The sequence below is a fragment of the Halorarum halophilum genome, assembly GCF_013401515.1.
Lineage (GTDB): Archaea > Halobacteriota > Halobacteria > Halobacteriales > Haloferacaceae > Halorarum > Halorarum halophilum.
In genome coordinates this window covers 1,995,037-2,222,578 of sequence record NZ_CP058529.1, presented here as the reverse complement: position 1 = coordinate 2,222,578, position 227,542 = coordinate 1,995,037, and the positions used below count along the sequence as shown (strand labels likewise).

202 protein-coding genes, 3 tRNA genes and 1 other RNA gene (2 of these 206 running past the window's edge) are annotated in these 227,542 nt (G+C 69.4%); 99 read left to right on the top strand and 107 right to left on the bottom strand.

The features are described 5' to 3' along the window. The 3 genes from HUG10_RS11215 to HUG10_RS11205 form a co-directional block, all read right to left on the bottom strand. Positions 1–2,183: the 5' portion of a DUF3488 and transglutaminase-like domain-containing protein gene (locus tag HUG10_RS11215; RefSeq protein WP_246310132.1), read on the bottom strand. 121 nt of this gene lie to the left of the window's left edge; 2,183 of the gene's 2,304 nt are visible here — the first part of the coding sequence; the start codon lies at positions 2,181–2,183; the stop codon falls past the left edge of the window. Positions 2,184–2,320: 137 nt separating this feature from the next. Beyond that, the gene (locus HUG10_RS11210; protein ID WP_179169662.1) at positions 2,321–3,376 is read right to left on the bottom strand and encodes a DUF58 domain-containing protein; all 1,056 of its coding nucleotides are present in this window, start codon (positions 3,374–3,376) and stop codon (positions 2,321–2,323) included. A 4-nt stretch (positions 3,377–3,380) separates the two neighbouring features. Beyond that, complete coding sequence (locus tag HUG10_RS11205) at positions 3,381–4,340, bottom strand: AAA family ATPase (RefSeq protein ID WP_179169661.1); 960 nt, start codon at positions 4,338–4,340, stop codon at positions 3,381–3,383. A 445-nt stretch (positions 4,341–4,785) separates the two neighbouring features. On the opposite strand from HUG10_RS11205, the gene HUG10_RS11200 reads away from it, so the two are divergent. Together HUG10_RS11200 and HUG10_RS11195 are read left to right on the top strand one after the other, a co-directional pair. Continuing rightward, entirely contained in the window at positions 4,786–6,981 is a 2,196-nt protein-coding gene (locus HUG10_RS11200) for a hypothetical protein (protein ID WP_179169660.1), read from the top strand. Positions 6,982–7,217: 236 nt separating this feature from the next. Then, positions 7,218–8,438 carry a threonine synthase gene (locus HUG10_RS11195; protein WP_179169659.1) on the top strand — a complete coding sequence of 407 codons (1,221 nt, stop codon included), beginning with the start codon at positions 7,218–7,220 and terminating at the stop codon, positions 8,436–8,438. 85 nt (positions 8,439–8,523) lie between these two features. On the opposite strand, the gene HUG10_RS11190 is transcribed toward HUG10_RS11195, so the two are convergent. The 6 genes from HUG10_RS11190 to HUG10_RS11165 all read right to left on the bottom strand — a co-directional run bounded on the left by HUG10_RS11190 (position 8,524) and on the right by HUG10_RS11165 (position 13,627). Continuing rightward, the gene (locus HUG10_RS11190) at positions 8,524–9,999 is read right to left on the bottom strand and encodes a hypothetical protein (protein ID WP_179169658.1); all 1,476 of its coding nucleotides are present in this window, start codon (positions 9,997–9,999) and stop codon (positions 8,524–8,526) included. A gap of 33 nt (positions 10,000–10,032) precedes the next feature. Continuing rightward, positions 10,033–10,329: a hypothetical protein gene (locus HUG10_RS11185; protein WP_179169657.1), complete on the bottom strand. Its 297-nt coding sequence runs from the start codon at positions 10,327–10,329 to the stop codon at positions 10,033–10,035. 454 nt (positions 10,330–10,783) lie between these two features. Further along, positions 10,784–11,569 carry a hypothetical protein gene (locus tag HUG10_RS11180; protein WP_179169656.1) on the bottom strand — a complete coding sequence of 262 codons (786 nt, stop codon included), beginning with the start codon at positions 11,567–11,569 and terminating at the stop codon, positions 10,784–10,786. A gap of 259 nt (positions 11,570–11,828) precedes the next feature. Then, a complete protein-coding gene (locus HUG10_RS11175) occupies positions 11,829–12,227 on the bottom strand; it encodes a hypothetical protein (protein WP_179169655.1) in 399 nt (132 codons plus the stop codon). A gap of 241 nt (positions 12,228–12,468) precedes the next feature. After that, positions 12,469–12,801 (bottom strand): DUF5789 family protein, encoded by a 333-nt coding sequence (locus HUG10_RS11170; protein WP_179169654.1) that lies wholly within the window; start codon positions 12,799–12,801, stop codon positions 12,469–12,471. A 244-nt stretch (positions 12,802–13,045) separates the two neighbouring features. Further along, positions 13,046–13,627 carry a metal-dependent hydrolase gene (locus tag HUG10_RS11165; protein ID WP_179169653.1) on the bottom strand — a complete coding sequence of 194 codons (582 nt, stop codon included), beginning with the start codon at positions 13,625–13,627 and terminating at the stop codon, positions 13,046–13,048. A gap of 730 nt (positions 13,628–14,357) precedes the next feature. Here HUG10_RS11165 and HUG10_RS11160 point away from each other — a divergent pair. The 6 genes from HUG10_RS11160 to HUG10_RS11135 all read left to right on the top strand — a co-directional run bounded on the left by HUG10_RS11160 (position 14,358) and on the right by HUG10_RS11135 (position 22,019). Beyond that, entirely contained in the window at positions 14,358–15,740 is a 1,383-nt protein-coding gene (locus HUG10_RS11160) for an aspartate aminotransferase family protein (RefSeq protein WP_179169652.1), read from the top strand. Next, positions 15,737–16,120, top strand: coding sequence for a Rid family detoxifying hydrolase (locus HUG10_RS11155; protein ID WP_179169651.1), 384 nt, complete (start codon positions 15,737–15,739; stop codon positions 16,118–16,120). The genes HUG10_RS11160 and HUG10_RS11155 overlap by 4 nt, the downstream gene beginning before the upstream one ends. 121 nt (positions 16,121–16,241) lie before the next feature. Then, the gene (locus tag HUG10_RS11150) at positions 16,242–17,531 is read left to right on the top strand and encodes an amidohydrolase (protein WP_179169650.1); all 1,290 of its coding nucleotides are present in this window, start codon (positions 16,242–16,244) and stop codon (positions 17,529–17,531) included. Positions 17,532–17,765: 234 nt separating this feature from the next. After that, entirely contained in the window at positions 17,766–18,413 is a 648-nt protein-coding gene (locus HUG10_RS11145) for a hypothetical protein (RefSeq protein ID WP_179169649.1), read from the top strand. Positions 18,414–18,828: 415 nt separating this feature from the next. Further along, the gene (locus tag HUG10_RS11140; protein WP_179169648.1) at positions 18,829–20,490 is read left to right on the top strand and encodes a BCCT family transporter; all 1,662 of its coding nucleotides are present in this window, start codon (positions 18,829–18,831) and stop codon (positions 20,488–20,490) included. Between the two features lie 167 nt (positions 20,491–20,657). Further along, positions 20,658–22,019 (top strand): aminotransferase class III-fold pyridoxal phosphate-dependent enzyme, encoded by a 1,362-nt coding sequence (locus HUG10_RS11135; protein WP_179169647.1) that lies wholly within the window; start codon positions 20,658–20,660, stop codon positions 22,017–22,019. Between the two features lie 27 nt (positions 22,020–22,046). On the opposite strand, the gene ilvA is transcribed toward HUG10_RS11135, so the two are convergent. Beyond that, a complete protein-coding gene (gene ilvA / locus HUG10_RS11130; RefSeq protein ID WP_179169646.1) occupies positions 22,047–23,426 on the bottom strand; it encodes a threonine ammonia-lyase in 1,380 nt (459 codons plus the stop codon). Further along, positions 23,423–24,703 carry an amidohydrolase gene (locus HUG10_RS11125; RefSeq protein ID WP_179169645.1) on the bottom strand — a complete coding sequence of 427 codons (1,281 nt, stop codon included), beginning with the start codon at positions 24,701–24,703 and terminating at the stop codon, positions 23,423–23,425. Before HUG10_RS11125 ends, ilvA begins: the two co-directional genes overlap by 4 nt. A gap of 123 nt (positions 24,704–24,826) precedes the next feature. Between HUG10_RS11125 and HUG10_RS11120 the strand changes: the two genes are divergently transcribed. Continuing rightward, positions 24,827–25,816 (top strand): D-2-hydroxyacid dehydrogenase, encoded by a 990-nt coding sequence (locus HUG10_RS11120; protein WP_179169644.1) that lies wholly within the window; start codon positions 24,827–24,829, stop codon positions 25,814–25,816. Positions 25,817–25,894: 78 nt separating this feature from the next. Then, a complete protein-coding gene (locus HUG10_RS11115; RefSeq protein ID WP_179169643.1) occupies positions 25,895–27,124 on the top strand; it encodes an ABC transporter substrate-binding protein in 1,230 nt (409 codons plus the stop codon). A gap of 63 nt (positions 27,125–27,187) precedes the next feature. Here HUG10_RS11115 and HUG10_RS11110 read toward each other — a convergent pair whose 3' ends face one another. Then, a complete protein-coding gene (locus HUG10_RS11110; protein WP_179169642.1) occupies positions 27,188–28,366 on the bottom strand; it encodes a M24 family metallopeptidase in 1,179 nt (392 codons plus the stop codon). Positions 28,367–28,463: 97 nt separating this feature from the next. Next, positions 28,464–29,684 carry an NUDIX domain-containing protein gene (locus HUG10_RS11105; RefSeq protein ID WP_179169641.1) on the bottom strand — a complete coding sequence of 407 codons (1,221 nt, stop codon included), beginning with the start codon at positions 29,682–29,684 and terminating at the stop codon, positions 28,464–28,466. 488 nt (positions 29,685–30,172) lie between these two features. Between HUG10_RS11105 and HUG10_RS11100 the strand changes: the two genes are divergently transcribed. Then, positions 30,173–31,168: a hypothetical protein gene (locus HUG10_RS11100; protein WP_246310131.1), complete on the top strand. Its 996-nt coding sequence runs from the start codon at positions 30,173–30,175 to the stop codon at positions 31,166–31,168. A 58-nt stretch (positions 31,169–31,226) separates the two neighbouring features. On the opposite strand, the gene HUG10_RS11095 is transcribed toward HUG10_RS11100, so the two are convergent. The 3 genes from HUG10_RS11095 to HUG10_RS11085 all read right to left on the bottom strand — a co-directional run bounded on the left by HUG10_RS11095 (position 31,227) and on the right by HUG10_RS11085 (position 34,462). Continuing rightward, the gene (locus HUG10_RS11095; RefSeq protein ID WP_179169640.1) at positions 31,227–32,444 is read right to left on the bottom strand and encodes an outer membrane protein assembly factor BamB family protein; all 1,218 of its coding nucleotides are present in this window, start codon (positions 32,442–32,444) and stop codon (positions 31,227–31,229) included. Further along, the gene (locus HUG10_RS11090; protein WP_179169639.1) at positions 32,441–33,703 is read right to left on the bottom strand and encodes a PQQ-like beta-propeller repeat protein; all 1,263 of its coding nucleotides are present in this window, start codon (positions 33,701–33,703) and stop codon (positions 32,441–32,443) included. Before HUG10_RS11090 ends, HUG10_RS11095 begins: the two co-directional genes overlap by 4 nt. 162 nt (positions 33,704–33,865) lie before the next feature. Continuing rightward, complete coding sequence (locus HUG10_RS11085; protein ID WP_179169638.1) at positions 33,866–34,462, bottom strand: DJ-1/PfpI family protein; 597 nt, start codon at positions 34,460–34,462, stop codon at positions 33,866–33,868. A gap of 174 nt (positions 34,463–34,636) precedes the next feature. Here HUG10_RS11085 and HUG10_RS11080 point away from each other — a divergent pair, with 174 nt between their 5' ends. From HUG10_RS11080 to HUG10_RS11070, 3 genes are all read left to right on the top strand, one after another. Further along, positions 34,637–36,637, top strand: a complete 2,001-nt coding sequence (locus HUG10_RS11080) for an ABC transporter ATP-binding protein (RefSeq protein WP_394354961.1) — start codon at positions 34,637–34,639, stop codon at positions 36,635–36,637. A 126-nt stretch (positions 36,638–36,763) separates the two neighbouring features. Beyond that, on the top strand, positions 36,764–37,519 hold the full coding sequence (locus HUG10_RS11075; protein WP_179169637.1) for a coenzyme F420-0:L-glutamate ligase: 756 nt from the start codon (positions 36,764–36,766) through the stop codon (positions 37,517–37,519). A gap of 4 nt (positions 37,520–37,523) precedes the next feature. After that, positions 37,524–38,504, top strand: a complete 981-nt coding sequence (locus HUG10_RS11070) for a 5,10-methylenetetrahydromethanopterin reductase (protein WP_179171056.1) — start codon at positions 37,524–37,526, stop codon at positions 38,502–38,504. An 80-nt stretch (positions 38,505–38,584) separates the two neighbouring features. On the opposite strand, the gene HUG10_RS11065 is transcribed toward HUG10_RS11070, so the two are convergent. Together HUG10_RS11065 and HUG10_RS11060 are read right to left on the bottom strand one after the other, a co-directional pair. After that, positions 38,585–38,821 (bottom strand): hypothetical protein, encoded by a 237-nt coding sequence (locus HUG10_RS11065; RefSeq protein WP_179169636.1) that lies wholly within the window; start codon positions 38,819–38,821, stop codon positions 38,585–38,587. A gap of 79 nt (positions 38,822–38,900) precedes the next feature. After that, positions 38,901–39,350 (bottom strand): hypothetical protein, encoded by a 450-nt coding sequence (locus tag HUG10_RS11060; RefSeq protein ID WP_179169635.1) that lies wholly within the window; start codon positions 39,348–39,350, stop codon positions 38,901–38,903. Between the two features lie 138 nt (positions 39,351–39,488). On the opposite strand from HUG10_RS11060, the gene HUG10_RS11055 reads away from it, so the two are divergent. Then, positions 39,489–39,923 (top strand): DUF7573 domain-containing protein, encoded by a 435-nt coding sequence (locus tag HUG10_RS11055; protein ID WP_179169634.1) that lies wholly within the window; start codon positions 39,489–39,491, stop codon positions 39,921–39,923. Here the strand turns inward: HUG10_RS11055 and mutL are convergent, their stop codons facing one another. Continuing rightward, complete coding sequence (gene mutL / locus HUG10_RS11050) at positions 39,924–41,606, bottom strand: DNA mismatch repair endonuclease MutL (RefSeq protein ID WP_179169633.1); 1,683 nt, start codon at positions 41,604–41,606, stop codon at positions 39,924–39,926. It lies immediately after the preceding gene. A 1-nt stretch (position 41,607) separates the two neighbouring features. Then, on the bottom strand, positions 41,608–44,262 hold the full coding sequence (gene mutS / locus HUG10_RS11045) for a DNA mismatch repair protein MutS (RefSeq protein WP_179169632.1): 2,655 nt from the start codon (positions 44,260–44,262) through the stop codon (positions 41,608–41,610). 179 nt (positions 44,263–44,441) lie between these two features. On the opposite strand from mutS, the gene HUG10_RS11040 reads away from it, so the two are divergent. Beyond that, on the top strand, positions 44,442–45,404 hold the full coding sequence (locus HUG10_RS11040) for a DUF5787 family protein (RefSeq protein ID WP_179169631.1): 963 nt from the start codon (positions 44,442–44,444) through the stop codon (positions 45,402–45,404). A gap of 54 nt (positions 45,405–45,458) precedes the next feature. Here HUG10_RS11040 and HUG10_RS11035 read toward each other — a convergent pair whose 3' ends face one another. The 6 genes from HUG10_RS11035 to HUG10_RS11010 form a co-directional block, all read right to left on the bottom strand. Next, on the bottom strand, positions 45,459–46,913 hold the full coding sequence (locus HUG10_RS11035) for an aryl-sulfate sulfotransferase (RefSeq protein ID WP_246310130.1): 1,455 nt from the start codon (positions 46,911–46,913) through the stop codon (positions 45,459–45,461). Next, the gene (locus HUG10_RS11030) at positions 46,910–48,256 is read right to left on the bottom strand and encodes a PQQ-dependent sugar dehydrogenase (protein WP_179169630.1); all 1,347 of its coding nucleotides are present in this window, start codon (positions 48,254–48,256) and stop codon (positions 46,910–46,912) included. The genes HUG10_RS11035 and HUG10_RS11030 overlap by 4 nt, the downstream gene beginning before the upstream one ends. A gap of 75 nt (positions 48,257–48,331) precedes the next feature. Next, positions 48,332–49,156: an MBL fold metallo-hydrolase gene (locus HUG10_RS11025; RefSeq protein ID WP_179169629.1), complete on the bottom strand. Its 825-nt coding sequence runs from the start codon at positions 49,154–49,156 to the stop codon at positions 48,332–48,334. A 136-nt stretch (positions 49,157–49,292) separates the two neighbouring features. After that, positions 49,293–50,708, bottom strand: a complete 1,416-nt coding sequence (locus HUG10_RS11020; protein ID WP_179169628.1) for an ATP-binding protein — start codon at positions 50,706–50,708, stop codon at positions 49,293–49,295. After that, positions 50,701–50,886, bottom strand: a complete 186-nt coding sequence (locus HUG10_RS11015) for a hypothetical protein (RefSeq protein WP_179169627.1) — start codon at positions 50,884–50,886, stop codon at positions 50,701–50,703. The genes HUG10_RS11020 and HUG10_RS11015 overlap by 8 nt, the downstream gene beginning before the upstream one ends. Positions 50,887–50,903: 17 nt before the next feature. Continuing rightward, entirely contained in the window at positions 50,904–52,610 is a 1,707-nt protein-coding gene (locus HUG10_RS11010; protein WP_179169626.1) for a flippase activity-associated protein Agl23, read from the bottom strand. 187 nt (positions 52,611–52,797) lie between these two features. Between HUG10_RS11010 and HUG10_RS11005 the strand changes: the two genes are divergently transcribed. From HUG10_RS11005 to HUG10_RS10990, 4 genes are all read left to right on the top strand, one after another. After that, positions 52,798–53,241 (top strand): response regulator, encoded by a 444-nt coding sequence (locus HUG10_RS11005; protein WP_218780587.1) that lies wholly within the window; start codon positions 52,798–52,800, stop codon positions 53,239–53,241. 274 nt (positions 53,242–53,515) lie between these two features. After that, positions 53,516–54,649 (top strand): thiolase family protein, encoded by a 1,134-nt coding sequence (locus HUG10_RS11000; RefSeq protein ID WP_179169625.1) that lies wholly within the window; start codon positions 53,516–53,518, stop codon positions 54,647–54,649. 894 nt (positions 54,650–55,543) lie between these two features. Next, positions 55,544–56,926: a serine--tRNA ligase gene (serS, locus tag HUG10_RS10995; RefSeq protein WP_179169624.1), complete on the top strand. Its 1,383-nt coding sequence runs from the start codon at positions 55,544–55,546 to the stop codon at positions 56,924–56,926. Positions 56,927–57,093: 167 nt separating this feature from the next. Continuing rightward, complete coding sequence (locus HUG10_RS10990; RefSeq protein WP_179169623.1) at positions 57,094–58,047, top strand: TIGR03557 family F420-dependent LLM class oxidoreductase; 954 nt, start codon at positions 57,094–57,096, stop codon at positions 58,045–58,047. Positions 58,048–58,054: 7 nt separating this feature from the next. Here HUG10_RS10990 and HUG10_RS10985 read toward each other — a convergent pair whose 3' ends face one another. Both HUG10_RS10985 and HUG10_RS10980 read right to left on the bottom strand, forming a co-directional pair. Next, positions 58,055–58,444 (bottom strand): nuclear transport factor 2 family protein, encoded by a 390-nt coding sequence (locus tag HUG10_RS10985; RefSeq protein WP_179169622.1) that lies wholly within the window; start codon positions 58,442–58,444, stop codon positions 58,055–58,057. A gap of 266 nt (positions 58,445–58,710) precedes the next feature. After that, complete coding sequence (locus tag HUG10_RS10980; RefSeq protein ID WP_179169621.1) at positions 58,711–59,346, bottom strand: hypothetical protein; 636 nt, start codon at positions 59,344–59,346, stop codon at positions 58,711–58,713. Positions 59,347–59,632: 286 nt separating this feature from the next. Between HUG10_RS10980 and HUG10_RS10975 the strand changes: the two genes are divergently transcribed. After that, positions 59,633–60,127 (top strand): DUF367 family protein, encoded by a 495-nt coding sequence (locus HUG10_RS10975; RefSeq protein WP_179169620.1) that lies wholly within the window; start codon positions 59,633–59,635, stop codon positions 60,125–60,127. 27 nt (positions 60,128–60,154) lie between these two features. Here the strand turns inward: HUG10_RS10975 and HUG10_RS10970 are convergent, their stop codons facing one another. The 7 genes from HUG10_RS10970 to HUG10_RS10940 all read right to left on the bottom strand — a co-directional run bounded on the left by HUG10_RS10970 (position 60,155) and on the right by HUG10_RS10940 (position 68,183). Further along, positions 60,155–60,520 carry a DUF5518 domain-containing protein gene (locus tag HUG10_RS10970; protein WP_179169619.1) on the bottom strand — a complete coding sequence of 122 codons (366 nt, stop codon included), beginning with the start codon at positions 60,518–60,520 and terminating at the stop codon, positions 60,155–60,157. 83 nt (positions 60,521–60,603) lie between these two features. Continuing rightward, positions 60,604–61,377 carry a hypothetical protein gene (locus HUG10_RS10965; protein ID WP_179169618.1) on the bottom strand — a complete coding sequence of 258 codons (774 nt, stop codon included), beginning with the start codon at positions 61,375–61,377 and terminating at the stop codon, positions 60,604–60,606. Between the two features lie 1,027 nt (positions 61,378–62,404). Then, positions 62,405–63,028 (bottom strand): GTP-binding protein EngB, encoded by a 624-nt coding sequence (engB, locus tag HUG10_RS10960; protein ID WP_179169617.1) that lies wholly within the window; start codon positions 63,026–63,028, stop codon positions 62,405–62,407. Positions 63,029–63,208: 180 nt separating this feature from the next. After that, positions 63,209–64,258, bottom strand: a complete 1,050-nt coding sequence (locus tag HUG10_RS10955; RefSeq protein ID WP_179169616.1) for an ABC transporter permease — start codon at positions 64,256–64,258, stop codon at positions 63,209–63,211. Continuing rightward, complete coding sequence (locus HUG10_RS10950; protein WP_179171053.1) at positions 64,255–65,331, bottom strand: ABC transporter permease; 1,077 nt, start codon at positions 65,329–65,331, stop codon at positions 64,255–64,257. Before HUG10_RS10950 ends, HUG10_RS10955 begins: the two co-directional genes overlap by 4 nt. Before the next feature lie 53 nt (positions 65,332–65,384). Beyond that, entirely contained in the window at positions 65,385–66,983 is a 1,599-nt protein-coding gene (locus HUG10_RS10945) for an ABC transporter ATP-binding protein (RefSeq protein WP_179169615.1), read from the bottom strand. 39 nt (positions 66,984–67,022) lie between these two features. Then, positions 67,023–68,183 (bottom strand): BMP family lipoprotein, encoded by a 1,161-nt coding sequence (locus tag HUG10_RS10940; protein ID WP_179169614.1) that lies wholly within the window; start codon positions 68,181–68,183, stop codon positions 67,023–67,025. Between the two features lie 217 nt (positions 68,184–68,400). On the opposite strand from HUG10_RS10940, the gene HUG10_RS10935 reads away from it, so the two are divergent. The 3 genes from HUG10_RS10935 to HUG10_RS10925 all read left to right on the top strand — a co-directional run bounded on the left by HUG10_RS10935 (position 68,401) and on the right by HUG10_RS10925 (position 71,342). After that, on the top strand, positions 68,401–69,105 hold the full coding sequence (locus tag HUG10_RS10935; protein ID WP_179169613.1) for a 5-formyltetrahydrofolate cyclo-ligase: 705 nt from the start codon (positions 68,401–68,403) through the stop codon (positions 69,103–69,105). A 105-nt stretch (positions 69,106–69,210) separates the two neighbouring features. Beyond that, complete coding sequence (locus tag HUG10_RS10930) at positions 69,211–70,569, top strand: TIGR00341 family protein (protein ID WP_179169612.1); 1,359 nt, start codon at positions 69,211–69,213, stop codon at positions 70,567–70,569. Between the two features lie 59 nt (positions 70,570–70,628). Next, the gene (locus HUG10_RS10925) at positions 70,629–71,342 is read left to right on the top strand and encodes an SIMPL domain-containing protein (protein WP_179169611.1); all 714 of its coding nucleotides are present in this window, start codon (positions 70,629–70,631) and stop codon (positions 71,340–71,342) included. A 56-nt stretch (positions 71,343–71,398) separates the two neighbouring features. On the opposite strand, the gene HUG10_RS10920 is transcribed toward HUG10_RS10925, so the two are convergent. Continuing rightward, positions 71,399–72,361, bottom strand: a complete 963-nt coding sequence (locus HUG10_RS10920) for an NOG1 family protein (RefSeq protein ID WP_179169610.1) — start codon at positions 72,359–72,361, stop codon at positions 71,399–71,401. An 887-nt stretch (positions 72,362–73,248) separates the two neighbouring features. On the opposite strand from HUG10_RS10920, the gene HUG10_RS10915 reads away from it, so the two are divergent. The 7 genes from HUG10_RS10915 to HUG10_RS10885 all read left to right on the top strand — a co-directional run bounded on the left by HUG10_RS10915 (position 73,249) and on the right by HUG10_RS10885 (position 78,765). Further along, positions 73,249–74,475: a translation initiation factor IF-2 subunit gamma gene (locus HUG10_RS10915; protein ID WP_179169609.1), complete on the top strand. Its 1,227-nt coding sequence runs from the start codon at positions 73,249–73,251 to the stop codon at positions 74,473–74,475. Positions 74,476–74,485: 10 nt separating this feature from the next. Then, positions 74,486–74,866 (top strand): PIN domain-containing protein, encoded by a 381-nt coding sequence (locus HUG10_RS10910; RefSeq protein ID WP_179169608.1) that lies wholly within the window; start codon positions 74,486–74,488, stop codon positions 74,864–74,866. Between the two features lies 1 nt (position 74,867). Then, entirely contained in the window at positions 74,868–75,443 is a 576-nt protein-coding gene (locus HUG10_RS10905) for a DNA-directed RNA polymerase (protein WP_179169607.1), read from the top strand. Continuing rightward, a complete protein-coding gene (gene spt4 / locus HUG10_RS10900) occupies positions 75,444–75,641 on the top strand; it encodes a transcription elongation factor subunit Spt4 (RefSeq protein ID WP_179169606.1) in 198 nt (65 codons plus the stop codon). It begins immediately after the preceding gene. Positions 75,642–75,645: 4 nt separating this feature from the next. Next, entirely contained in the window at positions 75,646–76,179 is a 534-nt protein-coding gene (locus tag HUG10_RS10895; protein WP_179169605.1) for a GTP-dependent dephospho-CoA kinase family protein, read from the top strand. 671 nt (positions 76,180–76,850) lie between these two features. After that, a complete protein-coding gene (locus HUG10_RS10890) occupies positions 76,851–77,159 on the top strand; it encodes a 30S ribosomal protein S24e (RefSeq protein WP_179169604.1) in 309 nt (102 codons plus the stop codon). 16 nt (positions 77,160–77,175) lie between these two features. Beyond that, positions 77,176–78,765 carry a bifunctional N(6)-L-threonylcarbamoyladenine synthase/serine/threonine protein kinase gene (locus HUG10_RS10885; RefSeq protein ID WP_179169603.1) on the top strand — a complete coding sequence of 530 codons (1,590 nt, stop codon included), beginning with the start codon at positions 77,176–77,178 and terminating at the stop codon, positions 78,763–78,765. Positions 78,766–78,909: 144 nt separating this feature from the next. On the opposite strand, the gene HUG10_RS10880 is transcribed toward HUG10_RS10885, so the two are convergent. Further along, entirely contained in the window at positions 78,910–79,695 is a 786-nt protein-coding gene (locus HUG10_RS10880) for an aspartate dehydrogenase domain-containing protein (protein ID WP_179169602.1), read from the bottom strand. Between the two features lie 105 nt (positions 79,696–79,800). Here HUG10_RS10880 and HUG10_RS10875 point away from each other — a divergent pair, with 105 nt between their 5' ends. After that, entirely contained in the window at positions 79,801–81,891 is a 2,091-nt protein-coding gene (locus HUG10_RS10875) for a hypothetical protein (protein WP_179169601.1), read from the top strand. Between the two features lie 13 nt (positions 81,892–81,904). On the opposite strand, the gene HUG10_RS10870 is transcribed toward HUG10_RS10875, so the two are convergent. After that, positions 81,905–83,323 carry an FAD-binding oxidoreductase gene (locus HUG10_RS10870; protein ID WP_179169600.1) on the bottom strand — a complete coding sequence of 473 codons (1,419 nt, stop codon included), beginning with the start codon at positions 83,321–83,323 and terminating at the stop codon, positions 81,905–81,907. A 181-nt stretch (positions 83,324–83,504) separates the two neighbouring features. Between HUG10_RS10870 and HUG10_RS10865 the strand changes: the two genes are divergently transcribed. From HUG10_RS10865 to HUG10_RS10855, 3 genes are all read left to right on the top strand, one after another. Beyond that, entirely contained in the window at positions 83,505–83,681 is a 177-nt protein-coding gene (locus HUG10_RS10865) for a hypothetical protein (RefSeq protein WP_179169599.1), read from the top strand. 3 nt (positions 83,682–83,684) lie between these two features. Next, positions 83,685–85,046: a hemolysin family protein gene (locus HUG10_RS10860; RefSeq protein ID WP_179169598.1), complete on the top strand. Its 1,362-nt coding sequence runs from the start codon at positions 83,685–83,687 to the stop codon at positions 85,044–85,046. Between the two features lie 137 nt (positions 85,047–85,183). After that, positions 85,184–86,245 carry a DHH family phosphoesterase gene (locus HUG10_RS10855; protein ID WP_179169597.1) on the top strand — a complete coding sequence of 354 codons (1,062 nt, stop codon included), beginning with the start codon at positions 85,184–85,186 and terminating at the stop codon, positions 86,243–86,245. Positions 86,246–86,265: 20 nt separating this feature from the next. Here HUG10_RS10855 and HUG10_RS10850 read toward each other — a convergent pair whose 3' ends face one another. Further along, positions 86,266–87,018, bottom strand: coding sequence for a hypothetical protein (locus HUG10_RS10850; RefSeq protein WP_179169596.1), 753 nt, complete (start codon positions 87,016–87,018; stop codon positions 86,266–86,268). Between the two features lie 245 nt (positions 87,019–87,263). On the opposite strand from HUG10_RS10850, the gene HUG10_RS10845 reads away from it, so the two are divergent. The 5 genes from HUG10_RS10845 (at position 87,264) to pstA (ending at position 91,804) form a co-directional block, all read left to right on the top strand. Next, the gene (locus HUG10_RS10845) at positions 87,264–87,728 is read left to right on the top strand and encodes an arsenate reductase/protein-tyrosine-phosphatase family protein (RefSeq protein ID WP_179169595.1); all 465 of its coding nucleotides are present in this window, start codon (positions 87,264–87,266) and stop codon (positions 87,726–87,728) included. A gap of 192 nt (positions 87,729–87,920) precedes the next feature. After that, the gene (locus tag HUG10_RS10840) at positions 87,921–88,970 is read left to right on the top strand and encodes a phosphate ABC transporter substrate-binding protein PstS family protein (protein WP_179169594.1); all 1,050 of its coding nucleotides are present in this window, start codon (positions 87,921–87,923) and stop codon (positions 88,968–88,970) included. 46 nt (positions 88,971–89,016) lie between these two features. Next, positions 89,017–89,952: a phosphate ABC transporter permease subunit PstC gene (pstC, locus tag HUG10_RS10835; protein WP_179169593.1), complete on the top strand. Its 936-nt coding sequence runs from the start codon at positions 89,017–89,019 to the stop codon at positions 89,950–89,952. Then, positions 89,949–90,086, top strand: a complete 138-nt coding sequence (locus HUG10_RS10830; RefSeq protein ID WP_179169592.1) for a hypothetical protein — start codon at positions 89,949–89,951, stop codon at positions 90,084–90,086. Before pstC ends, HUG10_RS10830 begins: the two co-directional genes overlap by 4 nt. Beyond that, entirely contained in the window at positions 90,083–91,804 is a 1,722-nt protein-coding gene (gene pstA / locus HUG10_RS10825) for a phosphate ABC transporter permease PstA (protein WP_179169591.1), read from the top strand. Before HUG10_RS10830 ends, pstA begins: the two co-directional genes overlap by 4 nt. A gap of 87 nt (positions 91,805–91,891) precedes the next feature. On the opposite strand, the gene HUG10_RS10820 is transcribed toward pstA, so the two are convergent. Continuing rightward, complete coding sequence (locus HUG10_RS10820; protein WP_179169590.1) at positions 91,892–92,674, bottom strand: hypothetical protein; 783 nt, start codon at positions 92,672–92,674, stop codon at positions 91,892–91,894. A 103-nt stretch (positions 92,675–92,777) separates the two neighbouring features. Continuing rightward, positions 92,778–93,134 (bottom strand): SHOCT domain-containing protein, encoded by a 357-nt coding sequence (locus tag HUG10_RS10815; protein WP_179169589.1) that lies wholly within the window; start codon positions 93,132–93,134, stop codon positions 92,778–92,780. Positions 93,135–93,431: 297 nt separating this feature from the next. Between HUG10_RS10815 and HUG10_RS10810 the strand changes: the two genes are divergently transcribed. Further along, on the top strand, positions 93,432–95,252 hold the full coding sequence (locus HUG10_RS10810) for a PhoX family protein (RefSeq protein WP_179169588.1): 1,821 nt from the start codon (positions 93,432–93,434) through the stop codon (positions 95,250–95,252). 136 nt (positions 95,253–95,388) lie between these two features. Here HUG10_RS10810 and HUG10_RS10805 read toward each other — a convergent pair whose 3' ends face one another. Further along, positions 95,389–96,264, bottom strand: coding sequence for a DUF4397 domain-containing protein (locus HUG10_RS10805; RefSeq protein WP_179169587.1), 876 nt, complete (start codon positions 96,262–96,264; stop codon positions 95,389–95,391). A 339-nt stretch (positions 96,265–96,603) separates the two neighbouring features. On the opposite strand from HUG10_RS10805, the gene HUG10_RS10800 reads away from it, so the two are divergent. Continuing rightward, positions 96,604–96,888, top strand: coding sequence for a DUF5808 domain-containing protein (locus tag HUG10_RS10800; RefSeq protein WP_179169586.1), 285 nt, complete (start codon positions 96,604–96,606; stop codon positions 96,886–96,888). Between the two features lie 38 nt (positions 96,889–96,926). Here HUG10_RS10800 and HUG10_RS10795 read toward each other — a convergent pair whose 3' ends face one another. Further along, a complete protein-coding gene (locus HUG10_RS10795) occupies positions 96,927–97,343 on the bottom strand; it encodes a hypothetical protein (protein ID WP_179169585.1) in 417 nt (138 codons plus the stop codon). A gap of 158 nt (positions 97,344–97,501) precedes the next feature. Here HUG10_RS10795 and HUG10_RS10790 point away from each other — a divergent pair, with 158 nt between their 5' ends. Both HUG10_RS10790 and corA read left to right on the top strand, forming a co-directional pair. Further along, complete coding sequence (locus tag HUG10_RS10790) at positions 97,502–97,666, top strand: hypothetical protein (protein WP_179169584.1); 165 nt, start codon at positions 97,502–97,504, stop codon at positions 97,664–97,666. After that, a complete protein-coding gene (gene corA / locus HUG10_RS10785; RefSeq protein ID WP_179169583.1) occupies positions 97,663–98,628 on the top strand; it encodes a magnesium/cobalt transporter CorA in 966 nt (321 codons plus the stop codon). Before HUG10_RS10790 ends, corA begins: the two co-directional genes overlap by 4 nt. Positions 98,629–98,644: 16 nt before the next feature. Here the strand turns inward: corA and HUG10_RS10780 are convergent, their stop codons facing one another. Next, positions 98,645–101,155, bottom strand: coding sequence for an efflux RND transporter permease subunit (locus tag HUG10_RS10780; protein WP_179169582.1), 2,511 nt, complete (start codon positions 101,153–101,155; stop codon positions 98,645–98,647). Next, the gene (locus HUG10_RS10775; RefSeq protein WP_179169581.1) at positions 101,152–104,529 is read right to left on the bottom strand and encodes a COG1361 S-layer family protein; all 3,378 of its coding nucleotides are present in this window, start codon (positions 104,527–104,529) and stop codon (positions 101,152–101,154) included. Before HUG10_RS10775 ends, HUG10_RS10780 begins: the two co-directional genes overlap by 4 nt. A 454-nt stretch (positions 104,530–104,983) precedes the next feature. Here HUG10_RS10775 and HUG10_RS10770 point away from each other — a divergent pair, with 454 nt between their 5' ends. After that, a complete protein-coding gene (locus HUG10_RS10770; protein ID WP_179169580.1) occupies positions 104,984–106,234 on the top strand; it encodes an MBL fold metallo-hydrolase in 1,251 nt (416 codons plus the stop codon). A 15-nt stretch (positions 106,235–106,249) separates the two neighbouring features. Here HUG10_RS10770 and HUG10_RS10765 read toward each other — a convergent pair whose 3' ends face one another. Further along, on the bottom strand, positions 106,250–107,446 hold the full coding sequence (locus HUG10_RS10765; protein ID WP_179169579.1) for an FAD-dependent monooxygenase: 1,197 nt from the start codon (positions 107,444–107,446) through the stop codon (positions 106,250–106,252). A 225-nt stretch (positions 107,447–107,671) separates the two neighbouring features. Between HUG10_RS10765 and HUG10_RS10760 the strand changes: the two genes are divergently transcribed. Further along, entirely contained in the window at positions 107,672–108,328 is a 657-nt protein-coding gene (locus HUG10_RS10760; protein WP_179169578.1) for a helix-turn-helix domain-containing protein, read from the top strand. A gap of 90 nt (positions 108,329–108,418) precedes the next feature. Here the strand turns inward: HUG10_RS10760 and HUG10_RS10755 are convergent, their stop codons facing one another. The 3 genes from HUG10_RS10755 to HUG10_RS10745 all read right to left on the bottom strand — a co-directional run bounded on the left by HUG10_RS10755 (position 108,419) and on the right by HUG10_RS10745 (position 111,412). Further along, on the bottom strand, positions 108,419–108,916 hold the full coding sequence (locus HUG10_RS10755; protein WP_179169577.1) for a PH domain-containing protein: 498 nt from the start codon (positions 108,914–108,916) through the stop codon (positions 108,419–108,421). Between the two features lie 125 nt (positions 108,917–109,041). Continuing rightward, positions 109,042–110,355 (bottom strand): hydroxyacid-oxoacid transhydrogenase, encoded by a 1,314-nt coding sequence (locus HUG10_RS10750; RefSeq protein ID WP_179171052.1) that lies wholly within the window; start codon positions 110,353–110,355, stop codon positions 109,042–109,044. A 154-nt stretch (positions 110,356–110,509) separates the two neighbouring features. After that, entirely contained in the window at positions 110,510–111,412 is a 903-nt protein-coding gene (locus HUG10_RS10745; RefSeq protein ID WP_179169576.1) for a hypothetical protein, read from the bottom strand. A 99-nt stretch (positions 111,413–111,511) separates the two neighbouring features. Between HUG10_RS10745 and HUG10_RS10740 the strand changes: the two genes are divergently transcribed. After that, positions 111,512–112,222 (top strand): PGF-CTERM sorting domain-containing protein, encoded by a 711-nt coding sequence (locus HUG10_RS10740; RefSeq protein WP_179169575.1) that lies wholly within the window; start codon positions 111,512–111,514, stop codon positions 112,220–112,222. A gap of 39 nt (positions 112,223–112,261) precedes the next feature. Here the strand turns inward: HUG10_RS10740 and HUG10_RS10735 are convergent, their stop codons facing one another. From HUG10_RS10735 to rnpB, 5 genes are all read right to left on the bottom strand, one after another. Further along, positions 112,262–114,124, bottom strand: coding sequence for a cation:proton antiporter domain-containing protein (locus tag HUG10_RS10735; RefSeq protein WP_179171051.1), 1,863 nt, complete (start codon positions 114,122–114,124; stop codon positions 112,262–112,264). Positions 114,125–114,266: 142 nt separating this feature from the next. Continuing rightward, positions 114,267–116,225 carry an AMP-dependent synthetase/ligase gene (locus HUG10_RS10730; RefSeq protein ID WP_179169574.1) on the bottom strand — a complete coding sequence of 653 codons (1,959 nt, stop codon included), beginning with the start codon at positions 116,223–116,225 and terminating at the stop codon, positions 114,267–114,269. 138 nt (positions 116,226–116,363) lie between these two features. Then, positions 116,364–117,272 (bottom strand): MBL fold metallo-hydrolase, encoded by a 909-nt coding sequence (locus HUG10_RS10725; RefSeq protein ID WP_179169573.1) that lies wholly within the window; start codon positions 117,270–117,272, stop codon positions 116,364–116,366. Positions 117,273–117,437: 165 nt separating this feature from the next. Beyond that, positions 117,438–117,731 carry a hypothetical protein gene (locus tag HUG10_RS10720; RefSeq protein ID WP_179169572.1) on the bottom strand — a complete coding sequence of 98 codons (294 nt, stop codon included), beginning with the start codon at positions 117,729–117,731 and terminating at the stop codon, positions 117,438–117,440. Positions 117,732–117,887: 156 nt separating this feature from the next. Beyond that, positions 117,888–118,281: RNase P RNA component (gene rnpB, locus HUG10_RS10715), an RNA gene on the bottom strand. Positions 118,282–118,639: 358 nt separating this feature from the next. Here rnpB and HUG10_RS10710 point away from each other — a divergent pair. Beyond that, a complete protein-coding gene (locus HUG10_RS10710) occupies positions 118,640–119,242 on the top strand; it encodes a TIGR00296 family protein (protein ID WP_179169571.1) in 603 nt (200 codons plus the stop codon). A 149-nt stretch (positions 119,243–119,391) separates the two neighbouring features. Here the strand turns inward: HUG10_RS10710 and HUG10_RS10705 are convergent, their stop codons facing one another. From HUG10_RS10705 to HUG10_RS10680, 6 genes are all read right to left on the bottom strand, one after another. Then, positions 119,392–119,808: a GtrA family protein gene (locus HUG10_RS10705; protein ID WP_179169570.1), complete on the bottom strand. Its 417-nt coding sequence runs from the start codon at positions 119,806–119,808 to the stop codon at positions 119,392–119,394. A 6-nt stretch (positions 119,809–119,814) separates the two neighbouring features. Continuing rightward, entirely contained in the window at positions 119,815–121,284 is a 1,470-nt protein-coding gene (locus tag HUG10_RS10700) for a sulfatase (protein WP_179169569.1), read from the bottom strand. Positions 121,285–121,463: 179 nt separating this feature from the next. Beyond that, positions 121,464–122,015: a GNAT family N-acetyltransferase gene (locus tag HUG10_RS10695; RefSeq protein WP_179171050.1), complete on the bottom strand. Its 552-nt coding sequence runs from the start codon at positions 122,013–122,015 to the stop codon at positions 121,464–121,466. A gap of 155 nt (positions 122,016–122,170) precedes the next feature. Continuing rightward, positions 122,171–123,598 carry an FAD-binding oxidoreductase gene (locus HUG10_RS10690; protein ID WP_179169568.1) on the bottom strand — a complete coding sequence of 476 codons (1,428 nt, stop codon included), beginning with the start codon at positions 123,596–123,598 and terminating at the stop codon, positions 122,171–122,173. Positions 123,599–123,607: 9 nt separating this feature from the next. Beyond that, positions 123,608–124,069: an ester cyclase gene (locus HUG10_RS10685; protein ID WP_179169567.1), complete on the bottom strand. Its 462-nt coding sequence runs from the start codon at positions 124,067–124,069 to the stop codon at positions 123,608–123,610. 335 nt (positions 124,070–124,404) lie between these two features. Continuing rightward, a complete protein-coding gene (locus HUG10_RS10680; protein ID WP_179169566.1) occupies positions 124,405–126,393 on the bottom strand; it encodes an aconitate hydratase in 1,989 nt (662 codons plus the stop codon). Between the two features lie 168 nt (positions 126,394–126,561). Here HUG10_RS10680 and HUG10_RS10675 point away from each other — a divergent pair, with 168 nt between their 5' ends. Continuing rightward, positions 126,562–127,023, top strand: coding sequence for a deoxyuridine 5'-triphosphate nucleotidohydrolase (locus HUG10_RS10675; protein ID WP_179169565.1), 462 nt, complete (start codon positions 126,562–126,564; stop codon positions 127,021–127,023). 273 nt (positions 127,024–127,296) lie between these two features. Further along, positions 127,297–129,063: a PAS domain-containing sensor histidine kinase gene (locus tag HUG10_RS10670; RefSeq protein ID WP_179169564.1), complete on the top strand. Its 1,767-nt coding sequence runs from the start codon at positions 127,297–127,299 to the stop codon at positions 129,061–129,063. Positions 129,064–129,645: 582 nt separating this feature from the next. On the opposite strand, the gene HUG10_RS10665 is transcribed toward HUG10_RS10670, so the two are convergent. From HUG10_RS10665 to HUG10_RS10650, 4 genes are all read right to left on the bottom strand, one after another. Beyond that, a tRNA-Lys gene (locus HUG10_RS10665) sits at positions 129,646–129,719 on the bottom strand. A 62-nt stretch (positions 129,720–129,781) separates the two neighbouring features. Next, positions 129,782–131,230: a dihydrolipoyl dehydrogenase family protein gene (locus HUG10_RS10660; RefSeq protein ID WP_179169563.1), complete on the bottom strand. Its 1,449-nt coding sequence runs from the start codon at positions 131,228–131,230 to the stop codon at positions 129,782–129,784. A gap of 24 nt (positions 131,231–131,254) precedes the next feature. Further along, positions 131,255–131,593 (bottom strand): DsrE family protein, encoded by a 339-nt coding sequence (locus HUG10_RS10655; protein ID WP_179169562.1) that lies wholly within the window; start codon positions 131,591–131,593, stop codon positions 131,255–131,257. A gap of 232 nt (positions 131,594–131,825) precedes the next feature. Further along, entirely contained in the window at positions 131,826–132,500 is a 675-nt protein-coding gene (locus HUG10_RS10650) for a DUF7119 family protein (RefSeq protein WP_179169561.1), read from the bottom strand. Positions 132,501–132,678: 178 nt separating this feature from the next. Here HUG10_RS10650 and HUG10_RS10645 point away from each other — a divergent pair, with 178 nt between their 5' ends. Continuing rightward, positions 132,679–133,317: a non-canonical purine NTP pyrophosphatase gene (locus HUG10_RS10645; RefSeq protein WP_179169560.1), complete on the top strand. Its 639-nt coding sequence runs from the start codon at positions 132,679–132,681 to the stop codon at positions 133,315–133,317. Between the two features lie 332 nt (positions 133,318–133,649). On the opposite strand, the gene HUG10_RS10640 is transcribed toward HUG10_RS10645, so the two are convergent. The 3 genes from HUG10_RS10640 to HUG10_RS10630 form a co-directional block, all read right to left on the bottom strand. Beyond that, positions 133,650–134,165 (bottom strand): DUF7384 family protein, encoded by a 516-nt coding sequence (locus HUG10_RS10640; RefSeq protein WP_179169559.1) that lies wholly within the window; start codon positions 134,163–134,165, stop codon positions 133,650–133,652. 120 nt (positions 134,166–134,285) lie between these two features. Continuing rightward, complete coding sequence (locus HUG10_RS10635) at positions 134,286–135,371, bottom strand: putative sulfate/molybdate transporter (RefSeq protein WP_179169558.1); 1,086 nt, start codon at positions 135,369–135,371, stop codon at positions 134,286–134,288. Between the two features lie 457 nt (positions 135,372–135,828). Then, entirely contained in the window at positions 135,829–136,482 is a 654-nt protein-coding gene (locus tag HUG10_RS10630) for a potassium channel family protein (RefSeq protein WP_179169557.1), read from the bottom strand. A 91-nt stretch (positions 136,483–136,573) separates the two neighbouring features. On the opposite strand from HUG10_RS10630, the gene HUG10_RS10625 reads away from it, so the two are divergent. The 3 genes from HUG10_RS10625 (at position 136,574) to HUG10_RS10615 (ending at position 138,369) form a co-directional block, all read left to right on the top strand. After that, entirely contained in the window at positions 136,574–137,185 is a 612-nt protein-coding gene (locus HUG10_RS10625; protein ID WP_321169537.1) for a metal-dependent hydrolase, read from the top strand. Positions 137,186–137,275: 90 nt separating this feature from the next. After that, a complete protein-coding gene (locus HUG10_RS10620; protein WP_179169556.1) occupies positions 137,276–137,896 on the top strand; it encodes a VOC family protein in 621 nt (206 codons plus the stop codon). A 203-nt stretch (positions 137,897–138,099) separates the two neighbouring features. Further along, positions 138,100–138,369: a hypothetical protein gene (locus HUG10_RS10615; RefSeq protein WP_179169555.1), complete on the top strand. Its 270-nt coding sequence runs from the start codon at positions 138,100–138,102 to the stop codon at positions 138,367–138,369. Positions 138,370–138,530: 161 nt separating this feature from the next. On the opposite strand, the gene HUG10_RS10610 is transcribed toward HUG10_RS10615, so the two are convergent. Further along, a complete protein-coding gene (locus HUG10_RS10610; RefSeq protein WP_179169554.1) occupies positions 138,531–139,055 on the bottom strand; it encodes an SHOCT domain-containing protein in 525 nt (174 codons plus the stop codon). 1,036 nt (positions 139,056–140,091) lie between these two features. On the opposite strand from HUG10_RS10610, the gene HUG10_RS10605 reads away from it, so the two are divergent. The 3 genes from HUG10_RS10605 to HUG10_RS10595 all read left to right on the top strand — a co-directional run bounded on the left by HUG10_RS10605 (position 140,092) and on the right by HUG10_RS10595 (position 144,272). Then, positions 140,092–142,173, top strand: a complete 2,082-nt coding sequence (locus HUG10_RS10605) for a RecQ family ATP-dependent DNA helicase (protein WP_179169553.1) — start codon at positions 140,092–140,094, stop codon at positions 142,171–142,173. Between the two features lie 1,283 nt (positions 142,174–143,456). Next, a complete protein-coding gene (locus HUG10_RS10600) occupies positions 143,457–143,759 on the top strand; it encodes a hypothetical protein (protein ID WP_179169552.1) in 303 nt (100 codons plus the stop codon). Next, the gene (locus tag HUG10_RS10595; RefSeq protein WP_179169551.1) at positions 143,760–144,272 is read left to right on the top strand and encodes a hypothetical protein; all 513 of its coding nucleotides are present in this window, start codon (positions 143,760–143,762) and stop codon (positions 144,270–144,272) included. A 133-nt stretch (positions 144,273–144,405) separates the two neighbouring features. On the opposite strand, the gene HUG10_RS10590 is transcribed toward HUG10_RS10595, so the two are convergent. From HUG10_RS10590 to HUG10_RS10580, 3 genes are all read right to left on the bottom strand, one after another. Further along, positions 144,406–145,731, bottom strand: coding sequence for an McrC family protein (locus HUG10_RS10590; RefSeq protein ID WP_179169550.1), 1,326 nt, complete (start codon positions 145,729–145,731; stop codon positions 144,406–144,408). A gap of 529 nt (positions 145,732–146,260) precedes the next feature. Next, positions 146,261–146,332 (bottom strand) — tRNA-Thr (locus HUG10_RS10585). A 79-nt stretch (positions 146,333–146,411) separates the two neighbouring features. Beyond that, on the bottom strand, positions 146,412–147,077 hold the full coding sequence (locus HUG10_RS10580) for a DUF7114 family protein (protein WP_179169549.1): 666 nt from the start codon (positions 147,075–147,077) through the stop codon (positions 146,412–146,414). Positions 147,078–147,137: 60 nt separating this feature from the next. On the opposite strand from HUG10_RS10580, the gene HUG10_RS10575 reads away from it, so the two are divergent. Then, entirely contained in the window at positions 147,138–147,839 is a 702-nt protein-coding gene (locus HUG10_RS10575) for an enoyl-CoA hydratase/isomerase family protein (protein ID WP_179169548.1), read from the top strand. A gap of 34 nt (positions 147,840–147,873) precedes the next feature. Here HUG10_RS10575 and HUG10_RS10570 read toward each other — a convergent pair whose 3' ends face one another. Further along, the gene (locus HUG10_RS10570) at positions 147,874–148,707 is read right to left on the bottom strand and encodes an NAD+ synthase (protein ID WP_179169547.1); all 834 of its coding nucleotides are present in this window, start codon (positions 148,705–148,707) and stop codon (positions 147,874–147,876) included. A gap of 198 nt (positions 148,708–148,905) precedes the next feature. Here HUG10_RS10570 and HUG10_RS10565 point away from each other — a divergent pair. Next, positions 148,906–148,976: transfer RNA gene (locus HUG10_RS10565), tRNA-Gly, on the top strand. A 101-nt stretch (positions 148,977–149,077) separates the two neighbouring features. On the opposite strand, the gene HUG10_RS10560 is transcribed toward HUG10_RS10565, so the two are convergent. After that, on the bottom strand, positions 149,078–149,896 hold the full coding sequence (locus HUG10_RS10560; RefSeq protein WP_179169546.1) for a hypothetical protein: 819 nt from the start codon (positions 149,894–149,896) through the stop codon (positions 149,078–149,080). Positions 149,897–150,049: 153 nt separating this feature from the next. Here HUG10_RS10560 and HUG10_RS10555 point away from each other — a divergent pair, with 153 nt between their 5' ends. After that, a complete protein-coding gene (locus tag HUG10_RS10555) occupies positions 150,050–150,565 on the top strand; it encodes a hypothetical protein (RefSeq protein ID WP_179169545.1) in 516 nt (171 codons plus the stop codon). A 38-nt stretch (positions 150,566–150,603) separates the two neighbouring features. Here the strand turns inward: HUG10_RS10555 and HUG10_RS10550 are convergent, their stop codons facing one another. The 5 genes from HUG10_RS10550 to HUG10_RS10530 all read right to left on the bottom strand — a co-directional run bounded on the left by HUG10_RS10550 (position 150,604) and on the right by HUG10_RS10530 (position 154,302). Beyond that, positions 150,604–151,074 carry a hypothetical protein gene (locus tag HUG10_RS10550; protein WP_179169544.1) on the bottom strand — a complete coding sequence of 157 codons (471 nt, stop codon included), beginning with the start codon at positions 151,072–151,074 and terminating at the stop codon, positions 150,604–150,606. Positions 151,075–151,237: 163 nt separating this feature from the next. Next, entirely contained in the window at positions 151,238–151,987 is a 750-nt protein-coding gene (locus HUG10_RS10545; protein WP_179169543.1) for an Nmad3 family putative nucleotide modification protein, read from the bottom strand. Positions 151,988–152,003: 16 nt separating this feature from the next. Next, the gene (locus HUG10_RS10540; RefSeq protein WP_179169542.1) at positions 152,004–152,927 is read right to left on the bottom strand and encodes an acyltransferase; all 924 of its coding nucleotides are present in this window, start codon (positions 152,925–152,927) and stop codon (positions 152,004–152,006) included. A 108-nt stretch (positions 152,928–153,035) separates the two neighbouring features. Further along, positions 153,036–153,227, bottom strand: coding sequence for a hypothetical protein (locus HUG10_RS10535; RefSeq protein WP_179169541.1), 192 nt, complete (start codon positions 153,225–153,227; stop codon positions 153,036–153,038). 64 nt (positions 153,228–153,291) lie between these two features. Beyond that, a complete protein-coding gene (locus HUG10_RS10530) occupies positions 153,292–154,302 on the bottom strand; it encodes an SMP-30/gluconolactonase/LRE family protein (RefSeq protein WP_179169540.1) in 1,011 nt (336 codons plus the stop codon). 100 nt (positions 154,303–154,402) lie between these two features. On the opposite strand from HUG10_RS10530, the gene HUG10_RS10525 reads away from it, so the two are divergent. Continuing rightward, entirely contained in the window at positions 154,403–155,470 is a 1,068-nt protein-coding gene (locus HUG10_RS10525) for an aldo/keto reductase (RefSeq protein WP_179169539.1), read from the top strand. After that, on the top strand, positions 155,470–155,637 hold the full coding sequence (locus tag HUG10_RS10520; RefSeq protein ID WP_179169538.1) for a hypothetical protein: 168 nt from the start codon (positions 155,470–155,472) through the stop codon (positions 155,635–155,637). Before HUG10_RS10525 ends, HUG10_RS10520 begins: the two co-directional genes overlap by 1 nt. Before the next feature lie 174 nt (positions 155,638–155,811). Here HUG10_RS10520 and HUG10_RS10515 read toward each other — a convergent pair whose 3' ends face one another. From HUG10_RS10515 to HUG10_RS10505, 3 genes are all read right to left on the bottom strand, one after another. Then, positions 155,812–157,389 (bottom strand): sensor histidine kinase, encoded by a 1,578-nt coding sequence (locus HUG10_RS10515; protein ID WP_179169537.1) that lies wholly within the window; start codon positions 157,387–157,389, stop codon positions 155,812–155,814. Positions 157,390–157,597: 208 nt separating this feature from the next. Next, entirely contained in the window at positions 157,598–159,163 is a 1,566-nt protein-coding gene (locus HUG10_RS10510) for a heme-binding protein (protein ID WP_179169536.1), read from the bottom strand. 421 nt (positions 159,164–159,584) lie between these two features. Beyond that, the gene (locus tag HUG10_RS10505; protein WP_179169535.1) at positions 159,585–160,121 is read right to left on the bottom strand and encodes an LURP-one-related/scramblase family protein; all 537 of its coding nucleotides are present in this window, start codon (positions 160,119–160,121) and stop codon (positions 159,585–159,587) included. 154 nt (positions 160,122–160,275) lie between these two features. Between HUG10_RS10505 and HUG10_RS10500 the strand changes: the two genes are divergently transcribed. Further along, positions 160,276–162,063 (top strand): site-2 protease family protein, encoded by a 1,788-nt coding sequence (locus tag HUG10_RS10500; RefSeq protein WP_179169534.1) that lies wholly within the window; start codon positions 160,276–160,278, stop codon positions 162,061–162,063. A gap of 69 nt (positions 162,064–162,132) precedes the next feature. Here HUG10_RS10500 and HUG10_RS10495 read toward each other — a convergent pair whose 3' ends face one another. The 4 genes from HUG10_RS10495 to pyrH all read right to left on the bottom strand — a co-directional run bounded on the left by HUG10_RS10495 (position 162,133) and on the right by pyrH (position 166,002). Next, positions 162,133–162,744, bottom strand: a complete 612-nt coding sequence (locus tag HUG10_RS10495) for a PadR family transcriptional regulator (RefSeq protein WP_179169533.1) — start codon at positions 162,742–162,744, stop codon at positions 162,133–162,135. A gap of 241 nt (positions 162,745–162,985) precedes the next feature. Beyond that, positions 162,986–163,525 carry a DUF2243 domain-containing protein gene (locus tag HUG10_RS10490; protein WP_179169532.1) on the bottom strand — a complete coding sequence of 180 codons (540 nt, stop codon included), beginning with the start codon at positions 163,523–163,525 and terminating at the stop codon, positions 162,986–162,988. A gap of 57 nt (positions 163,526–163,582) precedes the next feature. After that, entirely contained in the window at positions 163,583–165,289 is a 1,707-nt protein-coding gene (gene lysS, locus HUG10_RS10485) for a lysine--tRNA ligase (protein WP_179169531.1), read from the bottom strand. Further along, on the bottom strand, positions 165,286–166,002 hold the full coding sequence (pyrH, locus tag HUG10_RS10480; protein ID WP_179169530.1) for a UMP kinase: 717 nt from the start codon (positions 166,000–166,002) through the stop codon (positions 165,286–165,288). Before pyrH ends, lysS begins: the two co-directional genes overlap by 4 nt. A 469-nt stretch (positions 166,003–166,471) precedes the next feature. Here pyrH and HUG10_RS10475 point away from each other — a divergent pair, with 469 nt between their 5' ends. The 3 genes from HUG10_RS10475 (at position 166,472) to HUG10_RS10465 (ending at position 169,086) form a co-directional block, all read left to right on the top strand. Then, positions 166,472–167,251, top strand: coding sequence for a molybdopterin synthase (locus HUG10_RS10475; protein WP_179169529.1), 780 nt, complete (start codon positions 166,472–166,474; stop codon positions 167,249–167,251). A 266-nt stretch (positions 167,252–167,517) separates the two neighbouring features. Further along, positions 167,518–167,775, top strand: a complete 258-nt coding sequence (locus HUG10_RS10470; protein WP_179169528.1) for a DUF7123 family protein — start codon at positions 167,518–167,520, stop codon at positions 167,773–167,775. 174 nt (positions 167,776–167,949) lie between these two features. After that, entirely contained in the window at positions 167,950–169,086 is a 1,137-nt protein-coding gene (locus tag HUG10_RS10465) for a site-2 protease family protein (RefSeq protein WP_179169527.1), read from the top strand. A 61-nt stretch (positions 169,087–169,147) separates the two neighbouring features. Here HUG10_RS10465 and thiL read toward each other — a convergent pair whose 3' ends face one another. Further along, positions 169,148–170,077: a thiamine-phosphate kinase gene (gene thiL, locus HUG10_RS10460; RefSeq protein WP_179169526.1), complete on the bottom strand. Its 930-nt coding sequence runs from the start codon at positions 170,075–170,077 to the stop codon at positions 169,148–169,150. Between the two features lie 184 nt (positions 170,078–170,261). Between thiL and HUG10_RS10455 the strand changes: the two genes are divergently transcribed. The 10 genes from HUG10_RS10455 to truA all read left to right on the top strand — a co-directional run bounded on the left by HUG10_RS10455 (position 170,262) and on the right by truA (position 179,521). Then, positions 170,262–171,290, top strand: a complete 1,029-nt coding sequence (locus tag HUG10_RS10455; protein WP_179169525.1) for a lysylphosphatidylglycerol synthase transmembrane domain-containing protein — start codon at positions 170,262–170,264, stop codon at positions 171,288–171,290. A gap of 113 nt (positions 171,291–171,403) precedes the next feature. Further along, the gene (locus tag HUG10_RS10450; protein WP_179169524.1) at positions 171,404–171,859 is read left to right on the top strand and encodes a 30S ribosomal protein S19e; all 456 of its coding nucleotides are present in this window, start codon (positions 171,404–171,406) and stop codon (positions 171,857–171,859) included. A 224-nt stretch (positions 171,860–172,083) separates the two neighbouring features. Next, positions 172,084–172,434, top strand: a complete 351-nt coding sequence (locus tag HUG10_RS10445) for a DNA-binding protein (protein WP_179169523.1) — start codon at positions 172,084–172,086, stop codon at positions 172,432–172,434. Further along, the gene (locus tag HUG10_RS10440) at positions 172,435–173,028 is read left to right on the top strand and encodes a DUF7411 family protein (RefSeq protein ID WP_179169522.1); all 594 of its coding nucleotides are present in this window, start codon (positions 172,435–172,437) and stop codon (positions 173,026–173,028) included. It abuts the gene before it with no gap. A 95-nt stretch (positions 173,029–173,123) separates the two neighbouring features. Further along, the gene (locus HUG10_RS10435) at positions 173,124–174,002 is read left to right on the top strand and encodes an EamA family transporter (RefSeq protein WP_179169521.1); all 879 of its coding nucleotides are present in this window, start codon (positions 173,124–173,126) and stop codon (positions 174,000–174,002) included. 68 nt (positions 174,003–174,070) lie between these two features. Next, a complete protein-coding gene (locus HUG10_RS10430) occupies positions 174,071–174,874 on the top strand; it encodes an arylamine N-acetyltransferase family protein (RefSeq protein ID WP_179169520.1) in 804 nt (267 codons plus the stop codon). 400 nt (positions 174,875–175,274) lie between these two features. Continuing rightward, positions 175,275–176,591 (top strand): histidine--tRNA ligase, encoded by a 1,317-nt coding sequence (gene hisS / locus HUG10_RS10425; protein WP_179169519.1) that lies wholly within the window; start codon positions 175,275–175,277, stop codon positions 176,589–176,591. 98 nt (positions 176,592–176,689) lie between these two features. Next, on the top strand, positions 176,690–177,226 hold the full coding sequence (locus tag HUG10_RS10420) for a metallophosphoesterase family protein (RefSeq protein ID WP_179169518.1): 537 nt from the start codon (positions 176,690–176,692) through the stop codon (positions 177,224–177,226). Between the two features lie 89 nt (positions 177,227–177,315). Continuing rightward, a complete protein-coding gene (locus HUG10_RS10415; RefSeq protein ID WP_179169517.1) occupies positions 177,316–178,695 on the top strand; it encodes an outer membrane protein assembly factor BamB family protein in 1,380 nt (459 codons plus the stop codon). Between the two features lie 25 nt (positions 178,696–178,720). Then, the gene (truA, locus tag HUG10_RS10410; RefSeq protein ID WP_179169516.1) at positions 178,721–179,521 is read left to right on the top strand and encodes a tRNA pseudouridine(38-40) synthase TruA; all 801 of its coding nucleotides are present in this window, start codon (positions 178,721–178,723) and stop codon (positions 179,519–179,521) included. Positions 179,522–179,558: 37 nt separating this feature from the next. Here the strand turns inward: truA and HUG10_RS10405 are convergent, their stop codons facing one another. The 3 genes from HUG10_RS10405 to HUG10_RS10395 all read right to left on the bottom strand — a co-directional run bounded on the left by HUG10_RS10405 (position 179,559) and on the right by HUG10_RS10395 (position 183,166). Continuing rightward, on the bottom strand, positions 179,559–180,878 hold the full coding sequence (locus HUG10_RS10405) for a M28 family metallopeptidase (RefSeq protein WP_179169515.1): 1,320 nt from the start codon (positions 180,876–180,878) through the stop codon (positions 179,559–179,561). 90 nt (positions 180,879–180,968) lie between these two features. Beyond that, a complete protein-coding gene (locus HUG10_RS10400) occupies positions 180,969–182,021 on the bottom strand; it encodes a halocyanin domain-containing protein (protein WP_179169514.1) in 1,053 nt (350 codons plus the stop codon). A gap of 2 nt (positions 182,022–182,023) precedes the next feature. Next, positions 182,024–183,166 (bottom strand): multicopper oxidase domain-containing protein, encoded by a 1,143-nt coding sequence (locus tag HUG10_RS10395; RefSeq protein WP_179169513.1) that lies wholly within the window; start codon positions 183,164–183,166, stop codon positions 182,024–182,026. A 312-nt stretch (positions 183,167–183,478) separates the two neighbouring features. Between HUG10_RS10395 and HUG10_RS10390 the strand changes: the two genes are divergently transcribed. The 9 genes from HUG10_RS10390 to HUG10_RS10350 all read left to right on the top strand — a co-directional run bounded on the left by HUG10_RS10390 (position 183,479) and on the right by HUG10_RS10350 (position 193,782). Then, a complete protein-coding gene (locus HUG10_RS10390; protein ID WP_179169512.1) occupies positions 183,479–184,546 on the top strand; it encodes a metal ABC transporter substrate-binding protein in 1,068 nt (355 codons plus the stop codon). A gap of 7 nt (positions 184,547–184,553) precedes the next feature. Next, positions 184,554–185,339: a metal ABC transporter ATP-binding protein gene (locus HUG10_RS10385; RefSeq protein WP_246310125.1), complete on the top strand. Its 786-nt coding sequence runs from the start codon at positions 184,554–184,556 to the stop codon at positions 185,337–185,339. Beyond that, positions 185,336–186,349: a metal ABC transporter permease gene (locus tag HUG10_RS10380; RefSeq protein ID WP_179169510.1), complete on the top strand. Its 1,014-nt coding sequence runs from the start codon at positions 185,336–185,338 to the stop codon at positions 186,347–186,349. Before HUG10_RS10385 ends, HUG10_RS10380 begins: the two co-directional genes overlap by 4 nt. A 141-nt stretch (positions 186,350–186,490) precedes the next feature. Next, complete coding sequence (locus HUG10_RS10375) at positions 186,491–187,690, top strand: ABC transporter substrate-binding protein (protein WP_179169509.1); 1,200 nt, start codon at positions 186,491–186,493, stop codon at positions 187,688–187,690. Between the two features lie 214 nt (positions 187,691–187,904). Then, complete coding sequence (locus HUG10_RS10370) at positions 187,905–189,020, top strand: SAM-dependent methyltransferase (protein ID WP_179169508.1); 1,116 nt, start codon at positions 187,905–187,907, stop codon at positions 189,018–189,020. Positions 189,021–189,068: 48 nt separating this feature from the next. Further along, positions 189,069–190,865, top strand: a complete 1,797-nt coding sequence (gene pepF / locus HUG10_RS10365; protein ID WP_179169507.1) for an oligoendopeptidase F — start codon at positions 189,069–189,071, stop codon at positions 190,863–190,865. A 269-nt stretch (positions 190,866–191,134) separates the two neighbouring features. After that, positions 191,135–192,367 (top strand): proteasome-activating nucleotidase Pan2, encoded by a 1,233-nt coding sequence (gene pan2 / locus HUG10_RS10360; RefSeq protein ID WP_179169506.1) that lies wholly within the window; start codon positions 191,135–191,137, stop codon positions 192,365–192,367. A gap of 282 nt (positions 192,368–192,649) precedes the next feature. Beyond that, a complete protein-coding gene (locus HUG10_RS10355) occupies positions 192,650–193,132 on the top strand; it encodes a pyruvoyl-dependent arginine decarboxylase (RefSeq protein ID WP_179169505.1) in 483 nt (160 codons plus the stop codon). A 269-nt stretch (positions 193,133–193,401) separates the two neighbouring features. Beyond that, entirely contained in the window at positions 193,402–193,782 is a 381-nt protein-coding gene (locus HUG10_RS10350; protein ID WP_179169504.1) for a DUF5811 family protein, read from the top strand. 18 nt (positions 193,783–193,800) lie between these two features. Here HUG10_RS10350 and HUG10_RS10345 read toward each other — a convergent pair whose 3' ends face one another. Continuing rightward, complete coding sequence (locus HUG10_RS10345) at positions 193,801–194,052, bottom strand: hypothetical protein (protein WP_179169503.1); 252 nt, start codon at positions 194,050–194,052, stop codon at positions 193,801–193,803. A gap of 118 nt (positions 194,053–194,170) precedes the next feature. Then, a complete protein-coding gene (infB, locus tag HUG10_RS10340; protein ID WP_179169502.1) occupies positions 194,171–195,979 on the bottom strand; it encodes a translation initiation factor IF-2 in 1,809 nt (602 codons plus the stop codon). A gap of 281 nt (positions 195,980–196,260) precedes the next feature. On the opposite strand from infB, the gene HUG10_RS10335 reads away from it, so the two are divergent. Both HUG10_RS10335 and HUG10_RS10330 read left to right on the top strand, forming a co-directional pair. Further along, entirely contained in the window at positions 196,261–196,509 is a 249-nt protein-coding gene (locus HUG10_RS10335) for a PRC-barrel domain-containing protein (protein ID WP_179169501.1), read from the top strand. A 1-nt stretch (position 196,510) separates the two neighbouring features. Next, on the top strand, positions 196,511–196,969 hold the full coding sequence (locus HUG10_RS10330) for an NOB1 family endonuclease (RefSeq protein ID WP_179169500.1): 459 nt from the start codon (positions 196,511–196,513) through the stop codon (positions 196,967–196,969). Between the two features lie 102 nt (positions 196,970–197,071). Here the strand turns inward: HUG10_RS10330 and HUG10_RS10325 are convergent, their stop codons facing one another. After that, on the bottom strand, positions 197,072–197,890 hold the full coding sequence (locus tag HUG10_RS10325) for a CPBP family intramembrane glutamic endopeptidase (protein WP_179169499.1): 819 nt from the start codon (positions 197,888–197,890) through the stop codon (positions 197,072–197,074). Beyond that, complete coding sequence (locus HUG10_RS10320; protein WP_179169498.1) at positions 197,890–199,173, bottom strand: glucose-6-phosphate isomerase; 1,284 nt, start codon at positions 199,171–199,173, stop codon at positions 197,890–197,892. The genes HUG10_RS10325 and HUG10_RS10320 overlap by 1 nt, the downstream gene beginning before the upstream one ends. A 453-nt stretch (positions 199,174–199,626) precedes the next feature. Here HUG10_RS10320 and HUG10_RS10315 point away from each other — a divergent pair, with 453 nt between their 5' ends. Continuing rightward, on the top strand, positions 199,627–200,199 hold the full coding sequence (locus tag HUG10_RS10315) for a hypothetical protein (protein WP_179169497.1): 573 nt from the start codon (positions 199,627–199,629) through the stop codon (positions 200,197–200,199). Positions 200,200–200,395: 196 nt separating this feature from the next. Then, positions 200,396–200,854 (top strand): DUF5812 family protein, encoded by a 459-nt coding sequence (locus HUG10_RS10310; RefSeq protein ID WP_179171048.1) that lies wholly within the window; start codon positions 200,396–200,398, stop codon positions 200,852–200,854. Positions 200,855–200,941: 87 nt separating this feature from the next. Here HUG10_RS10310 and HUG10_RS10305 read toward each other — a convergent pair whose 3' ends face one another. Beyond that, positions 200,942–201,253, bottom strand: coding sequence for a hypothetical protein (locus tag HUG10_RS10305; RefSeq protein WP_179169496.1), 312 nt, complete (start codon positions 201,251–201,253; stop codon positions 200,942–200,944). Between the two features lie 610 nt (positions 201,254–201,863). Here HUG10_RS10305 and secF point away from each other — a divergent pair. From secF to HUG10_RS10290, 3 genes are all read left to right on the top strand, one after another. After that, complete coding sequence (gene secF / locus HUG10_RS10300; RefSeq protein WP_179169495.1) at positions 201,864–202,733, top strand: protein translocase subunit SecF; 870 nt, start codon at positions 201,864–201,866, stop codon at positions 202,731–202,733. Between the two features lie 5 nt (positions 202,734–202,738). After that, positions 202,739–204,283: a preprotein translocase subunit SecD gene (locus HUG10_RS10295; RefSeq protein ID WP_179171047.1), complete on the top strand. Its 1,545-nt coding sequence runs from the start codon at positions 202,739–202,741 to the stop codon at positions 204,281–204,283. 128 nt (positions 204,284–204,411) lie between these two features. Beyond that, complete coding sequence (locus HUG10_RS10290) at positions 204,412–204,756, top strand: DUF7344 domain-containing protein (protein ID WP_179169494.1); 345 nt, start codon at positions 204,412–204,414, stop codon at positions 204,754–204,756. 260 nt (positions 204,757–205,016) lie between these two features. On the opposite strand, the gene rnhB is transcribed toward HUG10_RS10290, so the two are convergent. The 4 genes from rnhB to HUG10_RS10270 form a co-directional block, all read right to left on the bottom strand. Continuing rightward, entirely contained in the window at positions 205,017–205,667 is a 651-nt protein-coding gene (gene rnhB, locus HUG10_RS10285; RefSeq protein ID WP_179169493.1) for a ribonuclease HII, read from the bottom strand. A 101-nt stretch (positions 205,668–205,768) separates the two neighbouring features. After that, positions 205,769–205,927 carry a hypothetical protein gene (locus tag HUG10_RS10280; protein WP_179169492.1) on the bottom strand — a complete coding sequence of 53 codons (159 nt, stop codon included), beginning with the start codon at positions 205,925–205,927 and terminating at the stop codon, positions 205,769–205,771. Positions 205,928–206,292: 365 nt separating this feature from the next. Next, a complete protein-coding gene (locus HUG10_RS10275) occupies positions 206,293–207,576 on the bottom strand; it encodes a tRNA pseudouridine(54/55) synthase Pus10 (protein WP_179169491.1) in 1,284 nt (427 codons plus the stop codon). 185 nt (positions 207,577–207,761) lie between these two features. After that, on the bottom strand, positions 207,762–208,100 hold the full coding sequence (locus tag HUG10_RS10270; RefSeq protein WP_179169490.1) for a hypothetical protein: 339 nt from the start codon (positions 208,098–208,100) through the stop codon (positions 207,762–207,764). Between the two features lie 504 nt (positions 208,101–208,604). Between HUG10_RS10270 and HUG10_RS10265 the strand changes: the two genes are divergently transcribed. The 3 genes from HUG10_RS10265 to HUG10_RS10255 all read left to right on the top strand — a co-directional run bounded on the left by HUG10_RS10265 (position 208,605) and on the right by HUG10_RS10255 (position 212,263). Continuing rightward, the gene (locus tag HUG10_RS10265) at positions 208,605–209,804 is read left to right on the top strand and encodes an amidohydrolase family protein (RefSeq protein WP_179169489.1); all 1,200 of its coding nucleotides are present in this window, start codon (positions 208,605–208,607) and stop codon (positions 209,802–209,804) included. A 247-nt stretch (positions 209,805–210,051) separates the two neighbouring features. After that, the gene (locus HUG10_RS10260; protein WP_179169488.1) at positions 210,052–211,521 is read left to right on the top strand and encodes a flippase; all 1,470 of its coding nucleotides are present in this window, start codon (positions 210,052–210,054) and stop codon (positions 211,519–211,521) included. A gap of 94 nt (positions 211,522–211,615) precedes the next feature. Next, complete coding sequence (locus tag HUG10_RS10255; RefSeq protein ID WP_179169487.1) at positions 211,616–212,263, top strand: pyroglutamyl-peptidase I family protein; 648 nt, start codon at positions 211,616–211,618, stop codon at positions 212,261–212,263. A gap of 21 nt (positions 212,264–212,284) precedes the next feature. Here the strand turns inward: HUG10_RS10255 and HUG10_RS10250 are convergent, their stop codons facing one another. Further along, positions 212,285–212,554: a DUF2250 domain-containing protein gene (locus tag HUG10_RS10250; protein WP_179169486.1), complete on the bottom strand. Its 270-nt coding sequence runs from the start codon at positions 212,552–212,554 to the stop codon at positions 212,285–212,287. 155 nt (positions 212,555–212,709) lie between these two features. Then, entirely contained in the window at positions 212,710–213,561 is an 852-nt protein-coding gene (locus tag HUG10_RS10245; RefSeq protein ID WP_179169485.1) for a DUF7344 domain-containing protein, read from the bottom strand. Between the two features lie 208 nt (positions 213,562–213,769). Between HUG10_RS10245 and HUG10_RS10240 the strand changes: the two genes are divergently transcribed. Next, the gene (locus HUG10_RS10240) at positions 213,770–215,152 is read left to right on the top strand and encodes a M28 family peptidase (RefSeq protein ID WP_179169484.1); all 1,383 of its coding nucleotides are present in this window, start codon (positions 213,770–213,772) and stop codon (positions 215,150–215,152) included. Positions 215,153–215,179: 27 nt separating this feature from the next. Here the strand turns inward: HUG10_RS10240 and HUG10_RS10235 are convergent, their stop codons facing one another. Next, on the bottom strand, positions 215,180–216,160 hold the full coding sequence (locus tag HUG10_RS10235; protein WP_179169483.1) for a hypothetical protein: 981 nt from the start codon (positions 216,158–216,160) through the stop codon (positions 215,180–215,182). Between the two features lie 120 nt (positions 216,161–216,280). After that, positions 216,281–217,903, bottom strand: coding sequence for a gamma-glutamyltransferase (ggt, locus tag HUG10_RS10230; protein ID WP_179169482.1), 1,623 nt, complete (start codon positions 217,901–217,903; stop codon positions 216,281–216,283). Between the two features lie 385 nt (positions 217,904–218,288). Here ggt and HUG10_RS10225 point away from each other — a divergent pair, with 385 nt between their 5' ends. From HUG10_RS10225 to HUG10_RS10215, 3 genes are all read left to right on the top strand, one after another. Continuing rightward, positions 218,289–220,619 (top strand): methyl-accepting chemotaxis protein, encoded by a 2,331-nt coding sequence (locus HUG10_RS10225; protein ID WP_179169481.1) that lies wholly within the window; start codon positions 218,289–218,291, stop codon positions 220,617–220,619. Positions 220,620–220,750: 131 nt separating this feature from the next. Beyond that, positions 220,751–222,160 (top strand): hypothetical protein, encoded by a 1,410-nt coding sequence (locus tag HUG10_RS10220; RefSeq protein ID WP_179169480.1) that lies wholly within the window; start codon positions 220,751–220,753, stop codon positions 222,158–222,160. 116 nt (positions 222,161–222,276) lie between these two features. Further along, positions 222,277–222,768 (top strand): hypothetical protein, encoded by a 492-nt coding sequence (locus tag HUG10_RS10215; protein WP_179169479.1) that lies wholly within the window; start codon positions 222,277–222,279, stop codon positions 222,766–222,768. Positions 222,769–222,808: 40 nt separating this feature from the next. On the opposite strand, the gene HUG10_RS10210 is transcribed toward HUG10_RS10215, so the two are convergent. The 5 genes from HUG10_RS10210 to HUG10_RS10190 form a co-directional block, all read right to left on the bottom strand. Next, the gene (locus HUG10_RS10210; RefSeq protein ID WP_179169478.1) at positions 222,809–224,092 is read right to left on the bottom strand and encodes an ABC transporter ATP-binding protein; all 1,284 of its coding nucleotides are present in this window, start codon (positions 224,090–224,092) and stop codon (positions 222,809–222,811) included. Next, complete coding sequence (locus HUG10_RS10205; RefSeq protein WP_179169477.1) at positions 224,085–225,260, bottom strand: ABC transporter ATP-binding protein; 1,176 nt, start codon at positions 225,258–225,260, stop codon at positions 224,085–224,087. The genes HUG10_RS10210 and HUG10_RS10205 overlap by 8 nt, the downstream gene beginning before the upstream one ends. After that, positions 225,260–226,300 carry an ABC transporter permease gene (locus HUG10_RS10200; protein WP_179169476.1) on the bottom strand — a complete coding sequence of 347 codons (1,041 nt, stop codon included), beginning with the start codon at positions 226,298–226,300 and terminating at the stop codon, positions 225,260–225,262. The genes HUG10_RS10205 and HUG10_RS10200 overlap by 1 nt, the downstream gene beginning before the upstream one ends. Positions 226,301–226,302: 2 nt before the next feature. Continuing rightward, positions 226,303–227,301: an ABC transporter permease gene (locus tag HUG10_RS10195; RefSeq protein ID WP_179169475.1), complete on the bottom strand. Its 999-nt coding sequence runs from the start codon at positions 227,299–227,301 to the stop codon at positions 226,303–226,305. An 82-nt stretch (positions 227,302–227,383) separates the two neighbouring features. Then, positions 227,384–227,542, bottom strand: partial view of an ABC transporter substrate-binding protein gene (locus HUG10_RS10190; RefSeq protein WP_179169474.1) — the 3' portion only. It continues 1,533 nt past the right edge of the window; only the last 159 of its 1,692 coding nucleotides appear in the window; its start codon lies off the right edge, out of view — the gene reads right to left on this strand; it ends in the stop codon at positions 227,384–227,386.

The following is a 227,542-nucleotide window of genomic DNA, read 5'->3' as shown; positions in this document are numbered from 1 at the left end:
CGCCCCACCGAACCGACGCGCTCGTCGAAGCCGTGGGCGGCGAGCGCGTCGAGGTACTCCCGCGGCGTCTCGCCGGCCCGGCGCGGTCTGTACGCCACGGCGCCGAGGTACTCGAGGCGGCGGAACGCGCGCACCGCGTCCGCGTCGGGGTCCCGTCGCGGCTGATAGAGCAGCCACACGACGCGGTACGCGCGCTCGGTGATCCCGAGCCTGCGGGCGCCGGCGACGAGGCCGACGAACAGGGCGACGCCGAGCACCCCGTCGCGACGGGTCGGCGCCCACCCGCCCTCGTCCTCCTCGGTGTCGGTAGCGTTCGTCGTCGCGGCCCCCGACCCGGGCACGCCGCCCCTCGGCGTCCCGAACGTTGCGTTGCCGAGCCCGCCGCCGGGGCCGCGGACCTCGCCGGGGTCGGGCGTCGCCGCGGTGCCGTTCTCGCTCGGGGTGGGCGTCTCGCTCGGCGTCGGCGTGGGCGTCTCGTAGGTGCCGTTCTCCGAGCCGTCCGAGTCGACGTTCTCGTCGCCCTCGGTCCGGGCGGCCTCGACGCGCTCGGTCTCGGCCGACTCCCGCGGGTCGCTCGGCGTCGGATCGAAGCGGATCCAGCCGTGGCCGGGGAAGTACACCTCGACCCATGCGTGCGAGTCGAGGCCGCGGACGACCCACTCGTCCTCGTCGACGCGCTGGCCGGACGTGTAGCCCGTGACGAACCGGGCGGGGATGCCCTGCGTCCGGAGCATCGCAACCATCGTCGTCGCATAGTAGACGCAGTAGCCCTCGTCCATCTCGAACAGGAAGCGGTCGGCCGTGTCGCCGCTCGGTGGCGGCACGTCCAGCGAGTAGTCCTTGTTCGCCTCGAGGTACTCCTCGACGGCGACGGCCGCGTCGTAGGGGTTGTTCGCGCCGGACTCGGAGACGACCTCGCGGGTCCGCTCGTCGACGCGGTCGGGCGTGCTGCTGGGGAGCTGCGTGTATCGCGAGGCGACCTCGTCGGGGTAGTTGGTGCCGGCGCGGCGGAGCTGGCCGTCGGTCGCGTTGGGCACCTCGCTCTCCACGACGTAGCTGTCGTTCGCGAGGAGCGACGTGCCGGGCCGCAGGCCGTCGTGCTCGGTCACCTGGGCCGTGTCCGACACCGCCCCGCTGACGGACGTGGGCTTCCACGCCGCCGGCATCGCGTCGAGCGTCGAGCGGGCGGTCACCTCCTGTCTGAGCGAGTCCGACTCGCCCGGGGGGTCATCGAGGCTGCCCTCGCTGTAGGGGCTCGTGTCCCCTGTACGCACCCATCCCTGCCCGGTGTAGCGGTCGTAGGAGCCGACGCGCCAGTACTCCGGGCGGTCCGACTCCACGACGAACCGGACGGCGGGTGAGAGTTCGATGCTCCCCAGGACGGCGACGCGGTCGCTGTTGGACACCACGCTCGACTCGACGGACGGGCTCTCGCCGCCGGGGAGGACGGGGTTGTTCGCGCTCCCCGGGACGACGGTGACGACCGAGGTGAGCACGACCATCGCGGCGACGATGACGGTGACAGTGTCGAGCTGGGCGAGGGCGCCGCGTCGACCCGCGGCCGCCAGTCCGGCGAACCCGACCGCGATCGTGATGCCGGCCGCGCAGGCGACCGCGGCCGCCGGCCCCACGTCGCCCGTCAGGACGAAGAAGCCGGTCGTGAGCCCCGCGACCCCGGCGGCCCACACGTACCGCTCGCGCGCCGCGAGGTACACCGCGAGGAACGTCGGCGCCGGCGCGAGCAGCAGCGCCCACGCGCCGACGTTCAGCAGGCGGAGCACGGACAGCCCCGTGAGCAGCGCCAGCACGTCCGATGCGACCCGAGACGCGGTGAACAGCGACCGGGCGCTCTGGGGAACCGAGTAGAAGTACGCGATCAGCGCGATCGCCAGCCCGACGGCCGTCAGCGCGACCGCGGTGCGCTCGCGCAGGAACCCCGCGAACCAGACGGCGAGCAGGGCCGTCACGAGCACCTCGAGGACCAGGAACTCGACGCCGCCGACGACGTCGAGGATGTGGTGGAACGCCGAGAGGAACGCCACCACGGCGAGCGCGACGCCGAGCGCCGGCAGGCGCCGGATCGACGTCCAGGAGTCGTGTTCAGTCTCCGCGCCGCGTCGGGCATACTCGGGTTCGCGCCCGCCGCTTCGCATCGAGCGGAGGCCGTCCGTTCCCCCGCTCACGAGCGGACACCTCCGCTCGTGAGTTCCGAGCACGCGAAGCGCGTGAGGTAGCTCACGCGAGCCACCCCTGGTGGTGAGTGTGGGCAGGGAGCGGAACGACCGTGCTCACGTGAGCCACCTCCCGTGTCGAGTGCCCGTCACGCCTCGACCTCCCGGCGCTCCGCGCCGCGCGTGACGCCGTAGGTCGGTCGGTAGGAGCCGACGTACTCCTCGAAGTCGACCGCCTCGCCGCCGACGGCGACCTCGACGCCGTCCGCCCGGCCGTAGATGGTGATGTCGGCCTCCTCGGTGGCGACCCGGCCGGGACCGACGAGCGCCAGCCGTTCGAGCAGGCGCACCTGGCTCCCGCGGTCCGGACCGGCCGACACGGTGCCGTCCGGCAGGACGAGGTCGACGGGGACGCCGTCCTCGACGAGCGCGAGCGCGATGCTCGCGGCGGCCTCGGCCATCCGGTCGGACGCTTCCGTCGCCGAGGCCGCGCCCGCCGCGACCGAGACGGCCTCCGTCTCCGCCTCGGCGGCGAACTCCTTCACGATGAGGTCCTCGCGCTTGGCGGTGGACTTCCAGTGGATGTCGCGCAGGGAGTCGCCCCGGTCGTACTCGCGGAGGCGGTCGAACTCGCGGCGCTCCTCGTGGACACCCGTCTCGTGGAGCGCCCGGAGGTCGCGGCGCGCCCACCCGGCGATGGCGTGGACGCGGGGGTAGACGAGCACGCCGGCGGTCTCGCTCGTCGCCACGTCGATCTCGAGGAGGCCGAGCAGGTCCCGGGCGGTGATGCTCGCGGGGCCGAGCGCGTGGCGGCCCCGAGCCCCGTACTGGACCTCGTACTCGACCGGGTCGCCGCCGACGACCGTCTCGAAGGACGTCTCCTCGGCGGCGAGCCCGTCGCCCACCGACTCGCGGACCCTGCCGGCGAACGGGCGCGAGAGGCCCTCCTCGGGGTCCGGGCGGGTTCCGTCGGGGTCGCCGAAGTAGAGCCGGACGGTCCCCTCGTGGCCGACGTGGGCGTCGGGCGGCGTCTCGCGGGCGGCCCGTGGTGCCTCGAACCGCCTGAGCTGCAGGTAGCCGGCTCCGAGCGCGACCAGCCCCGGGATGACGACCGCGTTGAGCGCCCGGGGGCCGAACAGCCCCGCCGATGCCGCGGCGAGCGCGACGACGGCGACCACGACCCACCCGCGTCGCGTCAGCCGCATCGGCTCACTCCACCGGCACCGCGTCGAGCGCGTCCGTCACCACGTCGGCGCCGGTCTCGCTGCCCGTCCGCGGGCGGATGCGGTGGGCGAACACGGAGGGGACCTCGGTCTGGACGTCGTCGGGGATCACGTAGTCGCGGCCGTCGATGACCGCACGCGCCTGCGAGGCCCTGACGAGCGCGATGCTGCCGCGCGGGCTCACGCCGAGCTGGGCGTTCTCGCGGGTGTAGCGCGCGAGCCCCGTGACGTACTCGCGGACGGGCTCGCTCACCTCGACCTGGCTCACCGTGTCGCGTGCGCGGCGGACGTCCTCGACGGTCGCCACCGCGTCGAGCGACTCGATGGGGTGCTCGCCGGCCGTCCGCGAGAGCATCTCCGCCTCGTCGGCCGCCTCCGGGTAGCCGAGCCGGAGCTTCTTCACGAAGCGGTCGATCTCGGCGATGGGGAGCTCGTACGTCCGTCCCGGCTCCACGTCGTTCTGGGTCGCGATGACGGTGAAGGGGTCGGGGAGCTCCCGGGTGACGCCGTCGACGGTCACCTGCCGCTCCTCCATCGCCTCGAGCAGCGCCGACTGCGTCTTCGGCGGCGCGCGGTTGATCTCGTCGCCGAGCACCACGTTCGCGAACACGGGGCCGGGCTGGAACTCGAACTCGCTCGTCTTCTGGTTGAACACGTTCACCCCGGTGACGTCCGACGGGAGGAGGTCGGGGGTGAACTGCACGCGGCGGAACTCGCAGTCGATCGATCGCGCGAGCGAGCGCGCGAGCATCGTCTTCCCGACTCCGGGCACGTCCTCCAGGAGGAGGTGGCCGCGTGCCAGCAGGCCGACGAGGATGTGCTCGACTGCGGCGTCGTTGCCGACGATGACGCGCTGCACGTTGTCGGTCACCCGGTCGACGAGCGCGGCTGCCTCTTCGACCGGGAGGGCCGTTCGACCCTCGAGGTCGGCGTCGACGTCGCTCATGCGACTTCCGATCCCACCCGGACCGCGAGCGTCTGGGCGTCGTTCACACCGGGCGTCACGGGCCGGCCGGACCTAACTCTGCCGCCGGAACGGGCGGGGGACCGTCGCGTGGCGTCGCTGTCAGGGGGGGATGGGCTGGAATCGTTCATCGGTCGAGTAGTCCGAAGGTACCATACTCAGCTCTACACGAAGGTATATGTTTTGTCACCGTCAGAACCATCGCAGCGGGACCCATCGCCGACGGTCCGATCGGACCGGACAGCCCCGATGTCAGATTCCGTCGAGTGCCCGAAGCAGTTCGACAGCCGTCACGACCGACGCGACACCGTCGGAATCCGTCAGCCGAGGGGCGGACGCACGCAAGACAACTCTCAGTATTGCGATTCCGGGGAGACAGGTTTAGGTACCTCCGGGGAGGAGCAGGAGTAGATTCACCTGGTGTGTCATGTCACAGGGAGCATACGGTCAGGGCTTCGTTGAACGGGTCGTCGAGGCGTGCGACCGGATCGAGTCGGGGCTCGGACCGTCCGCCACGGCAGAGACAGTCGCCGCCGCGCTGTGCGAGCACCTGTTCGCCGGCGTCCTCGGCTACGACGAATCGAGCTACGTTCGGAACCGGGCGGTCGCGCGGTTCCGCGACGACGCGGGCAACGTCGCCGCGACGCTCGCGGCCGTCGGTCGGGGCGGCGACGTCGACGCGGCCGTCGACGCAGCCTTCGCCGCGGCGGGCGGCGAGCCGTACGTGCAGTTCGTCGTCGCCGCCAGCACCGACCGCCTCGTGGCCTACGAGCGCGTGTCGGCGGCGGAGGCGGCCGAGGCCGAGGACGCCGACGCGGTCACGCACCACGGCGTCGCCGCGACCGTCCACACGGACGTCCCGCTGGACCGGGTCGTCGCGGCCGGCCGGCGCGGTCGGCTCTCGCAGACCCTCCGCCCGGGCCAGCAACTCGCGGTCGCGAAACTGACGGCGCTCCGGCCGGCCGAACTGTCAGCCGCCGAGCGCTACGAGGAGTTCGACGCGCCCGGCCGCCACTCGGTCGCGGACGACGACGGGCTGGGCACGCTCGTCGGCACGCTCCGCGACTGCGTGACCGACGTGCTCGTCCCGGCCGTCGAGGAGGCGTTCGCGGACGTCCGCGGGCGCACCGACGCCTACGAGGACCGCGAGACGGCCCTCGAGTCCGCGGTCGACGCCGCGCTCCGGGGACCGGGCGACGACACGGGGGCCGCGCCCGCCCGCCTGCGCCTCTTGGAGCACCGGCGCGAGGGCGAGGCCGTCAGCGACCTCCGGGCCGCCTACGGCTCCTGGGTTCGCGGTGCAAACCGCACCGGATTCACGCCCTCGGAGAACGAACGGGCGTTCGTCCGGGTCGCCGCGTTCTCGCTGCTCGAGGAGGCGTTCGTCGTCCGCGTCGCCGAGGGGATGGACCTCCGCGACGAGACGCTGACCGGCGACGCGGTCGAGCGGTTCGAGTCGTTCGCCGAGGAGTTCGGCGTCGAACGCGACGCCGGCGACCTGCTGCTCGTGGCCCGCGAGTCGTTCGCGGACCTCTACGACCGCCGGGCGCCGCCGCTGTGCGACTGGGCGCTGGAGCACGACGCGGTCGTCGAGGCGTTCTCGCGGGTCCTCTGGTACCTCGACCACTTCGCGTTCGACGTCGACGGCGGGCGCGCGGCGCTCGCCTACGACCGCCTGCTCGACGTGCTCGACCTCCCCGGAATCGAGGTCGACGCGGGGGACCCGCTCCCCGACGCGGTCCTCGACCGGATCGCGTTCCCGGCGGACAAGGGCGCGTTGCTCGACCCGGCGGTCGGCGACGGGCGATACCTCCTCGCGACCGCGGACCGCCTGCGTCGGCCGCACGCCGCGTCGGACGGTGACCCGCGCGAGCGCCTGCGGGCGATCCAGGGGCGACTCGTCGGCGCCACGCCGGACCCGCTGGCGTGCCGCGTGACCGAGACGCGCCTGCTCCTCCGCCTGTTCGACGACTACCGGGAGGCGCGCTGGGAGGAGTCCGAGTTCACGCTCGACCCCCTCCAGATACACCTTACGGACCCGCTCGTGCGCCCGGACGCGCAGACGACGCTCGGCGCGCCAGGCGAGGCGCGCGCGGCCGACCCCCTCGACCGCGAGGACTTCGCGTACGTCGTCGGCCGGTTCCCGGCGCGGCTCCGCCGCAACATCGCGGAAGGGCCCGCCGCGGAGGCGTACGCCGAGTACGACACGGCGTACTACACCTACGACACCTCCGCGCTGTACGTCGAGCGCGCCCGCGACTGGCTCGCCGAGAACGGGACGCTCTCGGCGGTCGTCTCGGGTCGCTTCCGCGACACCCGGTTCGGGGAGAAGCTCCGCGAGCGCCTGCCGCAGTGGTACCGGATCGACGAGATCCGCGAGGTGCCGGGCAAAGCGGCCGGCCGGACGCCGGTGCTGCTCGCCGCGCGGCGCTTCCGGAAGAACGAACCGCTGGTGTCGCCCGCGGAGTACGAGCCGCCGACGTACACGTTCGAGTACGCAGAGGGGCTGGACGGGGAGTCGGTGAGCGTTCCCGCGTCGCTCCTGGGTTCGGACGAGTGGGCGCTGGACGCCGCGCCGACCGCGGACGCGGACTCGGAGGCGGACGGGAACACCGCGGACTAGCTCGTCTTCGGGGAGTGGTTCGAGGTCGGGAAGCCGTTCGAGGGAGCGTCCGTATCCGTCGCGTTCGCTCGCCGTCTCGGGCTTTTGCGCCGCAACCGCGGTTGTGAGGAGGACGAGCACTACCTCCAGGCACGAGAAGCTACGAGTACCGCCTACCACTCCAGGGAACACCCTCGTTCCCGGACACCAGGACCGGAGGCGCAAAGCGGTTAGTCCCGGCCGGCCAACCCTCGCCCATGCGAACCACCGAGGCGTTCGTCGGCCTCCGCTGCGTGGACTGCGAGGCGCTCCACGACCCGGAGACGACGACACACGGCTGTCCGGATTGCGGGGGCATGCTCGACCCCGAGTACGACCTCGACCGCGTCGACCTCACGCGCGAGGCGATCGAGACCCGCCGTTTCGACTCGATGTGGCGCTACGAGGAACTGCTCCCGTTCCCCCGCGAGGCGGCCGTGTCGCTCGACGAGGGGGCGACCCCGCTGGTCGAGTGCCCGACGCTCGCCGACCGGATGGGCGTCGGCGCGGTGTACCTCAAGGACGAGGGCCGGAACCCGACGGGGACGTTCAAGGACCGCGGACAGACCGCCGCGATGACCGCCGCGAGCGAGCACGGCGCCCGGGAGATCGCGCTCAACAGCGCCGGCAACGCGGGCCAGTCCGCGGCCGCCTACGCCGCCCGCGCCGGGATGGACGCGCACGTGTTCCTCCCCGACAGGGCGGGGTTCACCCAGAAGGCGATGACGGAGGTCCACGGCGGCGACCTCCGGGTCGCGAAGGGAGAGATCACCGACGCCGGTTCCGAGTACGCCGCCGCGATGGCCGAGGGTGCGGAGGGCGACCGCGCGGGCTGGTACTCCACCAAGACGTTCGTCACGCCGTACCGCCACGACGGCAAGAAGACGATGGCCCACGAGACCATCGAGCAACTGGGCTGGGAGACGCCCGACGCGGTCGTCTACCCGACCGGCGGCGGCGTCGGCCTCGTCGGGATGCACAAGGCCGCCAAGGAGTTCGAGGAGCTCGGGCTCTCCGAGGGGCTGCCGGGGATGTACGCCGCGCAGGCCGAGGGCTGCGCGCCGGTCGTCCGCGCCTGGGAGGAGGGGACCGAGGTCCACGAGGCGTGGATCGACATCACGACCGCCTGCAACGGCATCGCCGTCCCCGACCCCGGCGCCTCGCCGCTGATCCTGGAGGCCCTCGCCGAGAGCGACGGCGGCGCGGTCGCGACGAGCGACCGGGCAATCCTCGACGCCGCCATCGAGGTCGCCCGGACCGAGGGCCTGGAGGTCGGCGCCACCCCCGCCGCGGCCGTCTCGGGCGCCTTCGAACTCGCCGAGCGGGGGGAGTTCGGGCCGGACGACACGGTCGTCCTGCTCAACACCGGCGCCGGCAACAAGGACGTGGACACCCTGCGCGCGCACCTCGGCGAACGGGAGGAGGAGTCCCGCGATTGAGTCGGAGCGCCGAGTCGGAACCCGACGACTGAGCCGGGGGGTGGCGACTACGCCGCGGACCGAGGACTCCGCTCGCCCGTCCCCGTCAGAACGTCGATCCGTCGACGACGTTGTACCACGACCCGGCCTGCTCGAAGCACAGCGACTCGCTCGGTGAACCGCTCCCGTCGTGTTTGGCGATCGCGCCCGACTCCGGGTCGACGCCGGTCAGGTCGCGCTCGGGGATGACGGTCTGGTCCGGGCGCAACGCGGTCGTCGTGCTCCCGTCCTGCCGGAACTCGAACACGCCGGAGTTCCCGTCGAACGTCGCGGCGTCCCCGTCACCGCCGATCGTCAACCGCTGATCGCCGACGTTCCGCAGACTCCACCCGTCCGCCGCGAGGGACCCGCGGAGTTCGATCCCGCGCTGACCGGCGACGGCGCCGTCGACGCCGTCGATGCTCCCGCCCCCCTCGATCGAGTGGATCGCCATCGGGGTCCTGGAGACCGGTCCGAAGTCCATCACGCACCCCGAGTTCGCGTCGCCGGCCTCGGCGAACAGGTCGTAGATCTCGGACGACGCCCACCCCCCGGCGACGTGGAGCAACCGTCCGTCCTGGACGTTCACGGACCCGGTGAGGTGGGCGAACGTCGAGTTGTACGGGTTCGTGTCGGCCGTAGTCTCGATGGCCGGCGTCCCGTCGACGTCGCCCACGAGGTTCTCGACGCGGGTGAACCGGAACGACCCGGCCCCGTCGCCGTCCGTGTCGCTCGGCCCGTGGAAGAGGACCCAGCGGTCGCAGTTCTCGATCCCGAGGACGTCGTGGATGGCGTTGGCCTCCGTCCGGTGGTCGACGACGCGGAGGTAGAACGCGCGTTGCCACCCGTTGTCCTTCCCGACGCCGACGCGGTCGGGCGAGAGGTCGTGTGCGGACGAGTCGGTGACGCGGAACGCGGTGCCGGTACCCTGGCCTGGCCCCCGGAACTCGCCGCCGACCCAGCGGACCCGTCCGGCGGCCCCATCGGTGGCGTTCTCCAGCACATCGACGCAGACGCCCGTCCCGGTGTAGTCGAGGATCGCACCCCGGGCGTCGATCACGGCGTCCCCCTGGCCGGGATCGACGGTGATCGTCTCGGAACCGGCGTACGTCCCGCCGGGTTCGAGCACGACGGTCCGGTTCGACCCGACCGCCTCGGCGACTCCGGCCAGACCGTCGTTCGGGCGGGGGTAGCCGATACTCGCCCTCCCGCGACCCCAGGCGAGGTCGCTCTTCTCCGCGAGTTCGCCGGAGTGTGTCACGCCGGCGGGGTCGGTGAACCCGCCGGTCACGTCGACCGCCTCGAACGAGGGGTGGCGGCCGGCCGAGGCGAGTCGATTCCACTGCTCGCCGTCGCCGAGGAACACGTTCTCCGTGTCGGTCGCGAGGAACTTGGCGCCCGGTTTGGGGACGTAGTCGCCGAGTTTCGATTCGACGTCGCGGAGTTCGACGTCGGTGTCCATCCGCTCGAAGTTCGCGTTCAGCGGGACGTGCCAGTCGGTCGTTCCCTCGGAGGGCGTCTCGTAGTCGTGGTTTCTCGTCATCGTTGAATCATGAAATGTTCGAAGATCGCGACGTCAGCCACCGTACCAGAACTCTCCGTACCCCTGGCTGGCGTCGTCGTCCGGGACGGGGGCGTGCGGGGGTGCCGACCGGCCGTCGATATCGTCCTCGTCCGCCGAATCCCTCGCGGGCGGCGTCCAGGAATCGGTCGTCCGCACCCCTCCGTACCCGAACCCGGCCGACGGGGACGCCGAACCGCTCGCGACGTCCCCGGCCACCGCGACGCCGGCCGCCCCGAGGAGTTTCAGGAACCCTCGTCGGTGGATAAGCTGACCGTACTCGACCCCGTCGGTGGCGTCGTAGTTCGCCATCGACTCGGTAGGCCGACCCTACGCGCTTAAGCGATTTTGCGGGTTGGAAACCGATGCCGACGGATCGGCGTCGGATGGCGTCGAGTACGTACCGGACCACGATGGAACCGGACCATACCGATGTGCGATACCGGCGGATTGTGGAGGCGAGGTCAGGTGGACGAAGTTCAGTCCGTGGTCCGAGAAACGGTCGGTCGACTGGGGAGAGAGGTGAGTAGAACGGCTTCGATGTGGTGGCTCAGTTGAATGCCTTCGTCACAAGCGGCTCTCCAGGGCAGACACGCGAGCTACTACTGGATCGATTGCTGGAAATCACAACGAGTGAGACGAACAGGTGTAGCGGGAGTCGCTAAGTACAGGTGAGCGGTGGAACGGCCCGAGTTGAAACCGGGAATCTCTCGACTCTATTTTCGTGAGGAGCATTCCGAATCCTCTCACTGCAATTTCGACGCCTTCAGCTAGCCGGGTCGTGCCGTTGCTCGTCGTCCTCTCGGTGGGAGACCTCATCGAGCGTATCGACGTGTACCGGGTGCCGGTAGAGAAATAGCCCGACGGCGACGACCCAAACCACGCCAAAATATAATTCGGTTTGGAAGGCCATCGACAGGTCGGAGTATCCGGTTTGCGCCTGGACAACTCCAAAGGAGAGTGCTCCGAGACTGGCGACCACGCTCAGCCAGCCCATGCCACTCAGCCATCCGAGTCGAAACGGTGTCTCGGCACTGGCGAAGAACGCTCCCGCGAAGAGTCCGGCTGCGATGCCGAACATCAGCCACTGGATGCTGAAGAGTCCGCCTTCGATCTGTCGAACGGCGAAGGCGGTCTCGAACATGAGTTCCTGTTGTTCCGGTCCTGCCTCTGCCCAGCGATCGACCAGGATTCCGAGAGCGACACCGTCTACCGCGATGAAGACGGCGTAGACACCTGCACAGACCACCATCGCAGCGCCACCAAGAGTCGCCCACACTCCGGCAACACCTCTGCGGAGTCGCCACGTCAGGGCTAGGATAGCGGTACACATCAGCAGGATTCCAAGGAGCTCTCCTAGGTGGTAGAGCGCCCACGTCGATTCGACCGCATAATCCGCGAAGGCAGCCTGCGTCTCGTGCGGCGGTGTCCACGGATGTAATAAAGCTGATATTACATAGGTCACGAGGCCTAAGATCGCCGCGCCGGCCCCAACGGCCGAGAAATACCGTTCCGACGGTCCGTTTGCTCTGTTATTTTCGGACGATGACATTAGTGATCCGCCCTACTACACGTCGAATGAAGTCATAATCATAGTCCCACGTTGTGCCCTCGTTGTTGTATACGTGGATTCACTACCGTTTCGAGTTGAAACCACGCTGAATATGCGATACGGACGTCGCTCGCGTCGATGTTCAGTTCACGGCTTCACGTATCGGCTGATCTTGATGGAGTGCCGTGAAAAACACGAGCGTCTCCAACATCGTTCGAACACTACGTAAGGTGTAGGACTAACTGTGAGAGGCAGTAGTTCAGTCGTATATCCCGGCACTAGTGATGAGGTCTCCGTCCTCCATCACGGAGACGCTGAATGCCTGGCCTGCCAGCCCATTCGCCCTGATTGTCGTTTCGACCTCCATCTCATGGGTGTCTCCAGTGTCGGCCTCAATGACCACAGTGTGCGTTCCCGCTTGGGAGATGTACCCCTCTATCGTCCGGCTCTTTCCCGCACGAATGGTGAACTCCTCGCTCCGCGTCTCCCCGTCTGTCGTCACAGTGACCGTCACCGTATGGCTCTGGTCGTGGTGGTTACTCAGCGTCAGGCTTCCGGGTGGAGGGTCGTACGCCGAGCCAAAGCAGCCACTCACAAAGACCGTCGCTGTGGCCCCCAGCAGGGAGAAGACAGAACGACGTGAAATCTCCAGAGACATTCTACTCTCCGGTATTCAAGTGGGTGATAAGTACTTTCTGCAGTTGTCATTCGCTATGAAATCAGGACGATGAACGGTATCTGGTGCGGGATATACGCAATTCTACTGAGCGGTTGGTTCATATTAGCCCATGTGAACGTTACAGGGAGCTCCGAGACTGTTCGAAAGCTACGTACAGAGGATATACGTCCCAGAGTCAGAGGTTCCTCAATTGCTAGACCGGGTAATTGGGACGTGTTCGTCAGCGATGGAGTAGTCCCAGTACCCGGCTGCGAACGTCGTCGGCGGAGTCGTACGTCTGGTTGTCAGTCGGGGCGAGCACTTCCTCGAGGGATTCCTCCCCACCCTGGGTTTCGATCTCGTAGTCGCCGTAGGCCTCGACCAGTTCGTCCGTCGTGGTCGGATAGTCGTGGGTTTCGAGCTCGTCATCGAGGTCACCGAGCCGCTCACCGGGGTCGCCGCGCATCGGTTCGGGTTCATCGGCGCGGGTACGCGCCTCCTCCTGCATCCGCTCTTGCTGGCGCCGCTTTTCGTCGTCCGCTTGGTCGTCTCGGCCCTGTTTGTCATCTGCCATCCCTTCCAGTAGGAGAGCGATCCGGATAATTGTGTGGTCGCTCGCCGGTGTGGTCACTCGAACGTTCCGAGATGGTTCTGATACGGGAAGTGATGTGGTGGCTCAGTTGAAAGCCTTCGTCACAAGGGGCTCGGCGGGGGTAACGTTCGTCATCGCCACCACGAAAGGGTTCCCGTTCGGGGCCTATAAACATCTCTCCACGGCTCCGTCTCCTCCCGATGAACACGTCACCCGCGCGAAGTCGCTACGACGGCGGCTTCCCGGACTCGGTCCGGCCTCCGATCCGGTAGCGCGTGTCGAGCGGGTAGCTCTCGTAGCGCGCGAGCACGAAGTGGATCGAGGACGCGACGGCGAGCAGCCCGAAGTTCCAGATCGGCGACCCGTAGTAGATGGCGTCGACGATCACCGGTTCCGGATAGATCGGCCAGAACGGCGAGAGCGGCGCCGCGATGTCCGGCGCCGAGAGCACGTCCGCGAAGAGGTGGCTGATTCCGCCGGTGAGCAGCCCTCCCGTGGCGAAGACGAAAACCGTCTCCCTGGAGATGGCGGTGCTCCTGATCCACGGATGGTCGTTGAATCGATCGGTGAGCCAGTGCGCCGCGACGGCGCCGAAGACGAGGCTCACCAGCGCGACGAACAGGACCGTGTGGGTCACGCCGTGGTGGACGACCGGGAGGAACGCCTCGAGCACCAGATCGACGTCCGGCAACATCGCCGTCGTCAGCGTGAACGCCGTGAACCCGAGCGCGCCCCGTCGTCCCCAGACGATCCACGCCGGCGCGGCGAACAGCAGCGCCATCCCGAAGTGGCCGCTCACGTCGACCATGCGACGGACGTAGCTCCGTGGTTAGTTACCTGTTCGGGCCGACGTCCGTTCACGACGACGTCTCCTCGAGCGACTATCGGCCGGGGGTCGAAGCGACGGAACCGCCGCCGAACGGGTGTCGGCCGTTCGATCGTCCGTCAGAGGATTTATCTAGTTGTGCTAATACCTCCGCGTAGGGCTGATCGCGCAGCCCTCCGAGAACCCACAGACATCGGCGTCGATCGAGACCCGAACGCCGGTTCGGCGGCTCGACACGGCCCGGCGTTTTTCGCCTCCGACCGTAACGCACGCGTCTCGTCCAGAAGAGTGACCGCGACACCCTCACCTCCTCCCAGTCGACGCTCACGACAGACGTGTCGAATCCGGACCAGGTGCGGCGGACGCAGTCGTCCCGTCGCACTCCCGGCCGACACAAGAGTTATTCCGTGGTACAGGCTAGCAGTCGATGGCGGCCCGGCATCCACCGGTGATCGCCTTAGCTTGGGTGGACGATGACCGCCAGGTGAACATGCTGGCCGGTCTCGTTCCACTTTCGAGGAACTCCCCCGAGTGCCGACAGTCTCGTTCCCGACCGTCTCGATGCCGACCGCCCACTCGACGGGGCGCGGCACTCGACGAGTGACGGATGTCCACGCCGCACCCCCCTCGCCAACTCGAAAACGACTATTGTGTACGACCTGTATGGTATTCGTGGACAAATTATTTATCCTCGTTCTTCATGCCACCACACATGACAGCCGGACCGCCGATCGAGGAGCTGCACTTCGAGGACGCACCGGACGTCGGCGACGTGCCGGGGCCGAACTCCCGGGACCTGCTGGCGAGACAGCGCGAGATCGACAGCAGCGCGGTCGCCTACCCCGAGGACATCCCCATCGCGTTCGAGGAGGGGAAGGGGGCGACCGTCCGCGACGCCGACGGCAACACGTACATCGACCTGTTCGCCGGCATCGGCGTGCTCAACGTCGGCCACGCCAACCCGTACGTCCTGGAGGCGGTCCACGAGCAGGCGGACAAGCTCGTCCACACCGTCGACTTCCCCACCGAGGCCCGCCTCGAACTGATCGAGAAGCTGGACGAGATCGCACCGGCCGGGTTGCAGGGGCAGAACCGGGTCGTGTTCGGCGGCCCGACCGGGAGCGACGCGATCGAGGCGTCGATCAAGCTCGCGAAGTACAACACGGGCGGCGACGGCCTCGTCGCCTTCCGCGGCGCCTACCACGGCGCGACGACCGGCGCGATGAGCCTCACCTCGAACACGGGGTTCAAGGAGGCGTACACGCCGCTGCTCGGCGACGTCGTCCACGCGCCGTACCCGAATCCCCTCCGGCAGGGGAAGACCCCCGAGGAGTCCGTCGACCACGCGCTCGAGGAGGTGCAGGCGATCATCGAGGACCCGTACGGCGGGCTCGCGAACCCGGCTGGCATCTTCGTCGAGCCGATCCAGGGCGAGGGCGGCGTGATCACGCCGCCGGAGGGGTTCCTCCGGGGGCTCCGCGACATCGCCGACGACAACGACGTGCCGCTCGTGTTCGACGAGATCCAGAGCGGCCTGGGCCGGACGGGCGAGTGGTGGGCCAGCGACTGGGCCGGCGTCACGCCCGACGCCATGACGTCCGCGAAGGCGCTCGGCGGCGTCGGGTTCCCCCTGTCGGCGACGATGTACCACGAGGACCTCGACACGTGGGGCTCGGGAGATCACGCCGGCACGTACCGGGGCCACGTCGTCGGCATGCGGGCGGGTACCCGCGCCATCGAGTACATCCAGGACCACGACCTCCTGGCGCACGCGCGCGAACTGGGCTCGTCCATCCGCGACCGGCTCCGAGAGGCCGGCGAGGGAACGGACCGCCTGGCGGAGGTGCGCGGCCGGGGGCTGTTCGTCGGCGCCGAGTTCCGCGACGAGAACGGCGACCCGAACGGCGAGGTCGTCGACGCCATCCAGCAGTACTGCTTCGAGCGCGGCGTCCTCGTGTGGACGGCCGGCCGCCACGGCAACGTCCTCAGGCTCCTCCCGCCGCTCGTGCTGACCGAGGAGCTCGCCGAGACGGCGATGGACGTCGTCGCGGACGCGATCGAACAGGTCACCGCGGAGGCCGCGACGGCACGATGACCGACCCGGTCGTCACGGACGGCGCACCCTGCACCGACAACCCCTACTCGCAGGGCGTTCGCGCCGGCGACACGCTGTACGTCTCCGGCTACGGCCCGGTCGACCCGGCGACGGACGAGCCCGTCGAGGGCGACGTCGGTGACCGGACGGAGCAGGTCCTCGACAACGTCGCCGCGGTCGTCGAGGCGGCTGGCGGCGACGGGCTGGACGACGTCGTGAAGGTGACCGTCTACCTGACCGACCTCGACGACTACGACCGCGTCAACGAGGCCTACGCCGCCCGATTCGGCGAGGATCCGCCCGCCCGGGTCTGCGTCGAGGTGTCGCGACTCCCCGAGGACGTCGACGTCGAGATGGACGCGGTCGCCCACCTCGGGTAGGGTTCGAGTCGGTTCGTCGAGTGGCGATGGGATCGTCGCCGGGTGTCCCTCAGCCGTCTTCGCGTCCACCGCACGCGACGACTGCGTACGCTTAAGGTGCGGCGTGACATATCACCGTGGTATGCTTTCTCACGATATTCGGAGCCGCCTGCCGCAACTCCGGCGGGAGTTCCACCGGTATCCCGAGCCCGGGTGGTGCGAGTTCCGGACGACGAGCCGCGTCGTCGAGGAGCTCGAACGGCTCGGGGTCGACCGAATCGCCGTCGGCCGGGAGGCGCTCTCGACGGATCACCGGATGGCGGTCCCCGACGAGTCAGAACTGGCGTTCTGGCACGAGCGCGCGCGGGCGGCCGGCGCACGGGAGGACGTCCTCGAACTGACCGCCGCGGGCCACACCGGCGTCGTCGCCACCCTGGAACGGGGCGAGGGGCCGACGGTCGGGCTCCGCGTCGACCTCGACGCCATCTCCCTCCAGGAGTCCGACGAACCGGGACACCGCCCGGCCGACGAGGGGTTCGTCTCCGAGCACGACGGCTACATGCACGCCTGCGGCCACGACGCCCACCTCGCGATCGCGCTCGGCACGATCGAGGCGGTGAAGGAGAGCGACTTCTCGGGGACGTTCCGCGTCTTCTTCCAGCCCGCCGAGGAGATCTCGGGGGGCGGGAAGCCGATGACCGAGAGCGGCCACGTCGACGACGTCGACTACCTGCTCGGGTTCCACGTCGGCCTCGACACCCCCACGGGGACCATCGTCGCCGGGGTGGAGAAGCCGCTGGCGATGGCCCACCTCACCGCGACGTTCGAGGGTGCGAGCGCGCACGCCGGCAAGGCGCCCAACGAGGGCGCGAACGCGATGCAGGCGGTGGCCACCGCGATCCAGAACGCCTACGCGATCCCCCGGCACGCCGACGGGATGACGCGGGTGAACCTCGGCCGGATCGAGGGGGGGATCGCGAGCAACGTGATCGCCGAGGAGATCACGCTCCACGGCGAGGTGCGGGGCGAGACGATGGCGCTGATGGAGTACGCGCGGACCGAACTCGAGCGGGTCCTCTACTCCGCCGCCGAGATGCACGACTGCGACGTCACGCCCAGGGTCATCAGCGAATCCCCACGCGTCGACAGCGACCCCCGGCTCCGCGACCTGATCGGCCACGTCGCGAGGAACCACGACGCCGTCGAGGAGGTCGTTTCGACGGTCGAGTTCGGCGCGAGCGAGGACGCCACGTTCCTGATGGAGCACGTCCAGGGGAACAGCGGCCTCGCTTCCTACGTCATCGTCGGGACGGACCACCCGACGAACCACCACACGCCGACGTTCGACGTGGACGAGCGGTGCCTCGGCATCGGCGTCGACGTGCTCACCGACGCGGTCGTCGAGACCGGCCGCCGCAGACCCGGAGCGTAGCGGCTCGGAATCCCCTGTTCGTCGAGCACGCACGTAGCCGTCGGGAAGTAGTGTCCATAGCGAAAACTGTGTACGCCGGGCCGGATTCGACGGCCGTCTAGGTCGGAACGCCGATCGATTCAGGGGAGCGAAACGCGCGGAGACGGCGGTTAGCGCCGTCTTCTCCCCCTTCCCGACGGCCGCTCGGTTTCCCCGACCACAAGCGTTAATCCCGCCAGTACACGTAAACCGTGTATGACGACCGACGACGTCCCCGACTCGCTGGAGACGGCGGCCGACGCCGACCGGCCCCGCGGGATCCTCACGCCCTCCGACCGCGACTTCCTGCTCGGACGGAAGACCGACTACACCGAGCACTCGAAGAAGCAGAAGCGGAACCGCATCCGGCGCCGGGTCCGGAACGCGATCCTCGATTTCAGCATCCTCTTCGAGTACCTCGAGGAGCGCGACCGCAACACCGTGTTCGATCCCGACGACGAGGACCGGGAGGCGTACACGCAGGGCATCACCGACATGCTGGCGTTCCTCCACCTCGGCACGATGGGCTACTACACGCCGTTCAAGGACATGCTCTCCGAGGGCGTCGGCAAGGCCGAACAGCAGCTCGCCGGCTCCGACTACCGCATGGTCAACGTCGAGTTCAACGTCGACCCGGTCGGCCAGATCGACGTCGACGAGGTGGTCGAGAAGCTGGAGAACGGCGAGTTCGCACAGATCACGGACACGGAACTCCGGGCGTTCGTCCGGCTGCTCACCATGTCCGAGGAGTTCTCCCCCGCCGCGGCCCGCGAGGAGATCAAGGAGAGCGTCGACGAGTTCCTCCGGAACGTGGACGAGAGCGCCGAGGCCCGCGAGGCGAAGCTCGACGAGCTCACCAACTGACGCCGGTTCGGCCCTCGTCGGGTTCGCGATTCCATCGTCTCTTCTTCGTCTCGCCGGTCCGACCAGCGCAAGTACTCGGCGTCGTGCGTGACCCGTCCATCGACGCCCGTCGGTGCCCACGCCGGGAGCATTTATTCCGATAGACGGCCATCCCACTAGATTCACGAGCACAGGTTAGAGCCCCCCGGAATCCCCCGACTCGTGGGGTCGCGGACGTGGTCGGGTGGGTGACCAGATTGTATACGCTTTCTGTATATGGTGGGTACGAAAAAGAAACATTTATCATGGATTCTATCTATCGGTGTGGTATGCCACCAGTCAGCACGGCGTGCAGACGGGTGACGGGAGGAGCGTGTGGTGATCGGGAGGCGCGCTCTACGAACGTCCGGGACCCTCCGATCGGGGTGAGAACCCCATGAGCGACGGCGGCGAGCCGCGCACCGGTGGGGACCGGGGTGCGGTGGAGCAGTTCCGCGAGGAGCTCGATCCCATCGTCTTCGTCTTCGGCGCGGGGCTGACGGTCGGGCTCATCCTGCTGTACTTCCTCGCGCCCGAACTCGTGGTGGAGTGGATCAGCGTCGCCAACGACGCGATGCTCACGTACCTCAACTGGGCGCTGCTGCTCATCGTCTTCCTCGTCGTGCTGTTCCTCCTGTTCCTCATCGTCGGCCCGTGGGGGAACATCACGCTCGGCGACGACCCGCCCGAGTACAGCTTCTTCTCCTTCTTCGCCATGCTGTACTCGGCCGGCTTCGCGGCCGGCGTCGTCTTCTGGGGACCGACTGAAGCGCTGTTCTACTACGACAACCCCTCGCCGCTGTTCGACGTCCAGGCAGGGACGAGCGAGGCGATGGTCATCGCCGTCCAGCAGACCATCTTCCACTGGGCGCTCCCCCAACTGGCCGTGTTCACCATCATGGGGATCGCCATCGGCTACTTCACCTACAACTACGAGAACGTCCCCCTCCGCGTCTCCTCGGCGCTCACGCCGCTCATCGGGCGGGACAACCTCGACGGCCCCGTCGCGAAGGTCGTCGACATCGTCGCCGTCTTCGCGACCATCGGCGGCGTGGCGACGTCGCTGGGGTTCATCGGGAGCCAGTTCATCAGCGGCCTGAACTACCAGTGGGGCATCGACCTGGGGACCACCGGCATCATCCTCGTCGTCACGACGATGACGTTGCTGTTCACCGTCTCGATGGTGCTCGGGGTGAACCGGGGCATCCGCCGGCTCTCGAACTTCAACATGGTCATGTTCGTGATCCTCATGACGGCGACGTTCGTCGTGGGGCCGACCGTCTTCCTCGTCCTGCTGGGGACGCAGGCGTTCGGCGGCATGATCACCGACTTCGTCTCGATGAGCCTGTTCACCGGTGCGGGCGTCGAGGGCGGGACGGGCTGGGCGAACGCGTGGACCGTCTTCTACTGGGCGTGGGCGCTCTCGTGGTCGCCGTTCGCGGGCCTGTTCATCGCCCGCATCTCGAAGGGCCGGACCGTCCGCGAGGTCGCGTTCACCGGCATCGGCGCCACGTCGGCGGCGACGATCCCGTGGTTCACGTTCGTCGGCGGGACGGCCGTCTTCTACCAGCACACCGGCGTCGCCGACTTCAGCGCGGTGTTGGCCGACGGCGGTCCCGGTGCGGAGGCGTCCGGGTTCATCCTCTTCGAGGCGTTCCCGTTCGGGACGGTGTTCATGCTGGCGTTCATGCTGCTGGTGACGACGTTCTTCATCACCTCCGCGGACTCCTCGACGCTCGCGGTGTCGATGATGACGACCGGCGGCAAGGCGCGCCCCTCGAGCATCAACCGGGTGTTCTGGGGCGTCGTGCTGGGGATGTTCGCCGCCATCCTCATGACGCTCGGCGGCACCTCGGCGCTCCAGTCGGCCGCCATCATCACCGGTGGCCCGTTCGCGTTCGTCTGCCTGTTCGCCCTGCTCGGGCTCGTCAGGGAGTTCAGCTCCGAGTACGGCAGGGTGCTGCTCCGGGAGAACGCCTGGATCTTCGGCTCGCGGCCGGATACCTCCCCGGGCGGGACGGAGCCCCCCGAGCCGACCGAGACGACCGACGACGACTGACGCCGATTCGGGCCGGTCCCGACCGACCCTCCCCTCCTCCCTCGTCGGGTCCGACGCACTGACCGCTCCTCCCGTTCGGAGAACGTTCCCCGCTCCGACCGCCCGGCGACCGCCCCGACTGCCGGTTGATAACAACTTTTAATGTACGTAGTACACATAAACTGTGTATGGATAGGGGGACAGCGGAACCCGACACGGACGCCCTCCCCGGCCCGAACGCCGAGGCGTGGGTCGAGTTCCACGGGGAACACGCCGCGCCGAGCGAGTACTCCCACGAGTTCGTCTGGGACGTGACCGCCGAGGCGGACGGCCCGTTCGTCACCGACGTCGACGGCAACGTCCTGCTGGATTTCACCTGCCACATCGGCGCGGCGCCGCTCGGCTACAACAACGAGAAGGTCCTCGACCCGCTGGCCGAGTTCGACCTCGTCGAGCCGATGAAGATCGCCGGCCAGGACATGTACTTCGGCGCCGGCCCGACGCCCGAGGAGTCGGCCGTCCCCGGGTCGAGCCACCTGATGGAGAAGCTGACTGAGGTGTCCGACCACTACGGGCTGGACACCGTCTTCCTCTCGAACTCCGGCGCCGAGGCGATCGAGAACGCGATGAAGGTCGCCCACGACAACCGGCCGGCCGCGAAGTACGGCTACACCTTCGACGGCTCGTTCCACGGTCGGACGCTCGGCGCGCTGTCGCTTACGCGCTCGAAGGACGTCTACACCCGCCACTACCCGGAGATCGCGGGGATCAGGACCGTCCCGTTCTGCTCGGACCGGACCTGCGACCCCGAGGCCTGCGACTGCGGGTTCTTCGCCGGCGGGACCTCTCAGCTCCGGGGCGCGCTCGCGCCCGAGGGCGGCCACGTCGACCCCGAGGAGGTGGCGTTCATCGTCCTCGAACCGATCCAGGGCGTCGGCGGCTACCGCTTCCCGAGCGAGTCGTTCGCGGCCGAGGTTGGCGCGGTCAGCGACGAGTACGACATCCCGCTCGTCGTCGACGAGATCCAGTCCGGCATCGGTCGCACCGGGAAGCTGTGGGCCTCGGACCACTACGACATCGAGCCGGACGTCATCTCGGCGGCGAAGGCACTGCGCGTCGGCGCGACCATCTCGCGGGAGGAGCTGTTCCCGGCCGAGAAGAACCGCCTCGGCTCCACGTTCGGCGGCGGCGACCTGCTCGCGTCGGCGATGGGCGCGCTCACCCTGGAGGCGATCGAGGAGTACGACCTGCTCGAGAACGCCACCACGCGCGGTCGGCAGGCGAAGGAGCTGCTCCGCGACGACGCCCCGGACGGCGTCGTCGACGTGCGCGGCAAGGGCCTGATGCTCGCCGTCGAGTTCGACACGGCCGACCGCAGGGACGTAGTCGTCGAGGCGGCGCTGCGGCGCGGCCTGCTGACCCTCGGCTGCGGGCGGAAGACCATCCGGCTGCTCCCGCCCCTCGACTCGACCGAACGGGAGATCGAACTCGGCGTCGGCATCTTCTGCGAGGCGATCGGGGACGTCGAAACCACGCCGAAAGCGGTCTAAAACCGGACGACGCCGCTGCCCGCTCTTCTACGAACCGCCGGAACCGACGCGACCGCCGGCGCCCGTGACCTCGACGTCGTCCAGTTCGTCGAGCGCCGCGAGCACGCCGTCGAGGTGCTCGCGGCCGCTCCCCTCGATGCCGACTGTCACGGGCACGCGGTTCGGCTCGTCGTCGGCACCACGGCGGGCGCGTTCGAGCGCGTCGAGTTCGGCGCCCTCGGATTCGACCGTCTCGACCACGTCGGCGACGGCGGTCGGCCAGCCGTCGACCGCCAGCCGGGCCTCCGCGTACCGACCGAGTTCCCCGAGCCCGGTCCGGGCGAGTTCGGCGTGCTCGGTGAGGTTCACGTTCCCGCCGGAGACGACGACCCCGACGTGCTCGCCTCCCACGTCGAGTTCGTCGGACAGCAGCGCCGCGACCCCGGCGGCGCCGGCGCTTTCGGCGACGGTCTTGGCTCGCTCGGCCAGCAGCGTCACCGCGACCCCCAGCTCCCGGTCGGTGACGCCGACCACCTCGTCGACGCGCTCGCGGACGACCGCGAACGTCGCCCCGAGCAGTCGCGTGTCGGCGATGCCCTCGGCGACGGTGTCGACGTCCGACAGCTCGTGGATGCGGCCCTCCGCCAGCGACGGTTTCGCGTGGAGCGCTCCCTCGGGCTGGACGCCGACGACGCGGACGTCGTCCGGGAGCGTCGCCATCGCCGTCGCCACCCCCGAGATGAGCCCGCCGCCGCCGATGGGGACGAGCACCGCGTCGAGGTCGGGGTACTGTTCGGCGAGTTCGAGCCCGACGGTCCCCTGGCCGGCGATCACCGCCTCGTCGTCGAACGGGTGGACGAACGTCCGGCCCGTCTCCTCAGCGAGTTCGAGCGCACGCTCGTAGGACCGCTCGTAGATGTCGCCCTCGACGACGACCTCGGCGCCGTAGCCGCGGGTCGCCTCGATCTTCGCCGCGGGCGTCACCTCCGGGACGACGATCGTGGCGTCGACGTCGAGCAGACGACCGGCGAGCGCGACGCCCTGAGCGTGGTTGCCGGCGCTCGCCGCGATCACGCCCTCGGCCCGCTCGTCGGCCGACAGCTCCGCCATCCGGTTGTACGCGCCGCGGATCTTGAACGACCCCGTCCGCTGCGTGTTCTCCAGCTTCAGCCCGACGGACGCGGCGCCGCTCAGCCGGGCGAGGGTCCGCGAGGTGTCCAGCGGCGTCCGGTGGACGACGTCCGCGAGGCGGTCGCGGGCCGCCCGGACGTCGGCGAGGGAGACGACGTCCTCGGCCGTCCGGTCGACGTCCCGCTCCGAGGCGTCCGCGCTGTCTCCGGCCCCGTCCGTGATGCCCACGCCGTCCCCGGGTTCCCGGTCGGTATGGTCACTTCCGGCGTCCCCGCCGACGGACGGTTCCTCGCTCATGGCCCCCGTTCGGAGAGTTCTAGGACGGCGTCGGTGAGCACGTCGACGCCGATCTCGAGGCTGCGCTCGTCGACGTCGAACGTCGGCGTGTGGTGGCTCGTCGGGTGGTCCGTGCCCACGATCAGGTACGACGCCAGTCCGCCGTTCTCCTGGACTCGACGCATCAGGAACGTGGCGTCCTCGCTCGCGCCGAAGTCGGCCGTGGGAACGACCTCCTCGACGCCCCGAACGTCGCGGGCGACGTCGGCGACGAGGTCGACCAGTTCCGGGTCGCTGTCGGCGCGCGGCGACTCGCTGACGACGTCGACGTCCACCTCGCAGCCGTGCATCTCGGCCGCAGCCCGGACCCGTCGGCGGAACTCCCGCTTCATCGTCTCCATGAGCTCGGTCGTCTCGCCGCGCGCCTCCGCCGCCACGCGGGCCCGTTCCGCGACGACGTTGCTCGCGGTGCCGGCCTCGGCCGTCCCGACGTTGACGCGGGTCATCCCGTCCGCGTGACGCGGAATGCCGTAGACGTTCGTGATGGCGGTGCCGAGCGCCTGCATCGCGTTGTCACCCTCGTTGGGCGCCTTCCCGGCGTGGGCGGAGGTCCCCTCGAAGGTCACGTCGAAGTGGGCCATCGCCAGCGGCTTCTCGATGCCAGCGACGACCCGCCCCGTCGGGTGGTCGAGGCCGACGTGGACCGCGAGGAGGTAGTCGAGGTCCTCGGCGAACCCGCTCTCGGCCATCGGGTTGCCGCCGCCGCTCTCCTCCTCCGCCGGTTGGAAGAACACGCGGAACGTGCCCGAGAAGTCGCTGTCGCGGATCGCCTCGAGGACGGCGAGCCCCCACGTCATGTGCGCGTCGTGGCCGCAGGCGTGCATCGTGCCCTCGATCTCCGAGCGGAACCCCTCGGCGACGGGGTGGTGTTCGTCGTCCGTCGACTCCTCGATGAACAGGCCGTCGATGTCGACGCGGAGCCCGACCGTTGGCCCCTCGCCGCGGTCGAGCCACGCGACGGCGCCGGTGTTGCCGCCCGCCATCCGGTCGAGGAGGTCGGCGTCGGCGCCGCGCTCGCGCGCCCGCTCCACCCACGGGCCGAACTCCTCGTCGTCGGGGACCGCCATCCGGTCCGCCGGATCGTACGCTTCATGCCCGACGGCGATCCCGTCGGGGTCGATCGCGCGGAGCTCCTCGACGAGCCGGTGGGTCGTGTAGAACTCGCGCCACGCCGGTTCCGGGTGGCGGTGCAGGTCGCGGCGCAGCGGGGTGAGTCGGTCGCGGAGTCGTGCCGTCATGGGAGCCCATGACACGCCCCACGACCTTAATTGTACACAGTTCCCGTGTATGCGGAATACACAAAAGGATAAGTCGGGTCCCCCCGAACGCCCGGTACGCGTCGACGGGACGCCGAGCCAACTATGCCCGACCAGTCAACCACGGCCGAAGGGCCGGACGTCCTCGTCCTCCGCGAGGGGACGGAGGGCCTGTCGATGGAGTCGTACGCCGAGGAGCTCCGCGAGCGACTGCCGGAGCGGACGGTCGAACTCGCTCGGACGCCCCGCGCCGAGCGGGAACTCGTCCGGAACGCGCGGGTCGTCACCGGGATCGGGATCGACGAGGAGGGGCTCTCCCGGGCCGACCGGCTGGAGCTGTTCGCCTGCACGTTCGCCGGGACCGACCACCTCCCGACGGACGCGCTGGCCGAGCGCGGCGTCGTCGTCACGAACGCCGGCGGCATCCACGCACCGGGCATCGCGGAGCAGTCCATCGGCAACATGCTCGTGTTCGCCCGCCGGCTCCACGAAGGGTGGCGCCGGAAGGCGAACGGGGAGTGGCGCCACTTCCAGTCCCACGAGTTCACCGACAGCACCGTCACGGTCGTCGGTCTCGGCTCCATCGGGCAGGCGGTCGTCCGGCGGCTCGCGGGGTTCGATGTGGAGACGATCGGCGTCCGCTACACGCCCGAGAAGGGGGGTCCGACCGACGAGGTGGTCGGCTTCGACGAGGACGCCATCCACGACGCGTTCGCCCGCAGCGACTACGTCGTGCTCGCCTGCCCGCTCAACGACCTCACCCGGGGGCTCGTCGGGGAGGCCGAGTTCGCGACGCTGCCGCCGCACGCCGTCCTCGTCAACGCCGCCCGCGGCGGAATCGTCGACACCGACGCGCTCGTGGCCGCGCTCCAGTCGAACAAGATCCGCGGCGCGGCGCTCGACGTCACGGAGCCGGAGCCGCTCCCCAACGACCACCCGCTGTGGGACCTCGAGAACTGCCTCATCACGCCACACACCGGCGGTCACACGCCGAAGCACTGGGACCGTCTCGCGGACATCGTCGCCGACAACGTGGCCGCGCTGGACGGGGACGGGGAGCTCCGCAACGTCGTCCTCGACCCCGGCGCCGACTGAGCGATCCGGCGGGTCGCCGTCCCGATTCTGGTTGGAGAACTCCGCAAGAGCTTTGCTTCCTTTAGGCACACCTAAACCATGGCGCGGGACATTCAGGAACGCGAGGCACCCACGCGGCGCGAGTACGTGAAGTACGGCGGCGCGCTGCTCGGCGGAACGGTGCTCGCCGGCTGTACGGGTGATACCGGGTCGGAGTCCGAACCGACGGGGACGGGAACGGGGGATCCGTCGACGAGCGCGGGGGAACAGTCGTCCGCCGATTCCGCCGCCGACGAGCGTGACCCCTTCTCCGTCACGATGGAGCCGATGGGCGAGGTTTCCTTCGAAGAGACGCCCGAAACGTGGATGGCGTACTTCAGCACCTACGGCGACATGGCCGTCGCGCTCGGCCAACTCGACGGGATCAGCGGACTCGTCTTCACGGAGAACTGGCCGACGGCGTTCTACGATCACCTGCCCGGCGTCGACGTCTCCTTCGACGACGTCCCGCAGCTCTTCGCCGGCGGCGGCCTCGACAAGGAGGCGTTCTACGAGATGGACTGCGACGTCCACCTGATGGACCCGAACTTCATCAGCCGCCTCGCGGACGGCTGGGAGGAGTCCGACTACGAGGACATCCGGACGAACGTCGGGCCGATCATCGGGAACTCGATCCGTCGCCGCGGCGAGGACTGGCACGACTATGCCTACTACTCGCTGTACGACGCGTTCGGGAGGATCGCCCAGGTGTTCGACGAACGGGAGCGGTACGAGGCGCTCGCACGGGTCCACGAGGATATGCGCTCGACGATCAAATCGGAACTCCCGCCGGCGGAGGAGCGGCCCACCGTCGGACTCCTCTCGATCAACTCGGACTTCGAGAACGGGGCGTTCTACGCCTACCCGGTCCACGACGGCAACGGGCACAAGCAGTACCGCGACCTCGGGATGCGGGGCGCGTTCGACGACCACATCGACGCGAGCTACGGGGAGTGGGACTACGAGAAGCTCCTCGAGGTCGACCCCGACGCGCTCCTCTTCCAGTACGGGTTCTCCCACGTCTCGACCGGGGAGTTCGAACGCCGGATGCAGCGGATGCGCGAGGACCCACTCGGACAGCAGCTGACCGCGGTCCAGAACGACCGGCTCTATCGGGGCGGCACGTCGTACCAGGGGCCGATCGTCAACCTGTTCCAGACCGAGGTGGCCGCGAAGCAGTTCTACCCGGACACGTTCGGCGAGTGGAACGGCCTCGAGACCCTCTCGGAGGGGACCGGTCGCCTGTTCGAGTACGAACGCGTCGCGGCGATCGTCAACGGGGACGTCTAGGTCCGTTCGTCCCCGGCGGTATCGGCACGGCCGGTCGGAATCCGTCGGGACGACCGTTCCGAGCTACGCCGTGAACAACCGGCGGGGGAAGTCGGCCAGCGCCTCGGCGCCGTCGGCGGTGACGTGGAACGTCTCGCTGATCTCGACGCCGAAGTCGTCGCCCCAGATGCCGGGGATCATGTGGAACGTCATGTCCTCGGCCAGCACCGTCTCGTCGCCCGGCCGGATGCTGGCGGTGTGCTCGCCCCAGTCCGGCGGGTAGCCGAGTCCCATCGAGTAGCCGATGCGGTCCTCCTTCTCGATGTCGTACTGGGCGATGGTGTCGCGCCACGCCTTCTCGACGGCCTCGCAGGTGACGCCCGGTTCCGCGGCGTCGAGGGCGGCCTCGAGCCCCTCGACGACGACGTCGGCGGTGTGCTCGATCTCCGAGGGTGGGTCGCCGACGAACGTCGTCCGCGCGAGCGGGGAGTGGTAGCGGTGCCGACAGCCCGAGAGTTCGATGATCACCGGGTCGCCGTCCTCGAACTCCCGGTCGGTCCACGTGAGGTGGGGCGTCCCCGTGTGGTCCCCGGAGGGCATCAGCGGGACGATCGACGGGTAGTCGCCGCCGTACTCGTCGGTGCCGGTGATGAGCGCGTCGTAGATGGCAGCGGCGGCCTCGTACTCCGGGACCCCGGCCTCGATGGCGTCCAGGCCGGCGAGCATCGCCTCCTCCGAGATCCGGGCGGCCTCGCGCATGTATGCGAGTTCCCGCTTGGACTTCCTCACCCGGACCCAGTTCACGAGCAGGGTCGTGTCCTCGAACTCGGCGTTCGGGAGGTTCGACCCGAGCCGTGTGTAGGACTTCGCCGTGAAGTAGTACGCGTCCATCTCCAGCCCGATCCGGCCGCCGTCGACGTCGAGGTCCGCCAGCACGTCCGCGAGGAAGTCCATCGGGTGGAGGTCGTGCGGGGAGTGGACGTGGTCGTCGCTGTACGACCTGATGTTCTCCTCGGAGAGCCAGGTCGTCGCGCGCGCGCCGTTCGCGTCCATCTCGCGGCCGACCCACACCGGCTCGTCGCCGTCGGCCGTGAGGACGACCGCCTGGTGGACGTAGAACGACCAGCCGTCGTAGCCGGCGAGGTAGTTCATGTTCGCCGGGTCGGAGACGACGATGGCGTCGAGGTCCCGATCGCGCATCCGCTCCCGCGTCCGCTCGATCCGCCGTTCGTACTCGCTCGGCTCGAAGATATCCCCTGGCATGGTAGTGGTTCTCGGGTGTGAACGTCGCGCACGCGAGTGAAAAGTTTTTTCGTGTATATCGGATACGGATACTGTATACGACCCCGCCGACCGCCCGTCAGTCCCCCTCGTCCCACTCGGCCAGGACGCGGTGTTCCGCGGCCACGTCGTGCACCGCGTCGGCGTCCAGCGGCCCGTCCTCGGTGACGACCGTGACCAGGTCGGCGGGCGTCCGGTCGAACAGGGGCGCGTACGCGTCGACTCCCTCGGGAACCTCGTACGTGGTCGATTCGGGACGGAACCCGCCCTCGCCGGCGACCTTGTCCCGGGCGGCGACCGCGTAGACGGGAACCCCCTCGTAGGCCGCGGCGAGCGCCAGGCCCCGCGTCCCGACCTTGTTCGCGACGTCGCCGTCGGGCAGCACCGTGTCGGCGCCGACGAGCGTCGCGGCGACGTCGCGTTCTGCGACGGCCGACGCGACCGCGGCGTCCGGGAGCAGGGTCACCGTCCGGTCGGCCCCGGCCGCCAGCTCCGCCGCCACCTCGCGTCCCTCGCCGCCGGGGATCGACTCGGCGACGAGAACCGGCCCGTCGTGGTCAGCGAGCGCGGCCGCGACCGTCCCCGAGCGCGACAGCGTGAGCACCGGACCGTCGAGGAGCGCGGCCGCCGTAGCAGCAGCGCGGTCGTCCGCGTCCACGGCATCCGCGACGGCCTCGATCGCGCGCTCGCGAACCGCCTCCGGACGTCGGTCGGCCTCGGCCAGCACGCGGCTCACCCGGTTCCCCACCGCCGCCATCCCCGGCCTGGCGTCCCGAAGGTCGCGGGCCGTCGCAGCCACGGCGTCCCAGGACGCCGCGACGGCCGCCTCGTCGCGGAGGGTCTCCAGCGCGCGGACCGAGATGGTCGCCGAGCCGTGGACGTCGTCGTCCCGGACCGACTCGACGGTCGGGCCGACCGCGCGGTACGCGCCCCAGAGCTTCGGCACCGTCTCCCGTTCCAACATCGCGGTCGCCGGCACCCACTCGTGGGCGGCGAGTTCCTCGTTCGGCGTCACTTCGCGCGTCGCGCAGTCGAACAGGAGCGGGTGGACGGTGAACTCCCCCTCCTCGTCGTCGACCCGAACCGTGTCCCCGGCGCGGACGAAGGTGAGGGCCTCCGGACCGATTCCGACCTCCTCCTCGACCTCCCGGTACGCTTCCTCGACCGGGTCGTCGGTGTCGCCCTCGACGTACCCCGAGACGCCGCCCCAGCGCCCGCGATAGGTACCGACGGCGTCGCTCCGGCGGACGAGCAGCACCTCCCCCCGGTTCCGGAGGAAGGCGGTGACGACGTTCGCCATGGTGGCCGGTCATACCGCGGGCAGTACGAAGGGTGTGGCGACCGTCGGCCCGTCGAGCAGCGCCCCCCGTCACCGCCAGTCGCACATACGGAGAGGGGGTGGTCCAACCGCCGAAACAGAAGCGACTGTCACATGGGGGGGATTAATACCGAACGAAAATTAAGAATTAAAGGAGCACACCTGATGTCCCGTGTGCTCACGGCTGCCCGAAAAGAAAAATCGATGGTCATCGATGGCATGGTCGGGTCGCCCGTCGTCCGGGGTCATCTGAGGGAAAGCAGGGGAAAACGAGCGACGGCGGGGGCGGACCTGGCACCCTTCCGCCCCCGTTCCTGACGGCGATGGAACCTCACGTTCTCCGTAACCGGCGTTCCTCGTCCTCGCGCCGCTGTCCGACGCAGTGGCGTAGCCATCGGTCCACGGACGACCGGTGACGGTGGACTCCCGAACGAGAACGGTTTTGTCAACTCCTGAACGAGATGTCCCCGATGCCCTCCAGAGATCCCATCCGCCGACGAGTGCTGACCGTCGGCGGGCTGTTCGCGGCGGCCACGTTCGGTGGTTGTTCGCAGGCCCTCCCGACCGAGACGGACGACTCGTCCCGACAACTCGTTCTGTCGCTGTCCTCGCTCGAGGGATCGCTCCGCGAGCGGTACGTCACCGACCTCTCCGAGACCCGTCCGCCGTGGGACGAACGGGCGTTCGACGCGACGCTCAACGGATCGACGTTCACGACGCAGCACCGCTCCCCCTTTCCCGCCCGTGGGGACGACGAGCCGATGTACGCGCGCCGGAACGGGACGTACTACCACCTCGATTCGCACGTCGTGGGCGAGGAGACGGTGGGCCACCCCGTCCTCCGACTGTACGAGGTCGGCGACCAGGACGACCCGGAGAGCGTCCCCGACCACGTCGCCAGGTCGGCGCTCCCGGACGTCGATCGGCGAGCGATCCGGATCGCGCACTTCGCCGCCAGAGCGCGGGGGAACGTCGGCGGCGTTCCGTGGGACCTCGTCGAGCGCGACGGCTACGTGTATCGCGACGAGGAGGCGATCGCGGCCAGCGACCTCCTCGACGAGTCGGGTCCGTCACACGTCGAACATCGGGGAACCATCTACGAGGTCGAGGTTACCGAGGAGACGTTCCACGAGGCGATCTACCGGGCCGACGTCGACCCGGTCGCCGAGTCCGAGGCGGAACTGGAGACGATCCTCCGAGCGTCGCTCCTCGACGCGCGAATCGACCGTGACGACCTCTCTTTGGGGGAACGCGACGTCCTTCGGCGGGCGATGAACGACTCGTACCGGGAGTCACACCCGTTCTCGGACGCGTTCCGGTCGGTGCTGAAGAGGCTCAACCGATGGCCCTACCTCGACGGCAACGTCGAGAAGGACGCCGGCGTCGAGTCGGGTCGCCAGCGTCGATTCCTCCTGTACGGCGACCGGTACTTCCAGTTCACTCTCTGGTTCGCTTCCGGGGAGTAGTCGTCTCCCATCGACGACGAACTGGAGTCGATCGAGGACGCGCCAACCGGGCGGCGGTTCAGGAGAACTTGCGGAGGCCGCCGTTCCCGGTCCCGTAGATGGCCCCCTCGGCGAGGCTGGGGCCCATCTCGAAGCTCCGGTCGCGTCCGCTTGCGAACGCCTGTCCCCGCTCGCCGGTGGCGGCGTCGAACACCGCTCCCCATCCCTCCCGGACGTCGCTGTCTACCGGTACGTACACCTTCCCGTCGCCGATGGCGATCCCGCTCGCGTAGCTCCCCGAGTACGACCGTGTCCGCCAGCAGGGCTCGCCCGTCGCCGCACCGAGCACGTACAGGGTCGTGTCGGTGGTGACGTACGTACGGCTCCCGTCCGTGGCGACGGTCCGTGGCCGCTGTTGCCGCTCGGTCTCCCCGACCGGGAGCTGGAACCGCCAGCGTTCGGCCCCCGAGGCAGCGTCGAGGGCGATCACGGCGCCCGCCTCGGTTCCCGTGTACACGGTCCCCGCCGCGACCGCCACGTTGCACTCGATCCGGGCCGTCGTCTTGTGACGCCAGCGCTCGCTGCCGTCGTCCGTCGCGAGCGTGCGGACGTAGGTATCGTCGCCGGCGACGTAGAGCGTCCCGTCGACGACCGCGGGCGGCGACGTCATGCGCAGGCCGGTCGGAACGTGCCACCGGAGTTTCCCGTCCGCGAGATCGAACGCGCGGACGCCGACGCCGCCCGCCACGTAGACCGTCCCGTTCGCGATGACGGGCGGCGCATCGAAGATACCTGCTGCCGGCTCGGCCGCGGTCCACTCGCGGGCGCCCGTCGCCGCGTCGACCGCCTCGATGCCGGTCTCCGTGGCGACGACCAGCCGCCCGTCACCGACGGCCGGTGCGGGTCCCGGACCCTCCATCTCGAGACGCCAGCGTTCCTCGCCGCTGTCGGCGGCGACCGAGAACAGGCTCGCGTCCAGATCGTGCACGTAGACGGCGTCCCCGTCGACGATCGGCACGTGGTATCCCATGAAGGTCTCGATCGGCACGCTCCAGTCGAACGTGAGATCGCCGTCGGGGACGGCCTCCGCGGCGACCGTCGCCGTACCGGCCGGGCCGCCGAACGTCCCGGGCCAGGTCGTCGTGGTCGTCTCCACCGGGTCGTACGGCGGGCAGTCATCGCTCCCGTCGAAGGGATCCGGGGAGTAGTCCACGAGCGTCGAACAGCCGGCCGTGCCGACCCCTGCCGCCGTGCCGAGGGCCGCGAGCAGCCGCCGGCGGGACGGGTACTCGGTCATGCGAGCTTCCGCACCCCGTGGTGTGTGTGGCTGAGGAACACCGCATCCCCCGTGACGACCGGTTGGGCGATGGGACGGGGACCGTACAGGTCGGGGAAGTAGTTGCCGTCGACGTTCCAGTCGTCCGCGTCGTCCCCCCAGCGGCGCGTCCCGTCGGTCGCGTCGAACGCCCCGGTGCGCAGGTACACCCGCCCGTCGGCGACGGGTGGCCGGGCCAGATACGGGAGCTTCTGCGCGTCCCGGTCGCGGATCGGAGCCTCGTTCACGACGCGCCAGCGTTCGGTGCCGTCCGCGGCGTCGAGCGCGTACAGGTTCTTCGCGGCGACGTACACGCGGTCGCCGTCGGTCGTCGGTGGCCCCGCTGTCTCGGCGCCGGTGACGAACCGCCACCGACGGTCCCCGCTGGCCGCGTCGACGGCGTGGACCGTGCCGCCGACGGTCGCGTAGACGGTGTCGTCGCCGACGGCCGGGCCGTGCGGACGGGACCCGTACGGCCCGTCGAGTTCGTACCGCCAGCGGCGCGAACCGCCGTGGTCGTACGCGAGGAGGAGTGCGCCGCCGTCGTTCGTCTCGACGGCCACGTAGACGCCCGACTCGTCGGCGGCCGGCGTCCCGATCGCGAGGGGGTCCGGATCGTCGAACAGCGGTGGAACGAGGCCGGTGCGGTCGACCGTCCAGTGCTTCGTACCGTCGGTGGCGACCGCGTGCAGGTTCCCCCGGCTATCGGCGACGTAGATCCGGTTTCCGTACACCGTCGGCGTACCCACCTGCCCGCCGAGCGCCACGGTCCACGTCCGGTCCCCGTCCGCTACGGCGTACAGCGCCCCGTCGCGACCGCCGACCACGACCACGTCCCCTGCAATCGCGGGCCCCCCGGTGAGCCCGTTCGGAATCACATACTGCCAGGCTACCGTCCCGCTCGCAGCGTCGATCGCCACTACCTGGCCACTGTCCTCCTCCGGATCGAAGAATCGTGTCGCGAGGCAGGCGACGTACACCGAGCCATCGGCGACGACCGGGGTGCTCAGGTAGCCGTATAGCGGGGGGTCCGTCGACTGCCGGGAGACAGTCCACTCGACGCTCGGGCTTTCGGGACCGGCCGGAGCGTGTCCCGTCGCGGCGGGGTCGTACCCGGCGGTCGGCCAGTGCGTGGGTGACGCGTCGAACGTCGATTCGGGCGGTGGTGCTTCGTTACAGCCGGCGAGTCCCGTCGAGAGGGCGACGGCACCGGCTGCGAGGACGGCGCGTCTGGAGGGCATAGCAGGTGCTCGTCACAGGGTGGTATATTGGTTTCTACCCGTCTAGGCCGACTGAACGGAAGCTACCGCACCGTTTTTGAACTGATCGCGCTGGCTCGCCCCTCGCGCTCGTCCGGAGCGACGAACTGGTCGAACTGGTCGAATCCGGGACCGCCCGGTCGATTAGTCGTCGGCCGCGGCGGCCGCGGACTCGTGTTCGATCGTCGTGCCAAGCACGTCGAGGAACTCGGCGAGCCACTCCGGATGGTCGGGCCACGCCTGGCCGGTGACGAGGTTCCCGTCGGTGACGACGCCGTCGACCCACGAGCAGCCGGCGTTCTCCACCTCCGCGCGCACGGCGGGGTACGACGTCATCTCGCGCCCCTCCAGCACCCCGGCGGCGGCGAGGATCTGCGGGCCGTGACACAGCGCCGCGACCGGCTTGTCCTCCTCGAAGAAGTGCCGGACCGTCTCCAGGACCGAGTCGTACGTCCGCAGGTACTCGGGCGCGCGGCCGCCGGGGACGACCAGCGCGTCGTAGTCCGCGGGGTCGACGTCCTCGATGGCGGCGTCCAGCGCGAAGTCGTGGCCACGGGTCTCCAGGTACGTCTGGTCGCCGCGGAAGTCGTGGACGGCCGTCTTCACCGATTCGCCCTCACCCTTCTCCGGGGCCACCGCGTGGACCTCGTGGCCCGCCATCTGCAGCGCCTGGTATGGGACCATGACCTCGTAGTCCTCGACGAAGTCGCCGGCGATCTCGAGTATCTTCTTACCAGTCATGCGTGCACACCTGGCAGGAAAATTCGGCTCCCGAACGATAACGGTTGTGTCGGGATGGAGTCCTCGTCGGCCGATGCGGGGCGACAGAACTCCCCGAATCCGGGCCGGACGACCACTCGGCATATAGGGTCGACGCCCCTAGAAGGTGCGGAATGACGACCGACGTGCGGACCGGTGAGAGCTGACGTGACGGACGACGGGGCGGGCGGGAGCGCCTTCACGTCGGACGGCGGATCGATGTGGCGCATCTACGCGGAGTACGGTCGGGAGAACGTCGGCGACGCGGTACTCGGGACGGTGATGGCGCTGTTCTCGCGCGCGCTCGGCCTCGTGCCGGCGCTCGTGCTGGGGCTCGCGATCGACGCCGTGCTGCTGGGGACGCGACCGTTCCGCCTCCCGCTGGTTCCCGACGGGCTGATCCCGGGGACTCCGGCGGGTCAGCTCTGGTTCGCCGTCGCGCTCCTCGTGACCGCGACGCTCGTGGGGGCCGCCGGGTCGTGGCTCCAGAGCTACGGGTGGAACAAGTTCGCCCAGAACATCCAGCACGCGCTCCGGGTCGACACGTACGAGCGACTCCAGCTCCAGGACCGCGCGTTCTTCGACCAGTCCAGGACCGGGGAGCTCCTCTCGGTGTTGAACAACGACGTGAACCAGCTGGAGTCCTTCCTGACCGACGGCCTGAGTTCGGCGTTGCGGTTGCTCGCGCTGTTGGTCGGCGTCGGTCTGGTGATGACCGTCCTGAACCCCTGGCTGGCGCTCGTCTCGCTTGCCGCGGTGCCGGTACTGGGCGTCTTCACCCTCCTGTTCGTCCGACGCGTCCAGCCGAAGTACGCCAGGATGCGCGAGAGCGTCGGCGCCCTGAACGCCAGACTGGAGAACAACGTGGGCGGCATCGAGGTCATCAAGACCGAGGGCGCGGAGGCGCACGAGGTCGGTCGAGTCCGGGACGCCTCCCGGTCGTACCTCGACACCAACTGGGACGCCATCACGACGCGGATCACGTTCTTCCCGGGGCTGTCCGTCCTCTCCGGGCTGAGCTTCGCGCTGACGTTCGCGGTCGGGGCGTTCTGGGTGCTGAACGGGCCGCCGTGGTTCTTCAGGGGGACCGTCTCCCCCGGCGAGTTCGTCACGTTCATGCTGTACACCCAGCAGTTCATCTGGCCGCTCGCGCAGTTCGGCCAGATCGTCAACAGCTACCAGCTGGCCAAGGCGTCCAGCGAACGGGTCTACGGCCTGCTCAACGCCGATCGGTCGGTTCGGGAGCGGGCCGATCCGGTCGCGCTGGCTGAGGTGACCGGCCGCGTCGACTACGAGGGGGTAACCTTCGGCTACGACGACGCCGGCGATCCCGGTGAGTCGTTCCTCGGGGACGAGTCGGTCCTCCGGGACGACCCCGACGACGCCGGCGAGTCGGTCGACCCGGTCCTCCGGGACGTCTCGTTCACGATCCCGGCCGGTGACACCCTCGGCGTGGTCGGCCCGACGGGGAGCGGGAAGTCCACGCTCGTGAAGCTCCTCGTGCGCCTCTACGACGCCGGCGAGGGAACCGTGCGCGTCGACGGCCACGACGTGCGCGACCTCTCGCTGGAGAGCCTGCGTCGGGCCGTCGGCTACGTCTCCCAGGAGCCGTTCCTGTTCTACGGGACGATCCGGGAGAACATCGCCTACGGCACCTTCGACGCCACCGACGCGGCGGTGGAGGCGGCCGCGCGCCGGGCGGCGGCCCACGAGTTCGTCGAGAACCTCCCCGACGGGTACGACACCGTCGTGGGGGAACGCGGGGTCCGCCTCTCCGGGGGTCAGCGCCAGCGGATCGCGCTCGCGAGGGCGTTCCTCAAGGACCCCGCGATCCTCGTGCTCGACGAGGCGACGAGCCACGTCGACACCGAGACGGAGGCCATCATCCAGCGCAGCCTCCGCGAGGTCGCGGCCGACCGCACGACGATCGCCATCGCCCACCGGCTCTCGACGGTGAAGGACGCCGACGAGATCCTCGTCCTCGAGGGCGGACGCGTCGTCGAGCGGGGCACGCACGCCGACCTGCTCGCGATGGACGGGCTGTACGCCAACCTCTGGCGGGTCCAGGCCGGTGACTTCGACGACCTCCCCGACTCGTTCTTCGAGGACGCGATCGCCCGCAGGGCGGCCATCGAGGGCAACGCAACGACGGACTAGAGGCCCCCAACTCGTCCCAAACTCCGCGAGGAGGAACCTCGACGAACCCGGTCGAGGGCGCGACCCCAGCCTAGCGAGCGGTACCGCCACCGGCGGCCTTTTGCCACCGACGTGCGACCGCCCCGTATGGAACTGTTCGCCGTCCCCGACCTCCCCGAGATCCGGGAGGGGGACGACCTCGCCGCCATGGTCCGCGACCGGGTCGACCTCCGCGCGGACGACGTGGTCTGTGTCGCCTCCACGGTCGTCTCGAAGGCCGAGGGGCGGACGTTCGACCTCGGCGACTTCCCGGCCGGCCCCCGAGCGCGGGAGATCGCCGCGCGGCTGGGCGCCATCTCCGGCGAGGAGAAGGACCCCCGGTTCGCCCAGGCCGTGCTGGAGGAGTCGACGGAGCTGCTGATGGAGGCGCCGTTCCTCCTCACCGAGACGCGGTTCGGCCACGTCGGCGTCAACGCGGGCATCGACCGCTCGAACGTCCCCGACGGCGACCTGCTGCTCCTGCCGGAACGCCCCTCCGAGTCCGCCGAGCGAATCCGCGAGGGGCTGCCCGTCGACCGGGTCGTCGTCACCGACACCTGCGGCCGGCCGTTCCGTCACGGCCAGCGCGGCGTCGCCATCGGCTGGGCCGGGATGCACGCCTCGCGCGACTGGCGCGGCGAGACCGACCGCGACGGCCGGGAGCTCGGCGTCACCGTCGAGAGCGTCGTGGACGAACTCGCGGCCGCGTCGAACCTCGTCGCCGGCGAGGGCGACGGTGGCACGCCGGCCGTCGTCGTCCGCGACTTCGAGTGGGGCGAGCACGGCGGCAGCGACGAGCTCTTCCGCGACGTGGGCGGCGACTTCGTCCGACAGGCGCTCCGGGGGTGGGAGTTCGATGGGTGACGGGGTGCTCGGGATCGAACTCACGCCAGAACACCCCGTGGACCGCCTCGTCGACCTCGGGGCGGCCGCCGAGGGGGCGGGCTTCGACGCGGTGTTCGTCTCCCACCACTACAACAACCGGGACGCCTTCCAGGCGCTCGCGCGACTCGCGGCCGCGACCGACGACGCCCGGCTCGGCCCGGGCGTCGTCAACCCCCTCGAGACGCATCCCGTCACCCTCGCCTCGCGGGTCGCCACGCTGGACGAGGCCTCCGGCGGCCGCGCCGTCTACGGCGTCGGACCCGGTGATCCCTCCTCGCTCCGGAACCTCGGCCACGCCGACGAGCGCGGCCTCCGCCCCGTACTGGAGGCGTTCGAGGTCGCGCGACGGCTCTGGGCCGGCGAGCGCGTCGACGGCGGGAGCACGTTCGAGGCCGACGACGCGGGGCTGAACTACGAACCGCCGCAGGGCGCCGACATCCCGGTCTACGTCGGCGGCGAGGGTCCGCACATGTGCCGGATGGCCGGAAAGCGCGCCGACGGCCTGCTGTTCAACGGCTCGCATCCCGACGACCTCGCCTGGGCCCGCGAGCGCGTGGCCGAGGGCCTGGCGGACCGCTCGGACGGTGTCGACGCCGACGGGTTCGACCTCGCGGCCTACGCCGCCGTCTCGGTCGCCGAGGACGGCGAGGCGGCGAAGGAGGCCGCCCGTCCGCCGGTCGCGTACATCGCCGCGGGCGCGCCGCCGCCGGTGCTGGATCGACACGGAATCGACCCCGAGCGCGCCGACCGCATCGGCGACGCCATCGCCGCCGGCGAGTTCTCGACGGCGTTCGAGGCGGTGACGCCGGCGATGCTGGCGGCGTTCTGCATCGCCGGGACGCCCGAGGAGGTGGAGGAGGGAATGGCCGCGGTGCTGGCGCACGCGGACTCGCTCGTCGTCGGGTCGCCGCTCGGGCCGAACCTCGAAGAGGCGATCAGGCTGGCCGCGGACGCGGCGCCGTAGGCCGGTTCGATCGATCCGACGCGTCCCGTCGGTTCGGTGCTGCGGACGTTCCGTCGGTTCGGAACCTCCGCTCAGTGCCGCTAGCGCGTCTCGCTCGGGTTGCGGCGGGGCGTCGGGGTCACGATGCCGAGTTCCCGGCCGAGCGCGCCGAGCGCGAGGTAGCCGAGGAGCCCGACGCTGAACGCCATGATCAGCGCGCCGAGGAGTATCGTGACGAACGAGAGCGGGTCCCCGAGCGCGACCTCGAGGCCGATGATGCGGGCCATGCCGACGATGCTGTTGCCGAGTTCCACGAGGAAGTCGATGACCGAGACCATGTCCGGGCGTTGTTCCCGGCGGGGCTTGAGCGTTGATACTCGTGCAGCCACGTTCCCGGGCCGGGGCATCCCCGCCCTCCTACTCGAGGGCGCGCCGTCGGAACCGCACGACGACCCACCCACAGACGACCGCGACCGGAACCGTGAGCCAGCCGAAGAACAGGACGGAGGCCACCGACACCTTCAGGGCGGTCCCCGCGGCTACCGCCGGCCCCATCCGCTCGACCGGGAGATACAGCGGTCCGACGACGAAGTACCACGCCCACATCAGCGGATGGGCGAGCAGGCCGACGAGGAACCCGGCCAGAATGGCCCGCCCGGTGGTCGGTCTTCCCGGCCGTTCGACGAGCGCCCACCAGAACGCCCCGCCGAGCACCCCACCGGCGACGACCGCCTGCGGGCCGTACATCAGGTGGGAGGACCCGGTCGGCTCCGGGGGGAGCACGGCGAGGAGGACGAGAGCGACCGCCGCCGCCGCGAGTGTACAGACCGCCGCCATCACGCCCGACCACTTCGCGCTCCCGTCCATAGCTCTCGTATCGAGACGGCACGAATAAAACGCGCCTATCGCTTCCGTCGTGCCGAGGAGGCGCGGCTCGTTCGGCTTCCGGTGTTCCGTCGACGCCGTCACACACCCCGGACGCACCCGAGCTATCGCGCCGGAGTTATGTCCGCGGACGCCCTCCTCTCGGCCGTGACGGGGGACTACTCGCTCGACGACTTTCTCGACGCCGGGGAGCGCGAGGACCCCGCCGACGACGCCGACGAGCCGGACGACGTTCCCGCGGAATCCGACCGGGAGCCGGAATCGGCGTCCGACCCGGAAACGCCGGCCGACTCCGGAACGGACGCCAGCCCCGAACCCCCGGCCAACGCTGACTCGGACACCGACTCGCCGGACGACGACTCAACCGCCGAATCCGGCGGCATCGAAACCGAATCCGACGAGGACGATCCGATCCCCCCGGAGTCCGTCGCCCCCGCCGAACCGACCTACGGCTGGTCGCCCGACGGCGCCGAGTGTACGGGGTGTGGCGAGACCGCCACGACTCGGTGGCGCCAGGACGGCGAGTACGTCTGCGCCGACTGCAAGGAGTGGTAGCTACCGGCGCGTCGGGCGCTCGAACCCGGACGCCAGCGTCGCCTCCTCGACGGTGAGGGTCGTCGGACGGCCGTGCGGGCAGGCGTAGGGCTGCTCGCACTCGCCGAGTCGCTCGACCAGTCGGGTAGCTGTCTCACGGTCCAGCGCGTCCCCGGCCTTAAGCGACGGGTGGCACGCGAGGTCGGCCAGCGCCGCCTCCCGCGGGTCCGCCTCGCCCCGCGCGAGCGACGCGGCCGTCTCGCCCAGCGCGTCCGCGTCGGCGACCCGGCCCAGCGGCGCGGGGACGGCCGCGACGCGGTACGTGTTCCCGCCGAAGGGTTCGAACGCGAACCCCAGGTCGCGGAGCGCGTCGGCGTGCTCCTCCACCCCTGCGGCGGCGCCCGGGTCGAGCGAGACGGTCGCGGCCGGGTCCAGGTCGGCCGAGGGGACCGCCTCGTCGGCCAGCGCGGCCCGCAGGCGCTCGAAGTTCACCCGCTCGTGGGCGGCGTGCTGGTCGATCACGACCAGGTCGTCGTCGGCCTCGCACAGCACGTAGAGGTCGCGGAACTGTCCGATTACGGTCGCGTCGGCGAAGTCCGACTCGGCGCCCTCCACGGGCGCGAGCGAGGAGTCGAGGTCCATCGCCACCTCGCCGGAGCGCCGGAGGTCCGCCGTGGTGAGCGCGTCCCGGACGCCGGTCTCGACCGCGTCGGCGACGGTGTTCCCATCGCGGAGCGCGACGCGTTCCTTCGCGGGGTGGACGTTCGCGTCCACCGTCTCGGCGGGGAGCGAGAGGCGGACGACGGCGACCGGCTCCCGACCGGACGGGACGAGGGTGCCGTAGCCCGACGCGACCGCCCGGCGGAGCGCCTCGTTCGCGACCGGCCGGCCGTTGACCGCGAGGTGGACGTGGTCGCGGGTCGAGCGCGTGACAGCCGGCGCGACGAGCGCGCCCTCGGCCCGGAGTTCCCAGCCCACCATCGGTTCCGATCCGGCCCCCGTTTCGAGGTCCGCCCGGTGGTCGAACGCGGTCGCGTGCCCGGCGGTCTCGCGGTCGTAGATGGCCACCAGCGCGTCCGTGGTCCCCGTGCCCGGCGTCCGGAGCGTCTCCCGGCCGTCGTGGGTCAGCGAGAACGCGACGTCCGGCCGGGCGAGCGCGTAGTCCGCCAGCAGTTCGGAGACGCGGCCGAACTCCCTGGCTGGCGAGGCGAGCGACTCCCGGCGCGCGGGCCTGTCGGCGAACAGCTCCGTCACCTCGACGGTGGTCCCCCGCGCCCGGCCGGCGTCCGCGACGGCCGTTTCCCCGTCGGCGACGCGGACACGGGTGCCGATCTCGTCGTCGTCCGCGTTCGTCGTCAGTTCCAGCGTACCCGCGTCCGCAACGCTGGCGAGCGCCTCCCCCCGGAAACCGAGGGTGTCCGCGGCCGCGAGATCACCGGCGTCCCTGATCTTGCTCGTCGTGTGCGGTTCGACCGCGAGCGCGGCGTCCTCCCTGTTCATCCCGCATCCGTCGTCGGCGACGCGGATGCGGTCGGTCCCGTCGCCGTCGACCTCGACGTCGATCCGTTCGGCGCCGGCGTCAAGCGCGTTCTCCACCAGTTCGGCGACGACGCGGGCCGGTCGGGTGATCACCTCGCCGGCGGCGATGCGCTCGACCGTGGCCCGGTCGAGTTCGCGGACGCCGGCCTCGCGGCTCCCGGCCATCTCAGACGTCCTCCTCCAGCCGCCGCTGGAGCCCGTTCAGGCGGTTCAGCGCCTCCATCGGGGTGGTGTCGGCGACGTCGACCTCGCGGAGCGCCGCCAGCGTCTCACGCTCCGCGTCGGTCAGGTCGACGGTTCCGGCGCCACGCGACCGCCCCCGCTCCGCGCCCCCGAGGTCGTCGAGGGTGCGCTGTGCCGAGTCGGAACCGGGGTCCTCGTCGGCGGGTTCCGCATCCGCGTCGGCTTCCTCGGCTACGAGCGCCCTCGCGCGCTCCACGACCGGGTTAGGTACGCCGGCGAGTTCGGCGACCTCGACGCCGTAGGAGGCCGCTGCGGCGCCGGGTTTCGCGCGATGGAGGAACGTCACGTCCCCGCCCTCGCGGGTCGCCGCGAAGTGGAGGTTCCTGACGCGCTCGCGCTCGTCGGCGAGTTCGGTGAGGTCGTGGTAGTGGGTCGCGAACAGGGCGGTCGAGCCGAGTTCGTCGTGGAGGAATTCGACGGCCGCGCGGGCGATGGCCCGGCCGTCGGTGGTGGCGGTTCCGCGACCCACCTCGTCCAGGACGACCAGCGAGTCGGCGGTCGCGTCGTGGAGGATGTCCGTCAGCTCGCGCATCTCGCGCATGAACGTCGACTCGCCGCCGGCGATGTCGTCGCTGGCGCCGACGCGGGTGAACACCCGGTCGACGACCGGGAGCCGGGCCGACTGGGCCGGCACGAACGAGCCGGCCTGCGCGAGCACGACGCAGAGCGCGACCTGGCGCATGTACGTCGACTTCCCGCTCATGTTCGGGCCGGTGACGAGCGCGACGGTGCCCCGCGGCAGGTCGGTGTCGTTCGGCACGAACTCCGGCTCGGTGCGCTCGACGACGGGGTGGCGGCCCCCTTCGACGAACACGCCCTCGGCGCCCAGTTCCGGGCGGGCGTAGTTCCGCTCGACCGCGGCGGTCGCGAGCGCGGCGAGTGCGTCCACCCGGGCGACGGCGTCCGCGAGACCCTGGATCCGCTCGGCTTCGGCAGCCACGTCGCCCCGGACCTCGGTGAACAGCTCGTACTCCAGCCGGTCGGCGCGCTCGTCGGCGCCGAGGATCTCGTCCTCGCGGCGCTTCAGCTCGGGCGTGTAGAAGCGCTCGGAGTTCTTCAGCGTCTGTCGGCGGGTGTAGTCGTCGGGCACCTTCTCCAGTTGCCCGTTCGTCACCTCGATGTAGTAGCCGTGGACTCGGTTGTAGCCGACGTCGAGGTTGTCGATGCCGGTGCGCTCGCGTTCCGCGGACTCCAGGTTCGCCACCCACTCGCGCCCTTCGCGGGCGGTTCCGCGCACCTCGTCGAGGTCGGCGTCGAAGCCGTCGCGGACGACACCGCCGTCGGTGATGTCCGTCGGCGGGTCCTCAACGATGGCGGCGTCGATCCGTTCCCGGAGGTCGGCAAGCGCGTCGAGCGAGTCGCGGAGGTCGGCGAGTTCCGGGACGTCGGCCAGCGCGTCGCGGATCTCGGGCACGGCTTCGAGCGTCGCGTGGAGCGACCGGAGGTCCCGTGCGTCCGCCCGTCCGCGGGTGACGCGCCCGACGAGGCGTTCCAGGTCGTACGCCTCGCCGAGCAGGTCCCTGACCTCCTCGCGGACGAGCGTCTGCTCGGCGAACGCCTCGACCGCGTCGTGGCGTGATTCGACCCGCTCGCGGTCGAGGAGGGGGCGGCGGAGCCACGCCCGGAGTCGGCGGCGGCCGAGCGCGCAGCGCGTCTCGTCGAGCGTGTCGAACAACGTCGCGTCACCGCCGGCGTGGGTCTCGAACAGCTCCAGCCCGCGGAGCGCGGTCGCGTCGAGCCGCAGGCTGCGCCGGGGGTCGTACCATCGGACCCGGTTGACGTGTCCGAGCGGGCCGTCGTCGCCCTGCGCCCACTCGGCGTAGGCGAGCAGCGCGCCAGCGGCGGTCGCGGCGGTCGGCCGGAACCGTTCCGGGTCGGCGTAGGCCGTCAGGCGCTCGCGGGCCGCGTCGGGTTCGAAGACGGTCGGGTCGTACTCGGTGGTCATCGCGCTGTCCGCGAGGTCGTCCCCGCCGGCGTCGACGTCCGGACCGGTCAGCAGTTCCGCGGGGGCGATGCGCGCGAGTTCCTCCTGCACGTCGGCGAGCGACCCGGCCGTGGCGGCGCACTCGCCGGTCGAGACGTCGACGTGGGCGAGGCCGTACTCGCCGTCGCTGTCGCCGCACACCTCGGCGGCGTCGCCGGTACTCCCCCGGGCCACGCAGGCGACGTAGGTGTTCGACCCGGTCGCGAGCAGTTCGTCGTCGACGACCGTTCCGGGGGTGATGACCTGCGTGACCGCCCGGTCGACCAGCCCGTTCGTCTCCTCTGGGTCCTCGACCTGGTCGGCGACCGCGAGGCGGTACTCGGCGTCGAGCAGGCGGTCGAGGTACTTCGCGGCGTTGTCGACGGGGATGCCGCAGGCGGTGTAGGTACCCGTGGAGTCCTCGCGCTCGATCCGCGTGAGTTCGCAGACCCGGGCGACCTCGTCGGCCGTCTCGCAGAACGCCTTGTAGAAGTCGCCGACGCGGAAGAGGAGGACGGCGTCGTCGTACTCCTCGGCGAGGTCGACGTACTGGGCCAACATGGGCGTGAGTTCGTCCCGGCGGTCGAGCATCTTCGCCGGCGCGCCCGTTACCATGGTTGTCGAGGGGCGGGGGAGGGGCGAAAGGGTTTCGCCCTCCCGTCGGGGGCCGGGTGATTCGTCGTCGTGTCCGCCGGTTCGGTCGCGGGCGTCGACGGTTCGACGAGCGCGTCGGCCCTCCACCCTCCACCGGACACGCGGCCCTTTTCTCCGTGCACCCCCGACGACGCGGTAGAATGGAGTTCGGCTTCGAACTGGCGCTGTGTGCCCACCTCGAACGGGAGGAGGACTGGGTGCTCGCCCGCCAGCTCGGAGCCGCCGTCGCGTCGCCGGGGAGCCGCGTGATGGACGTGGTCGGGATCGAACCCGGCCCGGGGTTCGCCGACCGGGCGCGTATCACCGACCGGGCCGTCCCCCACGCCGCCATCGAGGCCGACGTCGGCGTCGGCGAGGCGCGCTACTGGCGCGACGCCTTCGACGGCCACCCCGACCTCGCCCGCGAGCGGGTCGACGCCGCGGTCGAGTCCGGCTTCCTCTCGCGCGAGCGACGGGGCGGCCGGGAGTACGTCCGCCAGACCGCCCGCTACCCCGACGACTGGGTCGGGAAGCTCGTCGGTATCGAGAACAAACCCGACCTCGGCCGGCCGGGCGACCTCGAACGCCAGCTCAGGTTCGACGTCTCGCTCGGCCTCCTCGACGAGGTGGTGCTGGCGACGGCGAGCCACGTCACCGGCGCGCACCTGAACCGGCTCCCCCAGGAGGTCGGCGTCTGGCGGTTCGACCCTGACTCGGGCGAGCGGACGGTCCTCCGCGAGGCGAGCCGACTCCCCGTGACGGAACCGGGAATCGAGGTCGTGGACGAGCGACCCCTCCGGACCGACGTCGCGCTCGTCGACCCGGAGGCGAAGGCCCGAAAGCGCCGTCGGATCGCCGAGCGGGCGTACGGCAAGGGCTGGCGGACCTACGAGTTCCCGGACTGCGCCCGCTGTCTGGCGACCGCGGACGGGCGGCCCGAGTGCGGGCACTTCGACCGCGTCGTCAACCCCGCGGAGGCCTGCGGCCCGGACTGCCCGGGGTTCGAGGCCGGGGATGCGCTGGCGGTCGACCGCGCGGCGCTCAGAGACGCGGCGACGCCGTGGGAGCGCGACCCGGCCGGGACCGCCCGGCGACAGAGCGGGCTCGACCGGTTCTCCGACTGAGTCCGGCAGGGCGTCGCGTCGGCGGTGAACCTACCCTGATATTGTCAGAGCGGGTCAGCGTCGCCGCCAGACGACGAACCCGGCGACGACGGCCGCGACCGCCGCCGCGAGGCCGACCCCGAGGAGCGGCGTGAGGCGACCGGGCGAGAACGGCCCGGACCTGGGCGGGACGGTCGTCAGGGTCGGCTCGGTCGACCCGTCAGCCGTCCCCACGCTCCCGTCGGTCGAACCGGGCGTGCCGTTTCCTGCGGTCCCCCACAGCTCGTCGTCGGGGACGAGTCGGCTCCCGCCGTCCCAGCCGGTGAGGTAGGCGTAGCACGATTCGATCCGTTCGGTGTCGTAGCCGGCGCTCCCCTGCATCCGGTGGGTGCCGTCGGCGCGGAGCTGGCGCATCGTCGGCCCCTCCGAACCGCGGTCGGTGCCGACGCGTTCGGCGTCGTACGGCTGCCACGGCGTGTAGAACTCCCAGACGACCTCGCCGCGCGGGGTGACCTCGACGACCCGGTGGCCGCGGCGGTCGGTGACCAGCGTGTTGCCGTTCGGGAGGCGGTCGGCGTCGCGCGGCTCGCTCAGGCCGCCGCCGCGGAGGGTCCACGTCCGGGTCCACTCGCCGTCCTCGCGGGCGTACTCGACCACGCGGTCGTTCATGCTGTCGGCGACCAGCACGGTGTCGGTGCCGTTCTCGCCCTCGATGTAGTCCGGGTTGTGCTGCTCGTTCAGGACGTCGTAGTCGTCGTCCTCGCCGAGCGTCCAGAGCACCTCCTTCGTCCCGCGGTCGATGGCGATCACCTGGTCGAAGTTGCGGACCGAGACCAGGAAGACGCCGTCGCCGATCTCGTCCACGTCGTTGACGTGGGTCCAGTCCTCACCGTACGGGCCGCCGCCCGACTGCGGGAAGCGGTCGGCGTACTCGTCGAACCGCCACTTCCACACCATCTCCTCGCTGGTGCTGTTGTAGACGACGACGCGGTTGCGGCCGTCGCCCTTGTCCACGGTGACGTACTCGCCGTCGCCGAGGTAGTCGACGTCGTGGGCGTCCTCGACGTTCTCGAGGCGCTCGACCGACTCGTGCTCGCCCGTCGCCGGGTCGACTCGCTCGACGACGGAGATGCCGGGTTCGGTCGTCGCCACGAGCAGGTCCCCGTTCGGCATCGGGTCCACGTCGTACTGCCACCACCGGCCAGCGGCGGTGTCGTTGTGGACGCCGACGACCGACCCGTTCGGGCGGACCCCGAGCATCAGCGAGGCGGTCTTCCCGCCGCCGCGGGCGCCCTGGATGGTGACCAGCGTCGTTGCGGACGGCCGCTGGCTGATCGTCCCGACGCAGGGGTTCGGCGTCTGGGCCATCTTCGCCGGGTACGTCCCGGCCGTAGCGGCGCCCGCCGTCCCGGCCCCCGGTCCGACCGCGTCGGTCGTTCCGGCACCGACCCCGGCGGAGGCCGGCCCGACCGTGAGCAACACGGCGAGGATGGCCGCGACGAGGGCGGTTCGAGCGTCTCGACCCGTCACGAGGTGACCTCCAGTCTGACGAGCACGTCGTCGCGCTCGCGGGGGAACGGCTCGTTCGCCCGGCCGTCGCGGTTCGAGGTGATGGCGTACAGCGCGCCGTCGGGCCCCTGCTCGACGTGACGGACCCGCCCGAGTTCGTCCTGCAACACCGGGTTCGCCGTGACGGTGTAGGCGTCGTCGAGCCAGTCGGCGTCGAAGCGTCGGCCGTCGCCCACCGGCGGTGGGTCGCCGTCGGGGCGGGTGACCGTGGCGACGACGACCTGCTGGCTCCTGAGCCCGCCGACCAGCAGCCGGTTTCGCCACGATGGGACGGCGTCGCCGGTGTAGAACAGGCAGCCGGTCGGCGCCCACGTCGTGTTGCGGGTGTTGAACAGCGGCCGGTGGACGTCCGCCGCGTTCCGGTACTCCTCCGGTGTGCGGACGTCCGGCCAGCCGTAGTTCGCGCCGCCCTCGAGACGGTTGAGTTCGTCCTTCCCCGACGGACCGTGCTCGGTGGCAAGGGCCGTCCCGTCCGGGAGCCACGCCAGTCCCTGCGGGTTCCGGTGGCCGTAGGTGAGCACCCGGGGGTCGCCCAGGTCGGGGTTGCCCGGCGCTGGTTCGCCGTCGACGGTGACGCGGAGGATCGACCCCGCGAGGCTCGACGGGTCGGCCGCCAGCGACTCCTCGCCGGCGTCGCCGACGGTCGCCCACAGGCGCCCGCGCGGCCCGAACGTCAGTCGGCCGCCGTCGTGGATGTTCGAGGCGGGGATCCCGTCGACGACGACCGTCTCGGCCGCGCCGGGGTCGTCGGCCGACAGGTCGAACCGCGAGATGCGGTTCACCGGGCCGTCCTCGACCGCCGCGGTGTAGTAGACGAACAGGAGTTCGACGTCGGGGTAGTTCGGGTGGACCGCGACGCCGAGGGTGCCGCCCTCGCCGCCGTCGACCCACCAGGGGCGCTCGTCGTGGCCGGGCGGCACCGACCCGGCGCCGATGACGTCCGCGGGCGAGAGCACCGCGTCGAGTTCGCCGGCGCTGAACCGGGTGACCCGGCCGACGCGCTCGGTGATGAACAGGTCGCCGTTCGCGGCGACCGAGACGTCCCAGGGGATCTCCAGGTTCTCGACCAGCACGTTCGTCTCGACGTTCGTCGCGGGCGCGTCGGTCGGCGCCCGCCAGTCGTCGTCGGGGTCGAACGAGACGTCCGGTTCGGGGACGGGCGTCGACGTCGACGTCGACGTTTCGGTCGGTCGATCCGACCCGCTACTGGAGTCGGATGGAGGGGTGCCCGGCTGGGAACAGCCGGCGACCAGCGCGGTGCCGACGGCCGCCAGCGCCCGGCGCCGGGAGCAGGTGCGAGGCATTGGCGGGTACTCCGAGCACTCCGGCAAGTGTTTTCCGACTGGTCGGTCCGGGTGTGCTCCCGATCCCGACGTGCCCTACAGGTCGTACACCTCGCCGTCGACCGCGAGCGGGTCCTCGAACGCCTCCTCGACGGGATAGAAGTGGGCCGCGTGGACGACGCGGGTCTCCGCCGCGTCGAGGTCCTCGGCCAGCGCGAGCGCCCCCTCGCGGGTCATGTGCTTCGTGCCGAACGTCCGCGGGACCCCGTCCGGCCCGCGGTCGGCCCCGCCGATCGGGTGGCGCTCGCAGAGGCTCGCCGGGACGATGCCGTCCGCGAGCAGGAGGTCGGGTTCGGCCAGCGCGGCGCGCGATTCGGGGGGAACGTCGTAGCTGGTGTCGCCCGAGAGCGACAGCTTCGCCCCCGTCTCGGGGTCCTCGACAGCGACGCCGTAGCAGACGAGCGGCGGGTGGTCGACCGGGACGAGCGTCACGTCGAGGCCGCAGATCCGCGTCGGTTCGTGGGGGGTGACGTCGTGGACGGTCACGCGGTCGAGGTAGTCGTACTTCCGGCGGATCGTCCCCGCGACCGACTCGTCGGTCAGGGGGTCGGTCTCGTCGGCGGCGTAGACCGGTAACTCGTCGAAGACGCGGTAGGCGTTCCCGAGGCCGTCGAGGTGGTCGAAGTGGACGTGGGTGACGACGCCGGCGTCGGGGAGGGGGACCTCGGAGTCGAGGAACTGGCGGCGGAAGTCGGGGGAGAAGTCGACGAGGAGCGACTCGCCGGTCCGTTCGTTCTCGACGTGGACGGAGAAGCGCGAGCGCTCCACGCCGCGCTCGCGGGCCGCCCGGCAGGTGTCGCAGTCGCACCCGACGGTCGGCGTGCCGGTCGTATCGCCCGTGCCGAGCAGGGTGACGCGCATTCGCTAGGCGGGCGGAGGTGGGCGGGGAAGTAAGGGGTATCGGAGGCGTCGTCGACGACGGAATCGAGCCGGCACCGGGCCGGTTCGGGTCGCGTCGCGCCGATGTCGCGTCTCGGATCGACTCCCGAGAGTCGGATCAGTCGTCGTGCGAGTGGTCGGCTGTGCCGTGGTCGTGATCGTGGTCGTGGTCGTCGTGGTCGTGCGCGTCGCCGCCGTCGCCCGCGACCTCGGGCACCTCGGCGCCCTCGCCCTCGATCATGTCCATGTTCTTCAGGTTGTCGCGCTCCTCGAAGTCCTCGACCGCGTCCATGATGTCCTCCTGGGTGATGGACATGCGCTCGTCGGTCAGGGCCTCGAGCACGGCCTCCCGCAGCACCATCCGGAGGTCCGATCCCGTCAGGCCCTCCGTCCGCTCGGCGGCCTCCTGCGGGTCGAACTCCGCGATCTCCATCCGGCGCGTGATGATCTCGAGGATGTCCGAGCGCATCTGCCGGTCCGGCTTCGGGAAGTTAACGATCTCGTCGAAGCGCCGCCAGGCGGCGGCATCGAGCTGGTCGGGGTGGTTCGTCGCCGAGATGAGCAGCACCTCGTCGCGGACCAGCGAGATGTCGTCGATGCTCTTGAGGAGGGTGTTGACCGCTCGCTTGAGTGCCGCGTGCTCGTCGCTCCGGCGGGTCTTCGCGACGGAGTCGAACTCGTCGATGAAGAGGATGCACGGCGCGAGCCGCTTGGCGACCTCGAACGTCTTCTCGACGTTCTTGGCCGTCTCGCCGAGGTACTGGCTCGTCACCATCGAGAGCTTCACCTCGACGAACGGGAGGCCGAGTTCGTGCGCGAGCGCCCGGGCGGCGGTCGTCTTGCCGGTGCCGGGCGGGCCGACGAACAGGAGCTTGCCGATCTCGCGGAGGCCGATCTGCGCGAGGTACTCGCGGTGCTCGATGGCCTTCATTAGCTTGCGGATCTCGCCCTCCTGGTCCTCGGTGAGCACGAGGTCCTGGAGGGTCATCTCGATCTCCTCGGGCGCCTTCACCGTGACGAGATCGAGCATGTCGTCGCCGTCCTCGTCCTCGTCGTCATCGCCGAAGTACTCGTCGAGGAGCGCGTCGATCCAGACGCGGTCCGCGCGGATCGGCCGGTTCTCCTCGCGAGCCTCCGCGTGGGTGACGTCGAACCCGGCGTCGGCCTCCTCGGCGATCTTCGCGAGCACCGGGTTCGAGAGGAGTCGGTCGTCGTCCACGCGTTCGAGTAGCCACTCGGTCGTCATGTCCGGCTGGGTCAGCTCCAGTTCGCCGGAGAATTCTGTTCGCTGCGTGAACAGGAGGTCGGAGACGGCCTCCCAGGGTCGCTCCACCCCCGTCGCTGTCGTCGCGTTCGGTTCGGTCACGTGAAGCGGTCGGTTCACTCCGCCTGGCCCGGACTCGTCCTCGGCTGCCTCGCTCCAGAAGACGCGGCGGTACCGCGGCGGGAGGTCGTCGGCGTCGAGGGCCCGGTCCTCGCTGTATCGGCGTGCGGTGACGAGGAGTTCGACCACGTCCACTGCCGGGTCACTCATCCCACACATCTTCCCGTTGCGCCGGTTTAAGCACGTCGAAGCGCGCGAGTACCTGCCGGTGTACGCCTATCCTCCCCACCCGGGCGTGTACGTACGCGACGAACTCGTTCGCGTCGTCGTTCGCGTCGAGCGAGGATCCACACGTACGGTCTGCAATCGTCAGCCCGCCCTCGAACACGCACGATCTCGCGGATGTCAGGAACCGTCCCGCTTCGCGTCGCTCGACTCCAGGTCGTACAGCGTCGGGTCGGTGAAGACGACGACCGGGTTGCCGAACAGCGCGAGGTCGTACGACCGCCGTCCGTAGCCGTCGAGCAGCGGGGCGACCTCCCCGGCCTCGTCCGGTGCGGCGACCACGACCGGCGGCGGGTCGTCCGGGACGTCCTCGGGGGTGCGGGCGTACGACGTCTCGGCGCCGACCCGCTCGGTGTACCACGGGAGCGGGAGCCGGCGGATCCAGTAGCCGAGCCAGTTCGCGTCCGGGCCCGGCGGTGCGTCGTCGACCGACTCGTTCGGCAGCCAGAACCGCTCGCCGTAGTAGAGCACGCCGCCCCGGTCCGCGGACGCGCCGATGGCGGCCGCCAGCGGGTCGAGGTCGTCGCCGGGCTGGGCCCCCTGCGCGAGGAGGTTCACCCGGGGCGTCGGCTCGGTGTAGGACGTCGCCAACGCGACGAACCCCGCCTGCCCGACGACGAGGAGCACCACGCAGGCGAGCGAGGCGGCGGCGAGGCGATCCCCCTCGGTCCACCACCGCCGGCCGCGCCGGACGAGTGCGACCGCGCCGACCGCCGCCGGGACCGCGAGCGGGACGAGCGCGTGGACGGCGAGCCACGGCGCCTTGATGTCAGCCGCGACCGGGTAGCCCGCGAGCGCGACGAGCCCCCAGGCGGCCGTGGCGACGACGAGGGGGCGGACGGACGGGCAGGAGTTGGCGACGTCGACGGGTCGAGAGAACGCGCGGCGGAGTTCGCCCGCGAGGCCGAGCAGCGCGCACCCGTACAGCGCCGCACCGCCGATGGCGACGCTGCCGAGCAGGTGTCCGAGGAACGGGAGGTACGGCTGGTCGTGGGTCCCGGCCCAGAGGCTCCCGGCGAACGTCTCCCACGCGCTGACGGTGCCGGCGGCGAGGACCGCGACCGGCCGCGTCGCGAGGTCGTCGAGGCCGGGGGAGTGGCCGCGGGGGACGTAGAAGAACCACGCGACGAGGACGGCGACGAGGAGTGCCGGGACCGCCGCGGGGACGAGCGGACGGAGTCGGCCGACCGCGTCGCGGACGCCGTCGCCGCCGTCGGACCACCATCGAACCGCGAGTCCGACGGCGGCCGCGCCGGCGACGCAGAGCAGGTAGACGACGACGTTCTCCTTCGTCGTCAGCGCGAGACCGAGGAGGACCCCGGCCGCGAGGAGGTCCCGTCGGCTGCCGGTCCGGTGCGCTCGATGGGCAAGCGCGAACGCGCCGAAGGCGAAGGCGGCGAGGGGGACGTCCGCGCGGAAGAACCGCGAGAAGAACAGGAGCAGGGGGTTGAGCGCGAGGAACCCGGCGAGCGCGACGACCTCGGCGTCGTCCAGGGCGCCGCGGAACGCGAGGGCGGCGAGCGGGAGCGCCGCGCCGAGGAGCGCGGGGAGGAGGCGGACGGCGAACCCCGTCGGCCCGAGGGCGTCGAGGAGGGGCGCGGTCGCGAGTTCGAGGAACGGCCCGTGGACGATGGGTCGGTAGACGTGATCGCCGGTCTCGAGGTACCTGAGCGTCCAGTAGCCGACGCGGGCCTCGTCGAAGTGCATCGCGCGGGCGCCGAGGCCCCAGAGCCGAAGGGCGAGCGCGAGGACGGAGAGGAGGGCGACCGCGCGGACGGGGTTCCGGTGGATTTCGGCGGCGGTCCGGGCGGTACGGCGGGGCGTCACGGGGGCGACTGCGACTGCCTGTGGTAAGTGTCTTCCCGAGTCGTCGTCCCCCCGAGCGGATCGGACGCGAACCACCTGGCCCCCGCCGGGATTCGTCCGTTGGCGGAGTGTCAACCCGATGCCGTTCTAATTCTTTAGGGCTCGTACCTTTGCGTACGAAGAGCATACGCTCTCACGAGAATCGCCAGTGACAAACGAAACCGCGGACACGTTCACCATCCTGCTCGTCGAGGACAACCCCGGCGACGTCCGCCTCCTCGAGGAAGCGTTCTCGGAGGTGAACTTCGACCCTGAAGTGCACACCGCCTCGACCTGGGACGACGCGATCGAGTTCCTGACCGGCTGTCTGAACACGGAGTCGACCGCGTATCCGGATCTGCTCCTCCTGGACCTGCACCTCCCGCGGAGCAGCGGGTTCACCATCATCCGATCGCTGAACGACGACCCGAAGTTCCCCCCGCGTCCGATCCTCCTGCTCACGACCTCGGACGACGAAGCGGACGTTCGCAGGGGGTACGACCTCGGCGCGAGCGCGTACATCGAGAAACCGAACGACCCAGCGGAGTACGCCTCGTTGGCGAAGGCGGTCAAGGAGTTCTGGTTCGAACGGGCCCGCGTTCCACCCGCGTAGCTCGAGAGCTGGTCTCGCAGTTGATGGGGACTGGACCGTCCCTCCTCCACGCCGATGAACGGGTCGTCCGACGGGCTGCCCGTTCCGTTCGGTGACCGGTTCGATGATCTCCCAGCTCCGCTGTCGGGGAAGCGTACGTTACTGACAGTACCGGAGAGGGCGTGTTTTCCGTTCGGTTTTCGGCCGCTGACGGAGCCCCGACGACGGCTCCAACGTCGGGCAACGGGGGCGCGGTTCTCCCGGATTTATTGGCATGGACCTCCGAGTTCGTGGTATGGCAACGCCCGTCATCGCGGCCGCCCACCGGACCCCGTTCGGCAAGGGCGGCGGCGCCTTCGCCGACACCCGGAGCGAGGACCTGTCCGTCACGCTCATCGACCACATCCTCGCGGAGTACGACCTCGACCCGGACGACGTGGACGACCTCATGTGGGGCGTCGCACAGCAGCGCGGCGAGCAGGACAACAACGTCGCACGGGTCATCGCGCTCCTCTCGGAGCTCGGCGAGGGGACGCCGGCGACGAGCATCAACCGATGGTGCGCCTCCTCAATGCAGGCGGTCATCTCCGCCTCGGACGCGATCGCGGCGGGCAACCGCGACTGCATCGTCGCCGGCGGCGTGGAGAACATGTCCCGGGTCCCGATGGACGGCGACTCCTACGAGCACCTCCACCCCGAACTCTCGGAGAGGTACAACGTCTTCCAGCTCCAGATGGGCATGACCGCCGAGAAGGTCGCCGAGGAGTACGACGTCTCGCGAGAGGCCCAGGACGAGTACGCCGCCCGCTGCCACGAACGCGCGGCCGAGGCGACCGACTCGGGCCGGTTCGACGACGAGATCGTCCCCGTCGAAACCGATGACGGCGTCGTCACGGAGGACGAGGGCATCCGCCGCGACACGTCCGTCGAGGCCCTGGCGGATCTCCCGCCGGCGTTCACCGGCGACGGCACAGTCACGGCAGGGAACTCCTCGCAGATCTCGGACGGCGCGGCCGCGACGCTCGTCTGCTCGCGGGAGTTCGCCGACGAACACGGGCTGGACGTGCTCGCGGAGGTCGGCATGAACAACGTCGCGGGCGTCGACCCGACGGTAATGGGTATCGGCCCGGTCCCGGCTACGCGGGGCCTGCTGGAGCGGAACGGGCGCTCCATCGACGACTACGGCCTCGTGGAGCTGAACGAGGCGTTCGCCTCCCAGTGCGAGTACGCCCGACGCGAGCTGGGCGTGCCCGAGGACCAGTACAACGTCAACGGCGGCGCCATCGCGATCGGGCACCCGCTCGGCGCGTCCGGTGCCAGGCTTCCCGTGACGCTCATCCACGAGATGATCAAGCGCGACGTTGATCGCGGGCTAGCGACACTGTGTGTCGGGTTCGGGCAGGGCGCGGCGATCGAATTCGGTCGGTAGATCTCGGGTTTCTGCGGTTCTTCGTTTTCCGCTGTGGATTACTGAGTCGAGCGTTTGGGGAATCGGAGTGACTCGAAAGCGCCCAGTCGGTTGGCTTCGAGATTCGCTCTCCATGTAGCTGTTCTCGAAAGCCCCCGGCTGGCTACGCTCCCGCGGACCACGCTGCGCTCCTCACGCTCCCTGCGGTCGCGTTGCGGTGCTTACTACGGGAGACGGTCCTGCTCGCTCGGCTTCGCCTCGCTGTGCGGGCTGCGACTCCCGAGGCTCGCCTCGCAGGCTCGGCTCACCGGGCCCGGGGTTCGCGTAGCCAGCCGGCCCCTTTCATTCCCACCCACGCTGCCACCGCACAGCAGCCACAGGCCTCCCCAGCCGATTCGCTCGCTTCGCTCACTCATCCCTCGCGCGCGTCCGGCGGGCACTACCTGGGACCTTCGGTCCCATGAGTTCACCCTCGCTCACTGCGTTCACTCGCGTGAACGGAGGCCCGCCGGCACACGCCGACCGCACCAGCCCGCTCGGTCCACGTGGCGCGCGGCGGCCGCGCTCTGCGCGGCTGCTCGTGCGAGGGGCGAGGTCCCGACGGCCAGGAAGGGCCTCGCCGGTTGGGGAGGGTGAGATGCGGTCGGGTGGGACTGAAAGGGGCCGCGGCTGTCGACGACGGCGGACCCGGTAAGCACCGCAGGAGCGAGCAACGCGAGCGACGAGGAGCACAGGCGCGGTCCCTCGAGTCGACAGCCGCGGGGGCTTTCGAGCTACTGCTCACCGTGGAAACGAAGATACCGCAGAAACCACCCTCGAAACTCGACCACGCCGAATCACGAACTCGAACACACCGTGCCAATCGGTCGAACGGACCCGACACGGTTTTGCGCCACCCGCCGGAAGCGACGACAAATGATTTCGCGGCAGCTCCTCCGGGACGAGCCCGACACCGTCCGACGCGCGCTCGAAGACAAGGGCGTCGACGACGTCGACCTCGACCGCATCATCGAGATGGACGACGAGTGGCGGGACCTCAAGGGGCGGGGCGACACCCTCCGCCACGAGCGAAACCAGGTCTCATCGAAGATCGGCCAGCTCAAACAGGAGGGCAAGGAGGAGGCGGCCCAGGAGGCCATCGAGAAATCGCAGAGCCTCAAGGCCGAACTCGAGGAGATCGAGGACCGCGCCGACGAACTGGAGGACGACCTCCACGAGGCGATGCTCACCGTTCCGCAGATCCCCCAGGAGGACGTCCCCGTCGGGGAGGACGAGGACGAGAACGTGGAGCGTCGGCGCGAGGGGTTCGACGACCTGCGCGAGTTGCCCGACCCCGTCGTCCCCCACTACGACCTCGGCGAGGACCTCGACATCCTCGACTTCGAGCGCGGCGCGAAGGTGTCGGGCGGCGGCTTCTACTTCGCCAAGGGCGAGGGCGCGATGCTCGAACACGCCCTGGTCCAGTTCATGCTGGAGGTCCACCGCGAGCAGGGGTACGTCGACGTGTTCCCGCCGCTCCCCGTCAAGTCGCGGTCGATGGAGGGCACCGGCCAGTTCCCCAAGTTCACCGAGGACGCCTACCGCATCGAGGGCGACAACGAGGAGCCGTACGACGAGGACGACCTCTGGCTGCTCCCCACCGCGGAGGTGCCCGTGACGAACATGTACCGCGACGAGATCCTGCTGGACGACGACCTCCCGCTGAAACACCAAGCGTACTCGCCGAACTTCCGGCAGGAGGCGGGCGAGCACGGCACCGAGACCCGGGGCATCGTCCGGGTCCACCAGTTCAACAAGGTGGAGATGGTGAACTTCGTCCGGCCCGAGGAGAGCGACGAACGGTTCGACGGCCTCGTCGACGAGGCCGAGGAGGTGCTCCGGAGGCTGGAGCTCCCCTACCGCATCCTGGAGATGTGCACCGGGGACCTGGGGTTCACCCAGGCGAAGAAGTACGACATCGAGGTCTGGGCGCCGGGCGACGACATGGCGGACGGCCCCGAGGAGGGCGGCCGCTGGCTCGAGGTGTCGTCGGTGTCGAACTTCGAGGACTTCCAGGCCCGGCGGGCCGGCCTGCGCTACCGGCCCGAGCGGCACGAGTCGGCCGAGTACCTCCACACGCTCAACGGCTCGGGGCTGGCGGTCCCGCGGGTCGTCGTCGCCATCCTGGAGTACTACCAGAACGACGACGGGACGGTCGAGGTGCCGGAGGCGCTCCGCCCGTACCTCGGCGGTCGCGAGGTCATCACGGGGAGCGAGAAGGTCGGCGAGTCGGCGGTCGGCGCGGGCGAGAAGGAGTGAGCAGGCACCACGACTTTGGACGTTCGTCCCGAATTCGGAACGCCATGACACGACCCGGAGGTACACCTCGGGAGCGACGCGCGGACCGAACCGGAGGAGCGAAACGCGTCGGGGAGTCGGGGCGACTCGGATCGACGGGACGGGTCGGACCGCGGGAGGGCCGCTGAATGGTCGAACTCGGCTACACGCTCTCCAGCGAGGAGCATCCGCCGAGCGACTTGGTGGGCCACGCTGCCCGGGCCGAGGAACTGGGGTTCGACTTCCTCTCCATCTCGGACCACTTCCACCCCTGGGTGAGCCAGCAGGGCGAGGCCGGGTTCGTCTGGTCGACGCTCGGCGGGGTCGCGCACGCGACCGACGACATCCCCGTCGGCGTCGGCGTGAACTGCCCGATCATGCGCTACCACCCGGTCAACGTCGCGCAGGCGGCCGCGACCGTCGCCGAGATGCTGCCGGGGCAGTTCGTCTTCGGCGTCGGAACCGGCGAACTCCTCAACGAGCACGTCGTGGGGGAGCACTGGCCCCCACACGCGAAGCGGCTGGAGATGCTCGAGGAGGCGGTGGAGATCATCCGGACGCTCTGGGAGGGCGGACAGCGGAGCTACGACGGCGAGCACTTCACCGTCGAGAACGCGCAGCTGTTCACCCTGCCCGAGGAGCCGCCGCCGATCCTCGTCTCGGCGTACGGCCCGGCCGCCGCCCGCTCCGCCGCCGAGATCGGCGACGGGTTCTGGACGGTCGGCCCGCAGGACGTCGTCGACACCTGGGAGGAGGCGGGCGGCGAGGGGCCGCGATACACCCAGCTCACGGTCTGTTACGCCGAGGACGAGTCGGAGGCCATCGAGACCGCCCACGAGTGGTGGCCCAACTCGGCGCTACCGGGCGAACTAAGCTCCCAGCTTCCGACGCCCGTCCACTTCGAGCAGGCCTGTCAGATGGTCTCGGAGGAGGACGTCGCCGAGTCGAGCATCATCACCAGCCCCGACCCGGCGGACCACGTCGAGAGCATCGAGGAGGCGGTCGACGCGGGCTACGACCACGTGTACGTCCACCAGGTCGGCCCCGACCAGGACTCGTTCTTCGAGTTCTACGAGGAGGAGGTGCTCCCGGAGTTCGAGTGACCCCGACTCATCGATCCTCGAGCGAGCCGGTGTAGGTGATCAACTCTGCGACCGCGTCGCCCTCGAAGACGAACACGTCGACGAACCCGAACAGCTCCCGACCGTCCTCGGCACGGAGGCGACCGCGGACCGCTACCTCGTCGGACTCGGCTTCGTCGTCGTTGTCCCCGGCAATGCTCTCGACGTCGTCGACGTCCCGATAGACGGCGTCGATCGCGTGGATCGTGTCGGTCCGCGGGCGCTCCTCGCGCATGAACCGGACGAACGTCTCGCGCCCGGCGAGCGTCCGGTCCGGGCGGTAGTGGGTGAACTCGGGGCGGAGGAGCGCCGCGAGCGACTCGTAGTCGTCGCCGTCGATGGTCTCGTAGTAGCGCCGGGCGGTCTCCTCCGCGCTCATTCGGTGTGGGTGTATTTCGAGCGGACGCTTGAATCGGTCGGCTGTCCTCCGGGTTCGGATTCCCCGATGGCGTTCGCGCGATCGTTTCCGTCGGTACCGGTTCCTCGCCAGTCCCTGCACTCTCGTCGATCTGGACGAAGTAAGCACCACAGGCGAGTGAACATAGTAGTAGACGGTAACACGATTCCTCTCTTCGGAACGGTGTCAGAGACTGAACCGGTCGATCCGCTAAGTAGGTGTGCGAAGCTATGAGGGCGAACGGTTACTCAAAAACATTGGACGGGATTGCCCTCCAGCCACGGGTCAGGGTAAAGCGTGTCTGGGTCCTCAGGTGTTCGACCACTCTCTGCGCGGATGACAACAGACTGGTCGACGTAGTACGTCACGAATATGATTGGGGAATCAGCATAAACGACTTCACCCGACTGTTCAATCGTTTCCCCGTATTGGTATTGAACCCGGACCAGTGCCGCGTTGACAGGTGAATCGTAGACCCTGGTATCGCTAAATCCCATAGAAAATTGGTCAAGCTGTGCTTCCCACCTCGAAACCGATTCATTTCGTCGGTATGCTTGCTCGTATTCCTTGATGTACGTAACCACCGTATCCTGGTTCGCAGTCGAATCGAGGGGTGCGGGATAGGAAACGGGTTCCACTGCATCTTCATCACTTGTATCGAGTGCGTCAGGCTCTGGTCGCTCGGCAGTATCGCAGTCGTATTCTGGTGGTCCCTCCCGATCCTCAAACGAAGTGGCTTCCGCAGAAGTGTCTGTTTGCTCTGACACTGTTTCGGTATCGTCGTTCCCAGCAAGTCGTTCAGTACTGAGACAACCGGCGAGAATACCTGAAAACCCGGCTCCTGTGAGGATAAGTAGATTGCGGCGACGCATTCCATCTTTCACTTTTCGCACATTTACACTCTGTCGATAAATGTTTTCCCCGAACTTGCCGCGAGTATTTCGGTTTACTCTGAACAGGGAAAACCATGCTACAATCTGCTGATAGCGAGCGAGCCGAAGAGCACAGCGAGTCACGGACGACGAGAGCGTGGCTCCTTCCATTCCCACCCGTGGCTGTTCGGTCGAGCAACGTCCCAACACGGATTCCGACGTGTGTACGGGAATCCAACTGGTTGCTCCGGGGTCCACGCTCCGCGTCGCTTATGCCGGCCAGGCCCGGACTCGGGGTGTGGACCTGCACGTCAGGTACGAGGGCGACGACGACCCCGACAAGTGCACGGCGCGGAAGCTCGCGCGGTTCGACCTCGCGGAGCTCCACCGGTCGGACCGCGCCACGCCGTTCGGGGTCGTGCTCAACCCGCACGCCGAGCGGGCGCTCTCGCCCGCCGACGCCGCGGAGTCGAACGCCCTCGTCGCGCTCGACTGCTCGTGGGAGTCGGCCGGGGAGGCGCGGTTCTCGCTCCCCGGCGAGCACCGGGCCCTCCCGTACCTCGTCGCCGCCAACCCCGTCAACTTCGGCCGCCCGATGCGGCTCACGACGGTCGAGGCGCTGGCGGCGGCGCTCCGGATCTTCGGCGAGGCGGAGCACGCCGAGCGGATCCTCGCGAAGTTCACCTGGGGCGAGACCTTCCTCGAGATGAACGAGGAGCCCCTCCGACGGTACAGCGAGTGTGCGGACTCGAGCGAGGTCGTCGCCGTCCAGGGGGAGTATCTCGACCGCTAACGTCTCGGCCGGCGCGTCGGCGCGTCCTCACTCGGCGACGGCCCCGCCGATGGCGCCCGCGATCGCCGAGTCGATCGCGAACACGATCGTCACGAGGAGCCCGAGCACCAGCACGCCGGTCCCGGCGAGGACGCTGCCGAACGGCCCGCCGCCCGCGAACCCGAGGAGGCCGCCGAAGAGGGCGATGACGATCACGAACGCGACACCGGTGAGCGACCCGGCGACGGCGCCGTGGACCGCGCCGTTGAGGAGCCCGCCGCCTGCGAGGTAGCCGGCGACGAGCCCGCCGACGATGCCCGCGCCGAGCTGGCCGACGATGGGGAGTCCAGCGCCGAAGAGTGCGACCGCGAGGAAGGTGACGAAGCCCCAGCCGACCGCGCGCCAGTCAACCATGGTCGAAGCGACGGCAGCCGCGCGTATCTACGTTTCCCCGGACGTGTTCGCGCCGCGCTCCCGGTCCGTCGGTTCCCCGGACCCTACTCCGATCCCGGGTCGTCGGCGTCACCAGCGAGCAGGTTCTCCGCCTCCTCCGGCGGAACGTGCTCGTCGGTCGGGATGAACAGCCGGTCCGTCTCCGGGTCGTACGCGGAATCCGCGGGCGTCGCGTCGGTCGACGGCGCGGTCACGTCGTTCCCGGGGTCGACCCGGCCCCCCGGCGTCTCGCGATGATCGCGTGACCGCTCGACGGCGCCGCGGACGGTCGATTCGTCGACGCCGCGCCGTTCGGCCCACTCGGCGACGGGGACACCCAGCCACTCGACGGCCCAGGCGTCGAGCGCGTCGGCAGGCGAGAATCCCGCGTCCAGCAGGTCCGTCACGCAGTCGAGCGCGTGTCGCTCCGCCGCCCGCCACGACTCGGACTTGTTCACGCGGACGGGGTAGAGGAACGGTGCCTCGTACTCCTTTGCGAGCGAGCGCGAGAAGGAGACGGTTCGGCCCTCGCCAGCCTGGAACGCCCGGAGGTTCGTCGCCGCGGCGGCCGCCAGCAGGTCCTCGTCCATCTCGTAGCCGGCGTCCGCCAGCGTCGCCTCGAGTTCCCGGTAGTCGAGCGCGAACCACGCCGCGTCGGGACCCTCCAGCAGGAGGTGGTCGGGCCCCTCGGCGTCGCGCGCCGCGGAGAACTCCTCGGCGACCCGGTCGCGGACGGCGTCGTGGAGGGTCCGCAGTCCGACCTTCACGTCGGTCGCCTCGAAGCCGGTGTTCGCGGCGACGGCCTCGATGATCGCGTCGTCGATGGCCGGCCTGTGCATACCCGACGGCGCGGGCGCGCCGGCAAGAAGGTTGCCCTCCGGGAATCACGGCGGGGAACGGGAGACAGAAGTGGGAGATCACCGACACGGCGCGTGTCGGCGGACCTTCGTGTCCGCCGCGTTCACGCGAGGGACGACTGAAGGAGGGAGCGAGGAGCGGGGTTCGAAAGGCGCGAAGCGTCTTTCGTCATTGCGGGAAATCGAAGATTTCCCGTTAGCGGTCGGATTCGACAGAATCCGACAGCATCACGAGAGAGCGAAGCTCTCTCGAACGACAGCGAGGCCCCGGAGTCGAGCGCCCCGGGGGCTTTCGAGACGGTCGAAAGCCCCTGTGAAATCTCACGATGTCATCAGGTGTCCTCTCCACCAGGATATATCAACATAGGGGTATGAATCGATGTCCCCCGTGATTTCGGACCGACCCTATCGATCGGTGCAGGGTGAATACCTACCGTTCTTCGACGAACGTTCGACGGACCGTTTCTTCGGTTACGATGTAACGGTACACTTGAGTGAAATAGTCGTAGTGCGGTCCGGGAGTTGCCGTACTGTTCTCCGGCAGTTCGATATCAGCGTAGCCACCGCACGCAACGACGGCTTTATACCCTCCATCTCGACTCTCCACCTGTTCAACCTCACAGGACAGTTCTACGTCCGTATGTTGTCCGCGCCACAGGAATTGTACACGTATCGATATTCCATCAGAGAGACGTACTCCCGAACGGATGCGTCGTTGAGCGGCTCCGGATGGTCAGGACGCTCCTTCGGCCCGTCCGGAAACGAGATCGGTTCGGCAGTTACCGTCGCTGTTCGTGACAGTGTTGAGTCCGAGGCAGTCCCTGATGTGATTCCACCCGGGCCAGCAAGACATCCTGTTGTGACCAACAGTAGACCGATGAAAACTGGACGAAGGGGACGATTCATTTTAATTCCTATCCCCTGACTGCGACTAAATGCCTTCTGGTGGCTGACATTCACTGAGCCCTGAGGGGAAGGTATCTCTGCCCTCCGTAATGACACCCGAACCTCACGAGACGAACTTCAACAGGTCGTCTCGCTTCGCCTCGTGGAACCGTTCCCGCAGGATCTCCAGCAGGGGCTCGATGCTCCCGCGCTTCGCCGAAATGGGCGCGACGATGTGGTCCCACTGCTGCCACGGCGGATACAGCCCCAGCCGGTCGCACAGCTCGTTCAGGCGCTCGTCGCGGTCGTCCACCTTGTCCATCTTGTTGACGGCGACGACCGGCGGGACGTCCACGTCCTGGAGGAACGAGAACAGCTCCACGTCGTGGGGGATCTCCTCCTCGTTCGTGTGGCGGTCGATGATGTCGACGACGCTCTTGCCGTCCACCACCAGCACGCCCGCGAGGATGTGCTCGGCGTTGTCCTCGACGTACCGCACCAGGTCGGTCTTGATCGCCTCCCGACGGTCCGCCTCGACGCCGGACATGAAGCCGAAGCCGGGGAGGTCGGTGAACATGAAGTCCTCCGCGGCCCAGTCGTAGTGGTTCGGCTGGCGGGTCACGCCGGGTTTCTTCCCCGTCGTGAAGTCGTGGCCCGTGAGCTCCCGCATCAACGTGGACTTCCCGACGTTGGACCGGCCGACGAGCACCACCTCGGCGTCGCGGTCGGGTCGTCCCTCGAAGGTCATGGGATTCGGTTGGACGAGGGGGCGGATAAGGGGTGTGGCTGGACTCCGTCCTGGGAGTCTCTATGGATGGTTCGTCGGTGACGACTGCCTCGAAAGTCCCGACGGCGCTCGGGTCAGTACGACCGCTGTCGTTCGAACGGCACTTCACGCCCGAAAACCATCATCGCCGAACCGACCCAGCTACTCCTCGCTCTCGTACGGTTCGCCGACGGCAGAGGGCATCCGCGTCGAGCCCCAGACCGTCAGCACCACGACGACGGCGACGTACGGAAACAGGTTCACCAGCCGGTTCGGCAGTTCGATGCCGGCCGTCTGGAACTGGATCTGCAGCATGTCCAGCCCCCCGAACAGGAGCGCGGCGGCCGCGGCCCCGACGGGGTTGTAGTTGCCGAACAGGTACGCGACGATGCCGATCCAGCCGCGGCCGTTGACCATCGTGTCGCCCGTCCCGGTGAACGACCCGGCGTGTGCGAGCAGCACCGCGCCGGCCAGGCCGGCCATCGCGCCCGAGAAGAGCACCGACGCGTAGCGGACGCGCCTGACGCTCACGCCCGCCGTGGCCAGCGCCTCGGGGTTCTCGCCGGCCGCCTGGACCCAGTAGCCGTACCGGGTCCGGTACAGCACCACCCAGGCGACGACGGCGACGACGGCCGTGGCCAGCACCAGCGGCGAGGTGTCGAACAGCACCGGGCCGAGCAGCGGCAGGTCCGCGAGCACCGGCACCGTCACGTCGTTCACCCTCACCAGCCCCGGGCTGTTCCGGCTGCCCCACAGCAGTACCGCCGAGAACGGGCCGAACCCGAGCCCGATGAACCAGACGGCGAGGCCGGCGACGATCTGGTCCGCCCGGTACCGGATGAGCAGCACGGCGAACAGCAGCGTGTACACCAGGCTCACCAGGACCGCGGCGAGGATGGCGAGCCAGAGGTCGCCCTGCGTCGGCGACTCGCCGCCGAGCAGCCAGACGAACGCCGCCGCGTTCGCCGCCCCGAGGATCATGAACCCCTCGAGGCCGATGTTGAACACGCCGCTCTTCTCGGCGTACAGCCCGCCGATGGCCGCCAGCGCGATGGGCGTGGCCGCCTGGAGCGCCCGCTCGACGAACCCGACCGTCACGATGGCAGCGACCGGGAGGTCGAGCGCGACGGCGAGTACCAGCGCCAGCAGGACCACCGCGACGGCGCCCCCGATCCCGAGCCGGTTCCGCTCGACGTAACCCGCGACGCTCATCGGCTCTCACCCCCGAGGCCCGTCCGCCGGGCCGCCATCCGAAACAGCTCCGGGGCGGCGACGAACAGGACGACGAGCCCGACGACCCCGTCGATCAGCTGCGGGGGGACGTCGCTGTTGATGCCGATGTGGGTGCCCGCGGAGTCGAGTCCGCCGAACAGGAGCGCGGCGGGGACGACGCCCAGCGGGTTGTTCGCGGCGAGCAGGCTCACGGCGATAGCGTCGAAGCCGTACGTCGCCACGCCGCCCGGATCGCTGTAGTAGCCCTGGATCATGATGGCGAAGACCGCGCCCGCGACGCCGGCCACCATTCCGGAGAACGTCATCGTCGTGACGATGGTCCGCCCGGCGTCGACGCCGGAGAACGTCGCGGCCGCCTCCTGGTGGCCGCTCGTCACCATGTCGTAGCCGATCCGCGTCCGGATCATGACGACCGAGACGATACCGACGACGACGAGCGCGACCGCCAGTCCCACGATCGAGAAGTCGGGGCTGTCGAAGACGACCGAGGGGAGCCGAACGTACTCGGGGATGCGGGCAGTGTTGGGCGCGCGGTTCCCCTCGCCGCGGAGCGGTCCCTCGACGAGGTAGCCGACGACGCCGACCGCGATGAAGTTCAGCATGATGGTCGTGATGATCTCGTTCGCGCCGCCGTACGCCTTCAGGATCCCAGGGAGCGCGGCGTAGAGGCCGCCCGCGACGACGCCGGCGACCGTGCCGAGTGCGAGCAGCGCGAGGCCGCCGACGGTACCGCCTGGCAGCAGCGGCGCGAGCCAGAGGATGGAGACTACGGTGGCGAAGCCGCCGACGATGAACTGGCCCTGGACGCCGATGTTGAACACGCCGGCACGGAACGCGACGGCGACGGCGACGCCGACGAGGATGAAGACCGTCGTGAACTTCAGCGTCCGACCGATCGCGTTCCGGTCGCCGAACGCGCCCTCGAACATGTCCGCGAGGAACGTCCCGGGGTCGTAGCCGGCCGCGGCGACGACGACCAGACCGATGGCCAGCGCGAGCGCCGTGGACGCAGTCGCGATGCCGAGGCGCTGGAGCGCGCTCGCCCCCAGCATCCGGGCCGCGGCGGCGTCCAGCAGCGTCCGGCCTCGACCCGGGTCGGCGCCGCTCACTGCTCCACCTCGGAGTCCTGGACGGTCGCGGACCCGGTCCCGGAGTCTTCGACGGCCGTCGCGTCGTCGAGGCGACGCCCGGCCATCAGCAGGCCGAGCTCCTCCTCGGTCACGTCCTCGGGGTCGACCGTATCGATGAACTCGCCCTCGTACATCACCGCGATGCGGTCCGACAGCTTCTGGATCTCCTCCAGTTTCGAGGAGACGAGCAGCACCGCGAGCCCGTCGTCACGCAGGTCGAGCAGGCGGTCGTGGATGAACTCGATGGAACCGATGTCGACGCCGCGGGTCGGGTGCGAGGCGACCATGACGTCCGGGTCGTGTTCGATCTCGCGCCCGACGATGAACTTCTGCTGGTTGCCGCCAGAGAGCGACGCCGCCTCCGACTCGACAGTCGGGGGCTGGACGTCGTACTCGTCGACGACCTCCTCCGCGTGCTCGCGGACAGCCGGCCAGTCGATGAACCCCCCGCTGACGTACGGCTCCACTGTCTGGTTGCCGAGCAGCGCGTTCCGGACGAGGTCGTAGTCCTGCACAAGTCCCTCCGTCTGACGGTCCTCGGGGATGTAGGCGATGCCGGCGCGGATGCGCTCCCGGCGGCTCGACCCGGTGATGTCCGCCCCGTGGAAACTGACGGTCCCCGAGTCGACGGGGCGGAGTCCGGTGAGCGCCTCGACCAGTTCCGTCTGGCCGTTACCCTGGACGCCAGCGACGCCGAGGATCTCGCCCTCGCGGACGGTGAGATCGACGTCTGTGACCCGCTCGAGGCCGCGGTCGCCCGTGACCCGGAGGTCGCTCGCCCGCAGGACGGGGTCGCCGGGCGTCGTATCGCGTGGGCGACGGTCGAACAGCACCTCGCGGCCGACCATCATCCGGGCGAGTTCCTGCTCCGAGGTACGGTCCGCGGCGACGGTGCCGACGGCCTCGCCGTCCCGGAGCACCGTGATCTCGTCGGCGACCGACAGCGCCTCGTCCAGCTTATGCGTGATGAAGACGAGCGAGCGGCCGGCCGCCGCGAGGTCGGTCATCACGTCGATCAGGCCCTCGACCTCCTGGGGCGTGAGCACGGCCGTCGGCTCGTCGAGCACGAGCACGTCCGCGCCGCGGTAGAGGCTCTTGACGATCTCGACGCGCTGGCGCACGCCCAGGTCGAGGTCCACGACGCGCTCGTCGAGGTGCTCGTCGACGTCGAAGTCGTAGCGGTCACAGATCGCCTCGACGTCGGCCCGGGCGGCCGATTCGTCCACGAGGCCGTTCTCCGTCGGTTCGTGGCCGAGGATGACGTTCTGGAGGACGGTCATCGGCCCCACGAGCTGGAAGTGCTGGTGGATCATGCCGACGCCCGCGTCCATCGCGTCGCGGGGCGAGTCGAACGTCCGGGGCTCGCCGTCGACGGTGATGGTGCCCGCGTCCTGGTTGTACAGCCCGTAGAGGACGCTCATGAGCGTCGTCTTGCCGGAGCCGTTCTCCCCGAGGAGCGCGTGGACTGACCCCCGCTCGAGCGTGAAGTCGATCCCGTCGTTCGCGACGACGTCGCCGAACCGTTTGGTGATCCCATCGAGCCTGACGGCGGGCGACCCTGGATTACCGGTCATGATGGAGAACTGTGGTCATGGGAGAGGTGGAGAACCGAGTCAGTTGCAGCCGGCCGCGGTGCAGGGCACGTCGATGTCGCCGGAGGCGATCCCCTGCTTCGCCTCCTCGAGGTTCGTGGCGACGGCGTCAGGGAGCTCGCCCTCGAACGCCTGGCCGATGACGCAGTCGACCGCCTCCTGCTCGAGCCCGAGGGTGCTCGCCCCGGAGACCGAGCCGAAGTCGTCCTCCGCGACCGCGATGGCGACCTCCCGCGTCCCCTCGTTGATGTACTTCACCGCTGAGCCGAGGATGACGTCCTGGAAGTCCGGTAGCGTCTGTGACTGGTCGGCGTCGACGCCGATGGCGAAGCGGCCGTTGCTCTGGGCCGCCTCGAACACGCCACGGCCCGCGGCCGCGGCGGCGTGGTAGACGATGTCCGCGCCGTCGTCGTACTGGGAGCTGGCGATGTCGGCGGCCGTGTCCGTGTCGGTGTAGTCGCCGATGTAGCCGACGTTGACCTGGACGTCGGAGTTCACCCACTCCGCGCCGGCGACGTACGAGCGCTCGAACGCGTTGATGAGCGACCCGTCGACGCCGCCGACGAACCCGATCTGGGCGCTCCCCGGATCGGTCTGGCTGTCCTCGTGGGAGAGCTCCTGGGTCGTCATCGTCCCGCCGAGGACGCCCGCGAGGTACGACATCTCGTGGTTCGCCCACGTGTAGCCGGCGACGTTCGGCTCGTCGACGTGGTCGTTGATCAGCATCCAGTTCTGGTCGGGGTAGTCTGCGGCGTTCTGGGAGAGCGCCTCCGTGTGGTTGTACGACACCAGAACGATGAGGTCGTAGTCGCCGCTCGCGGCGAGTTCCGACTGGGTCGACTGGTACTGGGCCTGCTCGGTCTCCTCGACCTGGTTGATCTCGATGTCGTGCTCCTCGGCCGCGGTCTGGAGGCCCTCCAGCGCGAGGTCGTTGAACGCGTTGTCGTCGAAGCCGGCGGGGCTGGAGACGATGGCGATGTTCGTGGTGTCGCCACCGGAGCCGCCGTCCCCGCCTCCGTTGCCGTCGCCGTTACCGTCGCCGCCGCCCATGCAGCCGGCCAGCGCCGTGCCGCCGATGACGGCCGCGCCCGACGAGAGGAAGGTCCGCCGATCGACCGAGCGCGCGGGGTGCCTGGAGGACGATTCAGAGGGTCTTCGGTCCGAATCCGTGTTCGGGCTCATTCTGTTTATATAGCCGACAGGAAAACACAAAAAGATTACTCTAGTGTGGAAAACCATTTGTTTACTGCCTGAACCCCGGTCAGATCTCGCTCAGTTTCGTTCAGGGGGTCGTCGGAACCGCTAGAGGACCAGGGACGTGGCGAACGAGCGGCAAATCACGGTCCGTCCGAGGGTCGTGGGCGCCGACGTTAATCCCCCGGCAGACCACAGACCACCCATGGAGAAACAGCGCCTCCGCGAGCGCGTCTGGGACGCCCTGGAGGAGAGCGGGGAGGCCCGGTTCCCGTTCCCCCCACACGGGAGGATTCCCAACTTCGCCGGCGCCGACGAGGCGTGCGACCGACTGACCGCGACCGACGAGTGGGCCGACGCGAACGTCCTGAAGTGCAATCCCGACGCCCCGCAGCTCCCGGTTCGCCGGACCGCGCTCCGCGCCGGCAAGACCGTTTACATGGCGGTCCCGCGCCTGCGCGAGGAGCACCCCTTTCTCCGGCTCGCGCCCGAGGAGGTGTCGGACATCGACGAGGCGACGACGGTGTCGGGGTCGTCGAAACACGGCGTCCCCGTGGGTCCCGACGAGGTCCCGCACGTCGACCTCGTCGTCTCCGGCAGCGTCGCCGTCACTGAAACCGGCGGGCGGATCGGGAAGGGGGAGGGGTACGCCGACCTGGAGTTCGCGGTGCTCACGGAGCTGGGCGCGGCCGACGCGGACACGACCGTCGCGGCGACCGTCCACGAGCGACAGGTCGTCGTCGACGACGTCGAACTGGACGCCCACGACGTTCCGCTCGACCTGATCTGTACCCCCGAGCGCACGATTCGGGCCGAACGTGGGGCGCGGCCCGACAGCGTAGACTGGGACGCGCTGGGCGAGGGGAAGCTCTCGGAGATTCCGGTGTTGCAGCGGCTCGACCCGCGCTGATTCGCCCGCGGCCTGGCCCTATCGAGACGGGGTGACTGGCGAACGGGAGTTCGCGGTACCCGTGCAGGCCGAGGGTTATTTGCCGCGGCGCGGCCACGCCTCCGTGTGCGACTCGTCCAGGTGATGGTCCCGGCGGGCAAGCGCGAGTCGGTCCTCTCGACGCTCGACGAGGAGGGGATCGACTACGTGCTCTCCGACGAGACCAGCGGTCGGGAGTACACCGCCGTCGTCTCGTTTCCGCTGCCGACGGAGGCCGTCGAGCCGATGCTGCAGCAGCTCCGGGACGTCGGGCTCGAACGGGACGCCTACACCGTCGTGCTCAACGCGGAAACCGTCATCTCCCGCCGGTTCGAGGACCTGGAGAAGCGCTACGAGGAGGAGGACGAGAACGGCGACCGCATCGCCCGCGAGGAGTTGGCCGCGCGGGCCGACGAGATGGCGCCGGAGCTGTCGACCTTCGTGGTGATGACGGCCATCAGCGCCATCGTGGCGACGGCAGGGTTGCTGCTCGACTCGCCGGCCGTCGTGGTGGGGTCGATGGTCATCGCGCCGCTCGTCGGCCCGGCGATGGCGACGAGCGTCGGTACGGTAATCGACGACGCCGACCTGTTCCGTCAGGGGGTCCGCCTCCAGGTACTCGGCGCGGTACTCGCGATCGCGAGCGCCGCGCTGTTCGCCGCGGTGATGCGGTTCGCGAACGTCGTCCCGCCCGGGACGGAGGTGTTCACCATCGGCGAGGTACGCGAGCGGCTGGCGCCCGACGTCCTCTCGCTGCCCATCGCGCTCGGCGCCGGCGTCGCCGGCGCGCTCTCGATCTCCTCGGGCGTCTCCACGGCGCTCGTCGGCGTGATGATCGCCGCCGCGCTGGTGCCCCCGACGGCGGTCGTGGGCATCGGACTCGCCTGGGGGGAGCCCATGACGGTCTCGGGTTCGTTCCTGCTGGTCGTCGTGAACTTCGTCTCCATCAACTTCACCGCGCTCGCCGTGCTCTGGTACAAGGGGTACCGCCCCGATCGACTCTTCCAACTCGGCGATGCCCGGTCGGCGACCGTGAAGCACATCGCCGTGCTCGGGGTCATCATCCTGCTCTCGACGACGTTCCTCGTCGGCGTCACCTTCGCCTCCTACCAGAGCGCGACGTTCGAGGAGTCGGCGACCCAGGAGGCGGCCGCGCTCGTCGGCGACGACGGAACCGTCCTCGACGTGGAGGTGGCGTACGGCGGGTACCCGTTCCGCCAGCCGACGGCGGTGACCGTGACGGTCGGCCACCCGCGCGGGGAGGAACCTCCGGAGCTCGCGCAACCGCTCGCCGCCAGCCTCGCGGACGACGCGGAGGCGCCCTTCGGGATCGGCGGCAGCGCGAACGTCACCGTCAGGGTCCGCTACATCGCCGCGGAGTCGGCGACCACCGGTCAGGAGACGACGGGGTCGACGGCTGGCGATGTGACGGCTCACGCGGCGTGAGACAAACCGCTATTTGTGCCTAAGCTACGTTGAAGCCGTCACGCAGCGTCCCTGCTGTCGTGAAGCGAACATCGATCCTCCTCACGGTGCTGGTCGTCCTCCTGGCCGGCTGCACCGGAGCCGTCACGAACGCCACGCCGAACGCCGAACCCGGCGACTCGTCGAACACGAACAGCGTCACCGCGTCGGGCAGCGAGTCCGTCACCGCCGCGCCCGACGTCGCGGTCGTGGTCGTCGGCGTCGAGGCGACCGCCGACAGCGCCGCCGCGGCGCGCTCGCAGGTCGCAGCCGACGCCGACTCCCTCCGGACCGCGCTCGCCGACGCTGGCTACGAGGTCGAGACGGTCGACTTCCGCCTCGCGCCCGAGTACGACCACAGCGCCGGTCAGCGCGAACAGGTCGGCTACCGCGCGGTCCACGTCTTCGAGTTCGAGGCCGAACCCGACGCCGCCGGCGACGCGGTCGACCTCGCGGTCGACAACGGCGCCACGGCCGTACAGAACGTCCGGTTCGAACTGAGCGACGACCACCGCGCCGAACTCCGCCAGCAGGCGCTCCAGGGTGCGGTGAACGACGCCCGAAGCGACGCCGAGGCGGTCGCCGGCGCCGCGAACCGCTCGATCGGCACGGAGCTGTCGATGCAGGTCGGCTCCTCGGGCTACTCGCCCTACGAGGTCCGGTACACCGCCGACGCGGCCGAGGGCGGCACCTCCTTCGAGCCCGGCCCCGTGTCCGTCACCGCGTCCGTGACGGTGACCTACGAACTGGAGTAACCGCAGTACGCGGCGCCCGACTTCCCGCGCCGCCGTTTTCGAGACGCCCGCTCAGTTCAGTTCCGCGAGGGCAGGTCGGGTTCGAACCCGACGGCCTCGACCGCCATGTCGAGCACCTCGTCCACGTTCTCGTCCTCGGTGACGCTCATGTAGGCGTCGGCGTCCACGTCCCGCGAGCGGTCGCTCTTGTTGCAGACGAGGAGGACGGGCGCGTCGAACGTCGCCTCGACCTCCTCGAGCAGCGCGAGCTGGTCGTCCAGCGGGTAGCCGCAGTCGCCCGAGGCGTCGACGACGAACAGGACGGCGTCGGCGAGGTGGGTGAGCGCGGAGACGGCCTGGCGCTCGATGTCGTTGCGCTCGTGGGCGGGTCGGTCGAGCAGGCCCGGCGTGTCGATGATCTGGTAGCGGATGCGATCGCGCTCGAAGTGGCCGATCTGGACGGCCTTCGTCGTGAACGGGTAGGAGGCGATCTCGTTGCTCGCGCGGGTGACCTCGTTGACGAACGAGGACTTGCCGACGTTTGGGTAGCCGGCGACGACGATGGCGGGTTCGTCCGGGCGGATGTCCGGCAGGCCCTTCAGCGCGTCGCGGGCCTCGCCGACCGCCAGGAGGTCGTCGCTGATCTCGTCGACGATGTCGGCCATCCGGGCGAACGCCTGCTTCCGGTGCTTGCGGGCCGTGTCGACGTTCGACTTCCGTATCTTGCTGGCGTACTCCGAGCGCAGTTCGGCGATCTGGTTGGAGGCCCAGTTGACCTCCGAGAGCGACTGCCGCAGGTCGTCGACGTTCACGACGGCGTCGGCGAGTTCGTAGTAGAACGGGTCGACCTCGTACTCGAAGTCGGGCCAGTCGTTGGAGACGTTCTCGAGGTTGTCCGAGAGGATGTTGCCGGCGGTGCGGAGCATCGACTCCTGGGCCTCGATGCCGCCCTTGGCGCGGCCGGCGCGGGCCGCGCGCGAGAACGCCTTGTCGACCAGTTCCTCGGCGCGGGGCGTGGTTGGAAGGTTTTCGAATATCATGGCGATTCGTGGTTGATTACGTGTTTGGTGGTCCTGAGGCCGTAAAAGCGCGTTCGTTCGTGTTTTTGAGGGGAGCGCGTGGGGCGACGACGATTGAGGACACTGCTGCTACCGCGATGGCGAACCGCTCGAAAGCCCCCGCGGCTCTGCGGTCGCGCGCCTCGCTGCGCTCCTCGTCACTCGGCCTCTGGCCTCGTTCCTGTCGTTCGAGACGGTGAAGCCGTTTCGTGATGACGAGGGAGCTATGCTCCCTCGAACCACGGTGCTTGCCTCGTTCGCGGGACCCGTCCCGCGAGCTCACGAGAGCTCTGCTCTCGTGAACGTCGTGCTTCCCGCAGAGCCGCGGCCCCTTTCATTCCTACCCGATGGTGGTTTCGGCTGCGCATCGCTCACGCGAGCGAAGCGAGTGTGAGCTCGCGGGGCCGCAGGTCCCGCGTAGCGCCCCGACTACCGCTCGCGCCGCCTTCGGCAGTCCTCCGAAGCGTTCGCCCGTCCGACGGCAGGTCGCGTTTGTAGTGGCGGTGCTGTCATGTGCGTTCTTGCGGCTGGCGCGCGTGACGCGAGCCCCCTCAGGGGCGAGCATCGCGCGCGAGGGATGAGCGAGCCGGCGCGCCCTCGTGGCGCGCCAATAGAGAGCGAATCGGCTGGGGAGGCCGGTGGTGTCTCGTCACGCCAAGTAGTAGTGGTCTGCTCCCCCGAACCCGATCTCGCCACCACACTAAGCCACTGCTGATGCTGAACCGACTGAAATCCAAAGGCACGATTGCGTGACATCGAACCACACGAAACCACGACACAAAACCGCAAGGGGGCGTGGAAGCGGAGAACAGCACCTTTATCACTCGCAGGAGGCGAATTTACCGAACGAGATTATCTCTCGGAGGTCAATGGTGACGGAGAAAACACAACCGGAGGTGAACATCGGACTCGTCGGCCACGTGGACCACGGGAAGACGACCCTCGTGCAGGCCCTCTCGGGGTCGTGGACCGACCAGCACAGCGAGGAGATGAAGCGCGGTATCTCCATCAGGCTGGGCTACGCCGACGCGACGCTGCGAAAGTGTCCCGAGTGCGACGAGCCCGAAGCGTTCACTGTCGAGGAGACCTGCCCGGAGCACGACGTCGAGACGGAGGTCCTGCGGACCGTCTCGTTCGTCGACGCCCCGGGTCACGAGACGCTGATGGCGACGATGCTGTCCGGCGCGTCCATCATGGACGGCGCCGTCCTGGTGGTCTCGGCCACCGAGGACGTGCCCCAGGCCCAGACGGAGGAGCACCTGATGGCACTGGACATCATCGGCATCGACAACATCGTCATCGCGCAGAACAAGATCGACCTCGTGAGCGCCGAACGCGCCCGCGAGAACTACGAGCAGATCCAGGAGTTCGTCGAGGGCACGGTCGCCGAGGACGCGCCGATCGTCCCCATCAGCGCCCAGCAGGAGATCAACGTCGACTTTCTCATCGGCGCCATCGAGGACGAGATCCCGACGCCCGACCGGGACGAGACGCTCCCCGCGCGGATGTTCGTCGCGCGCTCGTTCGACATCAACCGGCCCGGCACGACCGCCGACGAACTGCTCGGCGGCGTGCTCGGCGGGTCGCTCTCGCAGGGCACCCTCGAGGCCGGCGACGACCTCGAACTCCGCCCCGGCCGCGAGGTCGAGGAGGGCGGTCAGTCCGAGTATCGGTCCATCGAGACGAACGTCCGGTCGCTCCAGGCCGGCGGCCAGCCGGCCGAGAAGGTCGGCCCTGGCGGCCTCCTCGGGGTCGGCACCGGCCTCGACCCGAGCCTGACGAAGGGCGACGCGCTGGCCGGGCAGGTCGCCGGCGTTCCCGGCAGCCTCCCGCCAACGCGCGAGGCGTTCGAGATGGACGTCGAACTGCTCGACCGCGTCGTCGGCGAGGGCGAGGTCGAGGAGATCTCGACCGGCGAGCCGCTGATGCTCACGGTGGGCACGGCCACGACCGTCGGCGCGGTCACGAGCGCCCGCGAGGGCGAGTGCGAGGTGTCGCTGAAGCGCCCCGTCTGTGCCGAGGAGGGCGCGAAGATCGCCATCAACCGACGGATGGGCGCCCGGTGGCGCCTCATCGGCGTCGGCACCCTGAAGTAGGGACCGAGCCGTGACGACGGTGATCCTCGACACGAACGCGCTGATGATGCCGGTGGAGTGCGACGTGCGCGTGTTCGAGGAGATCGACCGGCTGGTGACCGACGCCGAACTGGTCACGCCGGCGGCCGTCGTCGCGGAACTGGAGAAGCTGTCCGACGGCGCGGGCGAGGAGGCGACGGCGGCCGCGGTCGGCCGCGACCTCGCCGAGCGCTGTCGGGTCGTCGAGACGCACGAATCGTACGCAGACGACGCCGTGGTCGAACTCGCGTCGGGCGAGTTCGACGGCTTCGTCGTCACGAACGACGGGCCCCTGCGCGAACGGCTAGCGGACCGCGCCGTTCGCGTAATCTGTTTAAGGGGCGCGAACACACTGGCGGTAACAGAGCCATAACATGTACAAACGGGTTCGACTCAAGGACACGGTCGAGGTGCCACCCGAGCACCTGGCCGACGTGACGAACAGCAGGGTGCGAAAGCTCCTGCAGGACAAGTTGGAAGGGCGAATGGACGAGGACGTCGGCAGCGTCGTCAGCGTCGTCGAGGTGCTGGACATCGGCGACGGAGCGGTGCTTCCGAGCAGGCCCGGCGTGTACTACGAGGCGGAGTTCGACGCGATCACGTTCGACCCCGACATGCAGGAGGTCGTCGACGGGAACGTCGTCGAGGTCGTCGAGTTCGGCGCCTTCGTCGGCATCGGGCCGGTCGACGGCCTGCTCCACGTCTCGCAGATCTCCGACGAGTACCTCGCGTACGACGGCGAGAACCAGCAGCTCGCCTCGACGGAGTCGAACCGCACGCTCGGCGTCGAGGACGCCGTCCGCGTGCGCGTCGTGACCAAGAGCATCGACGAGCGGAACCCCCGCGACTCGAAGATCGGGCTCACAGCGAAACAGCCCGGCCTCGGCAAGCACGGCTGGCTCGAGGACGAGGCGGCCAAGCGCGACGAGGCGACCGCGGAGGGGAGCTAGATGGCGGAAGACCGGCTCGCGTGCCGCGAGTGCCACTACGTGAACGGGCCGGACAGCCAGACGTGCGACAACTGCGGCTCCTCCTCGCTGACGGAGGACTGGGCCGGCTACATCATCATCACCCACCCCGAGAAGTCGGAGATCGCCCCCGAGATGAACGTGACTCAGGCGGGCAGCTACGCGCTGAAGGTCCGCTGACGGGATGCTCCGGCTCCCCGAGGACCTCCGCGGCGCGTTCAAGGATCCCCTCGGGGCCGTCTACACCGACGCGGCCGCGCTGCTCGCCGACGCCGGCGACCCGATACTCGCCGTCGGCGACGTCGTCACCTACCACCTCCGCGTCGCCGGCCGCGACCCCGACGTCTCCGTTCTCGACGGGAAGACCAAACGCGAGGCCGTGAGCGAGGAGATCGCGTCCGTCCTCGCAGGCGAGAACCCCCGCATCGAGGTGGAGAACGAACCGGCCACGCTCTCCCCCGACATGCTCGACGCGCTCCGGGAGGCCATCGACCGCGACGCACACGTCGTGATCCACGTCACCGGCGAGGAGGACCTCGCCACGCTCCCCGCTATCGTCGCCGCCCCCGACGGTGCGAGCGTCGTCTACGGTCAGCCTGACGAGGGGATGGTGCTCGTCCCCGTCACCCCGGAGTCGAGGGCCGAGGCGCGCGCGCTCCTCCAGCGGATGGACGGGGACAGCGAGGCGGGGATCGATCGACTGACGCGGCAGGACTGATTTTTCGTCCACGACGCCGTGCCAACCATCCGTACGGGTTGGACTGAGCGGGGCCGCGCCTCGTGAACGGTGCCAGCGAAGGAAGCGCTGCAGTGGAGCGAACGCCGACGGCTCGCCAGCTACGACGGCGTGGCAACCGCCGATTACCGACGAGACGGCCACAATGCCCGTGAGACCGGCTTCGGACGCGAGTGTACGTCACCGATATGGGGATGGGTGACCGCCAACCCTCGTCGCAGCCGGCCGATCCGCCGTCGCCGTGAACGGTATTCGGGTGTTCGGACGGATCAGTCGAGTAGCACGACCCCCGAGCCGACGGTCGATTCGAACGCCGGCAGGGTCGGCCGCGAAGACGACGAGTCGGCCGTGGCGCGGAGGCGCAGCCGACCGACACGGGTGGGGAGATAAGTCGGTGTGGGACGGTGATTCCGTCGCGGGTGACGGCTTCCCGGGCCGGCACTTTTGGCCGATGGGTGTAAATCGGATGCATGGACGACCTCGACCCGACCTCGAAGATCCCCGAGTACAAGCACAGCGCCGTCCGGGTGACGCCCTCCTGATCCGCGTGCGAGCGAGTCACGACCTCGTGCGGATTCCCACCCGTCGTCGACCGCGCCGGCCGCTTCGAAATCCTTTTCCCCTCTTCGGCCGGATTTTCCGGCAACTGAACCATGGACATCGACATCATCTCCGAGGAGGAGAACCCCATGTTGCACCGAACCGACGTCCGCTTCGAGATCGTTCACGACGAGGCCACGCCCGCCCGCCTGCAGGTCCGTGACTCGCTCGCCGCGAAGCTCGACAAGGGCGCCAACGAGGTCGTCGTGCAGGAGCTGAACACGAAGTTCGGCATGCGCAAGACGGTCGGCTACGCGAAGGTGTACGAGACCGCCGAGGACGCCGAGGACGTCGAGCAGCAGCACATGCTCGACCGCAACGCCATCGGCGTCGACGAGGACGCCGAGGCCGAAGAGGCGTAAGGTACCCGCCCCCCGAATGCGCGTTCTCGGCATCGAAGGCACCGCGTGGTGCGCGAGCGCCGCGGTGTTCGACGACGCCGGGGGTGACTTCTTCATCGAATCCGACGCGTACGAGCCCGACAGCGGCGGCATTCACCCGCGCGAGGCCGCAGAGCACATGGGTGGGGCCATCCCGCGCGTCGTCGAGACGGCGCTGAGGTACGCACGCGAGGAGTACGGCTCGGACGCGATCGACGCGGTCGCGTTCTCGCAGGGCCCCGGACTCGGCCCCTGTCTCCGTATCGTCGGAACGGCGGCGCGGGCGCTCGCACGAACGCTCGACGTTCCGCTGGTCGGCGTGAACCACATGGTGGCCCACCTGGAGATCGGCCGCTACCGCTCGGGCTTCGGCTCGCCGGTCTGCCTTAACGCCTCGGGGGCGAACGCCCACCTGCTCGGCTACCGGGACGGTCGATACCGCGTGCTGGGAGAGACGATGGACACAGGCGTCGGCAACGCACTCGACAAGTTCACCCGCCACGTCGGGTGGACCCACCCCGGCGGGCCGAAGATCGAAGCTCACGCGGCCGAGGGGAGCTACGTCGAACTCCCGTACGTGGTGAAGGGGATGGACTTCTCCTTCTCGGGGATCATGAGCGCCGCGAAGGACGCCTACGACGACGGCGTCCCCGTCGAGGACGTCTGCTTCTCGCTGCAGGAGCACACGTTCGCGATGCTCACCGAGGTCGCCGAGCGGGCGCTCTCGCTCACAGGCACGGACGAACTGGTGCTCGGGGGCGGCGTCGGCCAGAACGACCGCCTGCGCGAGATGCTCGCCGGGATGTGCGCCGACCGTGGCGCCTCGTTCTACGCGCCCGAACCGCGGTTCCTCCGCGACAACGCCGGGATGATCGCCCAGCTCGGCGCGAGGATGGCGAGTGTTGGCGATACGGTCGAGGTGGCTGACTCGGCGATCGACCCGAACTTCCGTCCGGACCAGGTGCCGGTGACCTGGCGGGACGGCGACGAGTCGGCGTCGCGGAGCGTGGCCGCGGGCGACGACCTCCGCGGTGCCGAGGCGATCGTCGAGATCGCGGGCGACGAGGTGACGAAGCGACGGCTCCCGAAGGGGTACCGTCACCCCGAACTGGACGAGACGCTGCGACGCGAGCGCACCGTGCTGGAAGCTCGGCTGCTCGCGGACGCGCGGAAACAGGGGGTGCCGACGCCGCTCGTGCGGGACGTGGACGTGGCGGAGGCGACCATCCGGATGCAGCGCGTCGGGGAGCGGGACCTCGCCGCGGCGCTCACGGAGGCCAACGTCCGGACGGTCGGCGAGTACCTCGCCCGGATCCACGCGGCCGACGTGGTCCACGGCGACCCCACGACCCGGAACGTCAGGGTGGGGGAGGAACGGGTGTTCCTCATCGACTTCGGGCTGGGTTACGGCTCCGGCCACGTCGAGGACCACGCGATGGACCTCCACGTGTTCGAGCAGTCGCTGGAGGGGACCGCCGCAGAGCCGGAGGCCCTCGTGGCGGCGTTCGAGGAGGGCTATCGGGCCGTCGGTGCGGACGAGGTGCTCGACCGGCTCCGCGGCATCGAGGGCCGCGGTCGCTACCAGTAGGGCGAACAGGCGGTCGCGGAGTGGGGACGCCGACGGGGGGACCGCGCAACCGCAGACCAGTCGGCGGCGGGATTCAGCGCACGCGGCGAGTGGTCCCGGTTTCGCACAAGAACCTTCGCGTCCGATCGTCCGGTAGCGGCCCCCTCAGACGAACCGAAGCCCCCCGTCCGCATCGAGGACCCGCCGGATCGACCCCCAGATGGAGACCAGCGTGTAGTCGCCCGTCACGCCCTCGATGGCGCTGTCGCGGGTGATCTCGAGGTCGAACCCCTCCCCGCTGGCAGAGATGACGTGCAGGGCCGAGTCGGCGTCGGGGTCGGCGACGAGTCGCGACCGGGTGTCGTCCAGACCGAGCGACGCGAGGGCGACCGCCGCGTGGGAGTTGAAGTTGCGGGGGAACATCCGACAGAGGCCGCGAACGGGCCCCTCGTACAGCACCGTCCGCTCGGTGACCGCCTCCTCGTCCCACTCGTCGGTGTAGTCGAAATCGAGGTGGGACGGTGCCTTCGTCGCCTCGATGTCGACCGACTCGAGCTCCGACCGTGCGTCGACGAGGCCGTCGACTCCCAGGAGGGCGGCGTGCGGGAGGTAGACGGCCGTCCCGTGTTCGTCGGCGAGGCGTTCGAGCCCCTCCTCCACGTCGGGGTCCACCAGGGCGGACCCGGACAGCAGCATGAGGTCGCTCGTGGGGAGGACGGCGTCCCCCAGGCCGGCGACGGCCTCCGGGGCGGCCCCCTCGACGACGAGGTCGACGGGGCGGTCCGACAGTTCGGCAAGGTCAGTCACCTGGCGGTCCGTCGGCAGGTCGTCGCGCGGCGACCGGACGTAGACGTACGCGAGTTCGAACGCCGGATCCCGCTCGACGTAGTCGGCGAGTGCCCGGCAGATCCGACCGTACCCGAGCAGTCCGATCGAGTGGGTTTGTGTCACGTTAGCATTTATCGCCCCTTCGACTTAGCCCTGGTGCCGAACGAAGCCAGCAAGGTTCCCACAGGACCGCTACGTTAACGTTCGCCGACGACAGCACTCCGGACAGTGACCGTTCAGGGCGACCCCGAGGAGCTGGTTTCCTTCGTCGCCGACCGCGGGGAGGGAACGATCAGCGTCCGGGACGAACTCGAGGAACAGCAGCTCGATCTGATCGTCCCGGACCACGACGGCCTCGAGCCGGCGTCGACGGACCTGTTCCTGTTCCCCGTCGACGACGCCGTCGGCGTGACGACCGGCCGGTTCACCGTCGGCCCCCACTCCATGGTGCACGTCCGTGACGAGTACGGCGAGCACCTCGGGGGGCTCACGTCGAACCCGCGGGAGTTCGAAGGCGGCACCTACCACCTTGAGATCGAGGGGACCCCCAAGGTCTACGTCCGCGTCTCCGGGGGCCGGTTCACGGCCGCGTACCGCTCCGCGAACCTCGACTACGCGCCCATCGACGTCACGTTCGAGTCGCCGACGCGGATCGAGATCGGCGCGCGCTCCGTCCACACCCGGCCGGAGACGACCGTCACCGTCCCGGACGAACCCGGGGCGCTGCTGGAAGCCGTTCCGTTCCTCGCGTCCTCCGTGAAGGAGTTCTCCCCCGAGCGCTCGTGGCCGACCCTCCGCGGCCACCCGCCCGCGATCGAACGCGGCGACCGGCTCCACGTTCCGAAGTCGCTCTCGAAACCCGACACCGGCGTCTCCATCGAGGTCCCGCCGACCTACGCGGACGTCTACCGCGTCGCACCCCTCGCGTTCTACCTCGGCGCCGACCTCGTCGCCGGCGACGAGCCGGCGCTCCACCTCGATAACGGCCACGTCGAGCCGCTGGAGACGCCGCGACGGTCCGTGGAGGAGCGGCTCGACGAACTGCTCGGGCGGTGTCTTCTGCTGGACTCGCTGGCCCGCATCGGCGGCTACTACTCGATGCCGCGGCACGAGTACGACGAGCTCGCGCCCGAGCTCCCGTTCTACCCCCCGAACCTCTACGACGTGTCGCTCCCCGAGCAGCTCCTCGAGTACCTCGAAGTCGAGGCCGACGTGCTCGCGCCGTACCGCCCCCAGTGGCCGTACCTCCCCACCCTCCGGCCCGACCCGACGGACGCCGAACTGCTCCCGTCGCTCCTCGACTCGCTCGTCCCGATCCGCGTCGGCGACGTGGACGGGGCGGTCTCGGTTGCGTCGGCCGGCCGTCGTGATCTGCCCCCGCCGTCCCCGGCGACGACGGCCGAGCGGGTACCCGACGGCGCGGTCCGACTCCTTCCCGACGCGTTCGAAACCGCGCTGGACCGGGCGATACCGGAGCCGAGCGACGCGCGGTTCGCCGTCGTCGTCGCGGACGAGGACCGCGCCGAGCGCCTCCGGGAGTACGTCGCGAACGCCCGCCAGTCCCGGCTCCGCGCGGCCACGGTCGACGTGGTCGTGAACCGGGGGGCCGGGACTGTCGCCCCGCTGCTCGACGACGACCCGGACTTCCTCTACTACGAACCCGCCGCCGACCGTGATCGGAGCGACACCGGTGACGCAGTCGGCGATAGCCGTCTGCTGGGGAATCTGCTGGATTCGGCGCGTTCGGGGGACCAGTGCCCGCCGGTCGTCGCCGTGGGGGCGCCAATGGAACCCGCCGACGAGACGGCGCTGGTCGGACGGGGCGCGGTCGCGGGGCTGGCCCTCGACGCGCCGCCGTCTGTCGCGGAACTCGGGCGGTTCGCGTCGCTGCTCGCGGTCGGCGGGAGCGTCGAACGTGGCGCGGCGCTCGCCGAACTGACGCCGTCGTACAGGTTCTTCGGGAAGCCGACGCACGTACTCGTCCGCCGGGAGCACGGCTTCATCCACGCGGAGATCGACGCGCGCTCGATGGCCCCAGACGAACACGAGATCGTCCGCTGGGCGCCGGTGGTCGAGACGGTTCCGATCGGGAGCGTGACGCGGATCCTGAACGAGGACCCCGAGGACGTCTTCCACCTGGTCGGAACCTCCGCGGTGCAGGCCGACGTCCACTCGACGGACGACGTCCTCGCGCTGCTCGCCGACGACGATTACGTGATGAGCCTCAACGGCGACCCGTACCACGGCGAGCGCAGAGCGACACGGGACCTCGTCCGCGATTCGGCACGGCGGACCCTGGAGAAGGCGCGGGACCGATAGTCGAAGGGGGGCCTCAGTCCTCGTCGGCCCGCGGAACGACGTTCTGGTTCAGGTGGAACAGGTTCCCCGGGTCGTACTTCGTCTTGACGTCGACCAGCCGGTCGTAGTTCTCCCCGTAGATCAGGCGAGCCGGGTCCTCGCCGAGTCCCGGGAAGTTGCCGTAGCGGCCGGAGGCCACCTGGAGTTCCTCGATCTCGGCGAAGCCCTCGCGCGCCCAGTTCACGTTCGCCTCGTCGTCCGCGGGGTCCTCCCAGTTCGCCTCGAAGTTGACCATGAACGGCTTGTCCCGGTGTCGGAACGCGGTGGCGTCCCGCGGGACGTCGGCGACGGCGCCCCCGAGTTGCCAGAGGTCGATGGTCGAGAGGGCCGACGGCGCCGACTCGTTGTACCGGAGCACGACGTCGACGACCTCGTCGGTGAGTTCCGAGAGGAAGACGGACTTCCAGTAGTATCGCATGCCGTCCGGGTAGTCCTCGTCGAGCATCCGCTGGAGGTCCTCGAACGGCATCGGGCCGCTGAGGTCGACGATCGGCGTCGCGGCCGCTCGGAGGGGCGCGAAGACGTCCGACGCCTCGTCGAGGTCGCCCCGGTACGAGCCGAGCATGGCGAGACACGGGGCGCCCCAGGAGTCCTCGGGGAAGGGGTCCAGCGCGGGGACGTGGCCGGCGAACGGGAGCACACCCGCGTTCCGCGGGGCGTCGTCGGCCCACTCGCGGAACGCGTCCAGCACCGCGCCCGCGTCGTTGGCGTCGAACCAGGGGAAGAACGCGTACACCTCGGGGCCGACCTCGTGGAGTTCGTACTCGAAGGAGGTGACGACACCGAAGTTCCCGCCGCCGCCGCGGACCGCCCAGAACAGGTCCCCGTTCCGGTCCTCGCTCGCCACCCGGACCTCCCCGTCCGCGGTCACGATCTCGACGGACGTCAGGTTGTCAGCCGCGAGCCCGTACTCGCGCGAGAGGTGGCCGTAGCCCCCGTTGAGCGTCAGGCCAGCGATGCCGGTCTCCGACACCGCGCCGAGCGCGGTCGCCAGGCCGAACAGCTGGGTCTCGTGGTCGACGTCGCCCAGCGTCGCCCCGCCCTCGGCGCGGACCCTGCGGTTCTCGGGGTCGACGTGGACGCCGTTCATCCCCGAGAGGTCGATCATCAGCCCGCCGTCCGTGGTCGCGTTCCCGGCGACGTTGTGCCCGCCGCCGTGGACGGCGACGTCCAGTCCGGTCGCGCGGGCGAACTCGACCGCGGCGACGACGTCCGCGGTCCCGGTGGGACGGGCGATGACGGCGGGCCGTCGGTCGATCATCCCGTTCCAGACCTGTCGCACCTCGTCGTACCCCTCGTCCTCGGGACGGAGGACGTCACCCCTGCTCCCCCCGCGGAGTCGCGCCAGTTCCTCGTCGATGTCGTGAGTGTAATCCGGTGATGATTGTGCCATGATATCGTCCCACAGGGATACGACTCGGACGAGCATAGAGGGTTGTTACGGCATGGTTCTCGGATGCTCTCCGCCACACGCCACCCCGGACCGCCGGACGAGGCGGTCGTTCCACCGATCCCCGTTCGCCGGCGCCCCTTCGAGCGCCACGGTTTTAGCGCGGTGATTGGTACATTCGGCCATGTCGATTCACTGTCGGCCGTTCAACGCGCGCCCCCCACGGCGAACGGACGAGTGGCTGGCGGGCCGTACCGACGGCCCGTTCGCACGCCGGGCGACGACGCCCGCCGCCACAGCCCCCGTCGAACGACCTCGTGCCGGCGACGAGCGGTCGCTTCCGTCGGGGGTCGCGGGGTAGCGGATGGTCGATCTCGTCTTCGCCGCATCCCGGATCGGGGTCGCGCTCTTCCTCGTGTTCCTGAACGGGTTCTTCGTGGCCGCGGAGTTCGCGCTCGTCCGGTTGCGCCCGGTGGCCGTCGACTCGATGGTCGAGGAGGGGCGACGGTTCTCCGGGCTCGTCCAGGAGGCCACCCGGAACCTCGACGACTACCTCGCCGTCTGCCAGCTCGGCATCACCATCTCCTCGCTCGGCCTGGGCTGGATCGGCGAACCCGCGGTCGCGGTGCTCGTCGATCCGCTGCTGGGGTCGTTCCTCCCGGAGAGCGCGGTCCACGCCGTCTCCGTCGCCGTCGGGTTCGGCATCGTCACGTTCTTCCACGTCGTCTACGGCGAACTCGCGCCGAAGACGGTCGCCATCCAGGAGGCGGAGCGGGTCGCGCTGCTGGTCGCCCCACCGATGAAGTTCTTCTACTACCTGTTCGTGCCCGGCATCATAGTGTTCAACGGGGTCGCGAACCTCTCGACGCGGCTGATCGGCGTGTCCCCGGCCTCGGAGTCGGAGGAGAGCCACACCGAGGAGGAGATCCTGTCGATGCTCTCCCAGTCGGGCGAGGCGGGCCGGGTCGACGCGGGCGAGGTGGAGATGATCGAGCGGATCTTCGACCTGGACGACACGATCGTTCGCGAGATCATGCGGCCCCGACCGGACGTGACGAGCGTTCCGTCGGACACGCCGCTGTCGGACCTGCAGTCGATGGCCATCGAGGCCGAGTACACGCGCTACCCGGTCGTCGACGACGAGGACGGCGACCAGGTGATCGGGTTCGTCGACGTGAAGGACATCCTGCGGACCAGCGAGTCCCTCGACGGGGAGACCGGCGACGTCACCGCCAACGACCTCGCCCGCGACCTGATCGTCGTCCCGGAGACGCTCACCGTCGACGAACTCCTCACCGAGTTCCAGAGCGAACACCGACAGATGGCGGCCGTGATCGACGAGTGGGGCTCGTTCGAGGGGCTCGTGACGATCGAGGATGTCGTCGAGGAGATCGTCGGCGACATCCGCGACCAGTTCGACCTGCGCGACCCCGAACCGTCGATCGAACCCCTCGAGGACGGCGACTACGCGATCGACGGGAGCGTTCCCCTCGTCGAAGTGAACGAGGCGCTGAACGCCGACTTCGAGAGCGACGGGTTCGAGACCGTCGGCGGGTTCGTCCTGAGCCAGCTCGGACGCGCCCCCGAGGTCGGCGACAGCGTCGACGTCGACGGCTACCGGCTACGCGTGGAGGACGTGGAGGGGGCGAGGGTGATGGCCGTCTCCCTGCGGGAGATCGACGAGGATGGAGACGGCGGCGCGCTCGACGACGGGGCGGACGAGTAGGCCCGGGAAACGCCCGACTGAGACGTCCCCGGCTCCCGAACGAACCCCCGTTCTAAACTGGGTAGCAACCACCGCAAGCGCGTCCCGTTCGAGAAAGCGCCCGCTACCAATCCGTCTGGGGCGGGAACGTCGAGGGGATGGACGCCGCGCAGTCACTCCACGAACTGCTGGCGGAGGGCGAGGAGCTCACCATCGTCTGCCACAACAACCCGGACCCGGACTGTCTCGCGAGCGCGCTCGCGCTGGGCCGGATCGCCGCGGACGCCGGCATCGACGAGCGGCACATCCTCTACAGCGGCAGCATCTCCCACCAGCAGAACCGCGCCTTCGTCAACCTCATCGAGGTCGAACTCCACCCGTTCGACCCCGCCGCCGTCGTGGACCGACCGGAGGGGTCGCTGCTCGCGTTCGTCGACCACTCCATCCCCGGGTCGAACAACGAGGTGCCGGAGGGGACGCCGGTCGACGTCGTCGTCGACCACCACTCGGCGGAGGGGATCCGCGCCCGGTTCGTTGACAACCGCGAGAGCGTGGGCGCGACGGCGACGATCCTCACCGGGTACCTCAGCGACCTCGACATCGAGATCGACGCCATCCTCGCGACGGCGCTCCTGTTCGCGATCCGGCGCGAGACGCTGGGCTTCCTCCGGGGGGCCACGCACGACGAGTACACCGCCGCGGGGACGCTACACGACCACGCCGACCACGACCTGCTCAGGCGGCTCGTCAACCCATCGGTGAGCGGCGCCACCGTCGACGCCATCGCCGACGCCATCGAGAACCGGACCGTCCGCGGGTCGGTGCTCATCTCGCACGTCGGCCGGACGACCGAACGCGACGCCCTGCCGCAGGCCGCGGACTACCTCGCGAGCCTGGAGGGCGTCGAGACGACGGTCGTCTTCGGCATCATCGACGGGACGATCCAGCTCAGCGCCCGCTCGACGGACGCGCGGATCCACATCGGCGACACGCTCGGCATGATCTTCGACGACGTGGGCAGCGCCGGCGGCCACCGGGAGATGGCGGGCGGCGAGATCCCGCTCGGGCTGTTCGCCGACTACGGCGACGACCGGGACCGACTCATCGACATCGTGGAGGAGATCATCACGACCCGGCTCGTCGACGGGCTCAACCTCCGGGACGATAGCGGAAACGGCGCCGCCAACGACGAGAGGGGAACGTCGTCCGGCCGGACGTGACGTCTGTCGACCGCCGTCACTCAGGGCGACGCCTCGTCGACACGGGAGGTCGCGTCCGCACGGAGCTGCGTGAACGCCTCCGCGAGCACGCCGAGCGTGAGGAACGACACGAGGTAGCTCACGGCCGACGTGACGAGCTGACCGGCCGGGTTCGCCGGGCCGGCGAGCGCGGTCACGGCGAGGTTGAACGCAGCCGATCCCAGCCCGACGACGACGAACAGCACGAGGAGGAGGACGAACAGCCGGATCCAGTTTCCGCGGGTGAGCCGCCAGCTCTCCCGGAGCGCCGTGACGGCGTTCTCGTCCTCGACGGCGACGAAGAACGGCGCGAACACGAGCGCGACGTAGGCGATGATCCCTGGGACGATCAGCAGGATCGTCCCCACGAACACGGCGAGGCCGACGAGGATGCCGGCCACGAACGAGTTCACGAGCACCCAGCCGATCCGGCGCGTGAGGAACTCGCGCGGGATCCCGTCCGCGAGGCCGCTGACGAACGTGCGGACGGCGACGACGTTGAGCCAGGCGAAGACGAGCAGGAGGAGGACGCCGAGCACCGCGAGCACGGACATCGGCAGGGCGACCGTCGGCATGCTGGTCGCAACGGTGTCCGCGTCCAGGCCCGTCCCGCCCAGCCAATGGACGAACAGGGAGTTGAACGCGACCGTCCACGGGAGGCCGACGGCGAGCGCCGCGACGACGAGGACGAGGCCGTTTCGCGTGAGGACGCGACCGATTCCGCCGGAGAGCGAGGAACCAACTCTGAGGGTCACGGCCGCCAGTGCTCAGGTCAACCACTTAACAGGGCTGGTCCGGTCCCGCACCGAACCGGCACGAGGAAAACACCAATACGAACGGTGCTCCGATCGTTCACCGACGGCCACCACGAACCGTCCTGAACGGCTCGTCGCCGACGAACTCCGCGACTGGTGCGGGAACGACCCCGGCCGAACCTGGTGACGTAACGTACTCCGACTGACCCCCCTCGGACCGACGACCACATCCGAATCAACCACCCATGACGAACTCCACCGACCCGGACTCGGACACCGATGCTACCGCCGACACGATCCGAATCGCCTTCATGTGCGTCCGCAACGCGGGGCGGTCCCAGATGGCCACGGCGTTCGCCGAACGCGAGCGCGAGCGCCGCGGGCTGACCGGCCGCGTCGAACTGCTCACCGGCGGAACCGCCCCGGCCGAACACGTCCACGAGGAGGTCGTCGAGGTGATGCGGGAGGAGGGGTTCGACCTCTCCGACCGGACGCCGAGGGCCATCACGATCGAGGAACTGCGCTCGTGCGACTACGTGGCGACGATGGGCTGTTCCACGCTCGACGTCGGGGAGGTCGGCGAGGACGTCGACGTCCGCGACTGGGCGCTGACGGATCCCGACGGGCAGGAACTGGAGGACGTACGCGAGATACGGGACGAGATCGAGGGGCGCGTCGCCGACCTCTTCGACGAGATCGAGCGCTCGTAACCCGCCGTCCCGGCTCCCATCCGTCCCTTTCGATACGCCGCGCGCAGGATACTATCCCTGTATCGACATTTCGGGACGCCTCTGTAGCTCTCCTACCCGGTAGGGATGTAGCTGTTGTGAGCAGTGCTCCCCTCTACCTCCCGATACCACTATTATAAACGAGTTTACTATTACGCCGGGACGTGTCACCCGATGGTAGACGACCGATCGGACGCGTCCGACCTTGCATCGCGACGGAACTTCCTCCTCGCCTCCGGGGCCGCGGGGGTCACGGCCCTCGCTGGCTGTACCACGGGAAGCGGCGATTCCGACGGCAACGGCGGTAATGGTGGCAACGGCGGCAACGGAGATAACGGGGGGTCGAACGGCGGCAACGGCGGGGGAGACGGGCTCTCCGGCCAGGTCGTGATCACCGGCAGCAGTACCGTCTTCCCGGTCTCGGACGCGATGGCGGAGCGGTTCATGGAGGACCACCCCGAGGTGAACGTCACGGTGGACTCGACGGGGAGCGGCGGCGGGTTCGAGAACCACTTCTGTCCGGGCAACTCCGACATCAACGGCGCGTCCCGGCCGATCAAGGACGGGGAGGTCGAGCATTGCCGGAGCAACGACGTCGAACCGGTCGAGTTCCGCATCGCCGGCGACGCGCTCACGGTGGCTGTCAACAACGACGCCGACTGGGTCGACAGCATGACGTTCGACGAGCTGTCCCGGATCTGGCGCGCCGACGGCGCGCAGAAGTGGTCGGACGTCCGCGACGACTGGCCCGACGAGGAGTTCGAACTGTTCGGCCCGGCCTCCACCTCCGGCACGTACGACTGGTTCAACGCGAACGTCGTCGGCGAGGAGTACGACCACACCGCCCAGCACGAGCCCACCGAGGAGGACAACCTCATCGTCCAGGGGATCCAGGACTCCCAGTACGCGATGGGCTACTTCGGCTTCGCGTACTACAAGGAGAACTCCGACGCGGTCAAAGCGGTCGAGATCGAGAAGGAGAAGGGCGACGGGCCCTCCGAGCCGAGCCTCGCGAACGCGAAGGACGGCTCCTACCCGATGGCCCGGCCGCTGTTCATCTACCCCAGCGAGAGCGCCATCCGGCGCGAGACCGTGTACGAGTTCCTCTCGTTCTACCTGGAGCGCGCCGAGACGGACATGGTCTCCGAGATCGGGTACGTCCCCTCCAGCACGGAACTCCGCGACGAGAACCTTAGCAAGCTCGACGACGTCGCGGGGAACTAGTCGGGCGAAACCGCCCGAACTTGTCTCCCGAACTCGACTCACTTCGATGAGCAACGATTCACATCGGCTGCAACTCTCCGGCGGGCGACGACGCCGCGCGACCCGGGAGCGGCTGTACCACTGGTTGCTGTTCCTGAGCGCCTCGCTGTCGGTGATCGTGACCGCGAGCATCGTCCTGGCGCTGGCCGTCGACGCCGTGCAGTTCTTCGGCATGGTCGGCCCCGTCGAGTTCTTCACGGGGACCGAGTGGGTGACGGCCCGTGACCAGTTCGGCGTGCTCCCGCTCGTGACGGGCACGCTGCTCGTGACCGCCGTCGCGGCGCTCGTCGCCGTTCCGGTCGGCGTGGGCGCGGCCATCTACCTCAGCGAGTACGCGAGCGGCCGCGCCCGGTCGGTACTGAAGCCCGGCCTGGAGATCCTCGCCGGCATCCCGACGGTCGTGTACGGCTACCTCGCGCTCGTCTACCTGACGCCGTTCCTCCGCACGCTCGGGCTCGAACTCGGGACGTTCAACGTGTTGAGCGCGTCGATCATGGTCGGCATCATGATCGTCCCGATGGTGTCGAGCCTGAGCGAGGACGCCATGAGCGCGGTGCCCGACTCGCTGCGGGAGGGTGGGTACGCCCTCGGTGCGACGAAGTACGAGGTCTCGACCGGCGTGGTTGTGCCGGCGGCCCTCTCGGGCATCTTCGCCTCGTTCATCCTCGCGCTCTCGCGGGCGATCGGCGAGACGATGATCGTCGTCATGGCGATGGGGCTGCGGCCCCGGATGTTCGATCTCGCCGATCCGCTCGGGAGCCTCTCCGAGTCGGGCCAGACGATGACCTCGGCGATGGTGCAGGCCGTCACCAGCGACGTCTCCGCGGCGTCGCCGACGTACAAGAGCATGTTCGCGCTCGGACTGACGCTGTTCGCGATTACCTTCCTGATGAACTACCTGAGCAACGCGATCGCCTCGCGGTACCGGGAGGAGTACCAGTGACGCTCTCTCCGCCGATGACCGACCTCGACGACCCGGCGCCGACCGGCGACGGCACGCCACCGATCGGCGACGGCGTATCGGCCGTCGGCGACGCGACGACCGGCACGTCGACGAGTGAGGGGTCCGGCCGATGAGCGACGAGACGTCCTCGCGGTCCTCGGACCGGAACCCGCTCACGGGGGAGCACGCGGTGAGCCGCCTCCGCGGTCGGGTCTTCGAGGCGGTGACGTTCGGGGCGACCGCCTTCGGCATCGTCACCGTCACGTTCCTGCTGGCGTACGTGTTCAACGACGCCCTGCGACCGCTCACCGCCGACGCCGGCTGGTACCTGGTGTTCCTCGGTGTCCTCGTCGTCCCGACGCTCGCGCTCGTGGGCTACTACTACCTCCGGGACCCGGCTGCCGGGGAGGTAGCGCTGGCTGCGACCGGGATCCCGGTGGTCGGGCTGCTCGTCGGGGGCGGGCTCGTCGTCCTCTTCGTCGAGATCGTGACCCCGGTCCAGTGGTTCGGGACCCTGCTCGTCCTCCTTCTCGCTGCGGCGGTCGTCCTGGCTCACCGTCGTCTCAGGCCGGACGCGGCCGTCGAGAGACTCGCAGTGACGCTCCTCGCGCCGCTCCTCGCCGTCGTCGGCGTCCCCGCGGTCGCAGTCGACTGGACGGCCCGAACCCCGCTGACCGGGACGGAACTGTTCACCGTCGCGTTCTCGACGCCGGAACTCCTGTCGAGCGTCCCCGAACTGTTCGGCGCGCTGCCGATCCGTCCGGTCGGCTGGGTGCTCCTCGTCGCGTCGGTGACCGTTCCCACCGCGTTCCTGTTCGGCCGGATCGTCGCACACCGGCGCGAGGACGACCGCGGCGTGTGGGAGACGATCGCCGCGTCGGTCGTCGTGGTCTCCGCTGGCGTCTTCCTCGCCCCCCTCGTCGGGCTGAACGCGGAGAACTGGGTCGTCCTCGCCTCGGTCACGGTGATCCCGACGGGCACCTACCTGGAGGGCGTCCTCAGGCGCCGCGAGGGGACCAGCGGCCTCGCCTTCCCGGTCGTGCTCGTCGCGGGCGGCCTGCTCGGGACGACTCTCGTGGGAGCCCTCGGGTTCGCCGGCCCCGAGGCCTGGCTCGACTGGGGCTTCCTCACAAGCCCGACCTCGCGGGACCCCGAACGGGCCGGGATCTACCCGCCGCTCGTCGGCTCGGTCATGATGCTCGTCGTCATCGTCGTCTCGGCGTTCCCGGTCGGGGTCGCCGCGGCGGTGTATCTGGAGGAGTACGCGCCCGACGGCGGGATTGCCGGCAGGCTGGTCGACCTCATCGAGATCAACATCGGCAACCTCGCCGGCGTTCCGTCCGTCGTGTACGGGCTGCTCGGACTCGCGCTGTTCATCAAGGGGATGGACCTGCAGTCCGGCATCGTCGTCGTCGGCGGGCTCACGGTCGGCCTGCTTGTCCTCCCGATCATCATCATCTCGGCACAGGAGTCGATCCGCGCCGTCCCCGACTCGCAGTGTCGCGCCTCCTACGGGATGGGCGCCACGCGGTGGCAGACCACCCGGAACGTCGTGCTCCCGCGGGCGCTCCCCGGCATCCTGACCGGGACGATCCTGGCGCTCGGTCGCGCCATCGGCGAGACGGCGCCGCTGTTGATGATCGGCGCGGCCTCGAGCGTGCGGCTCGCGCCCGACGGCTTCTTCGACAAGTTCAGCGCGATGCCGCGCCAGATCTTCGCGTGGTCCTCGGAGTTCGACGCGGACTTCCGCTTCGGCGTGCTGGCGGCCGGCGTCGTCACGCTGCTCGTGGTCCTGCTCGTGATGAACGGGACGGCGATCCTCGTCCGGAACAGGTACCAGCGGGGGCGATGACCGTGTCGGAGAACACCTCCGGCCTTGCGGACTTCGAGGTCGCCCGGGCCGGAGGTCAGCACACCGCGCGTTCCGGTCGGCGGGCGGTCACTCGTCGACCCGGACGTCGAACGCCGTCGTCACCAGGTTCCCGTCCGGCTTCGTCTGGAGGAACAGCCGGTGCCGCCCAGGGGTCGGGAAGATCGCGCCGAACTCGACGCGACCGCTCCCCGGATCGGTCGTCTCGGGGTGGACGTGGAGGTAGGCGAGGTCGCCCTCCCGGAGCGCGACGAGGTGCCCGAGCGCGCCCAGGTACTCCGCAAGGTCCGCGACGAGTTCGCCGTCCCGACGGACGTCGAACAGCAACTGGGTGCGTTCGGCCGCGGAGACGTCCTCGGCGAGGAGCGTGACGTCGTACCCGTCCGCGGTCGCCCGCCGCGTCGCCGTCGGACGGGGTTCGACGTCGTCCGATCCCGACGCGAAGAGGTCGAACCCCAGCGTGGTCGGCGTGCCGTCGACGACGACGTCCACGAACGCACGGTAGACGCCGGGGTCCGGCAGCGTGAGGCCCGGAACGGTCCAGGTGCCGTCGGTCTCCAGCGAGGGGTGGAGGTGCTGGAACCGGCTCAGGTCGCGCCGGACGACGATCAAATGGCTCGATTCGCCGTGTATCGTCTCGTACTCGGCGACCGCCTCGCCCCCGGCGTCGACGAGTCGGAACGACCAGTCGGTCGGCTCCCCCGGCTCGAACCGCGTCTCCGCGGGCTCGAACCGGAGTCCGTTCGCTGCGAGGGCGAGCCCGCCGAGCGCGGCGTGACCCTCGGGACCGTACCCGCGGGGTGCGTCGGGGGAGTGTGCTCCGTGTTCGCCGTGATCGTCGTGTCCCGCCATGGGCAGCGTTCGGTCGCGGGCGACTTACCGATTCCCCGGCGGGTGTCGCTCACCTGTGCGGCCGATTCCGACGGTGTGACCGGGGGACGGGATGGACCGGAGGTCACTCCTCCGACCGAAGCGTCGCCCGGCGCTCCTCGTACTCCTCGTCGGTCAGATCACCCCTGGCGTACGCCGTCCGGAGCTCCTCGAGGGCGGGATCGGGGCGCCCCGTCCCGCCACGACTGGCGAACGCGCGGTAGAGTGCGACGCCGACCCCCAGCAGCACGACCAGCCAGAGGAGCAACATCCCAACGCCCCAGAGCGGGGAGAGTCCGCCGGGTAACCCACCCCACCCCCAGCCCATCATCCCCATCATCGGCATCGCGACGGCCATCAGCAGGAGGGGGGCGAGGAGCAGCACCGCGAGCACGACGAGCACGATCCGAACGATCGACTCACCTGTCTCGTAGTTCGCCATCGTCTGAATCCTCCATCGGAAGTTCGCCACGCCGGACGATAAAGGTGGAACCCGATCGACCTGCGGACTCGGCTCCCCCTGCGCGCTCCGGAAGCCACCCCCTCCCTTCGGGGCGGACGTAGGCCGTTCCTGGTCGAGTATCGGTTCCTCTCACCGGGATACTCCGACCGGATAGGTACCGGTACGCGACCCATTCGTCCTGGTTCCCGTCGGTTGGTCCCCGCCACACGACCGCCTCGAAACCGGCATCGGCGACTGGTAACTACGATTACGTTCGTCCTACCGAACCCTCCGACGATGTTCGACGTCACGAGACGGGGGACGCTGGAACTGCTCGCGCTCGCGACGAGCGCGGACTGGGCCACGCTGTCGGGGGTACAGGAGGGGGACGACGAGGGGGCGGCGGACGCCGGGCCGACGCTGACCAGGCTCGCCACCACCGTGCCGGGCGCGGAGATAACGGGCCTCTGCGTCTCGCCCGCCGGGGAACTGTTCTTCAACGTCCAGCACCCGGACGCGGACAACCCGGAGCCGTTCGATCACGGGGGCGTCGGGGCGGTCGAGGGCGTCTCGCTCGCGGACCTGCCGAGCGACGCCCCGAGCGTCCAGGTGCCCGAGGACGGGGAAGGGGAGGAGGTCCGGACGGCCGCCGGGAGCTACCGCGTGCTGGCGAACGGCGGCGACCCGACCGACGACGACGCCGAACTCGGCGTCCCGTACTCGCCCGACGGCGAGGCGCTGTCCGACGCGAACCTCCCGGACTTCAACGGGTTCGTCCCCTCCTCCGCGGCTCCGGACGAGGGCTACCTGTTCACCAACTGGGAGTCCCGGCCGGGGATGGTGAGCCGGCTCCATCTCCGGCGGGGGGCCGACGGGTCGTGGTCGGTGCTCGGGAGCACGAACGTCGACTTCCGCCCGGTTGAGGGGACGTGGGGGAACTGTTTCGGCTCGGTCACCCCGTGGAACACGCCGCTGTCCGCCGAGGAGAACTTCTCGGCCGCGATGACCGATCGCTGGAACGACCCCGACTGGGACCGCGGGGACGACGAGGACGGCGACGAGGTGGCGAACCTCGCGGCGTACCTCGGCCGACACCCGAACCCGTACCGCTACGGCTACATGGTCGAGATCGCGGAACCCGAATCCGCGACGCCGGCGCCGGAGAAGCGGTTCGCGATGGGGCGGTTCGCACACGAGACGGCCGCCGTGATGCCCGACGAGCGGACGGCGTACCTGACCGACGACGGCTCAGCGAAGTCGTTCTACAAGTTCGTCGCCGACGAGCCGGGCGACCTGTCGGCGGGGACGCTCTACGCGGCGAAACACACCCAGGACGAGGGCGACGAGGTCGCGACGGTCGGCTTCGACATCGAGTGGCTCGAACTCGCCCACGGCACCGACGCGGGGATCGAGGCGTGGATCGCCGAGTACGACGGCATCGGCTACGACGACTACGAGGACGGGGGGACGAGCTACGTCACAGACGACGAGATCGAGGCGTGGGCGAACGGCGACGCGGCGGACGACCGGGTCGCGTTCCTGGAGACGATGCGGGCGGCGGAGGCGGTCGGGGCGACGACCGAGTTCCGCAAGATGGAGGGGATCAACGCCGCCCCGGACGCCCGGCCCGGCGACTCCCTGTACGTCTCGATGTCGAAGGTGGACGCGACGATGGCCGACGGCGAGGGCGACGTCCAGCTCGCGGGCAACGAGTACGGTGCGGTATACCGAATGCCCCTGGAATCGGACTACGACGTGACCCGCCTCGAACCGGTCCTCACGGGCGGGCCGGACGCGAACATCTGCGGCGGCTGTCCGTACGACGCGTCGCCGAACGCGGACAGCAGCGTCTGTGCCGACTGCGCGCTCGACCCGCGACGCGAGGACGAGGAGGATGGGCAGTTCGGCTTCCTCGGGACCAACCTGCTGGGGAGCGCCCCGTCGGTCGACCCGGAGAACGCCATCGCCAACCCCGACAACCTCGTCGTCCTCGCGGACGGCCGCGTCGTCGTCGGCGAGGACACCTCCGACCACGAGCACAACATGATCTGGCTGTACGACCCCGGCGAGGAGTCGGGCGGTTCCGGACCGTCCTCCGCCCGAGACGCTCGGGTCTGAACGAACGCGTGGCGGAGGCGAGGCTACGACGCCTCGGTGTTCGAAAGAACGGGTGTCGGCGGCTCGAAGCCGGATGCGTCCGGTGCCGGGCCGCCAGTGGTCGGCGCTCTCTGCCGGAGTTCGAGAGGGGACGCCCTTACTCCGCGGGCGTTTCCGTCTCGGTCTCCGTCTCCGTCTCCTCTTCCGTCTCCGTCACGGTCCCCATCTCGGTCTCGGTCCCCATCTCGGTCGGCAGTTCCGTCCCGGTGGCGGTCTCCTCCTCGCTCACCTGGTCCTCCGCGACGACGAGGTCGAACCCCTCCTCGTCGTCCTCGGCGTCGAGGTACCCGACGGCGAACGCGGTGTAGGCGGTGCCGCCCTCGGGCGAGACGTCGAACGTGGCGACGACGTCACCGTCGTTCGACTCGGTTGCCGCCCGGACCTCGAGCGTGTAGTCGCCGGCCGGAACGGTCTGGTACTCCGTCGCGTTCCGGAAGGTCACGTTGTCGAAGAGCACGTCGCCCGTCTCCTCGACCGTCACGTCGACGGCCGGGGCGTCGGGCGAGAGGTGGGCTAGTCGGACGGCCGCCTCGTCGTCGGCGGGCTGGGACGCGTCGTCAGTGAAGACGACCGGTTCGAACGACGTCTCGGCGTCCTCGCTCACCTCGCCGGAGGCGGCGACGGTGTAGGTCCCGCTCGCATCGACGTCGACCTGGCTCTCGAAGAGGACGTCCTCGGAGTCACCTGCGGCGGTGACCGTGACGTTGTGCATCCCCTGCGAGACGGACATGTAGTCGGTCACGGTGCCGAACTCGACGCCGGAGGCGATCTGCTCGTCGTCGACGTACACGTCGACCGCGGGGGCGTCAGGCGACGCGTGGACGATGCGAACGGTCGCGTCTCCCTGCTCCTCCTGAGCCGCCGTGTTCGATACCGCGAGGGCCGCGCCCCCGAGGACGACGCTTCCGATCAGTGTGACCGTCAGCGCGAGGCCGACGATCCGCTTCGCTTGTGGTGATAACGTTGGTGCCATACCGACTGCACGGTCGACCGCCGCCGCCTTCGTTATCTAGGCCGTAGCTAATCGGTTCGCTCAGGTAGGTCGAGCGTCGAATTCCTTTGGCCGAACGTACTGTCGATGTGGACGGGCTTTCCAGCAGACGACGCGGGGGTTCGAGCCCGACCGACGGAGGTGTCGTCGTGTCACAGTTTCGTCGACCGCGCCGATCGACGCGGCCACCTTGAAATCGTCGGTGGACGGGTAGGGCCGACGACCCGGCGGCCGACCCACGCTGGGAGCACGAGTCGAACACGCTCACGACAGCGCGGGGGCGGCCAAAACGATTTATCACAAGGGGTCGTTATCCCCGGTATGGCAGACAAACCCCAGTCCGGCGACCTGTTCGGCGTCCCGTACAACTTCGACCGACCGAGCATCAGTCGACTCCTCTCGTCGTACTGGCAGCCCGGGCAGGGCATGCTCGTGGAGAAGCCGTTCGGCATCGGCTACACGCTGAACCTCGCGAACTGGCGCTCGTGGGCCGTGCTCCTCGTCGCCGGCGGACTGCTGTTCCAGGAACGCAAGTCGCGCGAATCCGCCGAACTGACCGACGACGCCGACGAGGGTCCCGTCGAAGTCATCGTCGACGACGACTGAGGCCCGGACCGACCGGCCTCCGAGTGTCCTCCGCCGCTTCAGTCCTCGCGCCAGTCGTCCGACTCGGCGCGCTCGCGCCACCGGCGCTGCTGTTCCCGCTCGGTCACGTGGTTGCGCCCCTCGGCGAGTTCCTTCCGGAGCGCCGACTCGAACGCCTCCACCTCGTCGACGAAGCCGCCGCGGAACGCCTCCACGAGTTCGAACGTCCAGGCGTCCTCCACCGCTCCGGCGGGGAGCAGGCGGTCCCGGAGGTCGTCGGCGAACTCCTCGTGTCCGGCCTCGCGCAGCAGCGACTCGGCCCGCGCGAACTTCTCCATCGCGTGGCCGGTTCGGTGGTGACAGCCGAGCAGGTCGCCGTACGCCCGGAAGACGTGCTCGACGCCGAGCTGCGCCTCGTGGAGGGCGTCGCGTTCCGTCTCCGTGAGCGTCGGTTCGGGGTCGCCATCCTCGGGCATGCGTCGGGGTAGGCACCACGGCGGCCTGTAGCTTTGGACGGTGCCGGCGGGGCCTCTGCCGACGTTTCGAGCGGGAACACGCGGGTGGCACGTCGGCGGTCGCGTCTCTTCGTGGGAACGCCCGAACCATTAACGACCGCGGGGGTGTTGGCGAGCGCATGGACCGGACGTTCCTCGCTGCCGCGGCGCTGACGGCGCTCTCGCTCGTCGGCTACGTCGCCGGCGTCGTGGCGCCGTACCCCGGCCGCGAGGCGTGCATCGTCGGCCTCCTCGCGGGCGTGACGCTCGCGGCGGTGACGTTCAGTTGGGGTGAGTCGGTGTGAAGCGCTCGCTGTCGTACACGTCCGAGGGGGCCGCGGCGTTCGACGACCCGGAGGCGGCCATCGACGCGCCGGGGACGACGTGGGCGTGGGCGGCATCGACGGACCGGGCGGAACTGGACTCGGTCGCCGAGTGCTTCGGCATCCACTCGCTGCACGTCGAGGACGTGCTCAACGACGTGCGCCCCAAGACGGAGGTGCTGGACGAGTACACGTTCCTGCTCGTGAGGGCCGCGCGCTTCCGCATCGGCGAGACGACGTTCCTCGAGGAGATCCGGACGCGCCAGGTCGGCATCTTCATCGGGGACGACTGGCTCGTCACGCTGACGACCGAGGAGGTGGCGCCCGTCGACGAGGTGTGGACCCGCGTGGCCGCCGACGACCGCCGGGCGCTCGCGAGCGGAGCCGACTTCACCGGCTATCTCGTGTTCGACCGGATCGTGGACGGCTACTTCGCCCTGCTCGACGAGGTGGTCGACGACATCGAGACGGTCGAGGAGCGCGTGCTCGACGAGCCGGACCCGGACACACTCCCCATCATCAACGACCTCCGGCGCGAGTTGCTGTCCATCCGCCGCGTCGTGTGGCCGACGCGGGACGCCGCGAGCGTTCTCTACCGCGGCGACACCGACCACGTCTCCGAGCCCATCGAGAAGTACTACCGCGACGTGTACGACCACCTCGTGCAGGTGGTCGAACTCACGGAGACGTACCGCGACCTGACCGCCGGCGCGCGCGACATCTACCTCAACACGCTCTCGCAGTCGACGAACGAGGTGATGCGCCGGCTCACCGTCGTCGCGACCATCGTCCTGCCGCTCACGTTCGTCGCCGGGGTGTTCGGGATGAACTTCGAGGTCATGCCCGAACTCACGTGGCCGTACGCCTACCACGCGACGATGCTCGGGATGGGCGCGGTCGCGCTCATCCTCACCGCCTACTTCCGGCGGGAGGGCTGGCTGTGACCGACTGCGTCCGGATTCAACGGGTTCCGGCGTCCCCGTCGCCCGCTCCGGAGCGTCCCGGCCGGTCGGCGAGGGGTGCCCCCGGCGGACGGGCCCGGTCCCACACGACGACCAGCGACGGCGTGACGAGCACGGCGGTCAGGTACGAGTAGAGGACCGAGAGCGCGGTGAGCGCGCCGAACTGGCCGAGGATGGGCGTGATGGCGAGCACGAGCACGCCGATGCCGGTCGTCGTCGTGAGCATGCTCCCCGTCAGCGCGCCGCCGGTGCCGCGGACGGCGGCCTCGAGCGGGTCGAACACGCCCCCCGTCCCGTCGTACTCGTCGGCGAAGCGGTGGACGACGTGGGCGGAGTAGTCGGTGCCCAGCCCGATGGTGATCGAGAGGATGGTCGCGGTCAGGGCGTTGAACGGCAGGTCGAGCGCGCGCATCGACCCGGCGAGCAGGGTGACGGTGAGGACGATGGGGACGAGGTTGAGCAGACCGAGCGTGGGGGTGCCCTCGAGGCCGTAGTAGACGAGGACCAGGAACACCGCGGTCGCGGAGAGCGCGAGCACGAGGCTCCGGATCGCGGAGGCGAGGATGACGTCCGAGACCTCCTGGAACACGACGACCTCCCCCGTCGCGATCGCCTCGAACCGGTACCGGTCGGCGACATCGCCCGCGTCCGTGGCGACCGCCTCTTGCGACGCGCCGGCCTCCGTCGTGTAGACGACCCGCGCCGCCCGGCGGTCCTCAGTCAGGTACCGGCGCGCCTCGTCGCCGGCGGCCGAGTCGAACAGCGCGTCGTACACCTCCTCGAGGTTGTCGTCGGGGACGCCGTCGTCGTCGACGTCGTTCCGGTCGACCAGCCGCCGGAAGGACGCCGACTCGTTCGCGTGGGCCCGGACGACGGTGCGGATGCTCTGCACCTCCGCCTCGCGGCCGTCGGTCACGAACGAGTCGGGCGGGTTCCGGGCGGCGCGGTCGAACGACTCCAGCGCGTAGTCCCGCGTCATCGGCCCCTCGACGTAGACGGTGACCGTCTCCCCCTGCGCGGCCGTGAACTCCTCGTCGAGGTAGTTGACGTCGCGGGTCGCGGTGTACTCGCTCGGCCGGAACGGTTCGGGCAGGTCCTCGAGGTACGGCGGGGTGTCCTCGGGCGGCAGGAAGTCCTCCTCGGAGAACGTGGTGTCGACGCCGAGGCCGTACACCCCCGAACCAACCGACAGTACGACCACGAGCGCGAGGAACAGCGCGGGGCCGCGCCGGGCGACGGCCATCCCCAGCGCGGGCACCGCGCCGAGCACCGACCCCGAGAGGCCGAGCGGACGCTGGCTGAACTGGGGGACGCCGCGACGCTCGCGTACCCGGTCCGTGAGGACCTTCGTCGCCGGGAGGAGGCCGCCGAAGATGAGGAACGTGAACGTGATGCCGACGGCCGCGACGACGCCGAACTCCCTGACCGGCGCGAGGCCGCTGGTGACGTTCGAGGCGAACCCGGCGACGGTGGTGCCCGTCACGATGAAGAAGGCCACCAGGAGCTGGCGGCTGGCGCGCGACATCGCCGGCCCGACGGCCCGCCCCTCGACGCGCTCCTCGCGGTAGCGGTTGACGCTGTGGATGCCGAAGTCGATGCCGACCGCCAGCAGGAGGGGCGGCACGGCGATGAGGATCTGCGAGAACGAGATGCCCGCGAGCCCCATGAACCCGAACGTCCACACGAGCGTGACCCCGAGCGCGAGGACGCCCAGCAGCAGGTCGATGGGGTCGCGGTAGGCGACGACCAGGAACAGGAGGATGAGGGTGATCGAGGCGGGGAGGACGACGATCAGCGAGTCGAAGATGACGTTCTCGAACTCGGCCGAGATGATGCCCGAGCCGAACACCCGGATGTCGCCGCCGACCGAGTCGACGACGGGTTGGGACCGCTGCTGCAGGCTGGCTAACGGACTGGCGGTGTCCGCGCCGGCGTCCGTCGAGACGCCCGCCGGCACCTCGTGCTGGACGACGGCGACGGTCCCGGTGGCGCGGGCGGCCGGCCGATTGAAGTCGTCGCTGAGCCGGTTCCTGAACGACCGGTTGCTCGCGGCCCTGCGGACCGCGGCGTCGATCTCGCCCGGCGTCGCCTCCTCGACCGTCCGGACCTGGGCGTCGGTCGAGGTGGCGTTCGGGTCGAGCGTCGTCGCGACCGTGGAGGCGGCGCTCGTGGTCGAGACGACCCGCAGCGACGGGCGCTCCTCCAGTCGCTGCTGCGCTTCGAGCATGCGCAGCAGCGACGGCTTCGCGAGCACGTTCCGGTTCGACTGGATGAGCTGGGTCGTGCCCGTGTCGGGGGCGAACGACGGCGTGAACTTCTCGTTGGACGCCTCGAACGCCCGCTGTGCGGGCAGGTCCTCGGTGAACTGGCTCGTGCCCGCCTCCGTCGAGACGTTCCCCAGGCCGACGGCGAACCCCCCGGTGACGACGAGGAACGCGAGGACGACGACCGCCGGGCGCTCGACGATCAGGTCGTCGACGGTCTCGAGGAGTCGCCGAAAACCGCTCATACGCCGTCGTCGCCCGCCGACGCATCGTCCACTCCGCCGTCCGCCGATGCGTCCTCCGCCTCGTCACCTCGGCCGCGCCGCCGCCGGCGGAGGAGCCACAGCGCGATCAGCAGCAGCGCGACGACTCCCAGGAACAGGAGCACCAGTTCGAGGACGTTGTCGTCCGGGGGCTCGACCACGGTCACGCCGACGTCGACCGGGTCGGAGAGCCGCTGGTCGCCGTCGGGGGTGGTGTAGAGGAAGTCGACAGACAGCGGGTAGGTCTTGGTGCCAGCCTCCCCGCTCGCGGACACGTCGAACTCGATGGTCGCGGACTCGTTCGGACCGAGCGACTGGACGAACGCCTGGTCGTCGTCGACCGAGAGCGGGGCGTCGGCGAACGCCTTCGCCTGGATGTCGCGCAGCGGCTCGCCGCGGTTGTTCGTCACGTTGAGCACGAGCGTCCCGTCCTCACCGACGATCACCGTCGCCTCCGCGGCGTCGACGACGAACGGGTCCCGCTCGGGCGCGACCCGGACGTCGGTCGTGAGGACGTCGCTCGTCCGGCGGTCGCCGTCGTCGTCCGCGTAGCGGACGCGGTAGGTGAGCTGTCGCGTCCCGGCGTCGGCGCTCTCGCTGATCTCGACGGGGAACGCGAGCGTCGTCGACTCCCCGGGCGCGAGGTCGCCGACCGCGGCCTCCGTCTCCACGGGGTTCACGTTGGGCACGTCGGTCAGCAGTTCGAGCGCGACCGCCGAGACGGTCCCGGGGCCGCGGTTGGTGAGCCGCACCGTCGCCCGCCCCTCCTCGCCGACCCGCAGGGTGCTCTCGACGGCTCGGGTGGCGAACGACTGCTCGGCGGCCGGGGTGGCCCCGAACGGGAGCGCATCCGAGCGCCGGGACTGGCCCTCCTCGTCCTCGTAGTCCACGGACGCGCGGAACGGGAACGTCTGGTTGCCCGTCCCGTTCTCCGCGCGCACGCGGTACCTGACGGTGCGCGTCTCGCCGCCCGGCCAGTCGCCGACGAACCGGGTGTCGTTGACGCCGTCGCCGACCCGGAGTTGCCGGCTCTCGACTGCCAGCGACACCGTGGCGTCCGTGAGCGTCTCGTTCCCCCGGTTGGTCATTTCGAGTACCACCGAGCCGGTGTCGTCCGCCTGTAGCTCGGAGCTGATCGACTCGATGACGAGCCGGTCGGTTCCGCTCGTCACGTTCGCGACGACCGAGATGGGGTCGCTCGTCCGGCGGTCGCCGCCGGCGGTGACGTACTCCACGACGAACGTGAGTCGGCGCTCGCCCGGCTGGGCGGTGTCGGGCACCGAGATGGGGAGCGAGAAGCCGGCGTCGTCGCCCTCCCCGACGTCGCCGAGGACCGCCTCGGTCTCCCGCGGGTCGAGGTTCTCGTCGGTGCTCGTCAGCCGGAGCACCGCGTTCGAGACGCCGCGGGGTCCGGTGTTGGTGACCGTACCGTTCACGCGGCCCTCCTCGCCGACCCGGAGCGTGCTGGTGACGTCCCCGACCGCGAACCGCTGTTCGGCCTCCGGCGTGACGCCGACGACGAGCGCGTCCGAGCGCCGCCGGTCGCCGTCGGCGTCCGTGTACCTGACCGTCACTTCGACCGGGAAGCGCTGGCCGCCGGTTCCGTTCGCCGCGGTCGCCTCGACGGTCACCGTCTCGTCGTCGCCCTCGTCCCAGGCGCCCACGAACCGCGAGGCGTTGCCGCCGGAGTCGAGCACGAGGTCCTCGTCCGGCGAACTGAGGACGACGGTCGCGTCCGTGATGTCCTCGTCGCCGACGTTCTCGATCTCCACCGACAGCGTCCCCGACTCGCCGGCCTGGACGTCGGCGCTCGAGTCGGTCACCTCGAAGCGGTCGCGCTCCTCGTCGACGTCGACCGTCCCGCGGAGCTGGTTGCTGGTCCGGGGGTCGCCGTCGCGGTTCAGGTACTCGACGACGAACGAGAGCTGTCGCTGCCCGGGTTCGGCGTCGTCGGGGACGCGGACCGGGATCGAGAAGTCGGCGTCCTCGCCGTCGTCGAGGTCGCCGAGGACCGCCGCCGACCGCCGGGCGACGACGTCCCCGTCCTCGTCGACGAGCCGAACGACCGCGTCGGCGACGGGGCCCGGCCCCTCGTTGGTGACGGTCCCCGTCACCGTCCCGTCCTCGCCGACGCGGAGGTCGCCCTCGACGTCGTCGACGGAGAACCGCTGCTCCTCGTCCGGCCGGACGCCGAACACGAGCGGGGTCGAGTTCCGCCGGACGCCGTCGCCGTCGGTGTAGGCGACCGTGGCCTCCAGAGCGTACCGCTGCGGGGCGGAGGTGTTCGCCGCGGTGGCCTGGAACTCCACGGTCTTCTCCTCGCCGGGCTCCCACTCCCCCGCGAAGCGCGCGGTCTCCGACCCGGTGTCGACCCGGAGGTCGGCGTTCCGCGACCGGAACGTGACCGCGGCGTCCCGCACCGTCTCCTCGCCGACGTTCTCGAACGTGACCTCGACGGTCCCCCGCTCGCCCACCTGCAGGTCGCTGTCCACGTCGACCACCTCGAACCGGGCGTTCTCGGTCACGACGAGGGTGACAGTCAACGTCTCCGTCTCCGACTCGTCGTCGCGCTCGTCCCCGGAGACGGACTCGGTGTAGTCGTACTCGACGACGACGTCCAGTTCGTACACGCCCGGCTCGGCGTCCTCGTCGACGACGACGTCGAAGCCCGACTGGGCGATGGAGCCGCTCGGGAGGTCGCCGAGCGCCGTCGTTCCGGTCCGCACGTCGACGGGCGCGTCGCCCGCCTCCAGGGTGACGCTGACGTCCCTCGCGGTCGTGACCCGCCGCTCCGCCTCGGGGGGCGTGTCCAGCCCGCCGTCGTCGACCGTTCCGCCGTTGGTGACCTGGACGACGAGGCGGGTGCGCTGGCCGGGTGCGACCGTGTTGTTCGGGGCGAACGCGCCGAGGTCGGGTTCTCCCTCGACGGCGCCGTCCTCGGGGGCGGCCGTCGACTCAGGTCCCGTCGCGGTCGTCGTCGCCGTCGTTCCGGTCGCGGGCGTCCCCGTCCCGTCCGCCCCGTCACCGCGCGTCCCGGCTTCCGGGGTTCCAGCCTCCTCCGTTCCGGTCCCCTCGGCTCCACTCCCCTCCGCTCCGTCCCCTTCAGTTTCGTCCCCGTTCGTCCCGTCCGCTGTCCCGGTGTCCGTCGACGACGGGTGGGGCGTCCTGGTCGCGGACGGCGTCGCCGTCTCGGTCTCGTCGTCCTCAGACAGTATGGCGGGCGAGGAATCAGCCGGGGTCGACCGATCACCGGCCGTCGCCGACGGGAGCGAGCCATCCACGACGACTGCACCGAACGTCGCGGACGCCACTACCCACGTCGCGACGAGCAGTCGGAGGAGCCGAGCGGACGACATCCGGGGGTTCACACGACCCGTGGACTGGTCGACCGGCCGACGCGGCTATCCGGTCCGTCGACGTGCCTGTCCGGTCGATCCGCGGGACTATCCGGCCGCGGCGGCGAGCAGTGCCACTCGAACCCGGTGGAGGGTGCCACGGCAACGACCTCCACGTGCCGGAAACATTGTACTACAGGGCTTACCGGGCGCCTGCCCGAACCGCCGGGGATAGTCGTTCGACTAACGTCCGAATCGTCCCGGAAAGGGCCGTCTAACGGAGCGGCACCCCGGTCGACGAGCGCGGCGCCCGGGGTCGAGGAGTACGGCCGGATCGGTGGGGAACCGTCGGATCGGTGGGGATGGAGATTCGCGGCCGGGTCCATCCGGATCACCGGAACTGGCCGGGCGACACGCCGATACGGACCGATCGAAACCGATGGAGGAAAACCGTTCCCCCGGGAACCACTCCCCGATGGACGTCCAGTTCCTCGGCGGCGCCCGCGAGGTGGGGCGCAGCGCGGTCCTCGTGAACGACTCGCTCCTCCTCGACTTCGGCATGCTGGCCGACAACCCGCCGCAGTACCCGGTCGGCGCCCTCGGCGCCGGCGGCGTCGACCCGGACGCGGTCGTCGTCTCCCACGGCCACCTCGACCACGTCGGCGCGGTGCCGGCGCTGCTCTCGGGGAGCGCGCGGCCGGCGATCCACTGGACGCCCCCGACGCGCGAACTCGCCCTCCTGCTCGCCCGCGACACGCTGAAACTCCACGGGAACAGTCCACAGTGCCCCTTCACCGGGGAGGACGTGCGGCGCGTCGGGGAGGTTTCCGAGGAGCACGGTTACGGGGAGCCGTTCGCGGCCGCGGGCCACGAGGTGACGTTCTACAACGCGGGCCACATCCCCGGGAGCGCGCACGTCCTCGTCGACGACGGCGACACCCGGCTGCTGTACACCGCCGACTTCCACACCCGAAGTCAGCGCCTCGTTGCCGGGACGACCGACCGCCCCGACGCGGACGTCGTCCTCTGCGAGAGCACGTACTCCGACGTCGAGCACGAGGACCGAGCCGTCGTCGAGGAGCGGTTCGCCGAGAGCGTGAAGACGACGCTCTGGGAGGGCGGGACGGTCGTCGTCCCGGCGTTCGCCATCGGACGGACCCAGGAGATGATGCTCGTCTGCGACGAGTACGACATCCCCTGTTACGTCGACGGGATGGGCACGGAGGTCACGGAGATGCTTCGGCAGTATCCCGAGTTCGTCCGCGACGCCGACGCGCTCCGACGGGCGAAATCCCACGCGCGGTTCGTCACCGGCCGCGACGGCCAGCGCAAGCGCATCGCCGGCCAGAAGGCCGCCATCATCACCACCAGCGGGATGCTCTCGGGCGGCCCCGCGATGACGTACATCCCCGAGATCCGGGCCAACCCGACCAACAAGATCGCCATGACCGGCTACCAGGTCGAGGGGACCCCCGGTCGCGACCTGCTGGAGACTGGGAGCGCCGAGATCGACGGCCGGGTGATGCCCGTCGGCGCCAGGGTGGAGCAGTACGACTTCTCCGCGCACGCCGATCGGAACGGGCTGTTCGGCTTCCTCGACGCCTACCGCGACGCGACGGTGCTCGTGAACCACGGCGACCGGTGCGAGGCGTTCGCCGAGGAGCTCCGCGAGGAGGGGTACGAGGCGCGGGCGCCGGAGCTCGGGGCCGTCGTCACCTGTCCCTGAGGCCAGGCGGACGGCTCAGCCCCGCCGGCGGCGGTCGGGCACGGCGGGCTCCGGGAGCGACGTACCGGACGCGCGTCGTCGTCTTGCCCGCCGAAAGACGGCGTCCGGGAGCAGGCCGACCGCGAGGTTCCGCGCTCTCGCCCCCGCTCGCGACCGAACCGTCCCGAGCCGTCCGAGGCGGTGCGACTCGGCGCGGATCCGGTCCGCACGCGGCTTCCGTTCGGCCTCGTACGCCTCGAACGCGGCCTCCGGGTCCTCGTGCGTGTCGAGGGCGTGTGCCAGTACGAGGCCGTCCTCGATCGCCTGTGCCGCCCCCTGTCCGGCGAACGGCAGCATCCCGTGTGCCGCGTCGCCGGCGAGGGCGACCGAACCGCGCGACCACCGGTCGAGTTCGGGCACCTCCTCCAGTTCGGTGACGAAGACGTCGTCGTCGTCGAGCGAGCCGACGACCGAGGGGATCGGCTCGGGGAACGCGGCGAACCGCTCGCGGAGCGCCGCAGTCGTCGCCTCGGCGCCGGCCGACCGCTCCGCGACGGGCGGCGTCGCCGTGGCGAACCAGTAGAACCGATCGTCGCTGATGGGCGCCCCGCCAGCGTAGGAGCCGTCACCCCACACTTCGACGCCCTGCGCACGGTACCGTTCGGGGAGGTCGACGGTCGTGACCGCCCGGTAGACGACGCCGTCCAGCGCCCGCCGTTCGACGCCGGGGGCGACGGCATCGCGGACGGTCGAGCCGATGCCGTCCGCTCCAATCAGGACGTCCGGACGGACGCGGATGCCGTCGGCGAAGCGGGCGACCGGCGGGTCCGTCCCGGGAACCGCGGTACACGGCATCCCCGTCTCGACTGCCGCGTCCAGTTCCTCGAGGAGGATGCGCTGCAGGTCCGCGCGGTGGATCGCCACGAACCCGTAGCCGAACTCGGCCCGCTCGACCCGGTCCAGGTCGAACCGCGTCAACACCCGCCCGCCCGCGGACCGGATCAGGCTGTCCTCGAGGGGGACCCCGTCGGCCAGAACCCGGTCGGCAAGGCCGAGCCGGTCCAGGACGAGGAGCGCGTTCGTCTGCAGCAGGATTCCGGCGCCGACGGGCCGGTACTCCGAGGCGGCCTCGTAGACGGTCGGCGTCCAGCCCCGCCGTTCGAGCGCGATCGCCGCCGTGAGCCCGCAGATCCCGCCGCCGACGATCGTGACTTCGGGGGTCTCACGCGTCATCGTCGCCTCCGACGCGAGTCGCGGCCCGCGACGGCCGGTCCCGACGCCGGGTCCGTGTTCGCGGAATCGCTGGTCGACGGCCGACCGCCGGCTCCGATTTTGGGTCCAGACGCTGTGAGGCTGTGAGGAGTGGTACGTTCACGGACGCCGATTCGGCCGCCACCGGGAAGCGTCGACTGCGGGGTATCCACGCTCCTTTAAGTGGCCACTCCGTCCCGTCCCCGTATGCGGTATCTCACCGTCCTCGTTCGGCCGTCCGACGCGGGCGCGTTCCACCCGCTGGGGGCCGAACTGACGGCCGAACCGTCCGTCAGGCGGGAGGCGATCCACCACGTGGACCTGCTCGCCGACGGGAGCGTGTTGCTGCTCGCCGAGGGGAGCGGCGACCGGGAGCGGTACGAGGAGATCATGCGCGGCTCGCCGCACGTCCTCGAGTACCTCGTCACCGGCGAGGACAGGTGGACCGCGATGAGCCGGCTCGAGCCGACGGACGCGTCCCGGCGCGCGCTGGAACTGGGGCGCGAGTCGGACGTCGCCATCGAGACGCCGATCCGCTTCGAGGCGGACGGCTCGCTCCGGATCACGTACCTCGGGAGCGACGAGCGCTTCGGGGAACTGGTCCGGGAGGTCGCAGACGGGGACGACGTGTCGTTCGAGGTCGTGGGGACGGGCGAGTACGAACCGGGTAGGGGGACGCTCATGGGACTGCTGACGGGCCGCCAGCGGGAGGTGCTCGAGGCGGCGGTCGACGTCGGGTACTACAGCACCCCCCGCGAGGCGACCCACGCCGACGTGGCCGCCGCCGTCGGGATCGCGCCGACGACCGCCGGCGAACACCTCCGGAAGGCCGAGGAGCGGGTGTTCGGCGCGCTCGCTCGGTGACCCGCCTTCCGGGGACCGCGGTCACGCCGAGGGGCTCGGAGGTCCCTTCCACCGCGACCCTCAGCGACGCGTCGACTTCGACCCTGTCGCTCACCGATCCACGCGGGTCGACGCGGTCTGATCGACCAGCATCCCGTTGACCGCGACCGGGTTGGGGACGCTCTCGAACACGAGTTCGTCGCCGTCGGCCCCGGCGGTCTCGACCGAGACGTCGCCGCAGTCGACGACCCGCTGGAGCGACGACTGCGTGAGCGAGACGTTCTGGACGCGGTCGAGCGGTACCGTCTTCACCGACTTCCCGACGATTCCCGTCCGCTTCGTCAGCTTCGCGGTGGTGATGACGCAGGTGACGCTCTGATTCCGCACGTACGCGACCACGCCCGCCCCCAGCCCGGCGAAGGCGACGGGCCACCCGACCCAGGTCCACTCCCCGGGGAGTCCGGAGACGAGCCCGATGCCGACCAGGAAGACGACCGCCGCGACAGTCAGCCGGCGCTTGACGAGGTAGGGGCTCGGTCGGCCGGCCCAGACGACGTCCTCGCCGGCGGCGAGGTGTACCCACGACGGCGCCTCGACTGATTCGGCCATACGTTCGCGTCATCGCCCCTCCATCGTCTTTGTTAACCCGTCCGTGGTTCCCGGACGCCGACCGTCGCCCGCGCCCGTCGTTCGGCCGGGTCGACGTCCAGTCGGGCGACTTCGGGTCCGACGACTCACTCCCAGTTGTACAGCGCGTCCTCGAACACGTCGACGACGTCCGCCTTCGTCACCGGTCGGGGGTTACACCGGAGGAGGCGCTGCTGGGTGTCGACCGTCTGCCGGGCCAGCCGGTCGATCTCGTCCTCGGTGACGCCCGCGAGGTCGTGGAGCCCGCTCGGGAGGACGTTCAGGTCGCGCTGGAGGCGGAGGAACTCCTCGCGCGCGAGGTCGGCGGCCGCCCGGGTGCCGAGCCCCTCCGTGTTCGCGCCGAGGAGTTCCGCGACCCTGGCGTACCGTTCGGGGTCGCTGGCGACGTTGTACCCGAGCGTGCTCGCGGGGGTGAGCACGGCGATGGTCTCGCCGTGGTAGGTGTGATAGTTGTTGCCGACCGGGTACGCCATCGCGTGACAGAGGTTCGCGCCGGCGGTCAGCCCCGCGATCGCGCCGTAGAGCGCGCCCTTCAACATCGCGCCGCGGGCGTCCAGGTCGTCGCCGTTGTTGACGGCCTTCCGGACGTTCCCCGAGAGGAGCGCGATCGCCCGTTCGCTGAACATCTCGGTGAACCCCGTCCGGCCGGCGTACACCGGGCGGTCGGCCGGGTCCTCCGGGCGAAGCAACTCGTCGTAGGCGTGGGTCGTGTACCCCTCGATGGCGTGGCCGAGCGCGTCCATCGCCGTCCGCGCCGTGAGTTCGGGCGGCAGGGTCGTCGTGAGCGTCGGGTCCAGCAGCGCGGCGTCGGCGCGGACGTTCGCGCTGGAGATGCCTTCCTTCACGTTCTTCTCCTCGACGGAGAGGATCGTCACCGGCGAGATCTCCGAGCCGGTGCCGGCGGTCGTCGGGACGAGCACCAGCGGCGGGCCCGAGTCGGTGAGCGGCTCCCCCTCGCCTGTCGGCTCGGCGACGTAGTCGAGGATCTCGCCGCCGTTGGCGACGACCGCCCGGGTCGTCTTCGCGGTGTCGAGACAGCTCCCGCCGCCGAGGCCGACGTAGAAGCCGTACCCCTCCTCGCCGAGCTCCTCGCGGACGAACGAGATGCACCGCTCGACGCTCTCGATCGACGGCTCGCGCTCGGAGCCGTCGTACACGTCCACGACGAACCCCGCCGCCTCGACGTTGTCGGCGACGCGGTCGGCGTGGCCGAGGTCGACGAGCGTCCCGTCGGTGACGATCAGCCCGCGGGCGTCCTCGTCGACGCCGAGAGCCGAGAGCTGTGCGCCGAGCTCCTCGATCGCACCGCGGCCGACCCGGAGCTCCGGCATCTCGACGTTCCAGACGGTCTCCGGCGCGAGTTCGTGCGGGATCGCCGAGACCGACCGCTCGTAGTTCACCGGCGCCACCCCCGACGAACGTCCTCCGTGTTGCGGTTGCGCATTGGTACCACGTGGGCCGCGGTCGACTTAAGTTCCCGACCGGGTCGGTCGGCGACGCTCCCGACCAGGACGCCCGGATTCGGCCAGTGTGGGCCCCCGGAACGCACAGGGCTCACCGCCGGGAGACCCGGCCGAGCCAAACGAACAGCAACCCCAGTCCGCCGGTCATCAAACCCCCGTACACCGTGAGACTGGGCTCCCCGGACCGCCACGACAGCACTCCCATCCCCAGCGCGACGAGCAGGAAGAACCCCCCGAACGCCACCAGCACGGCCACTACGGCCCGCGACTGTCCCGCCGCCTCCACGTCGGTCCGGCCCCGGATCGCCTCCAGTCCCCGGCGGATCTCGTCGGACCGGTCCGCCGGAACCCCGATCAGGAACGGCGCGCTCAGACCCCGCACGCCGGCGTACCCGAGCCGGCAGAGCACGACGTCCCCGACCCGCAGGGTGGAGACCGACCGCAGGCCGGAGAGGTCGTGCTCGTGCTCCCGGTCGCCGACCGGGACCGCCAACGTCCCCGCCGCCGGGTCGAGGCGCCCCTCGGGGAACAGCGCCGATCCGGCGACGGCGAGGAGGAGGAAGCCGCCGAGGTACGCGGCGAGCAGCGGCGGGTACGCGAACCCCGCGAACACGAGCAGGACGCCGACCGGGACCGTCACCGCCAGCCAGCGCGGGCGGAGCGACGTAGCGGGAGGGAACAGTTCGATGAGACGTCCCGGGTCGCCGTGCTCGGCGGCGACCGCGAGGTAGACGAGCGACAGCGGGCCGCCGACGAGCGCGAGCACGACGAACAGGACGATCCGGTCGGAGGCGCCCGACCGGACCGACGAGACGATGACGAACGCGACCACGAGGAGCGCGAGCAGGCCCGTCGCGAGCAGGACGCCGGCGACGAGGTGGTGGACCACGACGCGGACGCGCTCGCCGCCCGAGGACGACCACTCGACGGGCGGTGGCGTTCCCGGCCCGGGGGCGTCGGGTGGAGGTGCCGACGGCGGGGGCGCGGGGGACATCGTGTCGGGCTTCGTGAAGCTCCCACTTGGACCTTCACTCTCGAGGAAGACGGGGGTTGGCCACGTAGCATAACACCCGTCGAGACCGGATGGCCTCGTATGCCCGCGGAGCACCCTCGCGGCGACGCGGACGCCTCGCATAGTGACTCGGACGCCTCGACCGGTGACACGAACGCCCGTGTCGACCGGCGGACGTTCCTCCGCCGGACCACGGCTGCCGGTACCGGTCTCGCGACCGGCGCGGCAGGTCTCGGCACAGCGACCGTCGACGGCGTCAGCGCCCAGGAGGGCACCGGAACCGAGACGGGGGCCGAGGAGGGCGAGGAGGAGGCGGATACGGTCACGACGCGAGGTGCGTTCGCGGCGGACGCGCCGATGCTCGGGAACTCCGATTACACCGGGCTCTTCGTCCACGTCGCCGGCGTGAACCAGGACGCCTCGACCCGTAACGTGAGCGGCTGCCCGTTCGTGGAGAGTGACGATGCAGTCGTGGCGTACGACGTCACCCTCATCGACCGCGAGTCGGCCGGAACTCCTCAGGGGGATACGCTGCTGTTCGCGGAGGTGGACGACGATACGGTCGAGTACGGAAAGCTGTTCATCGTCACGGGACAGCGGTCCTGCGGTTCCGAACACACGGAGGTGCAACTCGAGGAGGTCGGCGCCGCGAACATCCGGACCGCCGGGGCCGGGGCGAACGACGGGGCGGATTCCGGGACGGAGACCTCGATCCCGGGCTTCGGCGTCGGTGCGACCGTCGCGGGGCTCATCGGCGGCGGTGAACTCCTCCGGCGACGGCGGTCGGAGTAGTGGGCGGCGGGGAAAACGGACCCTCTTTCGGGGCGGGGGTTAGCTCGGGTGGAACTCGCTCATCGCCTCCCGGACGGCCTCCCGGTTCCCGATGATGGTGACGCGGTCGCCGGTCTGCATCGTGAAGTCGGCGTTCGGGACCACCGCCTCGCCGTCGCGGGCGACGAGCGCGATGATGCTGCCGCCGGGGAGGTCCGGACCGATGTCGCGGACCGTCCGGCCGGCGAACTCCTCGGCGGTCACCTCGACCTCCTGGACGTCGCCGGTGCGGCCGAGTTCGCCCATCCAGTTGGCGAGCGCGGGTCGCTCGATGTAGTTGTCCATCGCCTGCGCCGTAGCGATGGTGGAGGCGACCGTCCGCACGCCGAGTTCCTCGAACGCCTCGACGTTCTCCGGGTTGTTCGCACGCGCGAGGATCGTCTCGGGCTCGAACTTCGAGGCGGCCAGCTGGGAGACGAGGAGGTTGACGTCGTCGTCCCCCGTGGCGGCGACGACGATGCGCGCGTTGTCGGCGCCGGCCGACTGGAGCACGCCCGTGTCGGTCCCGTCCCCGTGGTGGACGGTGTGGCCCTCGTTGCGGGCTAGCTGCACCTGTGATTCGTCGTCGTCGATGATGACGACGTTCTCTCCCCGGTCTTCGAGGCGGGTCGCGAGGGTTCGTCCCACGGTACCGCCCCCGATGATGAGTACACGCATTGGTATCACGTCCAGCGTCTCCGCGATGCGGCGGGCGAACCCGCCCTCGAGCACGACGGTCGCGAGGATGACGAGGAACACCGTGCCGACGAGCACGTTCGCGGCCCCCGCCATCCCCAGTTCGGTGAGTTCGACCGCGAACAGCGTCGAGACCGACGCCGGGATGATCCCGCGCGGGCCGACGAACGACATGAACAGCTTTTCCTGCCGCGAGAAGCGGTCGCCGACCGACGAGAGGAACACGAGCGCAGGCCGGATGACGAGTATGATCGCCAGGACGACGGCGATTCCGCCCCAGCCGAGCAGGAGGAGGTCCTCGAACCGCAGCAGCGCGGCCAGCGCGATGAACACGAACGAGAGCACCAGCAGCGTCACGTCGCCCTTGAAGTCGGTGACGTCCTCCTCGTACGGGATGTCCATGTTCCCGAGCAGTATCCCCGCGGTCGCGACCGCCGCGATGCCTGCCTCGCGGACGATGAAGTCGGCTGCGCCGTAGGAGACGAGCGCGCCGGCCAGCACCAGCAGGCGAGCGTTCTGGGGGGCGTTCCCCGGCGACAGGTCGACGTACCGGAGGGCGTAGAACACCAGGGCCGCGACGATCCCGCCGATGACGACGCCGGTGCCGAGTCGCTCGACGAACAGCGTGAGCAGCGCGCCGGGAGCCGTCGTGCCGGCGAGGATGGCCTCGAAGATGACGACGGCGAGGATCGCCGCGGTCACGTCGTTGACGATCCCCTCCGTCTCGAGGGCCGCCTCCACCCGGTCCCGGACGGGGACGACCTCGAGGATCGGGGTGACGACCGTCGGCCCGGTCGCGACGAGGAGCGCGCCGATGAGCGCGGCGATGCCCCACTGGATGCCGAGTGCGTACCGCACCACGACGGTCGTCGCGACGAAGGCGATGATCGCGCCGAGCGTGACGAGCCGCAGCGTCTCCTTGGGCGCCTCGCGCAGCTTCTCGATGCGGAGGTGGAACGCCCCCTCGAAGACGATGATGGCGACCGAGAGCCCGACGATGGCGGGAAGCGCGTCGCCGAACGACTCGGAGGAGATGACGCCGAGTCCCTCCGGGCCGAGCGTGATGCCCGCCGCCAGGAGGAAGATGATACTCGGGACCTGATAGCGATCGGAGAGGATCTGCGCGACAACCCCGACCCCGATGATCGCGGCGACCAGCGCGATGAGCGTTCCGTCGCCAGCCACTATCGCCCCTCCATTGGCGGCAGATTCTCGGAGGAATCCGATAAGTCCACCGTTACCCGGATGTTTCGCCAGCCATCCGGCGCGTTCGGGAACGATTCCGGAACCTATCGATGCGAGATAACGAATACATGAACGGGTGGTGGGGTCACGCCTCGTAGAGGAGGTCCACGTCGTCCGCGTACCGGTCGAGGATGTTCCGGCGCTTCTTCTTCATCGTCGGCGTGAGCAGGTCGTTGTCCTCGGTGAACTCCTCGGGGACGAGGCGGAACTGCTTGATCCGTTCGTGCCGCTCGAAGTTCCCGTTCACCCGATCGACCTCCTCCTGGACGAGCGCGTTCACCCGGTCGTTTCGGCAGATTCCGGCCGGGTCCTCGGGGAGGTCGATGCCCTCCTCGGCGGCCCACTCCCTGACGGCCGGGAAGTTCGGGACGACGAGCGCGCTCACGAACCGCCGGGCGTCGCCGAGCACCATCGCCTGCTCGACGTACTCCGAGGCGGCGAAGGCGTCCTCGATGGCGCCCGGGGGCACGTACTTCCCGGTCGAGAGCTTCATCAGCTGCTTGGCCCGCTCGCGGAAGGCGATGTAGCCGTCGGGCCGGATCTCGACCACGTCGCCGGTTCGGAACCATCCGTCCTCGTCGAACGCCTGTTCGGTCTTCTCCGGGAGGTTGCGGTACCCGCGGAACACGTTCGGCCCCTTCACGAGCAGTTCCCCGACCTCGGCGGTGTCATCGGTACCGCCTCGGTCACCGTCCCCCCCGTCGTCCTCGGAGGTGACCGCGATGGTCGAGTCCACCTTCACGTCGACCCCGACGACCGGCGGGCCGATGGTCCCGACCTTCGGCTCCTCCGGGGGGTTGACCGCGACGACCGGCGCCGTCTCGGTGAGGCCGTATCCCTCGAGGATGGGGACGTCCATCCCGTGGTACAGCTCGCAGAGCTCCGCCGAGAGCGACCCGCCCCCGGAGATGAAGAACTCGACGTTACCCCCGAGCGCCTCCTTCACCGAGGAGAAGACGAGCCGGTCGGCGAGCGCGTACCTGAGGCGGAGCCCGAGTCCGGGGTCGTCGGCCCGGTGGTGCTCGCGCCCGACGTCGGTCGCCCAGTGGAAGATGCGCTCCTTCACGCTCGACTCGCTCGCCTGCTCGCGGATGGCCGCATACAGCTTCTCGTACACGCGCGGGACGCTCGTGGCCGAGGTGGGCCGCACCAGCCCGAAGTCCTCCCGGAGCGTGTCGGGCGACTCCGCGTAGGCGACGGTCGCGCCGGCCGCGAACATGAGGAAGTGGCCGGCGAGCCGCTCGAACACGTGTGCGAGGGGGAGGTACGACAGCGTCGTCGTCGACGTGTCGATGCGGGCGACGTCGGCGCCGTCCTTGTCCGGCCGCGGGCCGAACCGTCGGTAGCACTGGTCGACGTTCGCGAGGAAGTTCCGGTGGGTGAGCTCCGCGCCCTTCGGGATGCCCGTGGTCCCCGAGGTGTAGATGAGGCTCGCGAGGTCGTCCAGGTCGCGGTCGACGACCCAGCCGTCGCCGGGGTCCAGGTCGGCCCCGCGGTCGTGGACCTCCGCGAGCGTGTGGACGTCGTCGCGCTCGTGCGGTTCGCCGTCGAGCAGGACCGCGAACTCCAGGTCGAGGTCGTCCTCGACGGCGATCACGCGGTCGAGCAACTCCCGGTTCTCGACGACGACGCCCGTCGCCCCGGGGTCCGCGAGCAGGTGGCGGACCTGCTCCGTGGACGACGAGGTGTAGACGGTCGTGACGACGCCGCCGGCGCCGAGCAGCGCGAAGTCCGACTGGGCCCACTCCATCCGGGTGTGCGCGAAGACCCCGACGCGGTCGCCGGGCGCGACCCCCAGGTCACGGAATCCCGCCGAGAGCCGCCGGACGAGGTCGTGCATCTCGCCGTACGTCAGGTCGGCGTAGTCGCCGTCGGGCGCCGCGTCGACGACGCCCTCGCGGACGAGCGAGCGGTCGTACACCCCGCCCTTGTACCGCTGGGCGACGCGCTCGGCGTTGCGCCGGGCGCTCGCGTCGAACGTCGCCGCCAGCGAGTCGCGCGTGATGTCGGGCTCGTACTCACGCTCGGCCTGCCTCCAGTCCATGCGAACGTGTGGCGAGGGCGGGGTCTTAACGGTGCCTCCACCGGAAGCGCGTTGTTCGGCGTTGTCGGGGCTCGTCGCCGGTCGCTGCGGGGGATCGTCGTCGTCACCCGGCCGGGATTCGGCCGGCGCGAGGACGGGCTAGGCGTCGTCGATGTAATCGAGGTACGCCAGCACGCCGCGCGTGTTCAGCCGCTCCTCGGCGCGCGCCTTCTGCTCGCCCCAGAGGTCGACGTAGCGCTCGGAGGCGTGGTCGGCGAAATGCGCCACGACCGCCTCGTCGTCGCCGAGCGCCTCGCGCCGCTGCCGGACGGCCTCGACCCACTCCAGCAGGGTTCGCTTGTACTCGGCCGCCAGCGCGTCGTCGAACTCGCGGGGACCGAAGTGGCCGTAACAGACGTACCGCGGGTCGAGTTCGCGGATGGTGTCGACGTCCTCGTGGCAGCCGTCGAGGTCGAACGTCGACGGCGGCGAGGTCTGTCGCAGTTCGTCGAACGCCGGGACGTAGATGCCGGCGGCGTCGCCCGCGAAGACGACGTCGTCGCCGCGGTCGTGGAAGATCACCTGGTGGGGGGCGTGTCCCGGCGCGTGGTGGACGTCGAGGTCGCGGTCGCCGAGGTCGATCGTCTCGCCGCCCGAGAGGGGTTCGATCCGGTCCTCGGGGATCGGCTTCGGCTCGACGTAGTGCTCCCACTGCTCCCCGACGGCCGCCCTGGTGCCCGCGACGAGCTGTTCCGGGTCCACGAGGTGCGGGACGCCGATCTCGTGGGTCATCACGGTCGCGTCCGGGTAGCGCTCGGCCAGGAAGCCGGCGCCGCCTGCGTGGTCGAGGTGGACGTGCGTCGGGAGGATCAGGTGGGGGGTGACGCCGAGGTCGTCGAGGGCGTCGAAGAGGTACTCGCGGTTCGTCCCGATGCCCGTGTCGATCACGGCCGGGCGCTCGGCGTCGACGACGTAGACGGCGCCGTAGTTCGGGGTGTCGTACATCCCCGTGTCGAGGTAGTAGATGTCGGTGCAGTCGGGGACCGCCTCCACGTCGCCGGGCTCCATGGTTCCCGACGGGCGAGCGCGACGCAAAAGCGTTCCCCACGAGGGCGGGGGCAACCCGCGAACTCGGCCGTCGCGGGACACGGTTTCCGATCGGAGAACGCGACTCGACCGTCCGCGTGACTGACTCGGCCGTCTCGGGCCCGGACCCCCCCGCCGTCGACCCGGCTACGCGTTCACGTCCGGCCCGTCGTCGACGAATCGGACGGTGAACCGGTCGTAGCCGCCGTAGGCGGTCTCGAGCGAGCCGAGCCACCAGTTCCAGCGCTCCACGAGGTCCTTGTCCTCGGGCGCGTCGGCCATGTTACGTACGACGTCCTCCACCGTGAGCGGCTCGCCGCGGTCCGCCTCGATCTTCCCCGCGTCCGCGAGGTCGCGCGCCTGGCGCGCGACGACCCGACGGTGGGTCTCCTCGCCGCCGAACTCCAGTTCGAGCGCCGCCATCAGTTCTCGACTGTCCACGGATGGGGTTCGCACTCCACGCTTTTGAGTTCGCCGGGTGCGTGTCAGACACTCGCACGACCATCGTCGGACGGCGGGGCCGACAAGGAGGGACGGCCGTCGCTCTCGGAGGATCCAGATCGGTGAGCGCCGAGGCGGTCGCTCGGCGACGGTAGCGGCTGAGGGGAGTAAGCCCCCTTCTGTTCGTCCCGACATTCGGCTGTGCGTCCGCGCCATGCCGCGAAGCGGCGGCCCGGACTACCATCGGGGGCGCGAGTGCGCCCCGTCGGCGCGGACTTGCACCGGCGAGGATTCGCCGTTCCACCCGTTCCCGGCCGTCGACGGGACGCGGCGTCCCGTGGGGCCGCGGCGAACCGAACGTCCGCCGCGACCCCGCCCTCGGTCGGTTAGCTCCCTCCCCTTGCGGGTCGGTTCGCGGACCTCATCGGTCGGGCCGGGGGGTCTCGTTTCTGTTCCAGCGCCAGCCGTCTCCGGCTCCGGACTTGCGTCCGGTCGCCCGTCCGGGCGGTGGGGGGACTTTCCTCATGCGTCGCCGGCGCGGCCCGCGGCCGCCCGGGGACGCACGGGGATCGGGCTCCCTCTGCCGTCGCTAGCTACGCCGCATCGCGGTTTAAGCGGTTCGCCGCGTCCCCCGTTCCTGGGGCGCGGGAACGGAGGCGACGGTGGGAGGGTTATCTCGATCGAGGGAACGGGCCGAGTAGGGTGTCGAGGTGCCGGATAGGCGACTCGAAATGGTCGCCTACCGGACCGTTCCGCCGCCGGATCGATCGAATCGGTCGCCTCACCGACCGGGCGAGCGAATCGGGCGAAACCCGCCGCCAGCGGCTGGCTCCGGGACTGTACGCTGATTATAACGGTTGTACACCTGAAGGGAAGAGTTCAAGTTACGTGAAGCCTTCCAGTGGTCTATGTCCGAGGCGCAGACCGTACGACTCACCTACGAGGACGGTGATCGCGCGGTCGAACTCGCTCGGGAAGCCGTCGAATCGTACGTTCTTCACGGGCAACGGGAACACCCGGGGAGCATGCGCGACGCGTTCTACGCGCGAACCGGAGCCTTCGTTCGACTCCAGTCCACACGTGGCCGCGGTCGAATGCGGGGCTGCGCCGGGTCGTATCGGGGGAAGGATCAGCTCGGTCACGCCATCGTCGACGCGGCCATCAAGGCCGCATCGTCCGACACGGGCGGCTCCGAGGTCGAACCGAAGGAACTCGACTCCATTCTCGTCTCCGCCTGCATCGTCTCGAACGTCACGCTCACCAACGACCCCGTCGCCGACCTCGAACTGGGTCGCCACGGCGTCGCTATCGACCACGGCGGGAAACACGGCTGGCTCTACCCGACGATCCCGGTCGAGAACGGCTGGAGCAAGGAGCAGTTCCTCTCTCGCGTCTGCCGGAAGGCGAAACTCTCCCCGACGGCGTGGCAGGACGAGGAGACGATGGTGACGCTCATCGACGGCCAGGTGTTCCGCGAGCGCGACGACGGCGGCAGCGTCGAGCAGCTGTAACGACCCCACGACACACGCGTCCTCCGAACCGCAGCGCCGGAGAGCGACCGCCACGCGGGTCGCGGTCGGGCTCCGTTGGGCGGCGCTCGTACGCGACTCCGCTAAACCGCTAAATCGGGCCCGTCATCCGCGTTCCTGCCGTCACCGACTCACTTCCAGGTCCAGCGTGCGTCGAGCAGGTAGCGGTAGATGCCGCTGATAAGGATGGCGCCGATGTTGGCGACCACGTACACCAGCCCGACCCACTGGACGAACGCGGCGAGCAGGCCGAGCTGGATGGGGATCGCCGACCCGCGGACCACGTTCGTGCGGACGAGCCCGCGGAGGAAGTCGCTGCGTCCGGTGTGTCGCGAGGCGCTGAACGTCCAGGCGTTGTTCACGACGTACTGGAGCAGGATGGTGATCTCGATGGAGACGGCGGCTGCCACGAGGTAGTTGATCCGTCCGAGTTCGACGAACGACCACAGCAGTCCGGTCTGGACGGCGGCCGCGCCGGTCCCGACGGTGACGAACCGCGCGAGCCGTCCGGTGGTCGTTCCGTTCACGGATGTTGTCGGTGTCGCCATGGGTGGTCAGCGGTAGCCGAGCGCGTCCAGTCGGTCGGCGATGGCCGCGTCCATCTCCCCGTCCTCCGACGGGGTCGTCGATTCGCCGTCGCTCCGGCCGCGTCCGTCGCCACCCCCGTCGCCGCCGATGCGCCCGGCGTGTTCTCGAACCGCGCCCCTGAGCGTGGTCAGGATCTCCGGGCGGTCGGCGTCCGGTTCGGCCAGCAGGTCGTGCTTCTGTTCGGGGTCGCTCTCCCGGTCGTACAGTTCGGCGACGCCGGTCTCCGTGTTCTCGATGTACGCCCACTCGGCCGTCCGGGCCGAGACGAGCAGGTCACCCTCGTGGAGCGACCGCGGGATCGGCTGCTGGGTCACCTCCTCGCCGCGGACGGCGACCGAGACCACCGGCTCGTCGCGCACACCGGCGTCGGCCTCCTCGTCCCCCGTAATAGCATCGACGAGGTCCTCGCCCTCCCAGGCGTCCGGCGCGTCCGCGCCCAGCAGCGACGCGACCGTCGGCGGCACCGCGTCGAGGCCGACCGTTCGCTCGACGGTCCGGGCGTCGGCGCCCGGTACGTCGACCACCAGTGGGACGTGGACGAGTTCGTCGTACAGTTTCGGGTAGTGCGCCAAGTGGCCGTGCTCCTGGAACTCCTCGCCGTGGTCGCCGGCGAAGACGATAGCCGTGTCGTCCGCGTGGCCGGCCGCCGACAGCGCCTCCTGGAGACGCCCGACGCTGGCGTCGACCTGGCGCACGCCGCCGTGATACAGCGTCCGGAGGTCCGCGAGCGTTCGCGGACCGACGGCGCGCCCGAGTCCCGTACGGATGTGCGCCCGGAGCATCCGCGTCGTGCCGAGGTGGTCCGGGGAGACCGCCCTGAGGTAGCGCGGCGCCGGGACGTAGGGCGTGTGCGGGTCCATGTAGTGGACCCAGAGGAAGAACGGGCCGTCGGACTCCTCGATGAACGAGATGGCGCCCCGCTCCACGTCGAGCATCTTCGACGTGTCCGCGAACGGGCGGCCGTCGTCCGACCGGCTGAGTTTCGCGGCCGCCCGTCGGAACGGCGAGCGGAGCAGTTGCAGCCACCCCTGGACCGTCGGGTGGGCGGCGAGGTACCGACTGTAGCGGCTGGAGGCGTCCCCGACGAACGAGTCGAACTCGTCGAAGCCGCGGTCGTACCCCCAGTGCTCCGTGAGGAAACCGTTCGCGGCGTTGTACCCGCCGGTTTCGATGTCCGCGTCCGAGAGCGCCTCGGCCAGCGTCGGCGTCGACGGGGTGCCGATGTCGGGGCCCTCGGCGAAGACGGGGCGGGAGGTGAGGATGCCCGGGAAGGAGAACGGCGTCCAGTTCCCGGTGGCGAACGCGTTCTCGAAGGTCGTCCCGCCGGCCGCCAGGTCGTCGATGACCGGCGTGCGGCCGCCGCCGAGCGCGTCCGCTCGGAGGGAGTCGACCGTGACGAGGAGGACGTTCTCGGCCTCCGGTGGTGTGTGGCTCATGTCGGTGTGACGGTCTCGCGGTCGCATGCGTCGTCCCGCCGGCTCACCCACCCCTTCGACGCGGCGTTGCCGCGGGTCACTCTCGGGGGGGTACCAGCCCCAGTGGTTAACGTGTTTTGCTTCCGTTCGATCCGGGCGAAACGGAACCGAACGCCCGACTCGGCCGTCGAACCGTCCATTCAGGCTCGCTCCGCGGGCCACGAATTGAGGTCCAGCGCCATCACGAACGCCGCCTCGCCGTCGGCGTAGTAGCGTTGGATCCGGCGGGCCGGTTCGAACCCCTCGTCGGCGTACAGCGACTGTGCGCGGTGGTTCGACTCACGCACCTCCAGTTTGACCACGGCGGCGCCGGCGGCCGCGAGCTCCCCGAGCGATTCGCGGAGCAGGCGCCGGCCGAGTCCGCGCCCCTGCGCGCCAGGCCGGACGGCGATGTCCTTGACGTGGCCGATGTCGCGGCCGTGGTTCGGGGTCACGTCGGCGACGACGTAGCCGAGGGCGTTGCCGGCGGCGACGCCGTCGTCACCGGCCGGCAAGCCGGTCTCCCCTACGTCCGCGACGAGGAACGCCGGTGCCTCGAGGAGCCTCTCGAAGGCGGCGAACGGCCAGGGCTGCTCGAACACGGCCTTCTCGATGCGGAACACGTCGAGCAGGTCGGCCCGCGTCGCCGGTCGGATCTCCACCGAACTCGCCGGTTCGGCCCCGCCGTCCGCGTCGTCCTCACCTCCCGGCATCGCGCGACTCGGGGTTGTCATTGGACGGAGTATGAATGTCCGACTGATAAGCGCAGCGGCCATTCGGATCCGGTCGTTCGTGCGTGGAACCTTTCGACGGGACGGGAGCGATTCGAGGGCCTCCGGCCCTCTCAGTCCTGATCCGGAATCCCGGCTTACTCCGGCCGTATGTTCCGGTTCACCCGGAACACGTTCTCCGGATCGTACCGCTTCTTGGTCTCGACGAGTCGGTCGTAGTTGTCGCCGTAGGTCGCCCGGATGCGATCCTCGCTCTCGTCAGCGGTCTGGAAGTTGATGTAGTTGCCGCCGGTCGAGAAGGGGCGGAACCGCTCCCACGCGTCGCGGACCCACTCCCGGTACCGGTCCCCGTTGGGATCGTCGGGCTGCCACATCCCGGCCGCACCGAACGCGAACCGGGCGTCCCGGTTGCCGACGGCCCCGTCTCCGGGGTCGTGTTCATTGAGCGCTCCGCCGATGTGTGCGAAGACCATCTGCCCCCCTGGAATCGGGTTCTCCCCCGTCAAGTCCCGCGCGGTCGACAGGAGATCGTCGCTCAGCTCGGCGGCGAACTCCGTCTTCCAGTAGTAGTGGTTGCCCTTCGGCTGGGTCGCGTCGAGGTACGACTGGAGCCGCGTGTAGGGTAGTTCTCGAAGCTGATCCACGACGGGGTCCTCCAGCGCCCGGATCGGGGCGAGCACCTCGTCGACGTCGCCGAGATCGCCGCTGTAGCAGACGCTCATGGCGCAGATCCGCTTGCCGTGCCACTCCTCGGGCACGAAGGGGGCCGGCGGCGCCCGACGGAGGATCGTGAACACGGTCAGTTCCCTGGGCGCCTCGGCGGTGAGTTCCCGATACGCCTCGAGGATCTCGTCGGCCCGCTCGAAGGGCCAGGCGACGAGCCCGCCGTAGACGGTCGGCCCGACCTCGTGCAGTCGGTAGGTGAACGAGGTGACGGCCCCGAAGTTGTGACCGGCACCGCGGATCGCCCAGAAGAGGTCCTCGTTCTCGTCGCGGCTGGCGCGCCGGACCTCCCCGGCGGCGGTGACGATCTCGACCTCGAGCAGGTTGTCGACCGTCCATCCGAACCGCCGGGTCAGGTAGCCGAAGCCCCCGCCGAGCGTCAGGCCCGCGAGCCCGGTCTCGGAGACGAATCCCCCCGGCGTGACCAGGCCGTGGAGCTGGGTCTCCCGGTCGATGTCGCCGATGAGACAGCCCGCCTGGGCGGTGGCGGTCCCCTCCTCGGGGTCCACGAGAACCCCGCGGAGACGGGACATATCGATGGTCACCCCCCCGTCGGCCAGGGCCGTGCCGGCGATGTTGTGTCCGCCGCCTTTCACGGAGAGCAGGAGGTCGTGCTCACGAGCGTAATCGACCGCGGCGACGACGTCGGCCGTCCCAGTCGGCTGGACGACGAGCGCCGGCGTCCGCTCGATCATCCCGTTCCAGATTCTGGTCGCCTCCTCGAACCCCTCGTCATCCGGGGTGAGGAGCGGGCCACGCAGCCGTTGGCGAACGTCCTCCAGCGTCTCCGCCGTCACCGTGGTCGTACTTCCGTCTCGGGTGGCGATGGTGGGTTGGGTCATAGTGCTCGGTTACTCGTTACTCGCCCGCGGACCGCGTTCGGAAGAGAGGTCCTCCGGGACGATGCCGAGCTGCTGGAGCATCGCGGCCGTATCGGGTTGGACCCACCGTTCGGCGATCTTCCCGTCCTCGATGCGGGTGAACACCATGTTCCGGATCTTGAAGGAGCGGTTCGTGGGCTCCATCCCCATGAACTCGCCCTCGTGGGTCCCTCGAAGTGTCACCCGCATGGCGACGGTGTCCCCGTCCGTGACGACGTCTTCGACGGTCGCGCTGAAGTCGGGGAACGCGTGTCGATAGCTGGCCAGGGCTTCCTCAATGGCCTCCCTGCCGCGAACGTCCCGGCCGAACGGGCCGTGTTCGACGGCGTCCTCGGCGTACACCTCGCGGACCATATCGAGGTTCCCCTCGGTGGCGATATCTTCGGGCACGCGCCGTGCGATGCGTTCGTTTTCCGTCGTGGCTTCGGACATGGTGTTCCTCCTGGACGGTACCCGGGATGGCCAGCGGGTAGATCCGGGGCTTCGTCTGGCTCGAGGGTACGGGCCGAGACGGCTTTGTTATGTGTTCACATGCGTCTATACGGCCGGATTTCCCCGATGCCGGGGGAGTGACCGGAAGCTTCGAGGGAGACCTGCGATCGAGGGGGGATCGTGCTCGTCTCGGACCGGACGGGGCGGGAGATACGCGGACCTACTGAGCGAACAAACTCGTCCCGTCCCGGGTACGGAAGCCGAATCGAAAAGGGATCTCGGTACCGCCTACCGCGAAGGCGCGACGGGGCCTCGCCCGGCTGCCCTCGCCTTACCTAATCGTCCGCGGGGGCCGCGCCGCCCGTGCCGGAGTCGTGCTGCGCCTTCGTCCAGGAGAGCTTGCCGCCGGCCGCGAGGATGTCGCGCTCGCGTTCGGAGGCGTCGAGCTGTGCCGTGGCCTCCCAGTCGTCGTTCACGCGGATGGTGAACTCCTCCCGACCTTCGCGGACGCCCTCGCCGACGTCGTCGACGATCTGCACGTCGTCGCCCTGCTCGATGCGCTCGTACGTCTCCTCGTCGATGGTGAGCGGCACGAGGCCGAAGTTGAACAGGTTCGCCTTGTGGATGCGGGCGAAGCTCTGTGCCAGCACGCCCTCGATGCCGAGGAACATCGGGCACAGGGCCGCGTGTTCGCGCGAGGAGCCCTGGCCGTAGTTCTCGCCGGCGACGAGGAAGCCGCCGTCGGCGTCGAGCGCGCGCTGGGCGAACGTCTCGTCCACGCGGCTCAGGGTGAACTCCGAGAGCTTCTCGATGTTCGAGCGGAACTTCAGGATGTCCGCCGTCGCGGGGATGATGTGGTCGGTCGTGATGTTGTCCTCCATCTTCAGGAGCGCCGGCCCCTTGATGTCCGAGGACAGCTCGTCCTTCAGGGGGACGTCACCGATGTTCGGGCCCTTGATGAGGTCGTCGTCGACGGCCTCGTCGGGGCTGATGATGTCGGGGTCGGACTCGCCCATGCCGGGGCCGTAGTTGCCGCCCATCTCCAGGCCGGGGTCCTCGAGGTCGCCGAGTTCGTCGGCCAGATCGCGCGGGTCGACGATCTCGCCCGCGATGGCCGCCGCGGTGGCGACCTCCGGCGAGCAGAGGAACACGGAGTCGTCCTCGATGCCCGAGCGGCCCTCGAAGTTGCGGTTGAACGTGCGCAGCGAGACGGAGTCGGAGGCGGGGACGTGGCCGATGCCGATGCAGGCGCCACAGGTCGCCTCGGAGAAGTTCACGCCGGCGGCCATGAGTTCGGCCGTCCAGCCCTCGCGGGCCAGCATCTCGGAGGCCTGCTTGGAGCCGGGCGCGACGATCATCTCGGTCTTGCGGCCGACCTCGCGACCCTCGAGCATCTTCGCGGCCGGGAGGATGTCCTCGTAGGCGCCGTTCGTACAGGAGCCGATGATGACCTGGTCGACGGACTCGCCCGCGACCTCGCGGACGGGCACGACGTTGTCGGGCATCGAGGGCTTCGCGATGAGCGGTTCGAGCTCGGAGAGGTCGACCTCGATGGTGTCGGCGTACTCGGCGTCCTCGTCGGGCTCGAGGTCGACGTGCTCGTCCTCGCGGCCCTGCAGGGAGAGCCACTCCTTCGTCTTCTCGTCGGTCGCGAAGATGGAGGAGGTGGCGCCCAGTTCAGTGCCGAGGTTCGTGATGGTCGTCCGCTCGGGGATGGTGAGCGCCTCTGCGCCGGAGCCGGTGTACTCCAGCACCTTGCCGACGCCGCCCTTCACCGTCAGCCGGCGGAGCAGTTCGAGCGCGACGTCCTTCGCCGTCGCCCACTCGGGGAGCTCGCCCTCGAGCTGGACGTTGACGACCTCGGGCATCTCGACGTAGTACGGGCCGCCGCCCATCGCGACGGCGATGTCGAGCCCGCCGGCGCCGATGGCGAGCTGGCCGAGCCCGCCGGGGGTCGGCGTGTGCGAGTCGGAGCCGAGCAGCGTCTTGCCCGGCGCCGCGAAGTTCTCCTTGTGGACCTGGTGGCAGATGCCGTTGCCGGGCCGGGAGAAGTACGCGCCGAACGTGCCGGCAGCGGAGCGGAGGAAGCGGTGGTCGTCGGTGTTCTTGAAGTCGAACTGGTACGTCTGGTGATCGCAGTACTGCGCGGCGAGCTCCGTCTGGACTTCGTCGAGGTCGAGCGCCTCGAACTGGAGCCACACCATCGTCCCGGTCGTGTCCTGCGTGAGGACCTGGTCGATCTCGATGCCGATCTCCTCGCCGGGCGTCAGCTCGCCCTCGACGAGGTGATCATCGAGGATCTTCTCCGTAATCGTCTGTCCCATATCGTCCGAAGTTCGGCCTCGCTCGGATATAAATCCGGCGAGTTATGACCTCGACAATCGTGAAGAATAGCTCCTCGTGGCGATTCTTGCGGCGAATTTTGTGTTCACCCGCCTCCGAGTGAACGGTCGACCAGCGCGCTTTTCCCCTCGCTCGCGCCACGACCACGCATGTTCGAATCCGGCGCGTTCGTGGCGGCCCGGTTGGACCCGGTCGCCGACGAGCAGGTCCAGCCGAACGGCGTCGACCTCACCCTCGACAGCGTCCACGTCCAGACGGCGCCCGGTCGCCTCTCGCGGGACGGCAAGCGGGTCGGCGAGCGCGAGGAGTGCTCCCCCGAGGACGGCTACTACCGGCTCGACCGCGGTGGCTACGTCGTCCAGTACGCCGAGCGGATCGCGGTCCCCGAGGGACACGTCGGGTTCGTCTACCCGCGCTCGACGCTGCTGCGCAACTCCTGCATGCTCAACACCGCCGTCTGGGACGCCGGCTACGAGGGTCGCGGGGAGGGGTTGCTGCAGGTCCACCACCCCATCAAACTCGAACCGGGCGCTCGAATCGCCCAGTTCGTGCTCGCCGAGGCCGACCACGAGGGCAGGTACGAGGGGGAGTACCAGGGCGAACGAACGTGAACCCGTAGACCTGTCCGAGGAAGGACTGCTTTCGGGTCCATCCCTCGTGCTTTCGTCCTGGGTGTAAGTACCAGTACTTCGAACGTGTGCTGGAATCTCACACGCGGGTGGGGTGAGGTGACGTGGACCACGACCCGGGAAAACGGGGGACGACGCGAGGATGGACCTTCGTTTCAGGCGGCTCGTGTCGTCCGACAAATGTGTACGTCTGACGAAAGATTGTTATCAGGTCATTCGTTACTTCGTACCAACACGTCCACGAGGGAATACGTCATGCCACAGGGTACATCGGAGCTCCACCGTCGCGCCTTCCACGAAACGGCGAGCCCCACCCTCATCGCGGACACGGAGTTCATCATCACCGACGCGAACGACGCCCTGCTCGACGTGACGGGCTACGAGCGCGAGGAACTGCTCGGTTCGACCCCCCTCATGCTCATCGACGACGACTCGGTGTACGAGGACGTCATCGACGCGCTCTCGAAGGGGGAGTCGTGGGTCGGGAACTTCGAGACGACGACGAAGGACGGCCAGCTCGTCTACGGCCGCGGCTCCGCGACGCCGCTCGTCCTCGACGGGGAGACGCGGGGGTACGTCGCGGTGTTCACCGACATGACGAGCCACCGGCGCTACGAGGAGTCGCTCCGGATCCTCAACCGGGTGCTCAGGCACAACCTCCGGAACGACGCCAACGTGGTGCTTGGACACGTCGAGCGCGTCGCTGACGCGGTCTCCGACCCAGAACTGACGGCCTCGCTCGACACCGCCGCGACGCGCGTGGAGGACATGCTCGGCCGGGCGCGGACGACGCGCCGGTTCGGCGGCATCCTCACCGGCGGCGACTCGTACTCGCTGGAGCCGGTCGACCTCGCGACCGCGGTCGGCGACGCGCTGGAGGACGCCCCGACCCAGCAGGTCGCCGTCTCCGTCTCCGGGACCGCGGACTCGGTCGACGTCGTGGCCGACGACATGCTCGCGCCGGCGCTCCGTGCGGTCGTGGAGAACGCGGTCGAGCACAACGATAAGGAGGTCCCGCGGATCGAGATCGGCGTCGAGGAGGGGCCCGACCGGGTGACCCTCTCCATCGCCGACAACGGCCCCGGCATCGAGCCCCGGCGCCACGACCGGGTGCTCGGTCGCGACGAGCGGACGCAGGTCGACCACGGCGAGGGCCTGAGCCTCTTCTTCGTCGATCGGCTGATGGAGATGTACGGCGGCTCCGTCGACGTGCGGGCGAACGAGCCCGAGGGGACGGTGTTCGAACTCCACTTCCGTCCGCCGGGGACGTCCGCGTCGGCGCCCGGCGACGCCGACCGCTGGACCGCCGAGGGGGAGGTGACCGACGGCGCCGAGGGCGTCGTCGACGCCGACCCCACCGGGAACGGCGGGAACCGGGAGGAGGTAGCGACCGAACCGCTCACGGAGTGGAACGGCGACGCGCAAGCGGAACACGACCGGCCTGCCGAGGGCGCCGACGGGATCGACGCGATGGAGGCGGCCGAAGCGGTCGGGGCGATCGAGGCGACCGGGGACGCCACGGGGGGTTCGGGGGACGCCGCCAGGGGTACGGAGGATGCCGATACCGCTATTGCCACCGCCGAGACGGACGACGTGGCGGACCTCGACCGGGCGGCCGACCTCGCGGCGGGGGCGGCGGGCGACTCTGTCACGCCGGCCCGCCTCCGCGGCGAGGCCCGGTGGCTCCCCGACGCGACCGCCGTCCTCGGGGCGTACGAGCAGCCCCACCACCTCGTTCGGCTCCGCCGGAGTGCCGGGCTCCGGGACGACGGGGCCGTCCTGCTCCGTGGCGACGCGGCGGCGCTGTTCACGGACGAGTCGGTCCGGGTCGTCGCCGACGGCGCCGACGGCGGCGAGTGGACGGTTCCGTACTCCAACGTCGCGGGTGTCGGCCGCCGTGCGGACGCGATCGTGCTCCACACGGACGGCGGCCGGATCGAACTCCCGCTGCCGCGCGGCGGCGGCGAGCCGGAGTTCGTCGACGAGGCGGTGGCGTTCCTTCGCGACGAACTTGCCCGGTGAACCGGGGGCAACATCGAGGAGGGCCGGTTGCTCGTCGGTGTTTTTCGTCGTTTTGCATGTACGGTAGCTTGCGGTTGGGGCGTGTGACGCGAGCGCCTCTGGGCGCGAGCACACGCGCACCAGGCTCACGTGAGCGTAGCGAACGTGAGTTCCGAGGAGCTTGCTCCGAGGTAAGATGAGCGAGGGAGGGGACCGAAGGGAGCCGACCGAGCGAATCGGCTGGGGAGGACGTGGCCCCATGACGCCTGGGAGTAGTGGTCTGCCACTTCACGAACGGACTGACCGCGCTGACCAACCTACCGCCAGCGTCCGTACGGGCAGCACGCGAACCGAAATCGCAGGCTGGGAGGGATTCGAACCACGGTCGCACGGTCGCCTCGCTCGCGCTCGGCGCTGCGTGCTCCCTGCTTCGAATCCCCCCAGCTATCGCTGTTCACGCTCACTTCGTTCGCGAGAACAGCGGGCTGGGAGGGATTCGAACCACGGTCGCACGGTCGCCTCGCTCGCGCTCGGCGCTGCGTGCTCCCTGCTTCGAATCCCCCCAGCTATCGCTGTTCACGCTCACTTCGTTCGCGAGAACAGCGGGCTGGGAGGGATTCGAACCCCCGACCGTCCGGTTAAAAGCCGGACGCTCTCCCTAACTGAGCTACCAGCCCTCGCCCGGTCTTGCCGGCGTGCCCGCATAAGCGTTTACGATACGACGGCGAGACGCGCCGGTTCAAAGCCCCGACGCGGCGACGTCGTGGACGTCGCGGAACGCGCCCTGAACGACCTCCGAGAGCGCCGGGTGGACGTGGATGGTCTCGGCGATGTCCCTCGCCCGGCCCCCGACCGCCACGGCCGTGCTCACCTCGTGGACGAGCATCGACGCGTGGGGGCCGACGACGTGGAAGCCGAGCACCTCGTCGTCCGGCCCGATGATCGCCTTGGCGAACCCGCCGTCGGTCGCCATCGCCTCCCCGAGCGCGGTCCGGTCGTACGCGAAGGTGCCGACCTCGTAGTCGGTCCCGTCGTCGAGTTCCGACTCGGTCCTCCCGAGGCTCCCGACCTGGGGCGACCCGAAGACGGCGTGGGCCATCCCCGGGTACTCGACGGCCGTCCGATTCCCGCGAACCGCGTTCTCGACGACGCACTCGGCCTCCTTGTCGCCCGAGTGTTTGAACATGTAGTTGCCGGCTATGTCGCCGATGGCCCACACGCCGTCGACCGACGTTTCGAGGTACTCGTTCGTCTCCACGAACCCCTTCTCGTCGGTCTCGATCCCCGCTGCATCGACGTTCCAGGTGTCCGAGTTCGGCCGGCGGCCGACGGCGAGGAGCGCCTCGTCGCCCCGGACCCGAATCTCCTCCCCGTCCTCCGATTCGGCGGTGACGACCGTCTCGCCGGCCGCTTCGGCGAGCGCCGTGACCTCGAAGCCGAGGTGGAGTTCGTGGTCCTGTTCGTAGACTTCGGTCACGCGCTCGGCGATGTCGCGGTCCTCGCGGTCGACCAGCACGTCGCCGTGGCCGACGACGACCACCTCGGTCCCCATCTGCCCGAAGAAGTGGGCCAACTCGACGGCGATGTAGCCGCCGCCGACGATGACGAGCCTGTCGGGGCGCTCTCGGAGCCCGAGCGCCTCGTCGCTCGTCAGGAAGTCGACCTCGTCCGTGCCGGCGATGGAGTCGGGAACCCGAGGCCGGGACCCGCCGGCGAGCACGATCCGGTCGCCGGTGATCCGCTCGGTGTCATCGCCCCCATCGCCCCCATCGCCGTCCTCGCCATCTCCGCCCGTATCGCCGCTGCAACCGCCCGCGTCGACCTCGACGGTCCGCTCGTCCACGAACCGTCCCGTCGCTTGGTAGAACGTCAGGCCGTCGGTCTCGCGCGCCTCCTCGGCCTTCGACTCCGCCTCCTCAGTGATGACGTCCGTCACGTGGTCGACGATCTCGCGGAAGGCGACGTCGTTCAGCGTGGCGTCGACGCCGACCGCCTCGGCCTCCCTGACCGTCTCGGCGACGTTCGCCCGGTGGATGAGCTTCTTCGAGGGGTTGCAGCCCCGGTTGAGGCAGGTTCCGCCGAGGCGGCCCCGTTCGACGAGCGCGACGTCGAGTCCCGCCTCGACGGCCTCGGCCGCGACGAGATTGCCGGTTCCTCCGCCGAGCACGACGAGGTCGAAGTCGGTCACGGCCGGGAAGACGGCCTCCCGACCCTAAGGCCTGATGTACGCGTACCCCTCGTCCTGCAGGCGGGTGAGCTCCCCGACCCCCGAGGGAACCACGTCGACGTCGTCGACGAGGTCGGACTCCTCCATCCCTTTCATCTCGAGGGTGTTACCGCAGGCGCTGAAGGCGATCCCCTTCTCCTGGAGCGACTTCACGCGGTCCGCGTCGGAACCGCCGGCCCTGACCGGTTCGATGCCGTCGGCCTGGGCCAGCACGACGATGTCGTCCATGTCGACGGTGTCGTCCTCCGAGAGGTTCTCCGCGAGGGTCAGCGCCGTCTGCTGCTGGTCCGGGTCGCCGGTGATGAGGTGGAAGACTGTTTGCATGCACACGAACGCGAGCGGGAACCGCGGTACTGGTTGGGGTTGCAACGGCAAGGGCCGGCTCCCAGTTCCCGGTCGGTCGTTCCCCGGGCACCGTCCCCGAGCTTGCACGAACGCCACCGGTCATCGGCGACTCCGGCCCGAACGATCACCTCGGACGCGTACCGTCGGCTGCCAACGACGAGGAGGACGGATGGCGGTCAGGAGAACGGATAACGGTCAGGGGTGCGAGCGACTACTCGGATCGGTAGACGTCGAGCGCTTCGGCGAGCACCTCGCCGGGGTCGCGGTTCTCGAGGGACGCCTGCGCGCGGAGCAGTCGGTACGTCTCGAACGGGAGGTCGACCTCGATGCGGCCGAGCGGGATGCCCTGGCTCCGGAGCGCGGCCTCGGCGGGCGTCCCGTCGTTCACGTCGGAGGCGAGCGAGCGGATCTCCCTGACGGTGAGGTCGGCGTCGAGCGCCGCCCAGGCGAGCGCGAACCGGGCCTCGCCGGCGGTCCGGGCGATGTGTTTCGCGGCGGTGGGCGCCAGTTCCCCGCGGGCGACGTGTCGGCGGATGGCCTGCGGGAGGTCGTGGACGCGCGCCCACTTCCGGATGAACGAGACGGGCACGTCGACCCCCTCGTCGGTGTGTTCGCTCGCGCGCTCCGCGGCGGCCTTGTACGAGCCGGTCCCCCTGACGAGGGCCGCACACGCGGCCGCGCCGCGGAGCATGAGCACGTTGTCGTCGTCGCCGACCTCGTCGGTGGCGAAGCGTGCGACCGTCTCGGCCGCCTCGGCGAGGCTCTCCTCGTCCTCCGGGTCGAACCCCACGGCCGTGTCGGCGCGCTCGCCCGTGATCTCGGGGTCGCCCCGAACCACGGGGTCGCCGACGGCCGCCTCGCGGTCCGCCGGAGGCTCGCGGGACATGGTACACCCGTGGCGTCGGGTGGCGATAATAAAAGGTTCGCGGGCGTGACCGAACTCGCCGCACTCCCGTCGCTCGCTCGCCACGGTCCCGTCCCGGCCCCCGACTCGTACGTCCGCCCGGCTTCCGCGCCTGAGTATCGACGCGGCTAACACCGCGCCCTCCGATGCCAGCCTACGGATGCTCCGGTACGTCACGACGAACGACGGGAAGGTGCGCGAGGCCCGCGAGTACCTCGGCGACGGCGTCGAACAGCTGGACTTCGACTACACCGAGGTGCAGGCCGACGACCTCGGTCCCATCGCCGCCCACGGCGCCCGCGAGGCGTACCGCCACGCCGGCGAACCGGTCCTCGTCGACGACGCGGGGCTGTTCATCGACGGCTTCGACGGCTTCCCCGGCCCGTACTCCGCGTTCGTGGAGGACACCCTCGGCGTCGGGGCCGTCCAGCGACTCGCCGCCAGGGAACTCGACGACGAGCGCCGGGCCGCGTTCGACTGCACGCTGGCCTACTGCGACGGCGACGAGTTCGACGCGACCCCCGACCCGGTCGACCGCGACGACCGCGTCGCCGCCGCGGCCACGGGCGCCGAGCGGGACGAACAGGAGGGGCGGGCGCTCCCGGTCAAACTGTTCACCGGCACCGTCCGCGGTCGGATCGTGGAACCCCGCGGCGACGGCGGCTTCGGCTACGACCCCATCTTCGAGCACGACGGGAGGACGTTCGCGGAGATGAACGCCGAGGAGAAGAACGCGGTCTCCCACCGCGGTCGGGCACTGGAGAAGTTCGCCGAGTGGTTTCAGGAGCGCAGCGACTGAACGTAGACGAGTCGCAACACCGAGCATAGCGAGGTGACCGTCTCGGCGTGGCTCGCCGAGCGATAGGGGCCGATGGAAGGTCGAACGACCGGCGGTGCGTTCGACCGGCTTCTCCTCGCGCGACGCTTGGCCGAACTGATCGGGGGTTGGCTCTCACGGTATTCTCGACAAGTCCCGACAATCGTCGCCTGCCCAAGCATCGCCGGAACCGACGGACGAACCTTCTTATCCGAAGCCGGGACCAGCGCCCCCGTGACGTAACCGGAACCCCGAGCCGGCCGAGGCGGGTGTGCAGCGCACCGGCGCGGGTATCCAAAAGCGCCGCCTGTCAGCTATTTCCGAGGGTCTCCGTCCGGTCCCGGGTAGTCCTCGCCAACCACCTCCTCGTAGAGACTCTCCGCGTCGAACAGCGTCGCGAACACCTTCGGCTCGCGGACGCTCACCGGGAAGCGGTCGTTCAGCCCCACGGCCGCTCGCGAGCCGGTGAGTCGCTCGTCGAACGAGAGGACGTGCATCGCGCCGCCCCGGTACGCCGAGGCGAGCGCCGGGTGGTCGTCCGCCGGGTGGTCGACCGACTCGCGCCAGGCCTCGACGCGCTCGCGCCAGTCCGCCGCGAGCGACGCGTCGGCCAGGTCAGCCACGACGGCCTCGGCGTCCGCCAGCACCGGGTCACTCGCGACGAGCGTCGTCCACGAGTGTCGTCGGAGGTGATCCAGCGCCTCCCGCGCAGCGCCGCCGACCAGCAGGTCGGCCGCGAGCACGTCCGCGTCCGCGACGACGCGCGCCGGTGAGGGGTCCGGCCCGTCGCTTACCCCCCGTTCCGGTGACCGTTCCCGCCGGTCACTCATCGCGACGCTCCTGGAGGGCGGTCGTCACGTCGTCCTGATCTACCTCGACCGCCGTCGCCCGTTCGAAGAGTCGTGCCCACGTCTCCATGTCCGGATCTGCGTCCGCGTCGGGTAAGACGGTTACCCGAGCCGTCGGGCAACGGCGTCCGCGAGCACGCCGAGGAGGAACGCCGCGCCGACGTTCCACGCGAGACCGACGACGCCGATCGCCACGACGAGCCAGCGGCGGTCGGTGTCCAGCCCCCGCCGCCCGAGGTGGACGGCGACGACCGTGAGCAGCACGCTGAGCACCGCCATCGGGAAGCCGGCGACGACGCCCGCGAACAGTGCTGCGACGAGGTAGAGCGCGCCGAGCACCACGTTCGCGCCGCCCGTCCGCGCGCCGAAGGCGTGCTTCCCGGCGAGCCCACCGCTGCCGTGGCACATCGGGACGCCACCCAACGGCACGGAGAGGAGGCACATCCCGCCCATCGACCGCGACAGGCGGTTCGGCGAGACCTCCCTGTCGAAGAGGTCCTTACAGAGGAGCGCCGTGGCGACGACGGCGTTCCCGACGGTCATCGCGAGCTGGCCGGCCATCCCGCTGAGCGCCGCTCCCGTGACCCTCGGCCACCCGGCCGAGAACGGGGTCAGGGCCGGAACGGCGAGCGCCGGCAGGCCGGCCGACCAGACGGCGATACCAGCGCCGACACCCAGCACGACGAGCGCGGCCGCTCGGCGGTACCCCATCGCGGTGACAGCCACGGCGACGAGCGCGGCTATCGCAGCCAGCCGGATGTCAGCGGCGGCGAGGTCGACCCCGGTCCGGAACAGGAGGAGCGCGACCGCCAGCTGGATGCCGCGGACGACGTCCTCCCCGACGTAGCGCTGGACCCGTTCGAGCGTCCCCGTCGCGCCGCCGATCAGGAGCACGCCGCCGCCGAGTAACCCGGCGGCGAGGAACTCCCCGTAGCCGAGCGTCCCAGCGATGGCGAGCCCCGCGAGCGCCTTCATCGGCTCGACCGAGAGCGGGAGGCCGTACGCGAGCCCCCACACCACCTGGAAGACGCCGAAGAAGACGAGGGCGTGCGCCAGCGAGACCGGGGTGAGCGCCGCCAGGGCGACGACGATCGGGAGGACGGTAAGCGAATCACCTAGCGCGCCCGTGAACTCGTTCCAGCCGAGATCGAGGGTTCGGCCCGAGCGGTACTCCCACGTGAACGCCACGGACGTACGTCTCTGTACCGGAGGCTTGTGTGTTTCCAGGAACCGGAATCGGGCTCCCGTCCTCGGTTCCGCAACCGAATTCGGTTGGTCGGGTCGAACGTTGCAGGTCCTCTCGACTGTGGAGCGCCGACGCGAGTGTTCACTGATAGTGAGGTCAGCGTGAGCACCGAGCGGTGTCTCGGCCGACGTGGGGATACATGCGTCCCGTAGCGTCCGCTTCGCGTCTGACGGAGGTCATGCGTCTGACGATGATTTATGGTCCATCCGTCGCATCCACGAACTGGGCGCGACGATACGACCCCGTGGTTGAGTTCACTGGGGTCGGGTTCGTTCCCGGACTTACCACAGTTCGATTACCACACCGCGCGCCCGGCACACCCACACCCCACCCCTTTCGAAACACGCTCCATCAGTCACGGACTCGCAAACCGACGTTCTTCGACCGTCCCTCGACGACTCAGCCGCCGAGCAGCGCGCTCCGGGTGTCGTCGGCACGTGCGATCTCGGTGATGAGCGCCAGGCGATCCCCCGCCTGGACCGCCGTTCCGGGAAGCGGGATCGTCAGCGGCTCGCGTTGCCGACCGTGTGCGTACACCCTCGCGCCGTCCAGTTCGATGTCGTGGACGCGTGTCCCGACCACGGGCGCGTCGTCGGGGACCGCGACCGCGACCAGCTGGAGCTGCTCTGTCAGCTCCCCGATGGCGTTGAAGTTCCCCCCGAGGAGCGCGGTCTTGGCGCCCGCCGCGCCCAGCCGCTCGGGGTAGATCACTTCGTCGACGGCGCGCGCGTACTCGTCGTACACGTCCTCGCTGAAGTCCTCGGAGATGCGCATGACCGTTCGGCAGCCATGATCCTTCGCGATCATGCAGACCTCGAAGTTTACGTTGGGGTCGCCGGTGATGGCCCCGACCGCGTCGGCTCCCTCGACGTCCGCCTCGTCCAGTACGGCGGGGTCACTGCCGTCCCCCGGAACGACCGTGAACCCGCGCGAACGGGCTCGGTCGATCTTCTCGGCGTCGTTGTCGACGACGACGACCTCGTGGCCCTCCTCCTGCAGCACCCGGGCGGTCCGGGAGCCGACCCGCCCGAACCCGACGATGATGAGACGCATGGGGCGTGGTACGCGATAGCACGACAAAAACCTACGTCCCGAACTGACCGGCCCCGGTGGCTTATCCCCCTCAACGACGTACACGTTTCCGATGATGGCGACGACGCACGCCCTGGCGGGCGTGCTGATCGGGCTCGGGGTGCTGGCGACGGTCCCGGAAGCCGGCGCACCTGTGCTCCTCGCCGGGGCGCTCGGCGGGGCGTTCCCCGACCTCGATATTCTCGCAGTTCACCGGCGGACGCTACACTTCCCGCTCGGCTACGCAGTCCTCTCGGGGGGCGCGGCCGCTTCCGCGCTGGTCGGCCCCGCGTGGCTCGCCATCCCCGTCGCCGTGTTCTTCGCGGCCGCGTCGGTCCACGCCGCGACGGACGTGTTCGGCGGGGGCCTCGAACTCCGGCCCTGGGAGGGGACCTCCGACCGTGCGCTGTACGACCACCTCAGGGGTCGCTGGCGGCGTCCGCGGCGGTGGATCCGGTACGACGGCGCCCCTGAGGACTTCATGCTGGCGCTCGCGCTGGGTCTGCCGGCGTTCGCCGCGCTCGACGGCCTCCCGCGGCTCGGCGTCGTGGCGCTCCTGGCTCTCTCGGGGGTGTACGCGATGGTCCGTCGGCCGCTCGTCGACGGCGGCGAACTACTGGTCGGCCGGCTTCCACCGCGCGTGCTCCGGCTGATCCCCGAGACGCTCATCGAGGATCTACGGTAATCGGTCGTTTTCCGTCGCTGTGCCGCCGTCGTCACCCGGTGACACCGATGTCTCCTGTCCGGCTAAGTGTCTGGCGCACGTCCCTCGGGTATGGCCGACTCCGAGATTCCCGTCACCGCCGAGACGCCGGATAGCGCGCTCCACACGACCGGAACCGATCACATCACGCTCATCGGCAGCAACGAGGAGGACACCGTCGCGTTCTACCGCGACGTCCTCGGGATGCCGCTCGTGCTCCGCCAGCCAAACCTCGACGCGCCCGACGTCACCCACCTGTTCTTCGACACGGGCGACGGCCGCGTCCTCACGTTCTTCGTCAACGAGGACCGCGACTCCAACCCCGCGCCCCAGCGGACCGGCGTCGGCGCCGTCCACCATCTGGCGTTCAGCATCGAGGCGGGCGAACTGGAGAACATCAAGACGGCGCTGAACGAGGAGGGCCACGGCTTCAGCGAGTTCGATCGCGGCGCGTTCCACTCGCTGTACACCCGCGATCACAACGGCCTCACCATCGAACTCGTCGTCGACAAGTACGCCATCCCCGACGACCGCCGCGGCGAGGTGCTCGCGCTCTCGCAGTCCAAGCGCGTCGCGGCCGGCGCCGACTACGTCGACGACGAGCACATGCAGGCCGCGCTTGAGGAACTGGACCTCCCGGTCGAGCGCGCGGAGGTTCCGGATGCGGCGACGGGCACCGGATACGACAACTGATCTTCGAATTAGCGCTACGCGACGAGAAGTATTTATGAACGTTCTAATGGATTATGGGGCGCTCGTGAAACGTCGCAGCTCACTCGTGAACGGTCCCTGAAGGGTCGCTGAAAGGTCAGCGGAGTACGAACTGACGTGAACCAGTTGCAAGGAAATGTACCTTATACGATGGTTGCCATCTGATGGGTAGTTGGAGCCAGACAATGTCCACGTCCGAACCAACTGACGCCCTCCGCACCGTCGCCGCGAACGCCCCCGCCGCCTCCCTCCGACACGGGGCCGAAACCCTCCTCGCGGGCGCCGTCGAATCCGTCCAGGTCGTGGCGTTCTGGCTCGCGGCGTTCCTCCCGCTGACGTACCTCCCGCTGTTCGCGGTCGACCTCGTCGGCGAGTACGCCGTCGCGTTCGTGGCCCTGCTCGCCCTCCACGCGGTCACCATCCTCGTCGGGCACGGCTACGGCTCCGGGAACTGAGCTCGCTCCGCAGGCTCCGCCGCCACCCGGTCCCCGTCTTCGGTTCTTCCCGCTCGCCCTCCCGTCCTCCTCCCTCCGTCCCCGTTCGGATCCTGGTTCACTTCACTTGGATGCTCGGCCCGGGTTCGGTTTTGCCGGTTCACGATTGCCGGTCCAATCCCTCACGACCGGTCGTCCAGCACGGCCCGTCGTTCGCGTTCGGCGCGCGCCTCGTCGACCGACTCGTTCGCGACGAGGCGGTCCACCTTGCGTTCGAACTCGCGCTCGCTCAGTTCGCCGTCGACGTACTGCCGTTTGAGCTCCGCGAGCGCGTTCGCGGACTGCTCCTCGGCCGACGGCTTCGGCGGCGCGAGTGCGTCGGAGAGCCCGAACGGCCGAAGCGGCGGATACTCGCGCTCGATCCGATCCGCGAGCGCCGCCAGCCGCGAACTCCGCGGGACCGAGGCTCGCCGGAGGAGCGCCCAGACGAACCCGACGCCCGAGAGCACGGTCGCGACGAGCAGCACGGACGTGACCGCGAGAACTGGGGCGGCGACGTCGAGGAGTTCGCCGACGATCGGCGTCCCCGTTCCGAGCGCGCTGTACACGACGAGTCCGAGGAAGCCGACGACGACGAGTAACAGGCCGCCGGAGACGAGCAGCCCCACGAGGGATATCCAGAGGAGGTTGGTTCTGAGCCAGCCCATCGCTATCCGACGATGTAGTCGCGCACACGTAAATCTCGTTTTCTTGCTCTCCGGGACATGATGACGGGAAGAACGCAGTTACGGACGACGGCTCTCCTCGGCGTATGATGCCCTCCCGCCGTGGCTTCCTCGTCCTCCTCGACCCGGCGTCACGATCGCCTTCGCGCTCGCCGCCGCGCACGCTCTGGTGACCGGTCGTCGGAGACGCATCCTCTCAGGGGGTACTCACAACCAGACAGGACAGGTGAGAACTGCGTAGCGAGTCTCTCACCGGTACTCGCCCTTCCATCGATTGCACACAAACGGTGTACCCGACCGCAAGAGACCTGCTACCCTACGATGGAACGAGCTGTGAACCCGATGGACTGGCGTGCGAACCGGAGCTCCGCAGATGCGCAACGGCAGTGCGAGCCGCCCTAACGGAGCGTGAGCGGGAATCCGAACACGAATCACGTGGCGTTGTCGCACCTCCTCGTTACCACCCACTGGACACAGGGCTGGGTTCACACACGGCTGCAGTCTATCGATTCGCGACACCACCCGTCGGTGAACGGTCGATGCTCCCGACCTGCCACCTGCTGTTTAGGATGAGAACCTCCGCACCCTGGGCGCCTCAGGCTCTCTATCAACAGAACTCGGAATGCTGGTATCGCTGAACCCGTTCGAAGGCTCCATCTCACACTCACCACTACACACGGTGAGGGAGCGTTCTTCCGGATGATTTCACCGATCGTGAACGGTCGCAGCCGTGCCGAGCCCCGCTCACATGGTCATGCACACACTGAACGACCTTCGAGCCGGTCGTGATGACCGGTGGGATGCGGCTCGTCGAACATCTGCCGACTGTCACTCGAACGAGTCGGCGGTTCGATGCGCGACAGTCATCGAGTCAGGAGGTGCGAACGTGACTTTGCCGCCCTCAACTTCGATCAGTCGGGACGACTACGGCATCGCAGCGTCACCAACGATCTCCGCTGACTCGCGCACCACCCTCCAGGCGGTATGCCTATAAGACGGTGTTCGCTTATCGCTGCGCATGGATGCTGACGCCGGGTCCGAGTTACGCGCCCGAGGCCAGGAACTACTCGAGCGGAGCATCGGCCCGGATGCGGAGTTCCGCCCCCAGCAGTGGGAAGCGATCGAGCGACTTGTCGACCGAAAGCAACGATTGCTCATCGTCGAGCGGACCGGGTGGGGGAAGAGTACGGTGTACTTCACCGCGACGAAACTGCTCCGAGAGCGGGGTGCAGGGCCGACCCTCATTATCAGCCCGCTTCTGTCCTTGATGCGTAATCAGATTCAGGACGCTGAGAAGCAACTGGGTCTCGCGGCGTGGACGATCAACTCCAACAACTCCGACGACTGGAACGAAGCAAAGACCGCAGTTGTTGACGGGAAGTGTGATCTCCTCCTCATCTCTCCCGAGAGGCTCGCGAACTCCGAATTCCAAAAGGAGGTCCTTCTGGAGATGGACGAGCAATTCGGTCTCCTCGTCGTCGACGAGGCACACTGTATCTCGGACTGGGGGCACGACTTCCGACCGGACTACCGGCGTATCAGGCGTATTCTCCAGGAGTTCCCGGATCACATCCCCGTCGCCGCGACCACGGCGACGGCCAACGACCGGGTCGTCGAGGACATCACCAGCCAAGTGCCGGACCTTCACGCGATCCGGGGCGAACTCGTTCGAGATTCCCTCCGGATTCAGACCATAGAAACCGACTCGCGGGCCGAGCGGTTGGCATGGTTGGCGGAGAACCTCGGGGTCTTCGACTATTCGGGCATCGTGTACTGTCTGACCACTGCCGAGGTCGAGGCTGTCGCCGGCTGGCTGGGAATGTTCGGCCATGACGTCGAACCGTACCACGGCGGAATGGACGGTGACCGGCGTGAGGAGCTGGAAGAGCGACTGATGGCGAACGAGGTGGATGCGCTCGTCGCCACCAATGCGCTAGGAATGGGGTTCAACAAACCCGATCTAGGATGGGTCGTCCACTACCAGCGGCCTCCGAACCTCATTCGATACTACCAGGAGATCGGCCGAGCAGGACGAGGGCTTGACCAGTCGTATGCAGTGCTGTTGAGCGGAGCGGAGGACGATGACATCGCGGAGTACTTCATCGAACAGGCGTTTCCGGCCCCCGAGGACTTTCACGCGATACTCTCGGTTCTCGAAGAGAGCGACGAGCAGCTCTACAAGTACGAACTGCTAAAGGAGGTGAACGTTACGTGGGGGGCCGCATCTACCTGTCTCAGCATTCTCCGGGTCGAGAACGCTATCTTCGAAGGGGAGAACGGGTTCGAACGGACGGCAAAGGAGTGGTCCTACGACTACGAACGGATCGAATCGGTCACGCAACACCGCTGGGACGAACTCGAACGCGTTCAGGAGTTCGTCGCGACGGACGGGTGTCTCACCCGGTTCATCGACGACGAGTTGGACGGCTCACTCGAGGCCGACTGTGGCCAGTGTGCGAACTGTGCCGGAGATTTCGTCCCCCGTACGGTCGAACGGGAGGACCTGATCGACATCGCCGTTCAACACTACCAACAAAACTCCTGGGACGAGATCTCTGCACGCTACTACGAACCCAAGCAGGAAGGTGGGCGCTCGAAGATTCCGGAGGAGTTGAAACACGAGGACGGCCGCGTCCTCTCGAGCTACGGCGGTCCGGGATGGGGTTCGCTCGTAGAACACGGTCGCGGAGCGGACCAGTACGACGACGAACTCGTGGCGGCCGCGGTAAGCCACATCCGAGACTGGGAACCCTCACCAACCCCTCAGTGGGTCACTGCTGTGCCCACGAGGGCGAACAGCCATCAAATCGTGGACCTCGCCCAACGGATCGCGGAGGGGTTGGATATTCCGTACGTGGACTCGCTCGGGCAGACCGGAGAGATCGAACCGCAGGAGGAGTTGGCGAACTCCTACCAGAAGCGGTGGAACGTAGAGGGCGCAATCGAAGTAACCGGTTCTGTCCGAACTGAACCTGTACTGTTAGTCGACGACCTCGTCGACTCGCGGTGGACGCTTACTGAAGCAACTATGGCGTTGCGAGATGCCGGCAGTGGACCCGTGTTTCCCTTCGTACTCGCAGAGGTTGTGATGTCTGTGTGAATTCGATCAGCGGCATATTCTGTTCGAAGTCACGGGGAGGTAATGGGTCGCGGTCCACCGCCACTGCTCGTGTGACTGTGAGGGATCGAGAAGAGCCTAGACCGCAGCCTGACCTCATTATCGTAGGGCGCCGTCGAAGTCCCTGACCGAATCACCGATTGCCGAACATGCGATTTTCCCGTGATGGAGTCACGCTGAAGGACCGCGTTGGTCCCTCTTGTCCGTACTATACCCTTCGGTGATCGTCCCTCGCTTCCAAACTCGGTTCCCTGGCTTGCAGTAAGCGGCCGAGAGACGACGACAACATCTCTCGACGTTCCACATCCAGTCACGAACGGTTCCAAACCCCGTCTATCGTCCGCAAGAACACACCACACCACGCGTTGAACTCGAACTAGGACGGGGCATCCCCCCGATGGATGGAGGCGCAACGGCCGCTCACAACTGGAAGAGTGCCGCTTGCGGGACATTTCCGAATGACCAGCCTAACGGCCAGTGCGCACACGCATCCGCTATCAGTTCCAAACACGGTTGCAGTCATGCGGTTTTACCCTTCTGAGCGCGATCGATGAACCCTAAACGTGGTGACGTGGCCACCAGCAATCACGTCATCGGGCTCCGACTCCTGTGCCGTTCGGGAGCTATCCTTGCTCACGTCGGTCACAGACGCAGGAACGCGCCGCTTCCGTCCTAGTTCACCTCGGACGTATCTCACCGCATTCCTTGCGGACCAGCGGCCCGATTTTGGATTCCACACGCGTCGCCGTGTGCGTCCGAGGGACGCTCTTCGCCGCTGCATACCCGTAAAACCGAGTTTGGAACCGATCTAGGACTCACGCCCGTCGTCCAGCGGCGACGCAGTGATTCCTTGGTGGGCTTTCCGAACCACCGCCCTCACAGGTTTACGGACCGGTCGGTCGCCCTGTTCCAGGGTGACCTCCTGGGCTGCTGTGAGCGGTGCGGGACGTTGCTGACTCGGATTTCGTTTCGGCGCCACCGCTGTTTCGTGGCTGGTGGTGAACTATGCCGGCGCATCGGTTCACCATCACGTTCCAGCTCGACGGCGGTGGCCAGCGTCGCCTCGTGTTTCAGCCGTCACCTGCCGGCGGTGGGTGGAATCGCGTTGAACTGCAGCGAGACCTGGAGGAGGAGCCGTGGCGCCGGGTGAGCGTGGTGCAGTTGGAGGCGATGCCGTGTCACTGTCCGATGGGTTCACTGGGCCGTAGTGGCTCACATTGTACACACGAAAACCGTTAAGTACGCTGGCTCACAATGTACACATCATGAGCACGGAGAAGAAGCGGGTCCAGTTCAGGGCCCCGAACCGACTCATTGATCGGACCGACGCACTCGCCGCGGTCCTGGGGGAGGACCGAACAGACATCCTCGTGACCGCGCTCCGTGAGTACCTCCAGGACGCTACCCATGACGACACGCTCACGCAGGAGATCGCCGCTGCCTACTACGACGACGAGATCACCTTCGACCAACTCAAGGCGCTCGTCGGCGCGGAGGAAGCGGCCAACCTCCGGGTGTTGAAACAGCAGCTTGACGAGGACTTCGTCGACGAGGTCGCCGAGCTGTAGATGCCGATCCTGATCGCAGATACCTCCGCACTGGTCAGTCTCGGCATCGCCTCGGAGTCCTCTCCCGATCCGCTTTCGCTCTGCTTGGACGAGTATGATGTACGAGTCCCGAACCACGTCGTCGAGGAACTCCACGATGTTGCGTCATACGACGACGATCACGGCCGGGCCGCGAACGCGGTCCTCGACCATTCGGCTCACTATACTGTCCAGTCTGTGGAGCTCGACGCCGAGTTCCCGCTTGACGATGGTGAGAACGCTGCGGTGACACTTGCGAATGACATCGGCGCCGAACTCGTGCTCTGTGATGAATTCATCCGGCTTGGATTGATCCACGCCTCACTGGCTGACACACGGCTCGTGACGACGCCAACGCTGCTTTCGGTGTTCGTGCGGACTGAGACGCTGACGTCCGAGAACGCACGTACATTGCTCGACGAGATCAGTACCGCCCGAAGCTGGGAGGCAAACAGCTACGTCGAGCGAGCGCGCTTGCTCCTCGACGACTCGTAGATGCGACCCTGTCCACGAATCGGCTGCGCGACTGGATAGGAACGTCACTGTCGATAACGTTCTTTTTTACAGACTCGTGTTCAAATTGATTTAAGATTCAATATGAGATAAACCTGAACATTGCCGGTATTGGTCAGTGACACTGAAGCATGCTTTTGAGTGTTTCTGACGTATAGTGGGTGACCGTATCTACTGTGTCCTGCTCTGTCGCAACACCATCGGTACAAAGAATTCCGCGAATAGCCAGACGTTGGTTGTGACTACCGTTATCAATTAGATACTCGGACTCTGACTTGGCGAACTGGATATACTCGAGCAGCTCTCGGAGCCCTTGGGAGAACGTTTCCTCTGACTTGGTGTACTTGAATTCTCCAATCGTTACATGTTCGAGGATCCGTTTACCTTCATCGGTCCTATACTTGAGTACAAGCAAATCAGGACGGCCCTCGTAGAACGCATCCTGATTCTTGCGCTTAAGGAACTGTTCGGCTAATTTAGAGTGGCGCTCAACAGCCTCTACATGCCGCTGAATTGTTTCGGGGAGTTCATCAACCGGGCCTAAGCTGTCGAATGACTCGCGAAATGTCAATGGCCCAGTCTGGTCATAGTATACTTCGATCTGTTGTGTGTCACCCTGTAACACTGCGAATGGACCCATCCCTGATCGAATTGGATGGAGCTGTATTCCAGAGTGTGCCTTTTGTAGCTGTTCGACGTACGCAAATAGGCAAAATAATTCGAAGAGCTTGTGGTTCTTTGTGGGAGCAATAACAGTCTCCTTGAGGACGGATTGCACCTGCGGCTGTTCATACCGGTCGTTTAGAAGGTCATCGAGTAATCGGTAGAGCTGTTCACTCCGACGATACAGTTCATGTCGCGACTGCTTCGCAGCCTTTAGATCTCGATTTGTAATGTTGATCGCATCTGCATCCGGCAGTTCGTTCAGATATCGGTTCTCCGTGACGGTTGTTGTAAGCCGATCGATAGCAGGTTTGTCCCACTGGCTCCAGTCATATGTCGTTCCGGCGATCTCCTGGTTGACGGTTAGCATTATCTCCGAGAGGAGTTTTTTGATAACACGATTTTCTGGCAGATCATACTGTAATACTGGAGATGTGATGGCGAACTGTGATGGGTCTGTAAACCCAGCTTGCGACCGAATCTGCGTAGTCTGCGGCCAGTCGATTCGACCCCGTACCTCTCCCTGAACAGTCTGTGTTTCTGTTCGGTGGTCAGTCTTAATCCGGCGCAACCACTTGGGGACTTGCTCAATATACTTCAGGACCGGCTCGTGAAGCACAAACCGAAGTCGTTTCAATTCTTCTAAAGATTCGATATTCTGATCTCGATAATCGATCGTTTGAGCGAGTTGAGTGGTGTTGATTCTACCGGCACCAAGATAGGTAATGAGCTCTGCTGTGACTGTCTTACGCAGTGTTTCTGCAGAGGTCCGACTCACGGGTTATGCTCCTCGTGTATCGATATCGATCCCGAACATATCTCGCGCTTTCCGGCGAAGATACACACTGTCAACACGCAGTGACACGTGCTTCGGAGGCTCTTTATCCGGCCTCGTGATATCATTCCCCGATTCAAGCTTTTTGATGAGTTCCTTCTGCTCACGCTCTCGAAGAGCCTCTAATTGTGGGAAATCTAATCAGTGACTCCAACCAGCGCGAGATTCTGCAAATTTGCGAGCCGGAGTAACGTTCTCGATTGGCGGCGGCATTGTCTCAATGTCACAACTCCGGCGTCACCTACCGGATTCTGTGAGGGCGGCCGCGATCTCTTCGTCGCTTCCCGCGTAGATACACTCATTTTGGCAAACCGTGAGACGCATGGGGGTGACCGCGCTCACGGGTGTCCTTAGCTAATGAACAAAGGCGGCAATTCTCTCTGGAAGACGGGTGGGATTGATGGTGCTAATCGGCGGAATACTTATGCTAGGGCGCCGCTGTGTAGGAATTACTGTCTGCGCCGCAGGCGCAAGCCTAGGCCGGGATTTGAACCCGGGGTCTCGTCCTTACCAAGGACGCGCTTTACCGCTAAGCTACCCAGGCAGGCAACCATCGGTTCGCCGCTGTCGTCTTTAGGCGTTTCGATTGGCGTCGCGTCGCCGTGTTACGGAATGACGCCGTCTCACGGATCGACGGACGAGGCCACTCGTTCGTCGGCCAGCGCGGCGATCCGATCACCTGCCGACTCCGGAAGCGCACCCTCCGCGGGCATCCGGTCGTCGTCGTCGCCGGCGAGCGCGGCGGCGTACGTCAGCAGGTCCGCGGGGGCGTCGGCGCCGACGGTGTCAGTCCCGGCGACGACCGCGAGTTCGAACACGTCGGCCTCGAGGTTCCGATCGAGCGCGGATCGCTCGGCCTCCCGAGTCGCTTCGCGGCGGAGCGTCTGGTCGCGGCCGAACGCCCGGACCGTCTCGACGGCCTTCTCCGCTGCGTCGGTTCGCGCGAGCAGATAGAAGCCGCGGGCGACGAACACGTCCGCCGCGAGCACGTCCATGTCGGCGGCCACGTCGCCGACGGCGTCGAGGTCGACGTCGTCCCACGGCTCCTCGTGTGCGAGTCGGCGGGTGAGTCGAAGTCCCTCGTAGATGAGCTGGACCCCAGCGGCCCGCTCCGCGACGCCGTCGCCGGTCGCGGTCGGATCGAGCGCGCGGGCGCTCACGAGCGTGAGCACCCCCGGCGTCATCTCCGCGTCGGCGACCCGGCCCGCGAGTAACCCCCTGAGCCGCGCCGGTTCGATGTCCGCCAGCGCCCCCTCGGCGGCCTCGCGGACCCGCACGGCGTCGTCCATCGCGCCAACGTTCCGCCGGCATGGGCAAAGACCTTTGGAAACGGCCCGCAACCCCGTCGCATGATCCGCTCCGAACGCGCCGACGGCGGCGCCTACCGGGCCGTCACCATCGACCGGCCCGCGGCCCGGAACGCGCTCCGCCCGGCCGACCTCGACGCGCTGGAGGCGGCCGTGGCCGAGGCGACCGAACCGGTCGTGCTCCTCCGGGGCGCCGGCGACGCCTTCTGTGCCGGCGCCGACCTCGACGTCGTGACCGACCTCTCGGACCCCGCCGCCTTCGCGGGTCACGGCCAGCGCGTCGCGCGGAGCATTGAGGACGCCGAGGCCGTCGTCGTCGCGGGGATCGACGGGGCGGCCCGTGGCGGCGGCGTCGAACTCGCGCTCGCCTGCGACGTCCGGGTCGCTACCCCCGACGCGACCTTCGCCGAGACCGGCGTTCGCTTCGGCCTGTTCGGCGCCTGGGGCGGGACGGCTCGCCTCCGTCGGGTCATGCGCGAGGGCGACGCGCTCGACTTCGCGCTCTCGGCCCGGACCGTCGACGCCGAGGAAGCCCGTCGACTCGGACTCGTCTCCCGGGTCGTCCCCGACCCGGCCGCCGTGGCCGCGGAACTCGCGGGTAACGAACCGGACGCCCTCGCGGCGGTGAAGGGACTGATTCGCGACGACGCCCCGGTCGACGAGCGGGAGCGAACGGAGCGCGAGGCGTTCGCTCGGCTTCACGATGCCCACGCCGCCGACATCGCCCGGGGACGGACGAACTAGGCGGTCGCGTCCCGTCGAGGGTAGGAATACGCTTCTACAGCCGGAGTTCGTCGGGTGCGGGCGGCATCGATCGCTTGTGCTTCGAGACCTCGTACAGCTCCTCGACGCGCTCCACGGCCGATTCGGGGACGCCGAGGTGCTCGACCGTCGCGCTCGTCGACAGCGGGCCGTCGACGTGGAGCGCGAGGATGGCGTCGAGCGTGTCGTACGTGAGCCCCAGTTCCTCCTCGTCGGTCTGTCCCTCCCACATCTCCGCGGAGGGGGTCTTCATCACCAGGTCCCGCGGGACGCCGACGAAGTCGGCCAGCTGGCGCACCTGCTGCTTGTAGAGGTTCCCGATGGGGTGACAGTCGACCGCGCCGTCGCCGTACTTCGTGAAGTAGCCCACCAGCGCCTCGCTGCGGTTGCCCGTGCCGAGCACGAGCTTGTCCTCCGCGTTCGCGACGAAGTAGTTGAGCACGCCGCGGACGCGCACGCGGACGTTCCCCTTCGCCATCCGGTCCTCGGTCGCGGCCGGGAACGCCTCGTAGAACGTCTCGGCGATCGACTCGATGCCGACCACGTCGTACTCGATGCCGAGGTCCTCGGCGACGCGCTCGGCGTCGCTCATGTTCCCCTCGGTGTTCACCTCGCCGGGCATCACCAGTCCGTGAACCGCGTCGGCGCCGAGCGCCTCGGCGGCGATGTAGGCGACGGTCGTGGAGTCGATACCGCCGGAGAGCCCGAGCACGGCGCCGTCGAGCCCCGCCGACTCGACCTGGTCGGCGACGAAGTCGATGACGTGCTCGCGGGTCGCCTCCAGTTCGGCCTCCGAGAGCCGGAGGTCGAGGGGGGTGTTCGATTCGTCGAGGAGAACGGTGTCGCTCATCGCCGATTGGTTCTGTGTCGACGGACTAATAGTCACGCGTCGGCCGCGACGGCTGGACGAGTGCCCACTTCGCCGGCGTCGGGCGGTCCCGCGCTACCGATTAGTTGAAGTGGCGGGATGGGGTACTCCGTGGTACGAAAGCGGTGCGCCGCCGGTTCACCGACCGACGTGTGGTGGATCCCGGTGCGACCGTAGTGAGCGCCGTTGGTCCAGTGGTAGGACATTGGCTTCCCAAGCCAATAGCCCGGGTTCAATTCCCGGACGGCGCACTCCTCCCGAACACGAACGAACAGCCTCGGCGATGGGGTCCACAGATCGGACTCACCGGGGCTCGTTCGGGCGCGACAGTGAGTCGGACAGTCTCCGGAGGCTACGGACGGGTCAACTTCGTGGTCGGGGCCTCGTGCGCCCTCCCGGCTGCTGCCCTGCTGAGCGCGCGGTCGATTCGCTCCCGGGAGTCGACTCGCAACTCGACGACCTGCCCGCTGGCGAGGTGGATGCTCACGTTCCGCTCCGCCCGTCGGTTCCGCTCGAGCCTCCCCGCATCACGCCCGTTGCGATGGGCGTAGTCCATGACGGCGATCCCACCGAGCGTGACGAGCGTGAGCGGGATCGCGAGGAGGCTCGCCGTGACGGCGACCAGGCCGGCGAACGCGGTCAGGGCGACGAGACCGCTCCCGAGGATCAGGAGCTGCTGACGGTCAACGTCCCACGAGTCGTCCAGATGCGCCCGGAGGAACTCGACGTCGCCGAGCCGGGCGGAGAGGTCCGCTTCGAGGTCGGCCAGCACCGCCCAGTCCGTCTCGACACCGTTTCTCCGGAGGTACTCCGCGCTTACGAGGCCGCCGACGGTCACGAGCGCCAGGACGGACGCGAGCCCGCTCGCTCCCAGCGCCAGCACGCCGACGAACGACAGGACGGCGAGGACGGCGCCGGCGACCGATACCAGCCGGTATCCGGTCCCGTGCGATGTCGCAGCCGTCCCCGGTCGGCTCCGTATCGAGTGGATGCCGTCCTGGGAGATGCCCACGAACCCGTCCTCGTCGGAGACGAACAGCACTCGTCGGTCGGTGATCCCGACGAAGCCGTCCGTCCGGTAGGCGTTCTCCAGGAGCGCTCCCGTCCCCGCCTCGACGACCGACTCGTCGGGCGCGAGATACTCCTGGAACTCGTTCGCTGGGACTCTCATGTGGGCCCCGTACTTTAGTTTCGGCCATTGTTATCTGCATCCTACGACATCGGGGCGGTCCCCCCCGGGGTGGACGAGGAACCGGCGGGGTAATCCGCTCCCCTTCGGCCGGAAGCGGAGGAGTTTAAGCCGATCCCGGCCGGCCACCCCGACATGGTCCCGCTTCAGCTCGACGCGCTCGCGGCCCTCGTCCGAGGGGTCGTCCCGCTCGTCCTCGCCACCATCACGTTCGTCGTCGTCTTCGGCGTCGCCCGATTCACGCTCCCGGACGTCTTCCGCCGCCTCGCCGAGCGCGAGGGGTGGTCCGCGAACGGGGAGACCGTGTTGCTCGCGGCGGCCAACGGCGCCGCCGCGACGCTGGCGGCGGTCCTCGCGCTCTGGGTCGCCGGCGTGGGCCGTGGTATCGGCACCGTGCTCGTGCTCGGCGGCATCGTCACCGGCGTCGCGGTCGAACGCCGCCGCCGCTCGGAGACCTCGCCCGTGACGGAACTGCTCGCGCTCGTCGCCGGACTGCTCGCCGTGGGCATCGCGGCGCTCGGTACGTCCAGCGGCATCGTCCGGGCCGTCGGCGTCTTCCTCGCCGGCGGGGCGTTCGGCGCGCTCGCCCGGGCCGGCCTCCGTGCCGTCGCGTCGCCGCGAAACGCGGACGTCTCGACTGCCGACGACTGAACGCTCGGGCCGGGCCACCCTCCCGGCGGCGACCCGTTCTACTCGGACGTCGCCGTCGGCGTCCGCTCGCACGCCGGCGGGTCCTTCTGGAACCAGACGCCGAACTCGCCGTCCCCGTCGACCTTCGCCATCGCACCGTAGCAGTCGCCCCTGCCGTCGTCGATGTCGAAGGAGTCCCACTCGTCGGCGCCGTCGAGCCTGAAGTAGACGGTGACCTCGCCGCTCGCACCGACCCAGGACTGCTCGATGGTCCGGCTCGTCACCCTGTCGTTCCCGGCCGCGAGGTCGTGGGACGACCAGTGGACGGGTTCGCCGTCCCGCTGCACGAGCAGGTGGACGGTGTGGTCCCGGTTATCCTCGTTCGCCACGCGCAGGTACGCGAGCCTGGAGTCGCCGTCGTCGCCGCCCACGCCCGCCTGGTTCGCCGTGTCCTCGCCGAGACAGCCCGCGAACCCGGCCGCGCCGAGCGCGCCCGCGGCCGCGAGCATCTCGCGTCGCGTCGTGTTCATGTGTCCGATTGCGAACCAGTAGGGATAAGGACTCTGTCGGTGTCTTGCGGGCGTCAGACGCCCGTGCGCCGCGTTTCGGGTGGAGACCCGCGGACGGGGACCGTTCGGGGTCGTCGGCCGGGCGACCGGCAGACCCATCAGTTCGGCCACACGAGAAGTTCGGTCAGCCGAGCCACTCGGCGGGATCGGCCGCGACGTACTCGCGCAACTCCTCCGTCGCGTCCTCGTCGTAGCGGAACACCCGGCGCCACCAGGGTCCCTTCCCGGAGTCGTTCGACAGGTCGGTGACCAGCCGGTTCGCGTCGGCGCCGGCGGTCGGCGTCGAGAGCGGGACCGCGCGGTCGAACAGCCGCGACCGGTCGGTGCCGCGGACGAGCACCGCCGCGTCGAACGGGTCGCGCCGGGCGTGGGCGTTCGAGGCGAACCGCTCCCGGGTCGCGGCCCCCGCCTCGCGGTACTCCTCGCCCGTCAGCACGTCCGCCACCTCGAACTCGCCGACGAGGTAGGCGCCCCATTCGGGCGCCAGCCAGTCCCGTGCGGGCTCGACCTCCCGCGCCGTCTCGTCCGCCTGCTTCGCTCCGTCGACGCGGGAGAGCGTCGCGTAGAACAGCAGGAAGTCGCCCGGATCCAGCCGCGAGAGCGGTCCGGCCTTCACGCCGTGCGGGTCGCCGTAGGTGTACGACTCCCGGTCGAGCGCCCCGGCGAACTCCGGGTCGAGGTGGACCGGCAGGTCGTGGGCGTCCGTCGGGACGTGCTCGGTCAGCCCGAGGTCGTCGTAGGTGGGCGCCGGCTCGACGGTCGACTCGCGCTCGGGGATGGGGACGTAGACGAAGGAGCCGTCGGGGTACACCGGGCCGCGCGCGCCCGGCAGGTTCGTGTTCGCGGCGACGTTGATGGCGACGGCTCGGGGCACGGGAGCAGGTGGGGACTCAGTCCTCGGCGCCTGGGGCGTCCAGGTCCGGCGGCGTGAGGTCGCGTTCGAACTCGTCGAAGACGTCGAGGTCCTCCGGGAGTTCGTACTCGACGCGGCGCTCGTCCGAGCGGTTCTCGAGCCTGTCACCGACCGGCTCGGCGACCGACTCCCAGCCCGGCTTCACCTTCACGCTGCGCGCCGGGCTGCCGACGGCGACGTGGTGGGCCGGGACGTCGCCCTGCACGACCGACTTGGCCCCAACGACGCTGTTCTCCCCGACCTTCACCCCGGCGCGGATCATCGTGTCGAAGGTGATCCGCGCGTCGTCGCCGATGATCGTGTGGAAGTTCTCGATCGCCGTCTGGTCGTTGATGTCGTGGTCGTGGCTGTAGATGTGGGCCGAATCGGAGATGGAGACGCGGTCGCCGATGGTCAGCCTCCCCCGGTCGTCGAGGTGGACGTCGTCGTGGATGACGGTGTTGTCGCCGATCTCGATATTGTGGCCGTACGTGAACGAGATGCCCTTGAACAGCCGGAGGTTCTCGCCGGCCTCGGCGAACAGGTGTCCCGCGAGCATCTCGCGGAAGCGGAGCGCGAACTCGATGTTGTCGGCCATCGGCGTCGTGTCGAACTGGCGCCAGAGCCACTGGAGGTGCTTCGAGCGCCTGAACGCCTCCTCGTCCTTCTCGGCGTAGTACTCCGACTCCAGGGTCGCATTGCACGGGTCGTACCCCTGGAGGCGGACGCGCTCTGCGGGGGTCACGTCGCCGCCGGCCTGCCAGCGCTCGTAGGCGTCACGGTCCCCGAAGAGGTCCACGAGCGTGTCGCGCACCACCTCGCAGGTGTCCTCCTCCCCCGAGAGCCGTTCGTCCACCTGCTCGATGAAGGTCGCGAGGCCCTCCTCGGCGTCGTCCGGGAGGGACGCGTGACGCTTGGTCATGGTGCCGGCTTCGCAGTCGGAGGGCAAAGGGATTCGGATGTGCACACGCCTCGCCGGAGCGGTCAGTCGGTAGGCCGCGGATTACGGGGTGGAGTCGCTCGCGGCGCGTCAGGGGCCGCGCCCGATCCGCTCGTTCACCCCTGCGACGGCCAGCCAGGCGAGCGCGCTCCCGGCGACGACGCCGGCCAGGACCTCCTCGAACCCGTGGTTCGCCAGGAGGAGGACCAGCAGCGCGCCGAGGATGCCGGCCAGCAGTACGACGATGATGTCCAATCGGGCCGCGACCGCGTCGGAGGGCATGCCTCGGCGTGCTCGACCCACCGAGTTGACTCTTTCTCACGCTCCATATGCCACACGTGGGCGCCTACGGACGGGTTCGGAGGATGCCGGCGCTGCCGGGATCCGTGGTGGCGAAGTTGCAGACGAACAGGTCGGCGGAGCCCCCGGATCCCGCGCCGAAGACGACGTCCGAGGGGAACACGAGGCCGTCGTCTGCGTCCGCGACGACGGCCGACTCCCCGGCCGTCGTCACGCGGACCACCTCGTTCCGTCCGTTGGCAGCGACGTACACCTGCTCCCCCCGGACGGTAATCCCGTCCGCGCCGAAGATCGCTGGTGACTCGAGGAACAGTTCAGGCTCGCCTGCAGCACCGTCGTCCCTAATCTGGACCCGGACGAGCCGTCCCACGTCGGCTCCCTCCCCGTCGGTCGCGCGGGTCACGGCGACGAGCAGCTCGTCCGCGCCGCGGAACGTCAGCCCGTTCGCGCCGAAGCTCTCGGTGTCGAGGACGCCCGCGTCGAGCCACTCGGTCGCCTCCGCGTCGTCGACCGGAACGCCGCCCTCGCCGACGGGCACCTCGTAGACGGCTCCCGCGAACGACTCCGTGACGAGCAGCCGGTCCCGTCCGGGGTCGTACACGATGTCGTTCGTGAACTGACCGGACACCGTCGCGTACGGCCGGGGCTCGCCGCCGTCGAGCGGGACCGTCCAGACCCCGCTCGGGACGCCGTCGGCGTTCACCGCCACGTACAGCGGTCCCTCGGGGGTCGCCTCGACGCCCGCGGCCGCGGGCGGCTCCCCAATCAGGTCCGTGTCCGCGAGCGTCAGGTCCGTCGCGCTCGCCGCCGTCTCCCGGGCGACGCGCCGCACCTGCCCGTCCGTGACGCCGAAGAACAGGTCGCCCCCCGGCCCGATTGCGAGGTTCTCCGGCGTGCGTTCCCCCGGCATCGACACGAACGTCTCCACGGCGTCGGACCCGTCCTGTCCGCGTCGGCGACCGCCATCGCCGGGGTCGGCCCCGGTGACGCCGGCGAGTCCGAAGCCCGCCGTGGTGCCGAGTAGGCGTCCGAACGCGCGCCTGCTGATTGGAGTCATGACAGGTCGTACCACGGCCTCGCTGTGCTTAATCTCCGGGCCGGATACGGCCGCCAACTCAACCGGTTCGGCTAAGTTCCCGGACGACCGACACCCGCGCATGCACTACCGCGAACTCGGTGACTCGGGCGTCGAGGTGAGCGAGGTCGCCTTCGGCGCGTGGGTGGTCGGCACCGACTGGTGGGGTGACCGCACCGACGAGGACGCAGTCGAGCTTGTCGAGTACGCGCTCGACCGGGGGATCACGTTCTTCGATACCGGCGACGTGTACGGGCACGGCCGGTCGGAGGAGCTCATCGGCGAGGCGCTCGGCGAGCACCGCGAGGAGGTCACGGTCGGCACGAAGGTCGGCTACGACTTCTACAACAACCCGCAGGCGGGCCACGGCGAACTCCCGAAGGAGCTGAACGCGGAGTACGTCCGCGAGGCGGTGGAGAAGTCGCTCGACAGGCTCGACATGGAGTACGTCGACGTGCTGTTCCTCCACAACGCGAACGTCGACGAGGTGACCGACGAGGTGCTCGAGACGCTGTACGACCTCCGCGAGGAGGGGCTCGTCGACGCGCTCGGCTGGGCGCTCGGCCCCTCCATCGGCTGGCTCGCCGAGGGCGACCGCGCCGCAGAACTCGACTTCGACGCGGTCCAGACCGTCTACAACCTGTTCGAGCAGACGCCCGGAAACCACTTCATCGACACCGCCCGAGAGCTCGGCGCCGATACGAGCCTCATCGCCCGCGTCCCGCACTCCTCGGGCCTGCTGAACGAGCAGGTCACGCCCGACACCGAACTCGGGGACGGCGACCACCGCTCGTTCCGCCCGGACGCGTGGTTCGAGACCGGCTGGGAGAAGCTCGACGAGATCCGGTTCCTCGAACGGGACGGCGAACGGACGATGGGCCAGGCGGCCATCCAGTGGCTGCTCGCCCACGACGAGGTGGCCTCGGTGACGCCGACGTTCCGCTCGCGCGAGGACGTCGACGAGTGGGCCGCCGCGCCCGACACGCCCGCGCTCTCCGACGAGGAGTTCGAGCGCGTCGCCGACCTGTACGCCCGGAACTTCGGGGTCGGCCGCGACGACGGCATGAACCCCGAGGACTTCCGGACGTCCGTCGACGGCGACGACCTCCGGGACGCGGGCATCCTGCCGGCCCAGTCGGCCGACGACTGATGGGGCGTCGCCGGACGTTCGCGGCACTCACGCTCGTCTGTCACGCGCTGCTCGCGGGGTTCGTGGTTCGTGACGCCCGCCAGCGCGACCGCGACGCGCGCCTGTGGGGGCTCGTCACGCTCGGTACGGGTGTCATCGGTGCGCTTGCGTATCGCGCGACTCGATAGGACGGCCGGCGGAGCGACCATCGAGTGTCTGCGAGGCGGACCGCGTACGTTACTCCGGCCGCTCTTCGGCCACCCCCTCCTCGTACCCCTCGCGTCCTCGACCAGCGGAGCCCCTTCCTTTCGACTAGAGAAGCGATAGCGGGCGGTGTCCCGGACCGGTGTTCCGTTCCACCTTCACTCCGGGTCAGTCCGGATCTCGAAGCGGGCGCCGCCGCCGTCGCTCTCCGTCAGCGAGATGCGCCAGCCGTGGGCCTCGACGATCTCCCGGACGATGGGGAGCCCGAAGCCGGTGCCCTCCGCTGCCGTGGTGAACCCGCGCTCGAACACCGCCTCGCGGTCCTCCGGGGGGACGCCCGGGCCGTCGTCGGCGACGTAGAACCCGGCCGCGTCGGGGAGGGTGTCCACCTCGACGGCGACGTCCTCGCTGGCGTGTTCGACCGCGTTCCGGAACAGGTTCTCCAGCAGTTCGCGGAGCCGCGAGGCGTTCGCGTCCACGGTCCCGAGGTCGGGGTTCATCGTGAGGTCCCCGCCCGGAACGGTCGTCCAGACCTCCCTGACGAGGGGGGTGAGCGCGACCGACTCGACCTCGCCGAGGGCCTGGCCGGTCCGGGCCAGCGAGAGCAGGTCCTCGATGAGGTCGGCCATCCGGTCGTGGGCCTCCTCGATGTGGCCCAGGTGCTCGTTGTCGACCTCGTCCCGGGCGAGTTCGAGTCGTCCCTGCGCGACGTTGAGCGGGTTCCGGAGGTCGTGGCTGACGACCGAGGCGAACTCCTCGAGGCGCTCGTTCTGCCGTTTCAGCTCCGCCTCGCGGGTCCGGAGCGTCGCCTCCCGCTCGGCGCGGTCGAGCGCCGCCTCGACGTTGTCGGCGAAGACGTGCGCGAGGCCCAGATCGGACTCGTCGAAGGCGTCCACCTCGTCGGTGCCCGCGATGAACACGCCGTGGTCGCCGAGCGGGAGGACGACCTCGCTTCGCAACGGCGTGTCCGGGTTCTGGACGCTATCCGCGTTCCGGACGTCGTCGTGGACGATCGTCTCCTTCGACTCGAACGCCCGCCATCCGACGCTCCCCGGTTCGAGGTCCGGAACGTCCCCCAGCAGCTCCCGGGCCTCCTCGGTGACGCTAACGGGGACGAGGCGCTCACCGGCCGAGGAGACGAGGTGGACGGCGTTGACGCGCAACCCGAGGATCTCGTGGGCGGCGTTCGTCGCGGCCGCGGCGACGGCCGCGGTGTCCCGGGCCGCCATCAGCTCCCTCGCCGCCTTGTGGAGCTGGTCGAGCTGTCGCTCGCGTTCGAGCCTGTCGAGCGCGACCGCGCTGTTCTCGGCCAGCAGTCGGGCGAGCTTCAGGGTCGCGTCCGAGACGCCGTCGGACTCGCCGCCGCCGGCCACCAGGACGCCGTGCTCGCCGATGGGGACGACGACGCCGGCGTGGACCTCGTGGCCCGCCCACTCCACGCCGTTGACGGTGAGCGCCTCCCCCGAGGCGTACACGTCCCACACCGGACCGCCACGCACGAACGCCCGTACGTCGCCCGACTCGCCGCCAATCACGTCGGTAGTGGCGACCGGTTCCAGCCCATCGTCGTCCAGGAGGTGGATGCTGGTGAACGGAAACCCGAGGATCTCCTCGGCGGTCTCGACCGCGACGGCACACAGCGCCTCCCGATCGGGAGCGGTCAGCAGGTCCCGCGTGGCGGCGTACAGCGCCGTCACCCGGTTGCTGCCGACGTCCTGGCCGTCGCGGGAACTCATCGAAACGGGGTACCGAATCAGCGTTGATAAACCCCACACCTTCAGTTACCGGATTCTGAGAATCCCACCGCCCGCTTCCGGTCCCGACGCGAGTTCGTCGCTGTGGGGCTGCCGTACGGTGTTCTTCACGTGGATTCCGAAAGAGTGGAGGTCCGGTGCGGGATGGGAGATTATCGATACGTTTCGACGGGAACTGCGCGCCGACCGTTCAGGCCAGGAAGACGTGCCGCGGTCGGTCCGCCAGGACGTCCCGTCCCCACTGGACCGTGTCGCGGAAGGCGTCCGAGCGGAAGAACCCCATCGCGTCCTCCCGCGAGGCCCACTGGCTGGCGATGAACATGTCGTTCTCGTCCTCCAGGTTCACCATCAGGTCGGTCTCATGGTGTCCCTCGGTGTCGTCGAGGACGTCGCCGACCGTCTCGAACTTCTCCACGAAGTCGTCGCGGTGCTCGGGCTTCACGGCGTAGAACATCCCCATCGTGCCGAACCCGGACTCCTCGCCGGCGCGCTCGACGATTCCGGGGAGCTCCGAGAGGAACCCCGCTGCCGTCTCGGCCGCGCTCGCCGTCTCCCAGATGGAGACCACCGCCGCGCGGTCGGTCCCCGTCCCGGTGTACACCGCGGTCTTCACGTGCGTGCCGTAGTGCTCGAAGTTCCCCCGCAGGCCATCGACCTCCTCGAACAGCTCGTCCGGGTCGGCCTCCGAGTAGAGCACGGTGGCGAACACGTCCTCGCCGTGGGGCTTGCCCGCGTAGATGTCTAGATCCTCCAGTTCGGCGCGGATGCTGGCCTCCTCCTCGTCGGCATCGTCGCCACCGCCGTGCTCGTCGTCGTGGCCGTCGTGGTGGCTCCCCTCCGCGTGCGGGTGGTCGCCGTCGCCGCTGTGGCCGCCGCCGTGCGGGTGGTCGCCGTGTGCGGACTGGCCGTGGGCGTGACCGCCGGCGGCACTCGACTCGTCGCCGGCGTGGTGGTGTCCCGCGTCCCCGTGCTCGCTCGTCGGCACGGACTCGCCGGCGAGGTACGCGCCGAGGTCGGTCGGCGGGAAGCGCCGGCCGACGTAGAACTGTCCGAACTCCCCGTAGCGCGAGGAGGCCTCGTCGAAGCGCATCTCGTACACGATGTCCTTGATGTCGGCGGGGTCGGCGGCGAACAGGGTGACGCCCCATTCGTGGTCGTCGAAGCCGACCGACGAGGCGATGACCTGCTTGATCTTCCCGGCGTACTCCCGGCCGACGTCGCCGTGGCCGGACATGAGGTCGGCACGTTCCTCGAAGCTGAGGTCGTACCAGTTGTACTCCTCGCCGCGCCGCTTGCTCATCGGGTAGAAGGAGACGTACTCGTCGTCGGGGATGTCGGGTTTCAGTTTCCCCTCGATGTAGCGGCGGAGTCCCTCGTCGATCTCCTCCTCGTTCCCCTCGAAGTAGTCGTCCGAGACGTATCCCGACACCTCGGTCACGGAGACGTAGGAGGTCGGCTGGCTCGTGAACGACGCGAGCGCGGTGGACTCGAAGCGGCGCTCGGCCGTCGAGAGCGCGTCGAGCGTCGGCCGGAAGTGGAGGACGAGCAGGTCGGCCTTGTGCCCGAGCACGGAGAAGACGGCGGAGGCGCCCTCCTCGGCGTCGACGAGGTCCTCGTGGCGTTCGAGGTAGTCGACGCCCTCGGCGATCGCCCGGTCGCGCTCGCGCTGTGGCGCCTCCCGCCAGGCGTTCCAGTCCACCTGCCGGAAGTCGTGGAGCACGTACCACCCTTCGTCGGTCCGCGGTGCTTCGGTCATGTTCGGCCGTTGGGAGGCGGGGGATTTGCCTGTTTTCCTTCGATTCTGTGGTGGGTCGTTCGTTCGGCAGTTCCAGCTCGACACACTCCGACGAGGTGGAACAGCTCGAAAGACCCACCCGGTGATCGCCTCGACCGAGTGAAGTGTCCCAACTACCACTTACGCGCCGTCGGTAGTCCTCCGGGACGGTCGCCCGTCCGACTCCCGGAAGCGTCGTGCCGGGCAATTCGGCGGAGACCATCTCGCGGTTGGCGCGCGTGACCGCGAGCGCCTCCGGCGCGAGCACCAACGCGTGCGAGGGATGAGGCAGCGAGCGCCAGCGAGCGAGCATCGCAATCGGCTGGGGAGGCCGGTGGTGTCTCGTCACGCTAAGCAGCAGCGGTCTGCTAGTTCGACACGGAATCAGCGATTTCTCACCCGACTAGTTCCCCTCGATGGCGTCGATGACCACGGCCGCGATGACGAGCAGCCGCGGGTCCACGTCGCCGGTCACCGTCACCGAGTAGCGGTCGCGCAGCGAGAACGCGCCCTCGATACGACCGACCTCGCTCCCGTCGGAGGCCTCCACGCCGTAGGCGAACGGGAGCCACGTCGTCAGCTGTCGGCGGACGAACGCGCGCAGCCAACTGTCCTCCTTCACCGTCGCCACGACGTTCCCGTCCGGGCCGAGCAGCTGGTACTCGTGCTTGAACATCGACATCACGCTTCGCTTCACCGAGCCCACGCGCTCGCCCGTCCGGGAGTCCTCGATGTCGTAGGCCGCGGCGGTATCGAGCACGCTGTCGGCCTTCACCTTGAACAGCTCCTCGCCGCCGTCGACGTCGGTGAACCGGAAGTCCTCCTTCAGGCGGAGCTTCTTCTGGGCGGACTGGAGGATGTCCTCGCCCCCCTCGGAGATCACGTACTTGTTGCCGATGGCGATCTTCTGGCGGACCTCGTACCGCGACCCCTCGAACATGGCGGCACTGTCGCGCCCCGGGACAAGAACGTTCGGACCTCCGGACGGCGCCGCCGAGGCGTCGGCGTTCGACTCCGCCGGCGGAACGAATCGGGATCCGGAGGCGGGGCCGTACCCGAATGCATTTGGCCGAGCGGGCGGTTCCTACTGACAGATGAATACGCTGCTGTGGGTTCTCGCGGGCGTGATCGCGTACTCCGCGATCCTGATCGCGCTCGAGTCGCGGGGCCTCCTCCCCGATTCGGTCCGGGTTCAGGGGCCGCTGACGACGATCCACACGAAACACGGACGGGCGTTCCTCGACTGGCTGGCGACGCCGCGGCGCTTCTGGCGCGCCTGGAGCAACGTCGGCGTCGGCATCGCCCTCGTCGTGATGTTCGGGATGTTCTACTTCCTGGTCCAGGCGGCGGTCCTGACGTTCCAGAACCCCGTCTCGACCCAGGCGAACCAGCCCCAGAACTTCCTCGTCATCCCCGGCGTCAACGACTTCCTCCCGCTCGCGGTGGCGCCCGAGATCGTGCTCGGCCTGCTCGTCGCGCTCGTCGTCCACGAGGGCGGCCACGGCCTGCTGTGCCGCGTCGAGAACATCGACATCGACTCGATGGGCGTCGTCCTGCTCGCGATCATTCCCATCGGGGCGTTCGTCGAACCGGACGAGGAGAGCCAGCAGTCCGCCGACCGGGGCTCGCGCTCGCGGATGTTCGCCGCCGGCGTAACGAACAACTTCGCGATCACGTTCATCGCCTTCGCGCTCCTGTTCGGCCCCGTCGTGGGCGCCATCTCGGCCGCCCCCGGCGTCGCGGTCGGCGGCGCCTACGAGGGTGCCCCCGCATTCGCGGCGGGCATCGAGGGCGGCGACCGGATCACCGCCGTCGGCGGTGCGTCCGTCGAGAACGAGTCGGACCTCCGCGCGGCGCTCGCGGACGCGCCCGAACAGTCCGTCGAAGTCGAGGTGAACGGCGACGAGACGGTGACCGTCGACCGGCGGGTAGTCGTCGTCGGCACGGTGGGCGGGAACCCGGCGAACCTCTCCATCACCGAGGGCGAGGCGCCCGTGAACGTGACCGCCGTCAACGGCACCGAGGTCGGCACCTACGCCGAGTTCCGCGAGGTGGCGGCCCAGCACGAGTACGCCCGCCTCGAGACGAGCGCCGGCCCGCGGACGCTCCCGCTCGGCGTCTACGTCTCCAGCGTCGCCGACGGTGGCCCGCTGGACAACGCCACGAACCTGAACGGCTCGTTCGTCGTGACCCGGGTCGCCGGCGAGCGCGTGGTCGACTTCTCCGACCTCGACTCGGCGCTCGCCGACCACGCGCCCGGCGACACCGTGACGCTCCGGGCGTACGTCGACGGGGAGTTCCGGGAGTACGAACTCACCCTCGGCGGCACCGCCGACGATCCGCAGATCGGCGTCTACGGCGCCCAGGGCGTCTCCGGGCTGATCGTCGACGACTTCGGCGTTCGCGAGTACCCCGCCGAGTCGTACCTCGCGCTGCTCGGCGGCGACACGGCCGACGCGCCGCCGCAGTTCAGCGGCCTCGCCGGGTCCTTCCTCGGTCTCGCGTACCTGGCACTCGTGCTCCCGCTCGCCGGCGCGGTCGGCTACCTGCCGTACAACTTCGCCGGCTTCTACGGCGTGTTCACCAACTTCTTCGAGGTGAGCGGGCCGCTGGCAGCGTTCGGCGAGACGCCGGTGTTCCTCGCCGCGAACGTCCTCTTCTGGACGGCGTGGATCAACGTCCAGCTGGGCATCTTCAACTGCATCCCCGGCTACCCGCTCGACGGCGGACGAATCCTCCGCATGGTGATGGAGGGAATCGTCGCCCGGCTCCCCGTGTCGGACCGCCCGCGGCTCGTCAGGACGCTCACCACCTCGGTCGGGCTGACGATGCTCGCGGCGCTGCTGGTCATCGTGTTCGGCCCGCAACTGATCTCGGGGTAGTCGTCGAAGGGTCGGCTCGATTCGGACCGGTTCCGTTGCCGCCGGGTTCTGTCGGGTCCGTCCGACCGCTCAGTCGTCGCTCGGAGGGCTCTCCGCCTCGGCGCCGTCGGCCCCTCCGTCCTTGCCGTCGTCGGCGTTCTCCGATCCCGAACTACTACCCGCCGGTTCCCACGAGCCGCCGTGTTTCCCGTAGAACTCGTCGGGGGTGTCGGGGATGCGCTCGAACTCCCCGAAGTCGCGCTCGTGGTGGCGGATCATCTGCTCGACGATCCAGGCGGAGAAGGTGTCGTCGAAGCGCCACTCGTCGGGGGGCGCGTCGGTCCGGAACCGGTCGTCGGTGGCGAACGCGACGTACACGTGGTAGAAGCCGAGGATGACGTCCGCGAAGTCGCGGGCCTTGCCGCCGGTCTCGACGCGCTTCTCGGCGAGGTGCTCGCGGCCCGCGTCGGTCAGTTCGAAGTACTTCCGGTCGGGTTCGTCCTCGCGTTCGATGCGCTCGGCCCACCCCTCGTCCTCGAACTTGTAGAGGATGGGGTAGACGGAGCCGTAGGACGGCTCCCAGTGCCCGCCGCTGATCTCCGTGATCTCCTTGAGGATCTCGTACCCGTACCGCGGTTTCTCCTCCAGTAGTTCGAGCACGAGATACGAGATGAGCCCACGCGGCGGGCCGCTCTTCCGCATTGGGCTTCGTTTCCCGAGTTCGGAGGGTAAGGGTTTCGGTCCGTACAACGCCGCTTACTGGCCGGTCAGTTCGTTCGCGCCTTCGAACTCGGACCCCGGACCCCAGTTGCTCTAGTTGCGTGTTAGTGCAACGGAAGCCGGAAAACGACGGAATCCGGGGGTCGCGAGAAGTGTCAAAAGGAACGTAGTACAATGGTGCTGACCACTCGCTCTCCCGGTCCAACTCGACGATTCCTCCCGCTCAAGTCCGCTCCGCCCGGTCCCGCTCCGCCTCGCGGACCGATGAGGCGGCGTCGTCACCCCGAACGATGGCGTATCCGCCGCCGACGAACAGGAGGCCCCAGACGAGGAACGTGACGTCCCACAGGAGCACGGATCCGGGGCCGGCTGGCCAGACGTGGTGGATGCCGAGGAGCTGGTGGTTCACGATCCCCTCAACGAGGTTGAACACGCCCCAGCCGAGGACCACCGACCCGAACAGCGTCCGGCCCGACGGCGGCACGGCGGGGTTCCGCCACGCGCGATAGAGGAGGCCGATCCCGAGGACGGTGAACGCGTACGTCGCGGCGTGGAAGAGGCCGTCGGCCAGCACGTTCAGTCGCAGGTCGGCCGCGATGCTCGGGTCGGGATGGGAGGAGAGCATGTGGTGCCACTGCAGGATCTGATGGAGGACGATCCCGTCGAAGAACCCGCCCAACCCCAGCCCGAGGGACACCCCGGCCAGGACGAGCGGTTTCACGCGTCGTCGGAGACCGAGCCACGTCTCCCCCTGGTCGCTCATACGGGAACGACGGGACGGAAGTGGAAAAACGTGGTTCCGGCCCGCGCTCCTCGCAGCCTATCCCTCGCGCCGGAGCCGTCGCACGACGAACTCCCACTCCAGCTCGCCGAGGAACTCCCCGAGCCGCGGTCCCTGCGTCTCGTCGAAGAACAGCCGGTACCCCGCCTCGAAGAAGTCGCCGACCGGCACGTCGTGCCGGCGCGCCGTCTCGTAGATCTCGCCCTGGATCTCCTCGCCGTCGTGGCCGTCGGCGACGAAGTCGGCAAGGTCGTCCAGCGCGGCCGCGACGTCGGCGTCGAACTCGTGGTCGGGGAGCTCCGTCTGCAGTCGATAGTTGTACTCGTTGTCGTTGCGCTCGGCCCAGCGGCGGGCGCGCTCGACCCGCTTCAGGGCGTCCTCGATCGCCCACTCGGGCGTCCCCTCGGTGAAGTGCCCCTCGTCGCGGGCCATCTTCACCCGGAAGTCGCGGTCCTCGACCATGCCGAGCACGGCCGCGAACGTGTACGGCAGCCGAACGCGGTCAGGGCGCACCTCGTCGACGACGAAGGGGTAGGCCCGCTCGGCGAACGCGGTCAGGTCCCCGTCGGCCCCCTCCTCGCCGAAGTGGACCCGTTCGAAGCGGTCGAACTCGTTGACGAGCAGGTCGAGCCGTTCCAGGTCGAGGTCCTTCGCCTTCTTCGGGTTCCGGGCGAAGAAGTAGCGCAGCACCTCGGGCTCGACGAGGTCGAGCACCTCCGACACGGTGACGACGTGGCCCTCGGAGGACGAGAGCGACTCGCCGTCGAGCGTGAACCACTCGTACACCATCGGCACCGGCGGCTCGATTCCGAGCACGTTCCGGGCGACGTCGACCCCCGAGGGCCACGAACCCTCGGCGTGGTCCTTCCCGAACGGCTCGAAGTCGACGTCGAGCACCTGCCACTGGGCCGGCCACTCGAAGCGCCACGGCAGCTTCCCCTCGTGGAACGAGGCGGTCCCCTCGTGGCCGCAGCCCTCGATGTGGCGGCCGCCCGCCTCGATACCCGAACAGCGGTACTCGACGGTCCCCTCGTCGACGTTCACGCCCGTGACGTCCTGGGTCAGGGTGCCGCACTCGGAGCACTGGGCCATGAAGGGGACGTAGTCGGCGTCGACCTTGTCCTGGTACTTCGCCAGGGTCTCGCGGGCGCGGTCGACGTTCCGGAGGACGTGCTCGACCACCTCGTCGAACGCGCCGTCGGCGTACAGTTCCGTGTTCGAGACCATCTCGACCGGGATGCCGAGCGCCTCGGCGTCGGCCTCCAGTAGCGCCGCGAAGTGGGCCGCGTACGAGTCGTGGCCGTCCTCGAACGGGTCGGGGATGTCGGTGTACGGCTTGCCGAGGTTCTGCCCGAGCGCGCCGGCGTTCACGTCGCCGAGTTCGACGATGTTCCCGTCGGTGTCCGCGAGCTTCCGCGGGAGCTTCCGCAGCGCGTCCCTGTCGTCGCTGGTGAACACCTGCCGGACCTCGTGGCCGCGTTCGCGAAGCACCGCGGCGACGAAGTAGCCACGGATGATCTCGTTGAAGTTCCCGATGTGGGCGATGCCGGAGGGGGAGACGCCGCCCTTGATGACGATCGGGTCCTCGGGGTCGCGGGCCTCGATCTCGTCGGCGACCTCGTCGGCCCAGAAGGCGCGGTACTCGCCCTCGTCGTCCTCCCCGCCGCCACGTCCGACCGCGTGGGGGTCGACCTGCCCGGCGTCGTCGGATCGGCCGTCGCCGCCGTCGTCGGCGTCAGTGCTCATCGCTGGGCCCAGTAGGTCGGCTCCCCGCCGCCCGCCGGGACGATGTCCGTGCCCGTGTGCTCGCCGCGCAGCACGGCGTCCTCCACGGCGGTGGGGTCGTGCCCGTCGAGGACGATGGTGCGCATCCCCGAGCGCTCGATGAGCTTCGCCGCGAGGATGTCGACCGGTGCGGAGGCGCCGGCATCCCGGCTCATCGGCGCGATAACCTCGACCAGTTCGGCGGGAGACAGTTCGCCGTACTGCTCGGCGTCGTCGACCTCGTTCGGGTCGGCGTCGAAGATGCCGTCCGCGCCGGTCGCGTACACGAGCAGGTCGGCGTCGACGTACTCGGCGAGCGCGGCGGCGACCGCGTCGGTCGTCTGGCCGGGCATCACGCCGCCCATGACGGAGATGTCGCCCCGGCGGATGGCGTTGCCGGCCTCGTCGTAGTCGCGGGCGGGCGTCGGGTCGACGATCTGCCCGAGCGCCGCGATGAGCAGGCGGGCGTTGATGCGGGTCACGTCGATGCCGATCTGGTCGAGCTGGACCTCGTTGGCACCGATCTCTCGGGCGGCGCTTATGTAGTCACGGGCGACGCCCCCGCCTCCGACGACTGTCCCCAGTTCGCACCCCTCGTCCGCGAGGCGCTCGATGACGGACGCGTGGCCCGCGACGCGCTCCGGGTCGAGTTCCGGCGCGAGCACGCTCCCGCCGAGGGAAATGACGACTCTCATTGCAACGGCGTTGCCGCGATTCGCTCTTAAGGCTCCCGGAGTGGGCGTTCGTGTGGGTCGCGGTGACGAGGGTTTCGGCGGGAATCCCGTCGGAGCATCTAACTCTTTGGCGCGTGCCGGCGAGCCTCCGTTCACGCGAGGGAACGAAGTGAGTGAGGGTGAACTCACGAGACCGAAGGTCTCGGGTAGTGCCAGCCGGGTACGCGCGAGGGAACGAAGGACTCGGCTGGGGAGGGCGTGGTGTGTGCTGTCGGGTGGATCTGAAAGGGGCCGCGGCTGTCGACTCGGTGCGGCCGCTGCGCTCCTCGTCGCTCACTCCGTTCGCTCCTGCGGTGCTTGTCGGTCCGCGCCTTCGTCGACAGCCGCGGGGGCTTTCGAGGTGGTCCCCGGACGAACCAACGATTCCCTCTCGTCGCCAGCCGAAACGAATGGCCGAAGGTCTAAGCCGCTCGGTCGCCCTCCCACGACCATGCAAGCTCTGAGCATCGTCGGGCCCGACGCCTACACCGTGCTCGACTCGCTCGCCGCGCGCCTCGACGGGCGCGTGGCGACCGTCCGTCGGGGCGAGCGGGACATGGATCTCGGCCCCGAGGACCTCGACGTCCACCTGAGCGACGACGGGCGGTGGCACGCCGCCGGACGGGGCGACTCCTTCGATGCGCTCCTCGACCGGCTCGCGCCGGAGTACGACTACGCCATCGTCGCCGGGTTCTCGCGACTCAGGCTGCCGACTGTCGTCATCGGCGAGGAGTCCGTGCCGGGCGAGGTCGTCGAGCGCGACGACGAGGTCGGCGACCTCGACCTCGACGCCCTCGCGGACCTGATCGACGACGTCGAGCCACACGTCACGCTGGAGGAACTCGTCCGGGAGGTGAAGACCCACCCGGACGCCGAACGCTCGGGCGCCATCGCGACGTTCACGGGCCGGGTACGCGCGAAGGACTCGCCCGACGACGACCGAACGACCCACCTCGCGTTCGAGAAGTACGAGGGTGTCGCCGAGGACCGGATGGCGACCATCGAGGCGGAACTGACCGAGCGGGAGGGGGTGTTCGCAGTGCGGATGCACCACCGCGTCGGCGTCATCGAGGACGGGGAGGACATCGTCTTCGTGGTCGTGCTCGCCGGCCACCGGCGCGAGGCGTTCCGGACCGTCGAGGACGGGATCGACCGCCTGAAGGACGAGGTCCCCATATTCAAGAAGGAAACGACGACCGACGAGGAGTTCTGGGTCCACGACCGCGCGTGAGCCGCACCCGACAGGGCTCGGACCCGACTAACCGGCAACCCCTTCCTAATCCTCGCCCCGTCGGGCGCCTGTCTGACGGGTGGCGTCCGGGCCAAATGACGAGCTCTAATGGCTCTATGAAGGGTCTAAGCTCCGTGTGAAACGTCCTGAACGAATCATTTTCCCCTCTTTCACGTCAACCATCTCATGAACGAAGTCGAATTACCGGTAATGGACTCTCCTTTATAACATCCCCTGGCGGGTAGGGAGGGATGAGGTGACCCAGGATGAGCGCAACCGCAAACCCCTCCACTGAAACCGACGTCGATAGCCCCTCCAAGGAAGAGCGACTCAAGGACTTCCTACTCGCCAAGGCGCAGGACGGCGAGCTCTACTTCAAGAGCAAGTTCATCGCGGACGAGGTCGGTCTCTCCCCGAAGGAGATCGGCGCCCTGATGGTGAAGCTTACCGACTCCGCCTCGGAGCTTACCATCGAGAAGTGGTCGTACACGAGCGCGACCACGTGGCGCATCGAACCCGCGTAAGCCGGCCAGGACCGCAGATGGGTATGCACAGCCACCGCCGGTCCCCGCCGTGCGTCGAACCGATGACGGTTCCCGCATCCGTCACTCTCCCACCCCCGCCGCTCAGCGAACGGCACGCATCCGCCCATGGGAGCATCGGGAGGACTTATCCTTTGCCGGGTCAAAACACCGCCGATGAGCGACGCGGCACAGCGTGACGTCCCCCGCCCCCCGGAACTCGACGCCGTCTTCCACCTGTCCGAGGTCCGGACCGACGGCGAGCGCATGCTCTACTACGGTATCAGCGAGGTGGGGGAGGACGCGCTGGTGGAGCGGATCTGGCCCGCGTTCCGCGAGCAGGGCTACGAGGTGCAGGTGGTCCAGACGGAGCGCGGCCTCGACGTCGTCGTCGCCCGCCCGTACTCGACGGGGATCGACGGGATCCCGTGGACGAACCTGTTCCTGTTCTGCGCGACCGTCGTCTCGACGCTGCTCGTCGGGGCGACGGCGTGGTACTACAAGTCGTTCGCCGAGATCCAGGCGGATCCCCTGGTCGTGCTCGAGGCCTGGCCGTTCACCGCCGCCGTCCTCGGCGTGCTATTGACCCACGAACTCGGACACTACGTGATGGGTCGGTACCACGACGTGGACGTCTCGCTCCCGTACGTCATCCCGTTCGTGCTCCCGTTCGGGACGATGGGCGCCATCATCCGCATGCGCGGGCAGATGCCCGACCGGAAGGCGCTGTTCGACATCGGCGTCGCGGGACCGCTCGCGGGGCTGGCGGCGACGATCGTCGTCACCGTCGTCGGCCTCCTGCTCGGCCCGTTCTCGGTTCCGCCCGAGGTCATGCAGGAGGGCGGCCGCGTCATCGTGTTCAACAACCCGCCACTGCTCGATTTCATCGCCGACGCCATCGGACAGCCGACGGGCTACGACGACCCCACGAAGACGGCCCACCCCGTCATCATGGGCGCCTGGGTCGGGATGTTCTTCACCGTGCTGAACCTGCTGCCGGTCGGCCAGCTCGACGGCGGCCACATCGTCCGCGCGATGGTCGGCGAGCGCCAGGAGACGGTCGCGGCGCTCGTGCCGGTCGCCCTGTTCGGCGTCGCCGCCTACCTCCACTACGTCAGGGACTTCGGCGTCAACGAGTCCGTCGGGCTCTGGGCGTTCTGGGGCCTGTTCTCGGCGTTCATCGCCTACCGCGGGCCGGCGAACCCGATCGACGACTCGTCGCTCGATGCCAGGCGAATGGTCGTCGGCGTCGTCACCTTCCTCCTCGGGCTGGCGTGCTTCATGCTCGTCCCGATCGAGGTGGCGACGCTCTGAACGGTCGGAGTAGAGACATCTGGATCACACGTTCGGTCCCGTAACCGGCTCTTCCGACGAATCAGTGGTCGTACCCGCGGTCGGGGAGCGGATCGCCGTCCATCTCGACGCGGGACGCGGTCGCCGTCCCAATCCGCGCGAGGGGTGTCGGTGACGCCTCGCGCGCCGCGTCGAACTCCTCCTCGGGAACCGTGAACACGAGTTCGAAGTCCTCGCCGAAGAACAGCGAGAGCTCCCTCCGTTCTGCCGCTGTGTCCGCGACGTCCGTCACGGCCGGGTGGACCGGAACGGCGGCCTCCTCGACGTCGAACCCGCAGTCGCTCGCCTCCGCGAGCTGGTGAAGCGAGCGCGCGAGGCCGTCGCTCGAGTCCATCATCGCGGTCGCGTACGGTCGGAGCGCCGTTCCGGCGGCGACGCGGGGCGTGAACCGGAACAGTTCGTTTCCGCGTTCGACGTCCCCGCCGTCGCCGTCATCGCCTTCACCGTCTTCGACTCTGCCGTCCTCTCCCTCCCCGTTCCCGCGCTGGAAGAGCCTGAGGGCCGCGGCGCTCCGGCCGAACGACCCCGTCACGCAGACGGCCTCGCCGGGACTCGCGCCCGAGCGCAGGACCGGTTCGGGTGCGAGGCCGAGGACGGTGGTCGCGACGGTGAACTCGTCGGTCCGGTCGAGGTCGCCGCCGACGTACTCGCCGCCGACCGCCTCGCAGACGTCACGCGCGCCGCGGACGTACGCCAGGAGCTCCTCCGCGTCCAGTTCCGGGGACGCGTAGGCGGCGACGGCCGCCTCGGACTCCGCGCCCATCGCCGCGACGTCGGAGAGCGAAGCGCCGACGGAGCGCCAGCCGGCCGTGTAGCGGGTGACGCCGTCGGGGAAGTCGGTCGCCTCGTGGAGCATGTCCGTCGTGAGGACCCGATCCCCGACGACCGCGCAGTCGTCGCCCGCGCCCGGGAGTTCCGCGGTGAGCAGCGACAGCGCCTCGCGTTCGTCCATCGCTCTCCCGTCCGCGTGGCCACCCCGAAACGCTTTCGGCGTCCGCTCGATCAGTGATCTCGGCCCCCATTCGCCGAGGAACCAGCCGAAGCATCCTCGGAGGCCACGTCGTGGCCGTCGAGCGGACGTACGTCGCCCGATTCTTTCCGACGGCTTGATACCGTATCCTGCCCGATTCGGGTGCATGGATCGGGACCAGATGCGCGCCACGGTGCTCGGATTCCTCGGCGCGTTCGCGGTCCTCGCCGTGATGCTGTACGTCGTCGGCGTCGACGACCTGTTGACGCAACTCTCCCGAGCAGACACCGGACTGGTGCTGCTCGTCATCGGGTTCACGGTCGCCTGGCTCGCCGCCTGGGCCATCGCGCTCCGGACGGTGCTCGGCGTGCTCGGCGTGGAGCTGTCGGTCGTGAAGTCGTTCCTCGTGTTCAACGGCGCCATGTTCTCGAACAACGTCACCCCGTTCGGGCAGGCCGGCGGGGAGCCGGTGACCGCGCTCCTCATCTCGAAGATCGCGGACACCGAGTACGAGAAGGGGCTGGCCGCCATCGCCAGCGTGGACACGCTGAACTTCGTCCCCTCGATCACGCTCGCGCTCGTCGGCGCGGGCTACTTCGCGACGGAGACGACGTTCGGAACCAGGCTCCGGTTCGCGACGGGAATCGTCGTGCTGATCGCGGTCGCGGTCCCGGGACTGGTGTACGTCGGCTGGCAGCACCGCTACACGCTGGAGCGCCGCGTCGTCTCGGCGTTCACCCCCGTCGTCCAGCGCCTGACAGGCGTCATTCCGGGCGTCACGATCCCGGACCCGGCGGCCATCGAATCGCGCATCGGCCACTTCTTCGGCGCCATCGAGCGGGTCGCCACCGACCGGGAGGGGATCGCGGTCTCGCTGGCCGCCTCGACGCTCGGCTGGGCGTTCCAGATGCTCGGGCTCTGGTTCGCCTTCGAGGCCATCGGCGCCTCGATCCCCCTCTCGGCGGTGCTGTTCGTCGTCCCGATGGGCGCCATCGCGGGCGTGACGCCGTTGCCCGGCGGCGCGGGCGGCATCGAGGCGGTGCTCGTCGCCGTGCTCTCGGCGCTCCCCGGGGTCATGATCTCGCCGGGGACGGCCCTCGCGGCGGTGGTCATCTATCGCGGTGCGGTCTACTGGGTGCCTGTGCTCATCGGCGGAACGGTCGTGAGTGTCGTCGGCGCGGACAGGTTGGGGTGAGATCCGGTCCGCACTTCCGTGCTGATGGACCCCACCGTCGTACCGCGTCCCCGGATCTGCCGCCCCGACGGAGATACGACGAGTTTAAACGCCGGGATACTGAATTCGCCCGTATGGTCACTCTCTACGACGTCCCGGCGGCGGACCTCATCGAGGAGGTCGCCGACCGGCTCGAGGATCGCATCGAGGAGCCGGAGTGGGCCGGCTTCACGAAGACGGGTTCGGACCGCGAACTCCCGCCTCAGCAGGAGGACTTCTGGTTCGTCCGGACGGCCTCGCTGCTCCGCAAGGTCGCGGACAACGGCCCCATCGGCGTCGAGCGCCTCGCCACCGAGTACGGCGGCTCGAAGGACGGCTCGACGCGCTACCGCGTCGCCCCCGCCGGCCACGCCGCCGGTTCGAAGAAGATCATCCGCGTCGCGCTCCAGCAGCTCGAGGAGGAGGGCTTCGTCGAGACGGCCAAGGGCGAGGGTCGCCGCATCACCGACGAGGGTCGCGGCTTCCTCGACGAGGCCGCCGGCGACGTGCTCGAGGAGCTCGATCGGCCGGAGCTCGAACGCTACGCGTAGCTCGATTTTCGGCGGCGCGTTTTGCGATGGCCAGTTCGTGAGCGACGGGAGTCGTTCGTCTCCCCCACGAATCGGAGCGGAGACGCGGGTGCTGGGGTGGTCAGCACCGGCGCACCGGTCGCAGTTTTCCACCGTCAGTATCGTCGAGACCTCGCGCCCTCCGCGCTCGGGTCTCGTCCTCACCCGCAATCGTTTTGGCCGCGCCACAGTAACGCACACCTAGTATGAGTGAAACCCCCGACGACGAGCGAATTCAGGAGCTTCGGGAACAGAAGATGCAGGAACTCCAGGACCAGGCGGGCGACGAGGCCGACCAGGAGGCCCAGCAGGCCGCTCAAGAACAGGCGGAACGTCAGCAGGACGCGCTGCTCAAGCAGTACCTCACCGATGGCGCCCGCCAGCGGCTCAACGCCGTGGAGATGAGCAAGCCCGAGTTCGCACAGCAGGTGAAAAAGCAGGTCACGGCCCTGGCCCAGAGCGGCCGACTCAACGACCGGATCGACGAGGAGCAGATGAAGTCGCTGCTGCGGGAGCTCCAGCCCGACCAGAAGAGCTTCGACATCCGTCGTCGCTGAATGGACCTCGCGCTCCTGTACAGCGGCGGGAAGGACTCCTCGCTCGCGGCGCTCGTGCTCGACGGCTTCTACGACGTGCGGCTCGTCACGGCTCACTTCGACGTCACCGACGATCACGAGCACGCGCGTCGGGCGGCCGCCGCGCTCGGGCTCCCGTTCGAGACGCACGAACTCGATCGCGACGTCGCCGCGGAAGCGGTCGGGACCATGCGCGAGGACGGCTACCCGCGGAACGGCATCCAGTGGGTCCACGAGCACGCCCTGGAGGAGGTCGCCGCGCTCGACGTCGACGCCGTGGCGGACGGCACCCGGCGCGACGACCGCGTCCCCTCGGTGTCCCGGGCGTTCGCCCAGTCGCTGGAGGACCGCCACGAGGTGGACTACATCGCGCCCCTCTCGGGGTTCGGCCGGAACGCGGTCGACCGGCTCGTCGAGGAGACGCTCGACGTGGAGTCGGGCCCCAGCGAGGAGATCCCCAAGGCCGACTACGAGGGGGAACTCCGCGAACTCCTCCGCGCCGAGGGGGGAGAGGAGGCGGTCGTCGACGTGTTCCCGGCCCACGAGCAGACGTACGTCCGCGGGACGCTGGACTGACCGGGGTCGATCCCGGCCGGGCGCGCAGGGACCGGATTGGCGGGACGGCGCGTCGAAACCGTGCCGCTTTCCCGCCGCCCCCGTGACCGGCACCCGTGTACGTTCAGCCGGGCGTCCTCTTCGCCCTCGCCGCCGCGCTGCTCTGGGGCGTCTACCTCTTCGCGCTCAAGCGCTACTTTGACGCGTACCCGGCCACCGTGCTGACGGTTCTCGTCAACAGCTTCGCGCTCGTCTGGTACCTGCCGGTCGTCTCGACGCGCGTCACGCCGGCCGACCTCCCGGCAGTCGAGGGACTCGGACCTACCGACGCGCTGGCGCTCGTCGGCGCCGTCCTCGGCGTCGGCGTCGGGTTCGTCCTGTTCCTGCACGCGCTCGCGCTCGGCGAGGTCTCCTACGTCGCGCCGATCAACAAGGTCGTCCCGGTGTTCGTCCTCCCGCTTGAGGTGGCGCTGCTCGCGGCCGACGTGCCGCCGCTCGCGGTCGCCGGGATCGTCGTCGTCACCTTCGCGGTGTACGTCGCGAACTACCGCGGCGGCGACCCGACGGAACCGCTCAGGCGGGCCGCGAGTTCGCGGGCCGCACAGCTCGCGCTCCTCTCGGCCGCCGTCTTCGCCGTCGGCGACGTGGCCAAGCGCGCCGTGCTCGACCAGGTCGGGGTTCCGCCGGAAGCCCTCGTTCCGACGGTACTCGGCGGCGTGGTGCTGCTGTTGCTCCCCAGCGCCGTCCGAAACTGGCCCGCCGAGCGCCCGCCGTACCGCGCATTCGCGGCGGTCGGGCTACTTGTCGCGGGCGCCGAGCACTTCACCTCCATCGCGTTCGCGGAGGTGCCCGCCAGCATCGCCTCGCCCATCGTGAACACCCAGGCCGTCGTCGCGGTAGTGCTCGGCGGCGTCCTCCTCGGGGAGACCCGACTCGGGACGCGCCTCGTCGCCGCCGCGCTCGCGGTCGTCGGCGTCGGCCTGCTGGCTGTCTGACGGAAGTAGCGCGGAGCGGGGTTCGGAGAGCCTTTTGTGCCCACCCGAAGTACCGACACCCGAGAACTGTGGACGCAGACCGCTACCTCGCCAGAATCGGGCTCGACCCGACGGACGTCGACCGGCCGAGCCTGGCGGTCGCCGAACGCCTCCAGCGCGCACACGTCACGACGGTCCCGTTCGAGACGCTCTCGGTCACCGGCGACCCCTACGACGGCGCCGACGACGGGGAGGGCGTGACGCTCGCGCTCCCCCACCTCTACGGGAAGATCGTCGAGCGCGAACGCGGGGGGTTCTGCTTCGAACTCAACGGCCTGTTCCACACGCTGCTCGACGCCCTCAGATTCGACGTCGACCGGATCGCCGCCCGCATGGTCGGCGACGACGGCGCCGGCCGGCCGCCGGCGAACCACCACACGAACGTCATCGACCTTGACGGCCGCCGGTACCTCGTCGACGTCGGGATGGGCGTCCCGACGATGCGCCGGCCGCTCCCCGTCGACGGCGAGGTCCGAACCGACGAGGTCGGCTACGCCTGGCGCGTCGTCGAGAGCGACCGCCCGGACGAGACGTACCTGACACAGTACCGCGAACCCGGCGACGACGACTGGCAGGACCGCTACCTGTTCAGCGACGTCCCCCGGGAGCTCTCCTACTTCGAGGCGACCTGCGACTACCTCCAGTCCGCCCCCGAATCGCCGTTCACCGGCGACCCGGTCGTCTCGATGGCGACCGACGAGGGCCACGTGAAGTTGCGCGCGGATTCGTTGACGCGCATCGTCGACGGCAACGAGTCCGAGGATTCGGTTGCGAAGGAGGACTGGCACGACGTGCTCGAACGCGAGTTCGGGCTTCGGTATCGTGCGAACTGACTCGCGGTGGCGCGCGGCGGCCGCGCCCTGTGCGCGGCCGACGTCGTGCGAGGGATGAGCGAGGAGCGCAGCGACGAGCGAATCGGCTGGGGAGGGCGAGGCTGCGGTCGGGTGGGACTGAAAGGGGCCGCGGCTGTCGGCGACCCCCAAGGCCGCAAGCACCGCAGGCGAGTACAGCGAGCCGAGGAGCATAGCGTGTCTCGCGGGAGCCGACAGCCGCGGGGGCTTTCGGGAACTGAGGACCGGCAACCAATTTGACAGCGAATCCGAACACCGGGGGGCTATCGCGGCGAGCACGTTCGAGGTGATCGTGTTCACCTTCGTGGACGACGGTTCGAGATAGCACGCGCCCACACCGAAGAACCACGACCTTAAACCGAATCACGCGAAACCCCGAACCATGCCAACGTACGAGCGCCTGAAGGGGTTCCGCGACTTCTATCCCCCCGAGATGGCCGCCCGCCGGGAGGTCATCGACGCCGTCGAGGACGCCGGCCGGCGGTACGGCTTCCGGGAGATCGAGACCCCGCGGCTCGAGCGGGCCGAGATGTGGACCGACAAGAGCGGCGACGACATCGTCGACGAGCTGTACGCCTTCGAGGACCACGGCGGCCGGCACGTCACCCTCGCCCCGGAGCTGACCCCGACGGTCGCGCGGATGTACGCCGCGAAGGCCCAGGAGCTGTCCAAACCCGTGAAGTGGATGTCCACTCGACCGTTCTGGCGCTACGAGCAGGTCCAGCAGGGGCGCTTCAGGGAGTTCTACCAGACGAACGTCGACATCTTCGGCTCCAGCGAACCGGAGGCCGACGCGGAGGTGCTCGCCGTGGCGGCCGACGCGCTCACCGGCCTGGGGCTCACGGCGGACGACTTCGAGTTCCGTGTCTCCCACCGCGACATCCTCGGGAGCCTCCTCCGCTCGTTCGACGCCGACGTGGACGTGACCGACGCCATCCGCGCGGTCGACAAGTCCGAGAAGGTCGACGAGGACGAGTACCTCGACCTGCTGTACGACGCCGGCCTGGCGTACGACCAGGCCCGCGAGTTCGACGCGCTGCTCGACGTCACCGACCCCGCGAACCTCGACGAACTCACCGAGTTCGCGCCGGAGGCCGAGGGGCTGGCGGACGCCGTCGAGAACCTGCAGGCGGTGCTGGCGGCGACCGACGACTTCGGGGCCGGCGAGCACTGCGACCTCTCTCTGCGGACCGCACGGGGGCTCGACTACTACACCGGCGCCGTCTTCGAGTGCTTCGACTCGACGGGCGAGGTGTCCCGCTCGGTGTTCGGCGGCGGGCGCTACGACGACCTCATCGAGGAGTTCGGCGGCCAGCCCACTCCCGCGGTGGGCGTCGCCCCCGGATACGCCCCGCTGACGCTCCTGCTCGAACGCGCCGGCGTCATGCCGGACGCGGAGCTGTCGACGGACTACTACGTCCTCCGGGTCGGCGACACCCGGGACGTCGCCGCGCGCGTCGCCCGCGACCTGCGCGAGCGTGGCAACGTCGTCGAGTCGGACCTCGCGGGCCGGAGTTTCGGCGCCCAGATGGGCTACGCCGACTCGGTGAACGCCGAGACTGTCGTCATCGTCGGCGAGCAGGACCTCGCGGACGGCAACGTGACGGTGAAGGACATGCGGTCTGGCGACCAGACGACCGCGCCCGTGGACGAGTTCCCCGGCGAGCACGACCGGCCGACGTACGACGACTTCGCGTAACCGGGCACGGCTCACGGTTCAGGGTTCGCGGTTCGCGCTTCGTGGGATGCGGGGCCTCGTCTCGCCAGATTTTATTGACGGTCCGACATCTCGGTCGTATGGAGGTCGCCATCCTCTCCGACACGCACGTCCCCGAGCAGGCGGACCAGCTCCCCGCACCGTTCCGCGACCGCGTCCGCGCGGCCGACCACGTCGTCCACGCCGGGGACTTCGGCTCGCACGAGGCGCTCGCCGAGGTGCGCGAACTCGCCCCGGACCTGACCGCCGTGTACGGGAACGCCGACCCCGACGACGTCGACCTGCCCGCGGTCGCGTCCGTCGAGGCCGGCGGCGTCACGTTCGTCGTCGTCCACGGCATCGTCAACCCCGTCGAGCGCGCGGTATCCAGCACCGAGGGGGTCGTCATGGGGCGGGACGACTGGCTGGACGCCGTCGCCGACACGACCCGGGCGAGGGCCGACGAGCCGATGGTCGGGATCGGCGGCCACAGCCACGAGGTCGAGGACGAGGTCCACGACGGCGTTCGCCTGTTGAATCCGGGTTCGGCCACGGGGGTCGGCAGGGCCGACGGCGCGACGATGATGACCGCGGAGGTCGCCGACGGCGACCTCGACGTGACGCTCCACGAGGCCTGAGCGGGCGGAACCCCTCGCCAACACATCGATAGCTCCCCCGCCGACGAACGAGTAGAAGGCTTATGCCGGGCGCGACGCGGCGTCAGGGCATGGTCTCCCGCAGAACCGCGCTGAGACTGGCAGGCGCAGCCCTCCTCCCCGCCGTCGCCGGCTGCTCGGATCGGACCGGCGGAACCCGAGAACCGACCGACTCGCCGTCCGCGTCGCCGACCGGGAGCGGGACGAACGACCCCTTGACCGAGCCCTCCTCGACGCCCCCGGACGACCTCCCGGAGTGGAAGCCGGCGTGGACGCGCTCGGTCGAGGAGCAGCACGTCCTCGGGCTGGACACGCACGACGGAGCCGTCTACGCATCGCTCTCGTCGGAGGGCGGCCCGAGCGCCGTCGCCGCGCTGGACCCGACCGACGGGACCGAACTGTGGCACACGTCGACGCCGGGTGAACTCGAAGGGCGAGCCTACGCCGAACCGAACGACGGCGACGACCGGTGGGGCGTCACCGTCACCGACGACCGCGTGTTCGCCGTCACGGGGCACGCGGACGAGTACGAGTGGACAGCGCTCCGCGCGCTCGACCGGGCGACCGGCGAGGTCGGCTGGAGCATGCGCCACGAACGCTCGCTGGCGGTCCGCGGCGTCCACGACGGGACGGTCTACGTCACGTCGAGGGAGTTCTTCGAGCCCGAACACTCCCACGATACGCCGGAGGAACCGCTACCCACCGAGTTGTTCGCGGTGGACGTCGCCGACGGCACGCTGCGCTGGTCGTATCCGTTCGCCGGCGTCGCGGACGTGGCGGTCTCCCCCGAGGGCGTCGTCGTCGCCGCCGGCACGGAACTCACCTGCCTCGATCACGACGGGAGCAAGCGCTTCGACGTGGACACCGGGACGGAGGGGCGCGCCCTCGCCGCGACCGCCGATCGCGTGTTCTTCCTCGGCGACGACGACACGATGGGCCGACCCGTCCACTGGTACGCCTTCGACGGTACGCGCGAGTGGGGGGAACGCCGTCCGGTCCGCGAGGCACTCCTCGACCGTGACCGGGGGGTACTGTACGCCGCCGGTGACGAGACGCTGGCGCTGGACACGGACGGCTCGGTCGCGTGGCGCGCCCCCGTTCACGGTGGCCACCCCCTCCTACTCGGCCCGGATCGGGGGACGCTGTACACCCGCGGCGGCGGGGCGCGAACCGAGGCGTTCGGGCTCCCCGACGGCGAGCACCGCTGGTCGTTCGACCCGCGCGAGCGGTACGCGTGGCCGACCGCCGCGAGCGCCGACGTCGCCGTCGTCGAGGGGTACGCCGAGGGGCGGTCGCTGTACGCCGTCGACGCCGACGCGGGCGAGGCGACCCGCCGCCGGTCGTTTGGCGAGCGTGCGTCCCTGTTCACCGTCGAGGTCGCCGGGGGGTACGCGCTGGTCGGCACCGGCGACGCGTCTGTCGTGGCGCTCCCGCTCGAACGCGCCGCCTAAGTCGACCGCGTCCCTCGCGGCACCCGTGCGCGCCTTCCGCGTCGCCTACGACGGCCGGCCGTTCTACGGCTTCCAGCGCCAGCCGGACGTGCCGACCGTCGAGGGGACGCTGTTCGACGCGCTCCGCGCGCTCGACGTGTTCGGCGACGACGACCGGAAGCCGCCGGGGTACGCCGCCGCCGGCCGGACGGACGCCGGCGTCTCGGCGGTCGCGCAGACGGTCGCGTTCGACGCCCCCGACTGGCTGACGCCCCGCGCGTTCAACGCCGAACTCCCGGGGCATGTCAGGGCCTGGGCCCACGCCGACGCGCCCGCCGACTTCCACGCGACCCACGACGCGGTGCGACGGACCTACCGGTACCACCTCTACGCGCCCGAGGCCTCCGTCTCCCGGGCACGTGAGGCCGCCGCGCGACTCTCGGGCGAGCACGACTTCCACAACCTGACGACGGATGGGAACGGCACGGTCCGCGACGTGGACTGCTCGGTCGCCCGCGACGGCGAGTTCCTCGTCCTCCGCGTCGCCGGTGGGGGGTTCCCGCGGCACTTCGTCCGTCGGCTGGCGGGGGTCGTCCACGGCGTCGCCGGCGGCGACGCGGGGCTCGACCGGGTCGATCAGGTGCTCTCGGCCGAACGCCTCGCCGACGAGTGGGGCGTCCCGACGGCTCCTCCCGAACCGCTCGTGCTCGTCGGCGTCGACTACCCCGACCTGACGTTCGAACGGGACCCAGTGGCGATGGAGACCGTCCGGGAGGTGTTCGGCGACCGACGACGGGACGGGCTGGTTCGGGCGCGGGTCGCCGACGAAATTCTGGACGGCCTGTAGGAGCCCGTGCTGACGCGGGGCGAGCCGGAACCCGCGCTCAGTCCCAGTCCTCGGGCCACAGCCCCGCGGCCTTCATGCCCGGCTCGAACTCCGCCTCGCGGAACGCCTCCTCCAGTTCGTACTCGTCGAGCGCGGGGATCTCGACCGACTCCTCGGCGAGTTCGCGCACGAGCAGCGCGGCGAGCGCGCCGTGCTCCCTGACGTTCCGGTCGTCGACCTTGTCCCGCGTGTCCGCGTGGGTGTGACCCCACCCCCGGCCGCGCTCGCCGCTGTCCGAGTGGAGCTGGAGCGCGGGGACGCCGGCTCGCACGAACGGCCACTGGTCCGAGAACGGGTGGGGCTCCTCGCGCACTTCGATGGGGTGGCGCGTGGCCCGGCTCATTCGCCGGGCGACGTCGGCGGTCGCCGCCGAGGTGTGGCTCATCGCGACGAGGTTGCGGAACCGACCCGCGCCGTCGACGTTCACGACCGCCTTCACGGAGTCGAAGTCGGTCATGGACGCGAGGTGTTCCGAGCCGAGCAGTCCGGTCTCCTCACAGCCCACCGCGCCGAACCGGACGCCGATGTCGAGGTCCGCCTCGGCGAGGATCCGGGCGGCGACGAGGAGGGTCGCGATCCCGCAGCCGTTGTCGAGCGCCCCCTCGGCGATGTCGTGGGCGTCGTAGTGGGCGAGCACGAGCACGGCCTCGTCGGTGTCCGGGCCGACCGCGCCGAGGACGTTCCGACTCTCGCCCGGAACCGTCTCCGCCTCGACGGTCAGTTCGACGACGCCGTCCTCGCCGGCGTACTCCGACAGCCACGCGCCGGTCTCCTTGCTCACGCCGACCGCCGGGATGGACGCCTCCTCGCCGAACGTGAGCGACCCCGTCGGCGGGAGTTGTCCGGGGACGTGGTTGACGAACGCGAACGCCTCGGCGCCGGCCTCGGCGGCGTAGCCGTACTTCTCCATCCGGTGGACGAACCGCCCGCCCGAGGGGGTCGTCGTGCTCGCCACGGCGACCTTCCCCTCCACGTCGACCTCGTCGATCTCCGCGGGGGTGCCGTAGCCGACGTCGACCAGTTCCCCCCGAACGTCGCCGGCGGGGCAGTACGGCAGCGCGATGGCCTCGAACTCCCGGCGATCCGGGGCGACGAGTTCGAGTTCGGTCCGCCCGCGTCGCCACTCGTTCACCTCGAACGACTGCTGGCGGACGCGGCGAAGGCCGGCGTCCTCGAAGGCGTCGGCGACCAGTCGGGCGGCGCGAGCCTCCCCCTCGCTCCCGCCCATCCGGTTCCCGATCGCAGTGAGGTCCGTGAGGAACGCCCAGGGTCGGTCGTCGAGCCACGCCCGTCCCACGGCGTCGGCGATGTCGTCCATGGGTGTGAGTGGCCGAGCGTCGGCAAAAATCCGGGGGTGGCGACCGTTCGGCCGAGATCGTGACGCCGAGTCCCGACGCGGGCGTGTCGGTCAGCTCTCGGGGCGGTCGGGGCCGCCCCCGCCCGTCACGTTCTCGAAGTGGTACCTGACGCCGAGCGCGATGGGGGCCGCGACCAGGCCGGCGACGCCGGCGGCGGCGCCGACGCCCCGCCAGGTCAGTTCCCCGACCGGTCCCTCGCCCACCAGGACGACGCCCCGCATCCCCTGGTCGCCGTACTCCGTGCACTCGTACTTCGAGAGGCCGTCGCCGTCGAACCGGAGCGCGAACGTCTTCCCCGTCCCCTGGACCTGTTCGCTCGCGTAACCGAGCGCCGGATCGACGACGTCGTAGGCACCGGCGGTGCCGACCCACTCCCAGCGGACGACCGTTCCCGGGTCGACGTGAACCGCGGCGGGTTCGAACGCGAACTCGCCGCCGTTGCCCGTCGCGCCGACCTTCACCGTCACCTCGGCCTCGCCGCGGCGGTCGGCCACGCCCCGGTAGTTGCTCGTCCCGTCGAGCCAGCCGTCGAACGACCGCATCGGACCCAACTGCTCCGGCTCGGGCGTCCCGGTCGGGGTCTCGGCGTCGCCGCCGGTCGCCCCACCGGGGAAGGTGACCGCCGCGTCGCCGACGACCAGCGTGCCGCGCATCCCCATCGCCTTGTGCGGGGCGCAGGCGTACCGGATTACGCCGGACTCCGTGGGGGTGTACGCGAACGTCGTTCCGGCCGCGTCGTCGTACTCGGAGCCGAACGAGCCGTCCTCGGCGACGACGTTGTGGCTGCCGCCGTTGCCGGTCCACTCCCAGGTCACCTCTGTCCCCGGGTCGACGCGGACCGCCGGCGGGCCGAACCCGAACGCCCCGCCGTTGGCGTCGACGCCGACGGCGACCGTCACGGCGTCCGTGCCCCGCTCGTCGACGACCTCCGTCGCGCCGTCGGTGTCGGCGAACCACTCCGTCAGGTCGGTCGGGTCCTCGCCGGCCGCGCGGACCTGCCCGGGGAGGAGGCACGCCCCGAGGGCGGCGCCCGTCCCCGCCAGCACCGTCCGTCGGGTGTACCCGGAGCCCCGTCCGGGTGCGCCGTCGGTGTGCCCGGACATGGTCACGCCTCGTAGCCGGCGTACGCCATGACCTGCCGGAAGAGGTCGGTGTCCATCACCGGGGTGTACACCACGGCCGAGAGCATCCCGCCGGGGTACGAGGAGCCGTTGCGGACGTGGTCCACCTTGTGGCAGTGCATCAGGTAGATGCCGGGGTCCGCGTCCGCCTCGAACTCGACCGTGTAGCGCTCGGCCGGGGCGACGTTCACGACGTCCTGCATCAGCTGCATCCCCTCCGGGATCGCCGACCCGTCCTTCTCCACGACCCGGAACCGGTGGTTGTGGAGGTGCAGCGGGTGGCTGTGGAAGCCCGCGTTCACCCAGTGGAGCCTGACGGTGTCGCCGGGTTCGACGACGATCGGCGACCCCGTCTCGGGGTGGAACGTCGCGGGCGCGGACTTCCCGTTGATGGTGAACGTGTCCATCCCCCGGCTGGTGAGGTCGTAGCCCACGTCCTCGCCGCCGTACTGGCGGGAGAGCCGGGTGTCCCACTCCTTCACCGTCATGTAGTACTCCCTGTCCGCGCGCTCGTATCCCTCCGGCTCGACGCGGAGGATCCCGTACATCCCCATGTCCATGTGCCGGGGCGTCTGGTAGTGGCAGTGGTAGAGGTGGGTGCCGGCCACGTTCGCGGTGAACTCGTAGGTGTGCGTCTCGCCGGGGCCGACGGTGACGCCGGTCGTCGTCGGGACGCCGTCGTTCTCCCACGTCTTGCGGAGGCCGTGGACGTGGAACGTGTGGGGCATGTCCATCCCCGAGTTGTCGAGGGTGACGTTGAACTCCGCGCCCTCCTCGACGCGCAGGACCGGACCGGGGACCGAGGGGGTGCTGTCGTCGGCCTGCCAGGCCCAGACGACCGGGAGCGTGATGGGGCCGTTCATCGTCTCGCCCGGGTGGACGTGGTGGACCGCCGACACCGCCTTCAGCGTCACCTCGTAGTCGCGCTCGGCCAGGTCGACCACCTCGGGCCTACCAGTGGTCGGGAGGTCGCTCGTCATCGCCTGTGCACCGGTATCGACCCGGGAGACCGTCGGCTGCGAGGTCGTCACACAGCCGGCCGCCGCGGAGACGCCGACCGCCCCGGAGGCCGCCAGGAACCGTCGTCGTGAGATGCCGTCGCCGGGAGCGCCGATTTCGCTCGTCATACAGGTTCATCTCGGACGGCCGAGAACATATGAAGTGGAGACGGTTCCCGGGATCCGAGAAAGACTGGAGAGCGGGGCTGAACGGCCATTTCTCGACGGTATCGCCCAAATGTCACGTGTCGATCACCTCCCCGAGCGCTCGTCGGCGCACGCCTGTGAACCGTGGTTAAGTTGAACGAATAGTATTTGTATGGTGGGGACAAACAGAGAATTAGATGAGTCTAATAATTTGGTTCGGCTGCGGGTTGGGCACCGACCGGGGACGCTCCGGTCGGCGTCGGGCCGCATGAGCGTCGTGGGGGGTGGGCGAGCATGAGCGACGATCCATACGCGGGGACAGGACCCCGGTGCTCGCGTCGTCGAACGCTCGCTGCCGCCGGCAGCGTCCTCGCCGTCGGCGCCGCCGGCTGTCTCGGCGACAGCCGTGTCGGCGCCTCGGGGGCGACGGACGACGACGACCCGGTCGCGGTGGCCTCGTTCTTCAGCTTCTACGACTTCGCCCGGAAGATCGCCGACGGAACGCCCCTGCGGGTGAAGAACCTGGTCCCGACCGGCCTCCACGGTCACGGCTGGGAGCCGGACGCGAGCGTCACGCGGGACATCATCGAGGCGGACGCGTTCGTCCACGTCGGCGAGGACTTCCAGCCGTGGGCCGACCGGGCGATCCGGACGCTCGAGGACGACGACGTCGACACTCACCTGATCAACGTCCGCGAGAACGTCGAACTCGTGTCGCTCGCCGCTAGCCTGGACCCGGACGAGGAGGGCGTCGGGGAGGGTCGCGGCAAGGACCCCCACTTTTGGCTGGATCCCCGGCGTGCCGCCCAGTCCGTCGACAACATCACGGAGGGGTTCGTCGAACTCCTTCCCGAACACGAGGGGGCGTTCCGCGACAACGCCTCCTCGTACAAGACGGACGTGCTCGACCGCATCGACGCAGACTACGAACGGATCTTCGAGAAGGCGAGTCGGGACGTGGTGCAGCTGGCCGCGCACAACGCCTTCCAGTACATCGGCGTCCGCTACGGCGTCCGGATGAGGCCGCTCGTCACCAACCTCGCCGCGAGCGGGGACGTGAAGCCGTCCGACATCGCCGAGGCGAAGCGGGTGATCGACGAGAACGACATCAAGTACGTCGGCGCGGGGGTGTTCGAGACGCGGCGGCCTGCAAAGCAACTGGTCGCCGAGACCGCGGTGGAGGGGTACTACCCGGTGACTCCGTACGCGGGCGTCCGAGAGGACTGGGTCGAGAACGACTGGGGGTACGAGGAGATCGCGTACAACATCAACATGCCGACGTTCGAGATCGTCCTCGGGAACACGTCGCCCGAGGACGCCGGTCCCGACGGCTGGAACGAGCAGTGGCGGAACTTCGAGTGAGATGGAGATGAACACGACCACCGACACGGAGACGGAATCGATCGACGCCGCGTCGACGGACGCGGTCATCGAACTGAAAGACGTCGACTTCGGTTACACCGCGACGCCGGTCGTCGAGGACGTCTCGATCCGGATCGACGCGGGCGAGTACGTCGCCGTCGTCGGCCCGAACGGGTCGGGGAAGTCGACGCTGATGAAGCTCATGCTCGGACTCCTCCGTCCGGACGAAGGCACCGCCCGGCTGTTCGGCGAACCGGCACGCACGTTCGACGACGGCGCGCGCATCGGCTACGTCGCCCAGGAGGCGAGCGCGTCGAAGGAGATGCCGATCACGGTCCGCGAGGTGGTGAAGATGGGACGGTTCCCCCACGTCGGCTTCGGCCGCCTCTCCGAGGAGGACCGGCGGATCGTCGATCACGCCCTCGACGTCGTCGGGATGGCCGCGTTCGCGGACCGCCGCGTCACTCGTCTCTCCGGCGGGCAGCGCCAGCGGGCGTTCATCGCGCGAGCGCTGGCCAGCGAGGCGGACCTCCTCGTGCTCGACGAGCCGACCGTCGGCGTCGACGTCGAGTCGGTCGACGCGTTCTACGACCTGCTCGAGGCGCTCAACGCGGACGGGATCACGATCCTGCTGATCGAGCACGACCTCGGGGCGGTCACCGACCACGCCGAGCGCGTCGTCTGTCTCAACCGGGAGGTCTACTTCGACGGGTCGACCGACGAGTTCGTCGAAAGCGACGCGGTCGGGCGGGCGTTCGGGACGTCCGCGAGGGTGGTGGGTGATTCCTCGTGACCGGGACGCAGGCTCTACCGCTCCAGGCGAGTCCGATCGAGCCGTTCCTCGCGCCGCTGTACTGGGTTCTCTCCCTGTGGTCGGAACTCATGTTCCGGTTGGCCGCGGTGACGGGGCTCGAACTGCTCCAGTACCCGTTCATGCACCGGGCGATCCTCGTCGGACTCTGTATCGGAGTGATGGCCCCGCTCATCGGGACGTTCCTCGTCCACCGGCAGCTCGCGCTCATCGGCGACGCGCTCGCCCACACCGCCTTCGCGGGGGTCGCCGTCGGCCTGTTCGTCAACGCCGTGCTGAACCTCGACGTCTCCCCCTATCTCTCGGCGGTCGTGGTCGCGGTGATCGCGGCGCTGTTCATCGAACTCATCTCGGAGCACACGGACGCCTACAACGACGTCTCGATGGCGATCGTGCTGTCCACGGGGTTCGCGCTCGGCACCGTCCTCATCAGCCTCAACGCGGGCGGACTCGCGGTCGGTATCAACCAGTACCTGTTCGGAAACCTCGCGACGGTGTCCGCGGAGAACGCCGCCATCCTGCTCGTCCTGTTCGGCGTAATCGTCGCGACCGTCGCTGTCACTCGGAACCAGTTGCTGTACGTCACGTTCGACGAGGTGGCGGCGGAGGTCTCCGGGATCCCCGTCAGCTGGTACAACCGCGTGATGGTGATGCTCACCGCGCTGGTGGTGGTCGGCGCCATGCAGATCATGGGCGTCATCCTCGTCGCCGCGATGCTCGTCGTACCCGTCGCCGGTGCCACGCAGGTGTCTCGGAGCTTCTCCCAGTCGTTGCTCGCGTCGATCGTCCTCGCCCAACTGGCGGTCATCCTCGGGATCGGCGTCTCCTACTACGCGGAGGCGACCGCCGGGGGCGTCATCGTCCTCATCGCCGTCGCGATCTACGTCGGCTGCGTCGTCCTGGGGAAACTCAGGGAGCGCGTCGGGAGCGACGCGCCGGCACCCGACGTCGGAACCGTCGACGCGGAGCGATCGGGAGACACCGCCGAGTGACGCCCCGGAGCGGATCCCGTCGAGCGAGACACGCTCCCTAACGGCGCAGAAGTGCCCCGTACTCCGGATTACCGGCATGGCATCAATTTAGGCAATCCTAAAAATCGGCACCGCTTTACCGGTTTAGGCGAGCCAAAAACCATGGAACGCGAACTCGCGGAACGGGACGGACGGACTCGGCGGGACTACCTCGGATACGGTGCCGCGGTCGTCGGCGGAAGCCTGCTCGCCGGCTGTGCCGACGAGTCGGGCGGGAACGCGACGCCCACGGCGATCGACGGGACCTCGCCCGCGGACGAATCGACGGGGACCGAAGGGGGCTCCTACTCGGTCTCGATGGAACCGGTCGGGGAGCTCACGTTCGAGTCGGTGCCCGAGACGTGGCTCCCCTACGGCGGGGGATACGCCGACATGAGCGTCGCGCTCGGGCGGGCCGAGGGACTGGTCGGCGTCGGCGGGGCGAGCCGGTACTACACGTACGTCTACGACGAGCTTCCCGGGGTCAGCGTCGACCGCGAGCGACTCGAGGCGAACGACCCGGGCGCCGCAGACATGTCGAAGGAGGTCTTCTACGAACTCGACGGCGACGTCCACGTGATGGACCCGGAGATGCTCGTCAACTGGTTCGAGTGGTCACGGGACGACGTCGAGGAGATCGCGGGGAACGTCGGGCCGTTCCTCGGGAACCTCATCTTCCGCCGCGAGGACGAGTGGCACGACTACCGGTACTACACCCTCTACGAGGCGTTCGAGAAGGTCGCGGAGCTGTTCCAGGAGCAGGAGCGGTACCGGGCGTTCGAATCGCTCCACGACGAGTTCCTCGCCGACGTCCAGACGCGCCTCCCGCCGGCCGACGAGCGGCCCAACGTGCTGCTCGTCTACGAGGGGAGCGACGAGCCGGAGGCGTTCTCGCCGTACCGGCTGAACGACAGGGGGACGAGCAAGAAGCAGTGGCGCGACCTCGGGGTCAGCGACGCGCTCTCGGGTACCGGTATCCACGGGATCAGCACGACCGATAGGGGACGGATCGACTACGAGACGATGCTCGAGATCGATCCCGACGTGATCATGCTGCGGGCCCACGAGCGGAAGTCCGCGGCCGAGTTCCGCGACACGGTGCTCGAGTTCATGCGGAACCACCCCGTCGGCGGCGAACTGACGGCCGTGCAGAACGGGCGGGTCTACCGGGGCGGCTACCTGTACCAGGGGCCGATTCACAACCTGTTCCTGACCGAACGGGGTGCGAAGCAGTTGTACCCCGAGGTGTTCGGCGAGGTGACCGGCGACGCGGAGCTGTTCGACCGGCAGCGGGTCGCGGACATCGTCACCGGGGACGCCTGACGGCGAGAACGGCTCCCGGGACGAGTCACGACGCGTCGATCCCTCTTCTGCGACCTATCACGCGAACCGGACGGCGGGCCGCGGAACGTGCCCCTCGGCCGCCCTGTGGCCGGCGAGCCGCGGTTTCGTATCGCTGTATATGCTTTACCCATGACGGTTATCCGTCGGTCCGCCGTCTCTCCGATATGGCTTCGACCCCACTGGAGGCCCGCTGATGCCGGTCAGACCGGGAATCGTCGATCGCGTCGCGCTCCGCGCGAACCTCGCCCCGGCCGCCATCACCGACCTGTACGGCGCCGGGGCGCTCCACGCCGCGGTCACGGCCCTCGACCTCGACCTGTTCGAGGAACTCGAGGAGCCGCGCACGGTCGGGGAACTCGCGCGCGACCTAGACTGCGACGAACGCGGCGTCCGGGCGCTCGCCGAACTGCTCGCGGAGACCGGTTACCTCGGCCGCGACGGCCGGCTCTACTACACGACGAACCTGACCCGGAAGTGGCTCACCGACGCGAACGACACCAACCTCGGCCCGTGGCTCCGTTTCTGGGTCGACGTCGTGTTGCCGTACTGGCGCGAACACGTCGAGTTGGCCGTCAGGACGGGCGACCCCGGGGAGACCATCTACGACTGGCTCGGCGACGACGAGGGCGGGTGGGAGACGACCCAGGAGGGGTTCCGCGCGGCCGCGACGCTGCTGGTCGACCCGGTGAGCGACACCCTCGGCGACGTCGCTGGGAAGCGCGTGCTGGACCTCGGCGGAGGCCACGGCGCCTATGCGGTCGAACTCGCCGAGCGTGGCGCCGAGGTGACGCTGTTCGACCGCGAGGCGGCGCTCGGCGTCGCCGAGGAGTCGGTCGCGGCGGCGGGCGTCGAGGACCGGGTAGCGCTCCGCGGCGGGGACTACCAGACGGACGAGTACGACGAGGACTACCTCGGCGGGGAAGACGAGGCCGCCTCGGCTACTAACCTCGGCGGAGATGACGAATCTGCCTCGGCCACCGACTTCGACCTCGTCCTCCTCTTCAACGTCCTGCACGCCCACGACGCCGAGGAGTGCGAGCAGTTGCTCGAGCGCGCGACCGAGTCGCTGGCCCCCGACGGCCGCCTCGTTATCCTCGACCAGTTCGAGGGCGACGGCCCGACGGGCCTCGCGGACCTCGGTGTCGCGTTCGTCGACCTCGCGTACCTCGTCACCCTCGGCGGCCGGACCCACGACGTCGACGACGTCCGGCGGTGGATCGCCTTCGCCGGCTGCCGGGTCACCCGGTCGGAGACGTTCCGTCGCGCGCCCGGGGTCCGCCTGCTCGTGGCCGAGAACAGGGAGTCGTGACCGGGGCGGTGTGACAAGACTTAGGGCCGGCGACGGGTACTCACGGCCATGAGTTCGGTTCCCGAGCGGTCAGAGATCGAGGCGGAGTACAAGTGGAGCATCGGCTCCATCTACGCCTCCGACGAGGAGTGGGATGACGCCTACGAGGCGACACAGGAGGCGATCGATGACGTGCGCGCGTACGAGGGGCGGACGACCGAGAGCGCCGCGACGCTGCGCGAGCTGCTGGAGACGTACGAGGAGGTCATGCGGCAGGTGTCGCAGGTGGTCCAGTACGCCAACCTCCGGTCGAACGAGGACACGCGCGATCAGGAGTACCAGGCCATGGCCGCGAAGGCGGGGTCGCTCTCCTCCGAGGCGTCGAGCGCCGCGAGCTTCCTCGAACCCGAACTCCAGGGGCTAGAGGGAGACGACATCGAGGCGTTCCTCGAGGAGGAACCCGCGCTGGCCGAATACGAGCACTACTTCGACGACGTGCTGCGGATGAAGCCGCACACGCGCTCGGCCGAGGTGGAGGAGCTCCTCGCGGACCTCTCCGAGGTCACTAACGCGCCGAGCGAGACGTACTCGATGCTGACGGACGCGGATATGACGTTCCCGACCGTGGAGGGTCCCGACGGCGAGGAGATCGAGCTCTCCCAGGGGAACTTCACGACGCTGCTCCAGAAGCCGGACCGCGAGTTCCGCCAGCGTGTCCACGAGTCCTTCTACGAGCGCTGGACTGACGTGCGGAACGCGGTCGGCACGACGCTCTCGAAGTCGGTGAAGAAGGACGTGAAGATGGCGGAGGCCCGCAACTACGAGACGGCCCGCGAGGCCGCGCTCGACGGCCCGAACGTCCCCGTCGAAGTGTACGACAACCTCGTGAACACGGTGCGGGACAACCTCGACTCCCTCCAGCGGCACGCCGACCTGAAGCGCCGCGCGCTCGACGTGGACGACCTTGAGATGTGGGACCTCTACATGTCGCTGACGGGCGACGAGGGGCCCGAGATCCCGTACGAGCAGGCGAAGGAACTGGTCATCGAGGCCGTCGCGCCGCTCGGCGAGCCGTACCAGGAGCGGATGGCCGAGGGACTGGAGTCGCGCTGGGTCGACGTGTACGAGAACCGCGGGAAGCGCTCCGGGGCGTACTCCGCTGGGACCTACGACACCCAGCCGTTCATCATGATGAACTACCAGGACGACGTCTCCTCGATGTACACCCTGGCCCACGAACTCGGCCACTCGATGCACTCCGAACTGGCGAAGGGCGCCCAGCCCTGGCAGTATGCGAGCTACGAGATCTTCGTCGCCGAGGTCGCCTCGACGGTGAACGAGACGCTGCTGACCGAGTACCTGCTCGAGAACGCCGAGAGCGAGGAGCTCCGGGTGCACGCGCTCGACCAGTACCTCGAACGCTTCCGATCCACGCTGTTCCGCCAGACGATGTTCGCCGCGTTCGAGCAGGCGATCCACGAGCACGCCGAGGCGGGCGAGCCCCTGACGCCGGACGTCTTCGACGACCTGTACGGCGGTCTCAAGGAGGAGTTCTACGCGAACAGCCGCGTCGACGACCACATCCGACGCGAGTGGATGCGCATCCCGCACTTCTACTACAACTTCTACGTCTACCAGTACTCGACGGGTATCTCGGCGGCGGCGGCCATCGTCGAGCGGATCCTCGAGGAGGGAGAACCGGCTGCCGCGGACTACCGCGACGCGCTCGAGGTCGGGGGCGCCGAGTACCCCATCGACGTGCTCGAGGTCGCGGGCATCGACATGACCTCGCCGGAGCCGATCGAATCGGCCATCGGCGTCTACGACGAGTACCTCGGACGGGCCGAGGATCTGCTCGACCTGTAGGCTGCGACACGGGCGATCGACACGTCTCCCCGGTCGGATTTCGGCCCCGCACCTCCCCTCACTCGACCCCCCACGACTTCGAGACTCCGGACACCTCACCGGTTTCCAGCTTCGGAACGGTTCTCGATTGAAACACGGCAACGATGGTGGAGGACGGAGGACGAGCGAGCGCCGACGTGCGGCGTGATCTGGAAACGGGAGACGCGCCGTCTGAAAAACCTCCCGAGACCCAAAGCCACATTAACGGCGCAGCCTAACTCGTCGTACGAATGTCCCGGAGTCCGTCCCTCCCAGACCGTCCGCGCCTCGACCTCGATCCGGACATGAGCGAGGCGGAGCGGCTGGAGGCCCTGCGCCAGCACTTCACGCGGCTCGTGCAGGTGAACGACGAACTGGACGACCGGCTCGACCGAGCCGAAGCCCGCGGGGACGACCTGCAGGGCGAGGTCGACGAACTGAAACGCCGTAACGAGGCGCTGAAGACCTCCTCGCTGTACATCGCCACGGTCGAGGAGCTCACCGCCGACGGCGCGGTCATCAAACAGCACGGCAACAACCAAGAGGTGCTCACCGACGTCTCCTCCCGCCTCGAGGACGAACTCGACCCCGGCGACAGGGTCGCCATCAACGACTCGTTCAGCGTCCAGACGGTGCTCGACGACGAGACCGACGCCAGGGCGCAGGCGATGGAGGTCGACGCGTCGCCAGAGGTGACCTACGACGACATCGGCGGCATCGACGACCAGGTGCGCGAGGTGCGCGAGGCCGTCGAGGCGCCGCTCGTGAACGCCGAACAGTTCCGGGCGGTCGGCGTCGAACCGCCGAGCGGCGTCCTGCTCCACGGCCCGCCGGGCACCGGCAAGACGATGCTGGCGAAGGCCGTCGCCAACGAGACCGACGCGACGTTCATCAAGATGGCCGGCTCCGAACTCGTTCGGAAGTTCATCGGCGAGGGCGCACGGCTCGTCCGCGACCTGTTCGACCTCGCCTCCGAGCGCGAGCCCGCCGTCATCTTCATCGACGAGATCGACGCCGTCGCGGCCAAGCGGACGGACTCGAAGACCTCCGGCGACGCGGAGGTCCAGCGGACGATGATGCAGCTGCTCTCGGAGATGGACGGCTTCGACGAGCGCGGCGAGATCCGCATCATCGCCGCCACCAACCGCTTCGACATGCTCGACGAGGCGATCCTCCGGCCCGGCCGCTTCGACCGCCTCATCGAGGTGCCCAAGCCCGCAGTGGGGGGTCGCGAGCGCATCCTCGACATCCACACCGACGACATGACCGTCGACGACGACGTCGCCTTCGCCGACCTGGCGGAGGGTCTCGACGGCTACTCCGGCGCGGACATCGCGGCGCTGTGTACCGAGGCGGGGATGTTCGCCATCCGCGACGAGCGGACCACGGTGACCCGTCAGGACTTCGAGGACGCCCGCGACAAGGTCGAGGCCGGCGACGAGGGCGCGGTGACCCACGACGGCTTCGGCGCGTACCAGTACTGAAGGCGACTTCTTCCCGATCTTGGTTTTCGACGTTCGACCTAAACAGCCGCGGTGGCGCGTGCCGGCTGGCCTCTGTGCGCGGCCGACGTCGTGCGAGGGATGAGCGAGGAGCGCGAGAAGCGCAATCGGCTGGGGAGGCCTGGGCCGTCATGACGCTCAGGGGTAGTGGTCTGCTTCCAGACCACCACACGAGCGACGACGGAACTCCAAACCGCTGCCGGTCGTCTCCCCGAGACCACTCGTATTCGACACCCCTTTTCACCCGGCCCACCGCGTACCGACATGGACATCCACGTCGCCGGCGGCAGCGGCCACGGGCCGACCGCGATGGCGGCCTACGACGCCGCGCTCGCCGACGCCAACCTCCACAACTACAACCTGGTCGCGGTGTCCTCGGTCGTCCCTGCCGACGCCGCCGTCCACGAGATCGAGCGCGCGCCTGACCTCGGGCCGGCCGGGAACCGCCTGACAGTCGTGCAGGCCCGCGCGGCCGCCACCCCCGCCGACGCCCACGAGACCGAGGCGATCGTCGCCGGCCTCGGCTGGGCGACCGGCCCCGGTCCGGGACTGTTCTACGAGGCTGACGGGACCGATCCCGAGTCGATCCGGACGACCGTCGCGGAGGGGCTCGCCGCGGGGCGGGAGCTCCGGGACTGGACGTTCGAGGACGAACGGATCCTCCTCGCGAGCGCGGAGACCAGCGAGGACGCCTACACCGCGGCCGTCGTGGTGGCTGCCTACGGCGAGAGCGAACCGATCGCGTGATCGCCGGGTGAGCGTTCGCGAGTCTGGAGAGGATAATCCCGGCGGTTGACCCACAGTGACGACCGGGAAAGTCGACAGAGTCGATGCCCACCACGAACCGTTCCGAATCGGGGCTCCGTCTTCCGGTTTCGCCGGCGCACGGATGGGTCGAATCCGACGGCGTCGGGACGAGTCCTCGCCGGCGATCTCGGCCTCGTTCGCGCAACGCCGGCGTTCGCCACCGCCGACGCCTTTATCCCCCGGAACCGCCAACTGGAGCTACATCCTCAATGAACGGCAATAACCCGTACGCCGGAGCGCCGGGCGTCGTCGATGCCGGTCGGCCCGAGGAGATCGACCTCACCGTCGAGCAGAAGGACGCTCTTCGGCGGGCGGTCGCCGGAATCGTCTCGCGCACCGAATCGTATCTCCCGGACGGCTACGCGGTCGGCTCGGAACTCTCCTACGGGACGGAGGGTCCACAGGCGACCGTCGCGGTCCGTCCGCCCGTCGGCCACGCGGTCAGCGCGGGCTTCGCGCCCGACCTGGACGACCTCGAAACCGGGCTCGACCAGACCGACCGCGACGAGGTGGCGCGCGGACTCGCCGCCAGCGCCGCCGCACAGGTGATGAACGCCGTCGGCGACGACATCGAACCGACGGCCCGCTGACGTCCTGATTCAGTCCAACTAGTTCTCGGGCGGCGCACGCGGCCCGCCCGGCGCTTCGACGAACAGCGCGTAGCCGACGAGCATCGCCGCCAGCCCGGGCCCGACGACCGCGCCCCTCGCGAACGGGAGCGCTCCGACGTGGTCCAGCAGGAACCCGAGGAGTATCAGCGTTGGAATGGCAGCGAGCAACAGATCGTGTCGGGAGGGCGGCTGTGACTGCGATCCGGCCGTGACGCGAACGCTGTCGCTCCGTGGGTCGTGGACACTCATCGGCACTCGCCGGTCGTGTGCGATGGCCGTGACCAACAAATAACTTACTCCGAAAACACGGCGACGGGACGGCGAATCGGAGCCTCGGGGTCGTGCGGCTTCGTCCGGGTGACGGGCGTTACTTCCCCCAGAAGGGGTCGGTCTTCCGCCGCGTCTGCAGGTAGGCGTTGAGCGCCTCCAGTTCGTCCGCCGGGATCTCGTCCGAGAGCTCCTGTTCGAGGATCTTCGCGTGCTTCTCCGGGAGTTCGATCCACAGTTCGTCGCCCTCCTCGATCTGTCTGCCGACGGTCGGCCCGTCGATGGCGACCGAGACGCGCTCGCCGGCGCGGGCCTCGTCCACGTCGTCCCCCTGGTGCTGGATGCCCGAGAGCTGGCCGATCCGCCTCGGCTCGCTCCCCTGGAACTTCGCGACGTGGCGGTTGTTCTGGACGGTCCCCGCGACGATCTCGACGCCGACGACGGCGGGATCGTTCTGCCGGAACGTATGGTCCTGCAGGATGCGGAACCGGGCCGGCCGGACGATCTGATCGAGCACCGTCTCCTGCTGGCTGCGCTGGAGGTCGTCCACGTACTCCTCGTACTCCTCGACCAGCTGGTAGATGACGTCGTCCGCGAACAGGCGGACGTCGCTCGTCTCGAGCTCCTCCTCCGCGTTCGCGAGCACGTCGACGTTGAACCCGAGGATGACCCGGTGGGTCTCCTCGTTGGCGGTCTCGGCGACGGCGACGTCGCGCGGGGCGATGTCGCCGACCTCCGCCCGGAGGATGGGAATTTCCGCCTCCTCCAGCGCGTTCGCCATCGCCTCGAGGCTCCCGAGCGTGTCGGCCTTGACGACGACGCCGTCCTCGGCCGTCTCGACCTCGATCTCGGCGAGTTCCTCCCGCACCTCCGCGACGACCTCCTCCTCCGTTTGATCGCGGACGACCCGCACCGGCGCGCCGGCCATCGCCTCGTCGAGGTCCGGCGCGGCGATCTTCACGCCCGCAGCGGCCGCGACCTCCGGCACCTTCTCGAACCGCTTCTCGGTGCGCATCTCCGCGTTGGGACGCGGCTGCAATAGCGCGCGAACCTCCGTGACGATGGGGTCGTACTGCCCGCCGACGACGATGGTGTCGCCCGTCCGGATGACGCCGTCGTACAGCACCGCGTCCAGCGTCGCGCCGAAGCCGCGCTCCTCTTTCACCTCCAGGACAGTGCCCCTGCCGGGGCCGGCGACGTCGATGGACATCTCCGACTTCAGGAAGCGCTGGGAGAGCCCCATGAGGACGGTGAGCAGGTCCGGGACCCCCTCGCCGGTCATCGCCGACAGCGGGACGATCCCGATGTTCCCCTGGAAGTCCTGGACGCGCCAGTAGAAGTCGGCGGAGAAGCCCTCGTCCGAGAGGTCGCCGATGAGTTCGTAGAGGTTCTCGTTCAGCCGCGACTCCGCGCGATCGGACTGGGCCTCCAGCGACCGTTGGATGGGTTCTCCCTCCTGCGGGTTCCACCCGGGCGTCGTGTCGACCTTGTTCGCGGCGACGACGAACGGCGTGCCCGTGCGTCTGAGGATGTCGATCGCCTCCTCGGTCTGGGGCTGGAAGCCGTCGTTCACGTCGACGACGAGCACCGCGATGTCGGCGAGCGCGCCGCCGCGGGCGCGGAGCGTCGAGAACGAGTGGTGGCCCGGCGTGTCGATGAACAGCAGGCCGGGGAGGTCGAAGTCGTCCGGGTCGACCAGCGCGCCGGCCATCTCCGAGACCGTCTCCAGCGGGACGGCGGTCGCACCGATGTGCTGGGTGATGGCGCCGGCCTCGCCCTCCTGGACGGCCGAGCCGCGGATGCGGTCGAGCAGCGTCGTCTTCCCGTGGTCGACGTGTCCCAGCACGGCGACGATGGGCGTGCGGAGGGCGTCTGCGTCCGTGGTCGTGTCGGCATCTGTGTCTGACATGGCGAAATCCCCGAAGAACGGTCGTTACCGGAGACTGTCGTGGCGTGGTCGTAAGAGCTTCGAATCGGCGAGGTCGGACGAGCCGGGCACGAAAGTCTCCGATTCGCCCCGCAGTCCCACGGTTTCCCGCGACTCGAGGGCGACTGCGACGGTTGCGGTGCCTGGGTCGGTGGCGTATCGATCGGCGGGTCCAACTCCCGCCCACACCCGTCCCTGTCCCCGTCCGCCCCGCGTCAGACGGTGGCGTGGCGTTTATGACGCCCCACTGAGTTTGCACGCGTATGGTCGACATCCTCGCCGAGAACCTCTCGGGCAAGGCCGTCATGGGTTCGGACGGAACCGAACTCGGAATGCTGTACAACATCACGATGGACCTCAAGACCGGGTCGCTCTCGGACCTGCTGGTCTCGCCGAACGAGAACCTCTCGCCGGGCCGCATCCCGTTCGAGCGCGACGAATCGGGTCAGGTCCACGTCCCCGTCGGCCACGTGCAGGCGGTGAAGGACTACATCGTCGTCGACACGTCGTAGGATGCAAGTACTCGATTCGTCGGCGTTCATCCACGAGTACCACACCGACGAGCCGACGGCCTCGATCCCGATGGTCCAGGAGGAACTGGAGGGCGAACACGCCTTCCGGTTCGACGCGATGGAGGGCGCGGGGATGCACATCCACGTCCCCGACGACCAGACCGTCGAGCAGGTGCGCCGGGCCTCCGGCGAGACCGGCGACGAGGAGACGCTCTCGGACACCGACACGCGACTGCTCGCGGCGGCGTTCGAACTGGACGCGACGCTCGTCACCGACGACTACGCGATGCAGAACGTCGCCGACAAGCTCGGCGTCACTGTGGAGGTCATCGCGCAGGAGGGCATCTCCGAGCAGCGCGACTGGACGTTCCAGTGTGCGGGCTGTGGCCGCGAGTTCGACGAGAACCACGACCGGTGTCCGATCTGCGGCAGCGAACTGGCGCGGAAGAACCCCGCCTGACTCTCCTTTCTCCGAATCGGACCTCAGTCTAGCGGTTTCACCGACGACCTTGTTCTCCACGAAAACCCCGCCCCGGACCGGCCGGCCGGAGTCGAATCCAGTTCAGACCAGCCCGGTCGCGTCGGCGTACTGGATGGCGTACAGCGCCGCGTTGTACAGGCCGTGGGCGAGCGCGGGGAGGACGAGGTTCCGTGTCCGCTCGTACAGGTAGCCGAGCGGGATGGCGAGCAGCGTGGCGACGAGCACGTAGGCGGCCTGTCCGGCGAGCGTTCCCGTGCCCGCGGTGAAGTGGATGGAGCCGAAGAGGAACGCCGCCAGCCCGATGGCCGGCGCCGCCGGCAGCGCCTTCCGGAGTTCGCCCTGGACGACGCCCCGGAACACCAGTTCCTCGGCCGGCCCGACGACGAGGATCGACACCGGGACCATGTAGAGGAAGTACCGTGGCGCCTCCTGACCGGGGGTGAGCGCGCGGTTCGTCGCGACCTCGACTCCGACCGCGCCGAGCGCGAGCAGGAGGGCGAACTGGGCGAGCACCATCCCGGCCGCGGTCAGGAGTCCGAGGCCGGCGTTTCGTCCTCCCGGGATCCTGGCGGTCACGAGGTCCCGATCGCCGGCGTACGTCAGGAAGACGATCGCGGCGAGCGCGAAGCCGACGAACTGTCCGGCGCCCCGGATCGCCGCGAGTTCCGGCGATTCGGGTGCGGCGCCGAGCGCCAGTCCGATCCGTTCGGCCCATGGGAGCAGGGCCGCGGCCGCGACGAACGCCGCGACCAGCATCAGCAGCGACTGGCCGAACCGGAGCACGACCCGGTTCACGTCGACGTCCGCCGCCGACGCGGTCGTCCCCTCCGCCTCGGCCGTCGCGTCGTTCGGTCCGGACGTCGACGCGTCCCCCCCGGCCGCCTCCCGCTCGCCGTCCATCAGTCGATCTCCAGCGTGCGCTTCCCCCTGACGGCGTCGGCCTCGGGGAAGTCGCCGCCGCCGAGCAGGCCGCGCGCCGCCTTCTTGCCCCACTCGACGGCCGGCTGTGTGAACGTCGAGACGCCCGCGAGTTCGCCGTACAGCACGCAGGCGGCCTCCGTGGCGTACAGGAGTTCGCCGAGGCCGCGCTCGTCGACGCGGTTGATCTCGAGCCGGACGTTCTCGCGACCGGCCGCCGCGAGGCTCGCCTCCGTCGCCCGGAACTCCGCGTCCAGCAGGTCGCCGAGCGAGGAGCCGCCGAGGTACTCGAGCCCCTCGAGCTCCGTCTCGGGGATGCCAGCGTCGGCCGATTCGCGCGGTCGGACGAGCGTGACGAGCTTGTCGGCAGGGCCGGCGCGGTAGAGCTGGAGCTGGGAGTGCTGGTCGGTCGCGCCGAGCGCCCGTGCCGGGGTCTGGCCGCGGCCGTCCTTCCCGAGCGACTCGGCCCAGAGCTGGGCGTACCACTCGGCGAAGCGCTCCAGCGACTCGGCGTACGGCATCATCGCGTTCACGGCCGCGCCGCGTTCCGCCAGCGCGTACGAGACTGCGCCGTAGGCGTACCCCGGCGAGTCGTACAGCGACCCTGAGAGTTTCTCTGCCTCGCTCGCGGCGCCAGCGAGGAGTTCGTCGAGGTCGTGGCCGGCGACCGCGGCGGCGAACAGCCCGACGGTCGACAGCGCCGAGAAGCGCCCGGGGACGCCCTCGGGGACGTCGAGCGCCGGGAGGTCGTGCTTCTCGGCCATCGCGCGGAGGTTCCCCTCGGCGCCGGTCGTGACGACGGTCCGCTCGGTCCAGTCGACGCCGGCGTCCGTCATCGCCTCGCGGACGACGAGGAAGTTCGCCAGCGTCTCCGCCGTGGTGCCGGAGCGCGAGACGACGTTCAGGACCGTCTCGGAGAGGTCGAGGGAATCGAGGAGGTCGCGGACCCACGCTGGGTCGACGTTGTCGAGGTAGTAGGCGTCCACCGGGGAGTCGAGCGCGTCGGTGATGGTCGCGGCGCCGAGCGCGCTCCCTCCGATGCCGACCGTGAGCACCGACTCGGGATCGAACCCCGCGGCCGCCTCCCGAATGGGCTCGGGGTCGCACGTCTCTGGGAGGTTCAGCGCGGCGTAGCCGTGCTCCGATTCCCGGCGCCCGCTGGCGATTCGCTCGTGGGCGTCGGCGACGCGGTCGTCGAGGTCGTCGAGGGCCGCGCGGTCGAGGCCGAGTGCCCCGTCGAGCGCGTTCCCGATGTCGGCCTGCATGTGTGAGTGCGCGGTCCGGGGGCCGAAAACGGTTGCCCCCTCGTTCCGTGGTATCCCTCGGTTCGTCTGTGAGTACGATTGGCCGACTGTGAACAGTTCGAAAGCCCTGGCCCCTTTCAAGCCCCACCCGAGGCTTGGACGGGCTAGCGTCGAACCTGACTGCCACTCGTGGTGCGCCGGGCAGTCAGCCGAGCGTCGATCTCTGACTACCGACGGCGTGCACGCGGGTAGTCGGGCGGCGACACTTGGCGGGAACACCGGCGGGTGGGACTGAAAGGGGCCTCGCCTCTCGGCGAAGGACGACGAAGCAAGCACCGCAGCGAGGCGCCCGAGTCGAGAGGCGAGGGGGCTTTCGCGGTCGCCTTCGGCGCAGTCGATGCGGTAGCAGCCATTCCAAGATAATAGACAACCGAGGACGAGGGGATTAACAGCCGTCGCCTCCAACCCGCGACAATGGCATCGGAGACGGGCGCCGAAGACCCGACCACGAACCCCGACGAGCGAACCCGAACGTACGGGGGCGTGTTCGGGGCGTTCCCGTACGCCTTCCGCGCGAGCGACTCGTGGCTGTTCCGGAGCTACGTCGTCGTCGGCGGGGCGGTCGCGGTCCTGCTCACGCTCGTCTTCGCGCTCGCGCTCGTCCGGCTGTTCGGGGCGACCGCCGGCGCCCGCTTCTCGGTCGTTCGGGCGTTCTTCTTCCTCGTCGGCCTCGCGGCCGTCGCGCCGACGATCGCGCCGGTGCTGCTGGTCGCGCGTTCGCGACGCCGTGGGTTCTCGCGGAGACCCGGCTACGAGGCCGGCCTCGCGATCGCCGGCTACCTGTTCGTCCTCTCGCTGTATCTCGGTCTGGTCGCGGGGATGCCGGAGGCGTTCACGCTCGACGGCGAGACGATCACCCGGCCCCCGCCGTCGGGTCCGCTCGCGCCGGTCGTGGCGTTCCTCTACGGGCTTCCGCAGGTCGTGGGGTGGTTGATCCCCGTCCTCGGCGCCGCGCTCGTCGGCGTCGTCCACTGGCTCCGACGCTGAATCGTACGATCGCACTCGGCCGAGAACCCCGCTCGGCCGGATAGAACCCCGGTCGACGTCGGCCGGGAACGAAACTCCGAAACCGGCCAGGCGCGTACTGCGACCCATGACCGACCGCGACCTCGACGTCGACGCGCTCGAACGCGCGCTGTCCGGGGAACCGACCGAGGACGGGCCGGAGGGCGACCCGGAACGGATGGAGGGAACGTTCCTCGTCACCCACGCAGAGGAGGACTCGGCCGTGCTCCGCGACGTCGACTCCGGGCAGGTGCTCACGCTCTCCTCGAACCCCGGCGTGGAGGAGGGCGAGGCCGTCGAGGGCGTCCTCACGCCCGACCCGCCGATGAACGTCGTCTGGCGACTGGTGGAGGTCGAGGAGCGTCGCGAACTCGCGCTGGAGGAGGGCGACGAACCGCCGACGCGGAACAGCCTCGACGTCGCCGCCGAGCAGGACGTGGGCGAACTCACCCGCGTGGAACGGGCCGGAACCGGCGAACTCCACGTCATCACCGTGCCCGAGGAGCAGACGGAGGAGGCCGTCGCCGACGTGCTCGAGGACCGCGACGGGACGCTCGCCCGCGCCGCCCGCCTCGGGGTCAACCGCGTCGAGATTCGTTCGGCGCCAGGGGTCGTCGTCGTCCGCTACCTTCCCTGAGTACTCGTCTTCTGGTCGTTCCCTCGTTTTCCCACCAATTCTACTGCTTTCCAGCACCTGCGCGCCACTCCTCGCCGCCGCCCCTGTTCACCGTGGCCCTCCGGCGCTCTGGACCCGCCAGCCCCCCTCGACCTCCCCGTCGCGGGGGACCAGTTCGACTTCGGTGTCGTCGTCGACCCGGTCCCCGCCCTCGACGTCCTCGACGCGGAAGGTGAGGTCCAGCGAACTCCCGCAACAGCCCACGTCGACGAACTCCTCGGACTCGTCGCCGACGGTCGGGGTCTCGAAGACGCGCCGGAGGTAGCGCCGGTACCGCTCCGTCTCGATCTGGTCGTGTCCCCACTCCGAGAGCCCGTTCGGATACGAGAGTACGAGTCGTGTTGCCGTCTCGCCGGTCATGGGCCACTGTAGGTGCGCGACGTACATCGGCCTGTCGCCGTGAGGGAGGACAGCCGTCGCGCTGTTCGGTGTGGAAACATCTAGAAGCCGTAGAACTCCGATCTGTGGGCCAGTTATCGGGCGTTTTCGGACGGTTCGAGGCTCTTGTAGCCAGAGCACGCCAGAACAAGAAAATATTGCCGCAAAGTGGATAGTGCGATATCAAAAATTTCGCGGCGGCCAAAGCCGTGCCCTTTTCCAAGTGCTATCATTTGGCACACTGGTGGCCAATACTCCTGCATTTGGGCGTACTGTCCGCCGATATGGTCGGTTCTGCTACTCTCGGCGTCTCTGAAGCCGACGCTCCCGAGTGTGCAGCTAGATGGTCGGGGCCGATGGTTCGGATACGTCGTCCAAGGTGCCTGGGATTCGCTCGATCTCCTCCAGAGAGCGTCGTGGCGAGAAGTCGACCTACCTGCTGCGAGAGCACACTGCAACTCGCGCCGCCGTTCCGAACCTGTCGTGTGCACACTCCATCTCCACCGTGGAAGTACCCCCGTTCCGTCAGTCCGCGTACCATCCGTGTTCGAACATAAGAAGGCTTATTCAGGGCGCGTGGGGAGTCGCCTGCATGGCTAGTTTCGAGGTACCGGAGGTCGATTACACCCGGTACACGAACCGTCAACTCGCGGCGGTTCCTCTCGCCGTGCTCGCGGTCGCCCTCCTCGTCATCGCGGGCTTCTACGCGACGACGGGGTCGCCGGTGACCCCCGGTGTGGAGTTCACGGGTGGGACCGAACTCCGCGTCACCGTGGACGGGGGGAACGCCCAGGAACAGATCCAGTCGGCGTTCTCCGCCGAACCCGACAGCATCCAGTCGGTCCAGGGGAGCGACGTCTACATTGTGACGTTCAAGGAGGCCGACGCGTCGACGTCGCAGCTCGAGACGCAGGCCGAGCAGGCGGGCTTCGAGGTCCGCTCTATCAGCTCCATCTCCCCGAGCTTCGGGTCGGACACGCAGCTCCTCGCGCTCCTCGGCATCGGCGTCGCGTTCGCCGGCATGGCGGTGCTGGTGTTCGGGATGTTCCGGACGTTCGTGCCGAGCATCGCCGTCGTCATCTCGGCGTTCTCGGACATCGTCATCCCGGTCGCGCTGATGAACGTCTTCGGCATCGAACTCACGCTGGGGACCGTCGCCGCGCTGCTGATGCTCATCGGGTACTCCGTCGACTCGGACATCCTGTTGAACAACCACATCCTCCGGCGGTCGGGTGACTTCTACGAGTCCACCCATCGCGCGATGCGGACCGGCGTGACGATGACGCTCACCTCGCTGGCCGCGATGGCGGTGATGGCGCTGACCGCGACGCTGCTCGGGATCGGCCTGCTCTCGAGCATCGGTATCATCCTCGTGTTCGGGCTCGCGACCGACCTGATGAACACCTACATGCTCAACCTCAGCCTCCTTCGCTGGTACAAGTACGAGGGGGTGGCGCGATGAGCCTCCTGAGCTCGATGCGCGACAACTGGCGGGTCGTCCTGCTCGTCGTCGTGCTCCTCCTCTCCACGGTGTTCCTCTTCGCACCCGGGTTCGGGAACCAGGGCCCGTCCGCGCCGGACACGGCGACGAACCTGAAGTACGGCCTCGACCTGTCGGGCGGTACGCGGGTCCGCGCGCCGGTGGTGGGCATCACCGCACAGGAGGTCGAGATCGGCAACGAGAGCCTCGCTGACGTCGAACGCTCCGTCGCGGCGAACCTCGACGGAACCGACGCCAACGACGTCATCGCCCGGCAGACCGGGCCCACGACCGGGACCGTCGAGGTCGTGGACCGGAACGTCACCACCGACGAACTGTCTACGGCGCTCGACCAGGCGGGGTACGCCCACGGCGACGTTACGGACGGGGTGACCGACACCACGCTCCAGGAGACCGTCCGCGTGCTCGAATCGAAGATCAACGAGGCCGGCCTCTCCGGCGGGAGCGTCACGACGACCACGACCACCGGCGGCGAGGACTTCGTGCTCGTCCAGGTCCCCAACCAGGACCGCTCCGACGTGCTCGAACTGGTAAGCTCTCGCGGGAGCGTCAGCATCGTGGCCTACCACCCGTCCGAGAACGGGTCTGGGTACACGAACACGACCGTCATCCGGCAGGAGGACTTCCAGCGCATCGGCGGCGCCCAGCAGGGCGAGCAGGGGCCCGGACCGCACGTCCAGGTCGCGGTGAAGGACGGCGAGGCCCAGCGCGTCCAGCAGTCGTTCGTCGACACGGGCGTCGCCCAGCAGGGCGGCACCACCTGTACCTACGAGTCGAACCCCGGGAACACCCAGCCGTGCATCCTCGTCGTCCGCGACGGCAACGTGGTCTCCTCGTTCGGGATGGACCCCGGCCTCGCACAGTCGATGCGGAGCGGCGAGTGGGCGGAGAACCCGACGTTCATCCTGGTGACGGGGAACTTCTCGGACGCCCAGCAGGTCGCGGTCGACCTCCGCGCTGGTGCGCTCCCGGCGCCGCTCGCGGTCGACCAGGGGACGACGACCTCCATCACGGCGACCCAGGGTGAGACGTTCCGGACCGATTCGCTCATCATCGGCATCATCGCCGTCCTCACGGTGAGCGTCGTCGTGTTCCTCCGGTACGGCGACCCCCAGGTCGCGGCCCCGATGGTCGTCACCGCGATGTCCGAGGTATACGCGCTGCTCGGCTTCGCCGCGCTCATCCAGTACCCGCTGGATCTGGCGGTCATCGCCGGCTTCATCGCGGTCATCGGGACCGGGGTGGACGACCTCGTCATCATCGCCGACGAGGTGATGAGCGAGGGGGACGTGAACTCCAGACGGGTGTTCCAGTCGCGCTTCCGCAAGGCGTTCTGGGTCATCGGCGCCGCCGCCGCCACGACCATCGTCGCGATGTCGCCGCTGGCGGTGCTGTCGCTCGGAGACCTCCAGGGCTTCGCCATCTTCACCATCCTCGGCGTGCTCGTCGGGGTGCTCATCACCCGGCCCGCCTACGGGGACATCCTGCGCGTGCTGCTGACCGAGCGCTGACGACGGTTCCGTCCGCGTGGCTGCGGGATATTCTGTCGACTTCCCGCTCCGCAACAGCAGTCGTCAGGGCTCCCACCCGGCACCAGCAAGCCCCGCATAGAATCCAGTGGAAGGCTGACGGGGGAGGGATGAAGGACCTCACCATCCCGCCCGAAGCGGTTTCGAGGGCGGACGACGAGCTACTGGGGGTACTCGCGGACGAGCACTGCCGCACGGTTCTCTGGTACTTCCGGTACTACTCGACCCACGTGGCGACCGTCGACGCCCTCGAGCAGTTCGTGTGCGAACAGCACGGGCAGCACGCGGGGGAGGCCCACGTCGCCGTCTACCTTCACCACTCGATCCTCCCCAAACTGGCGAACGCCGGTCTCGTGGACTACGATGCGAGGAGTCGTACCGCTCGATACCGGGTCGACCCGAACGTCGAGACGTGGCTCGACCACGTGACCGAACACGGTGAACCCCACGCGTAACGTCCCGTTCCGCCGAACTGCGGTCGTCGTGGACAGTCCCCCCGCAGTCCGGTTCTGAGCTCCAGTAGCCGGATGGTTGCCGGCTCGTTTCGAAACCCGCTCGTACTCATCCGCTCCGTGGGGTCGCTCCGGTTCATCAGACGCTCGCGATCAAACACTCGCGTGGCCTCCTTGGGCCACGCGATGTCGTCACACTCGCACGGCCTCGTGGGGCCGCGCGAGGTCGAAACACGCTCGCGGCGTCCTGGGGCCGCTCGCGATCAGAACTCCTCCAGCGCGGACTGCTCCGCCGCCGCGAGCACGTCCGCACACGTCGCCCACGACCGGCGGGCGCAGTCGGGCAGGTCGCCGTGCTCCTCCACGTACTCCCGGAGGAAGTCCCGGGTCGTCGGATCGGAGGGGTAGCCGCTGCCGACCTCGCCGTACTCGTCGGCGATGGCGGCGACGCGGCGATCCCGCTCCACCTTCGCGACGACGCTCGCGGCCGCGACGATCGGGTACGACTCGTCTGCCCCGTGTTCGCCGCGGACGTCGACCTCGACCGCCGGGTTCGCGTCGGCGACGCCCTCGCACACCCGGCGGGCGAAGCGCGTCTCGCTCACGTCGCCGGCGTCGACGACCGCCTCGTCGCCGTCCTCGGCCACTGCCGCGAGCGCCTCGACCTGCCCGGCGACGGTGAGCAGGTTCATGTCCGTCCCGGGGTCGTCGATGCGGGTCGTCGGGACGACGGCGACGCCGACGGAGACCTCGGGGTGCTCGCGGAGGAGCGCATCGAGTTCCTCCCGGCGTGCGGGCGCGAGCCGTTTCGAGTCGTCGACGCCGTCGGGGATCGCCCCCTCGGGTGCGCGGACCGCGGCCGCGACCATCGGGCCGAGTACGGGTCCCTTTCCGGCCTCGTCGGCGCCGAGCATTGGCGGTCGATGGGACGGCGACGACTAAGCCGTTGTCATGCGGACGGTGCCGCGTACGATCGAAAGAAGAGAGACTGTCCGGCTCGGGCGCGACAGGCGCCTCAGTCGTCGGCCGGCTGCGTCGGGACCTCGGGACGGTCGTCCCCGTCATCGCTCTCGGGGACTTGCTCGTCCGCCTCGACCGGTTCGTCGGTCGGCTCCTCCTCGCCGAGTCGTTCGCGGATCTCCTCCCACTCCGCGAGTTCACCGTGGTGGCACATGGTAGCGGTGCACGCGGCCTTGGGAGTTCACACGGAAAAATCGTCGGTCACTTCTAGTCCTGGTGGCTAGTCGGTCGAGTCGCAACGTCTCCCTCGAGATGACCCCGAAAGCCCCCGCGGTTCTCGGCTCTCAAGCCTCGCTGCGCGTTTCGCTCACTCGGTTCCTTCGTCCGCTCAGTGCTTGCGTCGTTCGCGGGACACGTCCCGCGAGCTCACGAGGGCTGTGCTCTCGCGAACGTCCGGGTTCGCCGAGCTACGGGAGAGCGAAGCTCTCCCGAGTTCACCCTCGCTCACTTCGTTCCCTCGCGTGAACGGAGGCCAGCCGGGAAGCGCCGTTGCCGTTGGTCGAATTGAATCAGCCCGACTCAGTCCAGGAAGAACTCCTCGTCCTCGAACGGCTCGTCCTCGCCCTCGACTTCGAGCACGTCGAGCGCGGTCACGACCGCGTCGACGCCGAGCAGGCCCGCGAGGCTCGGTTCCGTCCGGCCCTCGTCGCCCGAGATGAGCTCCTTGATGTAGAGGCCGCCCTCGCCGTGGACCTCGACGGTGGCGTGGCGCGGGTCCTCGAGTTCGCCCGCGACGTCGTGGACCGTCCGGACGCGCGTCTTCGCCGCCCGGCGGTGGTCGACCCTGTTCGGTGTGTACTGCTCCACGACCGCGCCGTCGAGCGCTTCGAGCGCCTCGGCCAGCCCCTCCGCCGTCACCTCGTCGCCGAACTCGACCGCGGCGCGGTAGCGCTTGCTCGCGTCGAGCCCCTTCACCCGTTCGACCATCGCGTGGGTGCAGCGCCGGAGGCCCTCCACCTCGACCTTCCCGTCGGCGAACGCGTTGATGTCGGCCTCCAGTCGTTCCACGTCGACGTCGCGGCGGCGGGGTTCCTCGACCTCGATGACGAACGGGCGGCCGGTGCCGAGCATCAGCGCGTCCACGTCCTCGCGGCCGGCGCCGTGGAACACGGAGTCGACGCCGTCCATCACGTCCTCGACGACGGGCGCGGTGAGTTGCTGGACGCTCTCGGGGTAGAGGTAGCCCGTCCCGTCGCAGGTGGGGCACGGGTCGGAGCCGTCCCGGCCGGAGCCCCGACAGTCCGAGCAGGGCCACTCCGTCTGGGGGATGTCCCGCTCGAGCTTCCGGTAGCGTCCGTAGACGAACGCCGAGTTGACGGTGGCCTCGACGCGGTCGGCCTCCAGGTCGAGGAGGAACTGCACGTCCGGGCGACCGAACTCCACCTCGGCGCCGGTCAACTGGCCGAACCGCTTGCCGACCTCGCGGTTGAACTCCTTGCGCAGCGGTTCGCCGGCCTCGGGGTCCAGTCCGGCGTCCTCCCGGAGCAGGAGGCCGTTCTCCTCGGCCAGGGGCGGCACGCGGGTGCCGACCTGGTAGGTGGCGAACTCGATACCCTCGACGGCGGCGACGGCGCGCTCGGCCCACTCGTCGAACCGTGCGGTCGCGCCCTCGCAGACCCAGCAGTTTGCGGGATCGCCGGCGGAGAAGTCGTCGTCGTCCGCGAGCGCGAGCGCGACCCGGAGGCCGCGGCCGCGCTCGGCGTTGCCGAGGCCGAACGAGCGTTCGGCGAACGGCCGACCGAGGCAGTTGTCACAGAGGGGCCCGGTCGCGAGGAGGTCGCGGGCGGGCGAGAGAACGTCCATGGCGCCCCCTCGTCGGGGCGGCCACTACCGTCTTTCGTTTGAACGGCCGGCGGCGGCTGGAGGGCCGGCGGGGACCGGTGGTTCGCGGTGCCGGAGTCGGCGTCGGAGTCGGAACCGGCGCCGGCGCGGTCACCGTCCGAGGGTGGCCGGGCCTGGTCGGCGGACGGCCGACCCGTGTCGGCGCGTCAGACCACGTCGGCCGCGGCGCCGTCGGCGGGATCGGGCGGGACGCCCCGCGTCGCCTCGACGGTCACCGCCGAGACGCCGAAGGCGTCCTCGAGCGCGTCGGCGACCGCCGACGGCTCGTCGGGGAGGTCGGCGTCCAGCGCGAGCGTGACCTCGACCTCGACGGCCACGTCGTTCAGCCCGGGCTGGAGGCCGCACAGCTCCTGGGACTCGACGGCGCGGACACCGTCGATCCGGCTGAGCTTCGTCTCGACGCCCGCGGCGAGGTCGCCGGGGGCGGCACGGGACACCGCGACTGTCATGCTGGCATCGGCCAGTCGGGCCAGTTGGACCGACATAGGCTCCCTGCGCGAGTCGAACGCGTCCTGGGCCACTCGCCCGCACGACGGCGACGTCGCGCGGATCGATTCCGTGGGAGTGGCCGCGGGAACGCGGACGGTGCTGGACGGGAACCCGAACGGTAGGAAGGACGAGAGAGTCCGCCTCCGTTCGGGCGTGCGCCCGAAACGTCGTCGCGTTCACGCGGCGATGGAGGCGGACCGTACGTCGAACCGGAGTCCGTTGGCGTTCCCCTTGCCGCACGGCATGGGGGTCGCGGACCGCCACCCGCCATAGCCGGCACTGGTCGCGTGAGCGAGTGTGCCGGCGTGGTGAGTGGCGATCATCGGAGTCCGGCCGACTTGCGTCGGTACTGAACACCTTCGACGGCGTTCACTTAACGATTCTCCTGCCGTGCAACCGAGTGACACGGCGTTCCATGGGACGCGATACGGGACTCTCCGGTGATCGCGACCACCGTTTCGAACCGAAACAGTTTGGCGCCCCCGCGCGAAGCCGAGTCCATGAGCCAGGCACTCGTGGTGCGGAACGGCACCGTCCACACGCAGACGGAACGGGGGACGATCGAGGGCGACGTGCTCGTCGAGGACGGCGAGGTCGTCGCCGTCGGCGACGTCGAGGCGCCCGACGACGCGGAGGTCATCGACGCCGAGGGCATGCAGGTGACGCCGGGGCTGATCGACGCCCACAGCCACGCCGGCATGGCCGAGTGGGGCGAACCCGAGGACGGCGACTTCAACGAGGGGACGAGCGCGACGACGCCCCACGTCAACGCCCTCGACGGTTTCCACCCCCGCGACGAGGAGCTGAAACACGCGTTCCAGAACGGCGTGACGACCGTCTCCTCGCGGATGGGCTCTGGCAACGTCATCGGCGGCATCATCTGCTCGATGAAGACCCACGGCCGCACCGCCGACGCGATGCTCGTCCGCGAGGACGGCATGAAGGCCGCGATGGGCGAGAACCCCAAGCGGTTCCACGGCGAGCGCGAGGGTCGCCAGCCGTCGACCCGGCCGGGCGTCGCGGCGACGCTCCGGGCCTCGTTCATGGCCGCAGAGGACTACCTGGAGCGAAAGGAGGCCGCCGAGGAGGAGGGCGAGCCGTTCGAGCGCGACCTCGGCGACGAGAACCTCGCGCGGGTGCTCACCGGCGATCTCCCGCTCCGCGTCCACGCCCACCGCGCGGACGACATCATGACGGTGTTCCGCATCGCCGAGGAGTTCGGCATCGAGGACCTCTCAATCGAGCACGCCACCGAGGGCCACGTCATCGCCGAGGAGTTCGTGGCGCGCGACGTGCCGGCCATCGTCGGCCCGTCGCTCTCGTCGGCCTCGAAGTACGAACTCCGGAACATCACCTTCGAGACGCCCGGCATCCTCCACGAGGAGGGCGTGACGGTCGCCATCCAGACGGACGCGCCGGTGCTCCCCCAGCAGCACCTCGACGTCTGCGTCGGCCTCGCGGTCAGGGCGGGCCTCCCCGAGGAGGTCGCCCTGGACGTGGTGACGACGAACCCCGCGGCGATCCTCGGCATCGAGGAGCGCGTCGGCTCGCTCGCGGAGGGGACCGACGCGGACCTGGTGGTCTGGGACGGCCCGTTCCACCGGTTCGAGACGAGCAGCCAGCACGTCGTCGTCGAGGGCCGCCACGTGTTCGACCGCGAGGCCGACAGCGTCGACCCGCGCGAGGCGTACGACTGGTAAGCGACGCGAGGTCGAAGCGGCACGAGGCAACTTTCACCGCTTCGCTAGCGACGGGGTAACCCCGGAAGCGACGGCGAACGAGCGGTCCGGGCCGACTTTTCAGGTGATTCGTCGGGGCCGTGCGGTCCAGAACCCCGAACCGGCGGCGCGGTCAGCGCGTCCATAACGAAGTCCCGTTCGGCCATCGGAGTGACCGAGTCGCGACCGTCCCGCCACCGCCGCGGGCGGTGCGAACGTCCCCAAACGAATGGATCTCACAACTCGACTCGCGAGAGGTGTCAAAGCGACGTTCGTCGCGGACGTCGTCAGCACCCTCGCGAGTGCGGCCGCCCTCATCCTCCTCGCCCGGTACCTGCTCGGCCCCGCGGGGTACGGACTGCTGACCTTCGCCGTCTCGGTCCTGGGCGTCGCGGGTATCTTCGGGACCCTCGGGCTCCCAAAGTCCACCGCCAGGTACGTCACCGAGTACGCCGAGGGGGACTCCGGACAGGTACGGCACGTCCTCCGGATCGGCGCCCTCGCCATGCTCGCGCTGGTCACCGTCGTCGGCGCCGTTCTGACCCTCGGCAACGGGATACTCGCCCGCGCGCTGGACGAACCCGCGCTCGCACCGTTCCTCGTCGTCGGCGCGCTGTACGTCGGGTTCTCGGCACTCAACGGCTACCTCACCTCGGTGTTCCAGGGGTTCAACCGGGTCGAGTGGAGCGCCCTGGTCCGCGTCGTCGACAGCGTCGTCCGCCTGCTCGCGGTCGTCGGGTTCGTTCTCCTCGGACTCGGGGCGCTCGGCGCGTTCCTGGGCTACGTCGCCGGGTACGTCGCCGCCGGTCTCGTCGGCCTGTACGTGCTCTACACGCGGATCGTTCCGAAACTGACCGCCGCCACCGAGCGGGAGGGTGGCCTCCGACGCCGCGTTCTGGAGTACAGCGTCCCCCTCACCGCGACCCGGGGGGCGAACGTCCTCGACAAGAAGGTCGACGTCATCCTCGTCGGGATGCTGCTCAACACGACCGCGGTCGGGTTCTACGCCATCGCCAAACAGGTCTCGGACTTCGTCTCGATGCCCGCCGCCTCGCTCGGGTTCACCATCTCCCCCGCGCTCGCCGAACAGCGGGACGGCGACCGCCTCGACACCGCCGCCCGCATCTACGAGGAGTCGCTCTCGTACGTGCTGCTGCTGTACGTCCCCGCCTGCGTCGGACTCGTCCTCGTCGCCGGCCCCATGATCCGGTACGTCTTCGGGACGGACTACCTCCCCGCCGTCCCCGTCGTCCAGGTGTACAGCGGCTTCATCTTCGTCAACGCGGTGGACAAGGTGACGACCGACGGCCTGGACTACCTTGGGCGGGCGCGGTCACGGGCGCTGATCAAGGGGACGATGGCCGTCGCCAACTTCGTCCTCAACCTCCTGCTCATCCCGGCGATGGGCGTCGTCGGTGCCGCCCTCGCCACCGTCATCACCTACTCCGTGTACACGTCGTCGAACGTCTACTTCATCCACCAGGAACTGGGCTTCCGCGTCCGTCGCGTCGCCCGCCACGCGGCCGGCACGTGCCTGCTCACCGCCGGGATGTTCGCCGCGGTCGCGGTGCTGCTCCCGCACGTCGGGGGACTCGTAACGCTCCTCGGCGTCGTCCTCTCCGGCGCGACGGTCTTCGCGGGACTCGTCCTGGCGTGCGGTCACGTCGACGCGCGACGCGTCGCGTCGCTGCTCCGGTGACGTCGGAGTGGTCGAACCGTGCCGGGTCGTCGCCTCGAAAACGCCCGCCGGTCGACTCGCGAACACTTTTATCGGCCCCGGTCGCCTCGCAGGTATGGCCCTCCTCTGTACTGGATACGAGCCGTTCGGCGAACACGAGACGAACCCCTCCGGCGACGTCGCCCGGGCGCTCGACGGGGCGAGGCTCGCCGGCCACGACGTGGTCGGCGAGGTACTCCCCGTCGCGTTCGAGGACGCCGGCGACCGGATGCGCGCCCTCCTCGACGAGCACGACCCGGTGGCCGTCGTCGCGACTGGACTCGCGGCCGGGCGGAGCGGCGTCTCGGTCGAACGGGTCGCGGTCAACGCCGCGGACGCGGTCGGCGTCCCCGACAACGCCGGCGACGACCCGGTAGACGAGCGGATCGACCCCGACGGACGGGACGGGTACCTCGCGACGGTGCCGGTCCGCCGGACTGTCGAGGCGTGCCTGGACGCCGGCGTCCCGGCCAGATTGTCGAACACCGCCGGGACGCATCTCTGTAACCACCTCCTGTACTGGACGCTCGCGCACCTCGACGCGACCGGACGTGACGCGCCCGCCGGCTTCCTCCACCTACCGGCGACGCCCGGACAGGCGGCGAGAAAGGCGCAGGAAGGCGAGGCGGCACGCGGCGGGAGCCTGACGCCAAGCCTCCCGCTCGAACTGTCGGAGCGGGCCGTCGGCGTCGCGTTCGAGATCGCGCTGGAGCGGGCGGAGTAGCCGCCGGGGCGAGCCCGGATCTCACTCCGCGTCCGCGGTGGAGCGTCCGACTTCGGTCCCGCCGTCGAAACTCGCGAGGGCGGACTCGCCGTCGGCGGTGATCCGATAGACCGACTCGCCGGTGACCCGTTCGAGGAGCCCGTACTCGACCAGCACCGAGATGCGGCGCTCGACGAGGGGGATGTGTACCCCGGTGTTTCCAGCGACGAGCGCCGGGTAGTCGGCGCCCGAGTCCTGCAGGTAGCTGAGGACGCGTCTGTCCGTGTCGGTCAGCGAACTGGGCTCCGGCATCTATTGCGGTATTCGGTAGCATGGAACATGAAGTTGGCGACTCCTCGGGACTCCCTGACACGGTTCGGCGGGAGAAGGGGGTGTCGTTCGGCGGGCCTTCCGGTCGATCGTATCCTTCCGACCGACGAGGTGCTACCGTACGACCGGTGTACCGGTCACGTTTCGTTCGGGAGCCGGTCGGTGAAGTCCGCGCTCTGATGGTCGAGGTGGTCGAGCCGCGGTCCCAGCAGCTCGCGCACGAGCACGACGAGTGGGTTCCGCTTGCCCTCGCCCACCATCGCCGTCTCCGTGCTCTTCCCGTCGGAGTCCGGTCCGTCCAGAAGTCCGAACGCGACCTTCTCCCGGTCCGCGAGGATGAGTCGGTCCACTCGCGGATAGCACGATGGGTCGTTCGCCCAGTCCAGTTGTGGCTCCCAGAGGGTCGCCTCGGGGAGGTTCGTGCGGAAGAACTCGCGAACGTCCGGATTCTGCGAGCCGACACGTAAGTTCACGCCCCGGTCGATGGCGTTTCTCGCGTGCGGGAGGCACCCCTCGTCGAGCAGGTCGTCCGAGAGGTAGATGAGGAACAGTTCGTCCTCGGCCTCGTCGGCGAGCCGTCGGGTGTAGTCGTACACGTCCTCCCTGCCCTCGATCACGCCGACGGCGTCCTCGTCCGGCCGGCGGTCCGGCCGGAACCGGGCCAGTAGCTCGTCCAGCATCTCAAACTCCAGCCACTCGGGGTCGGCCGTCGTGTGGTCGACGGCGGAGACGACGTTCCCGTCGCGGTCGTACTCGACCAGTCCGGCGTCCGCGAGCTTCGGGAGGCGATTGTGGTGTAACGTGATGAGAACGCGTTCGAGCTCCTCGCCGTGCGCGGACGGTTCGAACACCGCGGATTCGCGGGCCACGAGACGCTCCGCCAGCTCCTCGACGTGAAGCGGACCGGCGGCCCCGTCGAGGGCCGATAGTATCGCCCGATTCCTGGCATCCGTGACGAGACGGAGAATCCGATCCTCGTGCGTCCCCATGACACGAGTTAGCATATCCGGTCGGATAAGCGTGAGCCATTAATTTCCCGCCATCGACGCCCGAATATGGATGTCGGATTACTAATCGGTGGCGGGTGACGGTGGCGTCCGTCGGTCCCGACGGCGAGGGGCCACGCGACGTGCTCGAATCTCGGTCGCGGACCGCCGGCACCCGGGAGCCTTTGTGACTGTACCCGAACGTCCGACCATGAGACTCCCCGACGCAGTCGTCGGCGACGCACAGACCAGCGGGTTCGCCTGGGACGTGCTCACGGACCTCGTCGACGTGGGAAACCGCATGGCCGGACAGGAGGGCGAGCGCCGCGGCGCGGCGGTCGTCCGCGACGCCTTCGCGGAGGCGGGGTTGCGCGACCCGCACGTCGAGGAGTTCGACGTCCCGGGCTGGTGGCGCGGCAGTTCCTCCCTCGAGATCCACGAACCCCACCACCGGGTCCACGAGGGCCAGCAGGACGTTCTCGCGCTCCCCGGTTGCCCGTCGGGCGAGGCGACCGGCCGCGTCGTCGACGTCGGCGACGGCACCTACGACGAGTTCGAGGCGGCCGCGGACGACCTCGACGGGGCGGTCGCGCTCGCCTCCTCGGACACCCCCGAGGACGCCGACCGGTGGATCCACCGGATGGAGAAGTACGTCAACGCCGCGGACCACGGCGCCGTCGCGTTCCTGTTCCGCAACCACGTCGAGGGGTCGGTCCCGCCGACCGGCGAGGTCGGCTACCACCAGCGCCCCGGCCCCATCCCCGCGCTGGGCGTCTCCCGCGAGGCCGGCGCGCGGCTGGCTCGCTACGCCGAGGAGGGCTGTGAGGTCACCGTCTCGGTGGACTGCCGGAACGAGCCGACCACGTCGCGGAACGTCGTCGCCGACGTGGGTCCGCGCGGTCCGGAGGACCGCGGTGAAGCCGGTGAAACCGGCGGAGCCGAGGAGGCTGTGTTGCTGACGGCCCACGTCGACGCCCACGACGTCAGCGACGGCGCGAACGACAACGGCGCCGGCTCCGCGCTCGTCGCCGAGGTCGGCCGACTGCTGACCGACGTGGACCTCGACACCCGCGTCCGCTGCATCACGTTCGGCTCCGAGGAGATCGGCCTCTGGGGCGCCTACCACGCCGCCGAGACGCTCGACCTCGATTCCGTGAAGTGCGTCGTGAACCTCGACGGCGCCTGCTCCAGCCGGTCGCTCCGCGTGGGGTCGAACGGCTTCGAGTCGGTGGAGGCGGTGTTCGACGACGTCACCGACGAGATGGACGCCCCGCTCTCGACCGACGATACCGTCTCCCCGCACGGCGACCAGTGGGCGTTCGTCCAGGAGGGCGTCCCCGCGGTGATGACCTCGACGGCCTCCGAGACGTCCGGCCGCGGCTGGGGTCACACCCACGCCGACACGCTCGACAAACTGGACTCCCGCGACCTCCGGGACGTCGCCGTCCTCGTCGCCGAGGCGGTCGCACGGCTGGCGAGCGACGACGTCGAGACGCCCCACCGCTCCCGGGCCGAGATGGCCCGGGCCATCGACGACGGCTACGAGCAGGAGCTGAAGATGGGCGGGCGCTGGCCGTACGACGACCTGGACTGACTCGACCGTCCGATCCGTCCACGCCGACTAGCTCATCACTTCCTCGACCGTCACCTCGTAGAGGTCGCCCTCGTACCGGACGTACGCGTCGCCGTAGCCGCCGTGTGGCGCGGTGAAGTCGTTGCACCAGTAGGCGACCGCCTGCTCGGCGTCGGTCGCGGGGTTCTCCGAGCGGTAGTGGCCCGAGGTGAACAGGTCCTCGGCGACGGCAGCGGCGTCGTCGTCGAAGCCCGCGTCGGCGACGTTCCCGACCGCCTCCCGGACGACGAGGTCGGTGAACGACGCCCGGTCGGTCGCCACCTCGGGGAACGCGTACCGGTACGTCGTCAGCACCGTCTCCCCGGTTCCGTCGTGCCACAACGAGACGACTTCGCCCTCGTACTCGACGAAGTACGTGTCGCCGTCGAGGAACCGGCAGTCATCGCGTTCCTCGTCGGACTCGAACACCCAGCCGTAGCCGACGCCGAAGCCGGGGTCGCCCGGTTCCCAGCCGTCCAGGCCGGCGTCGACGACGCGACGCTCCGCCGCCGTCAGGTCGTCGTACGCGAGCGGGTCACCGTCGGGTTCCTCCCGGGCGGGGACGCGCATCTCGAAGCGGTAGGTGGTGACGGTCCGTTCCTCCACGACGGTCTCGTCCACGCGGTAGTACGTCCCGTCGGCCTCGAGGTAGGACCCCGCCTCCAGAGGGTGGCCGCGCCAGTCCTCCACGGTCGTCTCGCCGCCGAGCGACCCGTCGACGATGGCGCGCCGTCGCTCGGTCAGGTCGGCGACCGACTCCGTCCACGCGTCCGCCACCGCGTCGTGGTCGGACTCGTCGGCGGTCATGGTGATGACGTGGTAACAGCAGGTGCCGACTCCGTCGGTCGGCGTCGGGGACCGCGGGTCGGTCGGGGTCCCCGTCGGTGAACGGGTGTTCGAGCCGGGCGGGGTGTCCGTCGGGGATCCGGGGCCGGTACAGCCCGCGAGTAGCGCGGTGAGTCCGGCGAGGTAGCTGCGTCGGGAGGGCATCGTGTCGGGGTGGCGGACGGTGGGTAAGTGCTTTCCGGGCTTCGAACTCACCGCCGCTCCCTTTCTGTATCTCTCGCGCGCGCGGGTTGCCAGAGGGACGCTCCGACGTCCGATCCGGCCTCAGTACCCCTGCGCGTTCCCGTCCTTCCGCGGCTCCGTCGCCGCCGAGAGCGTCCCCTCCTCGTTGCGGACGATCTGTGCGCCGCCGAACTGTCCCGAGGGGAGCGTCCGCACGTCGTGGCCCTTCCGGGCGAGTTTCGCGGCGACGTGCGAGTCGAAGTGCGGCTCCAGCGCCAGCGTGTCGTCCTCGCGGTAGCGCCAGCGTGGCCGGTCGAGCGCCGCCTGGAGCGGCAGGCCGTAGTCGACCACGTTCGAGATCACCTGGAGGTGGCCCTGTGGCTGCATGTACCCGCCCATGACGCCGAACGCGGCCCAGTCGTCCTCGGCGAACTTCGCCAGCCCCGGGATGAGCGTGTGGAACGGGCGCTTGCCCGGTTCGAGCCTGTTCGGGTGCTCCGGGTCGAGCGAGAACGACGAGCCCCGGTTCTGGAGCGCGATGCCGGTGTCGCCGGCGACGAGCCCGGAGCCGAAGCCGGCGAACCGGGAGTTGATGTAGGAGACGACGTTGCCCTCGTCGTCGGCGACGCAGAGCAGGACGGTGTCGGCGTCCTCTGCGTTCGCGTCGGGGACGCCGAAGGTGACGTCGTGGTTGGCCGTCTCGCCCACCTCCTCAGCGCGCTTCCGGGCCCAGTCCTTCGAGGCGAGCGGCGGGTGGTTCTCGAACTCGGGGTCGGTGATGTAGCGGTGGCCGTCGCGGAACGCGAGCTTCAGGGCCTCCGAGAAGTAGTGGACGCGCTCGGGCGAGTCGACGTCGTGCTCGCCGGCGCCGAGTTCCTCGGCGACGTTGAGCGCCTCCAGCGCGATGAGCCCCTGGTTGTTCGGCGGGAGCTCGAACACCTCGACGCCGTTGTACGTCGTGGAGACGGGGTCGAGGAACTCCGGCTCGAACGAGGCGAGGTCATCGACGGTCATGAACCCGCCGCCCTCCTGCACCTCGTTCGCGATCTGCTCGGCGATCTCGCCCTCGTACACAACGTCCGCGCCCTCGTCGGCGATGCGCTCCATCGTCGCGCCGAGTTTCGGGAGCGTGACCCGCTGGCCCACGTCCGGCGCCTCGCCGTCGAAGAGGAACGCCTCGCGCGCGTGCGCGGACTCGAACAGCTCCTCCCCGTGCTGCCACTGGGCGGCGACGACCTCGGAGACGGGGTAGCCCTCCGTCGCGTAGCGGATGGCCGGCTGGAGCAGTTCCCCCAGCGACATCTCCCCGAACGTCTCGGCTGTCGTCTCCCAGCCGCGCGCGGTGCCCGGCACCGTGACCGCGTGCGCGCCCGTTCCCGGCATCTCGGCGTCCGCGGGGTCGACGCCCTCCTCGTCGGCGACTGCCTCGCGGACGTTCTCCACGGTCGCGCCCTCCGGCGCCGGCCCGCACGAGCGCATCGCGCCCACCTCGCCGTCGGCGGTGCGGTACAGCGCGAACACGTCGCCGCCGAGGCCGGTCGAGGTCGGCTCGACGACGTTCAGCGCGGCGGCCGTGGCGACGGCGGCGTCGAAGGCGTTGCCGCCGTCCTCCAGGACGGAGATACCCGCCTGCGAGGCGAGCGGCTGGCTGGTCGCGACGACGCCCCGCTGGCCGTACACCGTCGAGCGGCGCGAGGCGAAGCGATCGAGGTCGGGCTCGTTCATACGTGAACGACGGCGCGGAGAGGGTAAAAATCACCACCCAAGAGACTCGGACTCCGTTTCGGCCTTCGCCGTGAGTCGCCTATCGCGTCGCGGTTCAGATGTCCGCGAACCCCCTTTTCCACGCTCACGACCTCCGGGATGACCACTTCGTCGTCGTCGACCCGCCGGACGAGTGCAACACATCGTCTGAATTCAGGGGGAACCGATGACCGAACTCGACGACCGTCCCGAGTAGTCTCGCCGCTGATAATCGGCCCGATACCGTAAAACGTGTCACTCACACTGGCACAGGTAGTCGCCGTCCCGCCGGCGCGTCCCCGGGCCAGGCGGGCAGCGTTATTACAACGATGAGCCAGCAACGTCGGGCCGGACGGAGGTATCGCCGATGAACGTGGACCCACGACGGAGCTACACCGCGAAGGTTGGCGTGGGCGTCCTCGTGGTCCTGCTCGTCAGCGGACTGGTGGGGGCCGCCGTCTACGTCGACGTGACCGACCGGGTCAAGACCGAGGAGCGGCACGGGCTCGAGGGACAGGCGAGCATGCAACGCGGCCTGCTCCAGACGGTCCTCGACGACGTCGGCCGGGCCGACGCGACGACCGCGGGCGAGCTCTCGCGGGTGACGACCGGAACGACCGACAGCCAGGCGCGCGACTGGCAACTCCAGACGGTGCTCAACGCGCGCGCCATCGGGGCCGACCGCGTCAGGGCCGTCCACTACGCGGAGTACGGCGGCGAGATCTCCGCCAGCTCCGAACGCGACCTCGCCGGAAAGGAGCTCGAGGACGTCGGGCTCGCGCCACCCGAGGACGTGAGCGGCGTCGAGTACGTCGAGCGGGACGGCCACAGATCGTGGGTGCTGTTCACGCAGGTGAACACGGGCGGGACGCTCGTCACCGAACTCAACGTCACGGTGATCGCCGAACTCCTCGAGACGACGGTGCAGGGGTCGCGGACCCGCGTCGTCGACGACGACGGCGTCGTCGTCCTCGACACCGGATCGCCCTCGACCGTCGGCACCCAGTACGTCGCCGGCGCGGGCGTCCAGTCGCCGGCCATCGTCGCCGGTCTGAACGGGAGCGCCGGGATCGGAACGCTCGATTCGTCCGTCTCCGGCGGGTACGGCCGCGCGGTCGTCGCCCACGAACCGATCGACGGCGCGAACCTCGCGGTCGCCTCCAGCGCGCCGCCGTCGACGCTGTTCGGGATCGCGGACGCCGTCGGCCTCCGCGTGCTCGGCCTGCTCGGCGTCGTCGGACTGCTGCTCGTCGGGTTCACGCTCGCGGTCGAGCGTCCGACCGTCCTCGCGCTCCGGGACCTGACCGGGACCGCGCGGGATCTGGAGGCCGGCGAACTCGACGTGCCGATCGAGAGCGACCGCGAGGACGAACTCGGCGACTTGTACGCCGGCTTCGACGCCATGCGGCGGGGGCTCCGCGAGCGCATCGGGGACGCGGAACGCGCCGAGTCGGACGCCCTGCGCGCCCAGCGCGAGGCCGAGGAGCTCACCGCCCACCTCGAGGAGAAGACGGCCCACTACGGCTCGGTCATCGCCAGCGTGGCCGACGGCGACCTCACGGCACGCGTCGACCCCGAGAGCGACGCCGCGGCGATCCGTCGTCTCGGGGGCGAGCTGAACGACGTGCTCGGGGAGCTGGAGGCGACCATCGACGAGGTGCAGTCGTTCGCGGACGAGGTCCGCGACGCCAGCGGCGACCTCGCGTCGAGCGCGAGCGAGGTCGGCGGGGTGAGCGACCGGGTCGCCGAGTCGATGACGGAGGTGAGCGCCGACACCGCGACGCAGCGCGAGCGCCTGGGCGAGGCGGCCGACGAGATGAACACGGTCTCCGCGACCGTCGAGGAGGTCGCCTCCACCGCCGGCGGCGTTGCGGCAACGGCGGAGGAGACAGCCGAGGAGGCCCGGGAGGGCCGCGGCGCGGCGGAGGACGCGGTCGAGGCGGTCGCGGACGTGGAGGAGCGCACCGAGTCCGCGGTCGCGGAGGTCGAGGCGCTCGTCGAGCGGATGGACGAGATCGGCGAGGTCACCGCGACCGTCTCCTCGATCGCGGACCGGACGAACCTGCTCGCGCTCAACGCGAACATCGAGGCCGCCCGCGCGGGCGAGGGGAGCGAGGGGTTCGCGGTCGTCGCCGACGAGGTGAAGTCGCTCGCGACGGAGGCCCAGGAGCGCGCCGACGAGATCGAGACGCTGCTCTCGGACATCCGGGACCAGACCGTGACGACCGCCTACGACATGCGGGGCGCCCGGGAACGCCTCGGCGAGGGCGCCGAGACGGTGGGGACCGCCGCGGACGCGCTCCGCTCGATCGCCGACCTGGTTGAGGAGGCGAACGACGGGATGCAGGACATCGACGGCGCGACCGACGATCAGGCCGCGAGCGCCGAGGAGGTGGCGGCGATGATGGACGACGTACGCGAGACCGCGCGGGAGACGGCCGACGAGGCCGACGACGTCGCCGCGGCCGCCGAGCAACAGACCGCCTCGCTCGGGGAGGTCGTCCACGTCGCCGACGACCTCGCCGACCGGGCGCTGGATCTGGACGACGCCCTCTCCCAGTTCGAGACGGACCTCGACGCGAGGGCCGGGGCCGGACCCGGGAATCCGGCCCGAGGCGCGGGGGCGAACGACGGCCGGGCCACCGCCGTCGACGGCGGCATGGAGTGGGTCGGCGACGCCGACGGCGGGGAGGAGTAGGACCACCTTCCGACCGACGATACCCGGCCGAACGCCCTCCTACACACCAGTGTCCGTTGTCGAACGTCCGATCGGAGCCGACCGCTCGCGGGACCTGAACCGTTAAGTCACCCCCGCCGAAGCCATCAACGATGCCACAGGAACGGTGTCTCGAGCGCCGGCGCTTCCTCGCCCGCGTCGGTGCCGCGGGGCTCGCGGGCACGACGGGCGTGCGCGCCGCCGGCCGTGCGGCTGCGACCGGGTTCGCCGGTTCCGTCGAGTCCGACGACCCGTTCGACCCGACGGTTCACGCGTTCGGCTTCCGGAACTGGTCGACCCGGAGCGAACTCTTCCCCGACCACGCCCACGACGCGGTGACCCGCGACGAGGTTCGCCGCACCGTCGAGCGGAACTGGACGGGGCCGCTGTTCGCGCTCGCCTCCGGGCCGACGGCGACGTCGCTGCCCGACTCGCTCGTGGAGGCCGTCTCGACCCAGGTGTACGTCTCCGTGAACCAGCTCTCGGCGACGAACGGCCACTGCTACGGGATGTGCTTCGCCGCGCAGTCGTACTACGAGCGGCCGGACCGCATCCCGCTCGACCGCGAGTCGGCGTCGGCGTTCGCGGGCCCGACGGAGCCGTTCGACGACGGGGCCGAGCCAGTCGCCGACGAGATCGACCTCTACCAGACCGCACAGCTCCTCGACGTCGAGGCGTGGCTCGGTCGCCGCGCGCTCGTCCGGCCGTCCGCGATCGACTACGGCCGCGAACTCGAGGCCGTGAAGCACGCCGTGGACGCCGACGGGACCGCGAGCGTCACCCTCCTCGCGGGCACCTCGCGGCTCTACCACCAGGTACTCGTGTACGACTACCGGCGCCGCGGCGGCGGGACGGACCTGCTGGTGTACGACCCGAACTACGGCGCGCGAACGTATCGGACCGACGCGGGGCGGGAGGCCCGGCGGATTCGGGTGTCGACGGCCGACTCCCCGACGACGGTCTCGTACGACGGCTACGACGGCTTCGTGGCGAACCGCGCCGACCGCCGCATCCGCCTCCGCACCGACCCGGACGACGACTCGGGGTCGAACGGCGGGGGGCGCGGACTGTTCCCGATGCTCGCGGTCACGATGCGGTCGCCCGCCGGGTCGCTGTCCGTCCTCGACCCCGAGGGTCGGCCGGTGTCGCGCGACCGCGCCGCGTTCATGAACGAGGACGCGGCCGGCGGGGCCGCGCTCCGGTACCGGTACGGCGCCGAACCCGGCGACTACCGGATCGTCGTCACGGCCGCGAAGGACACCCCGTACACCCTCGACGTGCGGTCGGCGGGCCTCGACGGGGAGCTCCTCTCGACCAGCCGCGAGGGCCACCTCGACGCCGGGGAGGCCCGGACGTTCCGGGCGTCGATCTCCGACCCCGGCGACGGTGAACTGTCGGCCACGGGGGAGGGCCCCCTCGACGACCTGGGCCCCTCGACGCTGGCGGCGCTGGTCGGCGGCGCGGCGGTCGGCCTCGGCGGCGCGGTCACGGCGTGTCGCCGGCGGGGGGGATTCGAACGGTAAGCGTCGCCGGGTCCTGGCTCGATGCTGGCTTCCTCGGCTCCCGGAACTCGGCCACTCGACCGACATCGACACCCTAGACCGACAGGTCGAAGCCGTGCCGCCTCCTCCCTCGACCCGTGCCACAGCCGCGTCACAGGCCGGGGGAGTCGGACCGGTACGGCTTCGACGAAACCCGCGACTACCTCGGCGCCGCCGTCTCCCGGCTCCTCCCGCGCCGGCTTCTCCGGCGCGGCCTCTCGATCTCCGTCGCCACCGACAGGGACAGCTACGCCCCCGACGACCCGATCAGTATCCGCGTGGAGATCAGGAACGCGTACCCGGTGCCCGTCGAGGTGCCGACCGCGTCCCGCCGGCGCTGGGGGTGGGAGGTCGACGGGCTGCTCGAGGCGAGCGACGAGCCCCGCCGGGACCCGGGCGGCCGGGGCGAACTGACGTTCCGGGCCCGCGAGCGGAAGACGTTCACCTGGACCTGGGACGGCCGGGTGAAGCGGGTCACCGACGAGGGAGCCCGATCCGTCCCCCTCGATCCCGGCGAGCACGAACTCCGCGCGTTCGTCGGGACTCGCTCGGGACGGCCAGCGGACTCGACGACGTTCAGGGTCGAGTGAGTAGGCCGTTCTGAAGGAAAAGAGGCTCTCGGGAGCGACTTCAGTCGTCCGCGGTCGCGGTGCCCTCGGTGCCGGTGTCCTCCATGGAGAGGTCCTCGTCGCGGTGGAGGTGACACGCGGCGAAGTGCTCGCCCGTGCCGTACTCCGGCTCGACCGTGTAGCTCGGCACCTCCCGTGCGCAGATGCTCGGCTCCTCGAACGCCTCGGAGAGCCGCTCCGCGGCGTCCTTCCAGTCACCGGCGAGTATCTCGTCCAGCGCGCGCTCGACGTGCTCGCCGGCCTCGCCGCCGGGGAGGTCGCTCCCGAAGAACTCGCGGCGGACCGTCGCCCGGTCGGACGCCTCGAAGCTCCGGCGCTTCACCGCGCGGGTGAACGACAGGACGTCGTCCCACGTCCCCTCGTCCATCGCGTACTCCGCCGGCTGGATGAACTCCGGACACCGGGTGCGGAACCGGCAGCCCGATGGCGGTTCGATCGGCGACGGGACGTCGCCTTCGAGCACGCCGCGCTGTCCCCGCGCCCGGGGGTCGGGCACCGGGATCGAGTCGAGCAACGCGTCGGTGTAGGGGTGCTGCGGGTTCTCGAACAGCTCCTCCGTCTCGGCGAGTTCGGCGACCTTGCCGAGGTACATCACGGCGACGCGGTCGGAGATGTGCCGGATGACGGAGAGGTCGTGGGCGATGAACAGGTACGTCAGCCCGAACTCGTCCTGGAGCTCCTGCATCGTGTTGAGCACCTGTGCCTGGATGCTCACGTCCAGCGCGGACACCGGCTCGTCGCAGACGATGAAGTCCGGGTTCACGGCGAGCGCGCGGGCGAGGTTGATGCGCTGGCGCTGGCCCCCCGAGAACTGGTGCGGGTAGCGGTTGTAGTGCTGGGGGTCGAGCCCCACCTTCTCCAGGAGGTCGCGGACGCGCTCCTCGCGCTCGCCCTCGTACAGCCCGTGGGCCTTCATCGGCTCCTCGACGATCGGGCCGACCTTCATCCGGGGGTCGAGGCTCGACTGGGGGTCCTGGAAGATCATCTGCATGTCGCGGCGCTGTTCCCGGAGGTTGCTCCCGGACAGCTCCGCGAGGTTCTCGCCCTTGAAGTACACCGCGCCGTCGGTCGGGTCGACCAGGCGGAGGATCGTGCGCGCGAGCGTCGACTTGCCGCAGCCGGACTCGCCGACGAGCCCGAGCGTCTCGCCCTCGCGGATGTCGAAGCTCACGCCGTCGACGGCCCGCACCGGCGGGTCCGAGAAGAACGTGTCGAGGAAGCCGCTCGACTGGCTGAAGTGCTTGGTGAGGTTCTCCACCCGGAGCAGCGTGTCGGACTCACTCACCGTCCTCACCCCCTGCACGCAGCTCGCTCAGTCCGCCGGCGAACGCGTCGGTCGACTCGTTCTCCAGCGGCTCGCTGTGCTCGTACCCGACCGCCTCGTACTTCACGCAGGAGACGAGGTGGTCTCGCTCGTCCCCGGTCGTCCCCTGGTCGGGGGGTGTCGGGTCGTCGGTCGTCGCCCCCTCCTCCGGCGGCCCGTGCTTCGGGTGGGCCTCGCGACACACCTCCCTGGCGTCGGGACAGCGGGTGTGGAACCGACAGCCAGACGGCGGGTTGATCGCCTCCGGCATCACCCCGCTGATGGGGTCGAGCGACTCCACCGTCCGGTCGGGACGGGGGATCGAGCGGAGCAGCGCCTCGGTGTACGGGTGTTTGGTGTCGTAGAACAGGTCGTCGACCCCCGCCTGTTCGATGACCTCGCCGAGGTACATCACGTTCACGCTGTCGCAGATCTCGGCCACGACGCCCATGTCGTGTGTGACCCAGAGGAACGCGGTGCCGTACTTCTCCCGGAGGTCGTCGACGAGGTCGAGGATCTGCCCCTCGACGGTGACGTCGAGCGCGGTCGTCGGCTCGTCCGCGATGATGAGGCTCGGCTCGCAGGCGAGCGCCATCGCGATGAGGACGCGCTGGCGCATCCCGCCCGAGAACTGGTGGGGGTACTCGTCGTACCGCGTCTCGGGCTCGGGGATGCCCACCTCGCGGAGCATGTCGATCGCGATCTTCTTCGCCTCGGACCCGGACACTTCGCGGTTCAGCTCGATGAACTCCCTGAGCTGTCCGCCGACCGTGAACACCGGGTTGAGCGACTCCATCGGGTCCTGGAAGATGATGGCGATCTCCCTCCCGCGGATGTCAGTGCGCATCTCCCGCTGGGAGAGCATCTCCTCGGACTCCTCGAGGGTGCCGTCGGGGCGCTCCTGGATGTCGACCAGCTTCCGGCCCTTGTACGTCACCGTCCCGTCGACGATGCGCCCGGGCTCCTCGACGAGCCGCATGATCGACTGGGCGGCGACGGACTTCCCGGCGCCCGACTCGCCGACGAGCCCGACGAGTTCGCCCTGCTGTACCTCGAAGCTCACGCCGTCCACGGCGCGGACGGTCCCCTCCTCGGTGAAGAACTGGGTCTTCAGGTTCTCGACTTTCAGTAGTGGCTCTGACTGACTCATTAGTTGTTGATCCGCGGGTCGAGTGCGTCTCGCAGGCCGTCACCGAGCAGGTTGAACCCGACCACGGTGGCGAGGATGGCGAGGCCCGGCCAGATGCTGAACCACGGGTTCGGCAGCATGTAGTCCCGCGAGTTGTTGAGCATCTGTCCCCACGACGGCGTCGGCGGCTGGGCGCCGTACCCCAGGAACGAGATGCCGGCGATGATGAGGATGGAGACGCCGACCTGCAGCGTCGCCTGCACCAGCACGGGCGCGAAACTGTTCGGGATGACGTGCCGCATGATGATGTTGCGGTCCCGGACGCCCGCGGCGCGGGCCGCCTCGACGTAGTCCTCCTCGCGGACGGACAGCACGCGCGACCTGATGAGCCGCGCGAACGTCGGGATGGTGGCCACCCCGACGCCGATCATCGCGAACGTGAGGCTGCGGCCGAACGCCACCATGAACACGATGACGAGCACGAGGAACGGGATGGCGTACAGCGTCTCTGCCGCCCGCATCAGCGCGTCGTCGACGAGGCCGCCGTAGTAGCCGGCGACGGAGCCGACGATCATCCCGACGATCATCGCCACCCCGGTCGACACGACGCCGACGGTGATGGCGATGCGGGTCCCGTAGAACAGCCGGACGAGCACGTCCCGTCCGCGGTGGTCCGTGCCGAGCGGGTGCGCGAGCGTCCCCGGGTCGCCCGGGTACAGCTGGTTGCTCATGAACGCCGGCGGGCGCAGGATGGGGGCGCCGGTCTCGGCGATCGGGCTCACCCACACCGCCTTCGCGATGGCGTACTGTTCGATTCCCATGCCGGCGAACACCGCGTACCTGTCGAGGTAGTTGAAGAGCACGCCGTCGATGAAGGCGATGATCGCGACGACCGTCGCGACGCCGATGATGGCGAGCCCGGCGAGCGCCGTCGGGTCGCGCCGGACCTGCGAGAGCGTGTACCGCCACCCGACGTTAGCTTCCGGCTGCTCGCCGGTCGACTCGTCCTCGAACTCCGTGTCCAGCTCGGATTCCGTCTTGGTGTCGTGCGTCGTAGCCATGGTTACTCTGCCTCGTCGAAGGTGACGCGCGGGTCGACGTACGCGTACGACAGGTCGGTGAGGATGACGCCGACCACGAACACGACGCCGAACACCAGCGTGGTGCCGACGACCAGCGCGAAGTCCTGGTTGTTGATGGCGGTAATGATGAGCCGCCCCATCCCGTTGATCGAGAACACGGTCTCGGTCAGTACCGCGCCGCCGATGGCGCTGGTGAGCTGGAGCCCGAGCAGCGTGATGAGCGGGAGCTGTGCGTTCCGGAAGGCGTGCTTTCGGAGGATGGTCCGCTCGCTCACGCCGTAGGCGCGGGCGAGCTTCACGTACTCCTGACCGAGCACCTCGAGCATCGAGGAGCGCTCGATGCGGGTGAGCGCCGCCATCTGGAGCGTCCCCAGTGACAGCGTCGGCAACAGGAGGTGTTTCCCCGACGTGACGAGCACCTCCCAGCGGTTACTTGCACCCTCGATGGCCGCGACCGGCGCCCACGGGAGGATGAGGTTCGTCGCCGGCAGCACGTCCAGCCGGTAGGCGAAGACGATGATCAGCATCAGGCCGATCCAGAACGACGGCGTCGACACGCCCAGCAGCGCGACGACGCGCGCCACGTGGTCGGTCGGCTTGTTCCGCCGCTTGGCGGAGATGATGCCGAGCGGTACCGCCGTCACGATGGCGAACGAGAAACTCGACGCCAGCAGTAGCAGCGTCACCGGCAACCGTTCAGCGATCTTCTGCGTGACGGGGACCTTGTAGTACATGCTCTGGCCCAGATCGAGCTGAATCGCGTCGATCAGGTAGTTCAGGAACCGAACCCACACGGGCTGGTTGAGCCCGTACTTCGCGCGGATGGCCTCGGCCTGTGCTGCGCTCGGCGACGGTCCGAGCATGATGCTCACCGGGTCGCCCGGCATCGCCTCCATCAGGAAGTAGGTGATGGCGGCGACGCCGAACAGGACCGGGATCGCCTGGAGTATGCGTCGTATCGTGTACTGTGCGCGTCCCATTATCTCAGTTGGTGTCGTTGGCGTGCGTTACGGGGAGGCAAATATAAGTGAAACGGGAACGGCCGCGAGGGGCCGGCTAACGTTACTTGTCGACCGACACGTTGTTGTGGTCGCTGACGATGTGGAACGAGCTGACCGGGTGGGACGTGAAGTCGTTGACGTAGTCCTTCACGCCGAAGCTGTTCTTGAGGTTGTACGCCGGCAGGTGGGCGCGGTCCTCGAGAATCGTCGTGACCGCCTC

Excerpts from the sequence above, each read along its gene's own strand:
- HUG10_RS10805 (WP_179169587.1), bottom strand. The coding sequence starts at position 96,264 with ATGGCACCAACGTTATCACCACAAGCGAAGCGGATCGTCGGCCTCGCG.
- HUG10_RS10505 (WP_179169535.1), bottom strand. The coding sequence starts at position 160,121 with ATGTTCGAGGGGTCGCGGTACGAGGTCCGCCAGAAGATCGCCATCGGC.
- HUG10_RS10655 (WP_179169562.1), bottom strand. The coding sequence starts at position 131,593 with ATGCAAACAGTCTTCCACCTCATCACCGGCGACCCGGACCAGCAGCAG.
- HUG10_RS10945 (WP_179169615.1), bottom strand. The coding sequence starts at position 66,983 with ATGACCGGTAATCCAGGGTCGCCCGCCGTCAGGCTCGATGGGATCACC.
- HUG10_RS10525 (WP_179169539.1), top strand. The coding sequence starts at position 154,403 with ATGCACTACCGCGAACTCGGTGACTCGGGCGTCGAGGTGAGCGAGGTC.
- HUG10_RS10225 (WP_179169481.1), top strand. The coding sequence starts at position 218,289 with ATGAACGTGGACCCACGACGGAGCTACACCGCGAAGGTTGGCGTGGGC.
- HUG10_RS10255 (WP_179169487.1), top strand. The coding sequence starts at position 211,616 with ATGGCCCTCCTCTGTACTGGATACGAGCCGTTCGGCGAACACGAGACG.
- HUG10_RS10240 (WP_179169484.1), top strand. The coding sequence starts at position 213,770 with ATGAGACTCCCCGACGCAGTCGTCGGCGACGCACAGACCAGCGGGTTC.
- HUG10_RS10730 (WP_179169574.1), bottom strand. The coding sequence starts at position 116,225 with ATGGACTGGAGGCAGGCCGAGCGTGAGTACGAGCCCGACATCACGCGC.
- HUG10_RS10250 (WP_179169486.1), bottom strand. The coding sequence starts at position 212,554 with ATGCCGGAGCCCAGTTCGCTGACCGACACGGACAGACGCGTCCTCAGC.
- engB (WP_179169617.1), bottom strand. The coding sequence starts at position 63,028 with ATGACCTTCGAGGGACGACCCGACCGCGACGCCGAGGTGGTGCTCGTC.
- serS (WP_179169624.1), top strand. The coding sequence starts at position 55,544 with ATGATTTCGCGGCAGCTCCTCCGGGACGAGCCCGACACCGTCCGACGC.
- HUG10_RS10935 (WP_179169613.1), top strand. The coding sequence starts at position 68,401 with ATGGAGAAACAGCGCCTCCGCGAGCGCGTCTGGGACGCCCTGGAGGAG.
- HUG10_RS11110 (WP_179169642.1), bottom strand. The coding sequence starts at position 28,366 with ATGCCAGGGGATATCTTCGAGCCGAGCGAGTACGAACGGCGGATCGAG.
- HUG10_RS11060 (WP_179169635.1), bottom strand. The coding sequence starts at position 39,350 with ATGGACGGGAGCGCGAAGTGGTCGGGCGTGATGGCGGCGGTCTGTACA.
- HUG10_RS10290 (WP_179169494.1), top strand. The coding sequence starts at position 204,412 with ATGAAGGACCTCACCATCCCGCCCGAAGCGGTTTCGAGGGCGGACGAC.
- HUG10_RS10815 (WP_179169589.1), bottom strand. The coding sequence starts at position 93,134 with ATGGCGAACTACGAGACAGGTGAGTCGATCGTTCGGATCGTGCTCGTC.
- HUG10_RS10725 (WP_179169573.1), bottom strand. The coding sequence starts at position 117,272 with ATGGAGCCCGGCGACGTGGAGGCGGTCCCCGACTGCACCGACATCTAC.
- HUG10_RS10455 (WP_179169525.1), top strand. The coding sequence starts at position 170,262 with ATGGATCGGGACCAGATGCGCGCCACGGTGCTCGGATTCCTCGGCGCG.
- HUG10_RS10270 (WP_179169490.1), bottom strand. The coding sequence starts at position 208,100 with ATGTCGGTCCAACTGGCCCGACTGGCCGATGCCAGCATGACAGTCGCG.
- HUG10_RS10820 (WP_179169590.1), bottom strand. The coding sequence starts at position 92,674 with ATGGCGGGACACGACGATCACGGCGAACACGGAGCACACTCCCCCGAC.
- secF (WP_179169495.1), top strand. The coding sequence starts at position 201,864 with ATGGCTAGTTTCGAGGTACCGGAGGTCGATTACACCCGGTACACGAAC.
- HUG10_RS11120 (WP_179169644.1), top strand. The coding sequence starts at position 24,827 with ATGCCCGACCAGTCAACCACGGCCGAAGGGCCGGACGTCCTCGTCCTC.
- ilvA (WP_179169646.1), bottom strand. The coding sequence starts at position 23,426 with ATGAGCGAGGAACCGTCCGTCGGCGGGGACGCCGGAAGTGACCATACC.
- HUG10_RS10680 (WP_179169566.1), bottom strand. The coding sequence starts at position 126,393 with ATGGGACAGACGATTACGGAGAAGATCCTCGATGATCACCTCGTCGAG.
- pstC (WP_179169593.1), top strand. The coding sequence starts at position 89,017 with ATGAGCAACGATTCACATCGGCTGCAACTCTCCGGCGGGCGACGACGC.
- HUG10_RS10330 (WP_179169500.1), top strand. The coding sequence starts at position 196,511 with ATGCAAGTACTCGATTCGTCGGCGTTCATCCACGAGTACCACACCGAC.
- HUG10_RS10675 (WP_179169565.1), top strand. The coding sequence starts at position 126,562 with ATGTTCGAATCCGGCGCGTTCGTGGCGGCCCGGTTGGACCCGGTCGCC.
- HUG10_RS11180 (WP_179169656.1), bottom strand. The coding sequence starts at position 11,569 with ATGTCATCGTCCGAAAATAACAGAGCAAACGGACCGTCGGAACGGTAT.
- HUG10_RS10905 (WP_179169607.1), top strand. The coding sequence starts at position 74,868 with ATGTACAAACGGGTTCGACTCAAGGACACGGTCGAGGTGCCACCCGAG.
- thiL (WP_179169526.1), bottom strand. The coding sequence starts at position 170,077 with ATGGACGAACGCGAGGCGCTGTCGCTGCTCACCGCGGAACTCCCGGGC.
- HUG10_RS10405 (WP_179169515.1), bottom strand. The coding sequence starts at position 180,878 with ATGGACGACATCGCCGACGCCGTGGGACGGGCGTGGCTCGACGACCGA.
- HUG10_RS10640 (WP_179169559.1), bottom strand. The coding sequence starts at position 134,165 with ATGAGTGACCGGCGGGAACGGTCACCGGAACGGGGGGTAAGCGACGGG.
- HUG10_RS10260 (WP_179169488.1), top strand. The coding sequence starts at position 210,052 with ATGGATCTCACAACTCGACTCGCGAGAGGTGTCAAAGCGACGTTCGTC.
- HUG10_RS10625 (WP_321169537.1), top strand. The coding sequence starts at position 136,574 with ATGATGGCGACGACGCACGCCCTGGCGGGCGTGCTGATCGGGCTCGGG.
- HUG10_RS10520 (WP_179169538.1), top strand. The coding sequence starts at position 155,470 with ATGGGGCGTCGCCGGACGTTCGCGGCACTCACGCTCGTCTGTCACGCG.
- HUG10_RS10895 (WP_179169605.1), top strand. The coding sequence starts at position 75,646 with ATGCTCCGGCTCCCCGAGGACCTCCGCGGCGCGTTCAAGGATCCCCTC.
- HUG10_RS10695 (WP_179171050.1), bottom strand. The coding sequence starts at position 122,015 with ATGCCGGGAGGTGAGGACGACGCGGACGGCGGGGCCGAACCGGCGAGT.
- HUG10_RS11000 (WP_179169625.1), top strand. The coding sequence starts at position 53,516 with ATGGCAACGCCCGTCATCGCGGCCGCCCACCGGACCCCGTTCGGCAAG.
- HUG10_RS10370 (WP_179169508.1), top strand. The coding sequence starts at position 187,905 with ATGCCGGTCAGACCGGGAATCGTCGATCGCGTCGCGCTCCGCGCGAAC.
- HUG10_RS11200 (WP_179169660.1), top strand. The coding sequence starts at position 4,786 with ATGTCACAGGGAGCATACGGTCAGGGCTTCGTTGAACGGGTCGTCGAG.
- spt4 (WP_179169606.1), top strand. The coding sequence starts at position 75,444 with ATGGCGGAAGACCGGCTCGCGTGCCGCGAGTGCCACTACGTGAACGGG.
- HUG10_RS10745 (WP_179169576.1), bottom strand. The coding sequence starts at position 111,412 with ATGTCCCCCGCGCCCCCGCCGTCGGCACCTCCACCCGACGCCCCCGGG.
- HUG10_RS10280 (WP_179169492.1), bottom strand. The coding sequence starts at position 205,927 with ATGTGCCACCACGGTGAACTCGCGGAGTGGGAGGAGATCCGCGAACGA.
- HUG10_RS10795 (WP_179169585.1), bottom strand. The coding sequence starts at position 97,343 with ATGCCCGAGGATGGCGACCCCGAACCGACGCTCACGGAGACGGAACGC.
- HUG10_RS10490 (WP_179169532.1), bottom strand. The coding sequence starts at position 163,525 with ATGAGCGACCAGGGGGAGACGTGGCTCGGTCTCCGACGACGCGTGAAA.
- HUG10_RS10860 (WP_179169598.1), top strand. The coding sequence starts at position 83,685 with ATGGTCGATCTCGTCTTCGCCGCATCCCGGATCGGGGTCGCGCTCTTC.
- HUG10_RS11030 (WP_179169630.1), bottom strand. The coding sequence starts at position 48,256 with ATGCCTCGCACCTGCTCCCGGCGCCGGGCGCTGGCGGCCGTCGGCACC.
- HUG10_RS10885 (WP_179169603.1), top strand. The coding sequence starts at position 77,176 with ATGCGCGTTCTCGGCATCGAAGGCACCGCGTGGTGCGCGAGCGCCGCG.
- HUG10_RS10920 (WP_179169610.1), bottom strand. The coding sequence starts at position 72,361 with ATGATATTCGAAAACCTTCCAACCACGCCCCGCGCCGAGGAACTGGTC.
- lysS (WP_179169531.1), bottom strand. The coding sequence starts at position 165,289 with ATGAGCACTGACGCCGACGACGGCGGCGACGGCCGATCCGACGACGCC.
- pyrH (WP_179169530.1), bottom strand. The coding sequence starts at position 166,002 with ATGAGAGTCGTCATTTCCCTCGGCGGGAGCGTGCTCGCGCCGGAACTC.
- HUG10_RS10765 (WP_179169579.1), bottom strand. The coding sequence starts at position 107,446 with ATGACGCGTGAGACCCCCGAAGTCACGATCGTCGGCGGCGGGATCTGC.
- HUG10_RS10610 (WP_179169554.1), bottom strand. The coding sequence starts at position 139,055 with ATGGGCTGGCTCAGAACCAACCTCCTCTGGATATCCCTCGTGGGGCTG.
- HUG10_RS10495 (WP_179169533.1), bottom strand. The coding sequence starts at position 162,744 with ATGCGGAAGAGCGGCCCGCCGCGTGGGCTCATCTCGTATCTCGTGCTC.
- HUG10_RS10990 (WP_179169623.1), top strand. The coding sequence starts at position 57,094 with ATGGTCGAACTCGGCTACACGCTCTCCAGCGAGGAGCATCCGCCGAGC.
- HUG10_RS10740 (WP_179169575.1), top strand. The coding sequence starts at position 111,512 with ATGCCCGCGGAGCACCCTCGCGGCGACGCGGACGCCTCGCATAGTGAC.
- HUG10_RS10375 (WP_179169509.1), top strand. The coding sequence starts at position 186,491 with ATGGAACGCGAACTCGCGGAACGGGACGGACGGACTCGGCGGGACTAC.
- HUG10_RS10630 (WP_179169557.1), bottom strand. The coding sequence starts at position 136,482 with ATGCGTCTCATCATCGTCGGGTTCGGGCGGGTCGGCTCCCGGACCGCC.
- HUG10_RS10205 (WP_179169477.1), bottom strand. The coding sequence starts at position 225,260 with ATGAGTCAGTCAGAGCCACTACTGAAAGTCGAGAACCTGAAGACCCAG.
- HUG10_RS10615 (WP_179169555.1), top strand. The coding sequence starts at position 138,100 with ATGTCCACGTCCGAACCAACTGACGCCCTCCGCACCGTCGCCGCGAAC.
- HUG10_RS10530 (WP_179169540.1), bottom strand. The coding sequence starts at position 154,302 with ATGACTCCAATCAGCAGGCGCGCGTTCGGACGCCTACTCGGCACCACG.
- HUG10_RS11190 (WP_179169658.1), bottom strand. The coding sequence starts at position 9,999 with ATGACGAGAAACCACGACTACGAGACGCCCTCCGAGGGAACGACCGAC.
- HUG10_RS11145 (WP_179169649.1), top strand. The coding sequence starts at position 17,766 with ATGACGACCGACGACGTCCCCGACTCGCTGGAGACGGCGGCCGACGCC.
- rnhB (WP_179169493.1), bottom strand. The coding sequence starts at position 205,667 with ATGCTCGGCGCCGACGAGGCCGGAAAGGGACCCGTACTCGGCCCGATG.
- pan2 (WP_179169506.1), top strand. The coding sequence starts at position 191,135 with ATGTCCCGGAGTCCGTCCCTCCCAGACCGTCCGCGCCTCGACCTCGAT.
- HUG10_RS10200 (WP_179169476.1), bottom strand. The coding sequence starts at position 226,300 with ATGGCTACGACGCACGACACCAAGACGGAATCCGAGCTGGACACGGAG.
- HUG10_RS10890 (WP_179169604.1), top strand. The coding sequence starts at position 76,851 with ATGGACATCGACATCATCTCCGAGGAGGAGAACCCCATGTTGCACCGA.
- HUG10_RS10955 (WP_179169616.1), bottom strand. The coding sequence starts at position 64,258 with ATGAGCGTCGCGGGTTACGTCGAGCGGAACCGGCTCGGGATCGGGGGC.
- HUG10_RS10810 (WP_179169588.1), top strand. The coding sequence starts at position 93,432 with ATGTTCGACGTCACGAGACGGGGGACGCTGGAACTGCTCGCGCTCGCG.
- HUG10_RS10420 (WP_179169518.1), top strand. The coding sequence starts at position 176,690 with ATGGAGGTCGCCATCCTCTCCGACACGCACGTCCCCGAGCAGGCGGAC.
- HUG10_RS10760 (WP_179169578.1), top strand. The coding sequence starts at position 107,672 with ATGCGGTATCTCACCGTCCTCGTTCGGCCGTCCGACGCGGGCGCGTTC.
- HUG10_RS10500 (WP_179169534.1), top strand. The coding sequence starts at position 160,276 with ATGAATACGCTGCTGTGGGTTCTCGCGGGCGTGATCGCGTACTCCGCG.
- HUG10_RS10535 (WP_179169541.1), bottom strand. The coding sequence starts at position 153,227 with ATGCCCTCCGACGCGGTCGCGGCCCGATTGGACATCATCGTCGTACTG.
- HUG10_RS10780 (WP_179169582.1), bottom strand. The coding sequence starts at position 101,155 with ATGAGCGGTTTTCGGCGACTCCTCGAGACCGTCGACGACCTGATCGTC.
- HUG10_RS11170 (WP_179169654.1), bottom strand. The coding sequence starts at position 12,801 with ATGGCAGATGACAAACAGGGCCGAGACGACCAAGCGGACGACGAAAAG.
- HUG10_RS11210 (WP_179169662.1), bottom strand. The coding sequence starts at position 3,376 with ATGCGGCTGACGCGACGCGGGTGGGTCGTGGTCGCCGTCGTCGCGCTC.
- HUG10_RS10700 (WP_179169569.1), bottom strand. The coding sequence starts at position 121,284 with ATGAGCCACACACCACCGGAGGCCGAGAACGTCCTCCTCGTCACGGTC.
- HUG10_RS10415 (WP_179169517.1), top strand. The coding sequence starts at position 177,316 with ATGGTCTCCCGCAGAACCGCGCTGAGACTGGCAGGCGCAGCCCTCCTC.
- HUG10_RS11115 (WP_179169643.1), top strand. The coding sequence starts at position 25,895 with ATGGCGCGGGACATTCAGGAACGCGAGGCACCCACGCGGCGCGAGTAC.
- HUG10_RS10315 (WP_179169497.1), top strand. The coding sequence starts at position 199,627 with ATGGCATCGGAGACGGGCGCCGAAGACCCGACCACGAACCCCGACGAG.
- HUG10_RS10305 (WP_179169496.1), bottom strand. The coding sequence starts at position 201,253 with ATGACCGGCGAGACGGCAACACGACTCGTACTCTCGTATCCGAACGGG.
- HUG10_RS10220 (WP_179169480.1), top strand. The coding sequence starts at position 220,751 with ATGCCACAGGAACGGTGTCTCGAGCGCCGGCGCTTCCTCGCCCGCGTC.
- HUG10_RS10560 (WP_179169546.1), bottom strand. The coding sequence starts at position 149,896 with ATGAGAGTCCCAGCGAACGAGTTCCAGGAGTATCTCGCGCCCGACGAG.
- HUG10_RS11205 (WP_179169661.1), bottom strand. The coding sequence starts at position 4,340 with ATGAGCGACGTCGACGCCGACCTCGAGGGTCGAACGGCCCTCCCGGTC.
- ggt (WP_179169482.1), bottom strand. The coding sequence starts at position 217,903 with ATGAACGAGCCCGACCTCGATCGCTTCGCCTCGCGCCGCTCGACGGTG.
- HUG10_RS10870 (WP_179169600.1), bottom strand. The coding sequence starts at position 83,323 with ATGGCACAATCATCACCGGATTACACTCACGACATCGACGAGGAACTG.
- HUG10_RS10595 (WP_179169551.1), top strand. The coding sequence starts at position 143,760 with ATGCCGATCCTGATCGCAGATACCTCCGCACTGGTCAGTCTCGGCATC.
- HUG10_RS10310 (WP_179171048.1), top strand. The coding sequence starts at position 200,396 with ATGGAGGGAACGTTCCTCGTCACCCACGCAGAGGAGGACTCGGCCGTG.
- HUG10_RS10620 (WP_179169556.1), top strand. The coding sequence starts at position 137,276 with ATGGCCGACTCCGAGATTCCCGTCACCGCCGAGACGCCGGATAGCGCG.
- HUG10_RS10915 (WP_179169609.1), top strand. The coding sequence starts at position 73,249 with ATGGTGACGGAGAAAACACAACCGGAGGTGAACATCGGACTCGTCGGC.
- HUG10_RS10335 (WP_179169501.1), top strand. The coding sequence starts at position 196,261 with ATGGTCGACATCCTCGCCGAGAACCTCTCGGGCAAGGCCGTCATGGGT.
- pepF (WP_179169507.1), top strand. The coding sequence starts at position 189,069 with ATGAGTTCGGTTCCCGAGCGGTCAGAGATCGAGGCGGAGTACAAGTGG.
- HUG10_RS10570 (WP_179169547.1), bottom strand. The coding sequence starts at position 148,707 with ATGAGCGACACCGTTCTCCTCGACGAATCGAACACCCCCCTCGACCTC.
- HUG10_RS10400 (WP_179169514.1), bottom strand. The coding sequence starts at position 182,021 with ATGTCCGGGCACACCGACGGCGCACCCGGACGGGGCTCCGGGTACACC.
- HUG10_RS10440 (WP_179169522.1), top strand. The coding sequence starts at position 172,435 with ATGGACCTCGCGCTCCTGTACAGCGGCGGGAAGGACTCCTCGCTCGCG.
- HUG10_RS10555 (WP_179169545.1), top strand. The coding sequence starts at position 150,050 with ATGGTCCCGCTTCAGCTCGACGCGCTCGCGGCCCTCGTCCGAGGGGTC.
- HUG10_RS10245 (WP_179169485.1), bottom strand. The coding sequence starts at position 213,561 with ATGGGGACGCACGAGGATCGGATTCTCCGTCTCGTCACGGATGCCAGG.
- HUG10_RS10320 (WP_179169498.1), bottom strand. The coding sequence starts at position 199,173 with ATGCAGGCCGACATCGGGAACGCGCTCGACGGGGCACTCGGCCTCGAC.
- HUG10_RS11025 (WP_179169629.1), bottom strand. The coding sequence starts at position 49,156 with ATGCGCGTCACCCTGCTCGGCACGGGCGATACGACCGGCACGCCGACC.
- HUG10_RS10515 (WP_179169537.1), bottom strand. The coding sequence starts at position 157,389 with ATGAGTTCCCGCGACGGCCAGGACGTCGGCAGCAACCGGGTGACGGCG.
- HUG10_RS11090 (WP_179169639.1), bottom strand. The coding sequence starts at position 33,703 with ATGCCCTCCAGACGCGCCGTCCTCGCAGCCGGTGCCGTCGCCCTCTCG.
- HUG10_RS11175 (WP_179169655.1), bottom strand. The coding sequence starts at position 12,227 with ATGTCTCTGGAGATTTCACGTCGTTCTGTCTTCTCCCTGCTGGGGGCC.
- HUG10_RS10670 (WP_179169564.1), top strand. The coding sequence starts at position 127,297 with ATGCCACAGGGTACATCGGAGCTCCACCGTCGCGCCTTCCACGAAACG.
- HUG10_RS11100 (WP_246310131.1), top strand. The coding sequence starts at position 30,173 with ATGCCCTCCAGAGATCCCATCCGCCGACGAGTGCTGACCGTCGGCGGG.
- HUG10_RS11160 (WP_179169652.1), top strand. The coding sequence starts at position 14,358 with ATGACAGCCGGACCGCCGATCGAGGAGCTGCACTTCGAGGACGCACCG.
- pstA (WP_179169591.1), top strand. The coding sequence starts at position 90,083 with ATGAGCGACGAGACGTCCTCGCGGTCCTCGGACCGGAACCCGCTCACG.
- HUG10_RS10970 (WP_179169619.1), bottom strand. The coding sequence starts at position 60,520 with ATGGTTGACTGGCGCGCGGTCGGCTGGGGCTTCGTCACCTTCCTCGCG.
- HUG10_RS10235 (WP_179169483.1), bottom strand. The coding sequence starts at position 216,160 with ATGCCCTCCCGACGCAGCTACCTCGCCGGACTCACCGCGCTACTCGCG.
- HUG10_RS10580 (WP_179169549.1), bottom strand. The coding sequence starts at position 147,077 with ATGGACGACGCCGTGCGGGTCCGCGAGGCCGCCGAGGGGGCGCTGGCG.
- HUG10_RS10645 (WP_179169560.1), top strand. The coding sequence starts at position 132,679 with ATGCTCCGGTACGTCACGACGAACGACGGGAAGGTGCGCGAGGCCCGC.
- HUG10_RS11020 (WP_179169628.1), bottom strand. The coding sequence starts at position 50,708 with ATGAGTGACCCGGCAGTGGACGTGGTCGAACTCCTCGTCACCGCACGC.
- HUG10_RS10940 (WP_179169614.1), bottom strand. The coding sequence starts at position 68,183 with ATGAGCCCGAACACGGATTCGGACCGAAGACCCTCTGAATCGTCCTCC.
- HUG10_RS11065 (WP_179169636.1), bottom strand. The coding sequence starts at position 38,821 with ATGGTCTCGGTCATCGACTTCCTCGTGGAACTCGGCAACAGCATCGTC.
- HUG10_RS10985 (WP_179169622.1), bottom strand. The coding sequence starts at position 58,444 with ATGAGCGCGGAGGAGACCGCCCGGCGCTACTACGAGACCATCGACGGC.
- HUG10_RS10845 (WP_179169595.1), top strand. The coding sequence starts at position 87,264 with ATGACGAACTCCACCGACCCGGACTCGGACACCGATGCTACCGCCGAC.
- HUG10_RS10790 (WP_179169584.1), top strand. The coding sequence starts at position 97,502 with ATGGACCGGACGTTCCTCGCTGCCGCGGCGCTGACGGCGCTCTCGCTC.
- HUG10_RS11105 (WP_179169641.1), bottom strand. The coding sequence starts at position 29,684 with ATGGCGAACGTCGTCACCGCCTTCCTCCGGAACCGGGGGGAGGTGCTG.
- HUG10_RS10450 (WP_179169524.1), top strand. The coding sequence starts at position 171,404 with ATGGTCACTCTCTACGACGTCCCGGCGGCGGACCTCATCGAGGAGGTC.
- HUG10_RS10325 (WP_179169499.1), bottom strand. The coding sequence starts at position 197,890 with ATGGACGGCGAGCGGGAGGCGGCCGGGGGGGACGCGTCGACGTCCGGA.
- mutS (WP_179169632.1), bottom strand. The coding sequence starts at position 44,262 with ATGGTAACGGGCGCGCCGGCGAAGATGCTCGACCGCCGGGACGAACTC.
- HUG10_RS10345 (WP_179169503.1), bottom strand. The coding sequence starts at position 194,052 with ATGAGTGTCCACGACCCACGGAGCGACAGCGTTCGCGTCACGGCCGGA.
- HUG10_RS10710 (WP_179169571.1), top strand. The coding sequence starts at position 118,640 with ATGTCCGAGGCGCAGACCGTACGACTCACCTACGAGGACGGTGATCGC.
- infB (WP_179169502.1), bottom strand. The coding sequence starts at position 195,979 with ATGTCAGACACAGATGCCGACACGACCACGGACGCAGACGCCCTCCGC.
- HUG10_RS10775 (WP_179169581.1), bottom strand. The coding sequence starts at position 104,529 with ATGTCGTCCGCTCGGCTCCTCCGACTGCTCGTCGCGACGTGGGTAGTG.
- HUG10_RS10475 (WP_179169529.1), top strand. The coding sequence starts at position 166,472 with ATGCAAGCTCTGAGCATCGTCGGGCCCGACGCCTACACCGTGCTCGAC.
- HUG10_RS10550 (WP_179169544.1), bottom strand. The coding sequence starts at position 151,074 with ATGAACACGACGCGACGCGAGATGCTCGCGGCCGCGGGCGCGCTCGGC.
- HUG10_RS10855 (WP_179169597.1), top strand. The coding sequence starts at position 85,184 with ATGGACGCCGCGCAGTCACTCCACGAACTGCTGGCGGAGGGCGAGGAG.
- HUG10_RS10275 (WP_179169491.1), bottom strand. The coding sequence starts at position 207,576 with ATGGACGTTCTCTCGCCCGCCCGCGACCTCCTCGCGACCGGGCCCCTC.
- HUG10_RS11195 (WP_179169659.1), top strand. The coding sequence starts at position 7,218 with ATGCGAACCACCGAGGCGTTCGTCGGCCTCCGCTGCGTGGACTGCGAG.
- HUG10_RS11165 (WP_179169653.1), bottom strand. The coding sequence starts at position 13,627 with ATGGTCGACGTGAGCGGCCACTTCGGGATGGCGCTGCTGTTCGCCGCG.
- HUG10_RS10445 (WP_179169523.1), top strand. The coding sequence starts at position 172,084 with ATGAGTGAAACCCCCGACGACGAGCGAATTCAGGAGCTTCGGGAACAG.
- HUG10_RS10965 (WP_179169618.1), bottom strand. The coding sequence starts at position 61,377 with ATGCACAGGCCGGCCATCGACGACGCGATCATCGAGGCCGTCGCCGCG.
- HUG10_RS10685 (WP_179169567.1), bottom strand. The coding sequence starts at position 124,069 with ATGTCCGAAGCCACGACGGAAAACGAACGCATCGCACGGCGCGTGCCC.
- HUG10_RS10540 (WP_179169542.1), bottom strand. The coding sequence starts at position 152,927 with ATGACCAAGCGTCACGCGTCCCTCCCGGACGACGCCGAGGAGGGCCTC.
- HUG10_RS11095 (WP_179169640.1), bottom strand. The coding sequence starts at position 32,444 with ATGACCGAGTACCCGTCCCGCCGGCGGCTGCTCGCGGCCCTCGGCACG.
- HUG10_RS10355 (WP_179169505.1), top strand. The coding sequence starts at position 192,650 with ATGGACATCCACGTCGCCGGCGGCAGCGGCCACGGGCCGACCGCGATG.
- HUG10_RS10390 (WP_179169512.1), top strand. The coding sequence starts at position 183,479 with ATGAGCGACGATCCATACGCGGGGACAGGACCCCGGTGCTCGCGTCGT.
- HUG10_RS11075 (WP_179169637.1), top strand. The coding sequence starts at position 36,764 with ATGGAACTGTTCGCCGTCCCCGACCTCCCCGAGATCCGGGAGGGGGAC.
- HUG10_RS11155 (WP_179169651.1), top strand. The coding sequence starts at position 15,737 with ATGACCGACCCGGTCGTCACGGACGGCGCACCCTGCACCGACAACCCC.
- HUG10_RS11055 (WP_179169634.1), top strand. The coding sequence starts at position 39,489 with ATGTCCGCGGACGCCCTCCTCTCGGCCGTGACGGGGGACTACTCGCTC.
- HUG10_RS10395 (WP_179169513.1), bottom strand. The coding sequence starts at position 183,166 with ATGACGAGCGAAATCGGCGCTCCCGGCGACGGCATCTCACGACGACGG.
- HUG10_RS10265 (WP_179169489.1), top strand. The coding sequence starts at position 208,605 with ATGAGCCAGGCACTCGTGGTGCGGAACGGCACCGTCCACACGCAGACG.
- HUG10_RS11140 (WP_179169648.1), top strand. The coding sequence starts at position 18,829 with ATGAGCGACGGCGGCGAGCCGCGCACCGGTGGGGACCGGGGTGCGGTG.
- HUG10_RS11040 (WP_179169631.1), top strand. The coding sequence starts at position 44,442 with ATGGAGTTCGGCTTCGAACTGGCGCTGTGTGCCCACCTCGAACGGGAG.
- HUG10_RS10605 (WP_179169553.1), top strand. The coding sequence starts at position 140,092 with ATGGATGCTGACGCCGGGTCCGAGTTACGCGCCCGAGGCCAGGAACTA.
- HUG10_RS11135 (WP_179169647.1), top strand. The coding sequence starts at position 20,658 with ATGGATAGGGGGACAGCGGAACCCGACACGGACGCCCTCCCCGGCCCG.
- HUG10_RS10600 (WP_179169552.1), top strand. The coding sequence starts at position 143,457 with ATGAGCACGGAGAAGAAGCGGGTCCAGTTCAGGGCCCCGAACCGACTC.
- hisS (WP_179169519.1), top strand. The coding sequence starts at position 175,275 with ATGCCAACGTACGAGCGCCTGAAGGGGTTCCGCGACTTCTATCCCCCC.
- HUG10_RS10770 (WP_179169580.1), top strand. The coding sequence starts at position 104,984 with ATGGACGTCCAGTTCCTCGGCGGCGCCCGCGAGGTGGGGCGCAGCGCG.
- HUG10_RS11150 (WP_179169650.1), top strand. The coding sequence starts at position 16,242 with ATGCTTTCTCACGATATTCGGAGCCGCCTGCCGCAACTCCGGCGGGAG.
- HUG10_RS10510 (WP_179169536.1), bottom strand. The coding sequence starts at position 159,163 with ATGACCGAAGCACCGCGGACCGACGAAGGGTGGTACGTGCTCCACGAC.
- HUG10_RS11125 (WP_179169645.1), bottom strand. The coding sequence starts at position 24,703 with ATGACGGCACGACTCCGCGACCGACTCACCCCGCTGCGCCGCGACCTG.
- HUG10_RS11185 (WP_179169657.1), bottom strand. The coding sequence starts at position 10,329 with ATGGCGAACTACGACGCCACCGACGGGGTCGAGTACGGTCAGCTTATC.
- HUG10_RS11085 (WP_179169638.1), bottom strand. The coding sequence starts at position 34,462 with ATGACTGGTAAGAAGATACTCGAGATCGCCGGCGACTTCGTCGAGGAC.
- HUG10_RS10650 (WP_179169561.1), bottom strand. The coding sequence starts at position 132,500 with ATGTCCCGCGAGCCTCCGGCGGACCGCGAGGCGGCCGTCGGCGACCCC.
- HUG10_RS10755 (WP_179169577.1), bottom strand. The coding sequence starts at position 108,916 with ATGGCCGAATCAGTCGAGGCGCCGTCGTGGGTACACCTCGCCGCCGGC.
- HUG10_RS10950 (WP_179171053.1), bottom strand. The coding sequence starts at position 65,331 with ATGCTGGGGGCGAGCGCGCTCCAGCGCCTCGGCATCGCGACTGCGTCC.
- HUG10_RS10470 (WP_179169528.1), top strand. The coding sequence starts at position 167,518 with ATGAGCGCAACCGCAAACCCCTCCACTGAAACCGACGTCGATAGCCCC.
- HUG10_RS10195 (WP_179169475.1), bottom strand. The coding sequence starts at position 227,301 with ATGGGACGCGCACAGTACACGATACGACGCATACTCCAGGCGATCCCG.
- HUG10_RS10350 (WP_179169504.1), top strand. The coding sequence starts at position 193,402 with ATGAACGGCAATAACCCGTACGCCGGAGCGCCGGGCGTCGTCGATGCC.
- mutL (WP_179169633.1), bottom strand. The coding sequence starts at position 41,606 with ATGGCCGGGAGCCGCGAGGCCGGCGTCCGCGAACTCGACCGGGCCACG.
- HUG10_RS10705 (WP_179169570.1), bottom strand. The coding sequence starts at position 119,808 with ATGGCGACACCGACAACATCCGTGAACGGAACGACCACCGGACGGCTC.
- HUG10_RS10800 (WP_179169586.1), top strand. The coding sequence starts at position 96,604 with ATGGCAGACAAACCCCAGTCCGGCGACCTGTTCGGCGTCCCGTACAAC.
- HUG10_RS10690 (WP_179169568.1), bottom strand. The coding sequence starts at position 123,598 with ATGACCCAACCCACCATCGCCACCCGAGACGGAAGTACGACCACGGTG.
- HUG10_RS10865 (WP_179169599.1), top strand. The coding sequence starts at position 83,505 with ATGTCGATTCACTGTCGGCCGTTCAACGCGCGCCCCCCACGGCGAACG.
- HUG10_RS10385 (WP_246310125.1), top strand. The coding sequence starts at position 184,554 with ATGAACACGACCACCGACACGGAGACGGAATCGATCGACGCCGCGTCG.
- HUG10_RS10840 (WP_179169594.1), top strand. The coding sequence starts at position 87,921 with ATGGTAGACGACCGATCGGACGCGTCCGACCTTGCATCGCGACGGAAC.
- HUG10_RS10465 (WP_179169527.1), top strand. The coding sequence starts at position 167,950 with ATGAGCGACGCGGCACAGCGTGACGTCCCCCGCCCCCCGGAACTCGAC.
- HUG10_RS10575 (WP_179169548.1), top strand. The coding sequence starts at position 147,138 with ATGATCCGCTCCGAACGCGCCGACGGCGGCGCCTACCGGGCCGTCACC.